The 230686-nt window shown below is 64.2% G+C and carries 210 protein-coding genes and 1 pseudogene (1 of these 211 cut by a window edge); 95 read left to right on the forward strand and 116 right to left on the reverse strand.

All coding sequences use genetic code 11. From position 1 onward, the window contains the following. Window positions 1-47 precede the first annotated feature (47 nt). The 7 genes from BG83_RS0111470 to BG83_RS0111500 all read left to right on the forward strand — a co-directional run bounded on the left by BG83_RS0111470 (window position 48) and on the right by BG83_RS0111500 (window position 6548). Complete coding sequence (locus BG83_RS0111470) at window positions 48-2072, forward strand: acetyl/propionyl/methylcrotonyl-CoA carboxylase subunit alpha (protein ID WP_024976850.1); 2025 nt, start codon at window positions 48-50, stop codon at window positions 2070-2072. A gap of 98 nt (window positions 2073-2170) precedes the next feature. Continuing rightward, window positions 2171-3112, forward strand: coding sequence for a 2-hydroxyacid dehydrogenase (locus BG83_RS0111475; RefSeq protein WP_024976851.1), 942 nt, complete (start codon window positions 2171-2173; stop codon window positions 3110-3112). A 1-nt stretch (window position 3113) separates the two neighbouring features. Further along, window positions 3114-4043 (forward strand): hydroxymethylglutaryl-CoA lyase, encoded by a 930-nt coding sequence (locus BG83_RS0111480; protein ID WP_024976852.1) that lies wholly within the window; start codon window positions 3114-3116, stop codon window positions 4041-4043. Between the two features lie 22 nt (window positions 4044-4065). After that, window positions 4066-4566, forward strand: coding sequence for a YbaK/EbsC family protein (locus BG83_RS0111485; RefSeq protein ID WP_024976853.1), 501 nt, complete (start codon window positions 4066-4068; stop codon window positions 4564-4566). A 10-nt stretch (window positions 4567-4576) separates the two neighbouring features. After that, a complete protein-coding gene (locus BG83_RS0111490; RefSeq protein WP_024976854.1) occupies window positions 4577-4843 on the forward strand; it encodes a DUF1289 domain-containing protein in 267 nt (88 codons plus the stop codon). Between the two features lie 12 nt (window positions 4844-4855). Further along, the gene (locus BG83_RS0111495) at window positions 4856-5809 is read left to right on the forward strand and encodes an MBL fold metallo-hydrolase (protein WP_024976855.1); all 954 of its coding nucleotides are present in this window, start codon (window positions 4856-4858) and stop codon (window positions 5807-5809) included. 61 nt (window positions 5810-5870) lie between these two features. Further along, window positions 5871-6548 (forward strand): TetR/AcrR family transcriptional regulator, encoded by a 678-nt coding sequence (locus BG83_RS0111500; protein ID WP_024976856.1) that lies wholly within the window; start codon window positions 5871-5873, stop codon window positions 6546-6548. A 5-nt stretch (window positions 6549-6553) separates the two neighbouring features. On the opposite strand, the gene BG83_RS0111505 is transcribed toward BG83_RS0111500, so the two are convergent. The 8 genes from BG83_RS0111505 to BG83_RS0111540 all read right to left on the reverse strand — a co-directional run bounded on the left by BG83_RS0111505 (window position 6554) and on the right by BG83_RS0111540 (window position 17669). After that, window positions 6554-8140, reverse strand: coding sequence for an AMP-binding protein (locus BG83_RS0111505; protein ID WP_024976857.1), 1587 nt, complete (start codon window positions 8138-8140; stop codon window positions 6554-6556). 75 nt (window positions 8141-8215) lie between these two features. Beyond that, a complete protein-coding gene (locus BG83_RS0111510) occupies window positions 8216-10210 on the reverse strand; it encodes an acetyl/propionyl/methylcrotonyl-CoA carboxylase subunit alpha (RefSeq protein ID WP_024976858.1) in 1995 nt (664 codons plus the stop codon). Between the two features lie 3 nt (window positions 10211-10213). After that, window positions 10214-11371 (reverse strand): acyl-CoA dehydrogenase family protein, encoded by a 1158-nt coding sequence (locus BG83_RS0111515; protein WP_024976859.1) that lies wholly within the window; start codon window positions 11369-11371, stop codon window positions 10214-10216. A 50-nt stretch (window positions 11372-11421) separates the two neighbouring features. Further along, window positions 11422-13041 carry an acyl-CoA carboxylase subunit beta gene (locus BG83_RS0111520; protein WP_024976860.1) on the reverse strand — a complete coding sequence of 540 codons (1620 nt, stop codon included), beginning with the start codon at window positions 13039-13041 and terminating at the stop codon, window positions 11422-11424. Next, the gene (locus tag BG83_RS0111525) at window positions 13028-13915 is read right to left on the reverse strand and encodes an SDR family oxidoreductase (protein WP_024976861.1); all 888 of its coding nucleotides are present in this window, start codon (window positions 13913-13915) and stop codon (window positions 13028-13030) included. The genes BG83_RS0111520 and BG83_RS0111525 overlap by 14 nt, the downstream gene beginning before the upstream one ends. A 31-nt stretch (window positions 13916-13946) precedes the next feature. Then, a complete protein-coding gene (locus BG83_RS0111530) occupies window positions 13947-15101 on the reverse strand; it encodes an acyl-CoA dehydrogenase family protein (protein ID WP_024976862.1) in 1155 nt (384 codons plus the stop codon). Between the two features lie 14 nt (window positions 15102-15115). After that, window positions 15116-16888, reverse strand: coding sequence for an acyclic terpene utilization AtuA family protein (locus BG83_RS0111535; RefSeq protein WP_024976863.1), 1773 nt, complete (start codon window positions 16886-16888; stop codon window positions 15116-15118). Window position 16889: 1 nt separating this feature from the next. After that, window positions 16890-17669 carry an enoyl-CoA hydratase/isomerase family protein gene (locus BG83_RS0111540; RefSeq protein WP_024976864.1) on the reverse strand — a complete coding sequence of 260 codons (780 nt, stop codon included), beginning with the start codon at window positions 17667-17669 and terminating at the stop codon, window positions 16890-16892. A 272-nt stretch (window positions 17670-17941) separates the two neighbouring features. On the opposite strand from BG83_RS0111540, the gene BG83_RS0111545 reads away from it, so the two are divergent. The 3 genes from BG83_RS0111545 to BG83_RS0111555 are packed head-to-tail and all read left to right on the forward strand — an operon-like array spanning window position 17942 to window position 21647. Next, window positions 17942-20221, forward strand: a complete 2280-nt coding sequence (locus tag BG83_RS0111545; RefSeq protein WP_024976865.1) for a TonB-dependent receptor — start codon at window positions 17942-17944, stop codon at window positions 20219-20221. Continuing rightward, the gene (locus BG83_RS0111550; protein ID WP_024976866.1) at window positions 20221-20973 is read left to right on the forward strand and encodes a tetratricopeptide repeat protein; all 753 of its coding nucleotides are present in this window, start codon (window positions 20221-20223) and stop codon (window positions 20971-20973) included. Before BG83_RS0111545 ends, BG83_RS0111550 begins: the two co-directional genes overlap by 1 nt. Further along, window positions 20964-21647 (forward strand): Fe2+-dependent dioxygenase, encoded by a 684-nt coding sequence (locus BG83_RS0111555; RefSeq protein WP_024976867.1) that lies wholly within the window; start codon window positions 20964-20966, stop codon window positions 21645-21647. Before BG83_RS0111550 ends, BG83_RS0111555 begins: the two co-directional genes overlap by 10 nt. A gap of 9 nt (window positions 21648-21656) precedes the next feature. Here the strand turns inward: BG83_RS0111555 and BG83_RS0111560 are convergent, their stop codons facing one another. Then, window positions 21657-22583 carry an alpha/beta fold hydrolase gene (locus BG83_RS0111560; RefSeq protein WP_024976868.1) on the reverse strand — a complete coding sequence of 309 codons (927 nt, stop codon included), beginning with the start codon at window positions 22581-22583 and terminating at the stop codon, window positions 21657-21659. Window positions 22584-22720: 137 nt separating this feature from the next. Between BG83_RS0111560 and BG83_RS0111565 the strand changes: the two genes are divergently transcribed. The 5 genes from BG83_RS0111565 (at window position 22721) to BG83_RS0111590 (ending at window position 27403) form a co-directional block, all read left to right on the forward strand. Next, window positions 22721-23269, forward strand: coding sequence for a type 1 glutamine amidotransferase domain-containing protein (locus BG83_RS0111565; RefSeq protein WP_024976869.1), 549 nt, complete (start codon window positions 22721-22723; stop codon window positions 23267-23269). A gap of 101 nt (window positions 23270-23370) precedes the next feature. Further along, window positions 23371-24354 (forward strand): NAD(P)H-dependent flavin oxidoreductase, encoded by a 984-nt coding sequence (locus BG83_RS0111570; RefSeq protein ID WP_024976870.1) that lies wholly within the window; start codon window positions 23371-23373, stop codon window positions 24352-24354. 217 nt (window positions 24355-24571) lie between these two features. Continuing rightward, complete coding sequence (locus tag BG83_RS0111575) at window positions 24572-26047, forward strand: DUF1254 domain-containing protein (protein ID WP_024976871.1); 1476 nt, start codon at window positions 24572-24574, stop codon at window positions 26045-26047. Between the two features lie 223 nt (window positions 26048-26270). After that, window positions 26271-26855, forward strand: coding sequence for a helix-turn-helix domain-containing protein (locus BG83_RS0111585; protein ID WP_024976872.1), 585 nt, complete (start codon window positions 26271-26273; stop codon window positions 26853-26855). Next, window positions 26855-27403 carry a GNAT family N-acetyltransferase gene (locus BG83_RS0111590; RefSeq protein ID WP_024976873.1) on the forward strand — a complete coding sequence of 183 codons (549 nt, stop codon included), beginning with the start codon at window positions 26855-26857 and terminating at the stop codon, window positions 27401-27403. Before BG83_RS0111585 ends, BG83_RS0111590 begins: the two co-directional genes overlap by 1 nt. A gap of 8 nt (window positions 27404-27411) precedes the next feature. On the opposite strand, the gene BG83_RS0111595 is transcribed toward BG83_RS0111590, so the two are convergent. Then, the gene (locus tag BG83_RS0111595) at window positions 27412-28269 is read right to left on the reverse strand and encodes a PhzF family phenazine biosynthesis protein (protein WP_024976874.1); all 858 of its coding nucleotides are present in this window, start codon (window positions 28267-28269) and stop codon (window positions 27412-27414) included. Between the two features lie 158 nt (window positions 28270-28427). After that, a complete protein-coding gene (locus tag BG83_RS0111600; RefSeq protein WP_024976875.1) occupies window positions 28428-29282 on the reverse strand; it encodes a 3-hydroxybutyryl-CoA dehydrogenase in 855 nt (284 codons plus the stop codon). A gap of 176 nt (window positions 29283-29458) precedes the next feature. Between BG83_RS0111600 and BG83_RS0111605 the strand changes: the two genes are divergently transcribed. The 7 genes and pseudogenes from BG83_RS0111605 to BG83_RS0111635 all read left to right on the forward strand — a co-directional run bounded on the left by BG83_RS0111605 (window position 29459) and on the right by BG83_RS0111635 (window position 35570). Then, the gene (locus BG83_RS0111605) at window positions 29459-30391 is read left to right on the forward strand and encodes a LysR family transcriptional regulator (RefSeq protein ID WP_024976876.1); all 933 of its coding nucleotides are present in this window, start codon (window positions 29459-29461) and stop codon (window positions 30389-30391) included. 229 nt (window positions 30392-30620) lie between these two features. Next, entirely contained in the window at window positions 30621-31304 is a 684-nt protein-coding gene (locus BG83_RS0111610) for a hydrolase (RefSeq protein WP_024976877.1), read from the forward strand. A gap of 109 nt (window positions 31305-31413) precedes the next feature. After that, window positions 31414-32235, forward strand: a complete 822-nt coding sequence (locus BG83_RS0111615; protein ID WP_024976878.1) for an alpha/beta fold hydrolase — start codon at window positions 31414-31416, stop codon at window positions 32233-32235. Between the two features lie 62 nt (window positions 32236-32297). After that, entirely contained in the window at window positions 32298-32606 is a 309-nt protein-coding gene (locus tag BG83_RS27745) for a XapX domain-containing protein (RefSeq protein WP_024976879.1), read from the forward strand. Window positions 32607-32610: 4 nt separating this feature from the next. After that, window positions 32611-33030 (forward strand): DoxX family protein, encoded by a 420-nt coding sequence (locus tag BG83_RS0111625; protein WP_037031821.1) that lies wholly within the window; start codon window positions 32611-32613, stop codon window positions 33028-33030. A 4-nt stretch (window positions 33031-33034) separates the two neighbouring features. Beyond that, window positions 33035-34873 (forward strand): annotated as a pseudogene (locus BG83_RS27750) (amidohydrolase). Then, a complete protein-coding gene (locus BG83_RS0111635; protein WP_024976881.1) occupies window positions 34863-35570 on the forward strand; it encodes a YoaK family protein in 708 nt (235 codons plus the stop codon). Before BG83_RS27750 ends, BG83_RS0111635 begins: the two are co-directional and overlap by 11 nt. A gap of 642 nt (window positions 35571-36212) precedes the next feature. Here BG83_RS0111635 and icmF read toward each other — a convergent pair. Beyond that, window positions 36213-39500 carry a fused isobutyryl-CoA mutase/GTPase IcmF gene (gene icmF / locus BG83_RS0111640; RefSeq protein ID WP_024976882.1) on the reverse strand — a complete coding sequence of 1096 codons (3288 nt, stop codon included), beginning with the start codon at window positions 39498-39500 and terminating at the stop codon, window positions 36213-36215. A gap of 343 nt (window positions 39501-39843) precedes the next feature. Between icmF and BG83_RS0111645 the strand changes: the two genes are divergently transcribed. The 9 genes from BG83_RS0111645 (at window position 39844) to BG83_RS0111685 (ending at window position 49316) form a co-directional block, all read left to right on the forward strand. After that, window positions 39844-40869: a hypothetical protein gene (locus BG83_RS0111645; protein ID WP_024976883.1), complete on the forward strand. Its 1026-nt coding sequence runs from the start codon at window positions 39844-39846 to the stop codon at window positions 40867-40869. A gap of 256 nt (window positions 40870-41125) precedes the next feature. After that, window positions 41126-42328, forward strand: a complete 1203-nt coding sequence (locus tag BG83_RS0111650; RefSeq protein WP_024976884.1) for an ammonium transporter — start codon at window positions 41126-41128, stop codon at window positions 42326-42328. A 79-nt stretch (window positions 42329-42407) separates the two neighbouring features. Continuing rightward, the gene (locus BG83_RS0111655) at window positions 42408-42764 is read left to right on the forward strand and encodes a DUF427 domain-containing protein (protein ID WP_024976885.1); all 357 of its coding nucleotides are present in this window, start codon (window positions 42408-42410) and stop codon (window positions 42762-42764) included. A gap of 164 nt (window positions 42765-42928) precedes the next feature. Continuing rightward, the gene (locus BG83_RS0111660; RefSeq protein ID WP_024976886.1) at window positions 42929-43651 is read left to right on the forward strand and encodes an AraC family transcriptional regulator; all 723 of its coding nucleotides are present in this window, start codon (window positions 42929-42931) and stop codon (window positions 43649-43651) included. Between the two features lie 106 nt (window positions 43652-43757). Further along, window positions 43758-44738 carry a DMT family transporter gene (locus BG83_RS0111665; RefSeq protein ID WP_024976887.1) on the forward strand — a complete coding sequence of 327 codons (981 nt, stop codon included), beginning with the start codon at window positions 43758-43760 and terminating at the stop codon, window positions 44736-44738. 637 nt (window positions 44739-45375) lie between these two features. Beyond that, window positions 45376-46023 carry a LysE family translocator gene (locus BG83_RS0111670; RefSeq protein ID WP_024976888.1) on the forward strand — a complete coding sequence of 216 codons (648 nt, stop codon included), beginning with the start codon at window positions 45376-45378 and terminating at the stop codon, window positions 46021-46023. Between the two features lie 30 nt (window positions 46024-46053). Continuing rightward, window positions 46054-47256, forward strand: a complete 1203-nt coding sequence (locus BG83_RS0111675; RefSeq protein ID WP_024976889.1) for a low temperature requirement protein A — start codon at window positions 46054-46056, stop codon at window positions 47254-47256. Between the two features lie 94 nt (window positions 47257-47350). Then, window positions 47351-48058 (forward strand): glutathione binding-like protein, encoded by a 708-nt coding sequence (locus BG83_RS0111680; protein ID WP_024976890.1) that lies wholly within the window; start codon window positions 47351-47353, stop codon window positions 48056-48058. Window positions 48059-48119: 61 nt separating this feature from the next. After that, complete coding sequence (locus tag BG83_RS0111685; protein WP_024976891.1) at window positions 48120-49316, forward strand: MFS transporter; 1197 nt, start codon at window positions 48120-48122, stop codon at window positions 49314-49316. Window positions 49317-49668: 352 nt separating this feature from the next. Here BG83_RS0111685 and BG83_RS0111690 read toward each other — a convergent pair whose 3' ends face one another. From BG83_RS0111690 to BG83_RS0111705, 4 genes are read right to left on the reverse strand one after another with little or no spacing between them, the layout of a single operon-like run. Next, window positions 49669-49923, reverse strand: coding sequence for a hypothetical protein (locus BG83_RS0111690; protein ID WP_024976892.1), 255 nt, complete (start codon window positions 49921-49923; stop codon window positions 49669-49671). Continuing rightward, a complete protein-coding gene (locus BG83_RS0111695) occupies window positions 49920-50336 on the reverse strand; it encodes a VOC family protein (protein ID WP_024976893.1) in 417 nt (138 codons plus the stop codon). Before BG83_RS0111695 ends, BG83_RS0111690 begins: the two co-directional genes overlap by 4 nt. After that, entirely contained in the window at window positions 50336-50836 is a 501-nt protein-coding gene (locus tag BG83_RS0111700; protein ID WP_235193188.1) for a helix-turn-helix domain-containing protein, read from the reverse strand. The genes BG83_RS0111695 and BG83_RS0111700 overlap by 1 nt, the downstream gene beginning before the upstream one ends. Window positions 50837-50861: 25 nt before the next feature. Further along, window positions 50862-52070 carry a PLP-dependent aminotransferase family protein gene (locus BG83_RS0111705; RefSeq protein ID WP_024976895.1) on the reverse strand — a complete coding sequence of 403 codons (1209 nt, stop codon included), beginning with the start codon at window positions 52068-52070 and terminating at the stop codon, window positions 50862-50864. A 126-nt stretch (window positions 52071-52196) separates the two neighbouring features. Here BG83_RS0111705 and BG83_RS0111710 point away from each other — a divergent pair, with 126 nt between their 5' ends. Continuing rightward, on the forward strand, window positions 52197-52550 hold the full coding sequence (locus BG83_RS0111710; RefSeq protein ID WP_024976896.1) for a glyoxalase superfamily protein: 354 nt from the start codon (window positions 52197-52199) through the stop codon (window positions 52548-52550). A gap of 70 nt (window positions 52551-52620) precedes the next feature. Here the strand turns inward: BG83_RS0111710 and BG83_RS0111715 are convergent, their stop codons facing one another. Next, entirely contained in the window at window positions 52621-52809 is a 189-nt protein-coding gene (locus tag BG83_RS0111715) for a hypothetical protein (protein WP_024976897.1), read from the reverse strand. A gap of 69 nt (window positions 52810-52878) precedes the next feature. Then, on the reverse strand, window positions 52879-53349 hold the full coding sequence (locus tag BG83_RS0111720) for a PRC-barrel domain-containing protein (RefSeq protein WP_024976898.1): 471 nt from the start codon (window positions 53347-53349) through the stop codon (window positions 52879-52881). A gap of 198 nt (window positions 53350-53547) precedes the next feature. On the opposite strand from BG83_RS0111720, the gene BG83_RS0111725 reads away from it, so the two are divergent. Together BG83_RS0111725 and BG83_RS0111730 are read left to right on the forward strand one after the other, a co-directional pair. Next, window positions 53548-54024, forward strand: coding sequence for a hemerythrin domain-containing protein (locus BG83_RS0111725; protein WP_024976899.1), 477 nt, complete (start codon window positions 53548-53550; stop codon window positions 54022-54024). Between the two features lie 32 nt (window positions 54025-54056). Next, the gene (locus BG83_RS0111730; protein ID WP_024976900.1) at window positions 54057-55853 is read left to right on the forward strand and encodes a thiamine pyrophosphate-requiring protein; all 1797 of its coding nucleotides are present in this window, start codon (window positions 54057-54059) and stop codon (window positions 55851-55853) included. A gap of 258 nt (window positions 55854-56111) precedes the next feature. Here BG83_RS0111730 and BG83_RS27755 read toward each other — a convergent pair whose 3' ends face one another. The 9 genes from BG83_RS27755 to BG83_RS0111780 form a co-directional block, all read right to left on the reverse strand. Then, entirely contained in the window at window positions 56112-57014 is a 903-nt protein-coding gene (locus tag BG83_RS27755) for a patatin-like phospholipase family protein (protein WP_037031825.1), read from the reverse strand. A 110-nt stretch (window positions 57015-57124) separates the two neighbouring features. Further along, entirely contained in the window at window positions 57125-57397 is a 273-nt protein-coding gene (locus tag BG83_RS0111740) for a DUF1145 domain-containing protein (RefSeq protein ID WP_024976901.1), read from the reverse strand. Window positions 57398-57593: 196 nt separating this feature from the next. Then, entirely contained in the window at window positions 57594-57731 is a 138-nt protein-coding gene (locus tag BG83_RS29665; RefSeq protein ID WP_235193189.1) for an FAD-dependent monooxygenase, read from the reverse strand. A gap of 336 nt (window positions 57732-58067) precedes the next feature. Then, window positions 58068-58811 carry an EthD domain-containing protein gene (locus BG83_RS0111755; protein ID WP_024976903.1) on the reverse strand — a complete coding sequence of 248 codons (744 nt, stop codon included), beginning with the start codon at window positions 58809-58811 and terminating at the stop codon, window positions 58068-58070. 40 nt (window positions 58812-58851) lie between these two features. Beyond that, window positions 58852-60321, reverse strand: coding sequence for an NAD-dependent succinate-semialdehyde dehydrogenase (locus BG83_RS0111760; RefSeq protein WP_024976904.1), 1470 nt, complete (start codon window positions 60319-60321; stop codon window positions 58852-58854). A gap of 12 nt (window positions 60322-60333) precedes the next feature. Further along, window positions 60334-61353, reverse strand: coding sequence for a dihydrodipicolinate synthase family protein (locus BG83_RS0111765; protein ID WP_024976905.1), 1020 nt, complete (start codon window positions 61351-61353; stop codon window positions 60334-60336). Between the two features lie 32 nt (window positions 61354-61385). Next, the gene (locus BG83_RS0111770; RefSeq protein ID WP_024976906.1) at window positions 61386-62396 is read right to left on the reverse strand and encodes an ornithine cyclodeaminase family protein; all 1011 of its coding nucleotides are present in this window, start codon (window positions 62394-62396) and stop codon (window positions 61386-61388) included. A 115-nt stretch (window positions 62397-62511) separates the two neighbouring features. Continuing rightward, a complete protein-coding gene (locus BG83_RS0111775; protein WP_235193190.1) occupies window positions 62512-63465 on the reverse strand; it encodes a LysR family transcriptional regulator in 954 nt (317 codons plus the stop codon). Further along, window positions 63462-64418 (reverse strand): LysR family transcriptional regulator, encoded by a 957-nt coding sequence (locus BG83_RS0111780; RefSeq protein WP_024976908.1) that lies wholly within the window; start codon window positions 64416-64418, stop codon window positions 63462-63464. Before BG83_RS0111780 ends, BG83_RS0111775 begins: the two co-directional genes overlap by 4 nt. 305 nt (window positions 64419-64723) lie before the next feature. Here BG83_RS0111780 and BG83_RS0111785 point away from each other — a divergent pair, with 305 nt between their 5' ends. The 11 genes from BG83_RS0111785 (at window position 64724) to BG83_RS0111835 (ending at window position 74823) form a co-directional block, all read left to right on the forward strand. Beyond that, window positions 64724-65656, forward strand: a complete 933-nt coding sequence (locus BG83_RS0111785) for a SphA family protein (RefSeq protein WP_024976909.1) — start codon at window positions 64724-64726, stop codon at window positions 65654-65656. Window positions 65657-65677: 21 nt separating this feature from the next. After that, a complete protein-coding gene (locus tag BG83_RS0111790) occupies window positions 65678-66838 on the forward strand; it encodes an alpha/beta hydrolase family protein (protein ID WP_024976910.1) in 1161 nt (386 codons plus the stop codon). 28 nt (window positions 66839-66866) lie between these two features. Further along, window positions 66867-67823, forward strand: coding sequence for a VOC family protein (locus tag BG83_RS0111795; protein WP_024976911.1), 957 nt, complete (start codon window positions 66867-66869; stop codon window positions 67821-67823). Between the two features lie 17 nt (window positions 67824-67840). After that, on the forward strand, window positions 67841-68209 hold the full coding sequence (locus tag BG83_RS0111800) for a Rieske (2Fe-2S) protein (RefSeq protein WP_024976912.1): 369 nt from the start codon (window positions 67841-67843) through the stop codon (window positions 68207-68209). After that, window positions 68206-69336: an FAD-dependent oxidoreductase gene (locus BG83_RS0111805; protein WP_024976913.1), complete on the forward strand. Its 1131-nt coding sequence runs from the start codon at window positions 68206-68208 to the stop codon at window positions 69334-69336. Before BG83_RS0111800 ends, BG83_RS0111805 begins: the two co-directional genes overlap by 4 nt. A gap of 16 nt (window positions 69337-69352) precedes the next feature. Further along, entirely contained in the window at window positions 69353-70525 is a 1173-nt protein-coding gene (locus BG83_RS0111810; protein WP_024976914.1) for an MFS transporter, read from the forward strand. After that, window positions 70522-71331 (forward strand): cyclase family protein, encoded by an 810-nt coding sequence (locus tag BG83_RS0111815; protein ID WP_024976915.1) that lies wholly within the window; start codon window positions 70522-70524, stop codon window positions 71329-71331. Before BG83_RS0111810 ends, BG83_RS0111815 begins: the two co-directional genes overlap by 4 nt. Continuing rightward, complete coding sequence (locus tag BG83_RS0111820) at window positions 71328-71924, forward strand: cupin domain-containing protein (protein WP_024976916.1); 597 nt, start codon at window positions 71328-71330, stop codon at window positions 71922-71924. The genes BG83_RS0111815 and BG83_RS0111820 overlap by 4 nt, the downstream gene beginning before the upstream one ends. After that, window positions 71921-72928, forward strand: a complete 1008-nt coding sequence (locus tag BG83_RS0111825; RefSeq protein WP_024976917.1) for a fumarylacetoacetate hydrolase family protein — start codon at window positions 71921-71923, stop codon at window positions 72926-72928. The genes BG83_RS0111820 and BG83_RS0111825 overlap by 4 nt, the downstream gene beginning before the upstream one ends. Further along, the gene (locus tag BG83_RS0111830) at window positions 72925-73875 is read left to right on the forward strand and encodes an NAD-dependent epimerase/dehydratase family protein (RefSeq protein ID WP_024976918.1); all 951 of its coding nucleotides are present in this window, start codon (window positions 72925-72927) and stop codon (window positions 73873-73875) included. The genes BG83_RS0111825 and BG83_RS0111830 overlap by 4 nt, the downstream gene beginning before the upstream one ends. A gap of 162 nt (window positions 73876-74037) precedes the next feature. Then, complete coding sequence (locus tag BG83_RS0111835; RefSeq protein WP_024976919.1) at window positions 74038-74823, forward strand: SDR family NAD(P)-dependent oxidoreductase; 786 nt, start codon at window positions 74038-74040, stop codon at window positions 74821-74823. Between the two features lie 654 nt (window positions 74824-75477). Here the strand turns inward: BG83_RS0111835 and BG83_RS30035 are convergent. The 9 genes from BG83_RS30035 to BG83_RS0111880 form a co-directional block, all read right to left on the reverse strand. Next, a complete protein-coding gene (locus BG83_RS30035) occupies window positions 75478-75609 on the reverse strand; it encodes a hypothetical protein (RefSeq protein WP_268747344.1) in 132 nt (43 codons plus the stop codon). Between the two features lie 202 nt (window positions 75610-75811). After that, complete coding sequence (locus BG83_RS0111840) at window positions 75812-76180, reverse strand: hypothetical protein (protein WP_024976920.1); 369 nt, start codon at window positions 76178-76180, stop codon at window positions 75812-75814. 104 nt (window positions 76181-76284) lie between these two features. Then, the gene (locus BG83_RS0111845) at window positions 76285-77115 is read right to left on the reverse strand and encodes a peptidylprolyl isomerase (protein WP_024976921.1); all 831 of its coding nucleotides are present in this window, start codon (window positions 77113-77115) and stop codon (window positions 76285-76287) included. A 63-nt stretch (window positions 77116-77178) separates the two neighbouring features. Next, window positions 77179-77910 carry a hypothetical protein gene (locus BG83_RS0111850; RefSeq protein ID WP_152543692.1) on the reverse strand — a complete coding sequence of 244 codons (732 nt, stop codon included), beginning with the start codon at window positions 77908-77910 and terminating at the stop codon, window positions 77179-77181. A 38-nt stretch (window positions 77911-77948) separates the two neighbouring features. Further along, on the reverse strand, window positions 77949-79682 hold the full coding sequence (locus tag BG83_RS0111855) for a ShlB/FhaC/HecB family hemolysin secretion/activation protein (protein WP_024976923.1): 1734 nt from the start codon (window positions 79680-79682) through the stop codon (window positions 77949-77951). Window positions 79683-79692: 10 nt separating this feature from the next. Further along, a complete protein-coding gene (locus BG83_RS0111860) occupies window positions 79693-82236 on the reverse strand; it encodes a filamentous hemagglutinin N-terminal domain-containing protein (RefSeq protein ID WP_024976924.1) in 2544 nt (847 codons plus the stop codon). A 572-nt stretch (window positions 82237-82808) separates the two neighbouring features. Next, a complete protein-coding gene (locus BG83_RS0111870) occupies window positions 82809-83150 on the reverse strand; it encodes a hypothetical protein (protein ID WP_152543693.1) in 342 nt (113 codons plus the stop codon). A gap of 139 nt (window positions 83151-83289) precedes the next feature. Further along, window positions 83290-83934 (reverse strand): hypothetical protein, encoded by a 645-nt coding sequence (locus BG83_RS28705; protein WP_037031829.1) that lies wholly within the window; start codon window positions 83932-83934, stop codon window positions 83290-83292. Beyond that, on the reverse strand, window positions 83931-92141 hold the full coding sequence (locus BG83_RS0111880; protein ID WP_024976927.1) for a hemagglutinin: 8211 nt from the start codon (window positions 92139-92141) through the stop codon (window positions 83931-83933). Before BG83_RS0111880 ends, BG83_RS28705 begins: the two co-directional genes overlap by 4 nt. Before the next feature lie 289 nt (window positions 92142-92430). Here BG83_RS0111880 and BG83_RS27765 point away from each other — a divergent pair, with 289 nt between their 5' ends. Continuing rightward, window positions 92431-92634: a hypothetical protein gene (locus BG83_RS27765; RefSeq protein WP_024976928.1), complete on the forward strand. Its 204-nt coding sequence runs from the start codon at window positions 92431-92433 to the stop codon at window positions 92632-92634. A 624-nt stretch (window positions 92635-93258) separates the two neighbouring features. Here BG83_RS27765 and glmS read toward each other — a convergent pair. The 3 genes from glmS to ttcA all read right to left on the reverse strand — a co-directional run bounded on the left by glmS (window position 93259) and on the right by ttcA (window position 97868). Continuing rightward, window positions 93259-95097 carry a glutamine--fructose-6-phosphate transaminase (isomerizing) gene (gene glmS, locus BG83_RS0111890; protein ID WP_024976929.1) on the reverse strand — a complete coding sequence of 613 codons (1839 nt, stop codon included), beginning with the start codon at window positions 95095-95097 and terminating at the stop codon, window positions 93259-93261. Window positions 95098-95213: 116 nt separating this feature from the next. Next, window positions 95214-96581, reverse strand: coding sequence for a bifunctional UDP-N-acetylglucosamine diphosphorylase/glucosamine-1-phosphate N-acetyltransferase GlmU (glmU, locus tag BG83_RS0111895; protein ID WP_024976930.1), 1368 nt, complete (start codon window positions 96579-96581; stop codon window positions 95214-95216). A 339-nt stretch (window positions 96582-96920) separates the two neighbouring features. Continuing rightward, window positions 96921-97868 carry a tRNA 2-thiocytidine(32) synthetase TtcA gene (gene ttcA, locus BG83_RS0111900; protein ID WP_024976931.1) on the reverse strand — a complete coding sequence of 316 codons (948 nt, stop codon included), beginning with the start codon at window positions 97866-97868 and terminating at the stop codon, window positions 96921-96923. A gap of 166 nt (window positions 97869-98034) precedes the next feature. On the opposite strand from ttcA, the gene panE reads away from it, so the two are divergent. Further along, the gene (gene panE, locus BG83_RS0111905) at window positions 98035-98991 is read left to right on the forward strand and encodes a 2-dehydropantoate 2-reductase (protein WP_024976932.1); all 957 of its coding nucleotides are present in this window, start codon (window positions 98035-98037) and stop codon (window positions 98989-98991) included. A 281-nt stretch (window positions 98992-99272) separates the two neighbouring features. On the opposite strand, the gene BG83_RS0111910 is transcribed toward panE, so the two are convergent. The 6 genes from BG83_RS0111910 to BG83_RS0111935 all read right to left on the reverse strand — a co-directional run bounded on the left by BG83_RS0111910 (window position 99273) and on the right by BG83_RS0111935 (window position 105940). Further along, on the reverse strand, window positions 99273-101015 hold the full coding sequence (locus BG83_RS0111910) for an efflux transporter outer membrane subunit (protein WP_024976933.1): 1743 nt from the start codon (window positions 101013-101015) through the stop codon (window positions 99273-99275). A gap of 8 nt (window positions 101016-101023) precedes the next feature. Then, entirely contained in the window at window positions 101024-102187 is a 1164-nt protein-coding gene (locus tag BG83_RS0111915) for an ABC transporter permease (RefSeq protein WP_024976934.1), read from the reverse strand. After that, window positions 102184-103155, reverse strand: a complete 972-nt coding sequence (locus tag BG83_RS0111920) for an ABC transporter ATP-binding protein (protein WP_024976935.1) — start codon at window positions 103153-103155, stop codon at window positions 102184-102186. The genes BG83_RS0111915 and BG83_RS0111920 overlap by 4 nt, the downstream gene beginning before the upstream one ends. Further along, window positions 103152-104126 carry an HlyD family secretion protein gene (locus tag BG83_RS0111925; protein WP_024976936.1) on the reverse strand — a complete coding sequence of 325 codons (975 nt, stop codon included), beginning with the start codon at window positions 104124-104126 and terminating at the stop codon, window positions 103152-103154. The genes BG83_RS0111920 and BG83_RS0111925 overlap by 4 nt, the downstream gene beginning before the upstream one ends. Window positions 104127-104183: 57 nt before the next feature. Next, window positions 104184-104930, reverse strand: a complete 747-nt coding sequence (locus BG83_RS0111930; protein WP_024976937.1) for a TetR/AcrR family transcriptional regulator — start codon at window positions 104928-104930, stop codon at window positions 104184-104186. An 86-nt stretch (window positions 104931-105016) separates the two neighbouring features. Continuing rightward, complete coding sequence (locus BG83_RS0111935) at window positions 105017-105940, reverse strand: LysR family transcriptional regulator (RefSeq protein WP_024976938.1); 924 nt, start codon at window positions 105938-105940, stop codon at window positions 105017-105019. 180 nt (window positions 105941-106120) lie between these two features. On the opposite strand from BG83_RS0111935, the gene rocD reads away from it, so the two are divergent. Both rocD and BG83_RS0111945 read left to right on the forward strand, forming a co-directional pair. Next, a complete protein-coding gene (gene rocD / locus BG83_RS0111940) occupies window positions 106121-107347 on the forward strand; it encodes an ornithine--oxo-acid transaminase (protein ID WP_024976939.1) in 1227 nt (408 codons plus the stop codon). A gap of 24 nt (window positions 107348-107371) precedes the next feature. Next, complete coding sequence (locus BG83_RS0111945) at window positions 107372-108301, forward strand: arginase (protein WP_024976940.1); 930 nt, start codon at window positions 107372-107374, stop codon at window positions 108299-108301. 281 nt (window positions 108302-108582) lie between these two features. On the opposite strand, the gene BG83_RS0111950 is transcribed toward BG83_RS0111945, so the two are convergent. Next, window positions 108583-108981: a dihydroneopterin aldolase gene (locus BG83_RS0111950; RefSeq protein WP_024976941.1), complete on the reverse strand. Its 399-nt coding sequence runs from the start codon at window positions 108979-108981 to the stop codon at window positions 108583-108585. A 19-nt stretch (window positions 108982-109000) separates the two neighbouring features. After that, window positions 109001-109819: an SDR family oxidoreductase gene (locus BG83_RS0111955; protein WP_024976942.1), complete on the reverse strand. Its 819-nt coding sequence runs from the start codon at window positions 109817-109819 to the stop codon at window positions 109001-109003. Window positions 109820-109835: 16 nt separating this feature from the next. Between BG83_RS0111955 and BG83_RS0111960 the strand changes: the two genes are divergently transcribed. Continuing rightward, on the forward strand, window positions 109836-111029 hold the full coding sequence (locus BG83_RS0111960; RefSeq protein ID WP_024976943.1) for a class I SAM-dependent methyltransferase: 1194 nt from the start codon (window positions 109836-109838) through the stop codon (window positions 111027-111029). A gap of 4 nt (window positions 111030-111033) precedes the next feature. Here BG83_RS0111960 and BG83_RS0111965 read toward each other — a convergent pair whose 3' ends face one another. Then, a complete protein-coding gene (locus BG83_RS0111965) occupies window positions 111034-112314 on the reverse strand; it encodes a muropeptide transporter (protein WP_024976944.1) in 1281 nt (426 codons plus the stop codon). A 102-nt stretch (window positions 112315-112416) separates the two neighbouring features. Between BG83_RS0111965 and BG83_RS0111970 the strand changes: the two genes are divergently transcribed. The 4 genes from BG83_RS0111970 to BG83_RS0111990 all read left to right on the forward strand — a co-directional run bounded on the left by BG83_RS0111970 (window position 112417) and on the right by BG83_RS0111990 (window position 115905). Then, a complete protein-coding gene (locus tag BG83_RS0111970; protein WP_024976945.1) occupies window positions 112417-113361 on the forward strand; it encodes a M48 family metallopeptidase in 945 nt (314 codons plus the stop codon). A 56-nt stretch (window positions 113362-113417) separates the two neighbouring features. Continuing rightward, a complete protein-coding gene (locus BG83_RS0111975) occupies window positions 113418-113615 on the forward strand; it encodes a hypothetical protein (RefSeq protein ID WP_024976946.1) in 198 nt (65 codons plus the stop codon). Between the two features lie 314 nt (window positions 113616-113929). Continuing rightward, a complete protein-coding gene (locus BG83_RS0111985; protein WP_024976947.1) occupies window positions 113930-114685 on the forward strand; it encodes a YdcF family protein in 756 nt (251 codons plus the stop codon). A 311-nt stretch (window positions 114686-114996) separates the two neighbouring features. Continuing rightward, on the forward strand, window positions 114997-115905 hold the full coding sequence (locus BG83_RS0111990; RefSeq protein WP_024976948.1) for a prohibitin family protein: 909 nt from the start codon (window positions 114997-114999) through the stop codon (window positions 115903-115905). Between the two features lie 65 nt (window positions 115906-115970). Here BG83_RS0111990 and argC read toward each other — a convergent pair whose 3' ends face one another. Together argC and BG83_RS0112000 are read right to left on the reverse strand one after the other, a co-directional pair. Then, a complete protein-coding gene (gene argC, locus BG83_RS0111995) occupies window positions 115971-116984 on the reverse strand; it encodes an N-acetyl-gamma-glutamyl-phosphate reductase (protein ID WP_024976949.1) in 1014 nt (337 codons plus the stop codon). Between the two features lie 115 nt (window positions 116985-117099). Then, complete coding sequence (locus BG83_RS0112000) at window positions 117100-117885, reverse strand: exodeoxyribonuclease III (protein WP_024976950.1); 786 nt, start codon at window positions 117883-117885, stop codon at window positions 117100-117102. A 32-nt stretch (window positions 117886-117917) separates the two neighbouring features. Here BG83_RS0112000 and pyrE point away from each other — a divergent pair, with 32 nt between their 5' ends. Continuing rightward, window positions 117918-118595 (forward strand): orotate phosphoribosyltransferase, encoded by a 678-nt coding sequence (gene pyrE, locus BG83_RS0112005; RefSeq protein ID WP_024976951.1) that lies wholly within the window; start codon window positions 117918-117920, stop codon window positions 118593-118595. Between the two features lie 89 nt (window positions 118596-118684). Here the strand turns inward: pyrE and BG83_RS0112010 are convergent, their stop codons facing one another. The 4 genes from BG83_RS0112010 to BG83_RS0112025 all read right to left on the reverse strand — a co-directional run bounded on the left by BG83_RS0112010 (window position 118685) and on the right by BG83_RS0112025 (window position 122302). After that, window positions 118685-119512 (reverse strand): polyphosphate kinase 2 family protein, encoded by an 828-nt coding sequence (locus tag BG83_RS0112010; RefSeq protein ID WP_024976952.1) that lies wholly within the window; start codon window positions 119510-119512, stop codon window positions 118685-118687. A 64-nt stretch (window positions 119513-119576) separates the two neighbouring features. Continuing rightward, window positions 119577-120458, reverse strand: a complete 882-nt coding sequence (gene dapF, locus BG83_RS0112015; protein ID WP_024976953.1) for a diaminopimelate epimerase — start codon at window positions 120456-120458, stop codon at window positions 119577-119579. Between the two features lie 88 nt (window positions 120459-120546). Next, complete coding sequence (locus BG83_RS0112020; RefSeq protein ID WP_024976954.1) at window positions 120547-121440, reverse strand: lipid A biosynthesis lauroyl acyltransferase; 894 nt, start codon at window positions 121438-121440, stop codon at window positions 120547-120549. Between the two features lie 13 nt (window positions 121441-121453). Next, window positions 121454-122302 (reverse strand): lysophospholipid acyltransferase family protein, encoded by an 849-nt coding sequence (locus tag BG83_RS0112025; RefSeq protein ID WP_024976955.1) that lies wholly within the window; start codon window positions 122300-122302, stop codon window positions 121454-121456. A 239-nt stretch (window positions 122303-122541) separates the two neighbouring features. On the opposite strand from BG83_RS0112025, the gene metK reads away from it, so the two are divergent. Then, window positions 122542-123732 carry a methionine adenosyltransferase gene (gene metK / locus BG83_RS0112030; RefSeq protein ID WP_024976956.1) on the forward strand — a complete coding sequence of 397 codons (1191 nt, stop codon included), beginning with the start codon at window positions 122542-122544 and terminating at the stop codon, window positions 123730-123732. A gap of 62 nt (window positions 123733-123794) precedes the next feature. Here metK and BG83_RS0112035 read toward each other — a convergent pair whose 3' ends face one another. After that, a complete protein-coding gene (locus tag BG83_RS0112035; RefSeq protein WP_024976957.1) occupies window positions 123795-124307 on the reverse strand; it encodes a hypothetical protein in 513 nt (170 codons plus the stop codon). 243 nt (window positions 124308-124550) lie between these two features. Here BG83_RS0112035 and BG83_RS0112045 point away from each other — a divergent pair, with 243 nt between their 5' ends. Further along, the gene (locus BG83_RS0112045; RefSeq protein ID WP_037031830.1) at window positions 124551-125432 is read left to right on the forward strand and encodes an AraC family transcriptional regulator; all 882 of its coding nucleotides are present in this window, start codon (window positions 124551-124553) and stop codon (window positions 125430-125432) included. A 4-nt stretch (window positions 125433-125436) separates the two neighbouring features. On the opposite strand, the gene BG83_RS27770 is transcribed toward BG83_RS0112045, so the two are convergent. Then, window positions 125437-127428: a phosphatase PAP2 family protein gene (locus tag BG83_RS27770; protein ID WP_037031832.1), complete on the reverse strand. Its 1992-nt coding sequence runs from the start codon at window positions 127426-127428 to the stop codon at window positions 125437-125439. A 233-nt stretch (window positions 127429-127661) separates the two neighbouring features. Between BG83_RS27770 and BG83_RS0112055 the strand changes: the two genes are divergently transcribed. Then, window positions 127662-128810, forward strand: coding sequence for an HPP family protein (locus BG83_RS0112055; protein WP_024976960.1), 1149 nt, complete (start codon window positions 127662-127664; stop codon window positions 128808-128810). A gap of 12 nt (window positions 128811-128822) precedes the next feature. Here the strand turns inward: BG83_RS0112055 and BG83_RS0112060 are convergent, their stop codons facing one another. Next, the gene (locus BG83_RS0112060; protein WP_024976961.1) at window positions 128823-129437 is read right to left on the reverse strand and encodes a glutathione S-transferase; all 615 of its coding nucleotides are present in this window, start codon (window positions 129435-129437) and stop codon (window positions 128823-128825) included. A 241-nt stretch (window positions 129438-129678) separates the two neighbouring features. Between BG83_RS0112060 and BG83_RS0112065 the strand changes: the two genes are divergently transcribed. From BG83_RS0112065 to BG83_RS0112075, 3 genes are all read left to right on the forward strand, one after another. After that, window positions 129679-131877, forward strand: coding sequence for a response regulator (locus BG83_RS0112065; protein ID WP_024976962.1), 2199 nt, complete (start codon window positions 129679-129681; stop codon window positions 131875-131877). A gap of 71 nt (window positions 131878-131948) precedes the next feature. Then, on the forward strand, window positions 131949-132857 hold the full coding sequence (locus BG83_RS0112070; protein ID WP_024976963.1) for an RNA polymerase sigma-70 factor: 909 nt from the start codon (window positions 131949-131951) through the stop codon (window positions 132855-132857). 138 nt (window positions 132858-132995) lie between these two features. Continuing rightward, complete coding sequence (locus BG83_RS0112075) at window positions 132996-133466, forward strand: carboxymuconolactone decarboxylase family protein (RefSeq protein WP_024976964.1); 471 nt, start codon at window positions 132996-132998, stop codon at window positions 133464-133466. Between the two features lie 83 nt (window positions 133467-133549). On the opposite strand, the gene BG83_RS0112080 is transcribed toward BG83_RS0112075, so the two are convergent. Then, window positions 133550-134092 (reverse strand): GNAT family N-acetyltransferase, encoded by a 543-nt coding sequence (locus BG83_RS0112080; protein ID WP_024976965.1) that lies wholly within the window; start codon window positions 134090-134092, stop codon window positions 133550-133552. A 202-nt stretch (window positions 134093-134294) separates the two neighbouring features. Between BG83_RS0112080 and BG83_RS0112085 the strand changes: the two genes are divergently transcribed. From BG83_RS0112085 to BG83_RS0112105, 5 genes are all read left to right on the forward strand, one after another. Further along, the gene (locus BG83_RS0112085; protein WP_024976966.1) at window positions 134295-135809 is read left to right on the forward strand and encodes a lactonase family protein; all 1515 of its coding nucleotides are present in this window, start codon (window positions 134295-134297) and stop codon (window positions 135807-135809) included. Window positions 135810-136118: 309 nt separating this feature from the next. Next, a complete protein-coding gene (locus BG83_RS0112090) occupies window positions 136119-137099 on the forward strand; it encodes a hypothetical protein (protein ID WP_024976967.1) in 981 nt (326 codons plus the stop codon). Further along, the gene (locus BG83_RS0112095; RefSeq protein ID WP_024976968.1) at window positions 137092-140232 is read left to right on the forward strand and encodes a toxin VasX; all 3141 of its coding nucleotides are present in this window, start codon (window positions 137092-137094) and stop codon (window positions 140230-140232) included. Before BG83_RS0112090 ends, BG83_RS0112095 begins: the two co-directional genes overlap by 8 nt. Before the next feature lie 8 nt (window positions 140233-140240). Next, window positions 140241-141389 carry a hypothetical protein gene (locus BG83_RS0112100; RefSeq protein ID WP_024976969.1) on the forward strand — a complete coding sequence of 383 codons (1149 nt, stop codon included), beginning with the start codon at window positions 140241-140243 and terminating at the stop codon, window positions 141387-141389. A gap of 21 nt (window positions 141390-141410) precedes the next feature. After that, window positions 141411-142133: a hypothetical protein gene (locus tag BG83_RS0112105; RefSeq protein WP_024976970.1), complete on the forward strand. Its 723-nt coding sequence runs from the start codon at window positions 141411-141413 to the stop codon at window positions 142131-142133. Window positions 142134-142211: 78 nt separating this feature from the next. Here the strand turns inward: BG83_RS0112105 and BG83_RS0112110 are convergent, their stop codons facing one another. Then, a complete protein-coding gene (locus BG83_RS0112110) occupies window positions 142212-143846 on the reverse strand; it encodes an acyl-CoA synthetase (RefSeq protein WP_024976971.1) in 1635 nt (544 codons plus the stop codon). 194 nt (window positions 143847-144040) lie between these two features. Here BG83_RS0112110 and BG83_RS0112115 point away from each other — a divergent pair, with 194 nt between their 5' ends. Together BG83_RS0112115 and BG83_RS0112120 are read left to right on the forward strand one after the other, a co-directional pair. After that, window positions 144041-144739 carry a Crp/Fnr family transcriptional regulator gene (locus tag BG83_RS0112115; RefSeq protein WP_024976972.1) on the forward strand — a complete coding sequence of 233 codons (699 nt, stop codon included), beginning with the start codon at window positions 144041-144043 and terminating at the stop codon, window positions 144737-144739. A 100-nt stretch (window positions 144740-144839) separates the two neighbouring features. After that, window positions 144840-145517 (forward strand): hypothetical protein, encoded by a 678-nt coding sequence (locus BG83_RS0112120; RefSeq protein ID WP_024976973.1) that lies wholly within the window; start codon window positions 144840-144842, stop codon window positions 145515-145517. A gap of 22 nt (window positions 145518-145539) precedes the next feature. On the opposite strand, the gene BG83_RS0112125 is transcribed toward BG83_RS0112120, so the two are convergent. Further along, window positions 145540-146487, reverse strand: a complete 948-nt coding sequence (locus BG83_RS0112125; RefSeq protein WP_024976974.1) for a bestrophin family protein — start codon at window positions 146485-146487, stop codon at window positions 145540-145542. A 151-nt stretch (window positions 146488-146638) separates the two neighbouring features. On the opposite strand from BG83_RS0112125, the gene BG83_RS29275 reads away from it, so the two are divergent. After that, window positions 146639-146866 (forward strand): hypothetical protein, encoded by a 228-nt coding sequence (locus BG83_RS29275; RefSeq protein ID WP_152543695.1) that lies wholly within the window; start codon window positions 146639-146641, stop codon window positions 146864-146866. Here BG83_RS29275 and BG83_RS0112130 read toward each other — a convergent pair. The 6 genes from BG83_RS0112130 to BG83_RS0112155 all read right to left on the reverse strand — a co-directional run bounded on the left by BG83_RS0112130 (window position 146848) and on the right by BG83_RS0112155 (window position 151199). Continuing rightward, the gene (locus BG83_RS0112130; RefSeq protein WP_024976975.1) at window positions 146848-147123 is read right to left on the reverse strand and encodes a fucose-binding lectin protein; all 276 of its coding nucleotides are present in this window, start codon (window positions 147121-147123) and stop codon (window positions 146848-146850) included. The two genes, BG83_RS29275 and BG83_RS0112130, sit on opposite strands and share 19 nt — an antisense overlap. 287 nt (window positions 147124-147410) lie before the next feature. After that, the gene (locus tag BG83_RS0112135; RefSeq protein WP_024976976.1) at window positions 147411-148148 is read right to left on the reverse strand and encodes an amino acid ABC transporter ATP-binding protein; all 738 of its coding nucleotides are present in this window, start codon (window positions 148146-148148) and stop codon (window positions 147411-147413) included. Further along, entirely contained in the window at window positions 148135-148788 is a 654-nt protein-coding gene (locus BG83_RS0112140; protein WP_037031833.1) for an amino acid ABC transporter permease, read from the reverse strand. The genes BG83_RS0112135 and BG83_RS0112140 overlap by 14 nt, the downstream gene beginning before the upstream one ends. Continuing rightward, a complete protein-coding gene (locus tag BG83_RS0112145) occupies window positions 148785-149516 on the reverse strand; it encodes an amino acid ABC transporter permease (RefSeq protein WP_024976978.1) in 732 nt (243 codons plus the stop codon). The genes BG83_RS0112140 and BG83_RS0112145 overlap by 4 nt, the downstream gene beginning before the upstream one ends. Window positions 149517-149584: 68 nt before the next feature. Continuing rightward, entirely contained in the window at window positions 149585-150412 is an 828-nt protein-coding gene (locus BG83_RS0112150; protein ID WP_024976979.1) for a transporter substrate-binding domain-containing protein, read from the reverse strand. Window positions 150413-150434: 22 nt separating this feature from the next. After that, window positions 150435-151199: a FadR/GntR family transcriptional regulator gene (locus BG83_RS0112155; protein WP_024976980.1), complete on the reverse strand. Its 765-nt coding sequence runs from the start codon at window positions 151197-151199 to the stop codon at window positions 150435-150437. 321 nt (window positions 151200-151520) lie between these two features. Between BG83_RS0112155 and BG83_RS29830 the strand changes: the two genes are divergently transcribed. Then, window positions 151521-151820: a hypothetical protein gene (locus BG83_RS29830; RefSeq protein WP_024976981.1), complete on the forward strand. Its 300-nt coding sequence runs from the start codon at window positions 151521-151523 to the stop codon at window positions 151818-151820. Between the two features lie 180 nt (window positions 151821-152000). On the opposite strand, the gene BG83_RS0112165 is transcribed toward BG83_RS29830, so the two are convergent. The 3 genes from BG83_RS0112165 to BG83_RS0112180 all read right to left on the reverse strand — a co-directional run bounded on the left by BG83_RS0112165 (window position 152001) and on the right by BG83_RS0112180 (window position 154313). Continuing rightward, window positions 152001-152489: a hypothetical protein gene (locus tag BG83_RS0112165; protein WP_024976982.1), complete on the reverse strand. Its 489-nt coding sequence runs from the start codon at window positions 152487-152489 to the stop codon at window positions 152001-152003. A gap of 29 nt (window positions 152490-152518) precedes the next feature. Next, entirely contained in the window at window positions 152519-153550 is a 1032-nt protein-coding gene (locus BG83_RS0112170; protein WP_024976983.1) for a hypothetical protein, read from the reverse strand. A gap of 394 nt (window positions 153551-153944) precedes the next feature. Further along, window positions 153945-154313 (reverse strand): hypothetical protein, encoded by a 369-nt coding sequence (locus tag BG83_RS0112180; protein WP_024976985.1) that lies wholly within the window; start codon window positions 154311-154313, stop codon window positions 153945-153947. Between the two features lie 403 nt (window positions 154314-154716). Here BG83_RS0112180 and BG83_RS0112190 point away from each other — a divergent pair, with 403 nt between their 5' ends. Both BG83_RS0112190 and BG83_RS0112195 read left to right on the forward strand, forming a co-directional pair. Further along, entirely contained in the window at window positions 154717-155643 is a 927-nt protein-coding gene (locus BG83_RS0112190; RefSeq protein ID WP_024976986.1) for an HNH endonuclease, read from the forward strand. A 462-nt stretch (window positions 155644-156105) separates the two neighbouring features. After that, on the forward strand, window positions 156106-156576 hold the full coding sequence (locus BG83_RS0112195; RefSeq protein ID WP_024976987.1) for a hypothetical protein: 471 nt from the start codon (window positions 156106-156108) through the stop codon (window positions 156574-156576). A gap of 73 nt (window positions 156577-156649) precedes the next feature. On the opposite strand, the gene BG83_RS0112200 is transcribed toward BG83_RS0112195, so the two are convergent. The 6 genes from BG83_RS0112200 to dnaA form a co-directional block, all read right to left on the reverse strand. Beyond that, entirely contained in the window at window positions 156650-157483 is an 834-nt protein-coding gene (locus BG83_RS0112200) for a hypothetical protein (protein ID WP_152543696.1), read from the reverse strand. 84 nt (window positions 157484-157567) lie between these two features. Further along, window positions 157568-158362, reverse strand: coding sequence for an FRG domain-containing protein (locus BG83_RS0112205; protein ID WP_024976989.1), 795 nt, complete (start codon window positions 158360-158362; stop codon window positions 157568-157570). After that, window positions 158343-159191 carry a hypothetical protein gene (locus BG83_RS29280; protein ID WP_152543697.1) on the reverse strand — a complete coding sequence of 283 codons (849 nt, stop codon included), beginning with the start codon at window positions 159189-159191 and terminating at the stop codon, window positions 158343-158345. Before BG83_RS29280 ends, BG83_RS0112205 begins: the two co-directional genes overlap by 20 nt. Before the next feature lie 353 nt (window positions 159192-159544). Beyond that, complete coding sequence (gene gyrB / locus BG83_RS0112210) at window positions 159545-162073, reverse strand: DNA topoisomerase (ATP-hydrolyzing) subunit B (RefSeq protein ID WP_024976990.1); 2529 nt, start codon at window positions 162071-162073, stop codon at window positions 159545-159547. Window positions 162074-162188: 115 nt separating this feature from the next. Continuing rightward, window positions 162189-163304, reverse strand: a complete 1116-nt coding sequence (gene dnaN, locus BG83_RS0112215; RefSeq protein ID WP_024976991.1) for a DNA polymerase III subunit beta — start codon at window positions 163302-163304, stop codon at window positions 162189-162191. Window positions 163305-163581: 277 nt separating this feature from the next. Continuing rightward, window positions 163582-165168 carry a chromosomal replication initiator protein DnaA gene (gene dnaA / locus BG83_RS0112220; RefSeq protein WP_024976992.1) on the reverse strand — a complete coding sequence of 529 codons (1587 nt, stop codon included), beginning with the start codon at window positions 165166-165168 and terminating at the stop codon, window positions 163582-163584. A gap of 629 nt (window positions 165169-165797) precedes the next feature. Here dnaA and rpmH point away from each other — a divergent pair. From rpmH to yidC, 4 genes are all read left to right on the forward strand, one after another. Further along, complete coding sequence (gene rpmH, locus BG83_RS0112225) at window positions 165798-165932, forward strand: 50S ribosomal protein L34 (RefSeq protein WP_003262958.1); 135 nt, start codon at window positions 165798-165800, stop codon at window positions 165930-165932. Between the two features lie 62 nt (window positions 165933-165994). Next, window positions 165995-166417, forward strand: a complete 423-nt coding sequence (gene rnpA, locus BG83_RS0112230; RefSeq protein ID WP_024976993.1) for a ribonuclease P protein component — start codon at window positions 165995-165997, stop codon at window positions 166415-166417. After that, window positions 166414-166728: a membrane protein insertion efficiency factor YidD gene (gene yidD, locus BG83_RS0112235; protein ID WP_024976994.1), complete on the forward strand. Its 315-nt coding sequence runs from the start codon at window positions 166414-166416 to the stop codon at window positions 166726-166728. The genes rnpA and yidD overlap by 4 nt, the downstream gene beginning before the upstream one ends. Before the next feature lie 6 nt (window positions 166729-166734). Further along, window positions 166735-168399, forward strand: coding sequence for a membrane protein insertase YidC (yidC, locus tag BG83_RS0112240; RefSeq protein ID WP_024976995.1), 1665 nt, complete (start codon window positions 166735-166737; stop codon window positions 168397-168399). Between the two features lie 74 nt (window positions 168400-168473). Here yidC and BG83_RS0112245 read toward each other — a convergent pair whose 3' ends face one another. Next, window positions 168474-168872 (reverse strand): VOC family protein, encoded by a 399-nt coding sequence (locus BG83_RS0112245; RefSeq protein WP_024976996.1) that lies wholly within the window; start codon window positions 168870-168872, stop codon window positions 168474-168476. A 59-nt stretch (window positions 168873-168931) separates the two neighbouring features. On the opposite strand from BG83_RS0112245, the gene mnmE reads away from it, so the two are divergent. Genes mnmE through BG83_RS0112260 form a run of 3 tightly spaced genes read left to right on the forward strand, consistent with a single transcriptional unit; the run spans window position 168932 to window position 171088 of the window. Further along, the gene (gene mnmE / locus BG83_RS0112250; protein WP_024976997.1) at window positions 168932-170365 is read left to right on the forward strand and encodes a tRNA uridine-5-carboxymethylaminomethyl(34) synthesis GTPase MnmE; all 1434 of its coding nucleotides are present in this window, start codon (window positions 168932-168934) and stop codon (window positions 170363-170365) included. 5 nt (window positions 170366-170370) lie between these two features. Then, on the forward strand, window positions 170371-170760 hold the full coding sequence (locus BG83_RS0112255) for an NUDIX hydrolase (protein ID WP_024976998.1): 390 nt from the start codon (window positions 170371-170373) through the stop codon (window positions 170758-170760). 4 nt (window positions 170761-170764) lie between these two features. Continuing rightward, complete coding sequence (locus tag BG83_RS0112260; RefSeq protein WP_024976999.1) at window positions 170765-171088, forward strand: low molecular weight protein tyrosine phosphatase family protein; 324 nt, start codon at window positions 170765-170767, stop codon at window positions 171086-171088. A 16-nt stretch (window positions 171089-171104) separates the two neighbouring features. Here the strand turns inward: BG83_RS0112260 and BG83_RS0112265 are convergent, their stop codons facing one another. Both BG83_RS0112265 and rpsU read right to left on the reverse strand, forming a co-directional pair. After that, window positions 171105-171356, reverse strand: a complete 252-nt coding sequence (locus BG83_RS0112265) for a hypothetical protein (RefSeq protein ID WP_024977000.1) — start codon at window positions 171354-171356, stop codon at window positions 171105-171107. 340 nt (window positions 171357-171696) lie between these two features. Further along, complete coding sequence (rpsU, locus tag BG83_RS0112270) at window positions 171697-171909, reverse strand: 30S ribosomal protein S21 (protein ID WP_003262970.1); 213 nt, start codon at window positions 171907-171909, stop codon at window positions 171697-171699. 248 nt (window positions 171910-172157) lie between these two features. On the opposite strand from rpsU, the gene BG83_RS0112275 reads away from it, so the two are divergent. Continuing rightward, window positions 172158-173249 (forward strand): DNA topoisomerase IB, encoded by a 1092-nt coding sequence (locus BG83_RS0112275; RefSeq protein ID WP_024977001.1) that lies wholly within the window; start codon window positions 172158-172160, stop codon window positions 173247-173249. Window positions 173250-173282: 33 nt separating this feature from the next. Here BG83_RS0112275 and BG83_RS0112280 read toward each other — a convergent pair whose 3' ends face one another. From BG83_RS0112280 to BG83_RS0112290, 3 genes are read right to left on the reverse strand one after another with little or no spacing between them, the layout of a single operon-like run. After that, the gene (locus BG83_RS0112280) at window positions 173283-174827 is read right to left on the reverse strand and encodes an efflux transporter outer membrane subunit (protein ID WP_024977002.1); all 1545 of its coding nucleotides are present in this window, start codon (window positions 174825-174827) and stop codon (window positions 173283-173285) included. Window positions 174828-174829: 2 nt separating this feature from the next. Beyond that, window positions 174830-177982 (reverse strand): efflux RND transporter permease subunit, encoded by a 3153-nt coding sequence (locus BG83_RS0112285; RefSeq protein WP_024977003.1) that lies wholly within the window; start codon window positions 177980-177982, stop codon window positions 174830-174832. 15 nt (window positions 177983-177997) lie between these two features. Beyond that, on the reverse strand, window positions 177998-179269 hold the full coding sequence (locus BG83_RS0112290) for an efflux RND transporter periplasmic adaptor subunit (protein WP_024977004.1): 1272 nt from the start codon (window positions 179267-179269) through the stop codon (window positions 177998-178000). A gap of 570 nt (window positions 179270-179839) precedes the next feature. Here BG83_RS0112290 and BG83_RS0112295 point away from each other — a divergent pair. From BG83_RS0112295 to BG83_RS0112310, 4 genes are all read left to right on the forward strand, one after another. After that, window positions 179840-180517 carry a TetR family transcriptional regulator gene (locus BG83_RS0112295; protein WP_024977005.1) on the forward strand — a complete coding sequence of 226 codons (678 nt, stop codon included), beginning with the start codon at window positions 179840-179842 and terminating at the stop codon, window positions 180515-180517. Further along, window positions 180514-181407 (forward strand): patatin-like phospholipase family protein, encoded by an 894-nt coding sequence (locus BG83_RS0112300; RefSeq protein WP_024977006.1) that lies wholly within the window; start codon window positions 180514-180516, stop codon window positions 181405-181407. Before BG83_RS0112295 ends, BG83_RS0112300 begins: the two co-directional genes overlap by 4 nt. A gap of 106 nt (window positions 181408-181513) precedes the next feature. Beyond that, window positions 181514-182938, forward strand: a complete 1425-nt coding sequence (locus tag BG83_RS0112305) for a dihydrolipoyl dehydrogenase family protein (protein WP_024977007.1) — start codon at window positions 181514-181516, stop codon at window positions 182936-182938. A 101-nt stretch (window positions 182939-183039) separates the two neighbouring features. After that, window positions 183040-183930, forward strand: a complete 891-nt coding sequence (locus tag BG83_RS0112310; RefSeq protein ID WP_024977008.1) for a DODA-type extradiol aromatic ring-opening family dioxygenase — start codon at window positions 183040-183042, stop codon at window positions 183928-183930. Window positions 183931-183961: 31 nt separating this feature from the next. On the opposite strand, the gene BG83_RS0112315 is transcribed toward BG83_RS0112310, so the two are convergent. Further along, window positions 183962-184990, reverse strand: coding sequence for a D-2-hydroxyacid dehydrogenase family protein (locus BG83_RS0112315; RefSeq protein WP_024977009.1), 1029 nt, complete (start codon window positions 184988-184990; stop codon window positions 183962-183964). A 426-nt stretch (window positions 184991-185416) separates the two neighbouring features. Between BG83_RS0112315 and BG83_RS0112320 the strand changes: the two genes are divergently transcribed. After that, window positions 185417-187285, forward strand: a complete 1869-nt coding sequence (locus BG83_RS0112320) for a phosphoenolpyruvate carboxykinase (GTP) (protein WP_024977010.1) — start codon at window positions 185417-185419, stop codon at window positions 187283-187285. Between the two features lie 866 nt (window positions 187286-188151). Then, a complete protein-coding gene (locus tag BG83_RS0112325) occupies window positions 188152-188988 on the forward strand; it encodes a winged helix-turn-helix domain-containing protein (protein ID WP_024977011.1) in 837 nt (278 codons plus the stop codon). 127 nt (window positions 188989-189115) lie between these two features. Here BG83_RS0112325 and otnI read toward each other — a convergent pair whose 3' ends face one another. The 6 genes from otnI to BG83_RS0112355 all read right to left on the reverse strand — a co-directional run bounded on the left by otnI (window position 189116) and on the right by BG83_RS0112355 (window position 194911). Continuing rightward, the gene (gene otnI / locus BG83_RS0112330; RefSeq protein WP_024977012.1) at window positions 189116-189904 is read right to left on the reverse strand and encodes a 2-oxo-tetronate isomerase; all 789 of its coding nucleotides are present in this window, start codon (window positions 189902-189904) and stop codon (window positions 189116-189118) included. Between the two features lie 23 nt (window positions 189905-189927). After that, window positions 189928-191253 carry an MFS transporter gene (locus BG83_RS0112335; protein WP_024977013.1) on the reverse strand — a complete coding sequence of 442 codons (1326 nt, stop codon included), beginning with the start codon at window positions 191251-191253 and terminating at the stop codon, window positions 189928-189930. 63 nt (window positions 191254-191316) lie between these two features. Continuing rightward, complete coding sequence (locus BG83_RS0112340; RefSeq protein WP_024977014.1) at window positions 191317-191961, reverse strand: aldolase; 645 nt, start codon at window positions 191959-191961, stop codon at window positions 191317-191319. Further along, entirely contained in the window at window positions 191958-193271 is a 1314-nt protein-coding gene (gene otnK, locus BG83_RS0112345; RefSeq protein ID WP_024977015.1) for a 3-oxo-tetronate kinase, read from the reverse strand. Before otnK ends, BG83_RS0112340 begins: the two co-directional genes overlap by 4 nt. Further along, window positions 193268-194179, reverse strand: coding sequence for an L-threonate dehydrogenase (gene ltnD, locus BG83_RS0112350; RefSeq protein ID WP_024977016.1), 912 nt, complete (start codon window positions 194177-194179; stop codon window positions 193268-193270). The genes otnK and ltnD overlap by 4 nt, the downstream gene beginning before the upstream one ends. 15 nt (window positions 194180-194194) lie before the next feature. Further along, window positions 194195-194911, reverse strand: coding sequence for a FadR/GntR family transcriptional regulator (locus BG83_RS0112355; RefSeq protein ID WP_024977017.1), 717 nt, complete (start codon window positions 194909-194911; stop codon window positions 194195-194197). A gap of 133 nt (window positions 194912-195044) precedes the next feature. Here BG83_RS0112355 and denD point away from each other — a divergent pair, with 133 nt between their 5' ends. Continuing rightward, complete coding sequence (gene denD / locus BG83_RS0112360) at window positions 195045-196028, forward strand: D-erythronate dehydrogenase (RefSeq protein ID WP_024977018.1); 984 nt, start codon at window positions 195045-195047, stop codon at window positions 196026-196028. Here denD and BG83_RS0112365 read toward each other — a convergent pair. Both BG83_RS0112365 and BG83_RS0112370 read right to left on the reverse strand, forming a co-directional pair. After that, entirely contained in the window at window positions 196025-196669 is a 645-nt protein-coding gene (locus BG83_RS0112365; RefSeq protein ID WP_024977019.1) for a response regulator, read from the reverse strand. The two genes, denD and BG83_RS0112365, sit on opposite strands and share 4 nt — an antisense overlap. Then, on the reverse strand, window positions 196666-198105 hold the full coding sequence (locus BG83_RS0112370; protein WP_024977020.1) for a cache domain-containing protein: 1440 nt from the start codon (window positions 198103-198105) through the stop codon (window positions 196666-196668). Before BG83_RS0112370 ends, BG83_RS0112365 begins: the two co-directional genes overlap by 4 nt. 225 nt (window positions 198106-198330) lie before the next feature. On the opposite strand from BG83_RS0112370, the gene BG83_RS0112375 reads away from it, so the two are divergent. Both BG83_RS0112375 and BG83_RS0112380 read left to right on the forward strand, forming a co-directional pair. Next, window positions 198331-200385 (forward strand): carbon starvation CstA family protein, encoded by a 2055-nt coding sequence (locus tag BG83_RS0112375; protein ID WP_024977021.1) that lies wholly within the window; start codon window positions 198331-198333, stop codon window positions 200383-200385. An 8-nt stretch (window positions 200386-200393) separates the two neighbouring features. After that, window positions 200394-200588 carry a YbdD/YjiX family protein gene (locus BG83_RS0112380; protein ID WP_004628224.1) on the forward strand — a complete coding sequence of 65 codons (195 nt, stop codon included), beginning with the start codon at window positions 200394-200396 and terminating at the stop codon, window positions 200586-200588. A 74-nt stretch (window positions 200589-200662) separates the two neighbouring features. Here BG83_RS0112380 and BG83_RS0112385 read toward each other — a convergent pair whose 3' ends face one another. The 5 genes from BG83_RS0112385 to gabT form a co-directional block, all read right to left on the reverse strand. Continuing rightward, window positions 200663-201376 (reverse strand): tetratricopeptide repeat protein, encoded by a 714-nt coding sequence (locus BG83_RS0112385; protein ID WP_419177603.1) that lies wholly within the window; start codon window positions 201374-201376, stop codon window positions 200663-200665. Between the two features lie 136 nt (window positions 201377-201512). Beyond that, window positions 201513-202148, reverse strand: a complete 636-nt coding sequence (gene metW, locus BG83_RS0112390; RefSeq protein WP_024977023.1) for a methionine biosynthesis protein MetW — start codon at window positions 202146-202148, stop codon at window positions 201513-201515. Beyond that, complete coding sequence (gene metX, locus BG83_RS0112395) at window positions 202145-203359, reverse strand: homoserine O-succinyltransferase MetX (RefSeq protein ID WP_024977024.1); 1215 nt, start codon at window positions 203357-203359, stop codon at window positions 202145-202147. Before metX ends, metW begins: the two co-directional genes overlap by 4 nt. A 280-nt stretch (window positions 203360-203639) precedes the next feature. Then, on the reverse strand, window positions 203640-205142 hold the full coding sequence (locus BG83_RS0112400; protein WP_037031836.1) for an NAD-dependent succinate-semialdehyde dehydrogenase: 1503 nt from the start codon (window positions 205140-205142) through the stop codon (window positions 203640-203642). 4 nt (window positions 205143-205146) lie between these two features. Beyond that, complete coding sequence (gabT, locus tag BG83_RS0112405) at window positions 205147-206427, reverse strand: 4-aminobutyrate--2-oxoglutarate transaminase (RefSeq protein ID WP_024977026.1); 1281 nt, start codon at window positions 206425-206427, stop codon at window positions 205147-205149. A gap of 153 nt (window positions 206428-206580) precedes the next feature. Between gabT and BG83_RS0112410 the strand changes: the two genes are divergently transcribed. After that, window positions 206581-208086 (forward strand): PLP-dependent aminotransferase family protein, encoded by a 1506-nt coding sequence (locus tag BG83_RS0112410; RefSeq protein ID WP_024977027.1) that lies wholly within the window; start codon window positions 206581-206583, stop codon window positions 208084-208086. Window positions 208087-208148: 62 nt separating this feature from the next. Here the strand turns inward: BG83_RS0112410 and slmA are convergent, their stop codons facing one another. From slmA to argB, 3 genes are read right to left on the reverse strand one after another with little or no spacing between them, the layout of a single operon-like run. Continuing rightward, window positions 208149-208799, reverse strand: coding sequence for a nucleoid occlusion factor SlmA (gene slmA / locus BG83_RS0112415; RefSeq protein WP_024977028.1), 651 nt, complete (start codon window positions 208797-208799; stop codon window positions 208149-208151). Window positions 208800-208844: 45 nt separating this feature from the next. Beyond that, window positions 208845-209702, reverse strand: coding sequence for a pyrimidine 5'-nucleotidase (locus BG83_RS0112420; protein ID WP_024977029.1), 858 nt, complete (start codon window positions 209700-209702; stop codon window positions 208845-208847). Beyond that, the gene (argB, locus tag BG83_RS0112425) at window positions 209702-210616 is read right to left on the reverse strand and encodes an acetylglutamate kinase (protein WP_024977030.1); all 915 of its coding nucleotides are present in this window, start codon (window positions 210614-210616) and stop codon (window positions 209702-209704) included. Before argB ends, BG83_RS0112420 begins: the two co-directional genes overlap by 1 nt. A 171-nt stretch (window positions 210617-210787) precedes the next feature. On the opposite strand from argB, the gene BG83_RS0112430 reads away from it, so the two are divergent. Genes BG83_RS0112430 through BG83_RS0112440 form a run of 3 tightly spaced genes read left to right on the forward strand, consistent with a single transcriptional unit; the run spans window position 210788 to window position 211848 of the window. Then, window positions 210788-211381, forward strand: a complete 594-nt coding sequence (locus BG83_RS0112430) for a sigma-70 family RNA polymerase sigma factor (RefSeq protein ID WP_024977031.1) — start codon at window positions 210788-210790, stop codon at window positions 211379-211381. Window positions 211382-211423: 42 nt separating this feature from the next. Beyond that, the gene (locus tag BG83_RS0112435) at window positions 211424-211636 is read left to right on the forward strand and encodes a zf-HC2 domain-containing protein (RefSeq protein WP_024977032.1); all 213 of its coding nucleotides are present in this window, start codon (window positions 211424-211426) and stop codon (window positions 211634-211636) included. Continuing rightward, window positions 211633-211848 carry a cysteine-rich CWC family protein gene (locus BG83_RS0112440; RefSeq protein WP_024977033.1) on the forward strand — a complete coding sequence of 72 codons (216 nt, stop codon included), beginning with the start codon at window positions 211633-211635 and terminating at the stop codon, window positions 211846-211848. Before BG83_RS0112435 ends, BG83_RS0112440 begins: the two co-directional genes overlap by 4 nt. A gap of 4 nt (window positions 211849-211852) precedes the next feature. On the opposite strand, the gene BG83_RS0112445 is transcribed toward BG83_RS0112440, so the two are convergent. Together BG83_RS0112445 and BG83_RS0112450 are read right to left on the reverse strand one after the other, a co-directional pair. Further along, window positions 211853-212074 (reverse strand): hypothetical protein, encoded by a 222-nt coding sequence (locus BG83_RS0112445; RefSeq protein ID WP_024977034.1) that lies wholly within the window; start codon window positions 212072-212074, stop codon window positions 211853-211855. A 46-nt stretch (window positions 212075-212120) separates the two neighbouring features. After that, window positions 212121-212615: a copper chaperone PCu(A)C gene (locus BG83_RS0112450; RefSeq protein ID WP_080693683.1), complete on the reverse strand. Its 495-nt coding sequence runs from the start codon at window positions 212613-212615 to the stop codon at window positions 212121-212123. Window positions 212616-212760: 145 nt separating this feature from the next. Between BG83_RS0112450 and BG83_RS0112455 the strand changes: the two genes are divergently transcribed. Together BG83_RS0112455 and BG83_RS0112460 are read left to right on the forward strand one after the other, a co-directional pair. Then, window positions 212761-214107, forward strand: a complete 1347-nt coding sequence (locus BG83_RS0112455; RefSeq protein WP_024977036.1) for an ATP-binding protein — start codon at window positions 212761-212763, stop codon at window positions 214105-214107. Between the two features lie 49 nt (window positions 214108-214156). Next, the gene (locus tag BG83_RS0112460) at window positions 214157-214735 is read left to right on the forward strand and encodes a response regulator transcription factor (protein ID WP_024977037.1); all 579 of its coding nucleotides are present in this window, start codon (window positions 214157-214159) and stop codon (window positions 214733-214735) included. A gap of 33 nt (window positions 214736-214768) precedes the next feature. Here the strand turns inward: BG83_RS0112460 and BG83_RS0112465 are convergent, their stop codons facing one another. The 16 genes from BG83_RS0112465 to gatB form a co-directional block, all read right to left on the reverse strand. Next, a complete protein-coding gene (locus tag BG83_RS0112465) occupies window positions 214769-214972 on the reverse strand; it encodes a CsbD family protein (RefSeq protein WP_024977038.1) in 204 nt (67 codons plus the stop codon). A gap of 78 nt (window positions 214973-215050) precedes the next feature. Continuing rightward, window positions 215051-215665 (reverse strand): hypothetical protein, encoded by a 615-nt coding sequence (locus BG83_RS0112470; protein ID WP_024977039.1) that lies wholly within the window; start codon window positions 215663-215665, stop codon window positions 215051-215053. A gap of 214 nt (window positions 215666-215879) precedes the next feature. Next, entirely contained in the window at window positions 215880-217211 is a 1332-nt protein-coding gene (hslU, locus tag BG83_RS0112475) for an ATP-dependent protease ATPase subunit HslU (protein WP_024977040.1), read from the reverse strand. A 27-nt stretch (window positions 217212-217238) separates the two neighbouring features. Next, window positions 217239-217775: an ATP-dependent protease subunit HslV gene (gene hslV / locus BG83_RS0112480; protein WP_024977041.1), complete on the reverse strand. Its 537-nt coding sequence runs from the start codon at window positions 217773-217775 to the stop codon at window positions 217239-217241. Window positions 217776-217932: 157 nt separating this feature from the next. Next, window positions 217933-219534 carry an ABC transporter substrate-binding protein gene (locus tag BG83_RS0112485; RefSeq protein ID WP_024977042.1) on the reverse strand — a complete coding sequence of 534 codons (1602 nt, stop codon included), beginning with the start codon at window positions 219532-219534 and terminating at the stop codon, window positions 217933-217935. Between the two features lie 100 nt (window positions 219535-219634). Beyond that, the gene (gene zigA, locus BG83_RS0112490) at window positions 219635-220942 is read right to left on the reverse strand and encodes a zinc metallochaperone GTPase ZigA (RefSeq protein WP_024977043.1); all 1308 of its coding nucleotides are present in this window, start codon (window positions 220940-220942) and stop codon (window positions 219635-219637) included. Window positions 220943-221028: 86 nt separating this feature from the next. Beyond that, the gene (dksA, locus tag BG83_RS0112495; RefSeq protein ID WP_024977044.1) at window positions 221029-221448 is read right to left on the reverse strand and encodes an RNA polymerase-binding protein DksA; all 420 of its coding nucleotides are present in this window, start codon (window positions 221446-221448) and stop codon (window positions 221029-221031) included. Window positions 221449-221869: 421 nt separating this feature from the next. After that, on the reverse strand, window positions 221870-222946 hold the full coding sequence (locus BG83_RS0112500) for a CobW family GTP-binding protein (RefSeq protein ID WP_024977045.1): 1077 nt from the start codon (window positions 222944-222946) through the stop codon (window positions 221870-221872). Next, entirely contained in the window at window positions 222934-223461 is a 528-nt protein-coding gene (locus tag BG83_RS0112505; protein WP_024977046.1) for a Fur family transcriptional regulator, read from the reverse strand. Before BG83_RS0112505 ends, BG83_RS0112500 begins: the two co-directional genes overlap by 13 nt. A gap of 96 nt (window positions 223462-223557) precedes the next feature. After that, entirely contained in the window at window positions 223558-224796 is a 1239-nt protein-coding gene (locus tag BG83_RS0112510) for a lactonase family protein (protein WP_024977047.1), read from the reverse strand. 12 nt (window positions 224797-224808) lie between these two features. Beyond that, entirely contained in the window at window positions 224809-226335 is a 1527-nt protein-coding gene (locus tag BG83_RS0112515) for an FAD-dependent oxidoreductase (RefSeq protein WP_024977048.1), read from the reverse strand. A 131-nt stretch (window positions 226336-226466) separates the two neighbouring features. Then, window positions 226467-226985: a metal-dependent hydrolase gene (locus BG83_RS0112520; RefSeq protein WP_024977049.1), complete on the reverse strand. Its 519-nt coding sequence runs from the start codon at window positions 226983-226985 to the stop codon at window positions 226467-226469. Between the two features lie 78 nt (window positions 226986-227063). After that, a complete protein-coding gene (locus BG83_RS0112525) occupies window positions 227064-228257 on the reverse strand; it encodes a class I SAM-dependent rRNA methyltransferase (RefSeq protein ID WP_024977050.1) in 1194 nt (397 codons plus the stop codon). 36 nt (window positions 228258-228293) lie between these two features. Beyond that, complete coding sequence (xerC, locus tag BG83_RS0112530; protein WP_024977051.1) at window positions 228294-229280, reverse strand: tyrosine recombinase XerC; 987 nt, start codon at window positions 229278-229280, stop codon at window positions 228294-228296. Window positions 229281-229294: 14 nt separating this feature from the next. Further along, window positions 229295-229981 (reverse strand): DUF484 family protein, encoded by a 687-nt coding sequence (locus BG83_RS0112535; protein ID WP_024977052.1) that lies wholly within the window; start codon window positions 229979-229981, stop codon window positions 229295-229297. A 14-nt stretch (window positions 229982-229995) separates the two neighbouring features. Then, a protein-coding gene (gene gatB, locus BG83_RS0112540) for an Asp-tRNA(Asn)/Glu-tRNA(Gln) amidotransferase subunit GatB (RefSeq protein WP_024977053.1) crosses the window boundary here: on the reverse strand, window positions 229996-230686 show its final stretch. 776 nt of this gene lie beyond the right edge of the window; 691 of the gene's 1467 nt are visible here — the last part of the coding sequence; its start codon lies beyond the right edge, outside the window; the stop codon is at window positions 229996-229998.

A 230686-nucleotide genomic window follows, 5' to 3' on the forward strand; every position in this document is an offset into this window, starting at 1 on the left:
GGACGCACCACAAGTGCAAAACCAATACCAGGAGACGTAACAACACCATGATCACCAAGCTCCTCATCGCCAACCGAGGCGAAATCGCCTGCCGAGTCGCCGCCACCTGCCGCAAGCTGGGCATCCGCACAGTCGCCGTCTACTCCGATGCCGACGCCAATGCCCGCCACGTTGCGGCCTGCGACGAAGCCATCCACATCGGTGAGCCCGCCGCCCGCGACAGCTACCTGCGCGCCGACCGCATCCTCGAAGCGGCGCGTGCCACCGGCGCCCAGGCCGTCCACCCAGGCTACGGTTTCCTGTCGGAAAACGAAGCCTTCGCCAAGGCCTGCGCAGACGCCGGCATCATCTTCGTCGGCCCGCCGGCCTCGGCCATCGAAGCGATGGGCAGCAAAAGTGCGGCCAAGGCGTTGATGGAAACGGCCGGCGTGCCGCTCGTCCCGGGCTACCACGGCGACAACCAGGACGCCGCATTCCTGCGCACGCAGGCCGATCGCATCGGTTACCCGGTGCTCATCAAGGCGAGTGCGGGCGGCGGTGGCAAGGGCATGCGCGTGGTGGAATCGGGCGATGCGTTTGAAGCCTCGCTGGCCTCCGTCAAGCGCGAAGCGTCCTCCAGCTTTGGCGATGACCGCGTGCTAATCGAGAAGTACCTCACGCGCCCGCGCCACATTGAGATCCAGGTGTTTGCCGACAGCTTCGGCGGCGCCGTCTACCTGTTCGAGCGCGACTGCTCGGTGCAGCGCCGCCACCAGAAAGTACTGGAAGAGGCACCGGCGCCCGGCATGACGCTGGACCGTCGCCGCGCGATGGGCGAAGCCGCTGTGGCTGCCGCGCGCGCCGTGGGCTACGTGGGTGCCGGCACAGTCGAATTCATCGTCGACGAAGACGGCACGTTCTACTTCATGGAGATGAACACGCGCCTGCAGGTCGAGCATCCGGTCACCGAAATGATCACGGGTGAAGACCTCGTCGAATGGCAATTGCGCGTGGCCTCCGGCGAGCCGCTGCCGCGCGCGCAGGACGAACTGCATATCCACGGCCACGCGCTGGAAGCACGCATCTACGCAGAAAACCCCGAGCGCGATTTCCTGCCGTCCATCGGCACGCTGAAGGTGCTGCGCACGCCGGCAGCGGTGGAATTTACCGTGGGCGCGCAAGCCAATGGCGAACCCGCGGCCGTGCGCATCGACGCGGGTGTGCGCGAAGGCGATGCCATCAGCCCTTACTACGATCCGATGATCGCCAAGCTCATCGTCTGGGGCCGTGACCGTGAAGAAGCGCTCGCGCGCATGCTGCAGGCGCTGGGCAGCTTCCATCTGGTGGGGCTGTCGTCCAACGTGGCCTTCCTGCGCCGCCTGGTCGCATCGACGCCGTTTGCGACCGCCGATCTGGATACCGGCCTGATCGCGCGCAATCACGACACGCTGTTCCCGGCAGCGCCGGACGTGCCGCAAGACGCCATCGCCCTGGCCGTGGCTGCCCTGCTTGCCCGCGAGGCACGCAGCCTGCGCACGGACACACGCGATCCGCATTCGCCGTGGGCACGCGGCAGCGGCTGGCGCCTGAACGGCGCGGCTGAGCGCACGCTGCGCTTCTCGCACGGCGAACAGGCCGTCGACGCCGCGCTCGTCTATGGCCGCGACGGCTCGCGTCTGAAAGCAAACGGGCATGAAGCGCCATTCACCTCGCAGCGCCATGCAGAGACCTTCACCGTCACGCTGGGCTCGCACAAGGCGACTGGTCAGGTGCATGTCGACGGCGACACATTCCACGTCTTCACCGGCGGCGCGCACTGGACGCTGGAGCGCCACGACCCGCTCGCCCATGCCGGCGAAGCCGACGACGAAGGCGGCAAGCTGACCGCGCCGATGCCCGGCAAGGTCATCGCCGTGCTGGCCGCACCGGGGCAGACCGTCACCAAGGGCGCACCGCTCGTCGTGATGGAAGCCATGAAGATGGAGCACACGCTCACCGCACCGGCCGACGGCGTCGTCGAATCCGTGCTGTATGGCGTAGGCGATCAGGTAACGGAAGGCGTGCAACTGCTGGCGTTCAAGCCGGCGGAGTGATGGCTGAATGACGCGCAGGCGGGGCTGCAACGCGCGTTGCCGGCCCCTGCTACACTGCTTGACGTATACGTCAACTACCCGCATTGAAGTCGCCCCACATGCACATCCAGATCTACACGCCCGACGGCAAGCCCCAACCCTGGCTCGACGGTTTTGCGCAGGCACTGCCTGAGGCGCGGCTGTCGGTATGGGCGCAAGGTGCGGCGCAGGACGCTGATTACGCCGTGGTCTGGCAGCCGCCCGCCGAGATGCTGCGCGGCCGCACGGATCTGCGCGCCGTGTTCAACCTGGGCGCGGGCGTGGATGCCATCCTCGGCCTGCGCGCGCAATCGCCCGATGCGATTCCCGAAGGCCTGCCGATCGTGCGTCTGGACGATGCCGGCATGGCCGCGCAGATGGGCGAGTACGTCACGCATGCCGTGTTGCGCTTCTTCCGCCGGCTTGATGAATACGAGCGCCAGCAGCAAGCCAAGATGTGGCGCTTCCTCAAGCCGTTCAACCGTGACGAGTTTGTCGTGGGCGTGCTGGGCCTGGGCGTGCTCGGTACGCACATCGCCAAGACGTTGGCGGGCTTCGGCTTTCCGGTGCGCGGCTGGAGCCGTTCTGCCAAGCACGTCGAGGGCGTCGATTGCCGTACGGGCAGCGAAGCCCTGCCTGGCTTCCTGGCCGGCACGCGCGTGCTGGTGAACGTGCTGCCGCTGACCGCCGACACGGAAAACGTGATCGACGCAAAGCTGCTCGGTCAGCTCGCACCCGGCGCGTTCGTTGTCAACGTGGCGCGCGGCAAGCATCTGGTGGAAGACGACCTGCTGGCCGCCGTGCGCAGCGGCCACATTGCCGGCGCCGCGCTCGACGTATTCCGCACCGAGCCGCTGCCCGCCGACCATCCTTTTTGGACCGAACCGCGCATCCACATCACGCCGCACATTTCGGCGCTGACGCTGCGCGAGGTCAGCATTGCCCAGATCGCGCGCAAGATCCGCGCGCTGGAAGCCGGCGAACCGATTGCCGGCATCGTCGATCTGCAACGAGGTTACTGAGATGAGCACTCCGCTTTTCGTAAAAGTGGTCGAGGTCGGCCCGCGCGACGGTCTTCAGAACGAGAAGGCGCCGGTTTCCACCGACACCAAGGTCGAACTGGTGAACCGGCTGTCCGAGGCCGGCTTCGTGAACGTGGAAGCCGCGTCGTTCGTGTCGCCCAAGTGGGTGCCGGCCATGGCCGATGGCGCCGATGTGATGGCGCGCATCCAGCGCCGGCCGGGCACGCTGTATTCGGTGCTCACACCCAACATGAAGGGTTTCGAAGGCGCTGCGGCAGCAGGCGCGGACGAGATCGTGATCTTCAGCGCCGCCAGCGAGGCCTTCGCGCAGAAGAACATCAACTGCACGATCGCCGAATCGATCGAACGCTTTGCGCCGGTGGCCAAGGCCGCCAAGGATGCAGGCATTCGCGTGCGCGGGTCGATCTCGTGTTCGCTGGGCTGCCCGTACCAGGGCGAGGTGCCGGTATCGTCGGTAGTGGACGTCATCAAGCGCATGGCCGACCTGGGCTGCGACGAGATCGACATTGCCGACACCATCGGCGTGGGCACCGCCGGGCAGGTGAAAACCGTGATGGAAGCCGCCGCGGCGACGTTCCCGATCGACCGCCTCTCGGGCCATTTCCACGACACGTACGGCCAGGCGCTGGCCAACATCCTCGCCAGCCTGGAAGTCGGCATCGCCATCTTCCACGCATCGGTAGCGGGGCTGGGCGGCTGCCCGTATGCCAAGGGCGCCACCGGCAACGTGGCCACCGAAGACGTGCTGTACCTGCTGCACGGCCTGGGCATCCGCACCGGCATCGACCTGGACAAGGTCGTGCTGGCGGGCGACTTCATCTCGCAAGCCATCGGCCGCCCCACCGCGTCCCGTGCAGGCCGCGCGCTGTTGCTCAAGCTGCAGGACCAGATCGCCCAGGCCTGCATCTGAAACCCCATCAAGAAGAACGACGATGACCGCTACCGATACGAACGCACCGCTGCCTGAATCTGCCCAACGCGTGGCCGACCACCTGCGCACGCTCGGCTACGAGAAAGCCATCGTGATGCTGCCCGCCACGGGAAAAACGTCTGCTGAAGCGGCTGCCGGACTGGGCTGCTCGGTGGCGGAGATCGCCAAGTCGATCATCTTCCGTCGTGCGGATGACGATGTGCCTGTGCTGGTGATCGCCAGCGGCACCAATCGTGTCGACGAAGCAAAGGTTTCCGCGCACGTGGGCGCACTGGCCAAGGCCGATGCGAAGTTCGTCCGCGAGAAGACCGGTTACGCCATCGGTGGCGTGTGTCCGGTGGGCCATGCCGTAAAGCCCGTCATGCTGCTCGACAAGGATCTGTTCCAGTACGACAGCGTGTGGGCCGCTGCCGGCCACCCGCACGCCGTGTTCAACCTCACGCCCGCCGAACTGGAAGCCATGACGGGCGCGCCTGTGGCCGACATCGCCCAGCGCGACTGATCGAACACACATGGACGCCTGCACCCGCGCGCAACTGAAGCTCTCGCTCGGCAAGCTGCGCAATAGCCGCGCGCAGGCCGAGCGCGCCCAGCCGGTGTCGTCGCCGTGCATCAGCGTGTGCAAGATGGACGAGGCGCGCGGCCTGTGCATCGGCTGCATGCGCACCATCGACGAAATTGCCGCCTGGTCGACCATGAACGACACCGCTCGCCAGGCCGTGTGGAAGACCTTGCCCGAGCGCGCCTGCGCCTGGCTCAACGAGACGCCCTGCGCCTGAGCGCCCATCACCATGGCCGAACACGACATCGTCACCTTGCCTGATTCGATGCGCGTGTTCGAGCGCGGCTGGCTGTCGTCCAACAACATCCTTTTCTTCGATGACGATGCGCAAGGCGGCTGCGCACTGGTGGACACCGGCTACCTCACGCACGCCCCGCAAACTGTGGCGCTTGTGAAGCACGCCCTGCAAGGCAGGCCGCTGCGCCGTCTGCTGAACACGCACTTGCACTCCGACCATTGCGGCGGCAATGCCGCGCTGCGGGCACTCTACGGCAGTCACACGCGCGTGCCTGCGGCGCAGATCGACGACGTGCGCCGCTGGGATACCGACGCCCTGAGCTACGCCCCCACCGGCCAGGAATGCGCACGCTTCACGCTGCCTGACAGCGATGCCGACGCGGGCCTCGCCGACGGCATGACGGCACGGCTAGGCGGTTTCGACTGGCAGGTCATCAGCGCGCCCGGGCACGACCCGCACGCGGTCATCCTCTTCAACCCCGACACACGCGTGCTGATCTCTGCCGATGCGTTGTGGGAGCGCGGCTTTGGTGTGATCTTTCCCGAGCTGGAAGGCGAGAGCGGCTTTGCCGAGCAGCAGGCCATTCTTGAGCGCATCGCGCAGCTCGATGCGCGCGTGGTGATTCCTGGACACGGCCGGCCGTTCACCAGCGTCAACGCCGCGATTGATGCATCGCTGGGGCGGCTTGCGTATCTGCGCGCAGACCCGGAGCGCAATGCGCTGCACGCCATCCGCGTGCTGGTGAAGTTCAAGCTGCTGGAGCAGCAGGCGCTGTCGCACGACGCGCTGTTCGCGTGGTTCACGCAGACCACGCTGATGCCGCGCTTGCAAGCGCGCTTCTTCGCAAGCCAATCGATGGAAACGTTGGTGGATGCCGCGATCGCGGCGCTGGTCAAGGCAGGCGCCGCCACCGTCGAACACGGCCGCATCCTGAACCGCGATTGACGTGCCGCGCGGCGGCGATGCCCCGCTACAATGCAGCGACGCCTCTTCTCTTCGCCTGGGCATGCCGAAACCCGCCACATCCAATCCGCCCGAGTCCGCCACAGGAGCCGCCACTGAAGCCGAAGCGCCGCGCCGCAAGCGCGGCCGCCCCGCGCAGGATGCCAACGAGGGCTTGCGCCGCGCGTTGATCGAGCAATCGGCCAGGCTGTTCCGCGAGAAGGGCTACGGCAACACCACGGTGCGCGACATTGCCGCCGCCACGGGCGTCCATGCGGGCAGTTGGTTCTACCACTTCAAAACCAAGCAGGACATCCTGCAGGCGGTGATCGAACACGGCCTGACCGTGGCGCTGGCCGACATCGAAGCCATCGATATCGACGACCTGCCGCCGCGCGAGGCGATGCGCCAACTCGTGCGCGCGCACCTCTACACGATCCTTGCGCCCCACCAGGATTTCATTCCGGTGATGCTGTATGAGTGGCGCTCGCTCGATACGCAGGCGCAAGAACGCATCATCGCGCTCAAAGACCGTTACGAAGACATCTGGACGCGCGTGATCGACCGCCTGCGCGCCTCGGGCGAATGGGCACACCCGACGCCCGTCGACCGCCTGCTGATGTTCGGCGCGCTCAACTGGACGGCGCAGTGGTATCAGGCTGGCGCGGGCATCAGCATTGACGCGCTGGCCGATCAGGCCGTGCTGTTCATCCTGCGTACGCCGCCCCAGCCGACGGCTTAGCACCCCTAGCGCGCATCGCCCTCGAACAACGTCTGGTTGGCAGTGCGCAGCACGTGCTTCTGGATCTTGCCGGTCGCCGTCATGGGCAGCTTGTCGACCACGGCGATGTGCTTAGGCACCTCAAAGCTACCGAGATGCTCTCTGCAATGCGCCTGCAGCGCGGCGGCATCGGCGTGTGCATCGGGCTTGAGGCAGACGAACGCTGCCACCGCTTCCACCCAGTGCACATGCGGCAAGCCGACCACCGCGGCGTTCGCCACGGCCGGGTGCCGCAGCAACACTTCTTCCACCTTGACCGAAGGCACGTTCTCACCGCCGGTCTTGATCATGTCCTTGATGCGGTCCTTGAACTGAAGCTGGCCGTCGGTATCCCACATGCCGAGGTCGCCCGTGTGGTGCCAGCCGAAGCGGCGCGCGTTGGCGGTGGCCTGCGGGTCCTTGTAGTAGCCGAGCATGACGTTAGGGCCGCGATGCACGATCTCGCCCAATTGGTCCGGGCCGAGCAGATTGCCTTGATCGTCCATGATGGCCGCCTCGTTCACCATGCATGGCTGGCCCCAGTAGTTGCCGGTGCGCTGCAGTTGCTGGTTGGGCGCGAAGTACATCGTCATCGGGAAAATTTCGGTCTGGCCTGAGCCGAGCGCAAAGTTCGGACACACCTCGGCAATCAGGCGTTCGAGCAGCGGCTTGGCCATCGGCGCCATCGCATACAGGCATAGGCGCAGGCTTGAGAGATCGCGCTGCGCACGCAGCGGATGGTGCAGCAGCGCGGCGTACATGAGCGGCAGGCCGAACAGTTGCGTGATGCGCTCGCTCGCAATCGCATCGAGCAGCGCCGCCGGATCAAAACCGCGCTGTATGACGAGCGTGGCGCCCACCAGCATCGCGGACGCGGCGGTCGCAAACTGCGCGCAGTGGAACATCGGCAGCAGGCACGAGAACACATCGGTCTCGTTCAGATTCAGGCCTGCGATGTTGGACATTAGCGCGGCATGCACCGAGCGATGCGAGTGCATTGCGCCCTTGGGTCGGCCGGTCGTGCCGCTGGTGTACATGATGAGCGCGAGATCGCGATCGTCGATCACCACGGCGGGCAGCGTATCGGCGTGGCCTTGCAACGCTTGCTCCACGGTTTGCGGGCCATCGGCAACCGGTGCGCCGAAGCACTGGTGCGCGGGCAAAGCAAGCGCCGACAGCGTGTCACGCAGCGCCGGGTACAGCGCCGCGTCAATCACCACATGGCGCGCCTCGGCATGTTCGAGGATGTAGCGCACATCGTCCGGCCCGAGCATCGCATTGATCGGCACCCACACCAGCCCCGCCTTCAAAATGCCGTACGCGGCCACCAAGAACTGCGCCGAGTTGCCACACACCATCGCCACCTTGTCGCCGGGCGTGAGGCCGCTTGCAAGCAGCGCGTGCCCATAGCGATTACTGTCTGCGTTGAGTTCGCCATGCGTCATGCGACGCGGGCCATCGACCAGCGCGACCTTCGCGCCGAACTTGCGTGCACTGCGATGCAACGTATCGCCCAGCGCCACCCGGTTCAGCAGGTTGGCTTCGAGCGTGAGGTCTGGCGTGGCTTCGGACATGGGACGTCTCCTATGGACTGCATTGACCGCATGAGCTGCACGACGAAACGATGGATCAGGACGGCAGTGCAACCGTCAGGCCGCGGCAATCTCCATCAGCAACCCGCCGGGCGCAACCTGTGCCCCGACCTGGGTGAACAGACCTTTCACCTCGCCTGCGAGTGGTGCGGCAATGCTGTGCTCCATCTTCATCGCCTCGACCACCAGCAGCACCTGACCGGCGCAGACCGCCTCGCCTTGAGCCACGTGTACGGCAACCACGCGGCCATTCATCGGTGCGCTGATCCGGCCGCTGCCGGCTTGCACGCCGTCACGCTCCGCCCGGGCGTAAGTGGTGTCGACGGCGGTGTGCTCGACGCCATTCAGCACGAAGTGGCAAGCGTCGCCGGTGAAGGCGTAGTCGACCGCGTGGAGCGTGTCGCCCAGCGCAAGCGTGACGCGGTCGTTGGCCGCTGACACAAGGGCCACCTGAGTGGAACCGCCGTCCCAAGTCAATTCCCATCGCCGTGCACCGAGCGCTCGCACGCGCATCTCGATGGCCTGATCGTCGAGCGTGAAGCGGCACAGCGTGGGGTATGTGCAACTGCTGGCCCAGCCATGCAGTTCTGCGGGATAGCGGCGCGCGGTTTCCTGGCGCAGGTGCGTGAGCAGCACGGCAGCCGCCTGGCAGACCGCTGCGTCGGGTACGGCCGCATGACGCATCGCGGCCGGGAAATGCCGGGCGATGAACGCGGTCGACACATCGCCGGCAAGGAACGTCGGGTGCGCGACGCAATCGCGCAGAAACGCACGGTTGGTCGGCAGGCCAAGCAGCAGGCAATCATCCAAGGCATGCGCCAGCCGTCGACACGCATCAGCGCGGTCGGTGCCGTGCGCGACGATCTTGGCGAGCATCGAATCGTAGTACGGCGAGACGACAAGCCCGTCGGCCAATGCATGGTCCGTGCGGACATCCTGCGGTGCACGCCAGCGGGCAACGGTGCCGCTTTGCGGCAGGAAATCCTGCTGCGGGTCTTCTGCGCACAGGCGCACTTCGACGGCGTGCCCGCCTTGTGCGCGACGTGCATCGATGGCGTCTTGCGCGAGCGGCAACGGCTCGCCAAGCGCCACACGCAACTGCCACTCGACCAGATCGCCCCCGATCACCGCTTCGGTCACGGCATGCTCCACCTGCAGGCGCGTGTTCATCTCCATGAAGTAAAACGCGCCGTCCGGGGCGAGCAGAAACTCCAGCGTGCCCGCACCCACATAGCCGATCGCGCGCGCCGCCGCCACCGACACCGCGCCCATGCGCGCACGCAACTCGGGCGATACGGCAGGCGACGGCGATTCTTCGATCACCTTCTGATGCCGGCGCTGCACCGAGCAATCACGCTCGCCGAGGTGAACCACGTTGCCATGCGTATCGGCAAACACCTGGATCTCGATATGGCGCGGCTCGACGATGGCCTTCTCCAGGATCAGCTCGCCCGAGGCAAACGCGTTCTCCGCCTCGGAGCGCGCGGACTGCAGCGCGGCCGCAAAGTCCTCTGCGCGGTCTACCCGACGCATGCCGCGGCCACCGCCACCGGCCGCCGCCTTGATCATCACCGGATAGCCAATGCGGGCGGCTTCGTGCGCCATGCGCGCAGCGGATTGATCCTCGCCCTGATAACCCGGCACGCACGGCACGCCAGCGGCTTCCATCAGGCGCTTGGCGCCGGCCTTGTTGCCCATCGCGCGGATGGCATCCGCAGGCGGCCCGATAAAGACGAGGCCCGCGTCTGCGCACGCACGGGCAAAGGCGTCGCTCTCCGCAAGGAAACCGTAGCCGGGATGGATTGCCTGTGTGCCCGACTTGCGCGCGGCTTCCAGCAATGCCGCAATGTTCAGGTAAGACGCCTGCGGTTGCGATGGGCCAATCGGCAACGCAAGATCGGCCGCGCGGCAGTGCGGCGCATCGCGGTCAGCCTCGGAATACACGGCAATGGTGCGCATGCCAAGGCGGCGCGCCGTGCGCATGATGCGCAGCGCAATCTCGCCCCGGTTGGCGATCAGGATCGAGCGGAAAGCCGCATGCGGGGCGGTCATCGCTCAGCCCTTCTTGCCCGGAAGCGTGTTCATGTACTTGCAGATGATGCCCAGCATCACCTCGTCGGCGCCGCCGCCAATGGAGCCCAGACGCCCGTCGCGGTAATAGCGCGAGACCGGGTTGTCCCACGTGAAGCCCATGCCGCCCCAGAACTGCAAGCAGGCATCGGGCACGATGCGCGCCAGCCGCCCCGCCTTGAGCTTGGCCATCGATGCCAGCTCCGTCACGTCCTGCCCTTGGATGTACAGATCGCACGCGCGATACGTGAGCGCGCGCAACGCTTCCACCTCCGTCTTCAACTCGGCCAGCTTGAAGTGAACCCACTGGTTGTCGAGCAGGCTGGCGCCAAACAGCTTGCGCTCGCGCGCGTACTCGGCGGTGGCCTCGATGCACATCGTCATCGTTGCCAGGCTGCTGGCCGCGGCCCACATGCGCTCTTCCTGGAACTGCAGCATCTGGTACGTGAAGCCCTTGCCTTCCTCGCCGACGCGGTAACGTTGGGGCACGCGCACGTCGTCAAAGTAGATGAGGCCGGTGTCCGACGAATTCATGCCGATCTTGCGGATCTTCTTGCCGACCGACACGCCCTTCGTGTTCATCGGCACGATGATGAGCGACTTGTTGCGGTGGGCGGGGTCGTCCGATGTGTTGGCCAGCAGGCACATCCAGTCTGCCTGCAGGCTGTTGGTGATCCACATCTTGCTGCCGTTGATGATGTAGTCGTCACCGTCCTTGCGTGCGGTGGTCTTGATGCTCGCCACATCGGAGCCCGCGCTGGGCTCCGACACGCCCACACACGCCACCGCATCGCCGCTGATGGCGGGAGCCAGGAACTGCGCGCGCAGGTCGTCCGAACCGAAGCGGGCAAGCGCAGGCGTCGCCATGTCGGTCTGCACGCCAATCGCCATCGGCACACCGCCGCAGTGGATGTGGCCAAGCGTCTCGGCCATCGCCATCGCATATGAATAGTCGAGGCCCAGCCCCCCAAACTCGGTCGGCTTGGCGATGCCGAGAAAACCCAGCTCGCCCATCTTCTTGAAGAGCTGCTTGGCAGGGAACATCTCCGCTGCCTCCCATTCATCGACGTACGGGTTGATGTCGCTGTCGATGAAGCGCTTGAGGTTGCGCTGCAGTTCCTGATGCTCGTGGGTGAAGTGCATGGTGTCTCGCTCCGCTTGTCCTGGGCTGTTCGTGTATGGGTTCGGGGTGGCTACGGGCGCGCAACGCCAAACTGGATCGGGTGCAGGGTGCGGCGGCGCGCTTCGTCGGACACCCCAAGCACACAAGCCAGTACCTTGCGCGTGTCGCGCGGGTCGATCACGCCGTCGTCCAGCAATCGGCCCGAAACGGTGAACGCATCGGACTGCCGCTCGAACGTGTCGATCACCTTGGCGCGCATCGCTTCGATGGCTTCATGGTCGACGGTTTGCGTCTTGCGTTGCATGCTCGCGGCCATGACCGTCGCCATCGTGCCGGCGGCCTGCTCTGCGCCCATCACGGCCGTCTTGGCATTGGGCCAGCTGAAGCAGAAATCCGGAAAGAAGCCGCGCCCCGACATGCCGTAGTTGCCCGCCCCGAACGACGCACCGCAATGCACGGTGATGCGCGGCACGGTGGCGTTGGCCATGGCCTGGATCATCTTCGATCCGTGCTTGATCATGCCGGCCTGCTCCGACGCCTTGCCGACGATGAAGCCGGTGGTGTTTTGCAGGTACAGCAGCGGCGTGTCGGCCTGGCAGCACGCCTGGATGAAATGCACCACCTTGGTGGCGCCGGCCGGGTCCAGCGGCCCGTTGTTCGTGATGACGCCGACGCGCATGCCGCAGATGGCCGCGTGCCCCGTGATCGTTGCGGGGCCGTAGTCGGGCTTGAACTCCAGAAACTCCGATCCATCGGCAATGCGGGCAATCACCTCGCGCATGTCGAGCGGCTTGCGATGATCGGCCAGCGCAATGCCGAGCAATTCCTCCGCATCAAAGCGCGGCGGCGCATAAGGGCGATCCGCTGCCGGCACATCGCGGTTCCAGTCGAGCGCAGCCACAAGTTCGCGTGCGATGCGCAGTGCGTCGGCATCGTCTTCAGCCAGGTATTCAGCCAAGCCCGACGTGCTGGCGTGCATCTGTGCGCCGCCCAGTTCCTCTTCGGTGGCGATCTCACCCGTGGCCGCTTTCAGCAGCGGTGGACCGGCGAGAAATGCACGCGCACGATCACGCACCATCACCACGTAGTCCGACAGGCCGGGCATGTATGCACCACCCGCCGTGCTCGACCCGTGCACCACGCTGATCACCGGAATGCCCGCCGCCGACAGCCGCGCGAGCCAATAGAAACCGCTGCCACCATGGATGAAGGTCTCCACACGATAGGTCAACAGGTTGGCGCCGGCCGATTCGACAAGGTGGATGAACGGCAGCTTCTGCTCCAGCGCAATAGCCTGAGCCCGCTGGAACTTCTCGATGCCCATCGGCTGCACGGCGCCTGCATCGATGCCCGCATCGTCAACGATGATCATTGCGCGCACGCCGCTCACCCAGCCGATGCCCGCGATGAAGCCGCCGCCAGGAATCGAGCGCGCCGGGTCTGTGTGGTCGAGGCAAAAACCCGCCAGCGTGGACAGCTCCAGAAACGGCGCACCGGCGTCGAGCAAGCGGCCGAGCCGGTCACGCGGCAGCAGTTGCCCGCGCTGCTCGAAGCGCGCGCGCGAAGCCTCGGACTTGTTGCGCGTGCGGTCTTCCAGCGTGCGCAACTGGCCGACGAGTTCCGTGAGCGCGGCGTGGTTCTGCAGGTACACGTCGCTATGCGGCACGATGCGCGATTCAAGCGCCGGCATTGCGGCCCTCCTCGTCTTGCAGCACCTTGGGCGTCACGGCCAGGTGGAAGCCGTTGAACGGCCCGGCGCCATGACGCGGTGCCGGCATGGGCGACCCGGGCCGCACGTTCGGGCGGCCGCCGTCCACGCGCAGCGTCGTGCCGGTGATAAACGCGGCGGCTTCCGAGAGCAGATACACGATTGCCGACGACACTTCCGCCTCGGTGGCAAAGCGACCGAGCGGCACCGTCGAAGGCATGCTGCGGATGGTCTCGGCCATCCACGGCGGATACGCGTCCATGCCCGACGACGCCACATAACCGGGCGCCACCGCGTTCACGCGCACGCCGTACTGCGCCCACTCGAACGCCGCCGTCTCCGTAAAGTTGACCATGCCCGCGCGTGCTGCGCCGGAGTGGCCCATGTTCGGCATGCCGCCCCACATGTCGGCCACGATGTTGACGATGGCGCCGCCGCGCTGCTGCATCGCCTGGTTCAGGCACTCGCGCGCCATCAGGAAGCCGCCGGTGAGATTCGTCTGCACCACCGCTTCCCAGCCCTTGGCAGAGATGTCTTTGAGCGGCGCCGGAAACTGGCCGCCCGCGTTGTTGACCAGCGCGTCGATGCGGCCGTGCTCGCCGTAGATTTGCGCGACGGTGGCTTGCGCAGCGGCCTCGTCGCGGATGTTGCAAACGTAGGTGTGCGCGGTGCCGCCGGCTTCGACAATCTCCGTGCGCACGGCGGCAAGCTTCTCTGCATTGCGCCCCACCAACGCGACCGCCGCCCCCAGCGACGCCAACTCATGCGCGGTGCACCGGCCAATGCCGCTGCCGCCACCCGTCACCACGGCCACTTGCCCCTGAAACAGCCCCGGTCGAAAGACTGAGCGATACATGGTTCTCTCCCTGATTGCGCGCGTTAGGCCCTTAGGCCCAGCCGAGCTGGCGCGCGGCAAGATCGCTGAGGATTTCCTCCGCGCCGCCGCCGATCATGTAGACCTTCACTTCACGATAGATGCGCTCCGACTTCGTGCCGCGCATGAAGCCCATGCCGCCGAGCAGTTGCACGGCCGTGTCGGCACAGAACTGCAGACCCTGCGTGGCGAAATTCTTCAGCATGCATAGTTGCGCGACCGGTGAATCGCCGGCCTGCATGCGTCGCATCAGGTCTTCAAGCAATGCCCGGGTGGCTTCGATGCGCGTGGCCATGGCCACCAGCTTCTGCCGCACGACTTGATGCTGCACGAGGCGCTTGCCGAAGGTTTCGCGCTGGGTGGCCCATTCCACGGCTTCAGCCAGGCACGTGCGCGCCAGGCCATAGGCTTGCATCGCGAGCGCGAGGCGTTCGTGGTTGAAGTTGCGCATCACCAGCTCGAAGCCGCGGTTTTCCACGCCGAGCAGGTTGCCGATGGGCACGCGGCAGTTGTCGAAGTGCAGTTGCGCCGTGTCGGAGCACCACCAGCCCATTTTTCTGAGCGGCGTGCGCGTCAGGCCCGGCGTATCGCCTTCCACCAGCAGCACAGAAATGCCGCCAGCCCCCGCGCCGCCCGTGCGCACGGCCACGGTGATGTAATCCGCGCGCATGCCGGAGGTGATGAAGATCTTGCTGCCGTTGACGACGTAGTGATCGCCCACCCGCACCGCGCGCGTGGCGAGGTTGGCAACGTCCGATCCGCCCGAAGGCTCGGTGATGGCGAGCGCGCTGATCTTCTCGCCCGACAGGATTTCCGGCAGCACACGCGCCTTCAGATCGGCCGATCCACCCGCCACGATGGGCGGCGCACCGATCGTGTGGCTGAACAGCGATGCGAGCAAGCCGCCGCTGGCCGCCCGCGTCAGCGCTTCGATCATCGCCAGTTCCAGAAACAAGTCGCCCGGCGTACCGCCGTACTCCTCCGGAAAACCGATGCCGAGTAAGCCGAGATCCGCCGCCTCGCGATACAACTCACGCGGAAACGTCTCGGCCTCTTCCCATGCATCGATGTTCGGCAGCACGGCCTTGTCGACAAAGCGGCGCACGGTCTCGCGAAACGTATCGTGATCGGCGTCGAAGCGGGCAGACGGCAGCAGGCCTGAGAGCATGATCGCCTCGTCAATCAAGGGTGGTCGACCGGCACGCGCACCGGCATCGTCAGCAGCACCTGCGCCATGCCCTTGCCGAGCGGGTCGTTGCGCAGCGAGGCCATGCCGCCGCCGCCCAACGCCTGCTCGCACACGAAGTTCAGCGCGTGGATGCCGGGCAAGTCGTACCGCGTGACGCGACCCTTCACGACGTGCGCGAGGTATGCGGCGACGGCATCTTCGGTCAGTTGCGCGCGCAGCAACGGCAGGTCTTCTGGCCGACGCGCGATGACGCCGATGTTGGAGGTGTCGCCCTTGTCGCCGCTGCGGGCATAGGCGAGTTCAATGAGTGGGACTTCGCGCGTCGGGCCGGGCGGCAAGGCATCCGATGCTGGTGCGGCAGCGGAAGCCTCAAGCGCGGCACCGCCCGTCGGCACGGTAATGTCGAAGCCCTCCCCGCCCAGCAACGTCACGCGCGGCTGCACGCGCGCCTTGTCGATCAGGAAGGCGTATTGCTTGATGGCAGGCACCACGCTTGGCCGGCCACCCGCGCCCGTCGTGCCCGGCGCCCACGACGTGCCGGCCGGGGCGATTTCGCGCGCGAACAACTCCAACGCTTGCTTGCTCGGATGCGTCACCGTCAGCCACATCACCGATTCGAATCGCGGCACGTTCGGCTGGTGCGGCCCGAACAGATACGCCGAACCGAGCGTCTCGATATGCGTTGCGCTGTAATCCGGCAGACCGAGCTGGCGGAACAGGCCGCGCGTGCGCTCCAGAATCGCCTCGGCCGTGCGGCGCGCCTTGCGATCGGCGTCAATGCCGACGACGGTGAGCTGACCGGTCGCGCGGTAGCCATCGGCATACGTTGCACTCACCTTGTAATCGGGCGTAGGCGCAAGGCCGCGTGCGCCGCGCACTTCGACGTGATGCTCGCCTGCCTGCGCCATCGTCACCTGTGTGAAGTCGCACACCACATCGGGCAGCACGTAGCGCGCCGGGTCGCCGATTTCGTAGAGCAGTTGTTCGGCCACGGTAGCGGGCGTCACCAGCCCGCCCGTGCCGTCGGGCTTGGTGACGATGAAGCTGCCATCGGCCCGGCATTCGACGATGGGGTAGCCGCTGTGCGCCCAGTCGGGCACCGCTTCCCAATCGGTATGCAGGCCGCCCGCGCCCTGGCAGCCGCATTCAAGGATGTGCCCGGCGAGGCTGCCGGCGGCGAGTCGATCGTAGTCATCGATTGCCCAGCCGAAGTGATGCATCAGCGCGCCGAGCGTGACGGCGCTGTCGACGCATCGCCCCGTGATGACGACCTGCGCGCCCGCATCAAGCGCGGCCTTGATCGGCAATGCGCCCAGGTACGCATTGGCGCTCACCACCTTGTCGGGCAAGGGGCGACCGCTCTGCAATTCGCGCACGCCCGCCTCGCGCAGTGCGGGCAGCAGCGGCATGACGTCGTCGCCTTCCACCACCGCAACGCGCACGCTCACGCCCAGCTCATCGGCCAACGCTTGCAACGCAGCCGCGCATCCGCGCGGATTCACGCCACCCGCGTTGGCGATGATGCGGATGTTCTGCGCCAGCGCATCCTTGAGCACCGCGCGCATCGCCACGCTCACAAAGTCGGTGGCGTAACCCAACTCGTCGTTCTTCATGCGCGCGCTGGCCAGCAGCGACATGGTCAGCTCGGCCAGGTAATCGAAGACGAGGAAATCGAGACGGCCCGAGGCGACCAGCTGCATCGGGCCCGTGATGCTGTCGCCCCAGAAACCGCTGGCCCCGCCAATGGAAACGGTGTCCTTGCGCATGTCAGCGGCCCGTCCAGTTAGGAGCGCGCTTTTCGCGAAAGGCGGCTTGCCCTTCCTGCGCATCTTCGGTCAGGGCGAACAGGCCGATCTGGCTTTCGGTGAACGCCATGGCCTGCTCGAAGCCGAGCGATTCAACCTGCTTGAGCGTGTACAACCCACGCCGGATGGCCGACGGCGATTTGTCGAGCAGTCGCGCAAGCAATGCATGGACGGCCCCATCAAGCGCTTCGGGCTCTGCGACTTCGTTGACGAGGCCTGCGGCGAGTGCGCGGTCTGCGCTCATCGGTTCGCCCGTCAGGCACAGCTCGTTCAATACGCGGCGCGGCAACTGGTGCTGCAGCACGGCCAACACCTGCGCGGGGAACACGCCGACCTTCACCTCCGGCAATCCGAACGTGGCGCTGCGGCTTGCCACCGCCAGATCGCACATCGCCAGCAAGCCCATGCCGCCCGCCATGCATGCACCATTCACGCGGGCTATGAGCGGCACGGTGCAGCGGCGCGCCTGGCGAAACAGATCGGCCAGGGCCTGATGCGGCTGGGAATAGTCGAAGCGAAAGGATTGGCCGGTTTGCAGATCGGCGCCGGCACAGAAGGCACGCGTGCCGGTGCCAGTCAGCACCACGGCCCGCACGGAAGTGTCGCGGCTGGCGTCGGCCAACGCGGCTGTCAGCGCTTCGAGCACGGCGGCGTTGATCGCGTTGCGGCGGTCTTCGCGCTGAATGGTCAGCCACAGCGCCTGGCCGCGCCGCTCAATGAGGAGTTCCGGGTCCGTGCTCACGCGATGTTCGCCTTGAAAAGGGATTCGGTTGGACAACCTGCCCGGCAATACTAAATCATTTGCTTGAAAAAATGGAAGCGTTCGAGCGACATCGCTTCCAACAATTTTCTACAGCAGCGTCGCGGCGCTATAACCCCCTGATTTATATGACGAACCCTGTGTGTTCGTAAGGAATTCGCCAGCCGGGGCGTTGACTCGTTCACATGTAAACGATAACAATTCTCATTTGCAAAAAGCATGTAATCAGAACTTTTGGGGAGGGGCAGCACGCCATGTACGCAGCACAGACGGAACGCAAGCGCACCGAACATTCGGTCGTGGGATATCTAACCGGCGCGATGAGCTTTGCCGTGGCTTCGGCGCCAGCGATGGCCGACACGAAGAAAGACGCCGTATCGGCCACCCTGCCCGAGCAGACCGTGACCGGCAGGAGCGGCTTCAAGACGGACGCGGCCTCGGGTGGCAAGTTCACCGCGCCGCTGCTCGATACGCCCAAGTCCGTCACGGTCATTCCGGCCGAGGTGCTGCAGGACACCGCTTCCGCCACCCTGACCGAGGCGCTGCGCACGGTGCCGGGCATCGCGTTTGGCGCGGGCGAAGGTGGCAACCCCGTGGGCGATCGCCCGTTCATCCGCGGCTACGACGCGCAGGCCAGCACCTTCCTCGATGGGCTGCGCGACATCGGTGCGCAATCGCGCGAGATGTTCAACGTGGAATCGGTGGAGGTCATCAAGGGGCCGTCGGGCGCGTATGAAGGGCGCGGCGCGGCTGGCGGGGCAATCAACATCGTCTCGAAGACGCCCAAGCTGGAGCACTTCACCGAGGGCACACTATCGGTCGGCAACGCGGCGTACAAACGTGTCACGGCCGACGGCAACTACCAGATCGGCGAGCACGCCGCGTTCCGCCTGAACGCGATGGCGCACGAAGCCGCCGTTGCCGGCCGCGACGTGACGAGCTTCAGCCGCTGGGGCATTGCGCCATCCATCGCCTTTGGGCTGGGCACGCCCACGCGCGCCACGCTGTCGTACTACCACCTGCAATCGAACGACACGCCCGACACCGGCATTCCGTACAACAACGGCACGTTCAACCGCCGCACCGATGGCCGCCCGCAACTGTTCGGCCCCGGCGACGGCGCGCCCGTGAATGTCGACCGCAGCGTCTATTACGGCCTGTCGCGCGACTTCCGCCGCGATCGCGCCGACATGGGCACGCTTTCTTTGGAACACGATGTGTCAAGCGCGCTGAAGCTGCGCAACACCACACGCGTCGCCCGCACAAGCCAGGACACCATCTGGACGCAGCCCGACGACAGCCAGGGCAACATCTACTACGGCATGGTCTGGCGCCGCACCAATTCGCGATACTCGGTGGCCAACACCGTCGCCAACCAGACAGAAGCCACGGGCAAGTTCGACACCGGCGGGTTCAAGCACAGCTATGCAGCGGGCCTGGAGTTCTCGCGCGAGCGCAGCCGCAACGACACATACGCGGTGGCCACCGGCAGCAATCGCTGCCCGAACGGCATCGGCGCAGCCGGCGGCTACAACTGCACCGATCTCTTCAACCCGAACCCGAGCGACCTTTGGGCGGGCGGCATCAAGCTCAACAACAATCCGGCCGAGACGACCGTGCGCACGCAATCGGCCTACGTGTTCGACACCATCGAGCTGTCGCCGCGCTGGCAGGTCAACGGCGGCCTGCGCTTCGATCGCTACTCGGCATCGGCCACCACGTCGGCGAATGCGCAGGGCGTGCGTTCGAGTTTTTCGCGTGACGACAACCTGCTGAACTACCAGCTCGGCCTGGTTTTCAAACCTGCGCAGAACGGCAGCATTTATGTGGCGTACGGCACGTCTTCCACGCCGTCGGGCTCGGTGGCGGGCCAGGGTGCCGATACCAGCGCGCTGACGCCAGACCGCTCCGGCAATCGCGGCGACGTGCTCGCCCCGGAAAAGAACCGCGCCTACGAACTCGGTACCAAGTGGAACGTGCTCGACAGCAAGCTTGCACTGACAGCCGCCGTCTTCCGCATTGAAACGACGAATGCGCGCATCGTGCTGCAGGACGGCACCGCCGCCATGGCCGGCAACAAGCGCGTTGATGGCTTCGAGCTGGGCTGGTCGGGCGCGCTCACCAACCGCTGGCAGGTATTCGGCGGATACACGTATCTGAAGAGCGAGCTGCGCAACAACGGCGGCGCAGGCGCGGCCTTTGGCGGCACCAACGGAACGGCCTTCCCCAACACACCGAAGAACAGCTTCAGCCTGTGGACGACGTATCAGCCGATGCCGAAGCTCACGCTCGGCGGCGGTGCGTATTACGTCTCGAAGGTGTGGGGCAGCACCAACCCCGCCAACCCGAAGTGGGTGCCGGCGTACTGGCGCTTTGATGCCATGGCCGCGTACCGCATCGACAAGCACACCACCCTGCAGTTGAACGTGCAGAACGTGTTCGACAAGGTGTACTTCAACCAGGCGTATGCATCGCACTACGCATCGCTGGCACCTGGCCGCACGGCCATCCTGACGCTGGGCATCCGCTACTGATGCCTGAACACGCTGCAACCGCCGCTGCCGATGCGGCGGTGGTCGATGCCATCCACGCCGTTCTGACCGGCCCTGCTGAGCGCGCCGCACGCTGGCTGGCGGTTGCCGCCCGGCGCGGGCACACGGAAGCGCAGGCCATCTTCGGCCAATGGCTGCTCGATGGCCGCGGTGTCGAACGGAATCCGGCCGAAGCGTTGCTCTGGTTCAAGACGGCCGCGCTGTCGGGCCATGCCATGGCCGCCAACATGCTCGGCCGCTGCTACGAGCACGGCTGGGGCGCGCCCGCCTGCGACAAGACCGCCACGCACTGGTACGCGCGCGCCGCCGCTGCCGGCCTCGATTGGGGCCAGTACAACTACGCCACGAGCCTGCAGCTCGGCCGCGGCATTCCGGCTGATCGCGCCCGCGCCTTCACCCTCTTCCGGGCCGCGGCCGCACAAGGCCACGCCAAGTCGATCACCGTGCTCGGCGGCTTCTATGAAGACGGCTGGGAAGTCGAGGCTGACACAGCGATGGCCCTGCGCTGCTACCTGCGCGCCGCGGAGGGCGGCGACTTCCGCGGCCAGTTCAACGCTGCGCGCCTGCTTGCACTCGCCAACCGCGCAGACGACGCCCTCACCTGGATGCACGCCGTGCCGCACACCGCCACACCAGCCTTCCTCGCGAAGGCCCATGACTTTCTGGCCGGCCATCCCGATGCGCGCCTACGCGTGCTGGCCGCTGCGCTGGAAACCGCACCATCATGCTGCTGAAGATTCCCAACATCCTGACCAAGGAACAGGTTGCGCAGTGCCGCGCCATCATCGATGCCGCCGAATGGGTGGACGGCAAGGTCACGGCCGGCGTGCAGTCGGGCCAGGTGAAGCACAACATGCAGTTGCCCGAAGGCTCGCAGGCTGCGCGCGAGGTTGGCGCCTTCATCCAGGATGCGCTTTCGGCCAATACGCTGTTCTTCTCCGCCGCGTTGCCGCTCAAGGTGTTCCCGCCGCTGTTCAATCGCTACGCGGGCGGGCAGACCTTCGGCAACCACGTCGACAACGCCGTGCGCCACCTGCGCGGCACGGATTTCCGCATCCGCAGCGACCTCTCCTGCACGCTGTTCCTGACCGAGCCAGAAGACTACGACGGCGGTGAACTCGTCATCAACGACACCTTCGGTGAGCACCGCGTCAGGCTTGCGGCGGGCGACATGGTGCTCTACCCCAGCAGCAGCCTGCACCGCGTGACGCCTGTCACACGCGGCGCACGCGTCTGCGCATTCTTCTGGCTGCAGAGCATGGTGCGCAGCGAAGCGCATCGCACGCTGCTGTTCCAGGTGGATACCGAACTGCAGCGGCTGATGGGGCTGCTAGGTCAGGACGACCCGTCAGTCATCGCCTTGACGGGGACGTATCACAACCTGCTGCGCGAGTGGGCCGACGCCTAGGCGGCTGCCTCAAGCAAAGTACGCCCGCATCTCCTTGAGCAACGCCTCCGGCGCCTCTTCCGGCACGTAATGCCCGCACGGCACGGTGCCACCGCTCACATCGTCCGCCACGGCACGCCACAGTTCCAGCGGCTTGAAGCAGCGTTGGATCACGCCATGCTCGCCCCACAGCACGCGAAGTGGCACGCTCACGCGCTTGCCGGCGTCGCGGTCGGCGCGATCATGTTCGAGGTCGATGGTGGCAGCGGCGCGGTAGTCCTCGCACATGGCGTGCACGCTGGCGGGCTCGCGCATGGCGGCGGCGTAGGTCGCCATTGCTTCCGGGGCGAACGGTTCGAGCCCCGCGTGGCGCAGGCCCATCAGCTTGCCGATGTAGAAATCGGGCGTGGCGTTGATGAGCGTCTCAGGAAACGGCGACGGCTGGATCAGGAAGAACCAATGCCAGTAGGCGGATGCAAACGCCATGTCGGTGTGCTCGTACATCGCCAGCGTGGGGGCGATGTCGAGCAGCATGGCCCGCTCGACGTGCAAGGGGTGATCGACACACAGGCGATGCGCCACACGCGCCCCGCGATCATGCGCGCACAGCCGGAAGCGGCCGAAGCCGAGTGCGCGCATGACCTCCACCTGGTCCTGCGCCATGGTTCGCTTGCTGTATTCGGCGTGCCGGGCACTGCCGGCTGGTTTGGACGAGGCGCCATAGCCGCGCAGATCGGTCGCGACGACGGTGTAATCGTGTGCCAGCTCGTGCGCGACTTTGTGCCAGATCACATGGCTTTGCGGATGGCCATGCAGCAACAGCAGCGGTGGGCCGCTACCGCCGATCACCCCCGCGATTTCCACACCGTTGACCACCTGGCGGAACGGACGGAAGCCAGGAAACAGCGCGGCGTCTGCAGCAGCGGTGGCGGCATCGATGGAAAGCGGCGTGGTCATGCAAGTCTCCGGTGATCAGTCTTGGGTGAAGTGATGCGTGGCGAATGCTCCGCATGCTAGCGCAGAGCGGGCACGCGCGTTGCGGAACCATCCCCTGCCGTTCCCTTCTTTGGATTTCCCCTGACAAGGAGTTCGCCATGACCCCATTGCATGACTTGCGTATCGCCATCCTCGTCGATGACTTGTTCGAGCAGGCCGAGTTGGCCAGCCCCAAGCAGGCGCTGGAGGGCGCCGGTGCCAACGTCAGCATCGTCGCCCCCAAGGGCTCCAACGTAACGGGCCTGCACCACGCCACCAAAGGCGACGCCTTCAAGGTGGACCTGACGCTGGATCAAGCCAAGGCTGACGACTTCGATGGGCTGGTGCTGCCCGGCGGGGTATTCAACGCCGATGCACTGCGCATCGTGCCGGCCGCGCAGGCCTTTGTGAAAGCGTTCGAGCGGGCGCAAAAGCCGATCGCCGTGATCTGCCACGGGCCATGGCTGATGGTGTCTGCCGGCCTGGTACGCGGGCGCACGCTGACAAGCTGGCCGACGCTGCAGGACGACATCCGCAATGCCGGCGGCATGTGGGTGGACCGCGAAGTGGTGACCGACCGCAACTGGGTCAGCAGCCGCAAACCCGATGACCTGCCCGCCTTCAACCGCGCCTTCATCGAACTGCTGACGCAGCACGCCCATGTCTGAGCCCGGCGGGTAGACCGCGCACGGCGGGGTGCGGGATCGTTCCTATAATCAAACGACATGCTCTGCCCCTGTCGTGCCGGTTTGCCCAACCAGGAGACGCCATGCCCGCCGCCAAGCACCTGCCGCCCATGCTGCAGCACCTGACGCTGCCCGTGATCGGTTCGCCGATGTTCATCGTCAGCTATCCGGAACTGGTGCTGGCGCAATGCAAGGCCGGCATCGTCGGGGCATTTCCGGCCCTCAACGCGCGCCCGGCCGAGATGCTGGACGACTGGCTCACGCAGATGAACGAGGAACTGGCGGCGTACCGCACCGCGCATCCGCACGAAGTGGTCGGGCCGATCGCCGTCAATCAAATCGTGCACCACTCGAACGCGCGGCTGGAGCAGGACGTGGCCACCTGCGTCAAACACAAGGTGCCGATCTTCATCACCTCGCTGCGCGCGCCCGTCAAGGAGATCCTGGATGCCGTGCATAGCTACGGCGGCATCGTTCTGCACGACGTGATCAATCTGCGCCATGCCGAAAAGGCGCTGGAAGCCGGCGTCGACGGGCTGATCCTGGTGGCTGCGGGTGCGGGTGGGCATGCCGGCACGCTGTCGCCATTTGCGCTGGTGGGCGAGGTGCGGCGCATCTTCGACGGGCCGATCGCGCTGTCGGGCGCCATTGCCACGGGCGACGCCATCCTTGCCGCGCAGGCCATGGGCGCGGACCTCGCCTACATCGGCACGCGTTTCATCGCCAGCCAGGAGGCCCACGCCGCCGAAAGCTACAAGCAAGCCATCCTGCGCGCGGCCGCGTCCGACATCGTCTACACCAACCTCTTTACGGGCGTGCACGGCAACTACATCCGCGAAAGCATTGAACTCGCGGGGCTGGACCCGGCGGCCCTGCCCGAGGCCGACAAATCGAAGATGAACTTTGGCGATGGCAGCTCGCGCGCCAAGGCCTGGAAAGACATCTGGGGTGCGGGGCAGGGGGTGGGGCAGATTGCCGATCTGCCGCCCGCGGCCGAAATCGTGGCGCGCATGAAGGCCGAATACGACGCGGCCAAGTTGCGTCTTGCGCTGCACCTGCGCCTCTAGACACCTGCCTGCATCGCCCCTCCTGCATGCATGCCCCACTGCACTTAAATTGACTTGCGCTGGCGGCGCTTCTACATTCCAAAGATTCAAGCCACGATATGCGCGGAGCCACCGGATCGGCCACCGCGCAACCGTATGCGCAAGCATCCTTGGGGGGATGTCCGACAGGCGTCTGCTTTCCTGTTGCGCGCACCGACGACGACAAAAGGAGAACAAGATGACGCACTGCCCTGCGCCCGCGCGCCCGCTTACCAAGCTGGCGGCCGTGGCGCTGAGCGTGGCGGCCTCGGCGCTTACCCTGAGCCTGACCGGCTGCTCCACCCAGAACGCCGCGACCACGGCCCCCATCGAACAACGTCTGCCGCAGCCGAACGAAGCGCTCGTGCGCTCGGCCTATGTCTACGCGTTTCCGTTGATGATGACCGACGCGCTGCTGCAGACCACGTCTGCACTGGCGCCTGCCGGCACGTTCATGCACCAGCGCACGCTGGAAGACGAAGCCCTGCCCACCGGCGTGCGCGCCCGCGTGGACGTGCTCGCCAGCAGCGCCTTCGTCGATTTGCGTAACGGCCCGGTCGTCCTGAGCCTGCCCGATGCCGGGCGCCGACACCTCTGGGTGGCGCTGCACGACGGGTGGAACGACGTGTTCGAATCGCTCGGCAACCGCACCACCGGGGCGCGTGCCGCGCACTACGCCATCACGCCGCCGGGTTGGGAGGGCACGCTGCCCACGGGCGTCAAGCAGATTGCCGCGCCGACCAGCCTCGTCTGGGTGGTGGCACGTACGCAGGTGGCCGGCCCGCGCGACCTGACCGCCGCACGCCGCGTACAGGACCGCTACCGCATCACCCCGCTGGAGGCCTTCAGCAAGAGCACCCTGCGTGAGGCCGAAGCCGAAACCAAGGTCAACACGGACAAGGCCACCGACCTCGACGTCAGCCTGGATGCCGCGCGCCGCCGTGTCACCGCGCTGGACGCCAACAGCTACTTCACGCGCTTTGCCGAACTGCTCAAGGACAATCCGCCGCACGCAGCCGACTCCACGATGCTGCAATCGCTGCGTGATCTGGGCATCGTGCCCGGTGCGCCATTCGACGCCAAAGCCGTGAGCGCAGCCAACCTGAAGGTGATGGAGGGTGGGGTGGCGGCCGCGCGCGAAACGCTGGCGCTGGCCGTCAAGCAACCGTCCGTCACGCAGAATGGCTGGTTCATCCCGCGCATGATCGGCGCCTACGGGCTGGATTACGCACAGCGCGCCATCGTGGCGTGGAACGGCGGCGGCACCGACCTGCCGCAGGACATGCTCATCGCCACCGCCCGGACCGACGTCAACGGCATGGCGCTGGACAGCACGCACCGCTACGTCCTGCATTTCGAGCGCAACCAACTGCCGCCCGAGAATGCCGGCTGGGCCATCGCTGCCCTGTCCGCTGCCGGGCAGCCGCGCCGCGCGATCGAACGCCCGGGCCTGCGCAACGTGCTGAGCGAAGCTGATCGCCCGCGCCTGAACCGCGATGGCTCGCTCGACATCCTGATCCAGCGCGCACCGCCCAAGGGCATGCGCAACAATTGGCTGCCGCCGCCCAGCGGCCCGTTCCTGCTGCGCATGCAACTGACCTGGCCCAAGGAAGCGGCACTCGACGCATCGTGGCTGCCGCCTGCCGTACAGCGGCGGGACGCTGCAACCCAATAGCCAAGAGCGGCCGAGCGCGCGGTCAGGCCTCGGCCACCCGCACCACGAGCTTGCCGAAGTTGCGACCTTCGAGCAGGCCGATGAACGCGGCCGGGGCGTTCTCCCCGCTCTCGCCAACGCGATGGCCCCGCCATCTGGGCAAGGCACGACCCAGAGCGGGCCCAATTTGGCCGTGCCGCAAATTCCAGTTTACTAGAGATAAATTTCCATTAAACTGGATGGCATGGACATCCACCAACGTATCGCCCATCGCTTGCGCGAACTGCGCGACGCCCAGGGCCTCTCGCTCGACGCGCTGGCAGAGCGCAGCCAGGTCAGCCGTTCGGCCATCTCGCTCATTGAACGCGGCCAGAGCAGCCCGACCGCTGCGGTGCTGGATCGGCTCAGCTCCGCGCTGGGCGTGACGCTTGCCTCGCTGTTCGAAGACAGTCCCGCGCCGGCCGTGGAACCGTCGCCCGTATCACGCGCGGCAGATCAGCCCGAGTGGACCGACCCCGCCTCCGGCTACGTGCGCCGCAACCTGTCGCCGGCGGCGCGTTCGCCCTTGCAGCTCGTTGAGGTGCACTTTCCGGCCGGCGAGCGCGTGGCCTACGACACCGGCGCGCGCGATGCCGAAATCCACCAGCAGGTGTGGGTGATCGAAGGTTCGATGGAAATGACCGTGGGCGACACACACTGGCGCCTCAATGCGGGCGACTGCCTGACCATGCGGCTGGATTGCCCGATCGTCTATCACAACCCCACACGGCGGCCGGCCCGCTACCTAGTCGCGCTGACAACCGTGTCCGCTGCCCACTGGAGGCCCTGATGCTCGACACCCTGACCATCCGGCGCGTGGGCACCGACGAGGCAAGCGCGTGTGTTGATGCGTTGGCCGATGTGCTGATCGATTGCGTGGAAGGCGGCGCGTCGGTGAGCTTCATGTGGCCGTTGTCTCGCGACAAGGCGCAGGCGTTCTGGCGCAACGTTGCCGAAGGCGTGGCGCGCGGCGAGCGCGCCCTGCTGATTGCCGAAGATGAAGCGGGCGCCATCCAGGGCACCGTGCAATTGGTGCTCGCACAGCCGGAAAACCAGCCGCACCGCGCTGACATCGCCAAGATGCTCGTGCACCGCCGTGCGCGCCGTCATGGCGTGGCGCAGCGGTTGATGGCGGCCATCGAGGACGAAGCGCGCGCCGAGGGCAAGACGGTGCTCGTGCTCGACACGGTGACGGGCGGCGATGCCGAGCGGCTGTACACACGTGCCGGCTGGCAGCGCGTGGGCGTGGTGCCCAACTACGCGCTGATGCCCGACGGTGCATTCTGCGGGACGACGTTCTTCTGCAAGCAGCTCACACCGTCGGCCCGCGCGGCCTAGTCGACCGATCAAATCGTCAACGCGCCGCGTCCGATTTCGATCACGCGGCCACCCACGTGGATCGTGCCGTCGGCATCCACACGCAGCGTCAGGTGGCAGGGTCGACCCACTGCGGCGCCCTGCTCGATGCGGTAGCTTGCCGGCAGAGCATGGCCCGTCGCGCGCAGCCAGCCGCCCAGGTTGGCGCACGCCGAACCGGTGCCGGGGTCTTCCCACAGGCCGGTGCCGTATTCGAAGAAGAAGCGCGAAGCCACCGGATCGTTACTGCCAGGCGCGGGCATGGTGAAGACGTAGGCGTTGCGCCCGTCGTTGCGGCTGCGCGGCCAGACATCGAAGGCTGACGGGTCGGGCCGGGCGCGCTCCACATCGGCGCGCGTCTTGACCGGCACCATCAGTTGTTCGATGCCTGCGTCAACCCACAGCGGCGGGCCCGCCAGCGCATCGGCGTCCAACCCGAGCATCTTGGCAATGGCCGGATCGGCTTCGCGCGTATTCAGCGCCCCCGAGCGCGGCGGCACGAGCGACCACCCCTCGTCCTGCGCCGTCAGCGATACGATGCCCGACTGGCAACGCAGCGTCAGCTCATTGCCGGGGCCGTACAGCTCGCGCACCACCTGCGCGGTCCCCAGCGACGGATGCCCGGCAAACGGCATCTCGTAATCGGGTGTGAAGATGCGGAAACGCGCCGTGGCGCCATCCGTGTCATCGGGAAAAATGAACGTGATCTCGGACAGGTTGAACTGGCGTCCGATGGCCTGCATGGTGGCGTCGTCCAGGCCCCGCCCGTCTTCAAAGACGGCGAGCTGGTTGCCGCCGAACGTGGATTCGGCAAAGACGTTGAGCAGACGGAAGGCGTAGCGCGGCATGGTGGCGTCCGGAGTGTGGGGAAGAAAAAAAGCGGTGTGGCGATACGTCATCATCAACGCATCCCCACACCGCCTCCATGCACACTTGCAGACAGTTCGCGCGAATCCGGCCTGACAGTTGGCGGACAGCGCGAATGCCGTGAAAGATTGCCGCTGACTTACTTGCGATAGTCGTACACGCCGCGGCCGGTCTTGCGGCCCAGGTAGCCGGCGGCCACCATTTCGCGCATCAGCATGGCCGGGCGGTACTTCGGGTCAGCAAACTCGGTGTACAGCACTTCCATCACGGCGAGCATGGTGTCCAGGCCGATCATGTCGGCCAGCGCCAGCGGCCCGATCGGGTGGTTGCAGCCGAGCTTCATGCCCTCGTCGATCTCCTCCGGCGAAGCCAAACCTTCGCCCAGCACGCAGAACGCCTCGTTGATCATCGGGCACAGGATGCGGTTGACGACAAAGCCCGGGCTGTTCTTGACCGTGATCGGCGTCTTGCCGAGCTGCTTGGCCAGCGCTTCCACAGACGCATGCGTGGCATCGCTCGTCTGCAGGCCGCGAATGACTTCGACCAGCGCCATCATCGGCACCGGGTTGAAGAAGTGCATGCCGATGAAGCGGCTCGCGTCCTGCAGCACGGCGGCCAGCTTGGTGATCGAGATGGACGACGTATTTGACGCCACGATTGCGTGCGGTGCGGCCGCAGCTTCGAGCTGCTTGAGAATCTTCACCTTCAGGTCGAAGTTCTCGGTGGCGGCTTCGATCACGAGGTCGGCGCGCTTGAGGTCGTCATAGCTGGTCGAACCGTGGATGCGTGCGAGCGCCGCAGCCTTGTCGGCTTCGGTCAGCTTTTCCTTCTTGATGAGCCGGTCCAGGCTGCCTGCCACCGTGGCAATGCCCTTCTGCACGGCGGCATCGCTGATGTCCACCATCACCACATCCAGCCCAACCACGGCGCACGCTTGCGCAATGCCGTTGCCCATTGTTCCGGCACCGACGATGCCGACGACTTGAATTGCCATGAACTGCTCCTCGTTTGGTATTGGAATGCGAGATGGAAATGAAACAGATTGCAGAGGATAAACGACGCGGCGATGCACAGAAAAGCCTTGCTGACGGTAACGTCACATTCCACCGGATCGCCGTATGATGGCCGGCGTCGCGCCGCTCTCTCATCTCAGGCGCAAGGACGCTGGAAATGGACCGTTTTCTCAGTATTGAAGCCTTCGTGCGCGTGGCAGAAACGCGCAGCTTTGCCGAGGCCGCACGTCAGCTGGGCGTGACCAACTCGGTGGTCACCAACCGCGTGCAGCAACTGGAGCGCTTTATCGAAGCGCCGCTGTTTCACCGCAGCACGCGGCACGTGCGTCTTTCCGAAGTGGGCGAAACCTACTACAAGCAATGCGCCGAAGCCGTCTGCATGCTGACGGACCTGACCGACCAGATGCGCGGCCTGCGCGCCACCCCCGCCGGCAAGCTGCGCATCCGCATGCTGCCCGGGTACGCGCTCAGCCACTTTGCCGAGCCGCTGGCCAGGTTCGGGGCGCAGTACCCCGATATCCAGCTCGACGTGGTGGTCGACGACAGCGTGGTCGACCCGATTGCCGAGGGGTTCGACGTGGCGTTTCAGATCTTCCCGCCGATCAACGATTCGCTGATCGAGCGGCGCCTGTTCACACTGCGGCGCATGTTCTGCGCCACCCCCGCGTACGTCGAGGAGTACGGCATGCCGCAGCAGCCGGCCGATCTGCTGCAGCATTCGCTGGCGCTGTACTCCGGCTACCCGACCCGCAAGCGCTGGGTGTTCTCGCGCAACGGCGAGGCCAGCGCTGCGATGGACCTGCCCGAGCAGGTGCGCTCGAATTCAGTGCATCTGCTGCGCGACTACGCTCTCACCAGCGCCGGCATTGCCTGCCTGCCCACCCTCGTCATCAGCGACGATCTGGTCGCCGGCCGCCTCGTACCCGTGCTTGCGGACTACGACCTGACACCGCTGCACTTCTCCGCCGTGTATCCGGCGACGCAGCGCCAGGCCGTCAAGGTGTGCGCATTGATCGATTGCCTCGCCAGCTACCACGCTGGCGAGCCGGCATGGGACACGCCTTTGCTCGAGCGCGGCTGGGTCCGCTAACTGCCGCGTGCGCCGAATCCCACGACCGGCGCGCGTATCCAGGGTACCGATGGAATGTTTCGGGAAGTCGCGACGATTGTTCGGCAATCGCAAAAACTGCACTCGCCGATTGAGCGTTGCGCCCGGTACGCAACTTCCTATCATGGTTGGGCCGTTGATCGCGCCGCGCCGATGCGGCGTCAGATCTGCAGCGCCCCCCTCGCATCTCCTATCGGAACCGGATACGGCCATGAATCCCAAGCTGGAAGTCCTTACCCCGCAGAACTGTCAACTGATCTTCATCGACCACCAGCCGCAAATGGCCTTCGGCGTGCAGTCGATCGATCGCCAGGTCCTGAAGAACAACACCGTCGGCCTTGCCAAGGCCGCGAAGATCTTCAACATCCCCACCACCATTACGACCGTCGAGTCGCAGAGCTTCTCGGGCTATACCTACCCGGAATTGCTCGATGTGTTTCCGGATCAGGAACTGCTAGAACGCACCTCGATGAACTCCTGGGACGACCAGAAGGTGCGCGATGCCTTGGCAAAGAACGGCCGCAAGAAGGTGGTCGTCTCGGGCCTGTGGACGGAAGTGTGCAACTGCACCTTCGCGCTATCGGCCATGCACGATGCCGACTACGAGATCTACATGGTCGCCGACGCCTCGGGCGGCACGTCGAAGGAGGCGCACGACTACGCCATGCAGCGCATGATCCAGGCCGGCGTGGTGCCCGTGACGTGGCAACAGGTGCTGCTGGAATGGCAGCGTGACTGGGCCCACCGCGACACGTATGACGCCGTCATGAAGCTGGTCAAGGAACACTCCGGTGCCTATGGCATGGGCGTGGACTATGCCTACACGATGGTGCACAAGGCTTCGCAACGCACGGCCACGCCGCACGAGGCGCTGGCGCCCGTGGCGGCCAACTGATCGCGCTGCCGCCCCTAAAAGAAGACGCTGCTCCGGCCGGGCGACGCATGTGCAACCGCATGCGTCGCCCTGTCGTCCATTCAATCAGCCACCACCCTCTCTCATTCCCATGCAAACGATTACCACCCAAGACGGTACGCGTATTTTTTACAAGGACTGGGGCAGCGGCAAGCCCGTCGTCTTCTCGCACGGCTGGCCGCTCAATGCCGACGCCTGGGACGCGCAGATGCTGTTCCTGGTGCAGAAGGGTTTTCGTGTCATCGCGCATGACCGGCGCGGCCATGGCCGTTCCGACCAGCCGTCGCAGGGCAACGACATGGACACCTATGCCGACGACCTGGCAGCGCTGCTCGATGCGCTCGACATCCAGGGCGCCACGCTGGTCGGCCACTCCACAGGCGGTGGCGAAGTCGCGCACTACATCGGCCGCCATGGCACCAGGCGCGTCGCCCGCGCGGTGCTGATCGGCGCAGTGCCGCCCATCATGCTCAAGACGGCATCCAACCCGAAGGGCTTGCCGATGGACGTGTTCGACGGCATCCGCAAGGGTGTGGCCGACAACCGCTCGCAGTTCTACCGCGATCTCGCCACGCCGTTCTTCGGCTTCAACCGGCCCGGCGCAAAGGTCTCGCAGGGCACCATCGATGCCTTCTGGGCGCAGGGCATGACCGGCGGCATTCATGGCCAGTACCTGTGCATCAAGAAATTCTCGGAGGTCGACTACACCGAAGACCTCAAGAAGATCGACGTGCCGGTGCTGTTCCTGCATGGTGACGACGACCAGATCGTGCCGATCGACGATTCGGCCAGGCTGGGCGTGGAGCTGGTGAAAAACGGCACGCTCAAGGTCTATCCGGGCGGCTCGCACGGCATGTGCGTGACCGAAGCGGACAAGGTCAACGCGGACCTGCTGGCGTTTATCACCGGCTGACCTGGGCGGGCGGCGCACGTCGAGCGCGCCGCCCTTCGCATTCTGGATCTGGAGCCCTCGCTTTGAAGCCCTACCTCATCTCCATTGGCGTCGGCATGCTGGTCGGCGTCATCTATGCGCTGCTGCACGTCCGCTCACCGGCGCCACCGGCAATTGCGCTGGTCGGGCTGCTCGGCATGCTGATCGGCGAACAGGTCGTACCGGCCGCGCAGCGCCTGCTGGCCGGCGAGCCGATCACCACGGCGTGGTTCCGCCACGAGTGCGTGCCGAAGATCACGGGCGCACCGCCCCAAGTGCCACCCGCGGCGCAACCAACGGACCTGGCCGCCACCGGCGGCTCTGGCGGCACCACGCCGCGCAACCCGAGCTGACGCCATGACACGCCTTTCGCTCGACCCCTTGCACGCTGCGGCCCCTGCCGATACCGCCCTGCACGTTGGCCTGCTGTTCCTGCGCCTGACCGGCAGCGCCCTGCTGATTGCCGTACACGGGCTGCCCAAGGTGCTGCACTACAGCCAGGAACTCACGCGCATTGAAGACCCGTTCCACATGGGCGCCGCCCCCACACTGCTGCTGGCGATCCTGTCGGAAACGCTGTGTCCGCTGCTGGTTGCGCTCGGCCTGCTCACACGCTTGGCGTGTCTGCCCATCGTCGCCACGTTGCTGGTGGCCATGCTGGTGGTGCATCCTGACTGGTCGCTTGCCGATGGGCAGTTCGGATGGATGCTGCTGATCATCTTCACCACGGTCCTGATTGCCGGACCCGGACGTTTTTCGATCTACCCCAAATACTGACGCAATGACCGCCGACCTCATCCTGCACAACGGCCGCATCCACACGGTCGACCGCGAACGCCCCACCGCCAGCGCCGTTGCCGTGCGTGACGGCCGCTTTGTTGCCGTGGGCGACGATGCGACCGTGATGGCCCAGCGCGGCGCCTCCACCCAGATCATCGACCTGCGCGGGCGCACCGTCATCCCCGGCCTGAACGATTCGCACCTGCACCTGATCCGGGGCGGGCTGAACTACAACCTGGAGCTGCGCTGGGAAGGCGTGCCCTCCCTGGCAGACGCGATGCGCATGCTCAAAGAGCAAGCTGCGCGCACGCCGTCGCCGCAATGGGTACGCGTGGTGGGCGGCTGGACGGAATTCCAGTTTGCCGAGCGCCGCATGCCCACGCTGGAAGAGCTGAACCAGGCCGCACCCGATACGCCCGTGTTCGTGCTGCACCTGTACGACCGGGCGCTGCTCAACCGCGCGGCGCTGCGCCAGGTCGGCTACACCAAGGACACGCCGAACCCGCCGGGCGGCGAGATCCAGCGCGACGCGTCCGGCGAGCCCACCGGCATGCTGATCGCCAAGCCCAACGCGATGATCCTGTACGCGACGCTGGCCAAGGGGCCGAAGCTGCCGCCGGAATACCAGGTCAACTCCACGCGCCAGTTCATGCGCGAACTGAACCGCCTGGGCGTGACAAGCGCCATCGACGCAGGCGGCGGCTTCCAGAACTACCCGGAAGACTACGAAATCATCCGCGAGCTGTCGGCGCAGAACCAGCTCACCATCCGCATCGCTTACAACCTCTTCACGCAAAAACCGAAAGAGGAACTGGCCGACTTCAAGAACTGGACCGGCAGCGTGCAATACCGCCAGGGAGATGACTTCTTCCGCCACAACGGCGCGGGCGAAATGCTCGTCTTCTCCGCAGCCGACTTTGAAGACTTCCTGCAGCCGCGCCCCGACCTGCCCGAGACGATGGAACAGGAACTGGAAACCGTGGTGCGCCACCTTGTTGCGCAACGCTGGCCGTTCCGGCTGCACGCCACCTACGACGAATCGATCTCGCGCATGCTCGACGTGTTCGAGCGCGTGAACCGCGACATTCCGTTCAACGGCCTGCCGTGGTTCTTTGACCATGCGGAGACGATTTCGCCGAAGAACATCGAACGCGTGCGCGCACTGGGCGGCGGCATCGCCATTCAGGATCGCATGGCCTTCCAGGGCGAATATTTTGTCGACCGCTACGGCGCTGCCGCCGCAGAACAGACGCCACCCATCAAGCGCATGCTGGCCGAAGGCGTGCCGGTGGGCGCCGGCACCGACGCCACGCGCGTGTCGAGCTATAACCCGTGGACGTCGCTGTACTGGCTGGCGAGCGGGCGCACCGTGGGCGGCATGGCGCTGTATCCGGAGGGGCTGCCGCGCGAGGTGGCGCTGGAGCTGTACACGCACGGCAGCGCATGGTTCTCGGCAGACCAGGGCAACAAGGGGCAGATCAAGGTCGGGCAACTCGCCGACCTGGCAGCGTTGTCGGCGGATTTCTTCAGCGTGCCCGAGGCCGACATCAAGACCATCGAATCGGTACTGACGGTGGTGGGCGGCCGTATCGTCTACGGGGCAGCGGAGTTCTCCGAGTTCGGCCCGCCGCCCATTCCGGTGCTGCCGGAGTAGTCGCCCGTGGCACGCGTGCCGGGGCACTGGCGGCCGGCTGCGCCGTTGCAGCAGCAGGTGCACCAGTGCGTTGGCTCATGCTCCGTGCACGGCCATGCGCACCAGAAGGCCCGCACGGCCAACGTGCCCACGACCGACTTCCGCGGCTTCTGGGGCGCCTTCGGGTGTTCGTGCTTTGCCTTCTGAAACGGCGACGACTGCGACGGCAGCGCCAGCGTCGGCGCGTTTCCTGATCGCCCAGGGAACGCTGCTGGCGTTTGTCGCCGGCTATGTGGATGTGGTCGGCTTTGCGGCGTTGTTTGGGCTGTTCACCGCGCACGTTACGGGCAACTTCGTGATGATCGGCCTGGAGCTGGCGGGCTCCGGGCAAGGCGTGCTGGCCAAGCTGCTAGCGCTGCCGATGTTCGTGCTGGCCGTGGCGGCGACCAAGCTGGCCGTGACAGCGCTCACACAGCGCGGTGTGGCGCCGCTGCGGCCGCTGCTGTTCGCGCAGGCCGTGCTCCTGCTGGCGTTCATGGTGGCGGGGTTGCTGGCGCTGCCAATTCAATCGGCGGATGCACCGGCCACGATTGTTGTCGGGCTCATCGGCGTTGCAGCGATGGGCGTGCAGAACGCCAAGGCGCGCATCGTGCTGTCGGAGCATGCACCCACGACCATCATGACCGGCAACACCACGCAGATCGTGATCGACGTGGTGGAGTTGCTGTCGCCGGGTGGTACGCAGAAGGATGTTGCGCGCACGCGATTGCGGAAGATGGTGCCGCCGCTGGCCGGGTTCGCCACGGGCGCGGTGCTGGGGGCGTTGGCGTTTGCAACGTTTTCGTTCTGGTGCGTGTTGCCGCCGGTGGGGATCTTGGTGGCCCTGGCTGTGATGCAGCGGTAGGTTTTGTTTTTGTGTCGTGGATGTTTTTTGCCTACGCCGGCGGCGGGCGGGTGTGGTTCAGCCCCCCTTTCGTTCCCTGCCGGGACCGACTCACTTTTCTTTGTCTTGCCAAAGAAAAGTAAGCAAAAGAAAGGCGCGCCCGAGATGGCGACTTCCCCTTGAATTTATGTCGCAGAGAGGGGAAGGGAAAAACTCGCTTCGCTCAGACAGTTTCCCTTCCTTTTTCCTCTCTGCAACAGAAATTCAAGGCGCCATCTAGGGCCCCAACGGCCACACCATCGAAGCACAACTGCAGTCGCAGATAGCAGCACAACGCGAAGCAAAGCGAGCAGCAACAGCAACAAGCAAGAGCCACTCGGGCACGCAGACCAACGGTTTGGTAGTTGACGTTCCTGCCCTAGATGGCGCCTTGAATTTTCGTAAGCGGGCGGAAAAAAGGCGGGGAACTGTCTGAGCGAAGCGAGTTTTCCCCGCCTCCGCCCGGTTACGCAAATTCAAGGAAGGGGTCGCCGTCTCGGGCGCGCATTTCTTTGCTTACTTTCTTTGGGCAAGACCAAAGAAAGTGAGTCAGCCCCGGCAGGGGATGAAACAAGGGATGCACCACAAACAAAAAACCAAAACCCAAACCCAAACCCAAACCCCCTACATATTCCGCCGATACTCCCCCCCCACCTCAAACAACGCATGCGTAATCTGCCCCAGCGAGCAAACCCGCACCGCGTCCATCAACACCGCAAATACGTTCTGATCCTCGATCACCGCCCGCTGCAGGCGCTGCAGCATGGCCGGCGCTTCCCCAGCATGCCGTGCGTGAAAATCCTGCAGCCGCGCGAGTTGGCTCTGCTTTTCCTCCTCGCTTGAGCGCGCCAGTTCAATGTGCGGCGGCACCACGCTCTCAGCGTCCGGATTGCGGAACGTATTCACACCGATGATCGGCAGCGAGCCGTCGTGCTTGCGCTGCTCATACAGCATCGACTCTTCCTGGATCTTGCCCCGCTGGTAGCCGGTTTCCATCGCGCCAAGCACGCCGCCGCGCTCAGCAATGCGCTCGAACTCCTGCAGCACGGCTTCTTCCACCAGGTCCGTCAGTTCATCGATGATGAAGCTGCCCTGGTTCGGGTTCTCGCACTTGGCCAGGCCCCATTCGCGGTTGATGATGAGCTGGATGGCCAGCGCACGCCGTACAGACTCGGCCGTCGGCGTGGTGATGGCCTCGTCGTACGCATTCGTGTGCAGGCTGTTGCAGTTGTCGTAGATGGCGATCAGCGCCTGCAGCGTCGTGCGGATGTCGTTGAAGGCGATCTCCTGCGCGTGCAGGGATCGGCCTGACGTTTGCACGTGGTACTTCAGCTTCTGGCTGCGCTCGGTCGCGCCGTACTTGTCACGCAGGGTCACCGCCCAGATGCGGCGCGCGACGCGGCCGAGCACGTTGTACTCCGGGTCCATGCCGTTGGAGAAGAAGAACGACAGGTTCGGCGCGAAATCGTCGATGTGCATGCCGCGCGCGAGGTACGCCTCCACATACGTGAAGCCGTTGGCCAGCGTGAAGGCGAGTTGCGAGATCGGGTTCGCGCCCGCCTCGGCAATGTGGTACCCCGAGATCGATACCGAATAGAAATTGCGCACCTGGTGGTGCACGAAATATTCCTGGATATCGCCCATCACCTTGAGCGAAAACTCGGTCGAGAAGATGCAGGTGTTCTGCCCCTGGTCTTCCTTGAGGATGTCGGCCTGCACCGTGCCGCGCACGTTCTGCAGCACCCATGCGCGGATCTTCGCCTCCTCGTCCTGCGTTGGCTCGCGGTGGTTGTCCGCGCGGAACCGGGCCAGGTTCTGATCGATGGCGGTGTTCATGAACATTGCCAGGATCGTCGGTGCCGGCCCGTTGATCGTCATGGATACCGACGTGGCAGGGCTGGTCAGATCAAAGCCGTCGTACAGCACTTCCATATCGTCGAGCGTGGCGATGGACACGCCCGAATTGCCGACCTTGCCGTAGATGTCCGGGCGCAGCGCCGGGTCTTCGCCGTAGAGCGTGACGGAGTCGAACGCGGTGGAGAGCCGCTTGGCGTCCATGCCTTCGGAGACGAGCTTGAAGCGCCGGTTGGTGCGGAAGGCATCGCCCTCGCCCGCGAACATGCGCGTCGGGTCTTCGTTCTCACGCTTGAAGGCAAACACGCCGGCGGTGTACGGAAAACTGCCCGGTACGTTCTCGCGCATCAGCCAGCGCAGTACTTCGCCATCGTCTTCATAGGGCGGCAGCACGACCTTGCGGATGGTGGTGCCGGAGAGCGTGGTGTGCGTAAGCTGCGTGCGGATTTCCTTGTCGCGGATCTTCACGACGTATTCGTCGCCGGAATAAGCACGGCGCAGGTCAGGCCACATGGCGAGCAGCTTGCGTTCGGTGGCGCCGAGTTGTGCGTCGCGCTCGGCCGCTTGCTTGTCCAGTGCGGACAGCGTCTGCACGGTGGCGCCCGCCTGCTCCAGCATGCGGTGGCTGGCCCGCAACTGCTGGCGCTCCCGCGCGAGGCGGCTTTGCGCATCGACGCGGCGGTGGTAGCTGCGCACCGTATCGGCCAGCTCCGCCAGGTAGCGCACGCGCGCGGGCGGCACGATGGCGTCGTGGCTGGTGGAACATTTGCCGGCCGGACGCGGCAACGTGCGCTCGGCCAGCGCCATGCCGCGCTCGGTCAGCCGATCGGCCAGCGTGTGATACAGCGCCGTCACGCCGTCGTCATTGAAGTGCGAGGCCTGCGTGCCGAACACCGGCATGTCTTCAGGCCGGGCATGCCATTGCTCACGGTTGCGCTGCACCTGCTTGGCGACGTCGCGCCACGCGTCTTGCGCGCCCTTGCGGTCGAACTTGTTGATGGCCACCAGATCGGCAAAGTCGAGCATGTCGATCTTCTCCAACTGGCTGGCGGCGCCAAACTCGGGCGTCATCACATACAGCGACAAATCGACATGCGGCACGATGGCCGCGTCGCCCTGTCCGATGCCGGAGGTCTCGACAATGATGAAATCGAACCCGGCGGCACGGCATGCGGCAATCACGTCGGGCAGCGCGTCGGAGATCTCACGACTGGCCTCCCGCGTGGCCAGCGAGCGCACGAAGATATTCGGATGATTGATCGCGTTCATGCGAATGCGATCGCCCAGCAGGGCGCCGCCCGACTTGCGCCGCGACGGATCGATCGAGATGACGGCGATGCGCAGCGCGTCCTGCTGGTCGAGCCGGAAGCGGCGGATCAACTCATCGGTGAGCGACGACTTGCCCGCACCGCCCGTGCCCGTGATGCCGAGCACCGGCGTCGGCGTGGCCATCGCAGCCGCGTGCACGGCCTCGCGCAGTGCCGGATCGATACGGCCCGATTCCAATGCGGTGATCAATTGCGCCAGGGCGCGGCGGTCGCCGTTGGCGACGGGCTCCAGCGTGGCCGGCGCATAGATGGAGAGATCGATATCGCAGCGCTGCACCATGTCGGCAATCATGCCGGCCAGGCCCATGCGCTGGCCGTCTTCGGGGCTGTAGATGCGCGCGACGCCGTAGTCCTGCAACTCGCGGATCTCCGTCGGCACGATCACACCGCCCCCGCCGCCGAACACCTGGATGTGCTCGCCGCCGCGTGCGCGCAGCGCGTCGATCATGTACTTGAAGTATTCGACGTGGCCGCCCTGGTAGCTGGACACCGCAATGCCCTGCACGTCTTCCTGCAACGCGGCGTTGACCACCTCGTCTACCGAACGGTTGTGCCCGAGGTGGATCACCTCGCAGCCCATCGACTGCAGGATGCGCCGCATGATGTTGATCGACGCGTCATGCCCGTCGAACAACGATGCGGCCGTCACGAAGCGCACCTTGTTGCGCGCTGGCGCAGGCTCGCTGGCGGGCGTGGGATCGGCCGCGCGGGCAGCGGAAAGATCGGTCATGTCTCCACCTTCGAAAAGTGGGCGCCGGCGTTGGATGTGTTGTACGACGCACAAGGCGAGGCGTGCCGGTCGGCGGGTCGAACAGACAGTATTTTCGGGGTTGACGCACTCGTCAACCGGCCGCACGGTCGCCAGCACTTCCAGTGCGTCGTTACCTGCAGCTTCATGGTGCTCGGAGCGCGATTCCGTCCAACAGGCACGCCGCCGCCCCGCCGTGGTTTGCGCAAATGGGGGGGCGGGAACGGTCCGATCTCGGTGCAACACCCAGCTTGCACACAATCGATACAAATCGTTAGAGTCAGATTTTGGTCGGAGAGGGGTCCGGCCATAGGGGGATATTCCAATGCCAAGCCGCGCAACGATGCGCTGGTGTCTGACCGCCTTGCTGGCGTGGTCCGGCCACGCCCTGGCGTGGGACTACACGCCTGGCGCCATCCCGGGGCTGATCAGCGTGCTTGGTTTCCTGACCGTGCAATCGCAGGCGCTCGACCGCGCCATCCAGCGCTTTCCCGGCCAGCGTGAAGAGCTGATCCGCGCCCGTACCCAGTTCGACAACACCTTCCCGCAGGCGCTGGCCCGCACGCGCCGCCTGATCGCCGGCATTCCGCTATCCGACGACGAGCGGCAACTGCTGATCGAGCGCGCACTCGATATTCACCAGCCCAGCGTGATGACAGCCACCCAGACTGCCCAGACGGCCCACGCGCTGGCCGAGCGCGTGGTTGCACGTGCGCAAGGCAATCAGGATCGCGCCACGCTGCAGACGCTGCTGGCGGTGGTCTACGACGACCGCCCCGCCGATGAGCTGGGCAGCCGCTTCACACAGGCCGTGACGTTGTCTGACTGGCCGAATGCGCGCGGTGCGAGCCTCGGCCTGCGGCTGCCGTTCTCCTGGGAGCGCGTGCCGCCCACGCCGCCGCGCAAGCCCGACCCGGCGCGGGTGGCGATCGGCGCGTGGGCCAACCAGGGCGGCTCGGGGCTGTCGCGCATTGAACTGATCGTGCACCCCACCGAAGGCGACCCCGAAACCGTCCCTGACAGCCGCGAGCCTCGCTGGATGCGCGATGCCGTCAAGCAAGCTGTGGCCGCCCCTTGCCGGCTAATTGGCTGGGGTACGCAATCGTTCGGCGGGCGCCCCGGCGTGTGGGCCAGCTACATCGGTGAATCGCCCGGCCCGCACATCCCCCGCGCGCCGGGCAACACGCTGGTCGGCCGCGTCTTCATGGTGCCGACCGACGGCGCGCTGCTGATGCTGCACGTGCAGTCTCCCGCCACATCGCCCGAGCAGGCCAGCACCGTGCGCTTGCGGTACGAGCCGCTGTGGAACGCCGTGGCGGCATCGTTTAGCGTCGCGGGCGCCAAGCCGTAACCTTCCCAAGGCGTAACGCACCACGACGGCGCATTTGGCGCGGCGCTCGCACCAATTCAAGGCACTCACGCACCGATTTCGGGCTCGCCTCAACGCGCCGCCCGACCACGACCTCGCGCGCACGGCCCTGGTGCGCCATGTCACCTTTTTGCACACCGTTGGAACAAGAATTGCATCTGTCGGCGCTTTTTGCGTCATTTGTGGGCACGCACTGCACCCGGATGGCGCTGATCCCTCAACCCGCACGACAACCGCAATGAACTCCATCAAAACCGGGGGCGACGCGCTCTTCATCCTGCTGGGCGCGATCATGGTGCTGGCCATGCATGCCGGCTTCGCGTTCCTTGAGCTGGGCACCGTCCGCAAGAAGAACCAGGTCAATGCGCTGGTCAAGATCCTGGTCGACTTTGCCGTGTCGACCATCGCGTACTTCTTCATCGGCTATTCGATTGCGTACGGCGTCAATTTCTTTACCGGCGCCGATGTGCTCGCCCAGCAGAACGGCTATGAGCTGGTGAAGTTCTTCTTCCTGCTGACCTTCGCGGCGGCCATCCCGGCCATCATCTCGGGCGGCATTGCCGAGCGCTCGCGCTTCGAGCCCCAACTGGCGGCGACCTTCGTGCTGGTGGGCTTCGTCTACCCGTTCTTTGAAGGCATCGCCTGGAACGAGCGCTTCGGCATCCAGCACTGGCTGCAGAGCGTGACGGGCGCGGAGTTCCATGACTTTGCCGGCTCGGTGGTTGTCCATGCCGTGGGTGGCTGGATCGCGCTGCCGGCAGTGCTGCTGCTTGGCGCCCGCCACGGCCGCTACAGAGACGACGGCCGCATCGCCGCGCATCCGCCGTCGAACATCCCGTTCCTGGCAGCCGGCGCCTGGGTGCTGGCAGTGGGCTGGTTCGGCTTCAACGTGATGAGCGCGCAGACGCTCGACAAGATGAGCGGCCTGGTTGCCATCAACTCGCTGATGGCCATGGTGGGCGGCACGCTCACCGCGTGGTGGATGGGCAAGAACGACCCGGGCTTCTCGTACAACGGGCCGCTGGCGGGCCTGGTGGCCGTGTGCGCAGGCTCCGACGTGATGCACCCGCTGGGGGCGCTTGCCGTCGGCGGCATTGCGGGCGTGCTGTTCGTCTGGATGTTCACGCGCGTGCAGAACGTCTGGCGCATCGACGACGTGCTCGGCGTGTGGCCGCTGCATGGTCTGTGCGGCGCGTGGGGCGGCATCGCGGCCGGCATCTTCGGCCTCAAGGCGCTGGGCGGTCTGGGCGGTGTGTCGTTCTGGGCGCAGGTGGCGGGCACGGCAGGCGGCATTGTCATTGCGCTGATTGGCGGCACGGTGGTGTATGGCACCCTGCGCAAGCTCGTGGGGCTGCGGCTGGACCGCGAGGCCGAGTTCATGGGCGCCGACCTGGCGATCCACCGCGTCTCATCCACGCCGGAATCGGAAACGCACTGGTAAGCAGGGGCGTCGAAAGAAGACGCGCGCGGCGCTTGCTACAGTGAAAGCGTCTTCCCTCGCCCAACTGCAGGAGTGCCGCATGCCCGATATCGATCCGAATCACCCCATTACCGTGGAGTCGAACCCGCGCCGCGTGACGGTGAGCCTCAACGGCTTCACCATCGCCAGCACGCATCTGGCGCGCACGCTGCGCGAGGCGTCGTACCCGCCGGTGCAGTACATCCCGCGTGACGATGTGCAGATGAACCTGCTGGAGCGCACGCAGCATCACACGCATTGCCCCTACAAGGGCGACGCGTCGTACTACACCATCGTGGCCGGCGATGTGCGCGCCGACAACGCCGTCTGGACGTACGAACAGCCCAAACCCGTCGCGCGGGAAGTGGCGGGCTATCTCGCGTTCTATCCGGACAAGGTGACCATCAAGGAGGAATGAGTGCGCAGGCGCGGCTGACATGCCGCTGTCATGCAGGCGGCGCACGATATGCGTGTTCCTCTTCTCACGGATCCTCTTTCCGTGAAAGTTCCGAGACCCGGCGCAGCATGATCTGTGGCCGGGTATTTTTTTGGGCGGATGCCGGTGCTATTCTCGGCGGCACCATGCTGGACTTCCGCACTTACGGCCTCGCTGCACCTCCGCACTCGCACGACTTCATGCAGGTCGTGATGCCCGCACGCGGCATCCTGGAGATGGACGTAGACGGCCGCGGCGGCCGTGTCGACACGCATCACGCGGCGCTCATTCCGGCCGGCGCCACGCATGCGTTTGAAGCCACGGGCGCCAACCGCTTCATCGTGTTGGACATTCCCGGGCAGGCCGCTGACGCCCCCGGCCTGGGCGGCCTGGCCGATCGCGTGTTCTTTCCGCTCACGCCGGGCCTGCGCGCGCTGACGACGTGGCTGCAAGACGCGCCCATCGTCGACACGGTGCTGGCCAATGCGTGGTCGTCACTCGCGCTGGCGACGCTGGCCGCGCATCCGGCCAACCAATCCACGCAGATACGCGCACGCGCCGATGCGCGTGCCGAGCGCGTATGGCACGCGATCGAGCACCGCTACGCCGAGCCGCTCACCGTCGATGCGCTCGCCGCAGAAGTCGGTGTGAGCGCGCGTCGCCTCGCCACGCTGTTCCGTGCGGCATACGGCACCACGCTGCACGCGCATCTGGCCGAGGTACGGCTGCGGCATGCGTTGACGCTGCTGGAAACCACCGCCCTGCCCATCGCCGAGATTGCCGCGCGCACCGGCTACTACGACCAAAGCGCCCTAACGCGCCACCTCAAAGCCGCACACGGCATCACCCCCGCCGCGGTGCGGCGCTAGCCCCACCCATTTCCGTTTTTGCCAAAGCGCAGCCGTCTTCGCCAAGACGCACGGTGCGCGCACGCGCAGAGTGCCGGTTCGATTGACCTTTCCGGGCAGACGCTCCATGGCTGTTGGCGACACCTCCACTGCAACGCATCTTCATTACGGTCAGCACGACATACGGCGTGACCACCTGACGGGCATCGGCTACGGCGTCGCGGCCGGGGCGCTGTGGGGCGTCATCTTCGTCGCGCCGAAGATGCTGCCGCAGTTCTCGCCGCTGGCGCTTTCAGCAGCGCGGTATGTGTTGTATGGCGTGTTGTCCCTGGCGCTCGCACTGCCGGTGTGGCGCACGCTGTGGCGCAAACCGACTCGGCGTGATTGGGTGGCGCTGCTGCTGTTATCGCTGCCGGGCAACATTCTTTACTACCTATGCGTGGCGGGTGGAGTGCAGCGCGCGGGCGTGGCACCGGTGTCGCTCATCGTCGGGTTGCTGCCGGTCACGGTCACGCTCGCGGGCGCAGCCGAACGGGGCAGCCTGCCCATGCGCCGCCTGGCCCTGCCGCTGCTGATGGCCGTGGCCGGTGTGGTGTGCATCTACCTGGATGCGCCCGACGTGCGTTCGGATGCGGGCGGCAGAACCTATTTCATCGGCCTGCTGATGGCCGCGGGCGCGCTGGGGTGCTGGACGGTGTATGCGGTGTGCAATGCGCGGTACCTGCGCGCGCGGCCGCAGTTCACCAGTCGGGAGTGGTCGCTGTTGACTGGCGTTGCGACTGGGGTGTTGTCACTGGCACTGGCCGTGCCGGCGTTTTTCATGCCCGGCATGGCGACGGCTTCTTCGCAGCCCGCATCGGCGTGGGGGATGTTCTGGCTGGTGAATATGGGGGTGGCGCTGGGGGCGTCGGTGCTGGGGAATAGCCTGTGGAATGCGGCCAGCCGCAAGTTGCCGCTGACGCTGTCGGGGCAGTTGATTGTGTTTGAGACGGTGTTTGCGTTGGTATATGGGTTTATCTATGAGGCTCGATGGCCTCATGGGCTTGAGGTGGCGGCTGCGGTTTTGTTGGTGAGTGGGGTGGGGTTGGCGGCTCGGCGGCATGGGTAGGTTTTTTGTTTGGGCTGTTTTGGACGTGGTGGTCCATCCCCTGTTTCATCCCCTGCCGGGGCTGACTCACTTTCTTTGGTCTTGCCCAAAGAAAGTAAGCAAAGAAATGCGCACCCGAGATGGCGAAAGATTCCTTCAATTTCCGTAACCGGGCGGAGGCGGGGAAAACTCGCTGCGCTCAAACAGTTCCCCGCCTTTTTTCCGCCCGCTTACGAAAATTGAAGGCGCCATCAAGGGCAGGAAAGTCAAAGGCCAAACCATCTCAGCGCCAGCCCAAACGACAAAGCCAACCTCGCGACGGGTTGGCCTTTTTCTTTTGACGTTGAGCCCTTGATGGCGCCTTGAATTTGTGTGAGCGGGCGGATCAAGGAAGGAGGCTTGTCTGAGCGCAGCAAGTTTGCCTCCTTCCCCGCACGGTCACACAAATTCAAGGGGATGTCGCCATCTCGGGCGCGCCTTTCTTTTGCTTACTTTTCTTTGGCAAGACAAAGAAAAGTAAGTCGTGCCCGGCAGGGTACGAAAAGCGGATGGACCACCAACCCCAAAACCAAAAACAAAAAACCCCACCCCATTTGACGCCCCAAATTTTTCATGGATAACTGTGTCCCCTCCCCCCAACAACACAGCGAGCCACTCCATGACCGTCCAAACCTGGCTGGCCTTCATCGGCGCCAGCATCATCATCCTGCTCATCCCGGGCCCGACCATCCTCTTGGTGATCGGTGATTCGCTGGCCAACCGTGGCCGCTCGGCGTGGAGCACGGTGGCGGGCGTGGCCGCCGGCGACACGACCGCCATGACCATTTCCCTTGCCGGTGCGGGCGCGCTGCTCGCCGCTTCGGCCACGGCCTTCACGGCGCTCAAGCTCATCGGCGGCTCGTACCTCGTCTATCTCGGCATCAAGTCCATCCTCAGCGCCCGCCGCCTGCGGGATGACGTACAGGCGGACGCGCCCGAGGCCACCATCCCCGTGCAGCAGAAGTCCGCTGGCCGCCGCTTCCTGTCGGCCTGGACGGTCACCGCGCTGAACCCCAAGAGCATTGTCTTCTTCGTCGCGTTTGTGCCGCAGTTCATGTCGGCCGAGCAGACCTTCCTCTCGCAGAGCGTGATCCTGCTGCCGACCTTCGTCGTCCTGGCCGCCGCCAATGCGTCGATGTACGCGCTGGCCGCCAAGCTGCTCGCCAAGCGCCTGACCAGCGTGGCTGCACAGCGCCGCTTCGGCTACACGGGTGGCGCGGTGATGGTGGGCGCAGGCACGCTCACGCTGGGCATGCAGTCGGCCTGATCGCGCTACAAGCCGCACCGAGGACACCCAATGCCCCGCAGTTACCTCCGCCCCGCGCCGATCACATCCGGTGGCGCCCACAGCCACCACCGCGTCACCAACATCGAGCTGTTCTTCGATCTGGTGTTCGTGTTTGCGGTGACACAGCTCTCGCACCTGCTGATCGGCAATTTCACGCTGCAGGGCGGCGCGCAGGCGCTGCTGCTGATGCTGGCGGTGTGGTGGGTGTGGATCTTCACGTCGTGGGTGACGAACTGGCTCGACCCCGAAAAACTCGCCATCCGCATGCTGATGCTCGTGCTGATGACGGGTGGGCTGCTGCTCTCGGCATCGCTGCCGCAGGCGTTCGGCTCGCGTGGGCTGGCGTTTGCGCTGGCCTATGTGTTCATGCAGTTCGGGCGCACGCTGTTCTTTCTGTGGGCCGTGCGTGGCGAGTCGCTGCCCTTGCGGCGCAACTTTCAACGCATCGGCACGTGGCTCGGGGTCTCGGCCGTGCTGTGGCTGGCCGGTGGCCTGTCGGAGGATTCCGTGCGCTGGGCATGCTGGATCATCGCGCTGGCCATCGAATGGCTTGGGCCGTCGATGGGCTTCTACACGCCGGGTCTGGGCCGCTCCACCACCAACGACTGGAACGTGGAAGGCGGCCACATGGCCGAGCGCTGCTCCCTGTTCATCATCATCGCGCTGGGCGAATCGGTGCTGGTGACGGGCTCCACGTTTGCCGCGCTCGACTGGAACGCAGAAAACATCGCGGCGATGGCGATGTCGTTCATCGGCAGCCTGGCGATGTGGTGGCTGTACTTCGACACGATTGCCGAGCGCGGCGCGCGCACCATCTCGCATTCGGCTGATCCAGGGCGGCTTGCACGCCTGGCCTACACCTACATTCACGTGGTGCTGGTGGCCGGCATCATCGTCGGGGCGGTGGCCGATGAATTCGTGCTGGCGCATCCGGTCGGCCACGCCCATGCGGGGACGGCGCTGGCGGTGCTGGGCAGCGCAGCGCTATACCTGCTGGGCAACCTGCTGTTCAAGTGGGCGATCTTCGGGCGGTTGCGCCCGGCGCATGTGGTCGGCCTGGTGGTGCTGGGCGGCGCATGGCTGCCAGCGGCCGAGCTTCCGGCACTGGCCGTGTCGGCGCTGGCGACGGGCGTGCTGTGCGGCACCGCGGCCTGGGAATGGTACGCACGCTCTTGCGAAACAGTGGAGCCCGCACAGGCGCACGGCCAGTGAGTGGTCACCTGAAAATTCCAGTTTTTGGACATTACAAAAGGCCACTCGCCCACATAATCTGTCAACCAACATGACAGAACACGAGGGCCCCGCCATGATCGACCTCTACTACTGCGCCACGCCCAACGGCCTGAAGATGGCGCTGTTCTTTGCCGAAACCGGCTTGCAGCACCGCGTCATCCCCGTCGATATCAGCCGGGGTGACCAGTTCAAGCCTGAGTTCCTGGCCATCTCGCCCAACAACAAAATTCCGGCCATGGTCGATCACGACCCGGCCGAAGGCAGCGAACCCGTGGTGCTGTTCGAATCGGGCGCCATGCTGCTTTACCTGGCCGAGAAGACCGGGCAACTGATGCCCTCCGACCTGCACGGCCGCATGGAAGTGCTCAAGTGGCTGTTCTGGCAGGTGGGCGGCCTCGGGCCGATGGCCGGGCAGATCGGCCACTTCAACGTGTATGCACCGGAGCGCGTGCCCTACGCCATCGAGCGCTACACCAAGGAAACGAACCGCCTGTACGGCGTGCTGGACCGCCGCCTGGCCGATCGCCCCTACATTGCGGGCACCGACTACACGATCGCCGACATCGCGGCCTATCCGTGGATCGTGCCCCACGCCGGGCACGGCCAGGACCTGAACGACTTTCCGAATCTGCAGCGCTGGTTCGAAGCCGTCGGCGCACGCCCGGCCACGCAGCGCGCCTATGCCGGGGTCGAGCGCGCCTACTCGCGCCGCCGCGAAGACATCTCCGACGACGAGCGCGACGTGCTGCTGGGCCAGACGGCCAGCTCCACCGCGCGCTGATCCTCGCGGAGCCTCCGCGCTCCGCCTCCGTTCCGCTTTCTTCTTCTGACAGGAGCCGACCATGCCGGCATCGCTGTGGTGGTTGTGCCTGGGCGCGTTCGCCATCGGCACTGAAGGTTTCATGATCGCCGGCCTGCTACCGGTGCTGGCCGCAGACCTGGGCGTGAGCGTGCCGGCGGCCGGGCAGCTCGTCACCGTGTTTGCGGTCACGTACGCCGTGGGCTCGCCCGTGATGGCGACGCTGCTCGGCAATGTGGACCGGCGCCGCGTGCTGATCGGCGCGCTGGCCATCTTTGCGGCCGGCAACCTGCTGGCTGCCAGCGCGCACGGCTTTGGGCAGTTGATGGCGGCGCGCGTGCTGCTGGCGTTGGCGGCCGGCGTCTTCCTGCCGACGGCCAATGCGGTGGCGACCTCGCTGGTGCCAGCTGGGCGCAGCGGCTCGGCGCTCGCCATCATCACGGGCGGCGGCACGGTGGCAGTGGCGCTCGGCGTGCCGCTGGGTGCGTGGATTGCCGCCCAGGGCGACTGGCGCTCGACGTTCATCGCCTGCGCTGTGTTGTCGGCGCTGGCCACGGCAGGCCTCGCCTTCGGCCTGCCACGCGCCCTGCCGCACAGCGTGACCACGCTGGCGCAGCGCCTGAGCGTGGCACGCCGGCCCGGCATGCTGGGCGCGCTGGCGGTGTCCGCGTTGTGGGCGGCAGGCGGCTTTACGTTCTACACCTACGTCGCACCGTTCTTTGTGCAAGGGCTGGGGTTCGCGCCCCAGCACGTGGGCATCGTCCTGTTCCTCGTAGGCAGCTTTGCGGCGCTAGGCACAGGCCTGGGCGGCCACATGACCGACCGCGCAGGCGTGGCGCGCGTGCTGGCGGTGAGCAGCGCGGGCATCGTGCTGGCGTTCTCGGTGCTCTCGCTGTCGGCGCAGGTGCTGCATGGCACGGTGGCTGGCGCCATCGCCATCGGTGCGGTCGTGCTGTGGGGCATGGCGGGCTGGGGCTTCGGCCCGGCGCAGGCGACGCGGCTGATCCGCCTCGCGCCCGATGTGTCGCCGATCACGCTGTCGCTGCATGCATCGGCGGTGTATGTGGGGATCGCGCTGGGGTCCACGGTGGGGGCGCTGGCGCTGGCCCATGGCGGGCCGGGCATGCTGGGGTGGGCCGCGGCCGCATGCCATGTGGTGGCGGTGGTGCTGTGGCGAATGGGCGGGCGGCATGAGGCAGCGCCGGCTGATGAACCTGCAGCCACGTCGGTCGCCCACTGAGAGTCGCAGCGCAGAACGCGACGCGCCGGGTTCTGAACCCGGCGCTCAGACGTCAAACCCTCGCATTCCGAGCCTGGATGTTGGCGGCCGAGCGTCAAACCCTCGTGCACCACACTTTGGGCTCGACATTTTCGACCTCAAACACTCGCGCTGCAGGCTTCGAGGTCGACGCTCAGGCCACAAAGGCTCGGCGTCCGGCCTTCGGCACCTCGCGCTCGGCCCTTTGAGCCCGACATTTTCGACCTCGAACTGTCATGTTCGGCGCGTTGTGCTCGGCGCCCGAACCTCCAAGAGTCACGCTCGACAGTCCGAGCCTGGCAATTATTGCGCCTCAAAGCTTCACGCGCCGCGCTCAGGCCGCCGCAGTAGGCGCATTCCGGTCGTCGGTCGAACGCCGCCCGCCACGCCGATCCAGGTACGGCAGCGCAAACATGTAAAGCCCCGTGAACAGCAACAGCGCCAGCGGCAGCAGCGGCGCATAGGTGATCCACGCCGGCGGCTGGGCGCCCTTGCCCACACCCATGGCGACAAAGTTGGCGACGACCGTGAGCGTGAAGGCCATCGACACCCAGCGATGGAACTGGCGGATTGCGTTGCGGGCGCTCACTTTGCACCTCCGGCGGCCTGGATCATCTTCCAGCCGTTGCCAGCGGGGTCACGAAAGCCGGCATCGACACTGCCGAAGCGCTCCATGGGCTCCTGCGTGAACTCGACGCCGCGCTCGCGCAGTTGCGCATAGGTGGCCCGGCAATCGGCAACGGTCAGCACCAGCGGCGGCATCGCGCCCTTGGCGACCATGGCGCGCAGCGTCTGCGCGGTGGCCTCGTCGTGAATGGGCGGCCCGGGCTGGAACAGACCCAGCTGGAACGATGGCTGCTCCGGATGCTGCACCGTCAGCCAACGGTACGGGCCGTTGCGCACATCGGTATGCACGCGAAACCCCAGCTTGTCGACATAGAACGCCAGCGCCGCGTCCTGGTCATCCACATACAGCCCGACGACATTGATCCCTTGGCTCATCACCGCTCCTTGTTGTTGGTGGGTGACGGATTTGTACCGTCCGCCAGCTGGCGGCGCTTCTCCGAAACTGCTGTGACAAGGTCGGGCCGCTGCGCAGCCTTCAGCACACAGGCGGGCACGCGATCCAGTTGCTGCTGCGGCGCGGTGGCCTGGGCGTGGCGGCGCAGGGCGCTCGGGCTCTGCCCTGTGATGTCGCGGAAGATGCGGCCGAAGGTGCCGAGGCTTTCCCAGCCGGTGGCGTAGGCGATCTCGATGATGGGCAGGTCGGTGTCGCGCAGCAGGGTGGTGGCCTGCTCGATGCGGCGCGTGAGCAGGTAGCGGTGCGGCGGAATGCCGAAGGCCTGCTTGAACGAGCGCGCAAAATGCGCCTCCGACACGCCGCTCACTTCGGCCAGCCGCTTGACGGGCCATGCCTCGTGCGAGGCGGCGTCCATGCGGTCTTTGGCGCGAAGCAGGCGGCGCAGCAGCGCGGGGTCTTGCTGCGCGTCGGTGTGTGCCATTGCCACCGCGGCCTGCGCGAGTGGGTTAGCCCAGCTTGAACTCGCCGATAGCGTGTGCGAGCTTGCGCACACCCTCTTCCACCTGCGCCAGCGACGAGGTGGCGTACGACAAGCGCAGCGTCGAGCGATCCGGGTCAACGGGGTAAAACGCCGCGCCCGGCACGAAGGCCACACCACGCTCGATGGCCACCTTGGCCACATCGCCGGCATTGCGGCCCGGCAAGGCGCACCACAGGAACATGCCGCCGCGCGGGCGGTTGAAGGTCAGTTCGGATTCAGGCAGCAGCGCACGCAGGCCGTTGGCCATGGCGTGGGCACGTTCGGCATAGGCGGCGCGCGTGCGCGGCAGCACGGTTTCCAGGCGGTTGCTGCGCAGGTAGGCTGCGGCCGTGGCCTGTGCAAACGTGGAGGTGTGCGCATCGGCAAACTGCTTGACCATCACCGCGTTGCCCAGCACCGGCTGCGCGGCGATCATCCAGCCCACGCGCAGGCCCGGCGCCATCACCTTCGACAGGCTGCCCAGGTAGATCACACGCCCTTGCGCGCCGTCGGTCTGCTGCGAAAGCGCGTACAGCGACGGCGGCGGAGGTGCGTCGAAATACAGATCGCCGTAAGGGTCGTCTTCCACGATCAGCAGGTTGTGGCGCACCGCTACGTCCAGCAGGCGCTTGCGGCGCTCCAGGCTCATCAGCGCGCCGCTCGGGTTGCCGAAGTTGGGAATCACGTAGAGGAATTTGGGGCGCGCCGTGGCAAGCACCTTTTCCAGTGCGTCGACATCCAGCCCGTCGCCGTCGGTCGGCACGCCGGCCACCTTGGCGCCGTACAGCTTGAACGCCTGAATGGCGGCGAGGAAGGTGGGAGCTTCGGTCAGCACCGTGTCGCCTTCGCCGATCAGCACCTTGCCCAGCAGATCCAGCCCTTGCTGCGAACCGGTGGTGACGAGGATGTCGGTGTTGGCGACGTTGGCGCCACGTGCCTTCATCAGCGTGACGATGGCCTCGCGCAGCGGCTCGAAGCCTTCGGTGGCGCCATATTGCAGCGCGCGGGCCGCGTCGGTGGTGAGCGCGCTGTCGGCCGCGGCTTTCAGGCCTTCCACGTCAAACAGGGCCGAATCGGGAAAGCCGCCGGCAAACGAGATCAGGCCCGGCTTGCCGAGCACCTTGAACAGCTCGCGGATGGCGGAGGTTTCAACGTTTTGCAGGCGGGGTGCCAGCAGCGATTGCAGGAATTCCATGGCGTGCGTGTCTCTGTAGTTCGAGTGCCCGCCACTTTACGTGATGTGCGCCCCGTGCGCATGCCTACACGGCGTCACAGCCATGACTAAAATCCATCACCGAATCGGTAAAAAAGGAGCCACGGTATGGCCGTCCGACGCATCGTCCCCAACCTGCATGCCGCCGATCCAGCAAGCGCCCGCGCCTTTTATGCCGAACTGCTCGATCTGGAAGTGGTGATGGACCACGGCTGGATCCTCACCTTTGCCGATACGGCCAGCACGATGACACCGCAGGTCAGCATCGCCAGCGAAGGCGGAAACGGTACGCCGGTGCCGGCGCTGTCGGTGGAAGTGGACGATGTGGATGCGGTGCATGCGCGCGCCGTATCGCTGGGCCTGGAAATCGTCTACCCGCTTGTTGACGAGCCCTGGGGCGTGCGCCGCTTTTACGTGCGCGATCCGTTCGGCGACGTCGTCAACATCCTGGCGCACCGCTAACACGGCGGTATCGAAGAAAAACGCCCGCATGCCGAAGGGGCGATGCGGGCGCGGCATTGCCGGCAGAGGTCTACCGGTGGTTGCCGTTGTGGGTGCGCTTGTCCTGGTGTGCGTTCGCGTTTTTGTCCTTGTCGACAACGCGCGTGATGCCGCCCGTGGCGGGCGGATCACTGGCCGGGAACGTGTCTTCCACGGCCTTTTCCACCAGCTCCTCACGCTTTTCTGCGTGCGGATGCTTCTCTTTCTTGCCTTTCTCCATGGCGCCCTCCTGTTTCAAGCGTGGCTGAAGACACGTAAGCGAATGGCGTGCCTGCGGGCGCTCAGTACCTTAGTACTCTTCCCAGTACGGACGCGAGCCGTAGTACTCATGCACGGACTCGGCCCAGGTCGGGTCGGCCATGGTGGGCCAGCTGTCCTTGTCGAAACCGGGGGCGGCCTCAAGGCGGTCCTTGTTGGCGTCGAGCACGAAGCACTTGCGGTCAACGTCCAGCGACATGGCGCTCCACGGCACTGCAAAGAGCTTGTCGCCGATGCCCAGGAAGCCGCCCACTGACATCACCGCGTAGGCGATCCGGCCGCGCTGCACGTCGAGCATGATGTCGGTGATCTTGCCGAGGTCTTCTCCGTTCAGGTTGACCACGCGATTGCCCTCCAGCGTATCCGCGGCCATCAGCTCCGGGCCGGGGCCGGCCGAATCGGTGTCGGCGCGCCCGATGATGCGCATGCGTATGCCGGCGGTGGTTCCTACACCGGTTCCAGTGCCGGTGCCCAGCGTGGTGCCGGTTGTGGTGGTTTGCATAGCAGTTACCTCCCATCAATCAGTTGACGTTCAGGATGGTGTGCGGCGGCCACGCATGAGCGCGGCGTCTGTCGCACGCAATCAACCGTGTCAGCACGAAGCTTGCCTGCGGCGCATCGCCGTGAAAGACACGCGCACGGCATGGCGCTTGCTCGACGGTACGGCGTATCAAAACAGAAACCCCTACCGGAGAGCCCCATGAACAAAGCTGAAATCCCTGTGGCGCAACGCGCCGTGCTGTCGATGCTGCTGGACGATCACCGCGAGGTGAAAAAACTCTTCAAGACGTTCCAGCAAGAAAAGGACAAGGCTGCCGGCGAGCAAATCGTGCGCGAAGCGTGTGAAAAGTTGACCGTGCACACGCAGCTCGAGGAAGAAGTGTTCTACCCGTTCGTACGGGACAACGGAGGCGAAGCGTTCAAGGACCTCGTCGACGAAGCCGTGGTCGAGCATGCCACCGCCAAGGATCTGATCCAGCAGTTGAACGGCATGCACGCGGGCGACGATCTGTTCGCGGCCAAGTTCACGGTGTTGGCCGAGTACGTCTCGCACCACGTGGAGGAAGAAGAGACCGAACTCTTTCCCAAGCTGGTCCGTCAGCACGTCGACCTGACGCCGCTGCAGGAGCCCATGACCGCGCGCAAGGAAGCGTTGCTGGCCGAAACAGCAAGCTGACCGATACGACCACCCGATACTGGACAGAGACCATGCAAGCCACCGTCTGCGACTTCCTCGTCGCCCGCCTGTACGACTGGGGCGTGCGGCGCATCTTTGGCTACCCTGGGGACGGCATCAACGGCATGTTCGGTGCCCTGCAGCGCGCGGGCGGCAAGATCGAGTTCGTGCAGGTGCGGCATGAAGAGATGGCCGCCTTCATGGCCTCTGCACACGCCAAGTTCACGGGTGAGCTGGGCGTGTGCATGGCGACCTCCGGGCCTGGCGCCGCGCACCTCATCACGGGGCTGTATGACGCACGGCTCGACCACATGCCGGTGCTGGCGATTACCGGGCAGCAGGCGCGCACGGCCGTCGGCGGGCACTACCAGCAAGAGGTGGATCTGGTGGCGATGTTCCGCGACGTGGCTGGCGCGTTTGTGCACCAGGCCAGCATGCCGGCGCAGGTGCGGCATCTGTTGGACCGCGCGGTGCGCATCGCCATCGGGCAGCGCCGCGTGACGGCACTCGTACTGCCGAACGACCTGCAGGAAATGCCCTACACCGAGCCGGCGCGCGCGCACGGCACGGTGCACTCGGGCGTCGGCTACAGCGCGCCCAGCGTAGTGCCGCAAACCGCTGATCTGGAGCGCGCGGCGGACATCCTCAACAGCGGCCGCAGGGTAGCAATGCTCGTGGGCGCCGGCGCACTCGGGGCCAGCGCGGAAGTGGCAGCGGTGGCAGAAACGCTGGGCGCAGGCGTGGCCAAGGCGCTGCTCGGCAAGGCCGTGTTGCCCGACGAGCTGCCCTATGTGACCGGCGCCATCGGCCTGCTGGGCACCGAGCCGAGCTGGGAGCTGATGAACCACTGCGACACGCTGCTGATGGTCGGCTCCGGTTTTCCTTATGCGGAGTTCCTGCCCAAGGAAGGCCAGGCGCGTGGCGTCCAGATCGACCTGGACCCCGGCATGCTCGGGCTGCGGTATCCGATGGAGGTCAATCTGGTTGGCGACAGCGCACAAACGTTGCGAGCACTGCTGCCGCTACTCCAGCGCAAGACCGATCGCTACTGGCCCGACCGCATTGCGCGCTGGAATGAAGGCTGGTGGAAAACGTTGGAAAGCCGCGCGCTGCAACCGGCCTACCCCGTCAACCCGCAGCGCGTGTTCTGGGAACTGTCACCCAAGCTGCCGGACAACGTGATCGTCACCAGCGACTCCGGCACGTGCGCCAACTGGTATGCGCGCGATCTGAAGTTCAAGCCCGGCATGATGGGCTCGCTGTCGGGCGGGCTGGCATCGATGGGAGCAGCGGTTCCGTATGCAATTGCCGCCAAGTTTGCGCACCCGGAGAGACCCGTCATTGCATTCGTGGGCGACGGCGCCATGCAGATGAACAACATGGCCGAACTCATCACCGTGTCGAAATACTGGAAGCGCTGGAAGTCTGCCAAGTGGATCTGCATGGTGCTCAACAACCAGGACTTGAACGAAGTCACCTGGGAGCAGCGCGTGATGGAAGGGGACCCGAAATTTCCCGCCTCACAGGACATCCCAGACGTGCCGTATCACCGCTTTGCAGAGTTGATCGGCCTGAAGGGCATCTACGTCGACAACCCCGACCAACTGGCCGGCGCGTGGCACGAAGCACTCAACGCAGACCGGCCCGTGGTGCTGGAAGTGAAGACCGACCCCGATGTGCCGCCGCTGCCGCCGCACGTCACGCTGCAGCAGGCACGCAACTTTGCGACGGCACTGGCGTATGGCGACCCGGATGCGAGCGGCGTGCTGCGCGGAACGGCGCGACAGGTGTTGTCGGCGTTGTTTCCGGTGCATAGGGAGAAAGAGTGAGCCGGGAGGTCCCGGGCTCATGCCACCTTGATGTGGACGATGCCTATGTGGCTATCAGAAGAGGCGAAGAAGAAGCGTCACGACGATTCGCTGATCTTCTTGGGTTGCATGTCTCAATCGATGGTGCTTGCTGCGAGCACACACAGCGCGCGGCATCGCGGGTTGTAAGCGGTCAGGCACCCAAGGTCCAGCCCCACGCTGAAATTGCCCTGCCCGACTTTGCCTTGCCGTGTCGCCCCGTTGCCTTTTGCCGTGGCATCAAACCTTGGCACTGCAACTGGCCTGGGTCGCGTCGTGATGGTGCTCACGCAGCGCGCCCGGTATGCCGGTGCCCGCCAGACCATCGGCCGCCAGCCATGCCGCAGTGGCGGCAGCGGCGCGGTCGATGAGTTCTCCGCAGCGGGCGTAGTCGTAGGGCGACACGTCGAGGGGGCACAGCGGCGGCACCACGGCAATGGGCACCTGCCCGGCCCAGCGCTCCAGGTCTTGCACAAGCTGACGCGCCACCAGAAGTGACAAGGCGTTCAGAGCGTGCTCGATGGCGCTGCGCGGGGCGCGGCGGTCGGCACACGCAAACCCTGCTGGCAATACGACGACACGTGTGGCGCCCAGCCGGATGGCGGCGGAGATTGGCGTGTTGTTGGCGACGCCCCCGTCGATCAACAGGCGATCACCAATGCGCACCGGCGGAAACACACCCGGAATGGCGGCGCTGGCAAGCACCGCTGGCACGATGGCGCCGGAAGACAGCACCACCTCGGCGCCAGTTTGCATGTCGGTGGCCACAACATGCAGGGGGAGCGTGGCCGCCTCCAGCAGGGTCTGCCCGAAATGCCGCGTCAGCAGGCGCTGCAGGCCAGATGCATCGACTAGGTGCTCCCGTTGCCCACCCAGGCCCCCCAGCATGCTGAACATCGCACGCCAGGACCACGGCATCACATCGGCGCGCCGCACACCGCGCCATAGCGCCTCAAGCTGGGCCGTGCCCGCCGCGTGCGGGTTGCACGCAAAAAAGGCTGCGTTGATGGCGCCCGCCGAGGCGCCCACCACCATGTCCGGGACCACGCCCGAGGCCACCAGCTCGCGCAGCATGCCGGCCTCGATGGCGCCGAGGCTGCCGCCGCCGGCAAAGACAAACGCCGTTCGTTCCACTCTGTCCATGATCAATGCTGCGTTGCAGCAAAGAAGTCCAATCGAGTCAATCAGGGGACGACTGGAACTAGAGTAGGTCTGCGCTGCCGTTGCGGCTAGTCAGGCTTTATCGGCGGCGATCAGCGAGCTTGCCGTGCAACGTCTGCCATCGGCTTCCAGTGCAGAAAACCGAACAGCAACGTCAGCAACACGCTGTCGAGCAACGGGCCCTTGTGCAGCGACACCTTCCGGAAGCAGAACACCACCTCCAGCGCATGCGCCGCCAGCAACGCCAAGGCCGCGACGCGCAACCAGCCGATGGTATCGGCGGACAGCGGCAACGGCGTGGCATAGCTGGCCAACGCAACGCCATACACGGCGAGCAGGACGAGCTTGCAGAGGACGTTGAACATGCGGGTCTCCAAAGAGTCGGTGATTGAGTTGCCGTGCAGCATACCGGCCACCCCAATCACGCCAGCCGCTTCAAACACCTGGATAGACGCCGCCCTCCACCTGGCCGTGCCGCCAGCGGGGCAGTTGTCAGGCCGCCGCCGGGCCGAACCACCGCTGCAACGCCTCCTGCAGCCCCCGCGCCGTTCCGTCATCGACTCACGCCACATGGCCGTCAGGCCGGATCAGCACCGCGTGGTAGCTGTCGAGCAGGCTTTCGGACGCCGTCCGCTTGATGACCTCGGCCAGCTTCCAGCCCAGATTCACGGCATCCTGCATGCCCATGGGCGGATGCACGTGCGCGACAAACGCCTGCCAGCAGCACGCGTTTGTCGCGGTAGGCCACGACCTGGTGGGGCATATCGGAGAATCGTGAGATCCAGTTCGGGTGATGCGCGCCAAAGTCGGTGCCATAGACGGCGATCAGCGCTTCGCTCAGGTCCGCCAGCGTGGGCGCATTGTCGGTGCCGAGTTGTCGCTCCGTCAGCACCACGCGCGCGCAGCAGGCAACCTCGACAGCAGGGCACTCCTATCGATTGAGATGGTGAATCGCGAAGGAAGGCTTTCCAAGCTGTCGTAAGAGCCGTAGCTGCACGCGTCTAACACGCCAATGCAAGAGCATGGTGCTTGATGCTAGCTGCGCTCGTAGATTGGTACTTCCGTCGCGTAGAGGAAGAAGGACTGGGCCGGACGGTAGAACGTGGTGGTGGCGTTAGCGTTGATCGCGAGCAGCGCGCGTTCATAGGCGCGGAATGCGCCAACGGACGACACATCATCGAACCAGAGACTGGCAACACCTTCGTAGACGGGCACATCCGTGGCACTGAAGTAGGCCAGCATGGCATTGAATTCCGGAACCTGCCTGTTATGTACGCAGCGTCGCAATGCGGCTGCGGCAAGCGGCTCGGCGGCCAAGGCCAGCTCGTGCGCCCGGGACCATCGATCAAAGAACTCGGGTAGTGACAATCCTTCTGCAGCCCGCAGGTAGTGCAGAACCTTGGCCCCACATGCGCGTTTCGGAGTCACAACCGGCTGCTCCGCTTCCACCGCCACCAAACTGAGCGAAACGCTGGCGTCTGCGAAGTTGGCGGCATCAGGCCCAACCTTTGTACGCACGTGTTCATGTGCAAAGGTGGCGGACATGTCCTGCGCATTGTCCCAGTACAGTTCCGTCACCGAATCCCGTGCAACCGTCATCGAATGTTCGGGTTCGGCGGTCGATCCGAACGCCGCATCGAAGACGTGGTTCTGCACGTAGCGCCGCAGGGTGACGGGGTTCTCGTTCGAGATCGCGCCATGCACGTGCTGTACATAGGCCACGTATTCGGCATGCGTCATACCAGGGCGGCGGCAGACCGCAGCGATCATCTTGATCATCGTTGTCCTTTGTGAGTTGAGGTTGGGCTATCCATCGGACTCAAGCGGCGTCGAGGCCGTCCCAGCAGAGATATTTGACCTCCAGGAACTCGTCGATACCGAGGTGCGAACCTTCGCGCCCCAGGCCGCTTTGCTTCACACCACCGAATGGCGCGACTTCGTTGGAGATCAGGCCGGTGTTGATGCCGACCATGCCCGACTCGATGCGGGCAGCATTGCGCCAGATGCGGGCGGCATCGCGGCTGTACAAATACGCGGCAAGTCCGTATTCGGTGTCGTTGGCCATGGCGATGGCGTCATCGTCGGTATCGAAACGGAATAGAGGCGCCACGGGGCCGAAGGTCTCCTCGCGGGCAATCAGCATATCGTGCGTAACGTCGGCTAGTACGGTCGGCTCGAAAAAGTTGCCACCGAGCGCATGCCGGTTGCCACCGTGTAGAAGCCGCGCGCCTTTGTCCAGGGCATCGACCACGTGCTCTTCAACTTTTCGCACAGCCGCCGCGTCGATCAGCGGGCCAAGCTGCACGTCTGGTTCCAGACCGTTACCCGTACGCAGGCGGGCTACGCGTTCGGCCACACGTTCGGCAAGCGCATCGTAAATGCTGGACTGCACCAGCACGCGATTTGCGCTGATACACGCCTGCCCCGTGTTGCGGAACTTGGCTGCCACTACGCCATCGGCTGCGGCATCAAGATCGGCGTCGTCAAAGATAATGAATGGTGCGTTGCCGCCGAGTTCCATCGAGCATTTCTTCACTGTCTGTGCGGCTTGGGCCAGCAAGACACGACCGACTTCGGTCGAGCCCGTGAAGGTGAGCTTGCGGACCAGCGGGTTGGCCGTCAACTCACCGCCGATCGCTCGCGTGTCATTGCCCGTCACTACGCTGAAGGCACCGGCCGGAACACCCGCACGCTGTGCCAGTTCGGCAAGTGCCAACGCGGTCATCGGTGTCTGGCTGGCGGGCTTGAGCACCATCGTGCAGCCGGCGGCGAGCGCCGGCCCCGCTTTGCGCGTGATCATTGCGGCGGGAAAATTCCACGGCGTGATGGCTGCGCATACCCCGATCGGTTCGCGCAGCGCGACAATGCGCTGCGCTTCCTTGGCGCCTGGAATCACATCACCGCGCACGCGCGTTGCCTCTTCGGCAAACCAGCGCAGGAACGATGCGGCGTAGTCGATTTCGCCACGGGCTTCGGCCAGCGGCTTGCCCTCTTCCAGCGTGATGAGCGTTGCGAGATCTTCACGATGCGCCAACGTCAATTCGTACCACCGGCGCAGAACTTCACCACGATGCCTGGCGGTGGTGCGGCGCCAGGTGGTAAAGGCGCTATGCGCCGCATCGATGGCGCGGCGTACGTCCTCTTCGCGGCAGCGCGGCAGCTCTACGAGCAACGATTGATCGGCCGGGTTGTGCAGCGCGTAACGACCGTGCGGTGTGCTTTCCACCCATTCGCCGGCAATGAAAGCGGCTTCGCGCCACAGCGTGGGATCTTTCAGAAGGTGCTTCACGGTTGTGCTCCTTCAGCAGGGGAAGCGGCCGGCCATGAAGGCTTCATCCGGGTCCGACGTGACGGGCAAGCCCGACGCCACCAGACCTTGGCGCAGCATCTTCATCAGGCGATCCGGCACGCGCATGGCTGGCGCGCGCAGGGGGCCACCGTTAAAGCCGGCGAGCCAGTCCTGGTACTTCCACATGGTGCGATTGAGCACGCCGGTGCCGCCCGCGTAGGTTTGCGCGGCCGCGCCGTTGGCGCTGCGTGCTGGATTGACCTTCCAGTACATCGCCATGGCCTCTTCCCACCGGCCGGTGCGTGCCAGTTCAAACGCCTTCGGGTAGTAGTCGCCCATCCATGCAGTGTTGCTGGTGCCGGAGAACTGCAACTCCATCAGGCTCATCAGCGGAATCGCGTCGCCTTCGATCGGGCAACTGATGACGACCTCGTTGCGGAAGTGGTGGTACATCTCGCAGATACCAGCCGGCAGCGGAAATCCTTGCTCGGATTTGATCGCGACGATGTTGGGGCAATCGTCGAGCAGCCGGCGCACCAGGCTGACCGGCATGCCCGCCGGATGTACACGCTCGAAGCCCCACAGCGGGATCGGGAACAGCATCACCGCAAGGTCGGTCGCGTCACAGAAGGTCTTCGTGTAGTTGTAGATTTCTTCCTCGCTCGTCGGCCAGAACTGGGGCGGGTACGACAGCAGGACGATGTCGGCGCCAGCTTTCTCGGCCAGCTTTACGGCTTCAATGTTTTCGGCCAGCGTGCCGAACGCCGCATGGAAGAAAAGGCCAAGCCGGTTGCCTGCAGTCTCGCGTGCCCAGGCCGTGAACTGGGCGTTTTCTTCGGGCGTGATGGCAACTTCGCTGCACAGCAACGTGTAGCTGTATCCAAGCTTGGTTGCCAATTCAATGTCGTGGCGGATGCCGTGTTCGTTCAGGCGCTTCAAGTCGGCGCTGTAGCTGGGTATCGTGACGGCCGAGCAGCCGATCAGGTGTTCGCGCGCCCAGGCGCGGGCGTCGGATTTCTTGTAGGTGGCCATAGTTGGCGTCTCCTTGGGAATGTGGGGGTGATTTATTTGGCGATCGGAACAATGCTGGCCGGCAGGGGCACGCCGCGCCCTTGCTCCTTGGCGTGTGCAAAGAGCATCTCGGCAATGACGACGTCCTGAAGCGCGGACCCGACAGACTTGTAGAGCACGATGTCGCTGTCAGCCTGGCGGGGCTTGATCTCTCCCGCAGCGAGCGCCGACAGCGGCACCAGCTTGCTGGCGATGGGCACGCCTGCACGCGAGGCGGCGATGGCATCGCCAGTATCGTGGGCGACTTCCTGTGGCATGTCGGCCACGATGCAGGCGGCGCGCGCCATCGTTTCCTCGTCGACTTCGCGCTGTTCCGGCAGCGTGGAACCCAGCGAGACCACCGTGGCGCCCGGCGACAGCCATGCGCCGTGCAGGACGGGTGACTCGTCCCGGCTGCGCGCGGCACAGATGACGATATCCGCGCCATCCACAGCCGCTTCAGGCGACTCCGATGCGGCGATGTCCAGTGCGGTGCGAAACGATTCGGCAAAGCGCTCGCGGCTCGCAGGCGTGGGGCTGTATACGCGCACGGATTGCAGTGTGCGCACCGCACGCAGGCAATCGAGCGCATTGCGTGCTTCAAAGCCAGCGCCGATGATCGCCACGTGCAACGGCCGATTGGGTGCCAGCAGGTCCACCGCCAACGCCGCGGTCGCTGCCGTACGCAAGCCGGTGACCCTGTTGCCATCGACCAAAGCACTCAGGGCCATGGTCTGCTGATCAAACAACGAGATCAGGTAACTTGCCCGGCGCGCACGCGGGGATGCCGCGATCAGCTTGCAGCCCATGTGGCCGCCGGCCGGCGACACGGCGGTCAGGCTGCGCAGCCAGATGCCGTCACCGCGTGCCATCGAGCGCGGCGGCACCATGGCGTCGGACGTGGGTTTGGCGTAGGCCCGGGCGAGGGCAGCGACGGCCGAAGGCCAGTCGGCAAGCGATGCGACATCGGCATCGCTCAGGAACAACGTGGGGGCGAGCAGTTCGCTCGGTTGCAGGTCGGACATGGCGCTGGGCGTGGAAGTCAACGGCCAGCCGACTATAGGAGGCCGCACCTGCGCGAGGTACTGCCTGGCAGCGAAAGCAGCTATGCACCAGATCGATAGCTGCGAAAGATGCCGCTCAGGTGATGTGAGACTCCGCCACGCGATGGATCAGGCGGCGCACTTCCAGCGTGGCCCGCGTGTGGGGTCGGAGCGGGGATTCCGCCAAGACCACGAAGCGCTCAAGCAGAGGCTGGACGATCTGCGACGACGCCAGCCGCGCGTCCAGCATGCCGGGCTGCACCGATGCAATAGCGTAGCCGCCGCCGGCTGCGGCAATCTCGTATTGCAGGCGGACGGAATCGGCCTCTACCGCCACTTGCAGTGGCAAGGAGTGGTCTGCGGCCAGACGATCCAGCCGTGCACGCAACAGATGAGGGCGACTGGGTACGACAAGAGGAACACCGGCCAGCGCGGTCAGCGCGACATCGCTCTTGCTGACCAGGGCGTCCCCACGTCGACCAACCAGATGCAGAGGTACGCGCGCAAGCACGTGTGCGTCACCAATGCTCGCCTCGTCTTCCCGCAGAACAATGCCCATGTCGAGCCGGCCGTCCCGCAATTGCTCCTCAAGCTGCGCGCTGGCACCTTCCACCAGGTGTAGCCGCACGCCGGGCAGTTGCTCGCGCACGGCGGCGAACAGCGGCGCTGCAAATTGCCCGACCGCTGAAGGCAGCAAGCCGACCAGCACCTCCCCAACGGGTTGGCCACGCGCATTGCGAATGTCATCGGCAAGAGCGTCGGCCTCATCCACAAGACGGGCGACACGCGGCAGTGTCTGTTCACCAAACTCTGTGAGCACCACACCGCGACCGGTTCTGCGAAACAGGCGCTGCCCACACTGCTGCTCAAGCTGGGCAATGTTGCGGCTGACCATGGACTGCGGCATGTCGAGCATCGCGGCGGCTTTGCTCAGGCTCCCTGATGCGGCAACGCGCACAAACAGCAGCCAGCGTGGGTCGATGATCGGTAGCGTGCTGAGCATGTCCGGCATGGCCACCTTGCCGGGCTTTGGCGAAGGTGTGGGCTTCATTTCTGCGGTGTGGATTGTGATGCCGACAGCGATGCACCAGGCGCGGCAGCGTCCATGGCCGCTGCCGCTTCCTTGATGAGCGCACGCAGCCAGCGCAGGCCAAGATCGGCGCTGCGGTGCTTGTGCCACTGCATGGATTGCTCCATGAGAGGAATGGGCACCGGCACCGGGCGAATCGTGATGGGTAGGCTGCGGACGGCCTGCGCGGCGAGCCGCTTGTGCATGGTGGCAATCCGGTCGGTGCCGATCAACAGGTGCGCCGGTGCCACAAAGCTGAATGTGGTGGTCTCTATCCGCCGGACGATGCCCAGCTTGTGCATGAACCATTGCTCCAGCGCGGAGTGTTCGTCCCCCGGCTGCACGACGATGTGGCCGGCGCCCATGTAGCGCTCGGCGGTCAGTTCACCCCTAGCCAGCGGGCTTTGGTCCCACAGCACGCAACAAAAGGTTTCCTCAAACACGACCTCGGCTGGATGCTCGGCCGGGCAGTAGTCCTTGGGGATGATAAGCAGATCGACTTCACCGCGCTCCAGTGCACGCTCGGGGTAGGCGACCTGCGGGCGCAGTTCAAAGCGGACGCCCGGTGCCTGGTGGTATGCGAGCCGCAGCAGATGCGGCATCAGGGTCATCGTCGTGTAGTCCGAGACCAGGAGGCGGAAGATCCGATCCGATTGGCGTGGCAGGAAAGCCGGTTGTGCGGCGACGGTGGCATCGATCCGAACAAGGATGTCGCGCACGGGGTCTTTCAGGCCTTCTGCCCGTGCCGTCAGTTCCATCTTGCGGCCGACTTGGACCAGCAGCTCGTCGTCAAAGTACTCGCGCAACCGCGCCAGCGCATTGCTCATCGCGGCCTGGCTCAGATAGACCTTCTCTGCGGCGCGGCTGATGTTCTGTTCGGTCAGGAGCGCGTCGAGAGCGACGAGCAGATTTAGGTTGAGCTTGTTAAAGCGCATGGGCGCCGTCTCCGTTGAAGGTCTTCTCCCGAAGCGACTGGGGGAGCCCCCGCAGCGTGGTCTTGTGGTCTCGCGCTAGGGTTTCCCCTGAAAGTATTCAGGGCGCCAATACAGCGGATGGAAACAATCAATTTGAGCCATTCGCGAGCGCATCTTAATCTAAACCCGTCCTGGCACACACGCGAATTGCGGTGCACAACCCAGGATGATGCGCGCCCCAAATAGACGCTGGCAGCAGCTTGGTTACGCGCATTCAACGACAAGACAGACACCCGAAACGAGGTGTCGAAAAGTGAGGAGACAACATGAACAAACGACTAGCCGCGGCGTGCACTGCCGCAGGCTGCATGACGCTGGCCGCGCTGGCGTCGAACACCGCGAATGCATTTGAAGGGGGCGTTTCGCCGTATCCGGCCGGTGCTGCGGGCACCAGCATCGCAGCCATGCCGCCGATCCCTGGGTTGTTCGTGCTGGAGCAGTTCAGTTACAGCCACTCCAACGGGTTATACGACAACAGCGGCAACAAACTGCCGATTCCGTTCAGTATCTCGGCACCGTCGATGACGACGCGCTTGCTGGCGGCCTATCCGGTCACCGTGCTGGGTGCGGGCCTGTATTCCCAACTGGTTGTGCCGGTTGTCTCGCTGCATACGGACATTGTCGGGCAGAGCCAACGCCATAACGGCTTGTCGAATATCACGGTATCGCCTGCCATCTTGAAGTGGTCGGTCACGCGCAACCTCGCCATCGTCACGGGCTTTGATATCGCGCTCGCCAACGGTGCATACAACCAGGACCGTCCGAGCGTGGCGGTGGGCTACACATCATGGCAGCCGGTCTTCTCGTTTCGTTACAACGTGCCAAACGGCATTGACGTCGGCATGACCAACCGCTTTCTCATCAACCGGGAAAACGGCGATACCGGATACCGCTCGGGTTCGGCCTATGTGGCGGATTTCACGGCGGGGTGGAACTTCGGCAAATGGAAAGTCGGCGTAGTGGGCGGCTATCTGAACCAGTTCACCGACGACAAGGTCAATGGCGCGACCGTCGCCAACAACCGTGCCCGCAGCTTGGCACTAGGGCCATCCATTGCGTACGACGCAGGCGCCTTCAATATCAACATCAACTATCAGCAAGGAGTGTATGCAGCCAACACGTCCAAGAGCAGCGCAGTGTGGCTGAACATCGCCATCCCGCTGTGGGCGAAGCCGCCTGGCCCGGGCAACGGCATCTGAAAACGCATCAAAGGAATCGGGATGTTCCGCTATTTCCCTACGAACTACGTCTGGAATCTGTCCGTCGATCTTGCCATCGAAATGGGGGCGCGCATCGGCGAAATTGAGGCGATGTGCGCACCATTGCAGGAGGCAGCCACGCAGCCTGATGCCACCGGTACGCGTGCGTTTCGCGAAACATGGTCGCGCATGGCCGACAAGCTGTGCGAGCTGGCCGCGGAGGACGAAGCGCGAGGGCGCACGCTGTCCGCCGGCGACAAGTACAACCGTGCCGCCACGTACTACCTCACCGGCGAGCGCTTGCAAGCGCACGGCGCGGAAGGCCGTCTTGATCTGTACAAGCGCTTTCTGGCGGTGTTTGCCAAGGGCATTGCCGCGACGGGCGAAAACTGCGAACGCGTGGAGATCCCGTATGGCAATGCGCATCTCTCAGCGCTCTATGTTCGTGCGGAGGGCGTGACCGGGCGGGCCCCGATTCTCGTGCAGATCAACGGGCTGGACTCGACCAAGGAGATGAAGTACCGCGTCGGGCTGCCGCAGTGGCTGGCGCGGCGCGGGGTGTCGTCGCTCGTGGTTGATCAGCCTGGTACGGGCGAGGCCTTGCGCCTTCACGACATGCATGCGGTCTACAACACCGAAGTGTGGGCCAGCAAGATCGTCGACTGGCTGGAAACGCGCGATGACATCGACCCGAAACGCATCGGCCTGGAAGGCGTTTCACTCGGCGGCTACTACTGTCCGCGCGCGGTGGCTTTCGAGCCGCGCTTTGCGTGCGGCGTGGTGTGGGGCGCCAACCATGACTGGCGCGACGTGCAGAAAAAGCGCCTGGCGCGCGAGGGAAGCTTTCCCGTGCCGCACTACTGGGAACACGTGCGCTGGGTGTGGGGCGCGCCCGACATGGACACCTTCATGCGCATTGCCGAACACGTGCATCTGGATGGCGTGCTTGACCGCATTCGTGTGCCGTTCCTCGTCACCCATGGCGAGAAGGACTCGCAAATTCCCGTGCACTGGGCCCACCGCACGTATGAGCAACTCGTCAACAGCCCCAAGCGCGAGCTGAAGATTTTTACCGACCGCGAAGGCGGCGTGCAGCACAGCAGTTTCGATAACTCGGCCAACGCTGGTGCCTACATCGCCGACTGGGTCGCAGAAACACTGGGCGGCCGGACGGCCCCCTGATCATCAACCCATGACCGATAGGACTTCCATGAACATCATCGGACCCGATGCACTGCTGTTTGGCGTCGACGACGTTGCCGCGTGCGCGCAATATCTGACCGACTACGGCCTGAAGCCGGTTGGCGTGACAGCCGCCGGCGGCAGCTTCGAGGCGCTGGACGGCACGTCCATCCGCATTGCGCACAAGGACGATGCGACCTTGCCGCCCTCGCTCGGCACCGCGAGCTTCCTGCGCCAGACCATCTACGGCGTGGCCGACCAGCAGACGCTGGAGGCGATTGCCGCAGAGCTGCAGAAAGACCGCCCCGTCGAACGCCATGCGGATGGCTCCATCCACACTGTGGACGATGCGGGCTTTGCACTGGCGTTTCAGGTGACGGTTCGCCGCCCGCTGGAATTACCGGCGGAGCGTGTCAACGCACCGGGCGCACCTGCGCAGCGGCCGGCGAACGTTGTAGGCGTGGACGGCGATGCCGTGGTGCAGGCCCGCACGCTCTCGCACGTTGTCTACTTCGTGCCGGATGCCACGAAGGCGGAGGCGTTCTACGTCAAGCGCCTGGGCTTTGTCTGCACCGATCGCTTTGTCGGCGTGGGGCCTTTCCTGCGCCCCGCCGGCACGCTCGACCACCACACGCTATTCATGATCGAGACGCCGCCGTTCATGAAGGGCTGTGAGCATTTCACGTTTCATCTGGGCGGCCCGACCGAGGTGATGCAGGCCGGGGCGCGACTGGTCGAGAAGGGCTATCAATCGTTCTGGGGCCCGGGGCGCCATCGCTTCGGCTCGAACTGGTTCTGGTACTTCAACAGCCCGCTCGGCTGCCATGTGGAATACGACGCCGACATGGACCTGCACGATACCGACTGGATCGCACGCGAAGCCCCCATGGGGGCGGACACCTCGCAACTGTTCCTGTTCCAGCATCGCGAGAACTGGGCACCGGGCGGTCCGCCGGCAACCGATGCGGCGCACGCCGCATCCTGAGGGATCGGAACTCAGCCATGTCGACATCCAACCGCGTACCGCTATGCCAGTTGCATGAGTTGATCGATGGCCATTCGCGTGGCTTTGACCCGCGCGGTATCGGCCGGGACACTGTCTTCGTGGTGCGGCGAGGCGAGGCACTTCATGCCTACCGCGATGCCTGCCCGCATCAGGGTGGAACGCCAATGGCATGGCGCAAAGATGCCTACCTCAATGGCGACGGCACCCGCATCGTCTGCCATGCGCATGGCGCGCAATTCGATATCGGCTCCGGCGTTTGCGTTCTTGGCCCCTGCCTGGGACAAGCGCTGGAGCCCATCAAGATCGAGGTTGCCGGAAACGGCACCGTGTTCTTGATGCCAGACAACAAGGAGACACCACAATGACATCCCCAGTGCAGAAGATCCTCGTGATCGGGGGCGGCTTTTCCGGCATGGCCGCAGCCATCCAATGCGCCAAGCTCGGCATGCAGGTCGACATGGTCGAGATTGATGCGAAATGGCGGGCCTATGGCGCCGGCATCAGCATCGGCGGCCCAACGCTGCGCGCCTTGAAAACTATTGGCGTACTCGATGCATTCCGAGAGCGCGGCTATTGTGGCGATGGCGTCAATCTTTTCACAGCGAGCGGCCAGGCGCTGGGGCAGTTACCCACGCCGCGTGTGGCCGGGCCGGATGTGCCGGGCGGCGGCGCGATCATGCGTCCGGCGCTGGCTGACATCCTGGCCAAGGCGACAGTCGCTGCGGGCGTGAAGGTGCGCCTGGGCTGCACATTCACGGCAATTGAGCAACGCGCCGACGGGGTGGACGTTGCCTTTACCGATGGCACGCAAGGTCGCTACGACCTCGTGATCGGCGCCGATGGGTTGTACTCGAAGGTGCGCGAGGCAGCGTTTCCCAATGCACCCACGCCGCAGTACACCGGCCAGGGTGTCTGGCGTGCCGTGGTTCCTCGCCCCGCAGACATCACGTGCGCAACGATGTGGCTCGGGCAGAAGGTCAAGACAGGCGTCAACCCCGTATCGCAAGACGAGATGTACCTGTTCGTGACCGAAGACCGCGAGGCGAACGAGTACATCGACCCGCAACGTTGGCCGCAGATGCTGTCGGATCTGCTCGCACCGTTCAGCGCGCCGTTGATGCAAACCATCCGCGCGCAGATCTCGGCACAGTCGCTCATCAACTATCGCCCGCTGGAAAGCCTATTGATGCCGCGCCCGTGGTTCAGCGGCCGCATCGTGCTGATCGGGGATACGGTCCATGCCACCACACCGCACATGGCGGCCGGTGCCGGTATCGGCCTGGAAGACGCCATCGTGCTAGCCGAGGAATTGGAGCGCGCTGCCACGCTCGATGCCGCACTGCAAGCCTTCCAGGATCGCCGCTGGGACCGTTGCCGCATGGTGGTGGAAAACTCGGGCCGCCTGGGCGAGATCGAGATTGCCGGCGGTGACAAGGCCGAGCACGCCCGCATCATGCGCGACACGCTCATGAGCCTGGCAAAGACCATCTGACGCGGCGGAGACCACCATGGAATCAAATCTTGAGACCAGCGGCGCAGCGCGATTGGGCGGCCGGGGCACGTTCGCGCTACTGGCTGCACATTGCGCCGGCATGGTCGACATGGTCGCCTTGCCGGTATGGGTTGGCACCCTGATCGGAAGCTATCACCTCGACCCGCAAGAGGCGGGTGGCTTGGTAACGTTGTTTTTGGCGGCGGCCGTGGCAAGCAGCGTCGTCTTCGCGCCGCGCCTGAATCGTCTGCCAGCCCGCGCTTCCGTATCCGCCGGCTTTGGGGTGGCCATGCTGGCGTTTCTCAGCATGGCCGCCGTGGGCGACAGTTACGCGGCCATGGCGGGTTTGCATGCGGTTGCGGGTTTCGCCGTGGGATGCAGCCTGAGCTTTACGCACGGCACGATCGGGCGCAGTCGCAATCCGCATCGGTTGTTTGCTGCGGCGGGCTTGGCGCTGGGCTGCTTTGCCATCGCTTTTCTGGGTGTGACACCGGGCTTGGTAGCGTTGCACGGTGGACCGATCCTGTTCCGCGTCTTCGCGGGTGTGATGGCGGTTGCGGCCGCGGTGTGCGCGATGGCGTTTCCGGTCCTTAAGGCGCCGCACCTTGAGATGTCCACAGCCGAACCAAGCTTTTCGCCAACCGTATGGAGCGGCATGCTGGGCGTGGCCTGCATGGCAGTGACTCAGGCCATGGTGTTCAGTTTTGTCGAACGCATTGGCGTAGATCGAGGTTTCGGCCTGGCCGCCGTCACCTCCGTATTGATCGCAACGGGGTTGGTGAACCTGCTGCCAGCGCCACTGGCGGGGTTCCTGGAGTTGCATGTGCCGGCCCGGCGGGTTGTGCTGGGTGGGCCGCTCGCGCAGGCAACACTTGCGCTCGTCATCACGCAGAGTTCAACGCTGGCCCCGTATGCGGCGGCTGGCGCGGTGTTCGTTGCCGTCATGATCTTCACGCACACCTTCGCGTTTGGTGTGCTGGCCCGGTTGGACGTCACCGGACGCGCCGTTGCCGCCACGCCCGCCATGCTGATGACTGGCGCTGCCGTCGGGCCGATCCTTGGCGGCACGCTGGTCAAGTTTCTTGGCTACGGCAGCCTTGGCATCGCCGCTGTCTTGATGGCCGTTGCCGCCATGCTGTGTTTCTCACGTCTTGAACGCCGCGCTGTGCCAGCAGGAGCTTCCGCATGAAGCCAACTCGACGCTTTGTCGATCTCTCCATCTATCTGGAGAACGACGTGCTCTCCGACCCGCCGCCGCTGGCACCGAAGATCACCTACCAGAAGCATGCCGATACCTTGCCCGAGTTCATGGCCATGCTGCCCGGCACGAAGCCCGAGGACTACCCCGATGGCGAAGCCGCTGCGGCCGAGTGGGTCACGCTCACCACGCACAGCGGCACGCATCTCGATGCGCCCTGGCACTTCCATTCGACCATGGACGCCACCCTTGGCGAGGCCAAACCGTCGATCACCATCGACGAAGTTCCGCTGGAATGGTGCTTCCAGCCCGGCGTGAAACTCGACTTCCGGCACTTTCCCGACGGCTACGTGGTGACAGCCGCCGATGTGGAGGCAGAGCTTGCACGCATCGGCCACTCGCTGCAGCCGCTCGACATCGTCGTGGTCAACACGCGGGCGGGCGCGCGCTATGGGCACAACGACTACGTCAACGCAGGCTGCGGCATGGGCTACGAGGCGACGATGTACCTGCTCGAACGCGGCGTGCGCCTGACCGGAACCGATGCGTGGAGCTGGGATGCACCGTTCTCCTACACCGCCAAGAAGATCGCCGAGACGGGCGATACCTCACTGATCTGGGAAGGGCACAAGGCCGGTCGCGACATTGGCTACTGCCACCTGGAGAAGCTGCACAACCTCGAGGCCCTGCCTCCGCGTGGATTTGTCATCAGTTGCTTTCCGCACAAGATTCGCGGGGCATCCGCGGGGTGGACGCGCGCGGTCGCCATCTTCAACGCTGAACAGGACATTGCATGAGCTTTCCAACAATTCAACGTATCGTGACGGGCCACGACGCCGACGGGCGCGCGGTGATCGTCTCGCAAGGGCCATTGCCGACCGTGGTGGAAATTGCTGCCATTCCCGGCACGGTATTCCACGAAGTGTGGAGCACGTCGGGCAACCCGGTGCCGATCGACAACGGTGCGGATCCCACCGTGGGCGCGCTGATGTTGCCGCCGCCAAAGCAAGGCACGCGCTTTCGATTTGTCGATATTCCGCCCGATACCTCGGAGTTCCTGGCGCGTGGCGCGACCCGGATGCAGGAAGCGTTCACCCAGGTGGGCGATGCACATGCATCTACCGTGCGCGCCGATTCGCCGCATCCGCTGATGCATCGCACGGAATCGATCGACTACGGCGTGGTGATCGATGGCGAGATGACGCTGGTGCTCGATGATTCCGAGGTGGCGCTTGCGCCGGGAAGCGTGGTCATTCAACGTGGCACCAATCACGCCTGGGCCAACCGCTCCAGCCGGCCGTGCAGGATGCTCTTCGTGCTGATCGACGGCGTGTACGACCCGGCCATCGCCGAGGCATTGCAGGCCCGGACGCAACCGGAGGCGCGATGAAGTTCGCCACATTGCCCGGCGGCGGAACTGATGGTCGCCTTGTGTTGGTGTCGCGCGATCTTCAGCGCGCTATCGATGCCGCCCCAATTGCCGCCACGTTGATCGATGCACTGGAGCGCTGGGAGGATGTCGCCCCCAAGCTGCAGGCGCGCTACGACGATCTCAATGCGGGGCGTATTGCCGGTGCACGTGCATTCGATGCTGCTGCGTGTCTGGCACCGCTGCCGCGTAGCCCGCAATGGTGCGATGGATCGGCGTTTCTCAACCACGGTCGACTGATGGAGCGCGCATTCAATACGCCGCCGATTCCAGATTTCGCCACCATCCCCGTGATGTACCAGGGTGCGAGCGACGACTTTCTCAGCCCGACGCAGGATGTGCCGTTGCCCAGTGAGGCCGACGGTATCGATTTCGAAGGCGAGTTTGGTGTGGTTGTCGGTCGCGTACCGATGGGCGTCTCTGCTACGCAGGCCTTGGAGCACATCCGCCTGCTCGTGCAGATCAACGATTGGAGCCTGCGCGCATTTGGGCCACGCGAGATGAAGACCGGCTTTGGGTTTCTACAGGCCAAACCGTCGACCAGCTTTGCGCCGGTCGCCATCACGCCCGACGAGTTGGGCGGAAATTGGCGCGAAGGCCGCGTGCAACTGCGTCTGCATATCGAGTGGAATGGTCACTGGTTTGGTCATCCATGTGGCAGCGAAATGAATTTCAGCTTTGGCGACCTCATTGCACATGCCGCGCGTACACGCCAACTGTCCGCTGGAACCATCATCGGCTCCGGCACGGTATCGAATGTGAGCCGCACAGCTGGATCGGCATGTATTGCAGAGCGGCGTGTGATCGAGATCATCGATGAAGGCGAAGCCAAGACTGGCTTCATGCGCTTCGGCGATCGGGTCAGGATGATGGCGCGCGACGCAGAAGGTGAGATGCCGTTCGGCATCATTGAGCAGCGTGTTGTTCAAGCGGGTGCAGCTAGTGCAAAAGAGGAGCAACGATGAGAGCCTTGGTGACGGGTGCCAATGGTTTCGTAGGATCAGCGTTGGTTCGCCGGTTATTGCGCGATGGGGTCGCTACCACAGGCGACGTCACAGAGTTAATGCTTGTGGACCAGCATATCGACGCCATCCCCGCAGATGCGCGCGTTACTGTCATCAACGGAGACTTTGGCGCGCCGCACACACTTGATGCTGTGCTGTCAAAGCCCGTGGATCTCGTCTTTCACTTGGCGAGTGTGCCGGGCGCACAGGCCGAAGCCAATCGGGATCTGGGCGACCGTATTAATTTGCATGGCACCCTGGCGTTGTTCGAATGCCTCGCGAAACAGCCGAGCGTTCATGGGACCGTGCCGCGAGTCGTCTTTGCCAGCAGTGTCGCGGTTTATGGAGTCCCTCTGCCGTCGCATATGGACGAGCATTCGGCGGTACACCCCACCATCAGTTACGGCGTGCACAAGTTGGTTGGCGAGCAATTGTTGGCCGATTGGACGCGTCGCGGCTCAGTCGATGGCCGCTCGTTACGCTTCCCGGGCATCGTGGCGCGGCCCGGATTGTCCCTAGGACATGGTTCCGCCTTCATGAGTGCGATCTTTCGCGCCGCTCAACACGGGCAACCCTATGTATGTCCTGTCTCGCCATCGGCAACAGCATGGTGGATGTCGCGTGTCTGCTGCGTCGACAACTTGGTACATGCTGCGCGGTTGTCTTCGGACGGTCTACACGCGGAGCGCGTCTGGACGCCCCCCGTGCTGCGATTGGAGGTTGGTGCGCTCGTCGACGCGCTAGCGCATAGGTTCGGCCCGATGCAAATCAGCTATGCCCCCGAGGATGGGATCGAGCGGTTGTTTGGCCGCCAGCCACCGCTGATTGATCGTCGCGCTGTCGCGGCTGGCTTTCAACACGACGGCACTGTCGAGGCGTTGATCGAACGGGCGCTGATGGAGGGCTGAAACGGTTCAGCCAGCCCACATGGCTGCCTTCGGCGACATATTTTTAATAGAACGCTGAGCATCGACGCATCATCCATGCGGGTCAGAAGCGTTCCAGATCGTTGACGAGACTCGCTATGAAAGGGGCACACGTGAGCGCTCGACCTACTTGACACATGATGTATGAAAACCGAAGCGCGCAGTCTGTTTGATCTTTCCGGCCACGTGGCACTGATTACAGGCGCCACGAGCGGTCTGGGCTTCGCCACTGCGACGGCACTCGCTACTCAGGGCGCCACCGTTATTGTTTCAGGTCTGGATGAGGCAGCCTGTTCTGAGACGGCGACTCGCCTGTGTCAGAGCGGCCTGAATGCGTTCGGTATTGCTTGCGATGTATCCGACCAGCGCCAGGTTGAGCAATTGGTTGGTGAGGTTCTGCAGCGCCATGGCCGCATCGATACGCTCGTCTGCAACGCAGGAATCCAGGGGCCGGCAGGCCCATTCAGTAACGTTACAGACGACACTTGGCTGCGGGTAATGGAAGTGAATCTCCATAGCGCCGCTCGGTTGACCTCGCTTGTCATTCCGGACATGGCACAGCGCGGTTCTGGAAGCGTGATCTTGATGTCGAGCATCGCAGGACTCCGCGGCAATCGAAGGATAGGCCTCTATGGAATTTCCAAAGCTGGCCTCGCGCAGCTGGCGCGTAACCTGGCAGTTGAGTGGGGTCCACACGGCGTGCGAGTGAATGCCATCTCGCCAGGCCTCATCCGCACGCCGTTTGCTGCGGAATTGATTGCCGACAGCACCTTCATGAGCCGGCGACTGTCATTGACCCCGTTGCGGCGCGTGGGAGAACCGCACGAAATCGCAGGTGTGGCCGTCATGCTTGCTAGCCCAGCGGGTGGTTTTATGACGGGTCAAAACATCGTCGTGGACGGAGGGACGACTATTAGCGATGGAAGTTGACACACGTCGATGATTCGTAGCCGGCGCTCGTTGAGGTCATTCTGGCGTACACATCACGAAACGCGAGATGTATCGCTCCACTACTGAAGCGCACGTGCCACACAACATGCTCGCGAGCGGAGGAAAAACCAGGGTGCTAAGCGGGGGTGAAAAGCACTGCGCGAAGCTGGCGCGCCCGCAAACATTAAGTGGTGTTTAAAGCCTTGCAGTACAGAGGTTTCTGGAGGGGCTTACCCCCCAGAAACCAAACTATTTCAGCGAGATTGAAACGCTTTCATTTCCTCGCCACACATCTTGTGTTTGTTGAACGGTAGTGCATCTCCTGGGTACAAAACTACCGCATACATCCACGCCCGTTAAGGCTCCGGAGCCCGGCTAGCCTCTGCAACCGCGCTGGGCTCAGCCCCCATGCCTCACGACCATTTGCAACGATGTCAAACTTTCGAAAAGAAAGGCATCTTTCAGTGAGGCAGCAAGCTTGCACGTGTGACGAAGCTGGATCAGTTTGTCACCTATTTGCGCTAGCACGGGATCACTGCACACCAGAACTCGTTGCCAGCGACGGCCATGGAACTCCTCTTGCAATATGACCACCTCCTCTGGGATCGTCCGTCCACCCAATTTGCTTTCGCCACGAACAGCCTATCTATCGAATCATTTTTGATTCGCATGCAGAGTACTTAAATCACTTTGATATAAGAAGGCCACGCCGCCAAGCTCTCCGCGTGGATCAAGACCGAGGCCAACAAGCCGCGCAAGCAACGGCATACGCTCATGCAGGTTCATGCTGCTCGTCAGCTCTGCGCTGCGCTGCTAGGCGCGGGCCGCCCAAAGCTCACGTCTCGCAGCCCGATCAGGTGCCGGAGCCGCTCCCTGCTGCGATGGTCTCGCGACCGGCGGTGTCGACTGGAACCAGCCGCCGCTGTGCCAAATAATGGGAGGCATTGCGCTCTGCCCCAAAGCGATTGCCTCTGCAGTCAACTGGCTGTCAGGCCCTGCTGTTATGGAAGTACAGGTAGCCGAGGCCGATCGGGGCGATGAAGATCGCCAGACTCCAGCAAAGTGCCATCGTGACCAACTTCCACCATAGGGCGATGAAGGCATTGACGAACAACACGTTCGAGCCCATCAAGAAGCCAATCACGCCCTCGTAGACGAACCGTGCGTAGGGATAGAGAACGGTATTGAGGATCGCGATAATCACGAGCGTGAAGGGGAACGCGTGCTGCCCGGACGATGGCTTCGCGTGCGACAACATCCAGAAGATGAAGACGGGAAAGATCAGGCCGAATACAAAATGTCGGAAGTAATACGGGCGGGAGAGCCCACCAAAGGTTTTACTCAAAACTTGTTGCACGCGCGCTCCTTGTGCGTGAAGGTTGTGCTGACCGTTAATGCCGGCCGGTTGCCATCCATGACCGGCTACCGGACCGCGTCACCGAGATTTGCAGTTGACGGGCCTCACTGAACGACCTTGGCAGTCTTCAGCAAGTTTCCGACTACCTGTACCGTGGCGCGTTCGAGTTCCGCCGTCTCCAACGCCTGCTTAATGGCCGGCTTTACGGCGTCATATGCAGGCACTTGCGTCGGCCGCATCGCATCGAGCTTCACGATGTAGCGCTGGTTACCCACTTCGACTGGGGCAGCGCTGGTCGCACCCAGTTGCAATGCGGAAATCTCGCGCGCAAGTGCCAGCGGCAAGTTCTGCGTCTTGCCCTCTTCGGCCGGCACCTTGAAGCTCACCCAATCCATCTCGCCGCCACGTGTCTTGTTCGGCGCCGTGCTGTACTGCTGTGCCAACTTGGCGAAATCGCCGCTCTGCTTCAGTTGCGCGATGACCTGCGCGGCGGTGACATCGTCCCCCACCTGGATCACACGTGGCTTGTATTCTTTGTCGCCCAGGCTGGAGACGATCGCGTCATAGCGCGCTTTGACTTGCGCATCCGTCACCGGCGCGGGCTTGATGTTGTCTTTCAGCCAAGCCTGAGTGATGGCCGCGTCATGCGCCTCCTGTACGGCTTGTTTCACCGCCGGCAGCTTTTCGTAGGCGGCATTCTTGGCAGCCTGCTGGCGGAACAGTTCACGCGCGATCATCTGCTGCTTGAGCGCTTGTACGACGTTCGGATTCGCGGCCACGCCGGTCTGTGCAATCGCTCGGTCCAACTGGGCTTGCGTGATCTGCGTGCCGTTGACGACGGCCACAGCACCCGCCGGCAGGGCGTCAGCCCATGCGGATGAAATCGATGCTGCGGCCAATGCAGTTATGGCGAAGCGGTGGATCGTTGTGTTCATGTCAGAAATCCTTGTCAATAAGTTCAGTGCAAAGTCGGCGTCGACAATAGCGGCGCGTGCCATTTAGCCAAGTGGGACAGCGTCGCTCGGTGCTACCTCATCAGGTCCACTAGGGAAATCCAACCCGCCCAGCAAGTTCTGATAGATCGCCGAAATGGTCCCCACGACCAGGAACGTTGAGATCACTGCGGTCGCCGCCTGTAACACCGATCCAATCGGCGTCTGAGAAACGCCAACCATAGAGACCTGCCCCGTTGTCAGCATCAGCACGGACGCCACAATGATGGGCGCCGTGCCAGCGGTCATGACGACAAAGATCGACCAGACGCGCCCAGCCGTCGCATTCCACGAAAGGCGTAGAGGGGAACGTCCAGCATCCGCCGCCAAAGCGGGCAAAGCCAGAATGAGGCGGTAGTACAGGTAATAGAGCCCAAACTGACCAACCGCGCCGATCAAGCCCAACGTCAATCGCAGCTTGGCAATCAACATGAACGCTGCGCCCGACAACACCGCAAGAAGACAGAAGGCGACCGTCTGAAGCGACCACGCATGGTTATTCGTCTCTCGGCGCAGGACGAGTCGATATCCGGCCACTTGCAGCGGCACCGTTACTAGTGTCTGCGCCATCATGAGCAGCGTCATGAAAAACCAGGGTCGGAACTCCCCGTTAGTACCCGCTACGGTCAGCATCAGAAGACCAACCGTGGTGAGCACCGTAAGCAAAGGGTGACGCAATGGAATTTGAAAGGCTGAACGGTATGCAGCCTTGATCGTTGCGCCTTTGGAAATCTTCATGTTCATGATCCTAGGTGTCGGATTGGCGTACCCGTTGCTCAATAAGTCCAGTTCAAGGTCGCCAACAGGACCGTCGGCTTGGCGCCGAGCTCGGCCGGCTGCACCAGCGCACGGCCAAGCAGCAACTCACTGGTCAGCACGTTCTTGCCATAAGCCGCCGATAGCCGCACCCCTACACCGGTACCCGCCAGGTACTGCCAGTGCTGCGTGGCCACCAACTGCGTCTGGCCGCCATCCAGGAAGACGTAGGGCTCGATCCGCACGCCCCCAGCCGAAGGCGCATTCGCCCACACGGCTTCGTTGCGCAAGGTCAGTCCCCGGTCTCCGCTGATGAGGCCCTCGCGGAAGCCCCGAACCGAGCTCATGCCACCCGCAAAGATCTGTTCCGAACCGAACAGCGCCACATTCGACCACTGCGCAGACACCTGGCCGCGGTACGCCAACGCAGCCTTGCCAAGGCTCGGAAGGGGCAACTGGGTACTTGCGTTGCCATCGAGCTTCCAGAACTGGCTGTGCGCTTCGTCACGTCTGATATCTGGGGCATCCTGGCTAGCGCTGAGCGTGCGCATGCCGCGCGTGACACCGACTTCCCAGGTGGCATAGCCGCCTTGGTTGTTCACGGCGAACTTGCGCAGCCCGTTGATGGCGACCCGCACCACCGTCAGAAACTGCGGATCGAGCAGCAGATTGTTGACCTCGCGCTCAGTGCGCCGGTGCGTGAGCGTAACGTCGAACGCGGTGCGCCCGGCTTGGTCGCGCTCGATTACGCGGTTCCAACCAAAGGTGTGCGCAAAGGTGCGGCCGTAGACGAGCGCCGTATCGCCGATGAGGTTGTTGTACTCCGAGAACGAGCCGGTATAGCTGAAGGTGTTGTAGCCGAACGGCACCGCCGCCGAGGCAATGGCGGCATTGGTGTCGGTCGTGCCGATGTAGGACAGCGACAGCGCCTCCTGGAAGCCGAGCGCATTGTCTGCATCGATGCCGGCACGCAAACGCGTGGTGCCGGTGGCACGGCTGCCGTAGTTGTCCGTTCCCACGTTGAAACGGAAGCGGTCGCCCGGCTGGTTGGTCAGCGCAATGACCGAGGCGCCAGGGCTCTGGCCGGGCAGGATCTGCACCTCGGCCTGGTTGCGGCGCAGGCGGTTGATCTGGTCGACGCCCTGCTCCAGGTCAGTCAGCTTTAGCGTCTCACCCACGGTGGGCATGGACCAGGCGGTACCGGCGTCGGTCAGCCAGCCACCGTTCTGCGTACCGCTGGCGGTCGGCTGGTTCGGCACGGAGGTCCGGACCGTCTTCCCGTTGATCTGCAGGCTCTCCACCTTGCCCGGCACGACGGCGATGGTCAGAACGCCCTCTTTGAGGTTCTGCGGCGGCAAGTAGGCGCGCGTGGTGACGAAGCCGCGTTGCACGAACGCTTCGGTGAGCCTGCGAAGCAGCAGGTTGATGCGGTTGGTGCCCAGATCGCGATCGCCAAACGGCTGGGTGATGCCCGCCACCGTGGCGTCGTCCAGCACCGTATTGCCGCTCAATTGGATCCGGTGAATGGCAAAGGTGGTGCCGGGCTCAGCCACGGATTCGACGTTCGCGGCGTCCGGCACAGCCTGCGGCACCTGAATTTGCGGCGGAGGTTGGTTGGCCTCGCGGCGGCGCTCGGCCTCCTGGCGTTCACGCAAGGCACGCTGGGCCGGGTCTTCGAGCGGCGGGGTCTGGGCGTGGGTGGTCGTTGCAAGCAGCAGTGCTGCCAGGGCCAGCGGCGTGAATTTCAGCAACATGTGCATCGCCTCACTGCCACAGCCACGAGGTCAAGCCCACGTGCGAATCAATGGCCACCGGCTGACGCGACCTGGCGCGCAGCGTCACGATGCCGTTGCTGGCCGTGACGGTCTGCCCGTCAAAGGTGCCACCTTCGATCTGACCTTGGCCGTTGATCGTCAACGCCCCGCCAATGGTCAGCCAGTTGCCGCCCACATCGGCGGCGTACAGGCGCGCCCAGTTGTCGCCAAAGAACGCCTTGAAGCCGCGGTCACGGGCGAGTGCGGTGTAGCCTGTGATGCCGACTGCGCGCACCTTGGGCGCCGTGACCGTCATGTCACCAACCGAAAGCACCTGGCCGCCGATGTTCTCGGCGAGCGTTCCCGCATGGATCGTCAGATTTCCGCCAGCGGAGATCGCGCCGCCCGTGGTCGCAATGGTGCTCGATGCGCTGCTGCGGCAGAAGATCATGCAGCTGCGGCTGAAGTGCGCTGAGCCGCTGGCCAGCGCTTCGTTATGGAAGACGTTCGCGGCCGTGATGCTGATGTCGGCGCTGCCGTTGGCCAGCATCTGCCCGCCAATGTTGCTGACGTTGCGCCCGGTGATCGTAGTACCGGTTTGCGAGACGAGGTACGGAACCTGCCCGACTGCCGGGATGCTGCCGTAGTCCACGTCAAAGCCCGTGCTGTGGTTGCGCAAGAAGAGCCAGCGGGTGCCGCTGCTGGTCCAGGTCGCCGGCTGTTCGCTGTTCGCGCCAATGGTCTTGTCGAGCAGATTCTGCACATCGCCCTGGGCAGCCAGAGTCAGCTTGGCGTTCGACAAAATCCGGCTCTGGTGGTTGACGATGTCGCCACCGGCGCGCAGCACCACGTCGTCGTTCTTGCCGAAGAGGATGCCCTGCGTACCTGCCGACGCATCGTTGCGAATCGTGCCGCCGGCGAGCAGCGTGACGGCACCCTCGGAGGCTGCTGCACCGGTATTGCGCGTCTGGCCCTGGATCAGGCCCGCCGTGTTCGTCAGATCGGTATCACTCTGGATCAGTACGCCGCCAGCCGTGGCCGCGACGGCGGCCGGCAACGCAGACGACGCGATGGCGACGCTGCTGCCGTGAATCGTGGCGTTGCCTGCGGCGATGACGCTGGAATCGGTCTGGCTGTAGCCAGCCGTGGCGTTGAGCGTAACGTCGCCTCCCGAGGACTGCGCGGTGCTCGCGTTGCCGTTTCCGGACATCAGTGCGATTGAACCCGCCTGAACGGATGTGCCACCCACGCCATCGATCTTGCTGCCGGTGAGCTGCACTGCGCCGGGCGCGGTGATCGCTACCGTGCCCTGTTGCGAAGTCCACTGGCTCGTGCCAGACGCATCGGAACCTAGCGTCAGGGAAATGACCTGCGCGATCACGTTCTGCGTGGCGTTCAACTGGGTCGCCGTCATCGAGACGCCGGCACCTGCATCGAACAGACCAACGCCACCGGTTGCGCTCAGCGTGCTGTGGTCGATGGTGACGGGCTCGGTGTGAACTTGGCCTGTGCTGCCGATGACGATACTGCCAGCCTGGACGGCCGTGCCCGCCGACAGGGTGCTGCTGTCAAGGTGCACCTTATTGGAAGCGATCTGAAGGTTGCGGGCGGCGGTCAGGGCGCCGTTGCCCGTCAGACCGGCGAAGCCAATCAGCACGTCGTTGGCCGCCTGCACTGTGCCGCTGGCGAGTTGCAGATCCCCGGAGCCGCTGACCACGAAATCCCCCGCTGTGGCGAAGGCGGCTCCAGCGTGACGCACACCAGCGCCTTGGTCGGTGGCGATCAGTTCGATGCGGCCACCGGTCAGCGATCCGCCCGACGCAATATCGATGGCGTAGCCCAGCGGCGTACCGCTGCCCGTGCTGCTGTAGCTGACCCAGGGGTCCAGGTTGTCGGTGGGCGAGACGCTGGTGTCGACTTCTGCCCGGCTATCCCCGGCGACGATACGGACCTTGCTATTGAGGTTGGTGAAACTGTTCTGCACGGCACCAGCCACGCGCACCTGTTTGGCGATCAGTTCAAGGTTGAGCATCGCTCCAGCGAGACCACCCGGGCCGATGTTGATCGCGCCCGAGCTGGTGTTGAGCACCACGTTGCGTTGCAACTGGCCGGTGCCGTTGGTGAAGTCGTTGAAGGACACCTGGCCCGTCGTGAGCGCAACGTTGCCGGTGTTGGTGAACGAGCCGCCGTCTACCGTGATGCCGTTCGGGTTGGCAATGATCACGTTAGCGCGCGGGCCTAGCACGGCGATATTGCCCTGGATGAGTGATGGGTTAGTGCTCGTGACTTGGTTGACGATGGTGCGGGCGGCGACCGTGGTGTTGTTCAGGTCGGCGCCTGCCGTGCCCACGTTGAACGACGTGTAGGTGTTGTGTGAGACACCGCCAACGCTGGGGGCGATGTTGACGGTTTGGCGACCGTTGGTGCCGGTGCTTACCGACGTGGCTGTGCCGCCATCGGTAACGATGCCGGCCGCCACGGCGACCGGTGGCACGAAAACGGCGCATAGGCCAATGAGCGCGGCCAGCGTGGCTGGACGGTGTTGTGACTGCACGGAAACTTCCCCCTGAAACTGCTCTTTTTGTTGATGTGGTGGCACTTGGCCTCTACATCGCGCGTCACACGACGCTGACTTGGCTACCGGATCGCTGTATGAGTGCCCTATAGCCTTGCTGAAGTAACGATCTCCGCACCCAATGGCTCCCACGGATTGCGCAGTAGAAGTTTTTGGCGATGAACAGCAGCAAAGCACCGGCAATCGCCAATGGGTGACCGGTTTGGTCTCCATAGAGAGCGATCAGGGCAGCCATCGCGTCTGTGGCAACCAGTCGGCCGCCATGCGCAATCAACCCCTCCGAGTACGCCCAAGCGGTTCCAAACAACAACGCAGCCCAATAGAAGCCTGCCTTCACTTTGCGCTCCCGCTTTGTTGGGTGAACGAAAACAGTTGAAGTTGGCATCGGCGCAAATAGGGTTTTTAAACTCGCTCGACGTCGGTTCACCCGTTCGCCAAGCCATGATGAGCTGGAAGGGGGCCAGGCAAGGCCTCACCGCTTCGGCGTAAGCTCAAGGCGCTCCCTACTGCGATGCAAACCTAGATAGCGAAAAATGCGCACACTATTTGAGCTACTGGCCGGACAACAGCTGAATGGCTGCGTCAAACAGGTCCACTGAATTATCTGTTGTGGTGGACGCCTCATACACCGCCTCCATCGAGGCCACCACAGGGTCCGGGTCTTGACTGAAAAGCAAAGCCGACACCGCCCGCGCCTGCCCAAAACAATGAAGCGCCTCAATTTGCTTTTCCGCATCATCGTCGGCTTGATCCTGTAGATCAAAATATCTCTCATCAAGCTCCTGCAGCAGGCGATTCAATTCCGCAATCTGTTCACCGGTAAAGCGCTGATCGTGCTCCAGCGCCGACAATGCCTGCGTCACAACTGCATTGTTGACTGGAGCAGCGTTCATGGCGAACTGGCACGCTAACAACACGACCTTCCGCTGCCGACCACTGTCACACGTTCTAATTTTTCCCGCAAGATCAGGTTCGATAGCTTCTAAGCGCATTCTTATTCTGTTCCTTAAGCATCGTTTCGATCTTGGTTATTCACGGCAATCTCTTGAATCGATAGACCGTGTAATGCTGCGCCGTCCCAGTGGGTATATCGAACAATCTCAATCTCATATGCACTTGCATGCGATCTTCGGCAATCAAATTTCCCTCTTCGTCGAGGTAAAGCGCCGCCATAAAATCAGTCTGATTGGGACCAAGCTCCGATCTGCTTTGCTGCCCCCCACCACCCCACACGATCTTTCCCTTACTACCCGTACAAACATATTTCCTAGTATCTTCAAATGAAGGGGAAAAGACCGCTTTCCGACTGTTCGGATAGATGAAAGTCACGCGGAACGTTCGGTCAGAATTCTTCTCAACCACTCCCTGGACCGGATACGCCTTGAACCCGTCGCCACGGTCAGCGGCGGCACGCACATCGGCCAACTGTTGGTTATCTGAAAAGGGAAAAGCTCTGTCGAGTCGCGAAATCCGATCTCGTTGTAGTGAACCGGGGTCTCCATCAATTATCTCGCCAGTACCTTCGTACCTACCTGATAGGTCCACGCACGATTCACCGGCGTATTTGACGGGATCGGGATTCCCGGCTCCACTGCCGGGATAGTTGGGCGGAGCATGCAGGCAGCCGGAACATGCCACGACTATTGCGATTGATGAAACAATTGAAATGGGTCTCATCTTTTTTCCTGAGACTGGTTAAATTGACGCCTAAATGTCGACCAATCCAATCCGTACTGATTTAGGAATGTCGTCCCAGCAAATGGCGCAGACAATGGAATATCGATATCCGTTTGAATTTCGAAAAGATTCCTTTGAAGAGCGCTCATCCCCTCCTTCAAATTTCCGATCTTATCGTAAGCAAAAATACTACCCATAAAATCATGAGGCCCAGCAAAAGACTCAAGCAACTTGTCAACAACGGTCCCTGACGAATAGGAGTAACTTCCCAACGTTCCCGCCAATCCTTGAGCCCCACCCGTGGCCCCGCCAAAGTGAGTCAACGCTCCGTCAAGCGTATAGACCTTTCCCGTGAGCGGATTGATCTGCGTTCCCTCAAACAACATGGTGCCGTCCGGACCCGGCACTACATTCCCGACTGTTCGGAGATCATCGAAACTGACCCGAGTGCCCGCCAGCTTCACGCCATCACCATTAATACCCTGACTAGGTCCGCTCACATTAGTAACCAAGCCTTTCTCTGGAGCATTCTCGTCGGCTATGCCTTTGAACTGGCGCGACGACTCGACCTGATTCTGCCGCATCGCATCGCCCGCCCATGCAATCGCCGCAGTAGCAAAACCGGAGATGGCTCCCGACTTACAGTCACCACCCGACATAGCCGCAGTACCGCAACCTGCTGCAGTCGATGCGAGCAGACGATCGATACCGTAGTTCGCCCCAAAGTACCCCGTGACACCACCGGTGATAGCCCCGGCAGCGCCAGCAATCAACGTCTGCCCAAGATCAAGGCGACCATTCAGACCGATCTGAGAGACTGCGCTCGCCGCCATTCCGCCAAGCGCCCCGGCAATCGCAAGATTCGCCATGCCTCCGGCCGCAAACACGGAACTGGCCATGATCCCGCCCGCGGCAGTAGCGGCTTCGACCGAACCTGTGGCGATCAACGTAGCCATACCCGCTTCTGCTGCGGCAACCTGCGCCGCGGCGATTGCAGCAGCAGCGGCGCCCGCTGTCACTACTGCGGCCACCAGTGCGATCACCATCACCACAAAGGTCGGCAGAGCACTCTGCTCCTTAATGAAGTCCTGGTGGATGTCGTCCTTGACCGTTCCGGCTGTGTAGTTCCCGCCCAGATTCGCCTGCAGTTGCGAAATCAGCGCATCAGTCCGGGTCTGATCGACCGACCCATCCGCGTTGCGCACAACGAATGCATCGTTGACCGCATTGATGGCATTGGCCTGTACGTTCAGGTTCACCGCGCTCATGAACCCGCCCGGCTGCACCTGCGTGCCGGTCACCTGCAGCCATCCGCCATCCACCTTGTAGGCCGACGTACCGATGTCCACCACATTCGGCGCGTTATCGATCGTGCCGGCCTTGACGTTGAGCGTGTCACTGGCGGTGACTTGGCCGCTATTGCGCAGCGTGCCATCGACGTTCAGGTTGACGTTCTGCCCCGCGATCACGCCACCCGCCGGCTGGGTGATGGCATCCGCGTAGCCTGCCGGCAAGTAAAGCTGCGGCACCAGTGCGCTCACCATCGGGCAAGCGGTGCTGGCGACCGTATTGCAGTTCGGGTCTGGCACCTGCTGTGTGACGTACCACAACATCGGCTTATCCAACTCGGCGATCTGCTGTTGCGTCAGCGCCTGGCCGAGCTGGATGTTGTGTGCCTTTGCGTAATCAGCTGCGTCCTTGTACAGGATCAGCTTTTCCTGATCCGTGACGGACAGCTGATTCTGGTTGTCGTACGTCAGGCCGCTGATGAAGCTGCTCTGGCCGGTTTGCTGCTGAGCGGCCTGCAACAGCTTCTGGTCTTCGGTAAACGGATCGAAGTAGAACGGTGTGCTGCCCGGCTGCAGATTGGCTGGCAACTGCGCCAAGAGGGAATTCGGCGTCACGCCCGCCAACACCGAGGTCGCCGGGTTCTGGTTCAGATAGGTCGCGCCGTTGACGCTGGGAGTCGGCGCACTGGTCGTATTGCCAGCCGCCGGCGCGTTGAAGTGCCAGGTCACCTGCGAGCTGCCGGGTGCCGCAGGCGTCGTTACGATTGCCGGCTGGAAACTCCAGACCGGCGCTTGCACGGGAGCCACATTCGCTTGCGGCGCACCACCGGACGCACCGGACGTGGTCGGAGCCGCGCCTCCCGATTGAGCCGTCGGGCCACTACCCGCAGTGCTTGCTGCCTGCAGCGCTCCAGTCGGACCCGGAGGCGGCGCCAACGAGATCACCTGCCTGCCTGCCACGGTCGGCGGTGTCGGTTGATTCGGATTCGTAATGCCGTTGGTTAGCGCGGCTCCGCTCACGTCGACGGTGCTGCCCAGCAAGTTGCCGGTATTCAGCACTTGTCCACCGGAGGTCACCGACAGTGCATTGCCGGCTTGAATCCCGGAAGCCAAGTTGCCGAGCACCGCAACGCCACTGGTGTTGTGGCGGATATCCGAACTGAACAGCCCCGTCTCTTCGACCCACAACCCATGCCAGTTGGCGTTGAGCGCGATGCTGGTGTTGTCAATGCCACCGGCCATGCTGACCGTGACATTGCGGCCCCCGGTAATCAGCGCCCCGTTGTTGGTCAGCGTAGTACCCGACAGCTTGACGTCGCGTGCGGCCGAGATGACGCCCGCGGGGCCCGCCTGTGTCATCTCATCCGATGCACACTGGCTTTCCTTGTAGGTGCCCCCGGCGTTACAGCCACCCGCGTAGCTCGGGTTCATGTTCCCGTAGCTCTTGTGCAGCGTCACGGGTGCCATGGTCGTGTTGACCACCGTCGGTGCACTGATGGTGACATCACCCGCCGTCGACTGGATCGCGCCGGACGTGTTCGTCAGCCCATTGGTGGCCGTCAACGTTACATTGCCGACAGCGGCCAACGTGCCATTGTTGTTCTGGATGTTCGCGGCGTTGACGGTCAGCGTGTCACCAGCTGCTACGGTATTGGGGGTCTGTTGCCAGGCGAGGGTATCCACATGAGCGCCACCTTCCTTACAGGTAGCGGCTCCCGGCAGGCAGCCCGGCGTAGTGGTGACCTGGCTGATATAGGCGCCTTGGTTGGTGAACGTGCCGGGCGTCGTGATCGTGACCTTGGCGGCGGCTGCAATGTCCCCCGCGTTCACCAGGTCACCGTTTCCGGTGAGCGAGAGATTGCCGCCACTCAGAATCTGTCCCGCCTTGCCCAGCGTCTGCGTCACCGAGGATTGGCTCGGCGCCGATGTCGTGTTGCCGGAGGCATCCTGGTTCAAGGTCACCTGGGACGCCGTCGGTGCCGGCGTGGTGCAGCTATCGCAGCTCGACGGATAACCCTGCGGCTGGCCGTACTGCAGTTGGCGCGGCTGGAACGGATCAACAACGCCATTGGAGCCGCTCTGCCCCATGTGCTGGAGCTGCGCGATGAACGCCGCGTACTCGCCCGCATTCACGACATCCGTCACGCTGCTGGTCAGCGTTGCAGAACGACTGTTGTCCAGCGTGCCTACGTTGAGCGTGACATTGCCCGCCGCCTGAATCAAGCCGCCCTTGTTTGAAAGGCTGGCGGCAGTGATGTCCATCGCCTCGCCGGCGACGATCTGACCGGCGGTGCCGTCGGCTTGGCGGATGATGGTGCGGTCTACAGTCGGCAGCGCTACAGACTGCGTGCCCGATTGAGCCCCCGCCGGCAGCAGATGCCACATGTCGACATAGCCGAGCGAGGCGCCATTGTCGCCGCCCCCCGAATAGACGCCGATGTAACCCGTCGCCAACTGCACGGATGCGCCGTCCGGCGTGCGTGCCAGATCGCCAATTGTCAGGTTCGTGGTCGGGCCGGGCGCATACGGGCTGGAGCAGGTGTCGCAGCTGCCGGTGCTCACCCACGGTGCGTAGCTGCCAATGATCGTCGAGTTCAGCAGTGAGTCGTTGAGCACCTTGCCGAAACTGCTGCCGGCATCCACCGGGCCACTACGATCGTTGATAACGTTCTGCGCGGCGATATGAATATTGCCGTTGGCGCCGATCGTGCTGGCGACGTTGTTCAGCGTGCCGCTCAGGTCAAACTTGAGGTCGCCATTGGCTTGGGTCTTGCCGCCCCGGTTGTCGTAGTTGGAACCGGTGACGGTGATATTGCCCAGCGCCTCAGTCGTCCCACTGTTCTGGATATTGCCGGCGAGCGCCAGATTGCCATCAGCGTGAATCGTCCCGGAATTGGCGAGATTGCCGGCCGACAGCGACACATTGGCGCCGCCCACGATCTGACCGCTATTGGCCAACGTGCCGGCAGTGGACAACGACAGGTCGCCCGCCTTCTGAATCGTGCCGCTATTGGTGATGCCCTGCGCGGCATTGATCGCCACGTTGGAACCCTGCACGTTCCACGTCTGCGTGTTGTTGATCGACTGGACCGACACCGTCAGGAGGTTGTTGGCATTGAGCGTGCCGGTGGCGGCCGCCGACGGATCGAACCCCTGATTCGGGGTGTTGACCGTCAGGTTGTTGCCCGCCAGTACTTGGCCGCCAGCGTTGTTGAAGCTGCCCGCGCCGCCGTTGACCGTGAAGGTCATGTTTCCCGTGGTTGGGGATTGCCCGCTCAGGTCTCCCGCGAAGAACGTACCGCCCTGGTTACTCTTGAGCGTGTTGGTAGTGACGTTGAGTGTCTGCGTGCCAACCACGAGGCCATTCGCGTTATCGACGCTATTGGCCGCGGTCAGGTTGACGGTCTGGCCGCCGACGGTTCCGCGGTTCACCACATCGGTCGCGTTGACGGTCAATTGGTTCGCCGCGAGCGTGCCAGTGTTGTTGAGCGTACCGGTGGTGACGGTGGCCTGCTGGGTGGCAAGCGTCGAGCCTTGGTTGTTGACGGCCGCACCACCCAGCGTCAGGTTGGCTGCATTGCTGCTACCGGTGAGCGTCAAACCGTTGGTGGCAACCGCATCCAGCGTGCCTTGCACGACATTGGCCTGGTTCGCTTGCGAGCCGACCGTGATATTTGCACCACGCAGTGTCGCATTGCCGCCGACATAGTTCAGTTGGCCAACAGTGAGCGCCTTAGTGGCACCGGCTTGCAGGTCGGAACCTGTTTGCAGCTGACCGGTCAGGGTTGTGTTTTGCCCGCTGCTGATGCTGGTCTTGCCCTGGCTCGCCAGGTTGCCCGAAACGGTGGTGCTGCCGGCCTGCGACGCAAGCGTCGCGTTCTTCCCAGCGTAGACGGCGCCACCGATGTTCAAGTCCTGGGCCGCGCCGGCGTTGACGTTACCGTTGTAGGCGAGGACAGAACCGGTGCTGGTCAGTTGCCCGGTCTGCGCGTTCAGGCTGACATTTCCCCCGACACTGGCGGCTGTGCCGTTGACGGTCAGGTTGCGTCCGGCCGTGGCCTGCAGGTCAGTGCCGGCCGCCGCTCCGCCATCCAAGGTCGCATCACGCGTGGCGGAGACTGAGACGGTCCCCGGTGCGCTGACAGCGCCGCCCAGGTGCACGTCGCCCAAAGTGCCGGTGCCATTGGCGGTCAAGTTGACCTGGTTGCCCTTGACTTGGCCACCAAGGTCAATGCTGCCTGCGGTGACGGTGGCCGTCTGGGCGGCGCTCAAGTTACCCGTGCCCGTAGTCGTCTGGCTGGCAGAGAGTGACGCATTGCCACCAGCGGCGACGTCGCCTGCCAGCGTGACGGATTGGCCTGCCGTCACGCTGGTGTTGCCCGTACTGGATACCGCGCCGCTCACGGCAACCGCGTTGCCCGCCTGCAAGTTGGCATCGACGCCGCTGCCGACTTGGCCGCCCACCGTCAGGTTCTGCCCTGCGCTCAACGTGAGCGTGCCGTTGCTGCCGATCTGGCCCGACGTGGTCAGGTTGCTGCCCGCGTTGACGGTGGCGGTGCCCGCTGCGCTGACAAGACCGCCCAGGTGCGTGTCGGTGCCGGAGGTGACGTTCAGGTTGCCGGGGGTCAGGACAGCACCGCTGGTGGTCACAGCGCCGGTGCGCCCTGTCAGACTGACGTTGCCCGTAGTGCTGCCGACCGTGCCGCCAACAGTGAGATTGCGTTGCGTCGCGAGGTTCAGGTCGCTGTCAGAGACCGCGCTGCCGTTGATGGTGGTATCACGCGCGGCCGAGAGTGCAATCGCGCCCGGTGCGCTGACGTTGCCACCCAGCGTGATGTCGCCGATGCCGTCATGACCCGCCGCCTGCATCGCGATCAGGCTCGCTTTGACGTCGCCGTTGACGCCGATGCTGCCGCCCGCCTGAATGCCAATCGCTTGGCTCGCGGTGAGATTGCCGGCACCGCTGACGGTGTTGCCAGTGGTGACGTTCAGGTTACCGCGGGCCTGGGTGGCGCCGCCGAGCGTCGCGTTCTGCCCAGCGGTGAGCGCGATGTCCTTCGCCGCATCAAGCGTACCGACCGTTGTGATGTTGCCGGCCGCAGCGTGGATGGTCGCGTTGCCATTCACGGCCGTGGTGCCACCGAGGCTCACGTCTTGTCCCGCGCTGGCGTTCAGGTTGCCCTGGCTTGTGACCGAGCCTGTCGTGGACAGCGTGCCGTTGGCGGCCGCTAGTGTGAGGTCGCCAACGCTGCCAATGGCGCCAGCTACCGCCAGATTTCGACCTGCGTTGATCGTCGTGGTACTGCCACCGGTCAGTTGCCCCGCGACGCTCGCGTCGCGCGCCGCTGTCAGCGCAATAGCGCCCGGCGCGGAGACGGTGCCGCCCAGCGTGACGTCGCCTGTGCCGTCCAGACCTTGGGCCGTGGTGGTGATGGAGGTGGCGTTGAGATTGCCGGTCAGATTGACGCTGTTGGCCGCCGTCGCGGCAAGTGCCTTTGTTGCCGAGAGATTGCCGGAACCTGTGAGATTGCCACCCGCGTTCAGGGCCAGATTGTTGCCCGCCTGCGTGGCACCGCCAACATTGACATCACCGCTTGCAGAAACGGATACGTCTTGCTGCGCCTTCGCCGTGCCCGTCGTGGAGACCGCGCCGGTCGAGACAATGCCGACGTTTTGCTGCCCGTAGACATTACCGACCGTGACGTTGCCGTTCGCGTCGATATTGACGTTGGACGTGTTGGCAGCCAAATCGCCCGCCGCCCGCACGCCCAACCCCTGCGCCGTGCTGATGAGCTTGATCTGCCCTGCGGTCATGGCGCCGAACGCCGTGGCGTCGATGGCCAGGCCGTTCTGTGCGGTCGCGCTGATAGCGGCGTTGTTCTGGCCGGTGCTGCTGACCTGCCAATCGGAGCCGGCGCGGCCGGTGCCCGTGGCCACGGGCGTCACTTGCTGGTTACCGGCGATGAGGTTGATCTGATTGCCGGCGTACAGCGGCGCGTTAACGCCGATCGTCTGGCCGATCAGATTGATCGCCCCCACTGTGCCCTCGATGCCCGCACCATTGGGGCTACCCGCCGCGGGGTCGATCTGGATGCGGCCGCTGTTGACCGTGTAGCCGATCGCCGTTGCCTTGTCGAAGCCGACCGGGGCACCACTGCCGTTCAGGAACTGCGGCGTGCCGGTGACAAGGCTCACTGCGGGCGTGTTCGTAAAGCCCGCGCCCTGGAGATACACGCCCGCGGGTGCCGCAAAAATGACGCTTGCCGGCGCGCCGAAGACTTCGACCGTGCCGTTGATACGGATCGGTGCGGTGCCCGTGACCTGCGTCAGGATGGTTGACGCTGGGCCGGAGGAAGCGAGATTCGGGTTGCCCGCGACGTTGCCGCCCAGGAATGTACCGCCGCCGGCGAGGCTGTTGTTCATCACCAAGCCGACGCCATTGTCGACCGTCAGCGACTGCAGCAGGTTGTACGACAGGCCTGCCTGGTTCGGCGTCGTGATGTTAATGGTCGGGACACCCGTCGTCGTCTGGGTAATGGCGGGCGTGAAACGGATGGGGGCGGTGGGGTCGGTAATTGGCGCGGCTTCGGCCTGCTGGATACCCCAACGAACGAGAATGCGGCCCGTGGTTTGCCACGACGCGATCAGGTTGCGAAGTGACTCGCTGGCATCGTTGCCATGTGTCGCAATGATCGCCGCGCTCTGTTGAGCGGCCTGCCACGAAATTTGTACGGGGCCCAGCCAGCTGAGGACGGCAACAGCACCTGCAATGGTGCGGGCGAGAACCGAGCGCCTGGCGCGGTCAGTACGACTGACAAGGGTATCGTCACCGCCCGGAATGCCTTGTTCTTGTTGTTGTACAGCGGCACGCGGCTGCGCAAGCGCGGGCCGCGCATTGGCCGATACCGGCTCGCGCATTGCAGAACTCCCCAAACCTGTTGTTTAGCGGGGTCGCTGCATGGCCATCAATGGAAGATGTCAGGCGCCCCTTCTTGGACTTGGGGCGGGATGGTAGAGGAACACAATGTGGTGCGCATCCCCCATCGGATGGGAACCGATCTGAAAGTTTCTTAAGTCAGATCTTGGTCCCTTGCATCGTAGCGCCTCACTAACGCACGCTAGCGAGAGCGGCATCCTGGCCAATGCCAGCCGCGGAGCAACATCTTCCGCGCCATACCTGCACGTCAGCAACAATGGAAGGCATCACATGCAAATCGCCGAACTATTCATTGACGAGCGCTACGAACGCATAACGCTGCCGCCTATCGACAGCGAAGTCCTACCCGGGGTGCCCTGGGGGAGGCATGAAGCGCTGTTCACGCCAGCCTACTGGAAGGTGCAGACCGAGATCCACAAATCTGCTTGCGACACTACCGGCTACCGGCTATCGGCTTGGCCAAACGCTACATGAGGAAACCGTGGCGTGCGTATTGGGCGGCCACGGTATCCCAGCAGAGATTGGGCTCGCCGCGTTCGAGCGCGTTCGCGGGGCCGGTATAGGGATAGATTTCTCTGACCCTCGAGAGCAGTTGGCTGAGTCTCAAGCGGTCGGTAGCAACACAGCGTTGAGCAAGCCTAAGCGGCGCAGTACCCGGGCGGCATGAAAAACTATGCGCTTAGAAGACCTAGTGGGGGTTCGAGACGCACGCCACCTCAGAGCCGCTGAGAGCAGGCCTGAACAACATTCAATTGTCATCCGCACGAGCTACCCCAAAGTGTCGGCCGCCGTTCGTGCAAGACGGCACGGTTTCGACGCTACGGAGGGGGATATACGTATCTCGACGCGCGAGTGAAGTTGGAGGCTGAGGTTGGGAAGCGCCGGGGCGCGCGTGAGCGCACAAGACGGGCTTGGCAGAGAAGAACAGCAGACGCAAACCCGGACGTGTCCCTCGCCAACCTAGAGTTTCAATTAGTTGTTGCGCCGCCCACAAATCCAATGTTTATAAGGGATTCCAGGACGGCGGCGCAACAACTTCGGAAACGCGACGCAACAACTATTTCAAATCGCTAAGTCTGTTTCTGCGCCGGCCAAAACTTATTCGACAGTCACCGATTTCGCCAGGTTACGCGGCTTGTCGACGTCCGTGCCGCGCGCCAGTGCCGTGTGATACGCGAGCAATTGCAGTGGCACCACGTGCAGGATCGGCGAGAGCTGGCCGTAATGCTCCGGCATGCGGATCACCTGGATGCCGTCGCTCGACTGGATCTGCGTATCGGCGTCGGCAAACACGTACAGCTTGCCGCCGCGCGCGCGCACTTCCTGGATGTTCGACTTGAGCTTTTCAAGCAGCGCGTCGTTCGGGGCGACGGTCACGACCGGCATCTGCTCGGTCACCAGCGCCAGCGGTCCGTGCTTGAGTTCGCCGGCGGGGTAGGCCTCGGCGTGGATGTACGAGATTTCCTTGAGCTTGAGCGCGCCTTCCAGGGCGATCGGGTAATGCAGACCGCGACCGAGGAACAGCGCGTTTTCACGGCGGGCAAACTCTTCCGACCACGCGATGATCTGCGGCTCCAGCGCCAGCACGGCATTCAGCGCCGACGGCAGATGGCGCAGATGACGCAGCGCGTCTTCTTCCTGCTCCGCATTCAGATGGCCGCGCAGCTTGGCAAACGTCAGTGCCAGCATGTACAGCGCTGCCAGCTGCGTGGTGAATGCCTTGGTGGACGCCACGCCGATCTCGGTGCCCGCGCGCGTGAGGAACTTGAGCTGCGTCTCGCGCACCATGGCGCTGGTCGCGACGTTGCAGATCGCCAGCGTGTGCGTGTGGCCGAGTTCGCGTGCGTGGCGCAGCGCGGCCAGCGTGTCGGCGGTTTCGCCCGATTGTGAAATCACGACGACCAGCGCGTTCGGGTTGGGCACCGTCTCGCGGTAGCGGTATTCGCTGGCGACTTCCACCTGCGTCGGGATCTTGGCGATCGATTCGAGCCAGTACTTGGCCGTGCAGCCCGAGTAGTAGCTCGTGCCGCAAGCCAGAATCAGCACGCTATCGACCTTGGGCAGCACCTGGGCCGCCTCGGGGCCAAACAGATCGGGGCCAAACCCTTGCACGCCTTCAAGCGTATCGCCCAGGGCGCGCGGCTGCTCGAAGATTTCCTTCTGCATGAAGTGGCGGAAGGGGCCGAGTTCCACGGCGGCAGCGTAGGTGCCGACTTCCTTCACTTCGCGCTCGACGATCTTGTCGTTTGCATCGGCCACGGTGAAGCCGTCGCGGGTGAGTTCCACCACGTCGCCTTCTTCCAGGTAGGCCATGCGGCTGGCGGTGCCGGCCACGGCCAGCGCGTCCGACGCCAGGAACGATTCGTTCTCGCCGATTGCCACCACCAGCGGCGAGCCGGCGCGCGCGCCCACCACCACGTCGGGGTTGTCACGGGCAAACACGGCAATCGCATAGGCGCCATGCAAGCGCTTGACCGACGCACGCACCGAGGCGAACAGGTCGCCGCGCGTGGCGCTGCTCGGGTACGTGTAAGCCTGGTGGATCAGGTGCGCAACGACTTCGGTATCCGTCTGCGATTCAAAGCCGTAGCCGACGGCCTTGAGTTCTTCGCGCAGCGACTCGTAGTTTTCGATGATGCCGTTGTGCACCAGAGCGATGGTGTCGCCCGAAAAGTGCGGGTGGGCGTTGACCGTGTCCGGCCGGCCATGCGTGGCCCAGCGCGTGTGCGCGATGCCGATGGCGCCGTCCAGGTGGCTCGTCTGTGCCTGGGCATCCAGATCAGCCACGCGCGACACGGTGCGCGCGCGCTCTAGCTGGCCATCACGCTGAACGGCAACGCCGCAGGAGTCGTAGCCGCGGTATTCCAGGCGGCGCAGGCCTTCGATCAGGACGGGAACGATATTGCGCGTGGAAACCGCGCCAACGATACCGCACATGTTGATTTCTCCAGTTGGGGTGTGGCAGCACGTTGAATGTGCGCCGCACTCGGTAATTCAGTATCGATGCTCGCGCGCCGAAGCGGCATCCGCTGTTCGGCGCAGGAGAAACCCTGTCAGCCTTCCTTCTTCTGCTTGACCGGGCGCTGCCAGCTGTCGATGGTGACCTGGCGCGCCCGCGAGACCGTCAGCTTGCCCTCGGGCGCGTCCTTGGTCAGCGTGGTGCCAGCACCCAGCGTCGCGCCCTTGCCCACGCGCACCGGCGCCACGAGCTGCGTATCGGAACCGATGAAGGCGTCGTCTTCGATGATGGTGCGGAATTTGTTTGCGCCATCGTAATTGCACGTGATGGTGCCAGCGCCGATGTTGACGCGCGAGCCCACCGTGGCGTCGCCCACGTAGGCGAGGTGGTTGGCCTTGCTGTGCGCCGCGACCTGGCTGTTCTTTACCTCGACAAAGTTGCCGATGTGCACGTCTTCGGCCAGCTCGGTGCCCGGGCGCAGGCGCGCGTACGGGCCGATGCGCGAGTCGGCGCCAACCTTGGCGCGCTCGATGTGGCAGAACGGCAGGATCTCGGCGCCGGCCTCGATGGCCGCATCGCGGATCACCGCATTGGCGCCGATGCGCACGCCATCCGCCAGCGTGACGTTGCCCTCGAAGATGCAGTTGACGTCGATCACCACGTCGCGGCCGCACGTGAGCTTGCCGCGCACGTCGATGCGGGCCGGGTCGATCAGCGTCACGCCGTCTTCCAGCAGTTGCTGCGCGAGATTGCGCTGGTGAATGCGCTCCAGCTCCGCCAGTTGCACCTTGCTGTTCACGCCCAGCGTTTCCCACTCGGCCAGCGGATGCGCGGAGGTAATGGGCACGCCTTCGCTGGCGGCACGCTCGATCACGTCGGTCAGGTAATACTCGCCCTGCGCGTTGTCATTCGACAGCGTCGCCAGCCAGTTCTTGAGCTTGGCGGTCGGGCACACCAGGATGCCGGTGTTCACCTCATGGATGGCGAGCTGCGTTTCGTTGGCGTCTTTCTGCTCGACGATGCGCGTGATGCGGCCGGCGGCGTCGCGCACGATGCGGCCATAGCCGGTCGGGTCGCCCAGATGCACGGTCAGCACGCCCAGATGGTCGTTGCCGGCGGCGCCGACCAGCGCGCTCAGCGTTTCGGCGCGGGTGAGCGGCACGTCACCGTAGAGCACCAGGGTGGGCACGCTTTCGTCGAGCTGCTCCACGGCCTGCATGACGGCGTGGCCCGTGCCCAGTTGCTTGTCTTGCGTGGCGAAGGCGATGTCGGACGCGCCGACCATCTCGCGCACCCGATCGCCGCCGTGGCCGACCACCACCACCAGCCGCGTCGGCGACATGGTGCGGGCGGTTTCAATGACGTGCGCCAGCAGCGGTTTGCCGGCCAGGGGGTGCAGCACTTTCGGCAGGGCGGAGCGCATGCGTTTGCCCATGCCTGCAGCCAAGATGACGATATTCACAAGGAGGTTCCTAGAGTGACTCGAAGCGATAGCCTGCGACGGGTTGCCGGCGCCTGGAATGGCTGCCTGAAACCCACCGCCCGCCACCTCCCCTCAGGATGGCCGGACCGCCTGCAAACCCTTCTGCGGGGCGCTTTTGCGGCGTATAAGACACAGATGCAAAAATTCTAGCATGGGGCCCACCCTCCCCCTGAACCGGTCAAACGGTGGAATTGTTGCAACCGCGCCATTACCGAGACGGTTAGCCCGCCCGCCGGTCAGGCGGACGGTGGACGCTCGGCATGGCGCGCCGGGGCGCATGTGGGCATGCGTGCGCCACCTGTGTGACGGGGGCCGCGCTCAGCTTGCGGCTGTCTCGCCGGGCACGGCTTGGTCGGCGGGCTTGTCCCCTGGCTTGCGCTCAAACCGCACGAACTCGATGCGATCGTCATGCGAGCCGGCAAACACCAGCGGGGCCTGGTCGTAAGCAGTCTGGCCAAACAGCGCGTCTTCACCGATCTTCGCCAGGCCCGTGGTCAGGCCGTTGAAGTCGAACAGATCGGTATCGGCCAGGTGCGACGGCACCACGTTTTGCAGTGAAGCGAAGATGTTGTCGATGCGGCCCGGCGTCTGGCGCTCCCACTCCAGCAGCATCTCCTTGACCTTCTTGCGTTGCAGGTTTTCCTGCGAGCCGCAGAGGTTGCACGGGATGATCGGGAATTCCATCGCGCGGGCGTAGGAGGCGATCTCCTTCTCTGCGCAGTAGGCCAGCGGGCGGATGACGATGTGCTCGCCGTTGTCGGTGGCCAGCTTGGGCGGCATCGCCTTCATCTTGCCGCCGAAGAACATGTTCAGGAAGAACGTGTTGACGATGTCGTCGCGGTGGTGGCCCAGCGCGATCTTGTTGGCACCCAGTTCCTTGGCGGTGCGGTAGATCACGCCGCGGCGCAGACGCGAGCACAGTGAGCACGTGGTCTTGCCCTCGGGCACCTTCTCCTTGACGATCGAATACGTGTCCGCCTCGACGATCACATACTCCACGCCCAGCTTCTTCAAGTAGTTGGGCAGGACCTCTTCCGGAAAGCCCGGCTGCTTCTGATCGAGGTTCATCGCGATCAGCTTGAAATCGACCGGGGCGCGCTTCTGCAGCGCCATCAGGACCGACAGCATCGTGTACGAGTCCTTGCCGCCGGACAGGCACACGAGGATGGTGTCGCCGTCTTCGATCATCTTGAAGTCGCCGATGGCGCGGCCGACCTGCGACTGCAGACGGGTTTCTAGGCGGTGGAAATTATTGGAAAACGTCATGGCATCTCGACCCCGCCAGCGCTGAATAATGGCCGAACGGGCGTCAAATCGTGAGGAAAATCAGCATTTTAGCGCGCGCGGAGCGCCGTCTGCAGGGTCGGGCGAACAGGCCTAGAATCGTTTGCCTATCTTCTCCTCGATGGAAACGAACCCCATGACGACAGCAATGCGGATTCTGGTGCTTGGCGCCGGTGGCACCGGCGGCTATTTCGGCGGCCGGCTCGCCCAGGCGGGCGCAGACGTGACCTTCCTGGTGCGGCCAGCACGCGCGGCGCGGTTGCGCGAACACGGTCTCGTGATCCGCAGCCCGCACGGCGATGCGCAATTGCCCGTGCAGACCATCACCGCGGACCAGGCCGCGACTTGGGGCCGTGCCGATCTGGTGCTGCTGAGCTGCAAGGCCTACGACCTGGAAGACGCCATCACCGCAATCCGCCCCGTGGTGGGCGAGCGCACGGTGGTGTTGCCGGTGCTGAACGGGCTGGCGCATCTGGAACGGCTTGATGCCGCGTTCGGTGAATCGCGCGTGCTCGGTGGGCTGTGCCACATCAGTGCAACGAGCGCGCCGGACGGGGCGGTGCTGCACCTGAGCAACGGCCAGGGCCCGGCCGTGCACTCCATTACCTTTGGCGAGCGCACGCCGCATGCGCCGCGCGAGCGCACCGAGGCGATTCGCGACGTGTTTGCCACGGCCAACTTTGATTCGGTGCTGGCTGAAAACGTCATGCAGGACATGTGGGAAAAGTTCACCTTTCTCACTTCGCTGGCGGCAATGACTTGCCTGATGCGGGCGACGGTGGGCGAGATTGTTGCCACGGACGAGGGCGCTGCGTTGAACGAGGCGATGTTCACAGCGTGCGAGCGTGTGGCGGCGGCTTCGGGGTATCCGAATCGGCAGGCTGCGCGCGAACGCGGGCTCAATGTGCTGACGCAGGCTGGGTCGCCGCTGACGGCATCGATGCTGCGGGACCTGGAGAGTGGTGCGCGCGTTGAGGCCGATCACATCGTGGGGGACATGCTGCGCCGTGGGCGGGCATTGGGGACAGATGTTTCGTTGCTTCGGGTGGCGTTTGCGCATTTGCAGGCTTATCAGCAGCGGTTGCTGCGGCCGGCGGTGGGCTGATTGTTTGTGCTTTCTGTTGGCCCCTGTTTCATCCCCTTGCGGGGCTGACTCACTTTCTTTGTCTTGCCAAAGAAAGTAAGCAAAGAAAGGCGCGCCCGAGATGGCGACAGACTCCTTGAATTTATGTCGCAGTGAGGGAGGAGGAGAGGCAAACTCGCTGCGCTCAAACAGCCTCCCCTCTTTTCCTCCCTGCAACAGAAATTCAAGGCGCCATCTAGGGCAGGGTACGGCCAAACCATCTGGCCGCTAGTGTTGCCGACTTGGGCTGCTTTGTCGTTTTCCTACTGCCAGCCGCCGCCCAATGCCTGCATTAGCGCGGCCGAATCCAGCAACCGATCCGCTTGGCTCTGTACCTGCTGCAGCGTGGCCTGATCGACCTGGCGTTGGGCGTCCAGCAGCGTTAGCGTGCTGATGCCACCGGCAGCGTGGCGGGCTTCGGCGGCGTGCAGGGTCTGTTGCGCCTGGTCGGTTGCCAGGGCTCTGGCCTGCAGCGTTTGGGCGTCGTTGTGCACGGCGTGCAGGGCGTCGGCCACTTCCTGCAAGCCTTGCAATACGGCTTGCTTGTAGGCGGCGCCCGCTGCATCGTAGGCGGCTTCGGCTTCGCGCTTTTTGGCGCGCAGGGTGCCGCCGTGAAAGATCGGCTGCGTGAGACCGGCGCCGAGGTTCCAGATGCTTGATCCGGCGCCCAGCAGATTGCGGAAGCTGGTGGTTTCCGAACCCAGTCCTGCAGACAAAGTGATGCGCGGGAACAGGTTGGCCGTGGCCACGCCCACGTTGGCGCTGGCTTCGTGCCACATCGCTTCGGCGGCGCGGATGTCGGGGCGCCGCTGCGCGAGCGTCGATGGCAGCGACACCGGCAGCGGGTCGGGCAGATGCAGCGCATCGAGCGACGGCAGGTCCGGCAACCCAGCACCGGGTTCACGGCCCAGCAGTACCGATAGACGATGCCGCTGCTGCGCAGCCTGCTGCATGAGCGGTGGCAGCGTGGCATCGGTCTGCGCGACGAGCGTGCGCTGCGAGAACGCATCGACCTGCGCGACGCCACCAAGGCTGAGGCGGCGCTCCGTGATCTCCAACTGCCTGCGCTGCTCGGCCGCCAATCGCTGCGTGGCCGCAATCTGCGCATCCAGCGCCGCAATCCGCACCGCCGCCGTCACCACATTGCCGGCCAGCGACAGGCGCGCCGCCTCCATTTCATAACGCTGCGTATCGAGCTGCGCGCGCGATGCCTCCAGCGCGCGTCGCACGCCGCCAAAAATATCCAGCGCATACGACACCGACAGCGACGCCGAATACAACGTGAACGGCCCCGGCTTGGGCGTATTGAACCCGAACGCCTCGGGGTTGATCTGCTGACGCACCGCCGACACGGTGCCATCCACCGACGGCATCACATAGCCGAACTGCGCCTCGGCTTCGGCCTGTGCCTGGCGCAAGCGCGCTTCCGCCTGCATGACGGACGGGCTTGCGCGCAACGCCTCGTCCACCAGCGCATCAAGCGCGGGCGATCGGAACAGGTGCCACCAATCGGCCGGCACGTTGGCATCGACAAGATGCTGCGCTTCGCCGCCCACAACAGGCGCGGATGCGGTTTCCCGCAACACGGGCTGCGCCGAGTAGCCGACGGCCGCAGGCCCGCCTGGCGTCTTGAAATCGGGACCGACGGCACAGCCGCTCAGATACAACGCGGCGATCAAAAGCACACCAATCGCCCGCCCACCACTCGCCAACGCTCGCCGCGCCGCCAACCCCGGCGCCCAGACGGTGTGGCCGCACCCTGCCCTAGATGGCGCCTTGAATTTCTGTTGCAGAGAGGAAAAAGGAAGGGAAACTGTTTGAGCGCAGCGAGTTTTTCCCTTCCCCTCTCTGCGACATAAATGCAAGGAGAAGTCGCCATCTCGGGCGCGCCTTTCTTTGCTTACCTTTCTTTGGCAAGACAAAGAAAGTAAGTCGGCCCCGGCAGGGGACGAAACAAGGGATGCACCACCATCTTCCTGACAACACGAAATCCGCAGCGTCCGCATACCCCACCTCAATCCAGCGTCTTGCGATAAAACCGCAACGCAACCCCCAGCACCACCACCGTAAACACCATCAGCGGCCAAATGCTCGGCCACAGCTCAAACCAGCCATTGCCTTTGAGCAGGATGCCGCGCGTGAGCCGGTTGAAGTACGTCATCGGCAGCAGGTTGCCGATTGCCTGCGCCCACTTGGGCATGCCCACGAACGGAAACATGAAACCCGACAGCAGGATGTTGGGCAGGAAGTAGAAGAAAGTCAGCTGCGTCGCCTGCAGTTGGTTTTGCGCGAGCGACGACAGCGTGATCCCCACCGTCAGGCTCGCCACGATAAACAGCAGCGCCGACACGTAGACCATCCACACGCTGCCGACAAACGGAACGTGGAAAACGAAGACCGCCATCAGCAGGATGATGGTCACCTGCACCAGCCCGATGAAGATGTACGGAACGATCTTGCCCGTCATCACCTCCAGCGGATGCACCGGCGTGGCGAGCAGGTTTTCCATCGTGCCGCGCTCGCGCTCGCGCGTCATGGCCAGGCCCGTCATCATCACCATGGTCATCGTCAGGATGGTGCCCATCAGGCCGGGGATGATGTTGTACTGCGTGATGCCTTCCGGGTTGTAGAGCTTGTGGATGCGCACATCGAATGGCGGCGCCGCACCGTTTGCGCCCGCGCCTCCGGCCAGTTGTGACAACGCGCCCTTCATATCCTTGCTGACGACGCCCTGCACCAGTTGCGAGAGCGAGGCCACGGCCAGGCCGGTCGCGGCGGGGTCAGTGGCATCGGCCTCCACGAGCAGCGAGGGCTTCTCGCCGCGCACGAGCTTGCGCGTGAAGTCCGGCGGGATTGATACGACAAACTGAAGCTGGCCTTTGGCCAACGCTTCGCGCCCGGCGGTTTCGTCTGTCAGCGTGGTCGCCAAGTCGAAGTAGTCGGAGTTGCGCATGCTGGCCAGGAAGCTGCGCGTGAACTCGCTCTGGTCTGCGGCAATGACGCCAGTCAGCAGATGCTTCGGGTCGGCGTTGATGGCAAAGCCGAAGAGGAACAGTTGCATGATCGGAATGCCGATCATCATGGCGAACGTCACGCGGTCGCGGCGCAGTTGCAGAAATTCCTTGAGCACCACGCTCCACCAGCGCACCAGCGAAAATTGATTGCCGTCTGGCCTCATGGCTGCGCTCCGTAATTGTCTGAGGAGCGCTTCATCATGTGGATGAACACGTCTTCGAGGCCGGTGTTGATCGGCTCGGCGCGCATGCCGGACTCACCTGCGAGCTTGCGCAACGTGCCCTCCAGCGCGTGCGCATCCGCGCCAGTCACGTGCAGCACCGAGCCAAACGCGACGGTCTGATCCACGCCGGGCTGCCCTTCCAGCTTGCGGCCCAGCTCAACCAGATTGCCTCCCGAGATCGACCACGTCGACAGGTGCTGGCCGGCAATCACCTCATCGGCGGTGCCTTGTGCGAGCAGCTCGCCATACGCGATGTAGGCGAGCTTGTGGCAACGCTCGGCCTCGTCCATGTAGTGCGTGCTGACGAGTACCGAGATGCCCTCCGCCGCCAAGCGGTGTAGCTCTTCCCAAAAATCGCGGCGCGCTTTCGGGTCGACGCCGGCGGTGGGTTCATCGAGCAGCAGCAGTTCGGGCTTGTGGAGCATGCACGCGGCCAGCGCCAAACGTTGCTTCCAGCCGCCCGACAGCGAGCCCGCCAGTTGCTTGGCACGCGACGCCAGCCCGAGATGTTCCAGCGCGTGGTCAACCACCTCGCGTCGATTGGGCATCTCGTACAGGCGTGCAACGAAATCCAGGTTCTCGCGAATGGACAGATCGTCCCAGTACGAAAACCGCTGCGTCATATAGCCGACGCGCCGCTTGATCTGCGCCGACTGCTTGAGGATGTCGTAACCCAGGCACGAACCACTGCCGCTGTCGGGCGTCAGCAGCCCGCACATCATGCGGATCGACGTGGTCTTGCCGCTGCCGTTGGGGCCCAGGAAGCCGAAGATCTCACCACGCGCGACCTGCATGGAGAGGTCTTTCACAACATGCTTGTCGCCAAAGTGCTTGTTCAGGCCATGCACGTCGATGGCGTAGCCGCCGTTGCGTGTGTGCGGTTGACCGTCGTGGCTGGCAGCGCTCATGGCAGCATCACCTCCACGGGCTGGCCCGGACGCAGCTTTGGACCATCGGCCACGGCGGGCCGTGCTTCCACCATGAAGACCAGCTTGTCGCGCGTCGTGTTGCTGTAGATGACGGGCGGTGTGTATTCGGCTTCCGTTGCGATGTACGTGACCGTGGCGTTGATATCGGCCGCGCAGCCATCGCAGTGCAGGCGCGCAGCTTGACCGGGCTTGAGCGCGCCCACCACGCCTTGCGGCACGAAGAAGCGCACCTTCACGTTCGCCGGCGGCAGCATGCGCACCACGGGGCTGCCCGCGCCAACCCACTCGCCTTCGCGATACAGCGTGTCGAATACGAGGCCGCCCTGCGTAGCCTTCTGCGCCTTCTGATCGAGCCGCCATTGCGCTTGCGCCACCGCCGCACGCGCCGCTTCCACCTGTGCCGATTGCGCGCGAATCTGGTCATTGCGCGCCGGCAACTGGGCAATGCGCAACTGGTTGGTCAGTTCACGCACGCGCTGTGCGTTGGACTGTGCGGTGGAGCGGCTAGCATCGAGCTGCGATTGCGCGATGCCACCGGCGCGGAACTGCGCCTCGTCTCGCACCAGTTGCGTCGATGAGAGCTTGTCCGCCGCCACGGCTTGTGCCAGTTGCGCGCGCACCGCATCCACCTCCGGCACACGCTTGCCGACATTCAGGTCGGCGAGTTGGGCTTCGGCGCCTTGCAGTTGCGCGGCTGCCTGCTGGCGGGCCGCCGTCTCGTCCACTGATTCCAGCGCGAAGAGCGGCGCACCAGCGTTGACGCTCTGCCCACGCTGCACGCCAAGATGTTCGAGCCGCCCACCCACGGGCGATGCCACGTAGACGAACTCGCCCTCCACATAGCCCTGGTAGATGTGGTCGTCTTGTTTGGCGCAACCCGCCAGGGCCATTGCCGCGGCAAAGGCCACCGCAAACCACCCTGCCCTGCCAATGCACAACGCTTGCCGCATACCGCCCTCCGCGGGATTCGAATTGACGCGATTGATTCGATTGCCTGCCGTGTTTGCCTACTTGCGCCCCTTGCTCTTTAGCTTGGGCTTCGGCTTCGCTTTCTTGCCGGCGCCGTCCTCAGGCGCCGCGACGGGGCCAATGCCGTGCAGCAGCAGCGCGGCCACGTGCCGGCCGATGTCCTCGTCGCTCACCTGATCCGCCAGTGGCAGACGCCCCCACAGCGCGCGCGTCGCCAGCGGCAGCATCGCCAGGCCGATCACCGACACCATCACCAGCGGCGGCTGCAGTGCCGCGTTCACCGCGCCCGCCGCTTGTGCACGGGCAATGCGGTCGACCAGCAACGTGGCGCGCTCCAGCGCGATGCGCGCAAACACGCGCTCGCGCAACTGGCCGCCTTCGCTGGCGATCTCGCGAATCCACAGCGTCGGAAACCACGGCGTGGCCGTGGCCACCGCCACCATGCGCTGCGCCACGCCGGCCACGGTCTGCGCAAGGTCCGGAAGATGCGCGTCATCGGCGATGATCGCCAGCGCCGGGCCCGTCACCTGGTCGACCAGCGGGCGGATGCGCCCCTCCACCACGGCATCGAGCAATTGATCGCGCGTCTTGAAGTGGTAATGCACCATCGGTGCCGTCACCCCGGCTTCGCGAGCGATGGCGGCAAGCGTGGTCGGGCCGACGCCGTCTCGCGCAAACAAGGTGACGGCGATGTCGAGCAGGCGGTCACGGAGGTCGTCCTGCGTTGCGCCATCCTGACGACGGGGGCGGCCTGGGCCGCGAGAGGAAGGTTTGCGGGTTGCCATTCCGCAGATATTAATTGTCGAATTAATTAATTTCAAGGCGGCATTTCGCGCCTTGCGGATCGGCCCGAAGGATGGCGACCGCGCGCCTACACGCGCGCCGCCGCATCAAGCTGCGCAAGCCGCACAAGCAAGCGGTCTTGCGCTTCGCTCGGAAAGCTCGATGTGCGGCGCACGGCGAACACGGTGTTCAGGCAGCGCCGCGCCACGATGGGGCGCACGACCCGCAGGCGCTCGCGCTCCACGGCATCCTGAATGGCATGCAATGGCAGCACCGACCAGCCCATGCCGGCCTCCACCAACGTGCTGACCTCTTCCAGGTCGGACACGTGATGGGCGCTGACGGTCGTCTCCGGCATGCGCCGGAACAGCGCCTTGAACCACAGTCCGTAGACCGCATCGGATTCATCATAGGTGACGAAGGGCAGCGCCGCGCAATCAGCCAGCGTGCGTGGCGCACTCTGCTCACGCAATGCGCGGGCGCTGCAGGCGAGCACGAATTCTTCGGTGTAGACAGCGTGGTGTTCAAACAGGCGTGACGTGCGCGGCGTGTAGACGAAGCCGAGATCGGCGCGGCCGGACTCGACATGGCCGAAGACTTCTTCGTCGCTGCCGAAGGCGAGTTCGAGGCGCACGTCGTTGAGAAGCGGCGCGTCGGATTCGGGCGATGGCTTCAGCAGCGCCGGCATCAGCACATAGCGCCCGAAGCTGGAGCCGCTCGCCAGCTTGAGCGACACGCGCTCCATCTCGCCGCTGTGCAATGCGGCGCGCAGTTCGTCCAGGCCGGCAAACGCATCGCGGCACCACGCCCGCACCGACGTGCCGGCACGCGTGAGCACGAGCTTGCGCCCCGAGCGCTCGAACAAGGGCACGCCGAGCCACTGCTCCAACTGCCGCATCTGGTACGACAGCGCCGGCTGCGACACCGCCAGGCGGTCTGCCGCGCGCACGAAGCTGCCTTCGTTGGCGACGGTCAGGAAGCTATGCAGATAGCGCAGCGGCGAGTGCGACATGGCCGTCGCCGCTCACAACGCGCCCCTGGCGCGGTGCGCCTGGTCAGGAGAGCGTTGTGAGCGGCGCCTCAATTGATCAAATTTTTGGATCGAAAAACGAAAAACATTCGATTTGATTTCAAGTCTGTCAGATCGCACAATCCGCCGCAAGTGAACGACCGATCCAGGCAGGAGGCCATCATGACAACCGCAATGCAACATCCGAGCTATGCATTGGAAGAGCGTTACGGCGCACGCAACTACGCGCCCTTGCCGGTCATGCTGGACCGCGGCGAAGGCGTGTGGCTCTTCGATACGGACGGTCGGCGCTACCTGGACATGATGTCGGCGTATTCGGCCGTCAGCTTCGGGCATTCGCATCCGAAACTCGTTGCAGCGCTGACGGAGCAGGCCGGCCGGCTGACGCTCACGTCGCGCGCATTCCACAATACCGAGCTGGGCCCCTTCCTGGCCGACGTCTGCCGCATCACGCGCATGGACCGCGCGCTGCCGATGAACACCGGCGCCGAAGCCGTCGAAACCGCCATCAAGGCTGCGCGCAAGTGGGCGCGCGACGTGAAGGGCCTGGCGCCCGAGGCGGCCGAGATCATCGTCTTCGAAAACAACTTCCACGGCCGCACGACGACGATCGTCGGGTTCTCCTCGCACGATCAATATCGCTACGGATTCGGCCCGTTCGCGGCCGGCTTCCGGCGCATTCCGTTTGGCGACGCCGATGCGCTGCGTGCGGCCATCGGACCCAACACGGGCGCAATCTTGATGGAGCCGGTGCAAGGCGAAGGCGGCATCGTCGAACCTCCTGTGGGCTACCTCAAACTCGCGCGCGAACTCGCCACCCAGCACAACGTGCTGCTCGTCTGCGACGAGGTGCAGACGGGCCTGGGCCGCACCGGCGATGTGCTGGCGAGCTGGCATGAAGGTGTTGACGCCGATCTGGTGGTGCTGGGCAAGGCGCTCGGCGGCGGCATGGTGCCGGTGTCAGCCATCGCGGGGCGCGAGGCGGTCATCGGCGTGTTCCAGCCGGGAGACCACGGCTCCACGTTTGGCGGCAACCCGCTCGCAGCGCACATCGGACGCGCGGCACTCGCCTTGCTGATCGAAGAACAACTGCCACAGCGTGCCGCGCGCGTGGGCGCAGCGTTCATCAACGAACTGAAGACGCTCGTCGGCCACGGCGTGCGGCAGGTGCGCGGGCGCGGCTTGATGATCGGCCTGCAACTCGATGCCGACATTGACGCGCACGACTTCGCCTTCGCGGTGGCCGAGCGCGGCGTGCTGACCAAGGACACCTACGGCAACGTGGTCCGCCTGACACCGCCGCTGGTCATCGGAGAGGCCGAGCTGGCGCTGGCGTTGGACGCCATCCGCCAGACGCTGGCCGGCTGGCCGCGCCGCAAGGCGGCTTGAGGAAGAACTCGCTAGGGGAGTGACATGACCATCATTGATCTGATCGGCGCGGCCATCGGCTGCGGCGCGCAAGACGACGGCTGCAAGGACGGCCCGCGTGCGCTGCTGGAGGCCGGCGCGCTGGCGCGACTGCAGACGCCGGACACGCAAGCCGCGCTCGTGCACGACATCGAATTGGCGATGTCGGCGGGGCACAGCCGCTCAGCACGCCTGGCGGCACTGCCGGGCGTGGCTGGTTTCTCGCGCGCGCTCGCCGATGCGACGGCACACAGCATGCACCAGGGGCATGTGCCGGTCGTCGTCGGCGGGGATCACTCGTGCGCGATCGGCACGTGGTCGGGTGTAGCAAACGCCTTGCGGCAGAAGGGCCCGCTGGGCCTGATCTGGATCGATGCCCACCTTGACAGCCACACACCCCAGACGAGCGATTCCGGCGCCATCCACGGGATGCCGCTGGCGACGCTGCTCGGCCACGGCGCCGCGGCCCTCACGCAGGTTCGCGATACCGCGCCAAAGCTGTCGCCAGAACACGTCGTGGTGATCGGCGCGCGCAGTTATGAGCCCGCCGAACGCGCGTTGCTCGACCTGCTAGGTGTGCGCGTCATCGACGCAGCCGAAGTGGCACGCAACGGCCTGCGCGCCGTCATGGCCGACGCAATCCGCCAAGTCAAAACGGGCACAGCGGCCTTCGGCGTAACGCTGGATCTGGATGCCTTCGACCCCGCAGTCGCGCCCGGCGTCGGCACGCCCGAAACAGACGGGCTCACCGCGCAGGGCATGGCGCAAGCACTCGCCGCATGCGCCCGCGATGCACGTTTTGCCGCATTCGAACTGGTGGAATACAACCCGCGCCACGACAAGGGCGGGATTACAGCGCATCTGGCCTTGGACCTGCTGGCCAGCGTAGCGGGCGCGTTGCACGCCCAACGCCGGGAGTATGCGACTGCGGCCTAGGCAGATCAAAAACACAGCCGCCAACACCGGCACACCAACGGTTTTCCCTTCCTGCCCTAGATGGCGCCTTGAATTTCTGTTGCGGGGAGGAAAAAGAAGGGAGGCCTGTCTGAGCGCAGCGAGTTTGCCTCCCTTCCCTCCCCGCGACCGAAATTCAAGGAATGGGTCGCCATCTCGGGCGCGCCTTTCTTTGCTTACTTTCTTTGGCAAGACAAAGAAAGTGAGTCAGCCCCGGCAGGGGATGAAACAGGGGATAAACCACCGCATCAAAAACAGAGCCGTCAGCCCGACTCTTTAATCCGAAACACCTCCACCCCCACCGACTCACAATCCGGATACACATCCGGCTTCTCCGTCGACACCCGCGCGGCCAGCACATGCGGGTGCTTGAGCATGGCCGTCAGCACATCATCGCACAGCGTCTCCTGCAGATGGATATGGCCCTGCGCCATGCGCCGCGCCACGGTGTCGCGCATGAAGTCGTAATCCACCACTTCGTGCAGCTTGTCTTCCGTGGGCGACGAATGCTCCAGCGGCACGTACAGCTCGATGTTGATCAGGACGCGCTGCTCGCCCTTCTTCTCGAATTCGTGCACGCCGATGTTGATCTGCACTTCGTAGTTGCGCAGGAACATGCGGCGGCAGTGCGACAGGCGCGGGTGGGATAGCAGGGAAAGCATGGGGCGTCCGGGGGAAGAATTATTCAGTGAGGAACATCACGTCGCGGGCCAGCGGCATCAGGTGCTGGCCTCCGTCGACGAACAGCGTGGTGCCGGTGACGGCGCGCGCGGTAGCCAGGTAGCACACGGCATCGGCGATGTCTTCCGGCGTGGACGACTGGCCCAGCGGCGTCATCTGGTGCGCGCGCGCAAAACTGCCTTGCGACTGGTCGCCCGACACCATCGTGATGCCCGGCGCCACACCCACCACGCGCAGCGCAGGCGCCAGGGCCTGCGCAAGCTGCATCGTGGCGGTCGACAGCGCCGCCTTCGACAACGTGTAAGAGAGGAAATCCGGGTTCAGGTTATCGAGCTTCTGGTCGAGCAGATTGATGACCACGCCGCGGCCTTCGGCGCCATCCGCAGTCAGCGCGCGGTGCAGCTCGCGCGAGAGCAGCAGCGGCGCCGCCACGTTGGTGCGCATGTGCGTATCGAGCGACGCGTAGCTGAAGCTGGTGGCAACGTCGTACTGGAACAGCGATGCGTTGTTGACCAGGCAGGTGGGCGTACCCAGTGCAGCGATGCAGTCGGCGATCAGGCGGCTGGCGGCAGCTTCGTCCGAGAGGTCGGCCTGCAGCACGGCGGCGCGACGGCCCATGGCGATGATCTCGGCGGCCACGGCGTCGGCCTCGGTGCGCGAGCGGTGGCAATGCACCGCCACGTCCCAGCCGTGACGGGCCAGGGCCAGGGCAATGACGCGGCCCACGCGGCGGCCTGCGCCTGTGACGAGGGCGATGCGCCGCGGTGTAGCGGATTCTGCGGTCGATTCCGCAGTTGACTGGATGGGCGTCTGCGCCATTGTTTACAATTCGCCGATGAGCAAAACCGTGAGTTTACCGCTTCCCAACGAGGCGGCGCAGGCGCAGTCCGCGCAACTGTTCGCCGTGATCGCCGACGCCATTGCGGCCGCCGGCGGCTGGCTCCCGTTCGACCGCTACATGGAACTGGCGCTCTACGCGCCCGGCCTGGGCTACTACAGCGGCGGCGCGGCCAAGTTCGGCCGCCGCGTGGAAGACGGCGGCGACTTCATCACCGCGCCCGAACTGACGCCGTTCTTCGGACGCACCGTGGCGCACCAGATCGCGCAAGTGCTTCAGGCATTACCCGAAGGCCAGCGCCACGTGCTGGAGTTTGGCGCCGGCACCGGCAAACTGGCCGCCGACATCCTCACCGAACTCGATGCGGTAGGCGCCCGACCCGACAGCTACGGCATCGTCGAACTCTCCGGCGAGCTGCGCCAGCGCCAGCAGGAGCGCCTGACCGCGCTCGGCCCCGAGCTGGGCGCCCTCGCGCAGTGGCATGACACGTTGCCCGCGCCGTTTACTGGCGTGATGATCGGCAATGAAGTGCTTGATGCGATGCCCGTGTCGCTGTGGGCGCGGCGCAGCGGCGTGTGGCACCAGCGCGGCGTGACGCTCGACGCCGAAAACGGCTTGCAATGGGAAGACCGGCTCGTTGATCCGTCAGAGGTACCGGCCAAGCTGGCCGCCCTGCCGGGCGCCGATGATCTCGTCACCGAATCGCACGAAGCCGCCGAGGGCTTTATCCGCAGCGCCGGTGCAGCACTTGAGCGCGGCCTGCTGCTGCTGATCGACTACGGTTTCCCGGCTGCCGAGTACTACCACGCGCACCGCGCCAACGGCACGCTCATGTGCCACTACCGCCAGCACGCGCATGACGATCCGTTCTGGCTGCCAGGCCTGCAGGACATCACCGCGCACGTCGATTTTTCGGGGATTGCCCAAGCGGGCCAGGAGGCCGGGCTGGACCTGCTCGGCTATACGAGCCAGGCGCGCTTTCTGTTGAGCGCCGGGGTGGGCGAGCTGCTGATGACGCTAGATCCGTCCGACCCGATGCAGTTTCTGCCGGCAGCCAATGCCGTGCAGAAGCTGCTGTCGGAAGCGGAGATGGGCGAGCTGTTCAAGGCCATCGCGCTGGGCAAAGGCATCGATGCGGCGCTGCCGCTGGCCGGCTTTGCTGATGCCGACCGCTCGAACCGCTTGGGTTAGTCAATCAGGCTGACGCGGCTTTGGCCGCCAAGGCGCGTTCGTTCTGCTCGGCCTCATAGCGGCCGATCGTACCGCGCATCCACCACAGCAGCACCAGGCCCGGGAAGGCAAACGCCACGGTCATCAGATAAAACGCGGGCCAGCCATAGGCTTCCACGAGGTAGCCCGAGGTTGGCCCGACGTACACGCGGCCGATGGAAGCCAGCGCTGACAGCAACGCATACTGCGTCGCCGAGAACGACCGGTTGCACAGCGCCATCAGCAACGCCACAAAGGCCGCCGTGCCCATGCCGCCGCAGATGTTCTCGATGCCGATGGCCACCGCCATGGTCCACAGATGCTGCGGCGTGACGGCCAGCACCCAGTAGCCCAGGTTGGACACCGCCTGCAGCACCCCAAAGAGCAGCAGCGCGCGCACCAGCCCCAGCCGCACCATCAGCGTGCCGCCATACAGCGCCCCCACGATGGTGGCCGCCAAACCAAGTGTCTTGTTGACGATGCCGACCTCGCCGGCGGAAAACCCGACGCCGCGGATCAGGAACGTGGTCGACAGGCTGCCTGCAAACGCGTCGCCCAGCTTGTAAAGCACAATCAGCGCCAACAGCGCCCAAGCGCCCCGGCGTGAGAAAAAGTCACGCAGTGGGCCGACCACGGCTTCCTGCAGACTGCGCGGCGGGCGTGCCGACACCTCCGGCTCCGGCGACCACAGCGTCGCGATGATGCCCAGCGCCATCAGCCCGGCCATCAGCAGGTACATGTTGCTCCAGCCCATCACGCGATCGGCCAGATACAACGCCAGGCCGCCCGACACCAGCATCGCCAGCCGGTAGCCGAGCACCTTCACGGCCGCACCGACACCGCGCTCACTCGTATGCAGCACATCGGTGCTGTAGGCATCGAAAACGATGTCCTGCGACGCTGATAAAAACGCCACCAGCACTGCCAGCCCAGCCAGCGCCCAGAGCGCGGCATGCGGAGGCGTGAAGGCCATGGCGGCAATCGACGCCACCAGCCCAGCCTGCGTCAGCACGAGCCAGCCGCGCCGGCGCCCCATGAGCGGCGGCGTAAACCGGTCCATCAACGGCGCCCACAGGAACTTGAAGATGTACGCCTGCCCCACCAGCGAGAACAACCCGATGGTGCGGATGTCGAGTCCTTCCACCGTCATCCAGGCCTGCAGCGTGCCCGATGTCAGCGCCAGCGGCAGGCCGGAGGCAAAGCCCAGCAACAGCATCGCGCCGATGCGGCGGTTGCGAAAGATATCGAGGTAATCGTGGAAGGTCATGCGGCGGGCCAGAGGCGAAGGCGATGCGAATGCGGGTTGCCACGTAGCGTGGCGCGGTGCGTTGGCCGATATTATGTCGCACGGATTCGGCCCCTCACCCATATGCCCCGCGTAACACGCTCCCTGCTGACCGCAATCGGCCTCGCGCTATCTGCGTGGGCGACTGCCATGGACGGCCCGCTGCCGGTGCCCGCCGACGGCGTGAAGCTGGAAGCGGCGACCACCACGTCGCCCAACATCCGGCTCGTCATTCCCGCCGAGGAAATCGACAAGCGGGCGCTGGCCGAATACCAGGGCATCATCGACAACGCGGCCCACGAAGGCGCGCTTGCGCCCGACAACGTGCCGGATCTGATCCGCATTCGCGGCATCGTCAGGCGGCTCACACCGCAGGCGCCGCGCTGGAACCCCGACGCCGCGCACTGGCAGTGGGAGGTCAACCTGATCGGCTCGTCGCAGGTGAATGCGTTCTGCATGCCCGGCGGAAAGATCGCCGTGTTCTCGGGGCTGCTCGAACAGTTCAAGCTGACGGACGACGAACTCGCCATGGCACTCGGCCACGAGATCGCCCACGCCCTGCGCGAACACGCCCGCGCCCGCGCCGGCCAGCGCGAGATCACCAACCTGGGCGCCAACGTCATCTCGCAATTGTTCGGCTTCGGCAACCGGGGCGACACGGACCTGGGCGAAGGCGCCAAGATGCACCTGCTGGCGTTCTCGCGTGCAGAGGAAACCGAGGCTGACCTGGTCGGCATGGACATCGCCTCCCGCGCCGGCTACGACCCGCGCGCCGCGCTCACGCTGTGGCAAAAGATGGGTTCGATCGGCGGCGCGGAGCAAAAGCAGTTTCTATCGACACACCCATCGGGGCGCACGCGCATGGCCGTGCTGTCGCGCCATTTGCCTGAAACGCTCACGCTGTTTGCCGATGCCCGGCATATGACGATGGCGAAGCTGCCGGAATATCGGTCGAACATGCAATATCTTGGCGCCGCGCCTGTTGATAATGGCGATGAGGCGCCGATGCGGCCGATGGTGCGGCGGTAATAATCGACAGTGGATTACCGCGATTCAGCCCAGACAAGCCATCCGGTTGCATCGCGATGCGCTCGAAACTCAATTGCGACAGCCAATTGCAAGGCGGCTCGACCGGAACGGCGGCCTATGACTTGGACGAACGTTGCTGGTGGGATGTAGATGGCCAACGTACGGTCAAGTGCGATATCAGCTACGCGTACAAGGGCACGGCGCCGACCACGTACCTGAAGAGCTTCTCGTACGTCACGAAGTCGGTCCAGTAAGCGCCGCGCATAACCTCACCGCTCAACCAGCCCCGCAGCCTTCCCCTGCCTCGCGGGGCTTGTTGTTTGTACGGCCACCCTCGCCCGTCGCGACAACGCCATCCCCGCCACCGTGGCGCCCAGGATCAGCACCGCGCCGCCTGTCTGCATGGGGCTGAACACCGTTGCTGACGGCCTGCTCGATTGCGGCGCATGGCTACGGGTTGCTCCCCACCGCAACAAACCCGTAAGCAGACGGGTCGCGCAACCGGCCATTCCTCTTTACGATGGCGCCTCACTCACATACGCGCGTGGGCGCCAACCTGGAGGAACCTGTGAGCCTGACCATCCTATGTTTGCTGGTGATCGTGGCAGCGGTGTGTGCGGCACGCGGCCGACGCCGGGCTGCGCGCGGGCTGGCGGTGGTCTCCGGCGTGCTGGTGATGGCGATCGGCTGCGGGCCGGTGCCGGCGTGGCTGCTGGATTCGCTGGAAAAGCCCTTCGAGAACGAGCCGCATATCCAATGGGGTGCTCGCAACGCCATCGTGCTGCTGGGCGCGGGCACGTTTCGCGTGGGTGACGCGGTCGAACCCGGGCTGTTCTCGTATCCGCGCCTGGTGGAAGCCGCGCAGTTGTACCAGGCGTGCCGCAAAGCCGACGGCGATTGCAAGATCCTCGTCAGCGGCGGCGATGCCCGTCATCACGGCGAGCCGGAAGCCACGGTATATGGCCGCGAACTCGTTGCCCTCGGCGTCGACAAGGCCGACGTGCTGATGGAGCCCAAGAGCATGAATACGTGGCAGAACGCCCAGTTCTCGCGCACGGTGCTTGCGCAATACGCGGCTGATCGCACAGTGCTCGTCTCGTCGGCCATCCATCTGCGGCGCAGCCTGCTGTATTTCACGCACTTCGGCATGGCGCCGGTTCCCGTGCGCGCCGACGATCTGCAGGCCGCGGCATCGCCCTTGCCGATGGCGTACAACTTCGCGCTGACAGATTTTGCGCTGCACGAGTGGATCGGCATCGCGCGCTATCACGTGTACAACGCCCTGGGCTGGAACCCTGCGCGCATCAACCCCGGCGACGCCTGATTCGACTCCACAACGCCCGCGCATTCGAAGCCGCACTCTAGTGCTTCCGGAGGGGAGCAAAAATCCGGCGCCGGCCTATACTTTGTGCATTGCAACATCCGGGCATCGCAATGCGCCATCTCGGCCGTATTGAAGCTCAACGCCTCATCACCATTGGCAAGTTCGCTTGCCACCACCCGCCCACCGGGCGCGGCCATCCCTGACGGGAATCGCTGACGATTCCTGCGCCAGCAAGCAGGCCGTTGCGTAAGCAGCGCGCCCGCCCCGCCAGCCACACCTCAGAAGCAAACCAACAAGCAAGGGGAACCCTCATGCCTCAAGTCACGGCAAGCAAGCTGCCGGTCAAACTGCTCGCGCTCGTCTTTGGCGCCATTGCGGCGCTGGCCATCGGGCGAACTTTCCTGCTGAACTGGCAGATCATTCCGCCCGGCTACACGGGCATCAAGATCAACCGGCTCGTCGATCGCGGCATCACGCATGAAAACGTCGTCACCGGCTTCGTCTTCTACAACCCCGTGCAGACGGCGATCATCCAGTACCCGACCTACGTGCAGCGCGTGATCTGGACGCAAGATGTGAATGAAGGCCACGCACTCAACGAAGAGCTGACGTTCAATACCAAGGACGCCGTGCCCGTGAACGTGGACGTGGCCGTCTCGTACCAGCTCGACCGCGACAAGGTGCCGGCGTTCTACACCAACTTCCGCGCCGATCACATCGAGACGTTCACGCACGGCTACCTGCGCGACACGGCACGCAACGTGATCGTCGCCATCGGCTCGGAATACAACTTCGACGACGTGAACGGCGGCAAGAAGGAAGAGTTCGTCGCTCGGCTGACCAACGAGCTGGACACGCGGCTTGCGCCGCTGGGCGTGTCGATCAAGCAGTTCGGCATTGTCGGCTCGCTGCGCCCGCCACGCTCGTTGCTCGATGCGGTGAGCGCCAAGACCAAGGCCATTCAGGATGCGATCCGCACCGAGAACGAAGTACGTTCCGCTCAGGCCGAAGCCAAGAAGAAGGTGGCGATTGCTGAAGGCGAGGCTGCTGCCAACCAAGCGCTGGCTTCGTCGCTGGATGACCGCCTGCTGGCGTGGGAACGCCTGAAGCTCGAACGTGCCGCCATCGAGAAATGGAACGGCGTGACGCCGAGCGTGATGGCGGGCGGCAATGGCGGTGGCATGCTGTTCAACATCCCGGCTGGCGCGCAAAGCAAATAAGTCGCGCCACCAAAGAAAAACGCGCCCGAAGGCGCGTTTTTCGTCTCAGCCCAGGCGGCAATCGATCAGCTCGCAAAACCCGGAGCCGCTTCGCGCACGGCGTGCTCGGCACCGGCTGCAGGAATCGGCGCTTCCACATGCAGGCTGGTCGCTTCATCCACGCCCAGATGCACGTTCATGCATTGCACTGCCGCCCCGGCCGCGCCCTTGCCCAGGTTATCCAGGCGCGCGGTGACGACCATGCGCTCGTCCGAGCCGAAGACGAACAGGTCGGCACGGTTGGTGTCGTTGGCGCCCTGCACATCGAAGAAGCCGTTGTCGAGCGTCGCAACATTGTCAGCCGGCGCCACGCGAATGAACTGCTCGCCCTGGTAGTAATCGGCCAACACCTTGGCGATGTCTGACGGGCTCACCTTGCGTGCCAAATGCTGCGGGTGCAGGCCGATCGTCACGGCCAGGCCCTTGAGGAAGTTGCCGACCACCGGCGTGAAGATCGGGGCGAGCGACAGCTTGCTCTGCACGCGCATCTCCGGCAGGTGCTTGTGTGCCAGTGCCAGCGCGTACGGGCGCGGGCTGTCGAGCTTCGGATTATTGGCGGCGAGGTAGTCGGCGATCATCGCCTTGCCGCCACCGCTGTAGCCCGTGAGCGAGAACGCGGTGACCGGGTAGTCGGCCGGCACGATGCCCGCTTCCACCAGCGGGCGCATCAGCAGCACGAAGGCGCTGGCGTGGCAGCCCGGCACGGCGATGCGCTTGGTGTTGCGCAGGCGCTCGCGCTGGCCCTTGGCCAATTCCGGCAAGCCGTAGACCCAGTCGTCCGACGTGCGGAATGCGGTGCTGGCGTCGATGATGCAGGTGTTCGGATTGTTGACCAGCGAGACGGCCTCGCGCGAGGCGACGTCCGGCAGGCACAGGAATGCGACATCGGCGGCATTCAGGAATTTGGCGCGCTCGGCTGAATCCTTGCGCTTGTCTTCGGCGATGCGCAGCAGCTCGATATCGTCGCGTTGCGACAGATAGTCGAGCAAGCGAAGGCCAGTGGTGCCTTCCTGACCGTCGACGAAAACCTTGAATGCCATGGCGATCTCGCTAAAAACAGAGGAGCAAAAAGCACAACGCCGGCCCCATGCCGGCGCGTGAGTTTTGCATTGTAGCGGCTGACGAAGAAATTTCTGCGGCAGCGCAATAAAGTGCTTACCAGTGCACCTTGGTGTCGTAGTCGATCGTCAGCGGCGCATGGTCGCTGAACTTGATGTCCTTGAAGATCGACGTGTGGCGCGCGGTGGCGGCAATACCCGGCGTGGCGATTTGGTAATCGATCCGCCACCCGACGTTCTTCGCGTAAGCCTGGCCGCGGTTGCTCCACCACGTGTACTGCTCGGGGCGCTGATCAAGCGTGCGGAACACGTCCACGTAGCCGACCTCGTCGAACAGCTTGGTCAGCCACGCGCGCTCTTCGGGCAGGCAGCCGGAGTTCTTCTGGTTGCCCTTCCAGTTCTTGATGTCGATTTCCTTGTGGACGATGTTGACGTCGCCGCACAGCACCACCTCACGGCCTTTTTCGTGGCGCAGGTCTTTGAGGTGATCCATAAACAGGTCCATGAAACGGAACTTGGCCTGCTGGCGCTCTTCGCCGCTGGAGCCCGACGGCACGTAGACCGAGATGATCGACAGCTTGCCGTAGCGGGCCTCGACGTAGCGGCCTTCGGCGTCGAACTCGCCGTTATCGAAACCGACGATGACTTCGTCCGGCTTGTGGCGCGTGTACAGGCCTGCGCCGCTGTAGCCTTTCTTCACCGCGTGCTGGAACACGCCGTGGTAGCCGTGCGGCGCCAGGAATTCAGGGGTCATGTCGTCTTGCGCGCATTTCAATTCCTGCACGCAGACGAAATCGGCGTCCTGCTTGCCCATCCAATCGAAAAAGCCTTTGCTGGCAGCGGAGCGAACGCCGTTGAGGTTGGCGGAAATGATGCGTAACATGGCGGGACTTTTTTGCAGACCAGAGAAAAAAGATGAGCCAAAACAGCGAGTTGCGCCAATCCTTCATCCGCTTTGCGGTGGAAGCCGGCGTGCTGTCGTTCGGGGAATTCGTGACCAAGGCGGGGCGGACGTCGCCCTATTTCTTCAACGCCGGCAAGTTCGCAGACGGCGCCCTGCTGGGCCAAGTCGCGCAATTCTATGCGAAAACCCTGCTGGATTCGGGTGTCGAGTTCGACATGCTGTTCGGGCCGGCCTACAAGGGCATCACGCTCGCGTCGGCCACCGCCGTTGCGCTGGCAGGCCTCGGCCGCAATGTGGGCTTTGCGTACAACCGCAAGGAAGCCAAGGACCACGGCGAAGGCGGCAGCCTGGTCGGCGCGAAGCTGCAGGGGCGCGTGGTGATCGTCGATGACGTGATTTCTGCCGGTACCTCGGTGCGCGAGTCGGTTGAGCTGATTCGCGCCGCTGGCGCGACACCGGCTGCCGTGCTGATCCTGATGGATCGGATGGAGCGCAGCGGCAATGCTGTGGATATCGGCGAGCGCTCTGCGGTGCAGGAGGTGCAAGCGCAGTATGGAATGCCGGTGGTGTCGATTGCCAACCTGGATGACTTGCTGGGTTATCTGGATGGGGCTGGCGACCCGGCGCTGGCTGGCTACCGTGAAAAGGCTGCGGCCTACCGGGACAAATACGGCGTTAGCGCGATCTGACGCGTTTTGCTGTGCTGTTGGGAAACCCCGGTTGATGGACTTCGCCGGGGTTTTGTTTTTTGTGGTTCATAAACCCACAACCCAACACCCTACTCGATCTTCAACCCCGAATACGCCGGATTCCCAGCCGGATACTCCGGCTTCAACCGCTCCATCACCGCCAGCAGAATCTCCGCCACCATCAGGCTGCGGTGCGACTTGGAATTCGCCGGAATAATGTGCCAGGGCGCGTGCGGGGTGGCCGTAGCATTGATGGCGTCTTCGTAGGCGGCCATGTAGTCGTCCCAGAGCTTGCGGTCTTCAATATCCGCCATCCCGAGCTTCCAGTGCTTCTGCGGATCGTCGATGCGCTCCTGCAGCCGGTCGCGCTGCTCATCCTTGGAGATATGCAAAAAGCACTTGACGATGGTGGTACCGGTCTCGGCCAGCATCTGCTCGAACGCGTTGATGTGAGCGTAGCGGCGCTTGCACTCGGCGGCGTCGATATCTCCATGCACGCGAGTGACCAGCACATCTTCGTAATGGCTGCGATTGAAGATGACGATCTCGCCAGCGGCCGGCACCTCCGCATGGATGCGCCAGAGGAAGTCGTGCGCCAGCTCCAGGGGCGTCGGCACCTTGAAGCCCTTTACGCGCAGGCCGAGCGGGTCGAGCGCACGGAACACGGTGCGTACCGTGCCATCCTTGCCCGCGGTATCCATGCCTTGCAGCACGACCAACAGCTTGCGCCGGTGCTCAGCATAGAAAATGTCCTGGAGTGCCTCAATGCGCGCAGACAGTTCGGCCAGCCGCGCCAGGTCGCCCGCCTTACTGCCCGTGGTGCACGGCTTGGCGGCAGGATCAAACTTGGCAATCTTGAACTTGCTGCTGCCGTCGAAATACCAGGAGTCAATCGGGTTCTTGCCGCTGGATGCCACGGTATCTCCTTGTTGGCTTGTTGCTCTGGCGTAGGCGGCAGGCCGCCGCGCGGAATCCGGGGTATCAATGCGCGGCGGCGGTCAGCTTGAGCGCATCCAGGTCCAGCGTGCCTTCAAAGACGGTTGTGGCGGGGCCCGTCATCATGACCGGCCGGCCAACGCCCGCCCAGGCGATGGTCAAATCGCCGCCATGTGTGGCCACCTTGACGGGCGAATCGATCAGGCCACGGCGGATGCCGGCCACCACCGCTGCGCACGCGCCGGTTCCACAGGCGAGCGTCTCGCCCGCCCCGCGCTCGTACACGCGCAGGCGCACGGAATGGCGATCGACGATCTGCATGAAACCCGCATTCACGCGACGTGGAAACACGGCATGCGATTCGATCAGGGGGCCGTCTTCCAGCACGGGAAAGGCCTCCGTGTCGTCGACAATCTGCACGGCGTGCGGATTGCCCATCGACACGGTCGACAGCCATTCAGTGCGGCCGTTGATTTGCAGGGCGTGCTGCGTGTCGTCGCCTTCGATGCGGGTGGGCAGACCCTCGGGCAGGAACGGCAGGCGTGCCGCCTCGAACACCGGTGCGCCCATGTCGACGGTCACTTGGCCATCGTCCTGCATTGTCAGCGTGGCGATGCCGTTCATGACTTCCACGCGCACGGTGCGCTTATCGGTCAAACCCCGGTCGGTGACGAACTTGACGAAGCAGCGGGCGCCATTGCCGCAGTGCTCCACCTCACCGCCATCGTGGTTGAAGATGCGGTAACGGAAATCGACATCGGGCCGTGTCGAACGCTCGACCAGCAGGAGTTGGTCCGCCCCCACGCCAAAGTGGCGGTCGGCAATGGCAGCCCATTGCTCGGGCGTGAAGTCGATCGGGGTCTGGATGCCGTCGAGCACGACAAAGTCGTTGCCCGCGCCGTGCATCTTGGTGAAGTGCAGTTTCATGGCTGGCCGCACAGATGCGGCGATGAGCGTTCGGAAAACGCCCATTCTAAAGCGAGCCGGCCCCGGTTGCCCCGGCCGGCTCCCGGCATCAGTAAATGCCCGGCATGCCCTCGGGACGGTGCTTGAAGCGCTTGTGCACCCAGTAATACTCGGTGATGCGCGGGCGAATGGCGTCTTCAAAGAAGGCATTCATCCGGCGCGTGTCGGCGGTCAGATCGCCGGTGGGGTAGTTCTCCCACGCGGGCAGGATGCGCAGCGCATAGCCCTCGTAATTGGGCAGGATCTCGGTGTACATCGGGATGACCTTGGCGCCAGTCATCGACGCCATGCGCGGGATGGCGTTGAGCGTGAGCGCCGGCACGCCGAAGAATGGCACGAACTCAGAATCACGCTCGCCGAAATCCATGTCGGAGATGAGCTGCAGCGCCTCGCCGCGCTTGATGGTGCGCATGATCTGGCGGATGTTTTCGTTGCGCGACACCATGGTCGCGCCAAAGCGGCTGCGCAGCGCCTTGATGGCGTCGTCGAGCACCGGGTTGGCCATGCGCGTGTACAGCGAGCAGCCCGCGTTGCCGACGTGCGTGCGCAGGTAGTCTGTCAGCGCCAGCGCGCCGATCTCTACGCCCGACAGATGCAGCGTGACGAGAATGTGTGGCTGGCCGTGCAATGCCGGCAGATTGGCCTGGTCGTCGATCTTCACCACGCGCATCAGGCGTTCTTCCGATGCGAACCAGGCAAACGAGCGCTCGGCAAAGCTGCGAAAGACCTTGCGGAAGACATCGTGCGCCATGGCTTCACGCTCGGCGTCGGACTTCTCGGGAAAGCAGGCGCGCAAGTTGGCCAGCACCACGCGGCGGCGGCCATTGGGAATGCGGTACAGCAGCCCGCCCAGGCTTTCGCCAAAACGCGCGACAAAACCGTACGGCAGGAAGGACAGCAGCCATAAAAAGCCGAGTCCGAATTTGGCAGAGAAACGTTCCATAAAGGCAGCAGTGTCAGGCAGCGGGCGGAGCGTCCGCGCCCTTGGGATGCTTGTAGCGGTTATAGCCCCAGAGATATTGCGTCGGCGCCACGGCAATCAACTGTTCGATGGCGGCATTGATGAGGGTGGCAGCTTGCGTGGCGTCTTCGGGCAGATCGCCGAGCTCATGCATGTGCAAGCGATAGCCGGCGCCGCGCGGCAGCCGTTCGGCAAACAGTGCCACGACGGGCGCACCTGTCAGCCGATGCAAACGGTGCACCAGCGTCATCGTATAGGCAGGCTTGCCGAAGAACGGCGCCCATACACCTTCGCCGCCGGTGGGCGTCTGGTCGGGCAGGATGCCAACGGCCTCGCCGCGCTTGAGTGCACGCACCAGCATGCGCACGCCGCGCGGATCAGCCGGGGCCATGTGCATGTTAGGCCCCTTGCGCATGTTCTCGATCCAGGTGCGCAGGCTCTCCTTGCGCGGCGGCTTGAACAGCGATGTGACCGGATGCTCGCGCGCATAGGCCTGCGGCAAGACCTCGAAGCAGCCCAAATGCGGCGTGAGGAAGATCAGGCCGCGCCCATCTGCAAGCGCGCGCTCAACAGCTTCTCGGCAAACGTCGAACAGGTACGGAGCAACGTCCGCCCCGTTCTTGCGCACCCAGAAGTACGGCATCTCGAACACCATCCGTCCGGCAGAGCGCCCCGCCTCTTTGAGCATGGCGGGCGTGACGTCGGGATAGGCGTGGCGGAAGTTGGCGATGAGCCGGTCGCGATAGCGGCCAGGCACCTTGGCGGCTACCGCTCCCAGCCAGCCGCCCAGCGCCTGCAGCACTGACAGAGGCAGGCGAGAAAACAGCCAGTAGAGGAAGGTCATGCGTGCGTACGCTGCAATGTGTTGGTCGCAGTCGACAGGGGAACAGGGTCTTGGCAGGCCTTGCTGCGGCCCCGAAAAGTGCCGCGTATAATAGCGCGATTCGCCGAGTTAACTGACAACTTGCGGGGCGAATCCTTGCTTGGCCACAAACCTCGGCAAGGTTGCTAAATACCGCTAAAGCGTCGCCGGCCGTGGCTTAACGGATTGGCAACGTGATAGCCAATCTGGAGCTAACAGCCGTGTCAAACGACTTCCTCTTCACCTCGGAGTCGGTCTCCGAGGGCCATCCCGACAAGGTCGCCGACCAGATTTCCGACGCCATCCTGGACGCCATCCTCGCCCAGGACAAATATGCGCGCGTCGCGGCAGAAACGCTGTGCAACACCGGCCTGGTGGTGCTCGCGGGTGAAATCACCACGACGGCCAATGTCGACTACATCCACGTTGCGCGCGAAACCATCAAGCGCATCGGCTACGACAACACCGAATACGGCATCGACTACAAGGGCTGTGCCGTCCTCGTCGCTTACGACAAGCAATCGCCCGACATCGCCCAGGGCGTCGACCGCGCATCGGACGACTACCTGAACCAGGGCGCCGGCGACCAGGGTCTGATGTTCGGCTACGCGTGCGATGAAACGCCCGAGCTGATGCCTTTCCCGATCTACTACGCACACCGTCTGGTCGAGCGCCAGTCGCAACTGCGCCGCGACGGCCGCCTGCCCTGGCTGCGCCCGGACGCCAAGTCGCAGGTGACGGTGCGCTATGTGGATGGCAAGCCGCACAGCGTGGATACCGTGGTGCTGTCCACCCAGCACGCGCCGGAGATGTCGCAAGAGGCCATCCGCGAAGCCGTGATCGAAGAGATCATCAAGCCGGTGCTGCCCTCGCACATGCTGGCTGACACCAAATACCTGGTGAACCCGACCGGCCGCTTCGTCATCGGCGGCCCGCAAGGCGACTGCGGCCTGACCGGCCGCAAGATCATCGTCGATACGTACGGCGGCGCGGCCCCGCACGGCGGCGGCGCGTTCTCGGGCAAGGACCCGTCGAAGGTCGACCGTTCGGCCGCCTATGCTGCGCGCTACGTGGCCAAGAACGTGGTGGCCGCCGGCCTGGCGCGCCAGTGCCAGGTGCAGGTGAGCTACGCGATTGGCGTGGCACGCCCGATCAACATCACGGTGTACACGGAAGGCACGGGCGTGATCCCGGACGAGCAGATCGCCAAGCTCGTCCAGGAGCATTTCGACCTGCGCCCGAAGGGCATCGTGCAGATGCTGGACCTGCTGCGCCCGATCTACGAAAAGACCGCCGCGTACGGCCACTTCGGCCGCGAAGAACCGGAGTTCAGCTGGGAAGCCACCGACAAGGCCCTGCTGCTGCGCGAAGCAGCTGGCCTGGCAGGTGAGCCGGCCAAGGCGCTTGCCTGAGCCAGCGCTCGCATCAAAGAAAACCGCCCTCCGGGGCGGTTTTTGTTGGGCGCTACGCTCGCTCATTGATGCGTAACACGGAAAGCCGTCCACTCCCGCGATTTGGCATAGCGCGACTGAATGCCCTGGCGCAATTCGGCGCTGCTGGCGTACTGGAACAGCCCGTTCTCGATGTCATAGAACAAGTGCCGGCCGGCGCGCGTGTCGACTGCCATTGCATGCGTTTCATCGGCAATCCAATACACGCCGGGCGTGCCGACCACCGTATCCAGCATGGTACCCAGCGCGACATCGTCCGCCACGCGCGTACCGTTCAGCTCCAGGTTGTGCAGCAGGTTCAGCACGTCCTGCCCATTGCCGTTCGGATCCCAGCGATATTTGACCTGCAGAATGCCGGCGCGCAGCTTGCTCGGGTCGGAATCCTTGGGCGCGATCGCAGCGTCCAGCGTGTTCTTGCACCAGAGCGCGCTGGCGGCTGCGCACCAGCCCAGGCGGCGTTCGGTGTCGGTACCGCCGCCCTCCGTCTGCAGGCTCGAATAGTTGTTGTGCGATGTGTAGAGCGTCTGTTCTGCCATGATGTGGCCTCGTCATCCATGAGCGTGAAGTACCGGCATGCGCGCCGGCGCACCGCAAGGAAACGCCCCCACGGCAAGACCCACTCTAGGGACGCCAATGCAGCGCCGGTATGCGCCGCACGTGCCCAACCACGCCCCATGGCGGGCGGCACGGGCCCAAGATCACGGCAGGCAATTGCGCAATTTCGATCAGGCGCAGCAAGCCTGTCGGCGATACCGTATCGCCACCCAGGAGCCACCGCATTGACCACCGCCACCGACCGCTACCTCGCCCGCTTCCGCGCCGTGCTTGCACACATCGACGCGCATCTGGAAGACACGCTGGACGTGGACGCACTGGCCGAGGTGGCCGCGTTTTCCAGGTACCACTTTCACCGCCAGTTTTCGCTGCTGTTCGGCATGAACGTCGGGCGCTATGTGCAGTTGCTGCGCCTGAAGCGCGCCGCGCATCAACTCGCCTATCGCGACGATGCGCGGATCACCGACATCGCGCTGGCGTGCGGATACGAAGGGCCGGAAGCATTTGCGCGGGCGTTCCGCAGGCAGGCGGGGCAGTCGCCGTCGGCATTTCGGGCGGCGCCGCAGTGGGCGTCCTGGGCCACCGATCTACAGGCGCTGCGCGCCCTCAGGAGCCAACACATGCCCGCACAACCGCAACCCCATTCCGTCGAGATCGTCGAACGCGAGGCCGTGCCCGTCGCGGCCATCGCGCACCGCGGCGATCCCGCGCGCCTGGGCCAGACCATCCGCACGTTCATCGCCTGGCGCCGCGAGCATCGGCTGCACCCCAGCGTTTCGGCCACGTACAACATCGTCTACGACAACCCCGACGATGTGCCGCCCGAGGCGTTCCGCATGGACATCTGCGCGGCCACGCCCGCACCGGTTGCGCCCAATGAAGCGGGCGTAGCGAGCACAACGCTGGCAGGCGGCCGCTACGCCGTGCTGCGCCACACGGGCTCTGACGATACGCTCGGCCAGAGCGTTGCGTACCTGTATGCCGATTGGCTGCCCGCCAGCGGCGAGGAATTGCGCGACGCGCCGTTGCTGTTCCAGCGCGTGCGCTTCTACCCCGACGTGCCCGAGCACGCAGCCGTGACGGACGTGCTGCTGCCGCTCAGGTAAGCGATCAGGCGTCCAGGTGGATCTGGATGCCGGTGGCCGTATAGATGGCCGTGGCCTTGAAGCCATCCACAACCACCGACGAGAACTGGCGGTTGCTGCCCGCGCCATCCACCACGGCGATGGTGTCGCCCACCTTGGGCGTGTAGCCGTTCACGAACTTCACGTGCAGCGTGCCGCCGGCAATCGTGGTGAGGCCCGCCACGCTCAGCTTGCCCTGACCGTTCGGGCCGATGGCCAGATCCAGCGTGGTGCCCTGCAGTTGCGTGAACTTGCCCGCAATGGCCACCGCCGCCGGCGCCTTGACGGCCAGCGTACCGGCGCCCACGTACACATCGCCCGTGCCGAACGCGTTGGCCGAATCGGCTTCCAGCACGCCACCCGCGACCTGCGTGCCGCCGGTGTAGGTGTTGGCGCCGGCCAGACGCAACGTGCCGCTGCCTTGTAGCGAGAGCTTGCCTGCGCCGGAGATGGCGTTGCGCCACGTATCAGCCGTGTTGAAACCGCCTTGCGTTGCATCCATCGACACGATCACGTTGCCGTTGAACGCGCCATAGCCGTCCGCGGCAGCGAACAGGTTGAGGCGGCCCCAACCTTCAGCGTCGTCGAGCACGGGGTAGCCGGAAGCCAGCTCCGTTGTCTTGAGCACCACGCGGCGCTGATCAGCACTCAGGTACGGGAAGCGCGTTTCCAGCAGCACCTCGGCGCCCTTGGGCACCACCGGCGCCAGCGTCGTCGCGCCGATCTGCGTGAAGCCAAAGGTCATGCGGCGCGTGAAATTGGCCTGGTTGGTGGCGTAGTCGGCAAAGCGGTCGGTGGCGAGCGTGCCGGACTGGGCCAGCGCCGGGAAGCTGGTGGCATCCGTGCCCGTCTGCGCCATCAGCGCGGTGTGCGCCTGCGAGAAGGCCGCCGCCTTGAGCGTGGCGTTGGCCGGGTCCGCCAGGTTGGCTGCGGCCGCAGCAATGCCGATCATGCGGCCGGACATCACGTCCAGCGGCGAATGCATGCCGGCCAGGATGCGGTTCTCGCCCAGCTCCATCCCGCGCGCCACGATCTGCTGGAAGCGTTCAGGCACCAGATACGCCATCGCCACGGTATCGCGCACGGCTTCGGCCGAGTGGCCGCTGATGAAGCCGCCGTCGGTCGTGGGCGTCGGGCTCTCGGCCGGCACCAGCGTCGGCACGACGACAACGCTGCTGCTCCAGCGGTATGGCCGCGCGTATTTGTAGAAGCGCTTGGAAGGCTCGGTGGAAGCGTTGTTGCCCACCGTGTTGATCAGGTCGACGACCTTGCCGAAGGCGGTATTGCCGCCCGAGGTGCCCACGCCCGTGTTGTTGCCGCTGTCGTTGTAGAGCACCGTGGTCGCATCGGCCGGCACGGTGGTGATGGACGTGGTCTGCTGCGCCAGCGCGCGCCACGCGGTGGTCAGCGGCCCCATGCCGTCGCTCACGCTGTAGCCCTTGCCGCGGCGGTCGTCAAAGTACGCTGCGTCGGCCTGGGCCTGCGTGCGGTTGGTGGTGGCGTTCACCACGTACTGAACGTTTGCGTTCAAGACCGGCAGGTTGAGCTGCGTGCCACCAGCCGAGCCGTCGTTGGGCAGACCCGTCCACGTGGACGCGACCACCGCCGGGAACGAGCCATTGGCCGGCGCGCTCACCCCCGCATCCACGATTTCCGTGAGCGGCTGCCACAGGTCGAGAAAACGCGTGAACAGGCGCACACCGGCGTTGGTGCCGAGCGTGGCGTAGCGCGCATCGCCGCGCTGGTTGGTGGAGATGTTGTCGACGAACGCCGGTACGCCAGTGGCCACCGCCGCCGTGTCGACAAAGCCCGGGTCTGCCGGCGGCGCGGGAATGGCCTGGGTGGTGGCAACTGGCGTGCCATTGTTGGGCGTGTCATCACCGCCGCCGCACGCCGTAAGCGCGAGGGCGCCAAAAAGCGCAACGAGGCTGGAGCAAAGACGCGGGCGGGAAAATGCAGGGCGAGCGGTGAAGGACATGGTGCGACGGGCTTGCAACCCGAAGAGAGCGCTGGAAAGCCCAGCAGTCTCGGCACGCGCCGTGAAACAACGGTGACGTTTCGTTGACAAATCTGCGTGATCGGCGCTCTACATTGGGGCATTCCGCGTCATGACAGCGCTGACAGTGCGTTATGTCACAGGGTGATACAATCGCTGGCTGCACTTTTTGACTTTGGTGAAGCCTGGTCCGGGCAATCGCCGTCCCGTCGACCATGTCCGCATCACCTCTGCATCCCGCCCTGCGCCGCTGGCTCCACAGCTTCATTCCTGCACCCGTGACGGTGCGCTGGAGCGAGCGCGTCCGTTCCGCCGTTGGCGCACTCGTCGGCATCCTCTTTACCGGCACGATGATGAAGATGGTGCCGGGCGCTGCCACGCTGATCCCGCTGCTGGTCGCGCCAATGGGCGCCTCGGCCGTGCTGCTGTTTGCGGTGCCGGCCAGTCCGCTCGCGCAGCCGTGGTCGATCATCGGCGGCAACCTGGTGGCGGCCACCGTGGGCGTGACGTTCGCGCTGCTGGTGGATGATCCGGTGATTGCGTCTGCGCTGGCCATCTCGGCGGCCATTGCTGGCATGTTTGCGCTGCGCTGTGTGCACCCGCCCTCGGGCGCAGTGGCACTCACCGCCGTGATTGGCGGCCCGGCCGTGCATGCGCTGGGCTATCGCTTCGTGCTGGAGCCGATCTTGATTCAGTCAGCGCTGCTGCTGGTGGGCGCGCTGGTGTACCACGCGGCCACGGGCCACCGGTATCCGCACGCGCAACGCCTGCCTGCGGCTGAACGCCCGCCCACGACGGCCGGCTTCACCCGCGCCGACATCGTCGCCGCGCTGCGCCGCCAGAGCGAGCTGCTCGACATTGACCCCGAAGACATCGAGGCCGTGCTGCGCGAGATGCAGCTCCAGGCCTACACCCGCACGTTCCAGGCGCTCACCTGCGCCGACATCATGACCACGCCGGTGGTCACGGTCTCGGCCGGCACGTCGATCCCCCGCGCGCTGCAACTGCTGCGTCAGCATGGCTTCAAGGCACTGCCGGTGGTGGACGAAGGACGGCGCGTGGTGGGGATCGTCACGCGCGTCGACCTGCTCGGCCTGGCGCCGGCAGACATGCGCCAGACGCTGCGCCGCTGGTTCAGCATTGGCGCGCTCACGCCGCCGCGCGTGGCCGATCACATGAAAACGCGCGTGCAGACCATCGCAGCCACTGCGCCCATGTCGGATCTTGTGCCGATGTTTGCCAGCGCCGGCCACCACCACATTCCGGTGCTGGATACCGATGGCCGACTGGCCGGCATCGTCACGGAATCGGACTTGGTGGGCGGGCTGTACCGTCAGGCCAACATCGAGCCGCAGGTGGCCTGAACTGAACTGCCATCAAGCCGCATCCATCGGCAACTCACGAAAGACGCCAAGCTGTTCCGCCGCCACCGAATACGCCACCAGGCGCGGATAATCCGCCGCCGGCACGCGATCCGGCACCATCAGCTGGATGAAAGCCCAGGCCACGGCCACCGTGACGCCGGCCTGCGTCAGCTCGCCTGCGTCCACGGGTAGCGGCGCATCCTTCCACTCCGCTTCCAGCGCTTCCAGCGCCGCCAGCAATTGGCTGTGCACGCGCTCGACCCAGGGCCCGTGCACTTTCTCGGTCGGACGCAGGTTGTGTTCATAGACGATCTGCACCGCTTTTTCGCACGCGGCCAGCGCCAGGCCGATCACGCGCAGTGCGTGCTGGCGTTCGGCAATGGCGGCTGGCATCAGGCTGCGGCCCGCCAGCGCTTCTGCGTAATCGATGATGAGCGTGGAGTCGATCAGCACGGTGCCGTCGTCGCACACCAGTGTGGGCGCCTTGACGACCGCGTTGATGGCGCGGAACTGGTCGAAATGCCGGAAGACGGACACCGACGCGTGCTCGAACGGCAGCCCGAGCAGCTTGAGCGAAATGGCCGTGCGGCGCACGTACGGGGAATCAAGCATGCCGATCAACTTCATGAAAACTCCTGACGAGTGTGGGCGTGTGGTGGTGGGAAAACTCCGGTGCGAAGCGCGCGGCTGCGCGGGCACGGATGCACATGATAGACAGCCAGCGCGAAGCGTGCCGGACGCCTCAGGCACGTTTTCTGCGTGCGAAATGTCACTTTAAGCCGTCTGATGCCGACGCCGGCCGGCCTCCCCATTTTCTAGAATGACCGCGACTCGGCCGCATTGTGCTGCCCGCCACAGAGGAGACCTTATGCCGTTTCTCGCGCATCACCATGACTGCCTCGGGTGGAAGGGTGAGATGGCGCAGCGCGTGCTGGCATTTGATTGGGCCGCCACCCAGTTGGGCCCGATCCAGGACTGGCCGAGCAGCCTGCACGCCGCGGTGCAAATGGTGCTGGCATCGCCCGTGCCGCTGGTCATGATGTGGGAACGCCACGGCTACATGATCTACAACGACGCTTACGCCGAATTCGCCGGCGGGCGTCATCCCTATCTTCTTGGTTGCCCGGTGGAACTCGGCTGGCCCGAAGTGGCTGACTTCAACCGGCACGTCATGGATGTCTGCCTGGGTGGCGGCACGCTGTCGTACCGGGACAAGGAACTCGTCCTGCTGCGCAACGGCCGCCCGGAAGATGTGTGGATGGATCTCTACTACAGCCCGCTGCCCGACGACAACGGCCGCCCGGCTGGCGTGCTGGCCATCGTGGTGGAAACCACCGAGCGCGTGCAGACCGAGCGCGAGCGACAAGCCGCCGAACAGGCGCTGCGCCAGTTGACCGAAACGCTGGAGCAGCGCGTGGCCGATGCGCTGTCTGCCCGCGCCGAAGTGGAAGCGCAATTGCGCCAGGCTCAAAAGATGGAAGCCATTGGCAACCTGACCGGCGGCGTGGCACACGACTTCAACAACGTGCTCCAGGTGATTGCCGGCAACCTGCAGTTGCTTTCAGTCGAAGCCCCGGGCAACACGCGCGTGCAGCATCGGATTGCCGCCGCCACGCGGGCCGTGCAGCGTGGCGCCACGCTAGCCGCGCAATTGCTTGCCTTTGCGCGTCGCCAGCAGCTCTCGCCGGCGGTCGTCAACCCGACGCGGCTGGTCCAGGGCATGAGCGAGATGCTGCACCGCGCGCTGGGCGAAGCCATCAAGGTGGAAACGCGCCTGGCCGACGACTTGTGGAACGTGCAGGCCGACCGCAACCAGCTCGAGAACGCGCTGCTGAACCTCGCCATCAACGCACGCGATGCCATGCGCGGTGGCGGCATGCTGACCATCGCCGCCGACAACGTCACGCTCGGCAACAGACAAGCGCAAGGGCGCGACCAGCCCGCCCCCGGCGACTACCTCGTCTTCTCTGTCACCGACACCGGCGTGGGCATGCCGCCCGAAGTGGTCGAACACGTCTTCGAGCCCTTCTTCACCACCAAGCCCGACGGCCACGGCACGGGGCTGGGGCTGAGCATGGTGTTCGGCTTCGTCAAGCAGAGCGGCGGGCATATCGCCATCGACAGCACGGTTGGCCAGGGCACCACGGTGCAGCTCTACTTCCCACGCTGCACAGAGGCGGTTCCGGACGATGCCGTCGAGCTGCGCGACACCATCGTCACGCCCATGGGCGGGCGCGAGACCATCCTCGTGGTGGAAGACGATACCGACGTGCGCCTGACCGCCGTCGACATGCTGAGCCAGCTCGGTTACCGCGTGCTCACGGCAGCCAACGGCGAGGCCGCTCTCGAACTCATGAACAGCGACACGCCCATCGACCTGTTGTTTACCGACGTGATCATGCCGGGCTCCATCAAGGGCGGCGAACTGTCGATACGCGCCGCGCAACGCGTGCCGCCCCTGCCGGTACTGCTCGTCTCGGGCTACACGCGTGACGAGGTGCTGCACGACGGCCGGCTACCGCCCGGCGTGACGCTGCTCGGCAAGCCCTACCGACGTGACGACCTGGCGCGCATGGTGCGCAACGTGCTCACTGCCAGCCGCACCGCGCAGGCCCACGCGCAATCGGCATCGCCATCGGTAGGCCATGCCGTGGCGACGGACGTGTCACAACCACCTACGGTGCTGCTGGTGGAAGACGACACCGCCTCGCGCGAAGCCATGCAGGAGGTGCTCACCGCCTTTGGCCTGCAATGCATGGCCGCCGCCAATGCCGAAGACGCCCTTGTCCTTGCCCGCGCGCACCCCGTTCACGTGCTGCTGACCGACCTCACCCTGCCCGGCCAATCCGGCGCGGACCTCGCCCGCACGCTGCTGCGCCTGCAGCCGCAGATGGACGTGCTGCTGATGTCCGGCTACGGCACGGAGGCCGAGATTGGAGAGCCCATTGCCGGCGCACGCCTGCTCGGCAAGCCCATCGACCTGTTGACGCTGCGGCAGGCGCTGGTGCCCTGGCTAAGCGCCAGCATAAGTGCGGCCGACACGCAGGATGTGACGAACGCCGCATAATCGCAGCGCACTGTCACAAACGATCGCGCCCGCCCGTCTAGGGAGCATCATCCCTGGACGACACGCCCGCCATGACCAAGCCCAGCCCCGACCGCACCCTCCGCGCCGACAGCGAAGACACGACCTTCACCGCCGCCCGGCCCCGTCTCTTTGCGATTGCCTATCGCATGCTCGGCAGCCGGGCTGACGCGGAAGACGTGCTGCAAGACGCCTGGATGCGCTGGCACCAGACCGATCAGACCGCATTGCAATCGGCCGAGGCGTGGCTCGTGACGGTGGTCACCCGCCTGTCGATCGACCGCCTGCGCGCCGTCAAGACCGAGCGCGAAGCGTACGTCGGCTGGTGGCTGCCCGAGCCCCTGGTCGAACCGGAATCTGCCGCACCCACGCCCGAGGCCGCCGTGGAACTGGCGGGCGATTTGTCGATGGCCCTGCTGTGGGTGCTGGAGCGCCTGTCGCCCGAGGAGCGCGCGGCGTTTCTGATGCGCCAGGTGTTCGACCAGGACTACGCAGAGATTGCCGCCCTGCTGGGCAAAACTGAAGCCGCGTGCCGGCAGATGGTGCACCGCGCATCCGACCGCGTGCAGCAAGAGCGCCCGCGCTTTGATGTCGCGCCCGATGCGCATCGGGATTTGCTGGAGCGCTTTGCCGAAGCCTCACGCACGGGCCAACGCGACGCCATCCGCGCGCTGCTGGCAGACGACGCGCAACTGGTGGGCGATGGCGGCGGCAAAGTGCCTTCGTTCATGCGCATCATTCAAGACGCCGGCCAGATCACCAAGATCTACTGCGAGCTGGTGCGCGCCATGGGCGAGGTCCGCTACGTGCACGCCCGCGTGAATGGCGAACCCGGCCTGCTGCGCTACGTCAACGGCACGCTGGAATCGGCCCAGTCGTTCGTCATCGAAAACGGCCGCATCGTGGCCATCTACGTGGTGCGCAATCCGGACAAGCTGGCGCACATCGGCACTGCCGCATAAAAGAAAGCGAAGCATTTTTTTGGCCGGCTGTCACAACCCGGCTGCGCGGGGCGTCTTAAAGGTATGGAGCGACGCAAGGCACAAGCCAACGCCTGCCACAGCTCCTGGTGACCAACCCAAACCCTTTAGGAGCCTCTCATGTCGCAAGCCCCCCGCATCGCTTACTTCCAACTCGCACCGAAGGCGTTCAACAACCTGCTGAACCTGTCGAACGGCCTGCGCCGCGACTTGCTGGGCGCCAGGCTGGTCGACCTCGTGCTGCTGCGCGTGTCGCAAATCAACGGCTGCGCCTTCTGCATCGACATGCACTGGAGCGACCTCATCAAGATGGGCGAAGACCCGCGCCACCTGAACGCCGTGGCCGGCTGGCGCGAGGCCCCGTTCTTTACCGAGCGCGAGCGCGCCGCCTTGCGCTGGGCCGAGCTGGTCACCAACACCCCGCACAGCGATGCCAGCGACGAAGAGTTCGCCGGGCTGCGCGAGCACTTCAGCGATGAAGAGATCGCCGAGCTGAGCTTTGTGATCGTCACCATCAACAGCTGGAACCTGCTGAACGTGAGCCTGCGCAACCCGGTGCCGCTGAAGGCGCCCTATGTTGCAGCGGCGTAACAGGTACAGCGAGAAACCGCGCCAGTACGACGATCGCTGTACAGCAGCGCCTGCGCACACGCGTAGGCGCTGCACCTACAGGCTTAGCCGTGCAGGAAACGCACCATCAGCACTTCATCTGCATAGCCGGTGGTGGACTTGAGCGCGCGCGGCTCGACGCCGTAGGTTTCAAACCCGCAGCGCTCGTACAGCGCCAGCGCCGCATCGTTGCCCTGCACCACCGACAAGGTGAGCTGCTGAACCAACCCCGTTGCCGCCGCCACGATGCGCTCCACCAGCGCCACGCCCACGCCGCGCCCTCGCGCTGCCGGCGCCACGTAAAAGCCCCACACAAAACCCTTATGCGCAAGCTTCGCCAGCGTCTGCTGCTTGAAGCCCGCCATGCCGACGATGCGCGCGTCGCCGCCGTCTCCCTCATAGGCGCCCAGCACAATGGTGGTGGCCAGCCGCTCGGCAAAGGCTTCCATCGAGAGCCCGACTTCAGCCTCGTAGGTTGAGCCGAATGCATCGGGGGCATCCTTGAGCGCAGCCAGACGAATGGCGCAGTAGTCCGCCACATCGGCCGCATTGGCGGAAGAGAGCTGGCGGATCACGACGGCTTGGTTATTCGGGCTGGCATTGGACATGGCTGGCAGCGCGTGGGGCAAGAAGCGGACGAGAGCCGCCAGTATCGCGCCAATCACATGCACGAGACCTACAGCGCAGCCTCCGTCCATGAAGCCGAGGGCGTTGTCCGTCAATTGGCCTATGTCGGCGTGCGAACCCGGGTACCTATGCTTCGAGGAAACGCGAGTCAACAAACCGCGACAACCAGAAACGGGGGAAGCCATGGCCGAGCTTTTGATCGCCCACGCGCAACGCAGCAACAGCGCACACACACAGCCGACACCGGCACCGATCCCACCCGACGCTCCCAGGCACACACGTGGCATGCACGGCGCCGCGCTGGTGATGGCCGCCGCGCTGTCGCTCGGGCTCACCGCCTGCGGTGGCGGCGACGATGCAACCGCCACGACCCCACCGACGAATAACAACACGCCCGCGCCATCGCCTACGCCGTCACCCACACCGGCCCCTGCGCCTGCCCCGGCAACTTACTCCGTGGGTGGCACCGTCAGTGGCCTGGCCACGGGCAAATCCGTCACGCTGCTGGACAACGGCGGCGATGCGATTGTCGTCAATGCCAACGGCAGCTTCAACTTTCCGACCAAGCTCGCGCAGGGCAAGCCCTATGCAGCCACGGTCGGTACGCGTCCGTCGGGTGAGAACTGCACTGTCACCAACGGCAGTGGCATTGTGGGCACCAGCAACGTGACCACCATTGCGGTGGCCTGCGCGCCGCGGCCGCTGTTCGGCTATGCGGTCAACTCGAACGACGGCACGATCTCCGCCTTCACGCTGGACCTGACCACCGGCATGCCCACGGCCATTGGTGCATCGGTGCCTGTGGGGCAAGGGCCGCTGTCGCTGACCATCGACCCGGCGGGCAAGTACGTCTACGTGGCCAACGCCATCGACAACACCGTCACTACGCTCTCCATCAATGCCGATACCGGGCTGCTCACGGTCGTGGGTTCTGCCACGCCAACGGGCATGCAGCCGTACAGCATTGCGCGCACGCCCAACGGCAAGTTCGCATACACGAGCAACTATGGAGACAACACGCTGTCGGCGTTCTCCGTCAACACGGGCACCGGTGCGCTTACCGCCCTCGCGCCCATCACGGCCGGGGCCAACCCGTACACGATCGCCATCAACAGCGCAGGCACCTTCGCCTACGTGGTGAATGCCAACAGCGGCGCCACGCCGGGCACGGCCATGGCGTTTGCCATCAACACCACCACGGGCGCACTCACGCAGGTGGGCACCACGGTCAACACGGGCAATACGCCTCAGTTCATCGCGGTCAACTCGGCAGGTACCTACGCCTACGTGACCAACGCCGCAGACAACACCATCAACGTCTACAGCATCAGCAACACCGGCGCGCTCACCGCATCGGGCACACCGGTGGCGGCAGGCACCAACCCGTACTACATCGCCATCGCACCGTCGGGCGGCTTCATGTATGTGACCAACGTGCTGGCCAACACCGTCAGCGTCTTCAGCATCAACCCGGCCAACGGCGCGCTCACGCTGGTCGACACCACGCCCACCGGCAACGCGCCCGTGACCGTGCTCGTGAACCCCGCCGGCACCTTCGCCTACGTGGTCAACGCCGTAGACAACCGCGTCAGCGCGTACAGCATCAACAGCACCACCGGCAAGCTGACCGCCGTGGCAAGCGGATCGGCTGCCACCGGCAACATCCCACGCGGGATGGCGATTGTGGCGGTGCCTTGAGGGTGAGCTGAATCGGTTTGCGCGAATGCAAAGCCCCTCGCGATGGCGAGGGGCTTTTTTTGTATTCCGGCGTTCACCCATTGGGCCCTGCAGCGCCTGAAAGGTGCTATTTCTGCGGTTTATTAACACCTCTTAATCCAGCCCAGTGCGCGATTCCAATACCATCGCCTAGCCCAGACCGGCGGCACCTCGAATGACGCTTCATTTGAGTGATGCGAGAACACCGGCAGAGCGCGTTCGCGATACCGCCGCCCATCGTGTTGACCCCACTCGACGACATGGGCGCGACGCCGCCCAAGGAACCGTAACGTGGCCAACAGCATCCTCCAGGAACTGGCACAAAGCATGGCGGCACGCCCGAGCCCCCAGCGCACTGCCCTGGCCGACGCCACCACGCTCCAACACCTGGGGGACCACCTGTTTGCGCAAGTGGACCCGCTGCTCGACGGCCCACCGCCATCGTCACTGTGGGTACTGATCAGCCCGCAGATCACGGACCCGCTTGCGAACGCACGCCGTCGCAGCGAAGCAGTACCGTTACCCATCGCGCCTGACATCATGCGGCCCGAGCAGCGCCCTTACCTGCTCCCGCTCGGCGGCTTCGGTCGCGATGACACGATCGATTTCACGCTCGACCTCGCCTGGGCCGAAGCCACCCGCCATCCCGACAGGGAGACCCGGGGCTCATCGGTTTGCGCATGGCTGGTCTTTCCGGCAGAGCAGGCTCGACACGTTGCGCACGAGATGGCGATGCAGACCAAGCACCGCTGGCCCGGATCACACGCACGCTATCTGCGCCTGTGGGACCCGCGCGTATTTGAACTGCTCACCGGCTTGGGCGATGCCGAACCACTGGTGCGCTACGCAGCCAGCACCAACGGCGTGTGGTGGCTGAACCGTGCAGGCGCGTTGCAGCGCTACCCAGCGCCGGCACCGACTACGCCCTTGGCCGACGCAACATGGCCGGAGACCGCCAAGGCGATGCTGCGCAACAGCGGCACCATCAACGCCGTACTGAACGCATTACAGGACGCCGAACACAACGTCGTGCAGCCTCCATTGGCCGCCGCCATTCTGTCGTTGCTCGAACGCGCAAGCAGCGCGTGGAGCCTCACCAACGAGCTCGACCGCATCATCTACGCCTTGTACGGCGTTCTGATTTCCCCGCAGTTCGATCAAGACACCAACGTGCGCGAGGCCATGCTCGCCGCGCGTGCCCAGGGTGACTCACCCATCGCGGCACTCGCCGGCTTCGACGCAGCGTTCTGGGAGCGACACAGCCATGCCTGACCACGCCAAGCTGCAAAAGGCCATCGCAGCGGCCAAAGAGAACAATCTGCCAGTGCAGCCGCCCGAGTGCCCGAGTTGCGACAAGTCGGGCCTGACGATGCTCGTGACGCTGTACGCTGCCCTGCCGCCACAGTACTTTCGGCCAGGAGAGTCCGACTGGATACAGGAAGCTGGCATGCTCGATCAGCAGGGCTACCTTGCCGGCCGGCCATTGCAAGCATCGCAATATGTGCTGCGCCGCATGCGCGCCGGGTGGCTCTATGTCTACTATCCGGAAGACCCCTCGTGGGAAATCTACACCGTGCAGCCCGATGGGCGTATGCAACGCATGGCGCCGGACTTGGCCGGGGCAATGGGCGGTCATCCTGCAACATGCTCCCGCTTGGCCAACACCCCGGATGCACTGCTGCTCACCATCGCCGAGCCAACGAGGCGTCCTACCGCCTGGATCGGCTTCTCGGATGCACGCTGGACGAAGCGCGTGCGCGACAACGTGGCCAAGGACCCCGCTGCCTTCCACATGAAGAAGATCATGCCGAAGAAGGTGTGCGAGTCGACCGTGATGGTCAACATGGGACCGTTGAGCCTGATTGGCGACGGCGTGCTCAAGAACCAGGTGATGGGGTTCCAGCAGCGCGTTGATCGTCGCACCTTGCTGGTGGAGGCTTACAGCCGGCCCACGCCGTGCACGGAAGCCTCGCTCTTGAACGTCATGAAGCGCAACAATGCTCCGTACAAGATTGAGGGGCTTCTTTTGCCGCTGGAAGATGACATTGGCATCGCCACGCAGTTGAACTACTACCGCAACTGCGCGCTGGCCGACATCATGGGGAATACGGACGGGAAAGGAAAACCGTACACCGATGCTGAGCGCGATCTGATGGCAACGGCGGGATTGATTGAAGGCACACCGTTCGGCGAACAGAAAGAAAAAGTCGAGAGCAAGCTGAACAAGGACAACTACGCCAACTACCTCTCCAAGTATCGCCGTTGCACCGACGCCGCTGCCGACTTCGACAAGCGATCCGCCGACTACGTTGCCTGGATGCAGTTCCTGCCGGCACGGCGCCACCCGGATGTATTCGACGCCAAGGACACGACGATGGCCGCACACCTGGGCCATTGCGTTGCCAACATGTTTGAAGGCTGCGGCATCAACAACGACGAATTCCAAAAAATTTTGCTGCCGCAACTCAAGCTCGACACCGTCGACAGCAAGCGGCTTTTCTGGAGAGGCGTCGCCGCTAATCAGGAAGACCTGCTCGACAAGCTGCTGCCTCACAAGGGAAAGGTTGGCGAAGGCAGCAAGATGTACATTGAGGCGCGCGATCAGATTGCCTATCTCAAGGAAATACGCGAGCTCAAGAACGAAGCCGCACATCTGAACTCGGAAAACGCAAAGCGCCTGATGCAAGTCGTCAGTGGTCGCATGCGCCAGTTGCTCAAGGCGGACCCCAAGCTGTATCGGCAGACATTCCGGCGTATTCAGGCCGCCGCATTGACTGCGGAAGACGTGGCCATCCTGCAGGTCAAGGTCAAAGGCGGTGCAGCGGGTTTCCTTGCCCACTTGCGACGCGCCAATGGCGACGGCAAAGGCCTGAGCGTCGGCACGACCAAAACGGCCTACAACCGTCCGCTTCCCGCAGAAACGCTGCCCGACAACCTGAAGGGCAAACCCGGCGGCAAGGTGATGACGACGGTACCCAAGACGGCCAAGCAACTCGACGAGTACCTGGAGGTGCTTGGAGAACAGTGGCCCAAGGGCAAACCTATGCCGGCGCAGTTTGGCAAGGTGGCCGAACTGGCAGACGCAACGCATGCAATACCCGAGAGTGAAATCCTGAAGTTTGAGGAAGCGCCCTCGTTGAAAGGCGTCAAGGGTTACGGGGCATTCTCTGCGGGCCTTGCGGCGTTGCGGATCTCTTCGCTGGGTCAGAGCCTGAATGAGCTTGGCGTGGATATCAGCGAGGCTCAGCATGGAGATGCCAACTGGGGGCGTCTAGTCAAAGACATATCGGAAGCTTCGGCATCTGCGGTCGCCATCTGGCAGGCGAGCTATGAACTCCGATATGTGGCCAGCCAGATCGCCAACAAAGGGGTCAAGACGGCGGAGTTCTATCGACTGACCGCCGCTGCAGGCCGGCTGGTGATGGCCGTTTCCATCATCGAAGGCAGCCTGGGCATCTGGGATGCGACCAAGCTTTGGAAAGAAGGCGACCACGGCGCCGCCAGGGCGAAGACCGCTTCCGGCGTGGCCGGCATCGCCAGCGGCGTTGCCTACTACGCCTACACACGCATGGTGGCCAAGGCGGCGTTGGAGGGTCTGGCCAAGCGCGCGGCAACTACGGCCGCAGGCGAAGTTGCCGCCGGCTTGGCTGTGGCGGGAGAAACCGCGGCAGTGGGCGCGGAAGTCTCTGCTGAAGTGCCCCCGGTTGCCATGTGGATCGGCATCGCCTCCGGCGTGTTGACCGTAGCGTCGTGGGGCTTCGGCTTCTGGTCGGACCACCTTGTCACCAGCCCGTTTGCAAAATGGGCCGACCGTAGTTTGCTCGGCGTCCGTTCGCACGACTGGGGGCGCCCCTATTCCAGTACGCGCCAGCAACTGGACGCGCTGCTACGCCTGTTCTACTCGGTCAAACTCGAGAAGGCCTCGGCATTTGGAAACCCCGACGCCATCAAGATCGAGATTCCGGTGTTTGGCGATGCCACCGAAATGGACATTCAGATCAAGGCACCGAAGTCTTCCGGGCACGGCGTGATAGCCCGATATCTGCTCAATGGCACAGGGCGTTCCAAAGTGACCGCCAAGGAATTCCATCTGGAAAACGTGATCCACACTGAAGCCTCCAAGCAGGTGCATGCCCGCGCCAGTGTGGAAGGCGAGGGGCTCTCCATCCTGATCTGGTTTGGTGGAGGCGACAACTATGAAGCCGGCCGATGGAAGAATGCCATCACAGACGTGCTGGTGCCCGGCGCCGGCCTCTTCCGGACAGGCAAGGCACTCATCCAGGGCGTGCCCGACGCGGAGGTACAGTACTGGCCCAATCGTGCCGCATACAAAGATTTCGTCGTGGACGGCCGTTCCGCTGACGAGGTCGCTGAAGCCCAGGAGAAGGAGCCCGCCCATGGTTGAGAGGTGGCATGCGTAACCCGTCTCACCTGTCGCCGCATCAGCCGTCGCCCTCCAGCGCAGCTGGCGGCGCCGAAGCGTTGCTGCAAGGTGAGTTGCCCCAGCATAGCGATGCGGCGCCCGAGCCGCCCCCGCGCAGCATCATCAAGCTCGATACGCGCTCCATGGTGTGGGCCTATGACGAGATCGCGTCCGATGTTGAAGCGCTCAGCCCGTTCATGGCGCTCGCGCTGTTGTTCGGGTTGTCCGTTCTTGTGCCGATGACGGTGCTTGGGTTCTTTGAAAAAAACCAGCCGCTGTCCGGGCAGATCGTCACGGGCGTGATATCGGCCGTACTGATTCCGGCGTGCCTTGTCGGCATCGTGTACCTGCTCAAGATCAGCCTGTTCAGCCGATACGCAAATCTGCATTTCAACCGCAGGACGCGCAGCATCTACACACAGGAAGGCAAGGCGGCCGTCCGGCTCGACTGGAACCATGTGCGCCCATTTGCGTCAGCCGTGCCCGGCCCGTTGACCATGGGTGCAACCCCGGCCTGGGCGTTGGTGCTAGTGGAATTCAGTACCGGGCCATCCCCCCGGCCGATACAACGTATGCGTGTGCAGGGCATCCTCCCCAGCCGGGATGCATGCCAGCGCCTATGGGAACTCATTCGCCGCTACATGGACGAGGCGCCCGAGGCGCTCCCCGAACTTGAGGTCGTGCCCGGCGGACGCACGTGGCAGAACGCCTTGCTGGACTTCGGACCGATGCGGGAAATCAGCCCCACCGACTCGTCAGAAGACATTGCGGCGGGCGTCATCGGCCGCCTGCGCAAGCGTAACTGGTGGCCGGCCATCGGACCATTCCGCATCTTCTGGTGGATCATCTTCTGGCCCGGACCGCTGTCGACCATTCTGTACGAACGATTCCGTCGCGAAGCACAGTTACCCACAGCGTGGATAGCCGATGAAGCGCCCACCGCCGATGAAGCCAATCCATACCGCATCCGCAGCAAGGCGCCTCACGAGCGCGCGGGACGCCGCAAAGCGACCTGGATCATCGGCATCGTATGCACCGTGTGCATCGCGCTGGGCGCGAGCGCTTGGGCATTCGCATTCCACATTGCCTTCCAGTCGTTTCTGATCGACATCTGGGGCGAACTCTTTCGCAAACTCTAAGAACACACCCGACACAACACCATGGACGCGCTTTCCAACCCACCCTCCCGCCAACCCCTGCGCCGGTACAGCGCCGTTGTCGCCCTGCTGCTCATCACCGGCGGTCTGTGCCTCGCGCTGGGCCAGTCCAAAGACATCGGCTGGCTGGCCGCGCTGAACTGGCATCTCGGTTATGACGCTGCGGGCACTGCGTTGCTGTGGCTGGGCGGGTTGTTGATGCTGCCGCAACTCGCTTACTCGCTATGGGTGACGCGCGGGCCGGGAGTGCGCGGCGGGATGTATCGGCAGGTTGGTGTTGCGCTTGCTGCCGCAGTGGCGCTGCTGGTGCTGGCCATCGCGCCGGACAACGTGAGCATTGAGCACGTTCACCTGAGAGACGCTGCAAACAACACGAGCGACGAACCGAAGCCGGTTGGCACCACGCAAGAGACTACGTACGCGTTCCACGGATTCCGGGCCCTGCCCGGCCCCCGCATCGAGCGGAATGCGGCTTCCGCACCGGTTGAGTCCGTTGAGGGCAGGCCGAGCCGCGTTGTCTGGCGCGGCGATCACACCGCCCTGCTGGGCACGCTGGACACATTTGAAGCCTACGCCCCGGACGATGCCCAAGCGCAGGGCTATGAATGCCTGGTACGGACGCAGCGCTACTTCGGCCCGTTTTCGGTACTGCGTCTGTCCAACGTGCGGGACACGGCAGAGGCGGCCGCCCGGCCGGAATGCAACCCGCTCGGGCGCGCCCAGTAGCGCCATCCCAGCCGCGGTGGGTGCAGCCGCTGGCCGTGGCCTTCTTGTTGCGGGCGCACGCGGTCGCCCGCAACAGGCTCACACGTCGATCGCCGAGGTGGAGTTCACCTTGCGGCGCAGCTCGTACTTCTGGATCTTGCCTGTCGACGTCTTGGGCAGCGGCCCGAAGAACACCGCTTTGGGCACCTTGAAGCCGGCCAGCAATGTCTTGCAATGCGCGATCAGGTCTTCTGCGGTGGCGGTGGCGCCGTCTTTGAGTTCAACGAAGGCGCACGGTGTTTCGCCCCACTTGGCGTCGGGCTGGGCGACCACGGCGGCAGCCAGCACGGCGGGGTGGCGGTACAGCGCGTCTTCCACCTCGACGCTTGAGATGTTCTCGCCGCCGGAGATGATGATGTCCTTGCTGCGGTCCTTGATCTTGATGTAGCCGTCGGGCATGCAGACGCCCAGGTCGCCGGTGTGGAACCAGCCGCCGGCAAAGGCCTCGCGCGTGGCCTTCTCGTTCTTGAGGTAGCCCTTCATGCAGATGTTGCCGCGGAACATGATCTCGCCAATGGTCTCGCCATCGGCCGGCACGGGCTGCATGGTTTCCGGGTTGAGTACCGCCACCTGCGATTGCAGGTGGTACCGCACGCCCTGGCGCGCCTTCATCGTGGCGCGGTCGTGCTCGGGCAGCGTGCGCCATTCGTCCTGCTCGGCACAGACGGCGGCGGGGCCGTACACCTCGGTCAGGCCGTAGACGTGCGTCAGCTCGAAGCCCATGGCTTCCATCTGCGCCAGCACGGCCGCCGGCGGCGGTGCGCCCGCCACCATGCCGCGCACCGGCCCGCGCAAGCCCTCGCGCCAAGACGGCGGCGCGTTCACCAGCGCGGTGTGCACGATGGGCGCTGCGCAGTAGTGCGTCACGCCCTCGTCGCGCATGAGGTCGAACACCAGCTTCGGCTCGAACTTGCGCAGGCAGACGTTCACGCCCGCGCGCGCCGCGATCGTCCACGGAAAGCACCAGCCATTGCAGTGGAACATCGGCAGCGTCCAGAGATAGACCGGATGCTTGGGCAGATCCCACTCCAGGATGTTCGATACCGCGTTGATGGTGGCGCCACGATGGTGATAGACCACGCCCTTCGGGTCACCCGTGGTGCCCGAGGTGTAGTTGAGCGCAATCGCATCCCACTCATCGGCCGGCATCTGCCACGCATAGTGCGGGTCGCCCGAGGCGAGGAAGGATTCGTAATCGGTGTCGCCAAACGGCTCGGCCTGCGGGCCCAGGGCATCGTTCACGGCAATCACTTTCAGGCCGGGAATCTCCAGCGCCATCTGGCGGGCCACGTCGGCAAACTCGGTGTCGGCCAACAGTACACGGGCTTCGCCATGGCGCAGCATGAAGACGAGGTTGGCGGCGTCCAGGCGAATGTTGAGCGCGTTGAGCACGCCGCCGGCCATCGGCACCCCGAAATGTGCCTCCACCATGGCCGGTGTGTTCGGCAAGAGCGCCGCCACCGTATCGCCACGGCCGACGCCGGCCAGCGCCAGCGCACTGGCCAGGCGGCGCGCGCGCACATAGGTGTCGCGCCAGTTCTGGCGCACGGCGCCGTGCACGATCGCCAGACGGTCACCATAGACGTCTGCCGCGCGGGCAAGAAATTCGATCGGGGTGAGCGGGACGAAGTTGGCCGCGTTGCGGGCCAGACCGCTATCAAAATCCGTGGGCATTGCTGTGTCTCCGTGCGCCGGGCGCTGTTGCTTTTTGTTGGGCAACGCTATCATCTGCTAGCTTCCGCACTCTGTCACTTGGATGACAAACCGCCCGGAAACCCGCGCCACACCAAGGCTGACGGGTTTCTTACAAAGCGACGGCAGAGCCCCACGCGCCCCCGCCACCCTTTGACCGAGTGCCCACGCCTGCCATGAACGCAACCCGCGCCCCCACGCCCGCCACACAACTGGAAGGCCATGCGTGGTTCACCGCGCTGGCGCCTGAACACCAGGCCCTGGCCGCGCGAGAAACCGTGCTGCAGGCATTCGAGCCCGGCGCCTTCATTGCCCGGCGCGGTGAGCCGTCTCGCTACTGGATCGGCGTCGACACCGGCCTCATCAAGCTGGCGGTGTACACCTCCGACGGGCGCGGCTGCACGTTCTCGGGCGTGCCCGCGGGCGGCTGGTGCGGCGAGGGCAGCGTCATCAAGCGCGAGGACCGCCGCTATGACGTGATCGCCATCCGCGCCTCGCAAGTGCTGCTGGTGCCCGAACCCGTGTTCAACACGCTGCTCGCCCAGAGCCTGCCCTTTGCCAGCTTTGTCGTGCGCCAGCTCAACGAGCGTATGGGCCAGTTCATTGCCACCGTGCAGAACGACCGGCTGCTGAGCGCCGATGCGCGCGTGGCGCAAGCGATTGCGCAGTTGTTCCACCCCGCGCTGTACCCGCGCACGAGCACCGTGCTGGAACTGTCGCAGGAAGAGATCGGGCTGCTGACGGGACTGTCGCGCCAGCGCGTCAACCGCGCGCTGCAGCGTCTGGCCGAAGGCGGCATGATTGCGCTGTCATACCAGACCATCCGCGTGACCGACCTTGAGCGGCTGCGGCTCTTCGGCTTGTCGGAGCTGTAAGCGCCGCCGGACTCTGTCACCCGAGCGACATTGCCCCTGTTGCGCGCAGTCTTAGAATCCTGCGACAGTCGCGCTTCACCCGCCGCCTTATCGGTCAGCCATGCCACTCATCAGCCGTGCCCATGTCCGTCTCTCGCGCCTGCGCTTTCCGTTTGCGGTGCGCGTGCAGGCCGAGCTGGGCAGCGCGTGCCTGCGCGATGCCAATGGGCGGCGCGAAGTGCGCCCGGGTGACCCCTTTGTGGTGCCTGCCTTCGCGCATTTCGGCTGCGAGATACCGGGCACTGTGTGGCAGCCATGCGCCATCAGCTTCAAGGCCGTGCCCGACGCAGGCTGCCCCCGCATGGCCGCCATCCAGCATGACAAGCCCTGGGCACGCGCACTGGCCACGCTGGTGTTCGAACACCCCGCGCAGGCATGGAAAGCGGACTTGCTCAGCGAGTGCTGGCAGGCCTGCCCGCGTCAGGTGCGTGCGCGTCTGTTTGCTGAAGGTGAAGCGCTGCATGCCCTGGTGCGCGAGCAACGCGCCGCGTGGGCGCTGTACCAGTTGGCGCTGATGTGCGGCAATGCCGAGCCCGAAGGTGAAGCCGAAGCGCTGCATGCGGTGGCCCGGCGGGCCGGCCTGCGCAACGTACGCACCTTGAATGAAACATGCGCAAGCCTGTTCGGAGTGGAGCTGGGCGCCCTGCTGGCGCGCAACGCAGATTCGGCCTGCGGTGCGGTGCACGGTAGCGCCGCCCCATTGGAGCGGTGGGCGCAGCCGCTGGCGATGGCCGTTTAAGCGCTGCGCCGCAACCGCGGCATCAATCCAGGATCACCCCGCTTCGCACGCCCGCACGTGGCGGCAGGCTGGGCTCGCCAAGCATGTCGCGCACGGCGTCTTCAATCGTGTTGGAGAGCGCGTTGAGCGCGAGGTCGTTGTCTTCCGTGCCGAACGGGTCTTCGAGCTGCGAGGCAATGGCCTCGTGCGCCATGAAGGTGTACGCCACGAACACCGCAAACACGGGCGTGAAGCTGCCGATGCTTTCCACCAGCCCGAACGGCAGTGCCGCGCAGAAGAAGTACACCGTGCGGTGGATCATGACGGAGTACGCAAACGGCAGCGGCGTGCCGGCAATGCGCTCGCACCCGCCGATGCTGTTGGACAGCTCGTTCAGGTTGCGATCGAACGCCAGGGCGGCATACCCATCGAGTGCGCCGGCTTGCGCGCGACGCTGCACCCATTCACTCAACCACTGCACAATGACGATGGGCCGGTAGCGCGAGGCCATCACGCGTTCGAGCAACGGCGCAGGCAGGCGCGCGGCGAGGTCTTCGCGCGCATCGGTGTGGCGCAACTGATGGCGCAGCGCGTGCGGCAGCGCACCGAGCACCTGCGCGAACTCGCGCACGTCGGCATCGGCCACGGCACCGTTCATGCCATTCGGGCCATCGCCACGCGGCAACGTCAGTGCCTGGCGCGTGAGTGAGCGCGCCGTGTTGAGCAACTGGCCCCAGAGCTTGCGCGCCTCCCAATAGCGGTCGTAGCTCGCGTTGTTGCGAAAGCCCAGGAACACCGCCAGCGCAATGCCGACGAGCGAGAACGGCGTCGTGCTCAGGTTGACCGAGATGGGCAGCAGGTGCGCATGCACCGCAATGGCCACCAGCGACACGAAGAAGATCAGGAACAGGCGCGGCAAAAGCTGCGGCAGCACCGAACCGCGCCATGCCAGAAGCATGCGGAACCAGTGCAGATGGGGGCGGACAACCATGGGGAGGGTGAGGCGGGAGCTGGAGTGGCTGCGATTATCGCAGAGCACCCCGGGCGTCTGACACCCGTGTTGGGGTGCATTTACGCTACGTGCGGCTCGGCGCCGAGTTGCGCGGCGCAATGCCGGGAGGCGCGCGCCAGCATCACGGCGGATGCATTGCCTGCACGCAGGACATGCCCTGCGGCGGCAGGCAGTATTTTATGGTTCGATTATTTTCAAATACCGATCAACCAAGATTTTAAAAACCCAGCGCATCGAACATACAAAACGCAAATCGGCGCAAAACGAACGCTCTCGTTTTACGCCAACCTATGCGGAACCCCCCTTTTCAGGATTCCGCACGATCAAGCCTGCAGAAAATCAGTTGGTGGCGGTGTAGCCGCCCTTGGTCCAGCTGTTGCCGTCCCAGCACCACTCGGTGGTATTGCTGCCGCTGGTTGCATACACGCGGATATGGATAGCGCTGCCGACCAGCCAGCTGGTGACGGAGACGTTATCGCCGGGCTCGTTGAAAGCGCCCGTGTACCACCCCTTCCCGTCATAGCAACGCTCGGTGATCTTGCCACCATTGGCCGTGTACACACGGATCGACGGCACTGTCCCCCACGACGTGGCAGCGGTCTGAACGTTCGACATGTTTTATCTCCAGAATGTGATTTCAATATCAACGCAGCAAATGCGGTGCGATTTTCACGGCATTTACTTCGGCCCAAATTCAGGGCTTCGGTAGCATAAGCAAATAAAATTCCAGCCGCCGCTGAGATATATGAAGTACAGATGGAGAGAAAACTTACTGAACAGATTACCGATTTGGCGCCCTAACCATTATGTTGAGCGCACCAACAAAATAGTCAGAAGGCACCAGGTGGGACGATTAGAAACGGCCTAATCCTAAATGGCTGCAAGAGGTGGCATAGGGCCGCCTACTGCACCGCCCCAATGAACGCTGCCAGCTCCGCCGTCTGGGGGTTGGCAAACACCTCCTTGGCCGGCCCGCTTTCATGGATCAGCCCCTGATGCATGAACACGAGCTGATCGCCCACGTCACGCGCAAAGCGCATCTCGTGCGTGACCATGATGAGCGTCATGCCTTCGGCCGCCAGTTGCTTCACCACGGCCAGCACCTCGTTCACCAGTTCAGGGTCCAGCGCGGAGGTGATCTCGTCGCACAGCAGCACCTTGGGCTGCATGGCCAGCGCCCGCGCAATGGCCACGCGCTGCTGCTGGCCGCCGCTGAGCTGGTCTGGGTACGCATCGAACTTATCGGCCAGGCCGACCTTGACGAGCATCTGCCGGGCGAGGTCGTTGGCATCGGCTTTCTTCATGCCCTTGACCACCACGGGCGACAGCGCCACGTTTTCGCCCGCCGTCAGGTGCGGAAACAGGTTGAACTGCTGAAACACCATGCCCACGTTCAGGCGCAGCGCGCGCAGTTGCGCGGGCGTGGCCTGCGAGCCCTTGAGCACCGCGTTGTCGACAACGATCTGGCCGTCGTCGATGGCCTCCAGCCCGTTGATGGACCGCAGCAGCGTGCTCTTGCCCGAGCCGCTGCGCCCGATGATGGCGACCACCTGGCCGCTTTCAACGCGCAGGTCGACGCCCTTGAGAACGTGGTTGTTGCCGTAATGCTTGTGTACGGCGCAGAGATCAACGAGCGGCATAGAGCTTCTTTTCCAGATGAGAGGCACAGAGAGACAGCGGCCAGCACAGCGCGAAGTACGCAACGGCCACCAGCCCGTAGATAAGGAACGGCTGGAAGGTGGCATTGGCCAGCACCGAACCCAGCTTGGACAAGTCTTCAAACCCGATGATGGAGGCCACCGCCGTGCCCTTGACGATCTGCACGGAGAAACCCACGGTGGGCGCAATCGACAGGCGCACCGCCTGCGGCAGCACTACGTGACGCATCTGTTGGAAGTAGCCCATCGCCAGGCTGGAAGACGCCTCCCACTGGCCGCGCGGGATGGCCTCCACACAGCCGCGCCACACCTCGGCCAGATAGGCGCTGGTGTATAGCGTCAGGCCGATGGCGGCGGCAGTCCAGGGCGACATGTCGAACCCCGCCATGGACGCACCAAAGAACACGATGAACATCTGCATGAGCAGCGGCGTGTTCTGAAAGAGCTGGATGTAAGCCTTGCTCACGCGCCGGAGCGTGGCGTTGCGGCCCACGCGGGCAAACAGCACCACCAGGCCGGCCGTGCCGCCCAGCGCAAAGGCCATGAGCGACAGCATGAGCGTAGCGAGCAGCCCTTCCCCCAGCTTGAGGAGAATGGGCAACAGAGGGATGTCGGAGATCATGCTGCACTTCCGGTGGTGGTCGCTGCGTTGGTGGTGGCAAGCGGTGCTGCCGATGCTGCAGGCGCGCGACGCCCCACGACAAAGCGCTGCCCGATCCAGGCCAGCAACTGACGCAGCAACAGCGCCAGCGCAAAGTACAGCGCCGTCACCACCAGGTAGGTTTCAAACGCGCGGAAGTTGCGCGACTGGATGAAGTTGGCGGCAAAGGTCAGATCCTGTGCGGCAATCTGCGAGACGACCGACGTACCCAGCATCACGATCACGATTTGGCTGCTCAGCGCCGGCCACACCTTCTGCAACGCCGGGCGTAACACCACATGCCGGAAGATGGCCCAGCGGCTCATTGCCAGCGCATTGGCTGCTTCCAACTGGCCGCGCGGCGTTTCTTGAATGCCCGCACGCACGATCTCGGTGATGTACGCACCCAGGTTGACCACCGCCGTGAGCAACGCCGCCTGCCATTCGTTGATCTGCACACCCAGCGAGGGCAAACCGAAGAACACGAACATCAACTGCACCAGGAACGGCGTGTTGCGGATGCCCTCCACATACACCTTGAACAGCGCATTGAACGGAGCGATGCGCCAGGCGCGGCACACACCGCCGGCAATGCCGATGGCGCCACCGAGCACCGCGCCCGCCGCCGTGAGCGCGAGCGTAAAGGCCGCGCCCTGCGCGAGCTGGCCGCTGTAACTGAAGACAGCGCCAAAGTCGAATTGATAAGCCATGGAGGTCATCCGTGGCCCGGCACACCTAAGCGCGCGCCGGGCCTGTGTTGCGAAGGCGTGCGCGGTTCTTACATCTTTGCCGGCAGCGGCATCTTGATCCAGCGCTGCGACAGATCGTTCAGGCGGCCGTCCGTCTTCAGCTTGGTAATGATGGCGTTCACCTTGTCCAGCAGCGCGGGCTCGCCCTTGGCCACCCCCACGTAGCACGGCGTGTCTTCCACGGGGAACTTCACGTCGAGCTGGCGCAGCTTCGTGCGCTCGTTCACCGCGTTGGCAACGATGTTGCCCAGCGTGACCAACTGCACCTGACCGATCAGGTAGCTCTGCGCGGTGGCGTTGTTGTCTTCATAGCGTTTGATGGTGGCCGAGGCCGGAGCCAGCGCAGAGAGGGCCAGGTCTTCCGTCGAGCCGCGCGTGACGCCAATCGTCTTGCCAGCCAAGTCAGCGGGCGCCTTGATCGACGCCTCCTTCGGGCCGTACACGCTCTTGGGGAACGGTGCATACGCCTGCGAGAAGTCGATCACCTTGGCGCGCTCGGCGTTCTTACCCAGGCTGGAGATGACCACATCCACCTTGCCCGTGGTCAGGAACGGAATGCGGTTGGTGCTGGTCACGGGCACCAGCTCTGCCTTGACGCCGAGTTCCTTGGCGATGAGGCCGGCCATGTCGATGTCATAGCCCTGCAGCTTCAAGTCCGGACCGAGCGAGCCGAACGGCGGGAAGTCATTCGGGATTGCCACGCGGATCACGCCGGCCTTCTGGATGTTGGCCAGCGTATCGGCATGGGCCGGGCGGCCCGGCAACAACGCGACAAGCGCGCTGGCCGCCATGACGGCGTGGAAGAAGGTGCGGCGCGAGGCATGACGCGACAGGTGCAGAGCAAGGGTGCGGATCATTCAAAAAACTCCTTCAGGAAATTCAGGAAATCGAGGCGAGGCGAAAGGAAACCGGTTCGTGCTGCATGGGTTCGGGCGTGGCGGGCGGCGCGCTCAAGTCGATGCCGCTGCGGCGCGCGGCCGACAACAGATGCGCGCGCATGGCCTCTGCGCTGGCGACGGCATCACCCGCGGCAACGGCCTGCACGATGGCGTCGTGCTCGTGCGCGGGGTGGTCGTCTGCGCCGTTGCGGGCAAAGGGCAGGCGCAGGCTGTGGCCAATGGCGTGCTCCAACTGGCCGGCCATCGCCATCAACCCCGGGTTGCCGGACAACTGCGCGAGCAGCACATGGAAGTGCAAGTCCGCCTCTGCCGCGCTCAGCAAATCATTGCGCTCCAGCGCATGGGCCAACTGCTGCTGCAGCCACTGCAGGTGGCGCAGGCCGGCGGCATGCATGCGCGCGGCGGCCAGCGCCGTCCAGCCGGGCTCCAACACCAGACGCAGCTCAATCAACTGACGCGGCGACAACGTGCCCAGCGCCGGCGTGGCAAACGGCCGATGCATGCGCTCGGCACTGGCCCGCTCTGCGCCAAACTTCTGGCCGCGCACCACCACGCCACGGCTGGGGAGGATGTCGACCAGGCCCAGCGTCTCAAGCACCGTCAGCGCCTCGCGCAACGACGCGCGGCTCACGCCCAGCGTTTCCGCCAGCTCACGCTGCGGCGGCAGGCGGCTGCCACTGGGGTAATCGCCGCTCAGGATGCGTTGCTGGAGTGCTTGCGCGACGGAGGAAGGAATGCTGTGCATGGGCCGAAGTTTGGGAAAGACACGGTCGTGGTCTGACCGGTCGCCCACGGCTTATGCGAGTTTTGTGCCATGCAGCATCCAGCGGTATTCTTGGCTGTGCTGCGGGTGGGTGGTTGCCTGGGCTGTGCGCTTGGGCGAGGCGTGCGCTGGGGGGTGCGTGGGATTGGGCGCTTGGAGTTGGTGCGGGGTGCACCGGTTTGGGACGTGTGGGGAGATGGGAGCAGCGCGCTCCAACTAGCGTTGCACCTGTGGCAGGGCGGCGCGGCTATATTGCTTCACCAGAAACGTGACCTCGATGGACGACGTAGACAACTCAGGCGCATGGCGACAACTCCGACCTTCTACCCCTACAGCCCAGAGCCGCATCGGGGCATCGCGCAGTCAGCGCCAGTTGCGCAGGATGTCATCAAGCTGGCGATCGACGCCGATGAGGCGCAAGCGTGGTTTTCAGAAACGCATGCGTGCCAACGGCTGCGGGAATTGTTTCCGGCCGCCATCGCGTTTTTGATTGAGGATGATTACCTGGGCGAGAAGCACAAGGCGTCGATCGTGCAGGAGCTGGCGCCGGCGAAGGTGACGTGGGAGCCCGGGTATCGGATTGATGGGCGTCACGGGCGTTAGTGAATCTGCGCGCTGCCACGCATGCCGGCCATCGATGGCCAGTGCGGAGCGCGCCGGAACCACCACCTCAATCTCCGTTGGCACCCCCACCCGTCACGAGAATGGGCCGATCTCGTTATTGGCTTTCGCCGGCCCGCTTTATGGGAGAGCATTGCCCACGTTTCATGGCTGATCTGGCGATCAGCCATGCCCAGACACCACAGTGAGCTGCCCACTGCTGCTGCGGGCGACAAAGACGTAATGCGGGTCTGGTAGATCGGGAAGCAAGATGGGCGTCTCTTTCCGGACATCGTCTTTCGAGAACGTCGGAGAGTCGAAGTCAAAGTCGAAGTTCATGGAGATATCGAATGTCGCCTCTCCGGTGCTTGGGACGATGGTGATGCCCCATACAGCCAAGCGCGCACCTTCGCGTTGCGACATGTCGTGCTGGCGCCAGAATTCCGGAATGACGGTTCGCGAGTAGTCCTCGGCCATGGCAACAGCGTCTGGCATTGCAGCCCAGATGTCGGGCAACAACGCTTCTGCTTTATCCGCACACTGTTGGCAACCGGTGTGATGCCGGCAGACGACCCAGACCAGCCTGGTGCCGATTTGGTATTCCGACCGGAAGTTGCCATTGCGGTCGGCATAGGTGCCGAGTGGGCTTTCTTCTTTTAGTGAAGGGTTCATGTGTGAACGGAGCCTGCGTTGCGCAACGACTAGCGAAGAGGCTTGCCGATTCTGGTGTGTCGATCAAAGGAGTAAACGTGCTCCCGCGGCTGTTCTGAACACCTACCAACAAGCCTGCCGGGAAACTCTCTTTTGCCGTCGGCCAAGTGAACGGTCTCACCGCAGACAGCGCATTTGGCCGAGTAACGCACCAACCGCAGCACGCGATACGGCTCATCATCGGCGGGCCGCTCTCGGGCCAGTTCCAGTTGAACATTGAGTTCGGTAAATCCGACCATCACGTCCGGCGCCATGATCAGGCGAAGGTCTGCCAAGTCGGAGAAGGGCTTTAGTACCGAATAGCCGACCCAAGACACCATCAAGGCGAACAGCACCCAGACAGCGACGTCTTTGGCGGACGATGACACCCTCGGGTTGTTCAGGGCGAGCCAAGTCAGCAGCAGTGCGCCGCCGACGGCTAGGAGGACGAGAACACCGAAAGCGATGAAGCTTGTGCGCCGCCACCCTTTTAAGGGGAATCCTTTCTTGAACAGCGGACGGGCCCAGAACGCCGGCTTCAACGTGAGTTCTTGAACGTAGGTGATCTCCCCCCGCTGGGGCGTTACGACAGGGTTGTCGCTCTGCGGCAGAGATAAGAACTCAATGCTGTATTCCGAGCTATTGCCCGCCCCTCCTGCCCCCGGTGTCTTTTTGGGCCACGCGTAGATATTGGTGCCCGCTTGCCGTGCTACGTCTTGAATGCCCGTCCGGCGTTCTGCAAGGGACTGCTCCAGCGCCTTCCAAACCTTCGACAACCATGCCGTTGCGCCATCTGGTCCGACCTTCTGGTCGACTAAGTCGGCGATGTTCGCCGAGTTGTACTTGGCAATCGGCTGCCCCTTTTCGAGCCGTTCCAACGATGCTTGCGCAAGAGCCCGAGCCACGGCGAGCGCTTTGGTCTCGCGATCGAACTGCTGATGGAATGCCAGGAAGGCTTGGAGCGCGGCGACCTGTTGCGCCTGCTCCGCGTCCAACTCGTTGATTTCAAAGCCGGAATTTCCCTGCACCAGTGTTTCGTTCATGGTTGGAGAGTGTTTTTTGCGCCCGGCCGCTCCTAGCCTGACCCCGTCATTCACACGGAGGTCGACATGTTGCAAGGAAATGGGCAATGGATGTTTCTGATTCTAGGGGTGCCTGTCTACGCACGAAATTTACCGTTCAGAAGCATGACGGTATTTCATCCGTACAACGAATCAGTGAGGAGGATGGTGGAGCCAGTCTGCCGGGGGAAGGGGCACTGGCGCGCCGAGTACAAGAACTGGCTGATCTTTGACCAGTTTCGGGATGCCGTTCTTGAAGAGTTAGGGAGGTTGGAACGCCAATAGCGCCGCTGTGACGGCGGGCGTGCGAATTGCCTGCGGCGTTCTGGAAAAGCGCTGGCATTCCCGCCCGTCACGGGAATGCGTCAATCTGTTTTTACTGGCTGTAGCCACGCCGCTCTATGGCGGCTAATACGTCCCACGTTTGCGGATCGACATCGCGGCCCCCGAGCGACATCGACACGTATGCATCAATCGCATCCACAAAGCCTTTGATGAAGGCCGGCGGAAATGCGTGCGCGGACAGATGTTGAAGCTGCTCGCGCAGCATGCCCGGGCGGCATTGGCCGTGCGTGCGCATGGCGGTGCGCGTGCGCTTGAGATACGCCTGCGCTGCGATGGCGCCGTTCAGGTAGGTGCGGTTCTTGGTGAGCCTGCCTGTGTCGGATGACGTGGGCGCGTGCGTGGGTGGTTCGGGTGGAGATGGGTAGGACGCGGGGCGGTGCCCGCTTTGAGAACTTGGCATGAAGCCTCCACAGGAATTGAAGAGGCCTGCCGCTCATCGCCAGATGAGGGGTGGCGGGCCTGACGGCGGGGCTGGCGAACCGGCTCCTGTGGCGCCGGCAGACCCGAAGGTCTCCCCGCCCGGCCCGCCATGAACTGGCTTGCGCGAGCGAACGCAGCACGTCGCGCGAGGCGACATGCATTCACAGGAAATACTTCAGACGGATCGCCAGACCCGGCTGCCGTTGGTGCGGCAGCGCTGGGGATTATACGAAAGTGAAGTCCAAAAGCAGCCCCTTATTTCCCGCACGAAAAGTGACGGCGGCTTGATGCCGCAGGGCTTGAGCAACTGAGAGCACCGCTCTGTGCGGACTAGCGTGACATAAAATGGGCACAAAAATTTACAGCCAGTCCGGGGGGATTGCATGCTGCCCAATGAGGATCAAGACACCGTTCAGCAGACGGCTGCAACGGCAATGGAGATTCCCGAGTTCGTCGTCGGGAAGGCCTACAACCGCAGAAAAGAGATCACGGGAAAGTTCGGAGGCAGCGGCCAAAGCGGCATAGCACCCTCCCGACTGTCGCCCGCCGTCTTTCTTTTTACGGGGACAGGCGAACAGCACGGCTACAAGGACGAATTCGACGAGTTCGGTCACCTGCTTTACGTTGGTGAGGGGCAGCTCGGCAATATGAAGATGAGCAAGGGCAACCTCGCCATCGCTTCTTACGCGAAGGACGGCCGCGCACTGCATGTCTTTCAGATGACCGGCAAAGGGAAGCCATGCGTGTACTTGGGCGAGTTCGCCTGTGATTCGCACTTCTTCAAACGAGACGCAGACCGCGATGGAAACGAACGCGATGTGATTGTGTTCCGGCTGATGCCGGTATCGAACACGCTGCGTCGCGAACTGGACGATCTGCCGGATCAAGACGACAACAGAGCGACGAAGGCCGAGAGCCAGCCAGGGGACCTGTCGACGTTGAGGCAAGCGGCGATTGCTGCATGTCAGCCCGGCGGGCCCATCGCCGACGCGAAAGAGACTGTCCGGATCGCATACCAGCGCAGTGCCCGCGTTAAGCGATATGTCTTGGCGCGGGCGCAGGGCCACTGCGAACTTTGCGAGGCGCCGGCACCGTTCAATCGCAAAAGCGACGGCACGCCGTATCTCGAACCGCACCACATCAACAGGCTTTCCGATGGCGGCCTAGACCACCCGAAGTACGTCGGCGCGATCTGCCCCACGTGTCACCGCCTCATCCACTTTGGCGAGAATGGCCAACACCGAAACGACGAGCTGCGCGCCCGCATCGCGGCAAAGGAAGCGCCGTTCGCGGGCGGAAACGGTCAATAGCTTTCCGTCAGCGCCGCGTCGTCGACTGTCTGACGCTAGCGCTCCACCATCAGACCGTGGAGCGCCACACTCGAAGAGTCGCACTTGAGCCTAAAACGGTGAAGTCCGACCCTCTGACGGTCGAGCTTCACCCTCAAACACTGAAGTCTCACTGTCTGAGGGTGGCGGTTATCACCCTCGAACACTGAAGCGCCAGTGTTTGAGCCTCGCGCTCCACCGTTAGACACTGAAGCGCCACAGTTTGGGAGTCAGGCTCGACTCTCAAACACTCGAACTCCACTGTCCAAGAGTCGAACGTCACCCGCCAACACTGAACAAAACAAGCGGCGACCGAGCGGTTTCCTTCGAAGCACGCCGGTCCAATTGTCAAATGTCGCTGCTTGCATTGCTACCAAGGCAACGGCGCGCCAATCTCGCCCGGTTGTGCCAATCGGCATAACGTTGCCAACCATAAGGATTGCAATGTCACAAAACCTGATTTCGTTTCAGCCAAGCGCTGCTGACCTGACCGCCGTCGACGCCGCACTGAAGACACTGGAAGAGAAGCTTGCTGGTCTGATCGATTTGTCGATCGAGCAACGCAGCACGCTCATGAAGATGGGCGACAAGTCGGAAGCGTTCTGCCGTAAAGCCGTGGAGGTGTTGGGTAATAACCCCGGCGTCTTGCCCGCTAACTTCAACCTTGCGGAACTGCGGCGTGACCTGGCCGGCTTTGACACGCTGCGGCCTCGTTTGGTCCGCGTTGAAAAGCTCTACGAAAAGATGCGCGATTCGCAGTTGGCCCTGGGTAGCGATTTGATGACGGGTTCGCTGGAGGGGTATGCCTTCCTGAAGGTTGCGGGTAAGGGGGAAGGGTTGGATACGGCTCGGCAGGCGTTGTCGGCTCGGTTTAGCCGGGGGCCGCGGAAGAATGCCGAGGAAGCTGCGCAGTGAGGTGATGGCTTGTTGATAGTTTGAAAGGAGCCGCCCGTGGGGCGGCTTCTTTCGTTTGGAGCCCCCGAGACTCCTAACATTGGGAATTGACAGGCTGCCGCCCGGATCGCTCGGCAGCGTAGGTCTCCGCATGGCTCAGTACGAGAACAAGGCGGTCGATAGTCTGGGTCGCGCCAAGTATTTTCATTGCACCGAGATAGAACAACAGTAGGACCAACGCCCCCGCACACCAGAACGTCGCGAACTGGCTGCTCTCATACATTTTGGCGAGGGCGACAAGCGTAGACGCCACCAGGGGTAGAAGGCCAATCTTCTCAAGCGCTCCGACCCCCATGCCGATGCGCGACCTCACGTCTTGGCAACCGGCCTGTAGATAAGCTTTGGCAAACTCGATTTGGTTGGCATCGAACTCTGCACCAATCCGCTGGGCCAGACGATAACGCTCAGCAATGCGCGGTTCCGCTCCTGTCAGCGCATCGATTTCGAATCGCTTCAGCATATGCAATATCTCTCTACCGCCAAAGACCGTGAAAACCACGGACCAAGCCGTCCCGCCACCTAGTGCCGCCATAGAGGCCCATACCAACCATGCCTCGTTCGAGTGCCGTTCGTAAAGCGCAAACAAGCCCAAGCCAAGCAATGCCAGGAGAAAGCCCAGGGCGGCGGACAGTGTTTGCCTGCGGGAGAGCTTGTCGTCCTCTGTAATGTCAGCCGCCTTCAGGGCCGCGATGAGGCGCGTGACGGGGCTGTGATTTGGGGGCGTGCGCTGAGAATGGAGAGGCGAGTTTTGCATATACAGACCACGTTCAAAAGGTGGCTGAAAAATACCCCGTTTTGCTGGGGTGACAGACAAAGCGATCGGGGTAGCATTTCCATCGATTGACGATTTCCCAGCAATCGCGATCAATATGTGTGTTCACATAGTTATGCGAACGGAAAATGCACATCCAAACCAACCCTTCCTACTTGTCCGCTCTTTTAAATGTTATACCTAGACCGAGTAAATCTGCATTTGCATTCGAATAGCACGAGCTAAACCGTCGAGATTTCCGTACAAGCTCTTACTGGTCACATTCATCTTTCTAAGCAACGCAAATATTCCCTCATAAAGCTCGTGGGCGATGTGAATTTTAAAAAAAGAAACATCTTTATATAAGGAATTTTCCAGAACATCCTTTATTCGAACCCCTCTGTCCCCCGACAGAAGAAAACAACCCGCCTGCCGATCCAAACGCGCATTTAGCTGCTTGGGTTCTGTGACCCAAGCAATAGGGTACGAGAATCTATCGACAATATCCTCAAACACCCCATCCTGTTTCGCATAAAGCGATTCCCTCGTCTCCCTAAACCCATTATCCTTAGACTTAATGTGGATAATTGATCGATCCATCACACCAGAGTAATCAATAGCGAATATCGATAAATCCGCCTTACTTTGAGGAGCATATGCCTCAAGCGCAAAATACAGCGCTATATACGGACTTTCTGTGAAGTCCAGCAGTCTCGTCGGGACCCCGTAGTGCTGCATTACGGAAAGCCAAGCCAACTTAGAAGTGGGCTCAACGTTTTCGCGATCGTACAAATGAAATTTCGATTGAAACTGAGAAATTGAAAACTCCTCAAACTTCCTAGCCTCCTCCGCCGACCATCTTGCGCCTATCACTCGCTCAAGAGAAGACGCAAGATCCCAGCTCGCGTCAGCATGCCCTCGAAAAATAAAGTTATTGGGAAATTCATTGAGCCTCCTAATTAACTCATCAATCGAATCAACCCTGATCTCGTTCATCTCTTCTTACCCTATTATATGTATCGGACAAATCCTTTAACACCGCATCCGGATAGTGCTCATTTTCGTCATATCGACGCTTTATAGGGTCACCCTTCAAATTTATTGTTATCGGCTTTTGATTTTTGCTTTTCGTAATTCGCGCGGATGCTTCGTTCCCGGTAGCAGCGGTACTTCTTGTTACCTCAACTAAAACCTCTCGATTGAGATCCTCTCCTTGTATTTGTGTCTTTCCTCGCTCCCCGCTTGCCGCTTGAAGATACACCGCCAATGGCTTTTGGAAATACTCATCCGCGTCAAACGGATTCGGACCGTGGAACGTCGCCGCAAACCGCGTTACTCTATGCGCAGTATTGAGAGCACGCAAAAATCCTTCCGGGTCAGGTATAGGGTGCACCTCTACCGCAATGTTGTTTTGTACTATCACCTTACTCGTTGATAGCAATTGCTCTACACGAGCCGCAACACCCTTCGCCGATTGTGCCAACGAAGTTTTCTTCGCAATGCCCAAGATTCCAATTCTGGCATCGAACACGCAATGCGTATAAGGGCTTGCAGCCAACTCCTCCTCGAGGAAGTTACCGCTTTCTTCGTCGAATTTCTCGATCGTCGAGTTGGTTGTTCGTCCAACAGCAAAGTATCCGGTATCTGGAGTGAAGTATTGGATATTCCCGATATGCCAGGTGTAGCCCTTGCGCAGCTCTGCGGACGGCTTCTCGCTTAGCGCTGACAAGAACAAATCCCTTGGCGTCACTTGGGCATCAAAAAGAGATATTTGGAGAGGCTTTACAAATTTCGCGCGAAACAAGCTGTATTCAACTGAGGCCATGGCTCTATAGTTTTTCAACCCGAAAGAATATCGCTCCGTCACGAGCGAAACCTGGATGATGTTACTTTCCCCTCGAAGCGTTCTACGCTTGGTCAACGAGAATTGACTTTCGTGTATGTAAATTATTTTCGCTCTGCCTCAGAGAATATTCGAAGAGTCCGCCATCCCGCACCCCTCGTTCGAGTTAGCGGCGCGGGAAAGTGGGCGCACGCAATTTTCGCAGGCCCCAGCCTGCCAAAGAAAAAAGCCTGGGGCCAACCGGCCCCAGGCTTTTTTACCCACAAATTCTCCTCGGAAAATCGGAGAGAAAATATTAACTAGTGGGGCATTTCATCCACGTTTTTCCGCCGCTATCAAACATCAATATTCCGCGCCACCAACGCATTACTCTCAATGAAGTTCCGGCGCGGTTCCACGTCATCGCCCATTAGCGTGGTGAAGATCTGGTCCGCGGCAATGGCGTCTTCAATCTGCACGCGCAGCAGGCGGCGCTGGGTGACGTCCATGGTGGTTTCCCACAGCTGCTCGGGGTTCATTTCGCCCAGGCCCTTGTAGCGCTGGCGGCTCACGCCGCGCTCGGCTTCGCTCAGCAGCCACGTCATGGCGGCGTGGAAGTCGGCAACGTTCTGCTCGCGCACCTTGTCGCCGGTGCCGCGGCGCACCTTGGCGCCGTCGCCAATCAGGCCCTGGAAGGTGGCGGCGGTGCCCGACAGGGCGGCGTAGTCTGCGCCGGCCACGAAGTCTGCGTCGATATGGCTGAGGCGCTGGTTGCCGTGCTGGCGGCGCACCACCATGACGCGGTACTTCTCGCTCTTCTCGTCGTACTGCATGAAGGCGTCTGCGGTGGCGCCGCCGTTGGCGTTGCTGGCGTTGCCTTGCATTTCCAGCAGGCGGGCCTTGAGCGTGCGGGCGCTGGCTTCGGCTGCGGCTTCGCTGCTGAGGTCCAGGGCCACGCCTTCGGCAATGGCGCGCAGGGCGTCGGCGTCAATCACGCGAGACAGGCGCTCGATCACGCCGCGGCTGAGCTGGTACTGGCGTGCGAGTTCGGCCAGGGCGTCGCCGGCAATCTCGGTGCCGTCGGCACGCACGAGCACGGCGGTGTCCAGGGCCTGGCGCACGAGGTAGGCGGCCATCTCAACGTCGTCTTTGATGTAGCGCTCTTCCTTGCCGTGCTTGATCTTGTAGAGCGGCGGCTGGGCGATGTACACATGGCCGCGCTCGATGATTTCGGGCATCTGGCGGTAGAAGAACGTGAGCAGCAGCGTGCGGATGTGCGAGCCGTCCACGTCAGCATCGGTCATGATGATGATGCGGTGGTAGCGCAGCTTGTCGAGGTTGTAGTCGTCTTTGCCAATGCCGGTGCCCATGGCGGTGATGAGCGTGAGCACTTCCTGGCTGGAGAGCATCTTGTCAAAGCGTGCGCGCTCGACGTTCAGGATCTTGCCCTTGAGCGGCAGGATTGCCTGGAACTTGCGGTCGCGGCCTTGCTTGGCAGAGCCGCCTGCGGAGTCACCCTCGACGATGAAGAGTTCTGACAGCGCGGGGTCTTTCTCTTGGCAGTCGGCCAGTTTGCCGGGCAGGCCCATGCCGTCGAGCACGCCCTTGCGGCGGGTCATTTCGCGGGCCTTGCGGGCGGCTTCACGCGCGCGGGCGGCTTCAACGATCTTGCCGCAGATGATCTTGGCGTCAACGGGCGTTTCCAGCAGGAAGTCGCTCAGCGCCTTGGCCACAACGTCTTCCACGGGCAGGCGCACTTCAGACGAGACGAGCTTGTCTTTGGTCTGCGAGCTGAACTTGGGCTCGGGCACCTTGACGGACAGCACGCAGGTCAGGCCTTCGCGCATGTCGTCACCCGAGGTGTCGACCTTGGCCTTCTTGGCGATCTCGTTGTCGGTGATGTACTTGTTGATGACGCGCGTCATGGCGGCGCGCAGGCCCGTGAGGTGGGTTCCGCCGTCGCGCTGAGGGATGTTGTTGGTGAAGCAGAGCACCTGCTCGTTGTAGGCGTCGTTCCACTGCATCGACACTTCTACGGCCACACCGTCTTTCTCACCGGTGGCAAAGAAGATGGTGGGGTGCAGCACGGTCTTGTTCTTGTTGATGTACTCAACAAAGCCCTTCACGCCGCCCGAGAAGGCAAAGTCTTCTTCCTTGCCGGTGCGCTGGTCGGTCAGCCTGATGTGCACGCCGTTGTTCAGGAACGAGAGCTCGCGAATGCGCTTGGAGAGGATCTCGTAGTGGTATTCGACGTTGGTGAAGATCTCTTCGTCGGCCAGGAAGTGCACTTCGGTGCCGCGCTTGTCGGTGGTGCCCGACACGCGCAGCGGCGAGACTTCGACCATCTGGCCGTCCGGCGCTTGCACCGTTTCGATCAGGCGGTTTTGCGGAACGCCCTGTGCAAACTCGATGTAATGCACCTTGCCACCCTGGCGAACCGTCACCTTCATCCACTTCGACAGACCGTTCACGCAAGACACGCCAACGCCGTGCAGGCCGCCCGACACCTTGTAGCTGTTCTGGTTGAACTTGCCACCGGCGTGCAGCTCGGTCATGGCGATCTCGGTCGCGCTGCGCTTGGGCTCGTGCTTGTCGTCAAACTTGATGCCGGTCGGGATGCCACGGCCATTGTCGATCACGGAGATGGAGTTGTCCGTGTGGATGGTGACCTGGATCTCGGTGCAATGCCCGGCCAGCGCCTCGTCAATGGAGTTGTCCAGCACCTCGAACACGAGGTGGTGCAGGCCGGTGCCATCCGAGGTGTCGCCGATGTACATGCCCGGCCGCTTGCGTACCGCCTCCAGGCCTTCCAGGATCTGGATCGAGGCGGCGTCATAGCTGTGGGCCTCGGCGGGGGTGGATTGCGGTTTCTGCTCTTCGGTCATGTCGTTCTGCTCGCAGCCATGGGCGTTTTGCGCACACAGCGGGGTTGCTTAAAAACGGCGAAGGGGCGGATCGTCACGATCCAGCCCCTCGTCTTGCTCTGGGTGCAGCGGTGCGTCAAATGCGCATCGGCATGACGACGTACTTGAAGGTGTCGTCGTCCGGCAGGGTGATGAGCGCGCTCGAGTTGGAGTCGCCCAGGCTCACCTGCACTTTTTCGGCCTTGAGGTTGGCCAGCACGTCCAGCAGGTAGGTGACGTTGAAACCGATATCCAGCGCGTCGCCCTGGTAGTCGATTTCGAGTTCTTCCTGCGCTTCTTCCTGGTCAGCGTTGGTGGAGCTGATCTTCAGGACGTTGGTGTCGAGCATGCAGCGCACGCCCTTGAACTTGTCGGTCGTCAGGATGGCCGTGCGTTGCAGCGCGCTCTGCAGGAACGTGCGGTCGATCGTGAAACTGTTGCGGTAACCCTTCGGGATCACGCGCTGGAAATCCGGGAACTTGCCTTCGACCAGCTTGGAGATCAGTTCGATATTGCCAAAGGTGAACTTGACCTGGTTCGACGCCAGTTGCACCGAGACGGGATCGTCCACGTCTTCCAGCAGGCGTTGCAGTTCGAGGATGGTCTTGCGCGGGATGATGACTTCGTGGCGGCCGCCGGCGCCTGCCGGTTGCTCGCCGGTTTCAACGCCGCAATAGGCCAGGCGGTGGCCATCGGTGGCGACGGCCATGACTTGCTTGCCATCGACCACCAGCAGCATGCCGTTGAGGTAGTAGCGGATATCTTGCTGGGCCATCGCGAAGTGCACCATCGCCAGCAGATGCTTGAGCGTCTTCTGCGGCACCGTGATGCGGGCACCGAAATCGGTTGCCTCTGCGACGGTCGGGAATTCTTCGGCGGCCAGCGTCTGCAGCGCAAAGCGGCTCTTGCCGGATTGCACGGTCATGCGCTTGTCGTTGAGCGTGAGGGCGACTTCGCCTTCAGGCATGGCACGCAGGATGTCGACCAGCTTGCGGGCGGCCACGGTGGTGGCCACATCGCCGGTGCCGGCGCCGCAATCGGCGTGCGTGGTGATCTGGATTTCGATGTCGGTGGACAGGAAGGAAACCCGTTCACCTTGCTTGGTGATGAGCAGATTGGCCAGGATGGGCAGCGTGTGTCGGCGTTCCACGATGCCGCTCACGATTTGCAGCGGACGCAGCAGGTTGTCTCGCGAGGTTTTGACCAATTGCATGAAGGCGATCCTTGGCTTGAGAGGTGACACCGCGCGCGCCCCAGCCTGGGCCCACGTGGGCCGGTGCCTGCAGGAGCATTCGCGATTAACCCAAAGTTGTTGTAAATCAAGGGGTTAATCACAAATTATACCGCAAATAAGGGGGCGCTGGATAGCGTCACGCGCGCGGCAAATATGTCTATTGTGCATGAAAAGACGCCCGCATTGGAGCGGGCGTCTATCGAGGCTTGATTCAGGGCGAATGGCGTTGCCATGCGCTCTGCTGACCATCGCGCGGTCAACCCTTGAGCGTTTGCTCCAGCACGTGCAACTCGTGATTGAGCTGGGCGTCCTTGGTGCGCTCGTCGGCGATCTTTCGCACGGCGTGCAGCACCGTGGTGTGGTCGCGTCCGCCGAATAATTCGCCAATCTCGGGCAGGCTCTTCTGCGTGAGTTCCTTGGCCAGATACATGGCGATCTGGCGCGGGCGCGCGATGTTGGCCGGCCGCTTCTTGGAGTACATATCCGCGACCTTGATGTTGTAAAAATCCGCGCAGGTCTTCTGGATGTTTTCCACCGAGATCTGGCGGTTCTGCACCGTCAGCAGGTCTTTGAGCGCCTCGCGCGTGACCTCGATCGTGATCTCTTTGCCGTGGAAGTTGGAGTACGCGAGGATCTTGCGCAGCGCGCCTTCCAGCTCACGCACGTTCGAGCGCAGGTGCTTGGCCACGAAGAAGGCCACCTCTTCCGGCACGGTCACGTTCTCGGCCTGCGCCTTCTTCATCAGAATCGCGACGCGCATCTCCAGCTCGGGCGGCTCGATCGCCACGGTCAGGCCGGAGTCGAAGCGCGAGATCAGGCGGTCATCGATGCCGGTGATCTCCTTCGGATACGTATCGCTGGTGATGATGACCTGCGCGCGGTTGGCGATCAGCGCCTCGAACGCGTAGAAGAACTCTTCCTGCGTGCGGTTCTTGCCCGAGAAGAACTGAATATCATCGATCAGCAGCAGATCGAGCGAGTGGTAGTAGCGCTTGAAATCGTCAAACGCCTTGCGCTGGTATGCCTTCACCACATCGGACACGTACTGCTCTGCGTGGATGTAGCGGATGCGCGCGCGCGGGTTCTCCATCAGCATGAAATTGCCGATGGCGTGGATCAAGTGCGTCTTGCCCAAGCCCACGCCGCCGTAAAGGTACAGCGGGTTGTACGACTTGCCGGGGTTGTTGGCGACCTGAATGGCGGCAGCGCGCGCCAACTGGTTCGCCTTACCGGTGACGAAGTTGTCGAACGTCAGGATCTGGTTCAGCCGCGAGCGCTCGTGCACGGAATCATCCACCGGCGCCTGCGGCGGCGCGGCCAGGCTCGTGACCACGGCGGGCGCTTGCGGCATGCGGTACGACTGGGCACGGACTTCGGCGGCGTCCATCACGGGCACATCGATATCGGCAGCGGTATGGCTGGCCGTTGCGAGCGCGGTTTCGCGATACACGGCCTGCGCGGGGCGCAGATTGGCCGCATCATGCGCGGCACCGTTGCCGCCCGACATGGCCTGTCGCGGTTGAATCTGCTGCGCCCCCAGAGGCTGCATCGGCACCGGCGCGAGCGACGGCTGCAAGGCCGCCTGGCGCTGGCCGGCGGTGGGGTCGAGCACGAACTGCACGTCGACCGTCGCCTCCCAGTAGTCGCACGCAAGCGACTGGATGCGGCCAGAGAACTGGCTCTTGACCCAGTCGAGCTTGAAGCGGTTGGGCGCGGCAATCCGCAGCGTGCACGCCTGCTCGTCGAATGACAGCGGCGTCAGCGGCTTGATCCACGTCTTGAATTGTTGCGGCGTTAGCTCACTCTCAAGCTGAGCAGACGCCGCATGCCAGAAATCCTGCATCGTTATCGTTAGGTGTTTGACCGGCGCCACACGCGTCTGATGACGTCCCCGGGTGGGCCGGCCGCCGGGTCCCTGGCGCTGGCCAGAAACCGGGTGGCTTTCGTTATTGGAACGGGATTGTACCCCTTGCGGAAAGTTATCCACAAAGGATAAGTCTGTGGATAACCTGTGGACCTGCTGTGAGTAGCGGTGGACAACCGATTTTATTGACTCGCCGCAAACCCAATCCCGACAAGGCTTTCCGCAGAGCGCCCCAAGCCGCACAAGGCGTTGGGGACAACTCGTCGACAGGTGGATTAGAGGGACCGGGCGCGCGTTATCCCCAATCAGTTAGGCTTGACAGATGCGGGAAATGCCGCTTAAATGTCGGGTTCTGCGATGCGCAGCAGGGGAGCGCACGCTTGTTCGCGTCAGATGCGGGGCGAGAAACACTTCGTCGCGACTGATCCGGCTTAGGCCCGATGCTCTCGGTGCCCGATGTTCCGGTGACACCCTAGACCTGAACAACACAGCGCACGGCGGTCTGCGTGGGCGATTTCTCTGACTGAATCGACACCAGGCCGCGGGGGCAGCCCTAGGCCCGGCGCGTGCGGCGATGTCCGCACCACCCATTAACAAGAGAGTGCATCATGAAGCGTACTTATCAACCTTCCGTTACCCGTCGCAAGCGCACCCACGGTTTCCGTGTCCGCATGAAGACCCGTGGTGGCCGTGCCGTGCTGAACGCACGCCGCGCCAAGGGCCGTAAGCGCCTGGCCATCTAAAGACGGCCGCGCCGAGGGTGGCGGCTCATGGCCGTTGCCCATGGCTTTGCGGCACGCTGGCGATGGGCCTGCACGCCTACCCCAAAGCCGCAAGGCTGACAAAAACGGATGAGTTTTCATCCGTTTTTGCTTTGCGGCCGGTCCGGCGTAGTCGTCACTTCGTGCTGTATGTGCGCGCCAACGGCAACGTCCAGGCGCGCTTGGGCGTAGTGATCGGCAAGAAATTCGCCAAGCGCGCCGTGGAGCGCAACCTCATCAAGCGTCAGTGCCGCGAGTTGTTCCGCCTACGTCAGCCTCTGCTGGGCGGGCGCGACGTGCTGATCCGTCTGCAGGCCAAGTTTCCGCGCCAGGACGTGCCCACCGTTGCCGCCTTCAAGCGCATCTGCCGCGAAGAGCTGATTCAGCTCTTTGAGGTTGCCACGAGGCCGCTGCCGGCGCCCCCCGCCGCCACACCTTCCCAGCCCACTGCTGGGAGCACGCCATGACGCGCGCGCTGCTGTTTCTGCTGCGCATCTACAAAGTGGCGTTCAGCCCGTTTGTGGGCGCGCAATGCCGTTTCCTCCCGACCTGTTCTGACTACGCGCGCGACGCCGTGCTCACTCACGGGCCGGGTTACGGCAGTTATCTTGCGGCAAAACGTCTATGCCGTTGCCATCCGTTCGCACAAGGCGGGTATGATCCTGTGCCGCACGCCGCTGGCGACGCTGTGCCCCGCTCCAACGATCCCGCATCGACCGACGCGACCGCAGCTGACTCCCAGCCCGCGCGGCCGTCGATTCACCTTCCCAGACCGTAATCCGACATGGATATCAAACGCACCATTCTCTGGGTGATCTTCTCGCTGGCGGTTGTCCTGCTGTTCGACAACTGGCAACGCGCGAATGGCCACCAGTCGATGTTCTTCCCGACGCCGCAAACGGCCACGACGACGGCCGCCGCGCCGGGCAGCACGCCCGCAGGTGACGTGCCGAGCAGCGCCTCCGCGACGGTAGCCACCGGGTCGCAAGCCGCCCCGGCCACGGGCGCCGCTTCGCAGGCACCGGCCTCGGAAAAGATCGTCATCTCGACCGACCTGCTGCGCGCCACCATCGACACCGATGGCGCCATCGTCACCAAGCTGGAACTGCTCAACCAGAAAGACCACGACGGCAACCCGATGGTGCTGTTCGACCGCAGCGTCGAGCGTACTTATCTGGCGCGCTCGGGCCTCATCGGCGGCGACTTCCCGAACCACACGACGGTGTTCACGGCATCGACCGGCCCACGTGACCTGGGCACCGGCAACGACGTGTCGATCACGCTGACGGCCGACAAGGGCGGCGCCAAGCTGGCCAAGACCTACGTCTTCAAGCGCGGCAGCTACGTGATCGACACGCGTTTCGACGTGACCAACGACGGCACCGCGCCGATCAACCCGACGCTGTACCTGGAACTGGCCCGCGACGGCGGCGCTGTGGAGCAATCGCGCTTCTACAGCACGTTCACCGGCCCGGCCGTGTACACCGACGGCGACAAGTTCCACAAGATCACCTTCGCCGACATCGACAAGGGCAAGGCGCACGTGCCGGCCCCGACCGACAGCGGCTGGGTGGCGATGGTGCAGCATTACTTTGCATCGGCGTGGATCCCTGCGGACAACGTCAAGCGCGAGTACTACGTCAACCGCGTCGACACCAACTTCTACCGCATCGGACTCCAGGAGCCGCTGGGCACAGTCGCGCCGGGCTCCAGCGTGTCGGCCACGGCACGCTTGTTTGCCGGCCCACAGCAAGCACGCATGCTCGAGGCCATCACCCCTGGCCTGGATCTGGTGAAGGACTATGGCTGGCTGACCATTGTGGCCAAGCCGCTGTTCTGGCTGCTTGAGAAGATCCACGCGCTGCTGGGCAACTGGGGCTGGTCGATCGTCGCGCTCACGGTGCTCATCAAGCTCGTGTTCTTCCCGCTGTCGGCCACGAGCTATCGCTCGATGGCGAAGATGAAAGACCTGCAGCCGCGCATGACGGCCATCCGCGAGCGCCACAAGGGCGATCCGCAGAAGATGAACCAGGAAATGATGACGCTGTATCGCACCGAGAAGGTCAATCCGCTCGGCGGCTGCCTGCCGATCGTGATCCAGATTCCGGTGTTCATGGCGTTGTACTGGGCGCTGCTGTCGTCGGTTGAAATGCGCGGTGCGCCTTGGATCGGCTGGGTGCACGATCTGTCCACGCCTGATCCGTTCTACATTCTGCCGGTGCTGATGGCCGTGTCGATGTTCGTGCAGACCAGGCTGAACCCGACCCCGCCGGACCCGGTGCAGGCCAAGGTCATGATGTTCATGCCGATCGCGTTCTCGGTGATGTTCTTCTTCTTCCCGGCCGGCCTGGTGCTGTACTGGGTGGTGAACAACTGCCTGTCGATCGCGCAGCAATGGTCGATCAACCGCATGCTGGGCACCAACAAGAAGGCGGCACCCGCCAAGTAAGGCGAATGCGCTTCAGCAAAAAGGGCACCTCCGGGTGCCCTTTTTTTACGCCTGCCTGAAACGCTTCAAGCTTTTCAAACGGGAGCGTGGCAGACGGCCTCAATGTTGTGACCATCCGGGTCGCGCACGAAAGCACCGTAGTAGTTCGGGTGATAGTGCGCGCGCACGCCGGGTGCGCCATTGTCGGTGCCGCCTGCGGCCGTTGCCGCAACATAGAACGCCTCCACCTCGGCACGCGTGTCGACGCGGAAGGCCACGTGCAGCGGCGGCTTGTTCGGCCCCTGCCCAGCCATCGCCGCTGAAATCCAGAACTCCGCCTTGCCGGGTGGGCCAAAACCGGCCACATCGGTGCGGCCGGTGACGGCCGCTGGAAACTCCAGCACCTTGGCCAAGCCAATGGCGCTGAACGCCTGTTCGTAGAACCGCTTGCTGGCTTCGAAGTCGCTGACAACGACGCCGGTGTGATCGATCATCCGAATCTCCTGGGTTGGAAACTGGCGCGCAACTGCGCGGCTGCCGCACAATACCGCCCATGACCGCCGCTGACCATCCCACCGCCTCCGCCGCGCCGCGCGCCCCCATCCTCACGATCCCCATCGCGGCGATTGCCACCGCCCCCGGGCGGGGCGGCATTGGCGTGGTGCGCGTATCGGGGCCCGACGTGCGGGCCGTCATGCAAGCCGTGTGCGGACGCCTGCTGACGCCGCGCCAGGCAACTTACCTGCCCTTCCTCGACGCCGACGGTAACGCCATCGACCGCGGCATCGCGCTGTGGTTTCCCGCGCCGCATTCGTACACGGGCGAAGACGTGCTGGAGCTGCAGGGCCACGGCGGCCCCGTCGTGATGCAACTGCTGCTGCAACGCTGCCTGGCCGCCGGCCGCGAGATCGGCCTGCGCGTGGCGGAGCCCGGCGAGTTCACGCGCCGCGCCTTTCTCAACGACAAGATGGATCTGGCGCAGGCCGAGGCCGTCGCCGACCTGATCGAGGCCAGCACCGAAGCTGCCGCACGTTCGGCGGCGCGATCGCTCGATGGTGCGTTCTCGCAGGCGGTGCATGCGCTGGTCGAGCGCGTGATCCATCTGCGCATGCTGGTGGAAGCAACGCTGGATTTTCCTGAGGAGGAAATCGACTTCCTGGAAGCCTCCGACGCGCGCGGTCAGCTCGCTGGCATTCGCGCGGCCGTGGATGGCGTGCTGGCGCAGGCGCGCCAGGGAGCGCTGCTGCGTGAAGGCCTGCACGTGGTGCTGGCTGGGCAGCCGAACGTGGGCAAGTCGTCGCTACTCAATGCGCTGGCCGGCGCGGAGCTGGCTATCGTCACGCCCATTGCCGGCACCACGCGCGACAAGGTACAGCAGACCATCCAGATCGAAGGCATCCCGCTGAACATCGTCGACACGGCGGGCCTGCGCGCTACGGAAGACGAAGTCGAGCGCATCGGTATCGAGCGCACCTGGGCTGCCATCGCCCGCGCTGATGTCGTCCTGCATCTGCTGGACGCAGCGGACTATCGCGCCAACGGCCTCTCGCCCGAAGATGCCGCCATCGACGCTCGCATCGCCGAGCACGTGCCCGCCGGCGTGCCAACCCTGCGCGTCGTCAACAAGATCGACCTCTCGGGCGTGGCCGTACCGGGCCGCGTGGATTCAGAGACGCCCGAGGTGTGGCTCTCGGCGCGCGATGGCCTGGGCGTTGAATTGCTGCGCGCGGCGTTACTGGAGATTGCCGGCTGGCAGGGCGGCGGCGAGGGGCTTTACCTCGCACGGGAGCGCCATCTCGCCGCGCTCCGCACGGCCCGCGAACATCTGGCCACGGCCGCAGAGCACGCAGATCAGCAAGCGCAATCGCTGGACCTGTTTGCAGAAGAACTGCGGCTTGCGCAGGAGGCGTTGAACAGTATTACGGGGGCGTTTTCGAGTGATGACTTGCTGGGGGTGATTTTTAGTCGGTTTTGTATTGGCAAGTGAACGCCATGTCCGCCCACCCCATCTCCATCAAAGGCGTCCTGCACGCGCCCACCGGCGAGATCGTCCTGCTGCTCAATGAGCGCGAAGAATGGGAGTTGCCGGGCGGCCGTATTGAACTCGGCGAATCCCCCGTCGAATGCCTTGCACGTGAGATCGCCGAGGAGTTGAACCTGCAGGTTGAGGTGCGCAGTCCGATCGACACGTATCTGTTCGAAGTCGTGCCGGGCAAGCATGTGTTCATTGCCACGTATGCGTGCGCGCTGGTGGGCCCGTTTGAACCCATCGTCAGTCATGAGCACAAGCGCCTTGGGCTGTTTGCGCCCGACGCGTTGCCGGTGAATTTGCCGAAGGGCTATCGGGCATCGATTGCGGCGATGCTGGAGGCATCGGTTTAGCCCGATGCGTGTGCTCTTCATCTGCAGCCGCAATCGGCTGCGCAGCCCAACGGCGGAAGCGGTCTTCGCCAAGTGGCCCAACGTCGAGACAGATTCAGCGGGCTTGGCTCCCGATGCAGACGTGCAACTCGACGCCGACCAGCTCGACTGGGCTGAGGTGATTTTCGTCATGGAACGCAGCCATCAGCAACGCTTGTCAAAGCGATTTGGTTCGCGGTTACGCGACAAGCGCGTGGTGTGTCTGGGTATTCCCGACGACTACGTGTTCATGCAGCCAGAACTCGTCGCCTTGCTGGAGAAACGGGTCGGTCTGTATCTGCGCAGTTGATTGGTAAGCAAACCGTTCAATCCTTACCCCAACGCCAGCGCGGCGGCTCGCCTTTCCACCAGCAAACCAGCACCAGCAACGCCGTCATACCCAGCACGTACAACGCAAAGCTCGACTGTGTGCGCCCTGGGGGAAGCCCGACGATGCCCACCACCAGCAGTACGGCATAGATGGCGAGCACCACCCAGCCCTGCCAACGCGAAGGCAAGCCCCATCCCCAACCGTAGCGCTTGGCGGGGAACCAGTACCCGTTGGAATTGGTAGGCATCGTTGTCTGAGAGAGCGCATGCAAAGGACACACGCCAATGTACTCCCACGCAGAATCGGCGCAACAAACGCCAACAGCCAGCCGGTCGATACCGCTGGCGGATGTCGTTTGCAACAGAGAAGGGCGCGCGCTGAGCGCACCGAAGCGGCGGACAATGGCACACAGGCCATCAACCGCATCTTGCTAGCTTCTGTATCGGGGAGTGGAGCGTTGGTTGAATCCGGAAAGGCTTCCGGTGCGCGCAAGGCGCTACAAACCAAGCTCGGCGGAACGGAGGTCGATTGACTTCACACCGCCAGCGGCAGCACCCGATTGGTGCTACCGAAACAATCGCGCGATCTTAGTAGAGCTTCTTCGGCAGCATTTGCGAACGCAGGCGTTTACGCGTACGCGACACGGCAGCAGCCTTCTTGCGCTTGCGCTCGGTCGTCGGCTTTTCGTAAGCGGTGCGGGCGCGCAGTTCCTTGATCAGGCCAGTGCGCTCGATTTCACGGCGGAAGCGGCGCAGCGCAACTTCGACCGGCTCGTTTTCTTTCAGACGGATGGTGGTCATCGGGTCCCTTGCTCAATATTCGGGTGGACGGCGAAACAGCAGATTATATACCGCCCAGAGGGCGTGCAGTGTAGTTGAATCTGTTTACCGATGCAAGGCACTTCCGATTGTGGCGGAAAGGCCATTTCCTGCCGCAATTTTGTGCAGATGCGTGGCCTTGATGCTACGCCATGAGCGGCCAGCCTGCCGAAGGAGCGAGGAAGAGGAACGCCGCTTGCTCAGGGCGAGCATCTCTCCTGACTTCTATCGTGGAACGCGCTCCCAAGTCTGCGCCTGCGTTAGTTGCCACAAGCGCGCCGCCCTCTGCCGAAGCGCTGCCCGAACGGCTGCGCTATGTGGACGACACGCGCCCGGGCTACACCCGGCGCCGCCTGCGCGGCCGCTTTGTCTATTTCGATACGCGCGGCGAGCGCATCCGCGACCCAGCGGTCATTGCGCGCATCAACAAACTGGCGATTCCGCCTGCTTATACCAACGTATGGATCTGCCCACATGCGGGCGGCCATTTGCAGGCAACAGGGCGCGACGCGCGTGGGCGAAAACAATATCGCTATCACACCGACTGGCGCGCCTTTCGCGATGCCGACAAATACGGGCGGCTGCTGGCCTTCGGGGCAGCGCTGCCGCGGGTGCGTAAAGCGATTATCGCCCACCTGGCGGCGCCAGGCCTGTCGCGCGAGAAGATGCTGGCGACGGTGGTCTTTCTACTGGACGTGACGCTGGTGCGCGTGGGTAACGTAGCGTATGCGCGCGACAACCGCTCCTATGGGCTCACAACGCTGCGCAATCGCCACGTGGAGGTGCACGGCAACACGGTGCGTTTTCAGTTTCGCGGCAAGAGCGGCGTGGAGCATGATGTGTCGGTATCGGACCCGCGCCTGGCGCGCATCATTCGACGCTGTGTCGATCTGCCGGGGCAGGAGTTGTTCCAGTACATCGACGAAGCGGGCGACCGCCGCGTAATCGATTCCGCAGATGTGAATACATACTTACAAGAGATTACCGGCACGGATTTCACGGCGAAGGACTATCGCACCTGGGCCGGCAGCGTGCTCGCGCTGGATCTGTTGCGCGGACGCACGTCGGCGAACGCTACCGAGGCGCGCCGGCAGGTGGTGCAAGCCGTTGCTGCCGTGGCCCAACGCCTGGGAAACACGCCGGCCGTCTGCCGCAAGTGCTATGTGCATCCGGCCGTAGTGGACGCGTTCCTGGCGGGCGAGCTGGAAGCGCAGCCCCCGACCCGCGCACGCAAGGGCCTGCGACGCGAAGAAGTGGCCCTGCTTCGCTTTCTTGAATCCACTGCCAGCGCAAAGGGCACAGGCGAAAAAAAGCCCGCCTGAACAAGGCGGGCTTTCGAGCGAACAGACGCGAATTTACTTCGATTGCTGCGGCGTCATGTCCGGCGTGGCGGGCGCAACGCCCGGCGCAGCCGTCGGCTGAGCCTGCTGTGCGGCCACGGTGGTGCTGTGTTCCTGCAGACCGCCGCCCAGCGCCGTGTAAAGATCAATGGCGTTGGTCAGGCGAGCCAGGCGCGTCTGCACCAGCGTCTGGTCGGCGCTGAACAGATCGCGCTGCGCGTCGAGCACATCGAGGAAGCTCGACACGCCGTTGCGATAGCGCTGGTCAGACAGCGTCAGGCGATCGGCCGTGGCATCGCGGAAGCGCTTCTGCGCTGCCACCTGCTCTTCCAGCGTGCCGCGCGCCACGAGGGCGTCGGACACCTCGCGGAAGGCGGTCTGGATCGTCTTCTCGTAGTTGGCAACCGCGATCTTCTGGTTGGTCTTGGTCAAGTCCAGGTTGAAGATGTTGGTGCCCCAGTTGAAGATCGGCAGCGTCAGGTTCGGCACGAACGACCACAGCCCCGTTCCGCTCTTGAAGAGATCATGCAGCGCGCCGCTTGCCGTCCCCACGTTGGACGTCAGCCCGATGCTCGGGAAAAACGCCGCACGCGCCACGCCAATGTTGGCGTTGGCGGCAATCAGCTTCTGCTCCGCCTGACGAATGTCCGGGCGTTGCTCCAGCAGTTCCGAGGGCACACCCGGCGGAATGTCGGCGACGATCTTTTCCGACGACACCGTGGTCGGCGTGGGCAGGTCGGCCGGCAAGGGAGCGCCGACCAGCACCACCAGGGCGTTGGTCGCCTGGGCGTACTGGCGCGTGAGCTGAGCCACCGACACGCGCGCCGACTCCACCAGCGTCTCGGTCTGGCGCAGGTCCAGCGCCGACGAAGCACCCACATCAAACCGCTGCTTGGCGAGCTTGTAGTAGTCTTCGCGGCCCTTCAGGGTTTGCTGTGCCAGATCCAGCTGCTCGGCATAGGCGCGCTCATTCAGATAAGCCTTGGCCACCTGCGAGATCAGGCTGATCTGCGCGGCACGCCGGCCTTCATCCGTCGCCAGATAGCTCGCACGCGCAGACGACGTCACATCGCCCACGCTGAACAGGTTCACCTGGTAGTTGCTGATGCCCACGCCAAGCTGGTACTGCTTGGTGTAGATGTCGCCGCCGGTCGTCGAGATCGACGGCGGCGTATGGCTGCGCGTGTACGTGGCAGACGCATTGACCGGCGGCAGCAGGTCGGCGATCTGCAGGCGGTACTGCGCACGCGCCGCCTCGACGTTGAGCATGGCCACGCGCAGGTCGCGGTTGTTCTCAAGCGCAAGGCCAATCAGCTTTTGCAAGCGCGCATCGGGGAAGAACTCACGCCAGCCCAGGTCGGTCGCGCGCGGGGCGTTCTCACCGGGCTTGGCTGAGTCTGCCGGCACGGCGTAGCCGGCCGGTGCCTGCGGATAGGTGCTCGTTACCGGAGCATCCGGGCGCTCATACGTCGGCGCCAGCGAGCAGCCGGACAGCACGCCGGCCGCCAGCAGGAGCGCCGGCAGCAGCGCAGGGGTTCGAAAGGTCATCGTTTTCTGCATGTTCAGATTTCCTCGTCCAGCGGACGGTGCGCGGCATCCAGGCGGCGTTGACGCTCGCTGCCCTTGAAGATGCGGCGGACCACCACGAAGAACACGGGCACCAGCACCACGGCCAGCACCGTCGCGGTGATCATCCCGCCCATCACGCCGGTACCGATGGCGCGTTGGCTGGCAGAGCTGGCGCCCGTGGCAATCGCCAGCGGCAGCACGCCCAGGATGAAGGCGAACGACGTCATGATGATCGGGCGGAACCGCAGGTGCACGGCTTCCAGCGTCGCGTCGATCAGGCTCTTGCCTTGCGCCTGCAAGTCCTTCGCAAACTCGATGATCAGAATCGCGTTCTTGGCGGACAGACCCACCACCGCAATCAGGCCGACCTTGAAGTACACGTCATCGGGCATCGCGCGCAGCGTCACGCCCAGCAGCGCGCCGAGCACGCCCAGCGGCACCACCAGAATCACAGCAGCCGGGATCGACCAGCTTTCGTACAGCGCCGCCAGCACCAGGAACACGGCCAGCAGCGACAGCGCATACAGCGCCGGCGCCTGCGAGCCCGAGGCCTTTTCCTGCAGCGACTGGCCCGTCCACTCATAGCCGATGCCAGCCGGCAGCTTGGAGGCCAGACGTTCCATCTCGGCCATGGCGTCACCCGAGCTGGCACCCGGCGCAGCCGCACCCGAAAGGCGAACTGCCGGGTAGCCGTTGTAGCGCACGAGCTGCACCGGGCCGACGATCCAATGGCCCTTGGCGAACGTCGACATCGGCACCATGTTGCCCTGCCCGTTGCGCACGTACAGGTTCATGATGTCTTCGGGCTGCATGCGGTTGATCTTGTCCGCTTGCACGATCACACGCTGCTGACGACCGTAGTTCGGGAAGTCGTTGGCGTACGCCGAACCCAGCGCCGTCGACAGCACGGCGTTGATGTCGGTGAACGACACACCCAGCGCATTGGCCTTCTCGCGGTCGATATCCACCTGGTACTGCGGCGAATCTTCCAGACCTTCCGGGCGCATGCCCGTAATGACCTTGCTCTTCGCCGCCATCCCCATCAGTTGATTACGGGCTGCGATCAGCGCGTCGTGGCCCAGGCCAGCACGATCCTGCAGACGGAAGGTAAAGCCGGTGGCGTTGCCCAACTCCGGAATCGGAGGCGGGTTCAGCGGAAACACGATTGCATCGCGAATGCCACCGAACAGCGCACCAAAGGCACGGCCAACCACGGCATCGGCGGTTTGATCCTTGCCCTTACGCTCGCTCCAGTCCTTGAACGGCGTGAACACGATACCGGCGTTCGGCCCGTTGCCCGAGAAGCTGAAACCCTGCACGGCCACGATGTTCTCGACCGCCTTTTCATGCTTGTAGTAGTTCTCGACCTGCTTGATCACTTCCAGCGTGCGGTTGGCCGATGCACCCGGCGGCAACTGGATGTTGGTCACGATGTAGCCCTGGTCTTCGGTCGGCAGGAACGAAGACGGCAGGCGCAGGAACAGGAACACCACCGCAACGATCAGCGCAACGTAGATGACCATGTAGCGGAAGGTCTTCTTGAGCATGCGCTCCACGAAGCTTTGGTAGCGGTTCGTGGTGGTGCTGAACATGCGGTTGAACCAGCCGAAGAAGCCCTTCTTCTCGTGGTGCGAACCCTTCTCGATCGGCTTGAGCAGCGTGGAGCACAGTGCCGGCGTGAGCGTCAGCGCCATGAGTGCCGAGAAGAAAATCGACGACACCATCGACAGTGAGAACTGGCGATAGATCGCGCCCACCGAGCCCGAGAAGAACGCCATCGGGATGAACACGGCCATCAGCACCAGCGTAATACCGATGATGGCGCCCGTGATCTGGCCCATGGCCTTGCGGGTGGCTTCGCGCGGGGGCAGGCCTTCTTCTGCCATGATCCGCTCGACGTTTTCAACCACCACGATCGCATCGTCAACGAGAATACCGATCGCCAGCACGAGGCCGAACATCGTCAGCACGTTGATCGAGAAGCCCATCGCGTTCATGGTGGCGAACGCGCCCAAGAGCGAGATCGGCACCACGATCGACGGCACCAGCGTGTAGCGGATGTTCTGCAGGAACAGCAGCATCACCAGGAACACCAGCGCCATGGCCTCGAACAGCGTCTTGACCACTTCTTCGATCGAGATCTGGACGAACTTGGAGGTGTCGTATGGCACCTTGTATTCCACGCCAGCCGGGAAGTACTTCGAGAGCTCTTCCAGCTTGGCCTTCACGGCCTTGGCGGTGCCCAGGGCGTTACCCGTGGGCGAGAGCTGCACACCAATGGCCGAGATCGGCTGGCCGTTGATCCGCGCCGACGTCGAATAGGACTGGCCGCCCAATTCCAGGCGTGCAACGTCCTTCACGCGCACCAGCGAGCCGTCCGGCTTGGCCACCAGCACGATGTTGCCGAACTGTTCGGTGGTCGTGAGCTGACCTTCCACCACGACCGTCGCCGCGAGCGGCTGATCGGAGACAGAGGGCAGATCGCCGATCGTACCGGCCGAGACCAGCGAGTTTTGTGCACGAATGGCGTTGTAGACGTCCGTCGGTGTCAGCTTGTAGCCGACCAGCTTGGCCGGATCGATCCAGACGCGCATGGCGCGCTCCGTACCGAACAGAACCGCTTGACCCACGCCCGGCACGCGCTTGATTTCGTTCAGCACGTTGCGCGAGATGTAGTCGCCCAGCGCCACCGGATCCATCTTGCCGTCGGTCGATGCCAGCGTGGCGAACAGCAGGAAGTTCGCGCGGGCCTTGTCGACCTGCACGCCCTGCTGCGTCACCGCAGACGGCAACCGCGCTTCCACGCGCTTCAAGCGGTTCTGCACGTCCACCTGCGCCAGCGCCGGATCGGTACCGGCCTTGAACGTCACGGTAATCTGCGCCTGGCCGTTACCGCCCTGGCTGACCGACTCCATATAGAGCAGGCCGTCCGCGCCGTTCATTTCCTGCTCGATGATGCTGGTGACGGATTCGTCCAGCGTCTTCGCGTTTGCGCCCGGATACGTTGCCGTGATGATGACGGACGGCGGCGCGATGGTCGGGTACTGCGAGATCGGCAGCTGGGTGATCGAGATCGCCCCAGCAAGGATGATGAACAGCGCGAGCACCCAGGCGAAGACCGGGCGATCGATAAAAAACTTTGCCATGCGATGGCTCCTTGTTTACTGCTTGGCTGCCGGTGCGCTGGCAGCGGGAGTGCTTGCAGCAGGGGCGCTGGCCGCCGGTGCGGGTGCGGCGCCGCCACCCTGGCCGCCCTGACCTTGCGGACCCTTGCCCTGGCCTGCCGACATCGGCTGCCACGGCACAGCCTTGACCGGTGCGCCCGGATGGACCTTTTGCAGACCGTCGACGATCACCTTGTCGCCTGCCTTCAGGCCGCTGGAGACGATCCATTCCGTACCGGTCGAGCGATCGGCCTGAACCTGGCGCACGGCTGCCATGCCCTTCTCATCGACCACCATGACCGAGGCGCCGTCCGGGCTACGCGTCACCGCTTGTTGCGGCACCGTGATCGCCTGCTCGTCCACGGCCTGCTCCAGGCGGGCACGTACGTACATGCCCGGCAGCAGCGTGCGATCGGCGTTCGGAACAATCGCGCGCAGCGTGATCGTGCCCGTGGCCGGGTCCACCGTCAGGTCGGAAAAGTACAGCTTGCCCGGTTGGGCATAGGCACGGCCGTCTTCCGTCACGAGCGTGACCTTGGCTGCATCACCACCGGCCTTGGCCAGTTTGCCGTCCTTGAGCGCTTGCTGCAGACGCATCACTTCGGTGCTCGACTGGGTGAAGGTCAGGTAGATCGGGTCGATTTGCTGCACGGTCGTCAGCAACGTCGCCTCGCCCTGGCCCACCAGCGCGCCTTCGGTGACCTGCGCCAGACCGGCACGGCCGGAGATGGGCGAAGTCACGCTGGCGTAGCCGACGTTCAGCTTGGCGGTTTCCACGGCAGCGCGGGCGGCGGCCACGTCAGCAGTGGCTTGCTTGGCGGCGGCGGTGGCGTCGTCGTAGTCCTGCTTGCTGATGGCGTTGGTGGCAACCAGCGGCTTATAGCGTTCAGCCTTCAGTTGTGCCTGCGTTTGCGTGGCTTCCGAGCGCGCAAGCTGTGCCTTGGCACTGTCGAGCGACGCCTGATACTGCGCCGGATCGATCTGGAACAACTGTTGGCCGGCCTTCACGTCACTGCCTTCAGCGTAGGTGCGCTTGAGTACGATGCCCGCGACCCGTGCGCGCACCTGTGCCACACGCGTGGCCTCCAGGCGGCCCGGCAACTCGCTGGTCAGGCCAACGGAGTGCGGCTGCACGGTCACAACGCCGACTTCGGTCGGAGGCATGCCGGCGCCGCCCGGCCCTTGTGCCTGCTTGTTACCGCAGGCTGCAAGTGCCACCACCGTGAATGCGGCGGCAGCGAGTTGGTGATAACGGCGGGTGTTCGTCATAGATGACCCCATGTGGCGATAAGCGGAATGCCGGGTGCCGCCACGCCGCGCAAACGAGTGCGACGCCGGCAAACCGTCAGCGAAACCAAAAAAACACAAAACGAAAACGTCCGATGCTAGCTGCATCTGGCGGCATGCGATATGGCCTTTGCGACGAACTCGCAACAACTCGGACCAGAATGCTAAGACGCGGGAGCGATCGGCAGTCGATCTCCGACCTGGCCGCCGACAGACGCAAAGTCGGCCCCCAGACCACGTGCCCGGGATGGATGTGGCGCATACGGCCATGGGCAAGTGAAGGAGTGCGCGCTATTATAGATACGTTCGCGTATGTATGTAAGTCACGCCATTGAGAAATAGGGACTCCGTTGACACCTTTCCGGAGTTCGTAGCAATGACGGGGATCAAGCGAACATGCAACAAATACCGCGCTCCGACAAGCATTGTCAGCCAACGGACCCGCTGCCGCGTTGTGCGAAGCGCAATGGTGCGTTGCCGAAAATTGTGCATTGCACAAAAGCCAATCGAAAGAACGCCGGCTGGGGTGACACGGCGTTCCTCTGGAAGATCATGGTTAGACGAACGAAGGAAGAAGCACTGGAAACACGTAACCGCATCCTGGATGCGGCGGAAGACGTGTTCTATGCGCGCGGCGTGGCACGCACATCGTTATCGGATATCGCGCAGGCCGCGGGCGTGACGCGCGGCGCCATCTACTGGCACTTCCGCAATAAGACCGACGTTTTTGCCGCCATGTGCGAGCGCGTTAAGCTGCCCATGGAGACCATGTGCACCCCGCTTGGGGTGGAAGCTGATGACCCGCTGGGCGAACTGCGCACCGTGGGCAACTTCCTGCTGCGGCAACTCGTGGAAGATGCGCACTGGCGCAAGGTCTTCGAGATCATGTTCAACAAGTGCGAGTTCGTGGAAGACACGAGCCCCATTCTCAAGCGCCAACAAGAATCGTTTGAGGAAGGCATGACCCACCTGACAAGCATCATCGAGCAGGCAACGCGGCGCGGGCAGTTGCCGGCCGACCTCGACATCCCCCTGGCCGTGGCGCATTTCCATGCCACCTTCAACGGCATCATGGGCGATTACCTTTTCTACCCGGACGCCTCCAGCCTCGCCACCAAGCGCGAGCGCCTGCTGGATGCATGCATCGACACCCTCAAATACGCGCCGTCGCTGCGGCTGGAGCCGACCGCGGCCGCGGCCACGGCCGCCCTCACCGGGGCCTCGGCATGAACACGCCCGTGTTCGACCAGATGGTCTTTGCCGGCGGCGGCAACCGCTGCTGGTGGCAGGCCGGCTGGTGGGACGTCGTGCAGCCCGAACTGGGCTTGGCGCCGCGCGTGATTGCCGGCATCTCGGCCGGCGCATCGACGGCGTGCATGCTGCATGCATGGAATTCCGCCGAGCTGATGGATTACTACGGCGAAGCCCTACGCCAGAACACCCGCAACGCCCATTGGGGCAACCTGCTGCGCGGCGAGCGCGTGTTTCCGCATTACGGCATGTACCGCACGGCGCTGCTGACGGTTTTCAGCGAGGGCCGCTTCGGGCGGCTGGCGCAGGCGCCCGAGATCCGCATCGGCGTGGCGCATATCCCGCGCTGGCTGGGCGCACGGTCGGCGGTGGCGGCGGGGCTGATTGCCTACAACATCGAAAAGCACGTCCGCAAGACGCTGCACCCGACGCTGGGCAAACGCCTCGGCTTCACGCCGGAAATCGTGCGCGCGCAGGATTGCGCTACGCCCGAGGACCTGGCGGATCTTCTGCTGCAATCGGCCTCCACGCCGCCGTTCACGCCGGTGTTGCGGCGCGCGGGGCGGCCGGTACTCGACGGCGGCATGGTCGACAACGTGCCCGTGCACGCGCTGGACGCCACGCCCGGCGACGCGCTGGTGCTGGTCACGCGCCTATACCCGCGCCCGACATATTTCCGCATGGATGTGCCAGTGGCCGACGGCGTGCAGCGCCGCTTTTACGTACAGCCCTCGCGCAAGGTTCCCATTTCAAGCTGGGATTACACCCGCCCGGGCGCCATGCGCGACGCCTATGCGCTCGGCCGTCATGACGGCGAAACCTTCCTGCGCGAACTTCCACGCGGGTTTGCCACGGCGGTGGCTGCGTAACCACCTCCTCCAAAAACCGGCGGCGGGCGCGCCGCTTGCTGCACATGGCGCGCCCGCCGGCGTGCCATCAAGGTCGTCCGGCCGATGCTTCTTCGACGGACACCTCATGCCCGCAAACCCTGCACATGCGTTTGACCTGATCGTGATTGGCGCTGGTTCGGCCGGGCTCGCGGCTGCGCGCCGATCTGCGCAACTGGGGGCACGAACGCTGCTGATCGACCGCGCGCAAGTGGGCGGCACCTGCGTCAATCGCGGATGTGTGCCCAAGAAACTGCTTGGCTACGGCGCCGCCTGGTCGCAGACCATGGCGCGGTGCTTGCGCACCACCAACGCCGCCGATGCCTGGGCCGATGCCATCGCCCGCACGCGTGCCGAAGTCGCGCGGCTGCACGAAGCGCATTTCGCCCACCTGGCCGATGCCGGCGTGCAATGGCTGAGCGGCATGGCTTCGCTGCGCGGCCGCGGCATCGTCCGCTTGCAAACCGATACTGGCAAGACCACGCTGCGGGCACGCCAGATCGTGCTGGCCACCGGCGCCCGCCCCACGTCGCTCCCCACACCCGGCGCGGAACTGGCTTGCACCTCCGACGACGTGTTCGGCTGGGACACGCTTCCCGCATCGCTCATCATCGCGGGCGGCGGCGTCATCGCGGTGGAGATGGCGTCCACGCTGGCGCGCTTTGGCGTGCGGGTGACCGTGCTGACGCGCGATGCGCGCGTGCTGCCCGAATTGGATGCCACGGTGGCCGAGGCCGCCGCGCAGTCGCTGGCCGGCTGCGGCGTCGAACTGATCCTGAACGCCGATGTTGTCCGCATCGAACGCGATGCGGTGAATGGCGGCGGCGTGACCGTCTACGCGAGCATCGAAGGCAGCGACGCTCCCCGCGCGCTGCGCGCCCAGCGTGTGTTGAGCGCCATCGGCCGCGCGCCGAACATCGCGGGTCTTGGCCTGGACGCGGCCGGAGTCACGCTCGACGCACACGGACGCATCGCGGTCGACCGCCATTTCCGCACGCGCGCCCGCGGCGTGCATGCCGTGGGCGACATCTGCGGCGGCAGCCCGCTGCAATTGACACCCGTGGCCGCCGCGCAGGGTCGTTACGTGGCCGAACGCCTATTCGGCAAAGGCATCAAGCTGCCCGACATGAACACCGTGCCGATGGCCGTGTTCTGCGACCCGGCGATCGCGAGCGTGGGCCTGACCGAAGCCGACGCACGCACTCGCTGGCCCGAGTTGGGCAAACGCGGAGCGGACACCGACAAACGCGCCCTGGCAGACCGGATTGACGTGGTGGTCCGCCGCTTCGTCTCGCTGGAGCAGCGTTTTGCGGGCTCCGGCATGGAATCGCTGATCAAGCTGGTGTGCAATGCGCGCAGCGGACGGGTGCTCGGCGCGCACATCGTCGACAACGCCGCGCCAGAGATCATCCAGGCGCTGGCGGTGGCCGTACGCATGGGCGTCCGGCTCAAGCATCTGCATACCACCGTGGGCCTGCACCCGACGGTGGCAGAGGAATTGCTGAGCATGTAAGCGCACTCATTCAATTTTCCTGACCCCGGTCTGCAAATCCATGCACGTTACTGGTGCTGTTCCGGCGCAGAATGGTAACTATATTCTTCAGGAAATTTGACATGCTCCCCGTGCTTTATCTGTCCCATGGGTCGCCCATGCTGGCGGCCGATCCGGGCCCTGTCGGCACAATGCTGGCGGCGCTCGGGCAAGAGATGGCCGCCCTCAAGCCCCGTGCCATCGTCGTGGTTTCACCGCACTGGATGACGCGCCGGCCGGCCGTCACTGCCCGCGCGCAGCAGGAAGCGTGGCACGACTTCGGCGGCTTCCCGCCGCAGCTCTACGCCTTGGAATACGCCCCGCCCGGCGCGCCGGACTTGGCTGAGCGCATCCGTGCGCTGATCGACGGCAACATCGTCCCGGGGCTGGAAGAACAGGCTTCCACAGTGCTGGACCCGCGCCAGCCGCTGGACCACGGCGCCTGGGTGCCACTGATGCTGATGTTTCCCGAGGCGAAGATTCCCGTGGTGCAGGTGTCGTTGATGCCAGGCCTGTCGCCGGCTTGTCAGATGGCGATGGGGCGTACGCTCGCGCCGCTGCGCGACGAAGGCGTGCTGATCGTGGGTTCCGGCAGCTTCACGCACAACCTGCGCGCGCTGATGCGCGGCCCCGGCATGGCGCAGCATGGCGTGCCGGTCGAGCCTTGGGTGACGGCGTTCCGCGAATGGATGATCGAGACGATGACTGATGGCATCCGCAGCGGCGATTTCACCCAGTTCTGCGATTACCGCGCGCAAGCCCCGAACGCCGCGCACGCCCACCCGACCGACGAACACCTCATGCCGCTGTACGTGGCACTGGGCGCCGCGATGGGCCAGCCGAGCCAAGCCACGCCGGGCGGCGTGCAGGCTCAGCACGTGGTCGATACGGTGACGTACGGCTCGCTGGCGATGGACAGTTTCCGCTTCGATGGCGCGGGCGCCAATCAGCCGCAGCTGCGCGCCGCGGCTTGATTGGCCGAAACCACGAGCGGAACGACTGGCGTTATGCGCGGATCAGCGCTGGCGCCAGCGCCGTCGGATTGACCACGCTATCGACGTTGCCCTGCAGGACATCAAGGATGTTCTGGAACGCGATGCTGAAGTACAGCTCGTAACCTTCGCGTTCGACGTAGCCGATGTGCGGCGTGCAGATGCAGTTCTCCATGCGCAGCAGGGTGTGGCCCTGCAGGATGGGCTCCGTTTCAAACACATCGATGGCGGCCATGCCCGGGCGCCCGCGATTGAGCGACGTCACCAGGCCATTTTCTTCCACCAGTTCAGCGCGACTCGTGTTGACGAAGAGGGCGGTCGGCTTCATGCGCGTGAGGTCGGCCACCGTCACGATGCCACGCGTTTCGTCGTTCAGCCGCAGGTGGACCGACAACACGTCGGACTGCTCGAACAGCGCATCCTTCGATTCCGCTACGGCAAAGCCGTCGGCGCGCGCGCGTTCCTGTGAGCCCTCGCGGCCCCACACCAGCACATTCATGCCGAAGGCGCGACCGTAGCCAGCTACGAGCTGGCCGATCTTGCCGTAGCCGAAGATGCCCAGCGTCTGGCCCTTCAGGACTCGGCCGATGCCAAAGTTGGGCGGCATCGTGGTGGATTTCAGCCCCGACTGCTGCCACGCGCCGTGCTTTAAGCTCGCAACGTATTGCGGAATGCGGCGCTGCGCGGCCATCACCAGCGCCCAGGTCAACTCAGCCGGCGCCACCGGCGAGCCCTTGCCCTCCAGCACCACCACCCCCTTGTCGGTACAGGCATCCAGGTCGATATGGCTGCCCGAATCGCGCGATACGCGGCCAGTCTGGCTGATGATCTTGAGTTTGGGCAGGCGATCCAGCAACTGACGCGTTATGCGCGTGCGCTCCCGGATCAGCACAATGGCTTCAACGTCCGCCACGCGTGCGGCCAATTGCCCCACACCTTTGACGGTGTTGTTGAACACTTTGACTTCGTGATCCTGCATCAGGCTGAAGCAATCCAGCTTGCGAACAGCGTCTTGGTAGTCGTCCAGTACGGCAATCTTCATCGACATCTCACTTCGAACAATGGTGCGCAGCAAAAAACAGCGATCCCTCGCGGTGGTATTCTTCCCATCCCTCGTCGCACGACAATCTGTGTCGACGTTTGGAATTGCCCGCCGCGGGCACGCAATTTGCGCAGCCCCGCTGGTGACGAGTCCTTGTTCTAGGGTCTATTGACCTCGGTCCCGCCACTTTAGCGCACGCGGCCCCCGCTGCCCGGAAAAACCCACGTTCCGTCAGCGCTCCGCTTTGTAACTGAATGTGAAATCAGCACGGCTACCGTCCCTCCGCCTGCGTTACTCCCCCCTCTGGAAATCGCTGATCCGGCCTGCTCATGATGCGCCGTCGATCGCTTTCCAACCCGCCGCTGGGCGTGGCCACCGTGCTGATCCGCCACCGATTTCTTTCTCACTTCCATTGGAGTTTTGGTCATGAATCAACCCGTGATGCAGGGCGTGCCTGCATTGAACGTGCCCGATTACGTGAAACACCCGCGCCTGATCGCGTGGGTGGGCGAGGTGGCAGCGCTCACCAAGCCGGAGCGCATTGTCTGGTGCGATGGTTCGCAAGAGGAATACGACCGCCTGTGCGCCGAAATGGTGGCCGCCGGCACGATGAAGCAGCTCAACCCGGTCAAGCGCAAGAACTCGTACCTGGCGCTGTCGGACCCGTCGGACGTGGCGCGCGTGGAAGACCGCACCTTCATCTGCTCGCAGAAGAAGGAAGATGCCGGCCCCACCAACAACTGGACGGCCCCGGCCGAGATGCGCCAGACGCTGAATGGCCTGTTTGACGGCAGCATGCGCGGCCGCACGCTGTACGTCGTGCCGTTCTCGATGGGCCCGCTGGGCTCGCCAATCGCGCACATCGGCGTGGAGCTGTCGGACAGCCCGTACGTGGCCGTCAACATGCGCATCATGACCCGCATGGGTCGCGCGGTGTACGAGGTGCTCGGCGCTGACGGCGATTTCGTGCCGTGCGTGCACACCGTCGGCAAGCCGCTCGCCGCCGGCGAGAAAGACGTGCCGTGGCCGTGCAACCCGACCAAGTACATCGTGCATTTCCCGGAAACGCGCGAAATCTGGTCGTTCGGCTCGGGCTACGGCGGCAACGCGCTGCTGGGCAAGAAGTGCTTCGCATTGCGGATCGCCTCCACCATGGGCCGCGACCAGGGCTGGCTGGCCGAGCACATGCTGATCCTGGGCGTGACGTCGCCGGAAGGCAAGACGTATCACGTGGCGGCGGCCTTCCCATCGGCCTGCGGCAAGACCAACTTTGCGATGCTGATTCCGCCGGCCGGCCTGAACGGCTGGAAGGTGACGACCATCGGCGACGACATCGCCTGGATCAAGCCCCGCAAGGACGCAACCGGCAAGACCTGCCTGTACGCCATCAACCCGGAAGCCGGCTACTTTGGCGTGGCCCCGGGCACCAGCGAGAAGACCAACTTCAACGCGATGGCCACGCTCAAAGAGAACGTCATCTTCACCAACGTAGCGCTCACGGACGACGGCGATGTGTGGTGGGAAGGCATGACCGACACGCCGCCCGCCCACCTGATCGACTGGCAAGGCCAGGATTGGACGCCCGCGACCGCAAAGGAAACCGGCCGCAAGGCAGCGCATCCGAACGCGCGTTTTACGGCGCCGGCCGCCCAATGTCCCTCGATCGATCCGGAATGGGACAACCCGGCAGGCGTACCCATTGATGCGTTCATCTTCGGCGGCCGCCGCTCGACCACCGTGCCGCTCGTTACCGAAGCGCGCGACTGGACCGAAGGCGTGTACATGGCTGCCACGATGGGCTCGGAAACCACCGCCGCCGCTGCCGGCCAGCAAGGCGTGGTGCGCCGTGACCCGTTCGCCATGCTGCCGTTCTGCGGTTACAACATGGCCGACTACTTCGCGCACTGGCTCAAGGTAGGCGAGAAGCTGGCCGAAAGCGGCGCCACGCTGCCGAAGATCTTCTGCGTGAACTGGTTCCGCAAGGACGAGAACGGCAAGTTCGTGTGGCCCGGTTTTGGCGAAAACATGCGCGTGCTCAAGTGGATGATCGATCGCATCGAGGGCCACGCGCAGGGCGACGAGCACGCCTTTGGCGTATCGCCGCGCTACGAAGAACTGAGCTGGGACGGCCTGAACTTCACGGCCGAGCAGTTCGCCAAGGTGATCTCGCTGGACGCGGACGCCTGGAAGCAGGAACTGGCGCTGCACGACGAGCTGTTCACGAAACTGGCGCACGGCCTGCCGCAAGCGCTGCCCGACGCCAAGACCCGCCTGGAAGAACGCCTGGAGGGCTAACACCCGCCGTCTCTTTGGCATCAGGACAGAAAGCCCGCCTTGCGCGGGCTTTTTTTTCGCCCGCCCGCAGAAGGTTGCCCAAACAACGAGCAGTAATCCTAAAGTTTTAAATCGCGCGAATTACCCCTGCCAACAAAACAGATCAATTGATTTTTAGGAAATCGAATCGCTTTGTAAAAAATACCGCCGCACACATAAGCGCAATCATTATGCCGGCGCGAGCATAATCGTCATGCATTTATGCCGGACTTGAATCGTTGCACGCATGGTATCGGCCAAGAACGTTGCCTGGCGTAGCTTTATGAAGAATGCATGTCAACCGCGCCACCCCAATGCGTGTCGAATTGAATGAATTTCCAAATTTTAAAATTCCTGCGTGACGAATCCCTACGGGATTCTTATAATCCGGCAAAACGGAATCCCTTCTCTCTGAGCCAGAGGGGGGTTCATGACTAGAGGAAACGGGAAAGGGCTAACAAGCCTTATGCCAACGGAGGTGGGGGATCCCTACTTCACCGGCGCTCGGGGGGGCGCCGGCTCGGATTGTGCGCAAGCAATGCCGCAAACTGTGCAAACGATTGCATAGCTCGGCACGCTGCGGCAGGCACCGAGGGGTTTGCAGACCTTTCTCAGGACCACCCTGGACACCACCCAGGAGGCTCCGCTGGCGATCGTCGACGGGAACAGCAGCATGACGATCCGCGCAAGGCCAACGGCCGGGCAACAGCGCCCGCAAGAAACGACATGCGAGCACACGCGCAATTGCCCGCATGGCACTCATAACAACGCGCACCGCAGACAGCAGAGCGCAGCCGCGAGGCTGCTCGCCGGAGTGTGTCGGCTGGTTAGACGGGAGGTATCACAAAGTGGGTATTCAGATCTTGCTGGTCGAACAAGACCAGGCAGAGGGGGAGCGTCTGTCGTTTTCCCTGCGTGATGGTGGACACGACGTTCAACGGGTCAGCCATCCGGGCCAGGCGCAGTCTGCCATCCTGGTGGCCATGCCTGAGTTGCTCCTGATGGAGTGGACATGGCCCGAGCGCGAGTCGATCGACATGCTGCTGGCCTTGCGCGCCAACATGCAGACGCGCGGCCTGCCGGTTATCGTGCTGTCCCGTCATGGCGATGCGCGTGCCAAGATTGCCGCGCTCGACGCCGGCGCCGACGACTACGTCGTCAAACCGTGCGACACGGGTGAACTGCATGCCCGCATTCGCGCCGTACTGCGCCGCCGTGCGCCGCATCAGCACGGCGACGACATCCTGCAGGTCAACGGCCTGCGCCTCGATCCGCTCACGCTGGGCGTGACTGCGCAAACCGACACCGGCCCGCGCGCCATTCCGCTCAGCCCGCTGGAATTCCGCCTGCTGCACTTTCTCGTCGCGCATCCGCAACGCGTGCACTCGCGCACGCAACTGCTGGACCGCGTGTGGGGCAACCATGTATTCGTAGGTGAGCGCACGGTGGATGTGCACGTGCGCAAGCTGCGCGTGGCGCTGGCCGGCACGCCCTGCGATGGCCTGATCCAGACCGTGCGCGGCGGCGGCTATCGCCTCGTGGTGGGCACCAACGGCGCAACGGCCGCGCATGCTGCCGACGCGATCGGCATGCAACTGGAAACAGCAACCCGCAAGGCTGAACTGCCGGCATACGGCCGCGTCCCCACGACGCGCTCGCTCGGCCCGGCTCAGTTGGGCGCCTGACGAGCCTGTCCGCCAGAGCAGACCGCCGCTTGCGCATCGCGCAGCGGCGGTTTTCTTTTGCGTCAGCGCCTGGCGATGCACCTCGCAGCCCAGGCAGATTGGCACAGTTCCTTCTTGTGCTGCTGCGTCAACGCTGGCTTTCGCGCCAGCGTTTAAGCCAGCCGAGCCCTTCGCTCGTACCGGCACGCGGCCGATATTCGCAGCCGATCCAGCCGTCATAGCCGAGCGCGTCCAGCAACGCGAAGAGGTGTGGATAGTTCAGCTCGCCTTCGTCCGGTTCGTGGCGATCGGGCACGCCGGCAATCTGCACGTGGCCCACACCATCGACGTACTGCTTGAGCTTGACCGACAGATCGCCCTCCATGATCTGCGCGTGATACAGGTCGAACTGCACCTTGACGTTGGTCGCGCCGACTTCCTTGCACACCGCATGTGCCTGCGCCTGGTGCGTGAGGAAAAAGCCCGGCATGTCGCGCGTGTTGATCGGCTCCAGCACGATGGTGACCGCCGCGCCGGCAGCCTCGCGCGCAGCGTAGGCGACGTTGCTCACGTAGGTAGCGTGATGGCGTGCGCGGTCCGCACCCGCGGGTAGCAGGCCGGCCATCACGTGCAGGCGCGTGTTGCCGAGCACCTGCGCATACTCCAGCGCTGTCGCAATGCCGCGCTTGAATTCCTCTTCGCGACCGGGCAGCGAGGCGATGCCGCGCTCGCCGCCAGCCCAGTCGCCCGGCGGAGCATTGAACAGTGCTTGCGTGAGGCCAGCGTCGTCAAGACGGGCGCGGATATCCGCCTTGTCGAAGTCGTAGGGAAATAGGAACTCCACGCCCTCGAAGCCATCTTTTGCCGCGGCGGCAAAGCGGTCGAGGAACGCGTGCTCCTGGTACATCATGGACAGGTTGGCGGCAAAGCGCGGCATGGCAGACCTCTGAATACGATTGCTTATTTATTGACCAACTTCGGCGGCGTGCGCAACACGGCAATGCAGCCGAGCACCAGCACGCCCGCCAACGCATACATGCCGGCGGATGTGCTGCCCGTCATGTCCTTGAGCGCACCGATCATATAGGGGCTCACAAAGCCGGCCAAGTTGCCGACCGAGTTGATGGCGGCAATGCCGGCAGCGGCAGCCGTGCCTTGCAGGAAGGCCGTGGGCAGGGACCAGAACAGCGGCGCGCACGTCAGCACACCCGCAGCGGCCAACGACAGGAACACGATCGACAGGACCACGTTGTGCCCAGCCGTGGCCACCACGGCAAAACCGACTGCGCCCATCAGCGCCGGCACAACCAGGTGCCAGCGACGCTCGCGGCGTGCATCGGCACTGCGACCGATCAGCACCATGGTGATCGCCGCACATAGGTACGGGATGGCGGAGAGCACGCCCACCATGAAGGTGTCTTTCACACCGGCGTTCTTCACCAGCGTCGGCATCCAGAACGTCAGCCCGTACTGGCCCATGACGAAGGTGAAGTAAATCAGGCTCATCATCCACACGCGCGGATCGGAGAACACCTTGCCGATGCCGGGGTGCTCGGTCTTGCCTTTGTTATCGGCGGCAATGTTGGTTTCGAGGATCTGCTTCTCGTCTTCCGACAACCACTTGGCTTTGCGGATGCTGTCATCGAACTTCCACAGCACCAGCAGGCCCACCAGCACGGCAGGGACGGCTTCGATCACGAACATCCACTGCCAGCCCTGCCAGCCGCCGCCTACGCCCGTCCCGTGGAAGGCGCTCATGATCCAGCCCGACAGCGGATTGCCGAAGATGCCCGAGATGGGGATGGCCGCCATGAACATCGCCACAATGCGTGCGCGGCGATGCGACGGATACCAGTACGTCAGGTACAGGATGATGCCGGGGTAGAAACCTGCTTCGGCCAAGCCCAGGAGAAAGCGCATCACGTAGAACTGGGTGGGCGTCTGCACGAATGCGAATGCGCCCGAGATCAAACCCCACGTGATCATGATCCGCGCGATCCAGATACGCGCGCCGATCTTGTTCATCAGCAGGTTGCTCGGCACCTCGAAGAGAAAGTACCCGATGAAGAAGATGCCGGCACCGAGCCCGTAGACCGTCTCGGAAAAATTCAGCGCCTGCGACATCTGCAGCTTCGCAAACCCGACGTTCACACGGTCGAGGTACGCGACCACATAGCACAGCATGATGAGTGGGACGATGCGGCGCGACACGCGCGCATAGACGCTGTCCTCTTTTGAAACGGCGTGCGAAGGCAACGCCGCCGGGGTGGCGGTCGAGGTGTTCATGTGGTCTCCGGTGTAGGTTTTATGTGGGCCGTGCAGCGGGCGCTACCGATTTGCTATCGGTTGCTACCAACGGGCCCCGAACGTCTGGCGCAGTTCGTCGATCTGCGCGTCGGACAGCGGTGCAGGCTTGGGTTCGGTCATCAACCAAAGCCGTGCGGTTTCTTCCAATTCTTCCAGCGCGTAGGCTGCATTCGACACCGAGCCGTGCCATACCACGGGCCCGAGTCGATCGAGCAGCACGGCGCGCACGTCATTGGCCAGCGCAGCAATCTGCGAGGCCACATCCGGATGCCCCGGACGCTGATACGTGATGAGCGGTACGTGGCCGACCTTCATCACGTAGTACGGCGTGATGGGTGGCAGCACATCGGCTTCGTTCCAGACGCCGGCCAGCGTGAGCGCCACAAGATGCGTCGAATGCGTGTGCACCACGGCATGCGCGTCGGCATTGCGGTCGTAGATGCCGCGATGCAGGGCGAGCGTCTTCGACGGCTTGTCGCCGCCGACCCATTCGCCCGTCGCCAGGACCTTGGCAATACGCGCCGGGTCCAGCGTGCCAAGGCAGGCATCGGTGGGCGTGATGAGCCAGCCGTCAGGCAGGCGTGCGCTGATGTTGCCTGCCGTGCCGACGGTGTAGCCGCGCGCATACAGGCTCTGCCCGACGCGGGCGATCTCTTCACGCAGCGCTGTTTCGGTGAACGCGCTCATACGGCTGCCTCCGCGGTGGCCTGCGCCAGTTGCGCAAGCGCCTTCTCGAAGAAATCCACCGTTCCGAAGTTGCCGGACTTCAATGCCAGTGCAACCGGATCGTTGTCGATGGTGGCTGTCCAGGGCACGCCTGGGTCGATCTGCGGGCCGATGCGCAGCGCGCGCACGTCAAGCGCCTGCACCACCGCGCCCGATGTTTCACCGCCGGCCACCACGAAGCGGCGCACGCCATCGGCATGCAGCGTTCGGGCGATGCGGCCCAGGGCATCTTCAACCAGCTTGCCGGCGCGTTCCACACCCAGCGTTTGCTGCACGTGGGCCACTTGCTCCGGCGCACTGGTGGCGTACACCAGCACCGTCTGACCGGCATGGCGGTGCACGAAATCGAGCGCCTCGACCACCACCGGTTTGCCTTCGGCCAGCGCCAGCGGATCAATCTGGAAGGCGGGGCGCGATGCACGCCATTGCGCCACTTGTGCGTTCGTCGCGCGCGAGCAACTGCCCGACAGCACGATCGCCGAGTCCGCCACCACAGGCAGTTGGGCCGCGTTGCCATGTTCGGTGATCAGCCCTGCGCGGCGGTATTGCGCCGGCAAGCCAAGCGCCAAGCCCGAGCCGCCCGTGAGCAGGGGCAGGTCGGCAAACGCCTCGCCCAGCACGATCAGGTCATCGTTGGAAATGGCATCGGCAATCGCCAGCTTCACGCCGTCGGCGCGCAGTTGCTGGGCCTGATCGCGAGCGGCCTGGGCGCCGCGCATGATGGTGTCGTAACGCAGCAGGCCGACCTTGCCCGCGCTCTGGCGCGCGAGCACCGGCACGAGGTTCGGATCGCGCATCGGCGTCAGCGGATGGTGCTCCATGCCCGACGCGTTGAGCAGCACGTCGCCCACGAACAGATGGCCGCGGAAGATCGTGCGGCCGTTCTCGGGAAATGCAGGGCAAGCCAACGTGAAATCGGTGCCCAGCGCAGCCATCAACGCCTCGGCCACTGGGCCGATGTTGCCGTCGTCGGTGGAATCGAAGGTCGAACAGTATTTGAAGAAGAAGCGCGAGCAACCTTGCGCACGCAGCCAGTGCAGTGCGCTCAATGACTGCGCCACGGCATCGGCCGCCGCAATCGTGCGCGACTTGAGCGCCACGACGATGGCATCGGCATCCGCAGCGATGGCTTCCTCGCCTGCCTGCGGCACACCGATGGTCTGCACGGTGCGCATGCCGGCACGCACGAGCATGTTGGCGAGGTCGGTCGCACCGGTGAAGTCATCGGCAATGCAACCGAGGACCGGACGGGACTTGGGCGCGTTGCTCATTTTGGCTGGCCCTCCGGCAGCGTGATCCCCGGGAAGATCTTGATCACGGCGGAATCGTCTTCCCGGGCGTAGCCGGCGGTCGACGCCTGCATGAACATCTGGTGCGCGGTGGCCGCCAGCGGCAGCGGGAACTTGGTCGCGCGCGCGGTATCGAGCACGAGCCCCAGGTCCTTGACGAAGATGTCGACTGCCGACAGCGGCGTGTAGTCGCCCGCCAGCACATGGGCCATGCGGTTTTCGAACATCCAGCTGTTGCCCGCGCTATGGGTGATGACTTCATAAAGCGCATCCGCCGCCACGCCTTCGCGCAGGCCGAGGGCCATGGCTTCGGCGGCGGCTGCAATGTGCACGCCGGCCAGCAGCTGGTTGATGATCTTCACCTTGCTGCCCGCGCCAGCCTTGTCGCCCAGGCGATAGACCTTGCCGGCCATGGCGTCGAGCACATGGCCCGCCGCCGCATACGCCTCGGGCTTGGCCGAGGTCATCATGGTCATCTGGCCCGACGCGGCCTTGGCAGCGCCGCCCGAGATCGGGCCATCCACATACAGGATGCCCTGCTGCGCAAGGCGTGCCTCAAGTGCGATGGACCAGTTCGGATCCACCGTCGAGCACATGACGAAGGTGCTGCCCGGCCGCATGGCGCCCGCTGCACCGCCCTCGCCGAACAGCACGGCCTCGGTCTGCGCGGCGTTGACCACCACCGAGACCACCACATCCACACCAGCGGCAACCTCCGCCGGCGTTGCGCGGGCCACGCCGCCTTCCTTGGCGAAATCCGCTGCGGCACCCGGGCGCGCGTCGCAGGCATGCACGGTGTAGCCGTGATTGCGCAGGGTTTTGGCAATGCCCAAACCCATGGCGCCGAGTCCGATCACGCCGACCTTCCGGTCAGCCGCCGATTGCGTCATGAATGGCTCCTGAAATCAGTCTTGCGCCGTATCGCGGCCCTCGGCCAGGCGACGTGCGGCATTGAACATGTGGGTCTGCGCGGCGTTGCGTGCGGCAAGTGTGTCGCGGTGGCGGATGGCGTCGACCATCGCGCGGTGTTCGTCGCGGACTTGGCGCGCGAAGTCTTCGCGGCGTGCTTCGTTGCTGCGCGTCACGCCAATCGCTTCTTCCAGGTATTGGCTGAAGAAGCCAAGTGCCTGCACCAGAAACGGATTGCCGCTGGCGGCGGCGATGGCGTGGTGAAAGCGTAGGTCTTCGGCCACGCCGTCACCGCCTGCCGCCACTGCAGCGTCGATGCTGTCGAGTGCGGCGTCGATCTCGATCATCTCGGCATCCGTTCGGCGCTGAGCGGCCAGGGCGGCGCCTTCCGCCTCCAGCGCGCGGCGCAGCTCGATGATGTGGAGCACGGCATCGATCGAGCCGGCCTGCGCCGCGTCGATACGCAGCGGCTTGAGGCCAGCCTGCTGCGTGACGTACACGCCACTGCCCTGGCGCGCTTCGACCACGCCTTCGTGGCGCAGACGCGAGATGGCTTCGCGGATCACGGTGCGGCTCACACCGAATTCCTGGCCGAGCACGGTTTCGGACGGCATGCGTTCGCCGCGGCGCAGTTCGCCCGCGTCGATCTTGTCCATCAGGGTCTGGGCCACGCGGTCGGACAGGGAGGGCGCGGCGTCGAGTCGTTCAAACATGGTGGCAGGGAGATCTTGGCAAGGGTAAATTCGTCGTGTCATCATACAAGTTGAGTCGCAGAGCTTCATCCCTGTTTACCCTAGGCATCGATCAAAACGCCCGGCCGCATACGTCAGGCAACAAGGAGACACCATGAACATCGTCATCACCGGCGGCGCCGGTTTCCTGGGCCAGCGCGTGCTGGCGGCACTGCTCCAGCAACCCGGTCTGCCCGGCGCGGACGGCGCGGTGCAGCCGGTTGCGACTTTCATCGTGCTGGACCAGGTGCCGGGCCAGATTGCCGATGCGCGCGTGCGCTATGTGACGGGCGATGCTTCCGACCCGGCCCTCATCGCCCAGGTGATCGACGAAAACGTGGGCGGCGTGTTTCATCTGGCCGCCGTGGTGAGCGGTACCGCCGAGGCTGATTTCGACCTCGGCATGCGCGTGAACCTGGACGGCACGCGCGCATTGCTTGATGCGCTACGCGCGCAGCACGCCAAGACCGGCCGTGCGCCGCGCGTGCTGTTTGCCAGTTCGGTCGCGGTGTTCGGCGGTCAACTGCCTGCCATCGTCACCGACGACACGGCGGCCACGCCGCAGGCCTCGTACGGCGTGCAGAAGCTGATGGGCGAATTCCTGGTGGGCGAGTATTCGCGCAAGGGCTACGTCGACGGCCGCGCGGTGCGCATCCCGACTGTGTCGGTACGCCCGGGCAAGCCAAATGGCGCGGCATCGAGCTTTGCCAGCGGCATCATCCGCGAGCCGCTGTCCGGCGAAGACGCCATCTGCCCGGTGGAAGCCGAGACCGAACTGTGGCTCGCCTCGCCGCGCCAGGTGGTGGCCTCGCTGCTGCACGCGTACACGCTGCCGGCGTCGGCATGGGGCAATCGCCGCTCATTGAACCTGCCGGGCATTACGGTGCGGGTGGGCGAGATGGTGGAAGCGCTGCGCAAGGTGGCGGGCGATGCGCCGGTATCGCGCATCCGCTGGGAGCCGGACGCACGCATCAAGGCCATCGTGCAAAGCTGGCCGGCGCGCTTCAACACCGCCCGCGCCGATGCGATGGGCTTTGGGCGCGACACGTCGTTCGAGGCGATGGTGCGCGATTACGTGGAGGCCACGAAGGGCGCCTAACGGCCCTTTCCCAGCTCCACCGCAAACTTCACCAGTTCCGCCTGGCCCTCGATGCCGAGTTTGCGCTTGAGATTCAGGCGGTGCGATTCCACCGTACGCACGGACAGGCCCAGCTCGTCGGCGATGCGTTTGTTGGCATAGCCCTTGGCGATGCCGTCGAGAATGTCGCGCTCACGCGGCGTGAGCGCCTCGACCGGCGTGGGCATGACAGCCTGCTCGGCCATGCGCATCGCCAGTTGCGCACTGTAGAACGGCCGGCCGGCCAGCACGGCGTCGATGGCCTCGACCAGCTCGCTGGCGGGCGCGTCCTTAAGCACATAGCCACGCGCGCCCGCACGGATTACCTGCCGCACGTACTCCAGGTTGTCGTGCATCGACAGGACGAGCACGGCAATCTCGGGAAATTCCTCGGCAAACTTTTCGGTCAGCGCAATGCCGTTCATGCCGCGCATGCCGATGTCCATCAGTGCCAGATCGGGTGACAAGGTGCGTGCGGCCCGCAGGGCGGCATCGGCGTCACCGGCTTCACCCACCACCTCGAAATGCGGCACGGCTTCCAGCCGCATGCGCACACCATCGCGCACGAGCGGATGATCGTCGACGAGGAGCAGTTTGACGGGCGCGGCTGGTCGCATATTCATACGATGGGAGAAGAGGGAACAGAAGCCAGTTGAGCGATGACGACATGCGGGAGCGCAGCACACACCTCGGTGCCGTGCGGGCCCGAGGCGATGGTACAGGTGCCGCCCAGCGCGGCCATGCGTTCGCGCATGTTGCGCAAGCCGATGCCGCGTTCCGGGTCCACCTGGACGGATTCCACATCAAAGCCGGGGCCATTGTCGCGAACGGACAAGCGCACGGCATCGAGATCGTTTTCAAGCAATACGCCGATGCGCGTGGCTTGCGTGGCATGGCGCTCGATGTTCGAGACAGCCTCCTGCGCGATACGGAACAGCGCGGTGTTGCACGCGTCCGGTAGCTGCACGGGCGGGCCGACCACTTCGAGCGCAATCGCAAACCCCGGCTGGCTGTCTTCGTGCGCTTCGCGCGTTTCGCGCACAAGCAGCTCCAGCGCAGCCGCCAAACCGAGATCATCCAGCAGCGCCGGACGCAGGTTGTGCGACACGCGCCGCACCTCGCCCAGCGCGCTGTTCAACCGATCAAGCGCGCGACGCAACATGCTGTCCGCCCGTTCGATCGACGGCGGCGATGCTGGTGACGCTTCGAGATGACCATGCGCGGTTTCGAGCAGCAGCTTGGTCGAGACCAACACTTGGCTGATGCCATCGTGCAGTTCACGCGAGACACGCGCGCGCTCGTCTTCCTGAGACTTCACCACCTGCTGCGCGAGCTGGCGCAGCTTGGCATCGGCCTGGCGGTGGTCGCTCACGTTCAGCGCTAGACCGCTGCCCGCCACCAGCAGGATGCTGATCGCGGCAATGCCGACCACCCATGCCAGCGTCTGGTCGATGTTGGCCTGCGCGCGCTGGTCAATCTCTCGCAGGGTCTGCTCGATGTCATCCAGGTACAGACCAGTGCCCACCATCCAGCCCCACTGTGGAATTGGCTCGACATAACCAAGCTTGGGCACGCTCTGGTGCGTCGATGGCTTGTCCCACATGTAGCGCACGAAACCGCCACCGGCCTGCGCGGCAGCCACCAGTTTCTGGATGGTCGGCTGGCCGCCCGAGTCCGTCAGGTCCCACAGATCGCGCCCGACAAGTTCGGGCTGGCGCGGGTGCATCAGGTTGCGGCCGCGCAAGTCGTAGAGGAAAAAGTAGCCATCGGTGCCGAAGTCGAGGCGGGCGAGGGTGCGCATGGCTTCGTCACGCGTGGCTTCGTCCCGGGCTGGGTCGCCACTTTGGCCGGACGCAAGCAACGGCGCGATGGCACTCTGCGCAAGCTTGACGTAAGACCGCAGCTCGGTCTCCTTGGCCTGCAGGTACGCCGATTCCACCAACTGCCGCTCATGTCGCGCCAGCGCAATCGACTGATGCCGCACGGTCAGCATAATCGCCAGCATGGCGATGGTCAGCGGTGCGACGGCGAGGAGCAGGATCTTCTGGCGGAGCTTCATGGCAAAACGCGGCGTGCGTTGCGGCATTGCAAGGTGACGGAGCAGCCCCGGTCAGGTGTGGGGCTGCGTAGAACTACGGACGTGTGCTGCGTAGTCCTCCGCTTGTGGCGCGGGGCAAGGCTGGCAAATACTACACGCCCCTGTCACGGGGTAGGACTTACTGCAGGGATGAACCCACATCCCGCGTTCAGCAAATAACTTCGACCAAGGTTCGAGGAGACCGACATGAGCTTCGTCAGGCAACACCTGATCTGGCTGGTCGTTGCCATTCTTGGCGCGTCTGCCTTTGCCACCGTTGCGCTTGCGCGCGGCGAGGCAGTCAGCGCGCTATGGGTGGTGGTGGCCGCCGTATGCATCTATCTGATCGCGTATCGCTATTACAGCCGCTTCATTGCCGACAAGGTGCTCGGCCTGGACGGCACCCGCAAGACACCCGCCTGGCGCTACAACGACGGGCTCGACTACGTTCCCACCAACAAGCACGTGCTGTTCGGCCACCACTTTGCGGCCATTGCTGGCGCGGGCCCGCTGGTCGGCCCCGTGCTGGCCGCGCAGATGGGCTATCTGCCCGGCATGCTCTGGATTCTGGCCGGCGTGGTGTTTGCCGGGGCGGTGCAGGATTTCGTCGTGCTGTTCATCTCCACGCGCCGCGACGGCCGCTCGCTGGGCGACCTGGTCAAGAGTGAGATGGGCACGGTGCCCGGCGTGATCGCGCTGTTTGGCGCGTTCCTCATCATGATCATCATCCTGGCCGTGCTGGCGCTGATCGTGGTGAAGGCGCTGGTCGGCTCGCCATGGGGCAGCTTCACGGTGGCCGCGACGATTCCCATCGCGCTATTCATGGGCGTGTATGTGCGCTACATCCGTCCGGGCCGCATCGGCGAAATTTCCATCATCGGCTTCGTGCTGCTGATGCTGGCCATCGTGGGCGGCCAGGCCGTGCACGATAGCGCCACGCTGGCGCCGCTGTTCACATTCGACGGCAAGACGCTGACGTGGATGCTGATCGGCTACGGCTTTGTCGCTTCGGTCCTGCCGGTGTGGCTGCTGCTGGCACCGCGAGATTACCTGTCGACGTTCCTGAAGATCGGAACGATCATGGCGCTGGCCATCGGCATCCTGATCGTTGCACCCAACATGCAGATGCCTTCGCTCACGCAGTTCGCGGGCGGCGGCGGTCCGGTGTGGTCGGGCAACATGTTCCCGTTCCTGTTCATCACCATTGCGTGCGGTGCGGTGTCGGGCTTCCACTCGCTCATCTCGTCGGGCACCACACCCAAGTTGCTGGAGAACGAACGCCAGGCACGCTTCATCGGCTATGGCGCGATGCTGATGGAATCGTTCGTCGCCATCATGGCGCTGGTGGCCGCTTCGGTCATCGACCCGGGCGTGTACTTCGCGATGAACAGCCCGGCAGCGCTGGTGGGTGCGACGCCGGATACGGTGGCACACACGCTCTCCACCTGGGGCTTCGTCATCACCCCTGACGTGCTGATCCAGACCGCCAAGGACGTCGGCGAGAACACCATCCTTGCCCGCGCAGGCGGCGCACCGACGCTGGCCGTTGGCATGGCGCACATCCTGCACCAAGTGGTGGGCGGCCAGGCCATGATGGCCTTCTGGTACCACTTTGCGATTCTCTTCGAGGCGCTGTTCATCCTCACCGCCGTGGATGCAGGTACGCGCGCCGGGCGCTTCATGCTGCAGGATCTGCTGGGCACTTTTGTGCCGGCACTCAAGCGCACGGATTCGCTCGTCGCCAACCTCATTGCCACGGCCGCGACCGTCGCACTGTGGGGTTACTTCCTGTACCAGGGCGTGATCGATCCGCTGGGCGGCATCAATACGCTGTGGCCGCTGTTCGGCATCTCCAACCAGATGCTCGCCGCGATTGCGCTGACGCTGGGCACCTGCGTGCTGGTCAAGATGAAGCGCGACCGCTACGTGTGGGTGACGCTGCTGCCGACCATCTGGTTGCTGATCTGCACGCTCACCGCCGGCTGGCAGAAGCTGTTCGATCCGGACCCGAAGATCGGCTTCCTGGCGCACGCCAACAAGTACGCCAGCGCAATTGCCGAGGGCAAGCTGCTGGCCCCGGCCAAGTCGATGGCGCAGATGCAGCAGGTGGTGCTGAACGACCGCATCGATGCATTCCTGTGCGGCCTGTTCATTCTCGTGGTGGTGAGCATTGCCTGGTATGGCCTGCGCACGGTGCTCAAGGCGCGCGCCTTGAGCCGCCCGACTGCCAACGAAACGCCGTACGAAGCGCTGGGCGCATGAGCACGGGCATGCGCGAAGAACTCGAAAACTTCGGCCGATACCTGGGCCAGACGCTGCGCCTGATGGTTGGCGTGCCGGACTACGACACCTACGTGCGCCACATGCAGGAGACCCATCCGGGCCAGGCCGTCATGACGTACGAAGACTTCTTCCGCGAACGCCAGGACGCGCGCTACGCCGGACGCGTGGGCCGTTGCTGTTGATGAACGATTGAACACGCTCCAAAGCAAAACCGCCGGTGCATGCTGCCATGCCCGGCGGTTTTTGCTTGCGTGCGCTACATCGACTGACGTGCCGTTGTGGGTGGGTCGCCGTGCTTGGCACGATAGGTCTTCTCCACCAGCTCGCGCAGCTTGCCGAGCGCACCCACATCCCCTTGCGCAGCCGCCCTGCCGTACCACTTCTTGGCCAGCTCGATATCCTGCGGCACCACGCCGGGTTCCCCGCGCTCGTAATAGCTGCCGACGATGTACTGCGAAGGCCCATCGCCCCCTTCGGCCGCCTTCTTGTACCAACTGAACGCGCGCCCGTAGTCGCGCGGCACACCGCGCCCGGTGAAGTAGTTGGTGGCCAGCGCGCGTTGCGCCTCGACATGCCCGCCCGCCGCAGCGCGTTCGTACCACTTGTTCGCTTCTTCCAGGGAGCGCGGTACCAGCTCGCCGCGCTCAAACAATTCGCCGTAGGCAAACTGCGCGTGGGTCATCTGGTTGTCGGCGGCACGGCGCAGCCATTTGACTGCCTCTTCAGGGCGGGCGACGGTGCCTTCACCGCGCATCAGCATCATGGCGTAGTTGAATTGCGCGAGCCGGTTGCCGCGCTGTGCAGCCTCGGCAAATTCGTCGAAGGCGTGGCCGAAATCGTTCTTCTCGTAATGCGCGATGGCGATCTGGGTGAGGGCGGCGGCATCGCCCTGTGTGTCGGCAGGCGACGTTGCAGCGGCTGCCAACGACATCGCCACGCCCATCGCCAGCACCAACAGCGCTTGTAGCATGCGCGGACTTCTGCGCCGGACCTGTCTGCTCATCGCGCGCTCCTCAACGGAAGAGGATCCAGTGTAACGCGCCCACCTGCTACGTGCGGGTGCGCACAAACCAGCACACCTGGGGCGTACACGGTTGCCGGGGCAATCAGCCCGCGCGCACCCGGTACACCGCTACGCTGCCACGCCAGTTGGCTCCCCAGCGCACCACGCTGCCGTCGTGCAGCACAACGCGGTCGAGAATCACCAGTCCCACCTTGGGCGCCAGCGCTTCAAAGTCGCGGATGGTCAACACGCGCACGTTGGGCGTGTTGTACCACTCGTACGGCAGCGACTTGGACACCGGCATGCGCCCGCGGAAGATCGACAGCCGATGCGGCCAGTAGCCGAAATTCGGGAACGACACGATGCACTCGCGACCCACGCGCAGCATCTCGCGCAGCACCTGCGCCGTGTTGTGGATGGTCTGCAGCGTTTGCGAAAGGATGACCGTATCGAAGCTCTTGTCCTCGAACAGCGCCAGCCCACCTTCCATGTTCTGCTGGATCACGTGCACGCCCTTTTTCGCGGAGGCCAGCACGCCTGCGTCGTCGATCTCGATGCCGTAGGCCAGCACGTCGAGCTCGTCCTGCAGCACGCGCAACAGGCTGCCGTCGCCGCAACCAAGGTCGAGCACGGTGGAGTGCGGCTCGATCCAGCGGGCGATGGCACGGAAGTCCGCGCGGTCGGTCAGGATGTTCGGCACTGCGGACGGCGCAGCGGGGTTCAGCGTTTGCGTTGTCATGCGCCGATCTCCTGCGCGATGCGTTCGTAATAGGCGCGGACCAGCGCGTGGTAGCGCGCGTCTTCCAGAAGGAAAGCGTCGTGGCCGTGCGGCGCGTCGATCTCGCCGTAGGTGACGGGATGCTTGTTGTCGAGCAGCGCCTTGACCAGCTCGCGGCTGCGCGCGGGGGCGAATCGCCAATCGGTCATGAAGCTGACGACGAGGTAGCTCGCTTTGGTATGCGCGACGGCCTTGGTGAGGCTCCCGCCGTAGGCCAGTGCGGGGTCGAAGTAATCGAGCGCGCGCGTGATCAGCAGATACGTGTTCGCATCGAAGTACTCGGCAAACTTGTCGCCCTGGTAGCGCAGATAGCTCTCGACCTGGAACTCGACGTCGAACGAGAAACGGATGTCGTCCGCCTTCAGCTCGCGGCCGAATTTCGCGGCCATGTCTTCATCCGATAGATAGGTGATGTGCCCGATCATCCTGGCCACACGCAGACCGCGCTTGGGCTTGACGTTGTGCGCGTAGTAATCGCCGCCGTGGAAATCGGGGTCGGACAGGATCGCGCTGCGCGCCACCTCGTTGAAGGCGATGTTCTGCGCCGACAGCTTGGGCGTGGACGCCACCACCACGCAGTGCCGCAACCGGTCCGGATACATCAGGCTCCAGGCCAGCGCCTGCATGCCGCCGAGGCTGCCGCCCATCACTGCCGCAAATTGCTGGATGCCGAAGCGATCGGCCACACGTGCCTGGGCATTCACCCAGTCTTCCACCGTCACCACGGGAAAGCGCGCGCCGTAGGGCAGGCCGGTTTCCGGGTGCGGGCTCATGGGGCCGGTCGAGCCGAAACACGAGCCCAGGTTGTTCACCCCGATGACGAAGAAGCGGTTGGTGTCGACCGGCTTGCCAGGGCCGACCATGTTGTCCCACCAGCCGACTTCGCCCTCGGCGTGCACGCCCGCCACGTGGTGCGAGGCGTTGAGTGCGTGGCAGATGAGCACGGCGTTGGAGCGGTCGGCATTGAGCGTGCCGTAGGTTTCGACCATCAGGTCGTAGCCGCTGATCTGCGAGCCGTTGCGCAGTTGCAGCGGCTCGGCAAAATGCATGCGCTCGGGCACGACCAAGCCGATGGCGTTGGCCGGCTTGCCCTGATGTGCCTTCGGAGAGGATGTGTCGGCCTGCGCCGCATCGGCTGCGGTGACCGCGGTGTCAGCCTGGATGTCTGTCATGGCACCAAAGAAAAAACCCGACCGGCAACGCTGATCACGCAACCAATCGGGTTCTCATGTGGCGCACGTGGGGCGCTTGCTTTCACCACCCCCGCTCTGACCGAACCTCTTTAGCCGCATTTGTAATGAGAGCCCAGAGCCACATCCGTGGATGTCTGAACTCCCGCGCGCCCGCAAGCCAGTCGTCAAATCGGCGCGCCAGAGGGAAGTGATTATAGAGCAAGCGGCGGCGGACGCATCACCGCATCGTGATGCGTCCGATTCCCCGCCATATGCCGGATCAAAGGCCTGCCATATTGATGTACTTGATCTCCAGGTATTCGTCGATGCCGTATTTCGAACCTTCGCGGCCGAGCCCCGATTGCTTGACGCCGCCAAACGGCGCTTCGGCCGTCGAGATCAGCCCCGTATTGACGCCAACCATTCCAGACTCCAACGCGTCCGAAACACGCCACGCGCGGCCCAGATCGCGAGTGTAGAAATACGCGGCCAGCCCGAACTCGGTGTCGTTGGCGGCGGCCACGGCCTCGTCTTCCGTGTCGAAGGGAATGAGCGCAGCCAGCGGGCCGAACGTTTCTTCATGCGCGAGCAGCATGCCCGGCTTCGCATCGACCACGACGGTCGGCTCGAAGAACGCACCGCCCTGCGCGGACAGCGCATGCGGCTTGCCGCCCACCAGGACGCGCGCACCTTGGCGCACGGCGTCGTCCAGATGCTGCTGCACCTTGTCCATCGCGCGCATGTGGATCAGCGGGCCCTGCTGCACGCCGGGCTCCGTGCCGTTGCCGACGCGCAGCTCACGCACAGCGTCGGCGAGCTTGGCAGCAAACGTGTCGTAGATGCCGCGTTGCACGTAAAAGCGATTCGCGCACACGCAGGTTTGGCCTGCGTTGCGGTACTTGGCGATCATCGCGCCTTCCACCGCCGCATCGACGTCGGCATCGTCAAACACGATGAACGGCGCGTTGCCGCCCAGTTCGAGCGACAGCTTCTTGATGTCGTCGGCGCACTGGCGCATCAGCAAGCGACCGACCGCCGTGGAGCCCGTGAAGCTGAGCTTGCGCACGATCGGGTTGGACGTCAGCTCGCCGCCAATCGCCTGCGAATCGCCCGTGACGATGGACAGCAGGCCCGCCGGCACGCCAGCGCGCACGGCCAGCTCGGCAAATGCGAGCGCAGAGTAGGGCGTTTCCAGCGCGGGCTTCACGACCATCGAGCAACCGGCCGCCAGCGCCGGGCCAACCTTGCGCGTCATCATCGCGATGGGGAAATTCCATGGCGTGATGGCCGCGCTCACGCCGATCGGCTCCTTCTGCACGACGATGCGGCGATCGCCCTGCGGCGAGGGAATCGTGTCGCCGTAAATCCGGCGTGCTTCTTCCGCAAACCATTCGATGAATGACGCGGCGTAGGCGATTTCGCCGGCAGCTTCCGGCAGCGGCTTGCCTTGTTCGGCCGTGAGGATGGCAGCGAGATCCTGCTGATGTTCCATCATCAAATCGGCCAGCTTGCGCAGGATCCTGGCGCGATCGCGTGCGCTCACCTTGCGCCAGGCGCGTTGCGCAACCTGTGCGGCATCGATGGCGCGGCGTGTTTCGGCGGCGCCCATGCCGGGCACGGTGCCGATCTTGCGGCCGGTGGCGGGATCGGTCACGTCGCGCGTGGCGCCGTCATCGGCATCGGCCCAGGTGCCGGCGAGGAACGCTTGCGTGCGCCACAGGCCGGGGTCTTTCAGTGCGATCGGTGGCGTAACCGGCGCGCTCGGCAGATCGGTGCGGGTCATGGTGTCAGCTCTCCAGTGCGCGTTGCAGGATGGCAAGGCCCTCTTCGAACACCGCGTCTTCAATCGTGAGCGGGAACAGGAAGCGGATCACGTTGCCGTACACGCCGCACGACAGGAGGAGCAGGCCGGCTTCGAGCGCGCGCTGCTGCACGAGCTTGGTGAAATCGGCGTCCGGCTTGCCGTCCGGCGTATTGAATTCGACAGCAACCATCGCGCCCACGCCACGCACTTCGGCAATGCGCGACTGCTTGGCCTTGGCAGCATTCAGCGCGTCGACCAGACGTGCGCCCAGCGCGGCGGAGCGCTCGCACAGTTTCTCGTCGGCAATGATGTCGAGCACCGCATGCGCCGACGCCACCGCCAGCGGGTTGCCGGCGTAGGTGCCGCCGAGCCCGCCCGGAGCCGGCGCGTCCATGATTTCTGCGCGGCCCGTGACGGCGGACAACGGCAGGCCGCCGGCCAGGCCCTTGGCCATCGTCGTGATGTCTGGCAGCACGCCCGTGTGCTCCATGGCAAACAGCTTGCCGGTGCGGGCAAAGCCGGTTTGGACTTCGTCGGCGATCATCACGATGCCGTGTTCATCGCACAGCGCACGCACGGCGCGTACGAAATCGGCGGGCATCTGGTAGAAGCCGCCCTCGCCCTGCACCGGCTCGAAGATGATGGCGGCCACCTGGCGCGGATCGATATCGGCCTTGAACAGGCGCTGGATGGCGTCAAGCGCATCCTGCGTGCTCACGCCATGCAGCGCGACGGGCGCCGGCACGTGATAGATGCTGCCCGGGAACGGTCCGAAGCCCGTCTTGTACGGCACCACCTTGCCCGTCAGCGACATACCCATGAACGTACGGCCGTGGAACGCGCCCGTGAGTGCGATCACACCCGGGCGGCCCGTGTGCGCCCGTGCGATCTTGATGGCGTTTTCCACAGCCTCGGCGCCCGTGGTGAAGAACGCGGTCTTTTTGGCGTGCGAGCCTGGCGTGATCGCGTTCAGGCGCTCGGCCAACTCGACGTACGAACCGTACGGCACGATCTGGAAAGCGGTGTGCGTGAAGTGATCCAGCTGCTCGCGCACGGCCTGCACCAGACGCGGGTGGCGATGGCCCGTGTTGACCACGGCAATGCCGGCCGCGAAGTCAATGTAGCGGCGGCCTTCCACGTCCCAGAACAGGGCGTTCTCGGCGCGCTCGGCGTAGCGGTCGGTCATCACACCAACGCCGCGCGGCGTAGCGGCCAGGCGGCGGGCATTCCATTGGGCGTTCTGTTGCGGGTCTCGGGCGTTCATGGCGGTCTTGTGCGTTGGGTCAAGAAAGAGACGATGCGGCCCAGTGTGGCCCCATTGGCTCTGTACAATAAGACCCAATCAGGTTTTTCTTTTGGAACCACTTTGGTTCCATCGCGCACCATGGCCGACCATTCCCCCACCCACCGCGCCAGCATGCTGGTCGACTACCTGCAACGCCGCTTCGACCGTGCAGAGCCGGGCGGCGAGCCCGACCACCGCCGCCTGTACCGCGTGTTGCAGGAGGGCATCCTGCGCGACGAGCTGCAGCCGGGCACGCGCCTGCCGTCGTCGCGGCAGTTGGCCACCGAACTGGGCATCGCGCGCAACACGGTCATCCACGTCTATGAGCAGCTCAGCGTGGAAGGCTATGTGTCGGCAGGCGTGGGCAGCGGCACCTTCGTCGCCGATACCGCGCCAGACCGGCTGGACGCAGCCCCCGCACCGGTTGCCGCAGTGGCACCCGCGCCGATCACTGAAGCGGCCATGCCGTCCTCGCCGATACTCTCAACGCGCGGCCGTGCGCTGGTGCGCGATGCGGGCGCCAGTTCGCGCCAATGGGGCGCCTTCATGCCGGGCGTACCGGAGGTGCGGATGTTTCCGGCGCGCATCTGGTCGCGCTTGCACAACCGGCTGCTGCGCAAGCCTTCACCCGCGCTGCTGACGTATCCCGTTGGCGCGGGCTACCTGCCGCTGCGCACCGCGCTGGCCGATTACCTGCGCACCGCGCGTGGCGTGCGCTGCGAGCCCGAGCAGATCATCGTCACTGCAGGCATCCACCCGTCGCTCCAACTCATCGCGCAGCTGCTGTGCGATGCCGGCGACAGTGCATGGATCGAAGACCCCGGCTACTGGGGCGTGCGCAGCGTACTCACCGCTGCGGGCGTGCGCACCGTGCCACTGCCGGTGGACGATGAAGGCATGCGCTTCGACATCCCGACGCGCGGGCGTCAGCGCAGCAAGCCGCCGAAGCTCATGGTGGTCTCGCCCTCGCACCAATATCCGCTGGGTTCGGTGATGAGCCTCGCGCGACGCCGTGCGCTGCTGGCCACCGCCCACGCAACCGATGCATGGATCGTCGAAGACGACTACGACAGCGAATTCCGCTACGGCAGCCGCCCGCTGCCTTCTTTGCAAGGGCTGGATGATGGCGGGCGCGTGCTCTACATGGGCACGTTCTCGAAAGTGCTGTTCCCCAGCTTGCGGATTGGCTATCTGGTCGTGCCGCCCGCGCTGGCCGATGCGTTTACGACGGGGCTGTCGGAGATGTTCCGCGGCGGCCAGATTCTCACGCAGGCCGTGCTGGCGGACTTCATTGCGGAGGGCCATTTCGTCTCCCACATCCGGCGCATGCGTGGTGTGTATGCGGAACGGCGCGAAACGCTGCTGGCGTCCATCGCCCACGAGTTCGGCGACGCGCTGCCCGTGCATGACGGTGCGTCGGGCCTGCATCTCGTGCTGGGCTTGCCGGCCGGCACCAACGATGTGGCCGTTGCTGATCTTGCACTCGCCAATGACGTCGTCACGCGCCCGCTCTCACGTTATTACCAGGACGACGCACGCCGCTTGCCCGGACTGCTGCTCGGCTATGGCCATGTGGAAACAGAGCAGATTGGGGCGCGGTTTCATACGTTGGCGGAGGCGGTGCGCACCGTCGGCTGACCAACGCTGCACGCAACAAAAAAGCCCCGCATCGCGGGGCTTTTACTTGGGGCGAAGCACGCTCAGGCCAACAGCACCCGCAACTGCGCATCCGCACCTTCCACCGGAGACTTCCGGAAGCCGCTCTTGGCGTACCGATGCCAGCGCCCCAGCACCGCGCACACAACCAAGTTGGCGCGCGAAGCGATGTCGGCATCCGCCGGCCAGGCACCCTGCGTAACCGCCATGCGCAGACTCTGCTTGAGCGACGCCTCGATGCGATCCAGGCACTGCGCCATGCGCTCGGGCAGGCGCTCGTCTTCGCCGACCAGCGCGTCGCCCACCAGCACGCGCGTCATGCCCGGATTCTTGTCGGCAAACGACAGGAGCATGTGCGCGATGGCATGCGCCTGGCGCAAGCCGTGTTCTTCACGCAAGGTGATCTGGTTGATGAGGCCGAAGACGGTCTGCTCGATGAATTCGATCAGCCCTTCGAACATCTGCGCCTTGCTGGCGAAGTGGCGGTACAACGCCGCTTCGGAGACATCCAGCCGTGCAGCCAAGCCTGCGGTTGTGATCTTTTCACCGCGCGGATGCTCGAGCATGCCGGCAAGCGTCTGCAGAATCTGCACGCGGCGCTCGCCCGGTCGGGGGCGTTTGCGTACCGGCGGTGCTGCTATGGCGACGTCCGCGACCGGCTCGGCGGTCGGAAACTCCGTTTGCGCGTTGCTCATGACTTCCTGGCCCCTCTCCCGTTCCGAGCGCGGAGTTACCACTGCCTAGCCGCGTCGAACAAGCCTTCGTTTTAGTTGAAGCACCGATTTTACTTTCACGCTCACATAGCCGGGCCGGTTGGCGAACAAAATCGGTGTGGCGGCCGGTTGATGTGGTGAATTTGCACGCGCGCCAACTGCCGTCGCTTGCATTGGATGCAATGCATCGGCAGCGGAAGTCGGCTGCACGCCGGGCGGCACGCGCCGCAGATAACCCGTCACCCATACCGTGCGAATCCCCAGGCGCCGATAGCGTTTGAGGTGAGAAAGCGTGTCTTCGACGAGGATGGCGCGCGATGGCGCAATACGTTCGCGTGCGAGCAACCGGCGCAGCATCAGCGGGTCAGGTTTCGGACGCAGGCGCCGGTGCACCCACATGTGCTCGACGGCGATTTCGCGTAGGAACGCGCGCTTCAGGCCAATGAGCCGCAGCACCTCGCGCGCGTAGGCGGCCGGCGCGTTGGTCAGCAGAATCTTGCGCCCCGGCAGGGCGCGCAGCAACTGGGCGAGGCCGCGCTCCGCGCGCACCATGGCGCGCAGGTCTTCAAAGCGGTGGGCCTCAGCAAGGAAATCAGCGGGGTCGACGCCGTGATGGCGGACCATGCCCAGAATCGTGGCGCCATAGCGGCGCCAGTAATCCACGCGCACCTGGCTGGCGGTGGCGTCGTCCGTGCCGAGCACGCGCGCCACGTACGCCGTCATCAGCCGGTTGATCTGCGGAAAGATCGCGTGCGATGCGTGGTGAAGTGTGTTGTCGAGGTCGAACAGCCAGACCGGCTGCCGGGCGGGCGGAGAGCCCGCCGGCACCTCGCGCGGGAAGGCGCGCGCAGCATGGCGCACCCGCACCGCCCGAGTGGTTCGCATCAGTGCGAGCGGATCATCGTGCCGAACGCCTGTTCGGTCAGGATTTCCAGCAGCAGCGAGTGCTCGATACGGCCATCGACGATGTGCACCGAGTTCACGCCGCTCTTGGCGGCATCCAGCGCCGACGAAATCTTCGGCAGCATGCCGCCCGAGATCGTGCCGTCGGCAAACAGCTCGTCGATCTCGCGCGCCGACAGGTCGGTCAGCAGATTGCCCTGCTTGTCCATCACGCCGGGAATGTTGGTCATCATGACCAGCTTCTCAGCCTTCAGGATCTCGGCCATCTTGCCGGCCACGACGTCGGCGTTGATGTTGTAGGCCTGACCGTCATCGGAGAAGCCGATGGGCGAGATGACAGGAATGAACGCGTCGTCCTGCAGCGCCTTGACCACCGCCGGGTTGATCGCTTCGATGTCGCCCACGAAACCGATGTCGATGAACTTGCCCGGATGCTCGCGGTCCGGCATCTTCAGCTTCTTGGCGCGGATCAGGCCACCGTCCTTGCCGGTCAGGCCGACCGCTTGGCCGCCGTACTGGTTGATCAGCATGACGATGTCCTGCTGAACTTCGCCGCCGAGCACCCACTCGACCACTTCCATGGTCTCTTCATCGGTCACACGCATGCCCTGGATGAAGGTGCCTTGCTTGCCGACCTTCTTCAGGGCTTCGTCGATTTGCGGGCCGCCGCCGTGCACCACCACCGGGTTCATGCCGACCAGCTTGAGCAGGATCACGTCGCGCGCGAAGCCGTGCTTGAGCTTTTCCTCCGTCATGGCGTTGCCGCCGTACTTGACGACGATGGTTTTGCCGTGAAACTTGCGAATGTAAGGCAGGGCCTGCGCGAGAATTTCAGCCTTCAACGCCGGCGCAACGTGCGCGAGGCCAGCAGGGTCGGGGGCAGCAGAAGCGGTCATGACGGTGACATCCGGTTGGGCGGGTATGATGGAACGCCGAATGTCGCGTGCTACAAAAACGAAGCAGCCCATTTTCGGCAGGCGCGATTTTACAAGAAAAGGCGCTACGGTCTGACGGCGCACCTTGCGTGCCTGCCATACCGTTGCCACGAAAGAACACCCTGGGGAAACATGGCCATCGCACCCGACCAACTCGACGCGCTGCGCCCTCACCTGCTGCGCTTTGCGCAACTGCAATTGCGTGACACGGCCTTGGCTGAAGACACGGTGGCTGACACCATCCTGGCGGTGCTCGAACACCCCGAGCGCTTTGCCGGCAATGCCTCGCTCAAGACGTACGTGATCGGCATCCTCAAGCACAAGATCGTCGATGCGATCCGCTCGGGGCGGCGCGAAGTGCGCGTCTCACTGCTTTCGGGTGGTGAATCCGACGAGGCAGGCATGCATTCCGACGAGGCCGTCTTCGACAGCTTGTTCGCCGCCGACGGCCACTACACCAGCCCGCCGTCCGACTGGGGAGACCCCGATGCCGCGCTGTCACGGCGCGAGTTCTTCGACGTGCTGCAAATGTGCGTCGATCGCCTGCCGCCGCGCGTGGGCCGCGTCTTCATGATGCGCGAATGGCTGGAGTTGGAAACCGAGGAAATCTGTCAGGAATTGCAGATCACGGCGACCAATGCATGGGCACTGCTCTACCGTGCCCGCATGCGCCTGCGCGAGTGCCTTGACCTGCACTGGTTTGGCAATCAGCCCGCCGCCGCCTGAATCGCCCATAGGCGCACCTGAGCCGCATCACAGAGAACAACCATGCCGAACCGTTGGGGACTGCCCACCTGCAAGGAAGCCCACCGCATGCTGGTGTCGAAGATGGACCGCGACCTGTCCACAGGCGAGCGGCTACGGCTGCGCGTGCATCTGTTTGCCTGCGATGCGTGTACGCGGTTCTCGCACCAGATGGGGTTTCTGCGTCAGGCGATGCACAAGCTCGGACAAGACGACGACGGGAGCAGCCAAGCGTGACCTCGTCGGTCGCCAACACCGTATGTGCGATCTGCGGCGCGGAATTGCACTGCGGAGCCATCGGCGACGGCAAGCAGCCCGACGCGACATGCTGGTGCATGTCCGAAAAAACGCTGCCTGCCAACGCGCGGCGCCCGGGACAGGGCTGCCGCTGCCAGCGTTGCCTGCGCGAAGCGATTGCGCAGGCAAGGGCAGCGTCTGAATCCGACTGAGCGATCAGTCCTTGTCTTTGCTGTCGTCGTCCAGCGTGCGCAGAGCACGGCGGACGTCGGCTCGGCCGCGCTGACGCTCAGCGTGGCCGCCTTCGGTATGGGCACCGGCCTTGCGGCCGCGAGCGAGCGGCACGAGAACGTTGCGCGGGCGCGCAGTGCCAGCCTTCGTTGAAGGTTCGATGCGGAACGTCAGTTTCTGGCGAGTGCCTAGTGTCTTGTTAGCCATGGGAGTGCTCCCTTACGTGGCTTGAAGCGACACTCGCCGCAAGCCATCAATGTTTGTGTTCGCCGCCGTGGTTCATGGCGGGCATGTTGCCGGCGGTCAGGTCGCGTACGCGGGCATCCACCTTCTGCTCGACAACGCGCTTGTCGGCCAGCTCCACCTTGAGCGTGATCGGCACGGTGGTGTCCTTCACCAGCGGCTGTTTCAGGTTCATCAACATCACGTGGTAGCCGCCCGGCTTGAGCTGCACGGTCTGGCCCTTCGGCAGATCCAGCGAGGGCATCGCGCGCATGCGCATTACGTCGCCTTCCATCTTCATCTCGTGGATCTCAGCCGTGCCGGCCACGGGCGTCGATACGCCAACCACCTTGGCACCGTCGGCCGATTGCAGCGTCATGAACGCGCCGCTGGACGTCTGACCCGGCACGGTGCCGCGCACCCAGGCGTCCTGCACCGTGACCTGTGCGAAAGCAGCGGCGCTGGCGAGCAAGCCAGCCGTGAGCACAGCCAGGCAAGCGGAAGAACGGATCGATCGGGACGTCATCATCAAGGGCTCCTGTCGGGGACAAACGTGCTGCGCATTAAAGCACAGCGTCTGTGGGGAGATAGGTTGGGTGCACAATTGTGCGGCTGATTGACGCATCGCCGCGCGGATAACCGCGCGGTGCGCACGTTTACACTTGTCCACCATGCTTTTCACCCTGTCTCTTGCCGCGCCACTGCTGGACGCGTCCAGTCTACGCCGCCTCTTCTGGCTGCGATGGAGTCTGCTGGCCACTCAACTGGTCCTGATGCTGCTCGCGCCGCTGGTATTTGGCGTGCAACTGCCGGTGGTGCCGCTGCTGAGCGTGATGGGCCTGCATGCGCTGTTCAACCTGCTCACCGGATGGCGCGTGCGGCGCAACCGGCCCGTGCAGCATATTGAGATCACCGTTCAACTTCTGGTGGACCTGACCGCGCTGTCTGCTCTGCTGTATTTCACAGGTGGCGCGACCAATCCGTTCGTCTCGTTCTACCTGCCGGCGCTGGCAATTGCGGCGGCCATGCTGCCAATCGCACACGTGGTGGGCCTGACGCTTTACGCGCTGGCCGCCTACAGCATGATGCTGGGCAACTACATCCCGCTGAAGCTGGCGAACCAGGCCGATGCGGTGGCGTATCACCTGGCGGGCATGTGGATCGATTTCGTGGCCAGCAGCGCGATGATCGCCGGTTTTACGGCGCGCCTGTCCGCCGCGCTGCGCGAGAGCGATGCGCAACTGACCGAAGCGCGCGAGCGACTGCTGCGCGAGCAACGCATCGAAGCCCTGATGTCGCAAGGCGCGAGCGTAGCGCACGAAATGGGCACACCGCTGTCTACCGTGGCCGTCATCACCGGCGAGCTGCAGCACGACGCGAAGCAGCCCGATTCCCCGCTCGGCCCGTACCGCGAAGACCTGCGCGCCATCGAGCAGCAACTCGAACTGTGCCGCGCCGCCCTGGCGCGCCTGCAGCGCAAACCCAACGACGGCGCGCCCGAGCCGCTCGGCCAATGGTTGCCCGATTTCACGCAGACGTGGCAGCTGCGGCATCCGGACATCCGCCTCCACACGGAGACATCGCCCGCAGCGCAAGCGGTGGAATTGGATGCAGTGAACGTCGGCCAGATCCTCACCATCCTGCTGGACAACGCCGCCCGCAGCCAGCAGCACGCCGGGCGCGATCTGGTGCCGCTGCTGCTGACGGCCAAGATCGACGCCAATCCGGATGTGCTCCGCGATATGCCGCCGCAGATCGTACTGTCCATCGTCGATACGGGGTTGGGCTTGCCGGAAGACTTGCGCACGTCCCTGGGCCGTACGCCGGTACCGAGCCGGCACGGCGGTCACGGCATCGGGCTGTATCTGGCCTCCACCACGGCTCGTCGCTTGGGTGGTACCGTGGTGCTACGTCCGAACCCGCCCCAAGGCGCCATTGCCGAACTCCGACTGCCGGTTGGCGGTCCGATGGAACACGCGGCCGCCCCCATCATTGGCGCGCCCACCCTCTTCACATAACGAGACGGCCTGACACAGCCCCCGCGCACGTACGGCCCCGGAGAACACCATGCAGCAGCCCGCCCCCTTTTTGATTCTCGATGACGACGACGTCTTTGCGCAGACGCTGGCGCGCGCGCTCACGCGTCGCGGCTTTGCTCCGCAGATCGCGCACACCGGCGGCGAAGCGCTGGCACTGGCACGCCAGACACGCTTTTCGTATGTCACTGTGGATCTGCACTTGGCCGCGAGCGACAAGGGCCTGATGCCCCATGGCGGGACGGATTCCGGTCTGCACTGGATTGCCCCATTGCGCCAAGCCCTGCCCGACGCGCGCATGCTGATCCTCACGGGCTACGCGAGCATTGCCACCGCTGTGCAGGCGGTCAAACTGGGGGCCGACGAATACTTGGCCAAACCGGCCAACGTCGATTCGATTCTGCTGGCGTTGCAGGTTGGCGTGTCTGAAGCCGTGGCGGAGCAGACGATGGAGAACCCGGCGCCGCTGTCTGTCGCGCGACTGGAGTGGGAACACATCCAGCGCGTGCTGGCCGAGCACGGCGGCAATATCTCCGCCACCGCGCGGGCGCTCAACATGCATCGGCGCACGCTGCAACGCAAGCTGGGCAAACGGCCGGTCGCCAAATAAACGCCGGCCGCATAAGGCTACCTCAGCGCTGCATCACCAGCGGGTATCGCGCTCCCACGCCTTGAGCTCGTCTTCGGCGCGTTCCTTCGTATAGCCGTAGCGTTCCTGGATCTTGCCGGCAAGCTGGTCGCGCTTGCCGCGGATCACGGTGAGGTCATCGTCGGTGAGCTGGCCCCACTTTTCCTTGACCTTGCCCTTGGCCTGATCCCATTTACCTTCGATCTGGTCCCAGTTCATACGTCCTCCGTTGCGATTGAGATTGAGACAAAAGCAGGGGCGACCCGCAGGCCGCCCGTGTACACACTTCCGTACGGCTTACTTCTTGAACTTGGCGGCCACGTCGTTCTGACACTTCGTCTTGGCGTCGCCCGACATCGCATCGCAGCGTTCCTTGGCGGCCTTGTAGTTGGCGTCGTTGGTGTCCTTGACGGCATCGCGGCGCGCTTCGCTGACGTCCTTGGCAGTGCCCGTGGCCTTGGCATGGCTCACCTCGTCACCGCCCTTGGCACGCGTATAGGCGGCCTTGGCATCCTTCACGCAGGTGTCTTTATCGTTGCCCTTCATGGCATCGCACTTGGTCTTGGCGACGTCGTAGTCGGCCTCGGCCTTTTCCTTGGCGGCGCGGTTGCGGGCGGCTTCAGTGCCGTCGCGCTCCACCATCGCATTGGCCTTGGCGACGTTGTAATCGCCCTTGGCCTGCGCACGGCAGACGTCGCGGTCATTGCCCTTCATCGCATCGCACTTGTCCTTGGCGGCTTTGTAATTGGCATCGGCTTGCTTGACGGCACTGTCGTAAGCGGCGCGCTTGGCATCGTTCGGTGCCGAGGCGCCGGCGGGGCCGGTTGGCGCGGGCGTGAGCTGGGCGTGGGCGATGCCCAACGGGGCGCAGGCAAGCACGCAACACAGGGCCAGGCGTTGGATCGGTTTCATACGCTTCTCTCCTTGTCGTGGTGGGAATCGCGCACGCCAGGTGCGCGGCGCGCATTGTCTGTGCGGCACCACCTTCTTCAGCAGATAACGGACCTGACCACGCACGATCCTGATGAAACCCTTGCCAGGCTTGGCTTGGCGGGCGCCCAAACAAAACGGGCCGCATCGTCTCCGATGCGGCCCGCAGGGCATATTGAATGCGTTGCTTACACGCTTACAGCACGTAGCGGGACAGGTCTTCGTTACCCGACAGCTCGTTCAAACGCTCGTCGACGTACGCGGCGTCGATGGTCACGGTCTCGCCCGACGATTTGTGTGCGTGGAAGGACAGGTCTTCAAGCAGTCGCTCCATCACCGTGTACAAACGGCGTGCGCCAATGTTCTCGACCTTCTCGTTGACCGAACATGCGATCTCGGCCAAGCGACGAATACCATCTTCGGCAAACACGAGGTCGACACCTTCGGTCTTCAGCAGCGCCTGATATTGCTTGGTGAGGCTCGCGTCGGTCTGCGTGAGAATCGCGCGGAAATCCTCCACCGACAGCGAATCCAGCTCCACGCGAATCGGGAATCGGCCCTGCAGTTCGGGAATCAGGTCGCTCGGCTTGGACAGATGGAACGCGCCCGACGCGATGAACAGGATGTGATCGGTCTTGATCATCCCGTACTTGGTGTTCACGGTCGTGCCTTCCACCAGCGGCAGCAAGTCGCGCTGCACGCCCTGGCGCGACACCTCGCCGCCGCCGTATTCGCTGCGGCTGGCGATCTTGTCGATCTCGTCCAGGAACACGATGCCGTTCTGCTCGACGTTGGCCACCGCCTTCTGCTTGAGCTCATCCTCGTTCACGAGCTTCGCGGCCTCTTCGTCGATCAGCAGCTTGAAGGCTTCCTTCACCTTCATCTTGCGACGGTTCTTCTTGCCCTGGCCCAGGCCGGCGAACATCGAGCGGATCTGCTCGGTCATGTCTTCCATGCCGGGCGGCCCCATGATGTCCATGCTCGGCGTGCCGGCCGACACTTCCAGTTCGATTTCCTTGTCGTCGAGCTGGCCTTCGCGCAGCTTCTTGCGGAAGGTCTGGCGCGCGGTCGAGTCCTTCTCTTCGGGCTGCGCAAAACCGATGTCGCGCGGCGGCGGGATCAGGACGTCGAGAATGCGATCCTCGGCCGCATCTTCGGCCTTGGCGCGCACCTTCTTCATCTCGGATTCGCGCGTCTGCTTGACGGCCATCTCGGCCAGATCGCGCACGATGGTGTCGACATCGCGGCCGACGTAGCCCACCTCGGTGAACTTGGTCGCCTCGATCTTGATGAACGGTGCGTCGGCCAGCTTGGCCAGGCGGCGGGCGATCTCGGTCTTGCCCACGCCGGTCGGTCCGATCATCAGGATGTTCTTGGGCGTGATTTCCTGGCGCAGCGGGTCTCCCACCTGTTGGCGGCGCCAACGGTTGCGCAGCGCCACGGCGACGGCCTTCTTGGCCTTGTGCTGGCCGATGATGTGCTTGTCGAGTTCGGAGACGATTTCTGACGGCGTCATGGTTTCAGACATGGGAATCCTGTCGATGAAGGCGTTCGATTATTCGAGCGTCTCGATCACGAAATTGGTGTTGGTGTAGATGCAGAGTTCGCCAGCGATGCGCAGCGATTTTTCCACCACATCGCGCGGAGCGAGGTCGGTGTTCTCCATGAGCGCCTTGGCGGCCGATTGTGCATACGAGCCGCCCGAGCCGATGGCAGCGATACCGCCTTCCGGGTCGAGCACATCGCCGTTGCCGGTGATGACGAGCGTGGCTTCGCGGTCGGCGACGATCAGCATCGCTTCAAGGTGGCGCAGGGCGCGATCGGTGCGCCAGTCCTTGGCCAGGTCGACGGCGGAGCGCAGCAGGTTGCCCTGGTGCTTCTGCAACTTGGCTTCAAAACGGTCGAGCAGGGAGAAGGCGTCGGCGGTGGCGCCGGCAAAGCCGACCAGCACCTTGCCATCATGGATGGCGCGCACTTTGCGAGCCGAGCCTTTCATCACGATATTGCCCAGCGTGACCTGGCCGTCGCCGCCGAGCGCGACGTGGTTGCCGCGCCGCACGCTGACGATGGTGGTGCCGTGATACTGTTCCATGCGCTTGTTCCTAGGGGTCCGGCTTGGCGCGACCCCCAGCGGGCCGGCCAAAGAACTTCATACTTGACGCCAGCCCCGAGGATTTCAAGCCTGATTTCCGTCACAGCGCACACTTTTTGTGCGCCGGAAATCGCTTCTTGCTGGGCTTCTTACCGTTTCAGTGGGTCACATCGAACGCGTAGGTGCGCTCATCCAGACGCGGCACCACCGTGTAACCCTTGCGCGCAGCCCACACGTTGATGTTGAAGTAGAGCGGAATCACACCGTAATCGCGTATGCCGATTTCCGTGGCTTCCTGCAGCAGCCTCTCGCGCTTGCTGTCGTCCAAGGTCTGCAGGGCTTCAGCCAGCTTGGCATCAAGCGCCGGGTTCGAATAGCGTCCGCGATTGGACGCCCCCCAGCCGCGCGCCGGGTCGTAAGTCGCCAGCAGCGCCTTCAGGCTCGAACTGACTTCGCCGGTATCCGCACCCCAGCCGGCTTGCAGAAACGAAAAGTCCAACTTGTTCGCCCGCGTGAAGAACGACGCTGATGGCAGCGTCTCGACCTTGGTGGCAATGCCCACCCGCGAAAGCATCGAAGCGATCACCTGTGCGACGCGGTCATCGTTCGGGTAACGGTTGTTGGTGGCGTGCAGCGTGATGGCAAAACCATCGGGGTAGCCGGCCTGGGCGAGCAGTTTCTTCGCTGCGGCCGGGTCCGCCACAGGTGCCTTCAGGCCCGGTACGTGGCCGAACAGCGCGCTGTTGACGAGTTGGCCGGTCGGCTCGGCAGCGCCTTCCATCACGCGATCAACGATGGCTTGGCGCGAGATCGCCAGCGAGATCGCCTCACGCACGCGTGCATCCTTGAGCGGGTTCTTCGGCAGCGGCTTGCCGGCCTTGTCGGTCACGAACGGCGACACATCGCGGTTCGAATCCATGTGCAGATACATCATGCGGAACACCGGCATCTTGAACACCGTCACAGCCGGGTTGGTCGACAGCTTCTTGATGTCTGAGCTCGGCACGTTCTCGATGACCTGCACGTCGCCCGCCAGCAGTGCCGCCACGCGCGGCGCGTCGGCCGTCAGGATGCGCAGCGTCACGTGCTGCCATTGCGGCTTCTTGCCCCAGTAGCCGTCAAAGCGCGTGAGTTCCACGCGATCGCCGCGGTTGAAGGAGACGAACTTGTACGGCCCGGTGCCGATCATGGCGCGGCCGTTGTTGAAGTCGTCCGCGCCCGCTTTTTCGACGGCCTTCTTCGACACCATGTAGATGGTCGACAAGTCGTTCGGCACCAGGGGGTACGGGCCGTTCGTGGTGATGCGCACGGTCAGCTTGTCGACCGCCGTCACGTCCTTGAAACCACGCGTGTAGATCGTGAACGGCGATGGGCTGTTCTTGATGGTGGCCGGGCGCGCCAGCGAATAGACGACATCGGCCGAGGTGAATTCGCTGCCGTCATGGAAATGCACGCCAGGGCGCAGCTTGATCTCCCATACCGTATCGCTCAGGGCCTTCCACGACGTGGCGAGGCCCGGCTTCAGGCGCATCTTCTCGTCCTTGGCGATCAGCGCTTCGAACATATGCTCGGCAACGTTCGAATTGGGCGTGACGTTGTGGAAGTGCGGATCGAGCGAAGTGATGTCGCTCGACAGCCCAATCACCAGCGTGGAGGCCGGCTGGGCATGCGCCCCAATCGGTGTGAGCGCCGAGAGCGCCGTGGCAAAAGACAGCGCAGCGACCAGGTTCGCGGCGCGCAGCAAACGCAGGACCGGCATGACGACTCCCCGATGGTTCATGACGAAAACGAAACGTTCGGGGATTGTCGGGACCGGACGACGCCGGTGTCAACGTCGATGAAGCAGGGGGTCTGCGTGCTCAGTGGTGGTGCCCGCAGTCGCAGTCGTCACCGTGTTGGTGATCGTGGTCCTCGTCCCAGCCGGTATCGTCGTGGTCGTCGTAGGCCCACGCGGGGAAGGGGTCGGCCAGCGTGGCCCAGGCTTCTGGCCCGGCAGCCATCTCCGCATCTGTCAGCAGGCAGGCATCGAGCTGCGCAATGAGCGCGGCTTCATCCAGATCCGTGCCGATGAAGACCAGTTCCTGGCGACGGTCGCCCCAGCGCGCTGGCGCACCGTTGTCGTGCATCTTGTCGGAAATGTCTGCGCGGGCCTCTTCCTCGTCGGGCCATTCGGCTTCATCCACCGCAGCCCACCACGCGCCGGCACCGCCATGACGCATCACGCCGCCAGCCTGACCCCAGCTGCCCGCCGTGTCCATGCGCGAGGCCAGCCAGAAATAACCCTTCGAGCGCAGCACGCGGCCGTGTTCGCGCAGCCATTCGGTATGCATCAGATCCCACAGGCGCAGCGGGTGGAATGGCACGCGGCGCCGATAAACGAAGCTGCGGATGCCGAGCGCTTCAGTCTCCGGAAGGTGTTCACCGCGCAGCTCCGCCAGCCACGCCGGCGCGGCAGATGCGGCATCGAAATCGAAACGATGGGTGTTGAGGATCTCGTCCAGCGGCACCTTGCCGAACGATGCCGGCACGATGCGCGCGCGCGGGTTCAGCGAGTGCAGGATGCCGGCCAGGCGCGCGCGCTCGGCATCGCTCACGAGGTCGATCTTGTTGAGCACGATCACGTCGCAAAACTCGACCTGTTCGATCAGCAAGTCGACGACGGTGCGGTCGTCGTCTTCGTCACGTGCCTGGCCGCGGTCTGACAGGAAATCGGCAGCATCGTAATCGGCCAGGAAGTGCTGGGCATCGACCACGGTGACCATGGTGTCCAGACGCGCGAGGTCGGACAGCACGTCGCCTTGCTCGTCTTCAAACGTAAAGGTCTCGGCAATCGGCAGCGGCTCGGCCACGCCGGTCGACTCGATCAGCAGGTAGTCGAAGCGGTCTTCACGGGCCAGGCGCGCGATCTCGTCGAGCAGGTCTTCGCGCAGCGTGCAGCAGATGCAGCCGTTGGACAGCTCCACCATGCGCTCGTCGGTGCGAGAGAGCTGCGCACTGGTGGCCGTGCCATCGCCCACGAGCTGCGCGTCGATGTTGACGTCCGACAGGTCGTTGACGATCACGGCCACACGCTTGCCCTCGCGGTTGGCGAGCACGTGATTGAGCAGCGTGGTCTTGCCGGCGCCCAGGAAGCCAGACAGCACGGTAACGGGAAGCGGACGGGACATGATCAGTGGCCTCAGTTTGTGGCCCAACAAAGCAAACAGCCCGGTGAGTTACCGGGCTGCAAATTCAACCGAATGCGACGCGCGCGTCAGTCACCCATCAGCTTCTGGCGCTTTTCGCGGCGCTCTTGCGCCTCCAGCGTCAGGGTGGCCGTCGGGCGAGCAAGCAAGCGCGGAATGCCGATCGGCTCGCCGGTTTCGTCGCAGTAGCCGTAGTCGTTGGCATCGATGCGCGCAATCGACTGTTCGACCTTCTTGAGCAGCTTGCGCTCACGATCGCGCGTGCGCAGCTCCAGCGCGTGCTCTTCCTCGATGGTGGCACGGTCAGCCGGGTCCGGCACGATCACAGTCTCGCGCAGGTGCTCGGTGGTCTGGTTGGCGTTCGCGAGAATTTCATCGCGCATTTTTACAAGCCGGTCTTTGAAGAAGGCGAGCTGCGCCTCGTTCATGTAATCCTTGTCGCTCATCTTCAGGATTTCGGCTTCGGTGAGTAGTTTCTTGCTGCTCATGGTTGCTGCAGATGATCCTGGTAAATCGCGCGCCGTCTCGGCTATCGCGTCGTCCTTGCGCGGGGATGCACCGGACTTGTTCTGGCTGGCGGCGGACTTGCCGCCCCGCGCGCCTCCTTTTGCCTCTCCCGCAGCGGCGCCCCCTGCCGCTTTTCTACGGGTGGCTGGCGCAGCCTGGGCTGCTGCCGACTCCATTACGGACCGCCCGGCACCACCGTTGGCGCCGTGTCCTTCCTTGGTCTTAGTCACCATCGCCTGCTCTCCTACCGGACGTGCTTCGGACGACGTGCTTCTAAATCGACCTATTGTAGCTGAACGATATTAACTGAACTATCGGAGAAACACGGACAGGAAATCCGGCCCGGATTCTGCCTGAAAGCGCGCGGCGGGGCCACCCAAATGGAGGCGAAAAGCGCCCGAATCAGGCCAGGCAGTTCTCCAATCCTTTCAGAATCGTTTCGCGCGGCAGGTCTACGCCGATGAACACCATCCGGTTGGAAGGGGTCTCGCCGTCCCATTTGCCCCCCACGTCGCTGCCCATGAGCTGGTGCACGCCCTGAAACACGACCTTGCGGTCGACGCCTTCCATATACAGCACGCCCTTGTAGCGCAGCAGCTTCTCGCCGTAGATATTCAGCACGCCCGAGAGGAATTCCTCCAGCTTGGTGTAATTGAACGGCCGTTCGCTGCGGAAGACGAACGAGGCGATGCGGTCCGTGTGGTGAGCATGGCCGTGGTGATGGTGATGACCGTGGCCATGGTGATGGCCATGATCGTGATCGCAGTCTGCCGAGCAAGCGTGGTCGTGATCATGATCGTGCTGGTGGTCATGATCGTCTTCGCGCAGGAAATCGGGATCGATCTCCAGCTTGGCGTTCAGGTTGAAGCCGCGCAGGTCGAAAATGGTGTCGATCGGCGTCTCACCAAAATTGGCGGTGCGGATCGGGGCGCGCGGGTTCATGTGCAGCAGGCGGTGGCGCAGTGCGTCCACATCGTCGGCGGATACCAGATCGCTCTTGGTGATGAAGATGGCGTCGGCAAAGCCCACCTGGCGCTGCGCTTCTTCCTGCTTGTCGAGCTGCATGTTGCCGTGCTTGGCGTCGACCAGCGTGATGACCGCGTCCAGCAGATAGCGGCTGGCGATCTCATCGTCCATGAAGAACGTCTGCGCGACGGGGCCGGGGTTGGCAACACCGGTGGTCTCGATGACCACGCGGTCAAACTGGATCTGGCCGTTGTCGCGGCGCGTGAGCAGGTCGGACAACCCCTTCACCAGGTCACCACGGATCGTGCAGCAAATGCAGCCGTTGCTCATCTGCACGATCTGCTCGTTGCCCTCCTGCACGAGGATGTCGTTGTCGATGTTTTCTTCGCCGAACTCGTTTTCGATCACGGCGATCTTCATGCCGTGCTGTTCGGTCAGGATGCGCTTGAGCAGCGTGGTCTTACCGCTGCCGAGAAAGCCCGTCAGGATGGTGACCGGGATCATTTTTGACATGGTGCGTTTCCTGTCTTGTGATGGGCCGCCAGATGCGCGCAATCCGCGCAAGCGCCCTTGATGGTGAGTTCAGCATGGTCGGCCGCGAAGCCGGCGGGCAGGCCAGCCTTCGGCATGGCCGGCGGCTCGGCGCCCTCCAGGCAGAAGTCGCGCCCGCATTGCGTGCAGTGGAAGTGGCTGTGCGAGCGGTGCGCCGCTTCGCGCGCGGCGTCGTGCTCGGCCAGGCTGAAGCGGAAGACACGATCCGCCCCCGCCGTCTTGTGGACGATGCCGCCGGCCACGAGCCAGTCGAGCACGCGGTAGACCGTCACACGGTCGATGCCCGAGTCGTCCGGCAGCGCGTCGCACACGGCCTGGTGCGAGAGCGGATCGGCGCCCTGCATCAGCACGGCCAGCACGCGCACGCGGGGCTCGGTCACACGGCTACCCAGGCCGCGCAGGCGTGCCCGGGCAGCCTCTTCAGGCGAATGGGATTGCGGAGTGACGAGATCGTCGCGCGGGGTCCGGCTGTTCATGCGCGGGATTGTCCCACGGGGCGCGGGTTGCTGCAATTGAGTTGCAATTGGGCGGCCTTGCGCCGCCCAGGGTTTCTTTTCGCGCTTCGTTGCCGCTTACGCCGCAAACATCAGACACACGGGCGTCGGCACCTTCGCCACCACCACGGGCTGGTCCAGCTTGCCGGTCTGACCGTCGATGCGCAGCCGCAGGATGGTGTCGCCCTTCTGGTTGAGCACGTAGACATAGCTGCCGTCGGGCGCCATCGTCATCGCGCGCGGGAAGTGCACACCTTCGCTCCAGTACTGAAGCGGCGCGAGCTTGCCGGAGGCGTCAATGCTGAATGCGGCCACGCTGTCGGCCAGCGGGTGGTCGGACTTCAGCTTCCGGTTGCTGGCGTAGAGGAAGCGCCCCGACGGATGCATCAGCAGCTCGGCGCCGCTCTTCTGGCCGGTGTAGTCGGCAGGGGTGGTCGAGATGCGTTGGCGCTCTTCCTGCACGTGGCCGGTGGCGGGGTCGTAACCGTGGCAGGCGACCGAGCCCTCAAGTTCGTTGATAACGTAGAGCAGCTTGCCTTGCGGATGCAGCGCCAAGTGCCGCGGGCCGCTGCCGGGCTTGAGCTGCGCACGATCCCGTGGAGCAAGCTTGCCGCCCTCGATGGCGAACACGTTGATGCGATCGGTGCCCAGGTCGGTGCCGATCACGTGCTGGCCGGTGGTGTCGAACAACATCATGTGCGCATGCGGCGCTTCCTGTTCGGGGCGGGGGCCGGAGCCGGTGTCCTTGAAGATGCCCGATACGGTGCCAAGCTTGCCGTCCTCGCCGATCGGCAGGAGGTTGTACGCGCCACCGCTGTAGATCGACACGCACAGGTGCTTCCCGTCCGGCGACACGACCACATGCGCGGGGTTGGTGCCCGATAGCGACAGCGGCTGACGATTCAACAGCGTCAGCTTGCCGTCGTGCAGGTCAATTGCATAGGCCTCGGCGCTGCCGTTTGGGCGGCCCTCGTAGACCTCCAGTTCATTGATGGCGTACAGGAACCGCTGATTCGGGTGCACGGCCAGGAACGACGGATTGGCACTTTCGACCACCTGCACCTGCGTCCACGCATCGCCGCGCGGCGCCAGCACGTAGATGCCGCGAGCAGCCGGGCCGCCGGCAGTGCCGCCCGGTGCGTTGAACGTGTAGGTGCCGACATAGGCGAAACGGGGAGGGCGCGCATTGCCCACAGGCTGCACACCTGACGCAGCCGGTTGCTCGCCCGCCTGGGCCATGACGGTTTTGGGAAGAGCGCCCAGCAAAGGCAAGCTACTAGTCCACTGCATGAAAGTTCGACGAAGACGATTGGTCATGGGATGGCTCCATCAAACACGCACGGACATCGCGTGGTGGAAGATGTTGTTCGGATCATACCGGTGCTTCACATCCTGCAGAAACGCGTACAGGTCGCCGCTGCCGTAGTAGAGCTGCGGCCAAAACGGGTAGGCCAGCATGTCGACGTCGGGGTAGTTGATGTAGCAGCCCTCGTACCGGTCACCGGGGTACGGCGTGCCGCTGTGCGGCGCGGGCACATCGGGCGCGCCGTAGACGTCGCGGTAGAAATCGCTGATCCAGCGCAGGTGACCGGCGTCATCGGCGGCAGACGTCCAATACGTCTGGTACTGCAGCTTCATGATCGACGCCCGCTGCGGCACAGCCGTATCGCCAATGCGCTCGGCCTTGTTGACGGCGCCCCCGTACGAATCGACTTGCAGCAGCGACTGGCTCAGATCGACGCCCGGCATCGTCCGCGTGAGGTGCGTATAGATGCGCTGCGCCTCGCGCGCCGTGAAGCCGCGTTTCATATAAGCCGACTTGTACTTGCCGCGCTGATTGGCGCCCGAGCCGTTCAGATACTGCGTGGCCGTCAGCCAGTCGTACTGCACGATGGTGTGCGGCTTGGAGCAGAGCAGCTGCCCCACGCCCTGCTTGTGCGCGGGGCCGTAGCCGGGCGGCCGCCCTTTGACCGGGGTGGGCGCGCAGGCCTGGAAGCGGTTCAGAAAATCATTGAGGACAGAGAGATCGCGGCACGTGCCGTCGGGGTTGCAGAACTGCGTGAGCAGGACGATCTGCCCCGACGATTTGTGCGTGAGCTTGAGCAGCGAAAACATGCCCCACGTGTCCGGATCCTTGCCGCGCGTCTCCCAGTATTCGCCGTAGATGCGCAGCAGTTCTGCAAAGCGCTGCGGCGTCATGGTGGCCCAGTCGAAGGCCACGGTTGCGAGCGCAACTTCCTGCGGTGCCGCGGGCAGCTTGGCGAACGTGTAGCCGGTGATGACGCCGAAGTTGCCGCCGCCAGCGCCACGGCAGGCACGGAACAGATCGGGATCGTGCGCTGCATCCACCGTGCGGGCAGCCGCCTTGCCGGTCTTGTCCACCGTGACGATGTCAACGGCCGAGAGCCAATCCACCGTCAGCCCTTGCAGCCGTGAGAGCAACCCATAGCCGCCGCCGCAGATATGCCCGCCAGCACCCACCGAATAGCACGAGCCACCAGGCAGCGTCACGTTGTGGCGCTTGTACAGCTCCAGGTAACCGTTCCAGTTCTGCGTGCCGGCCGGAATGCGCACCGTGCCATCGGCGTGCACCTCGGGCGTGGCGAGCAAGCTCAAATCGACGATCGTGCCGTCCGGGTTGTTGGAGACGAAATCCTCATAGCAATGCCCGCCACTGCGCACCGTCGGGCGCTGACCCGCGTTGATGATGCGCTGCACGGCGGGCACCACATCGTCGGCCTTTTCAATGAGGGCGATGCGGCTGGCGGCCTGCGCATCCGTCGCCGGCCAGCGCAGGTTGAAGCCATGTTTGAGCGTGTTGTAGCGAGGGTCTTGGCGCGTCACATCCAGTGTCATCGACGACTCCCGGTGAGGGCGTTTGCGCAAGCGTTGCGCAAACGAAGTTGGGTTCGGACGCACGGCGTCCGGCGGTTCCAACTTAGTCGTTCGCGGGCCCGGCTTCCATCAGACAATGCCGGTCGACCGGCTCATCGCGCCTGGTGGGCGAGCCATTCAACCACCCGGGTTGCCGTCGCGGCCCATAGCGGCCGTACTAGCCAGCATGCCGCGGCCCACGCCAGGATCACCACGATCAGATCGCAGCGGCCGCTCTTCCACAAGTTCAGGGAATGGCGCCCCCAGATCCAGGGCACGCCCAACGGATTGGGCCAGTCCGCCAGCAGGTGCATCAGCCCGCCGCAGGCGAAGCCGAACAGCAGCGGTGCCCACAGATGGCCGTGGCCCAGCGCCTGGTACGACAGAACAAGCACGGCCACCCAGCCAATGCCCCAGTGGGTGGCGGTGCGGTGTGTGATCCAGAGGCGGCGTGCACGCGTCCACCAGGCGACCTCCATCCAGTCAGGCGCAGTGCTGCCGGCAACCGCCGCGCAAAACGCCAGGATGCTGCCGAGATGTTCGAGAGACGTATGGGAAGCCTGTGCGACGGCGGTGGCGGCAATCAGACCTGCCGCCCAGCCCGTTGCGTGATGGGCAGCATTGGAAGCCATGCACGTGATGCGGAAGACGAAGGACCGCATCTTCGCAATGGAGGCTTGCCGGGACAAGCCAAAAATTGCGACAAATTGCTAGCCGATCTGGAGCAGCAGCCCCTTCAGGTATTCGCCTTCCGGGAAGCTCGTCAGCAGCGGATGGTCCACACCGCCAGCAAGCCGGCGCTGGATGCGCGCCGTCACCTTGGCATCGGCCGCGGCGCCCGCGACGATCTTTTGAAACAGGTCTGCGTCGATTGCACCCGAGCACGAATACGTAAACAGCAGACCGCCCGGGCGCAGCAACTGCATGCCGACCAGGTTGATCTCTTTGTACGCCCGTGCCGCGCGATCGACTTGCTGCGCCGACGCCGCAAATTTGGGCGGGTCCAGCACGATCAGGTCGAATTGACGACCTTCTGCGCGGAAGTTGCGCAGTGACTTGAAGACGTCCGCATCCAACCACTCGGCGCGCGCCGGATCGAAGCCGTTGAGCGCAACGTTGCGCTCGGCCACCGCCAATGCCTCGCCCGACGAGTCGATCGACACCACCGAGCGCGCCCCGCCCTTGAGCGCCGCCAGCGAGAAGCCGCCGGTGTAGCAAAAGCAGTTGAGGACATCGCGATCCTTGGCCAGCGCGCCGACCAGTGCGCGGTTGTCACGCTGGTCGACGTAGAAGCCGGTCTTATGACCTTCGCGCACATCCACGTAGTAGCGCACGCCGTGCTCGGTGGCAGACAGATCTGCGGCAGGCTCGGCGCCAGCCAGCACGCCGGTCATCTGCTCCAGGCCTTCGCGTTCGCGCACGCTCACATCGGAGCGTTCGTAGACGTTGGGGCAACCCGTCTCTTTGATGAGCGCGGCGACGATCGCCTGCTTCCAGTGCTCCACGCCAGCGGCGCTGAACTGGCAGACGAGCTGGCCAGTCTCACCGGTGCCGTACTGGTCGACGATCAAGCCGGGCAGGCCGTCGGCTTCGCCCATGACGAGGCGCACGGCGTCGGTGTCGTGCACCCACGCGCGGCGGTACGCCACTGCCGCGGCAATGCGGCGCTTGAAGAAGGCATGGTCGACGGGCTCGGCTTCGTCGAACGACCACGCGCGCGCGCGGATCTGCGAGACGGGGCTGAACGCCGCACGCGCCAGAAACTGGCCGTTATGCGCCCGCACGATGACGGTCGCGCCGGAGGCAGGCTTGCCCTCCACGCGATCGATGGCGTTGGCGAAAATCCACGGGTGCCGGCGCAGCAGCGAGCGCTCCTTGCCGGACTTGAGAATCAGGGTTTGCATACGACTGGGATGGTTCGCCCGGCAAAGCGGGCAGCGCTACTTCTTCTTCGCGCGGGGATGCGCCTGATCGTAGATCTTGGCCAGGTGCTGAAAATCGAGCGAAGTATAAACCTGCGTGCTGGCGATGCTGGCGTGGCCGAGCAGTTCCTGCACCGCACGCAAATCGCCCGACGACTGCAGCATGTGCGTGGCAAACGAATGCCGCAGCACGTGCGGGTGCACATCCGCCGGCACACCTGCCGCGATGGCGTTGCGCTTCATGCGCAATTGAATCTGCCGCTGCGCCAACCGCTTGCCGCGCGGCGAGAGAAACAGCGCGTGCGCGTCTTCAGGCACCGCGTCCGGCTTGGCCAGTTGCTCGCGCACCGCCAGCCATGCGGTCAGGGCCTCCGCCGCCTTGGTGCCCACCGGCACGGTGCGCCGCTTGCTGCCCTTGCCAAGCACCTGCACCTCGCGCGCTTCCAGGTCGAGCCAGCTCGAAGATTCATACTCGCCGGCCTTCACGTGCCGCATATCCAGGCTGACCAGCTCGGAGAGCCGCAGCCCGCACGAATAGAACAGCTCGTTGACAGCGCGGTCGCGAACCGTCTCGGCATCGTCGCCGGGCAGTTGCTCCATCAGCGCGACGGCTTGCTCGACGGACAGCGCTTTCGGCAAGCGCTTCGGGCTCTTGGGCGCGCGCACGCCGTCGACCGGGTTGGCGGTGACGGCGGCATCGCGCAACGCCATCCACTTGAACCAGCCGCGCCACGCCGACAGCGCCCGCGCAATGCTGCGGCCGGACAAGCCATCGCCATGCAGCTGCGCCATCATGCGGCGAATATGGTGCGACTGCAGCTGCGTGAGATCGACGTTGGCAGCGTGCTGCGCACCCAGGCGCTGCAGCACGGCCAGCTCGCGGGTATAGCTCTCCAGCGTGTGCGGCGAGAGCTGCCGCTCGAACTTCAGGGCGTCAAGGTACGCCGCAATCTGCGGATGCGGCGCCTGAGCGCCATGTTCCTCAGCGGGTGCAGATTGCGGCATGCGGCGGTCTGCGCTCAGTCACGCAGGCGGTTGAGCGTGGCAGCGGCCAGTTCGCCGATCTGCGCAAGGTAGGTCGTGCCCATGCCGTCATGGAAGCGGCGGGCGTCCGGCGAGCCGAGCACCAGCAGTCCGAATGCCGGCGCAGCGCTGGCATCGGCGTCCCCACGCACAGGCACGCGCAGCGTCACAATCGCGAGCGATTCGATGGGCTCGCCAGTGTCCGACGTATCGAGCCAGCCGGCGGCCTCAAAGCCCGCGTTGGCGCCGCAATACGGCGCACGCAGGCCGGCCGCAAACAGGCGCACTTCCTCGCTGACGCCCTGCGCGACTTCCAGGTGCGCGAATTCTTCGCCCACCTGCCACACGCGCAGCGCCACGGCCGGCACATCGAAAATCTCACGCAGGCCATCCTGCACGGCATACGGCAACGCATGCGTGTCGGCCTCGCCCAGCAGGCGCGTCGTCCACGCGTGCACGCGCTGCTGCGTGCGGTCGTTCTCGTTGCCGTGGCGCATCAGGTCCGACAGCTTGAGCTCGAGGTGCTTGTTCTTGTCGCGCAGGATTTCCATCTGGCGCTCCTGCAGCGACACGGCACGGTGGCTATGCGGGCTGGTGAGCTGGATGGCGGCCAGCAGCTCGGCGTGCTCTTCAAAGAAGGCCGGATGCGCCTGCAGGTAGTTGGCGACGTCTTGTGCGTTCATCGTGGAGGTGCTCATCAGGCTGCGCCCAGTTTCTTCTTCAGCAGTTCGTTGACTTGTGCGGGGTTGGCCTTGCCGCGCGTGGCCTTCATGGCCTGGCCGACCAGCGCGTTGAATGCCTTCTCCTTGCCGGCGCGGAATTCCTCGACCGACTTGGCGTTGGCGGCCAGCACGTCGTCGATGATCTTCTCCAGCTCGCCCGAGTTCGACATCTGCTTCAGGCCCTTCTCGGCGATGATCGCGTCGGCATCGCCACCGTGTTCGCCGGCCCACATGGCGGGGAAGACGTCTTTCTTGGCGGTGTTGTTGCTGATCGTGCCGTCGGCAATGCGCGCAAGCAGCTTGGCCAGTTGCGCAGGCGACACCGGCGCAGCATCGATGTCCAGATCGGCGCGGTTCAGGTTCGAGGCGACCTCGCCCATGATCCAGTTGGCGGCAGCCTTGGCGTTCGCGGCACCGGCATCAGTCACCACGGCTTCGAAGTAAGCAGCGGTCGACTTGGTGGCGGTCAGGATACTGGCGTCGTACTTCGGCAGGCCGTAGGCGGATTCAAAGCGCGCAGCCATGGCGGCCGGCAGTTCGGGCAACGTGGCGCGCACGCGCTCGACCCAGTCGTCGCCGATCACGAGCGGCAGCAGGTCGGGATCGGGGAAGTAGCGGTAATCCTGCGCGTCTTCCTTGCTGCGCATCGAGCGCGTTTCCTTGCGG

Origin of the sequence: Ralstonia pickettii (genome assembly GCF_000607165.1) — a bacterium.
In the GTDB taxonomy this organism is placed as follows: domain Bacteria; phylum Pseudomonadota; class Gammaproteobacteria; order Burkholderiales; family Burkholderiaceae; genus Ralstonia; species Ralstonia holmesii.

Coding starts and splice junctions, on each gene's coding strand:
- BG83_RS0111470 (WP_024976850.1), top strand. CDS start 48: ATGATCACCAAGCTCCTCATCGCCAACCGAGGCGAAATCGCCTGCCGA.
- BG83_RS0111475 (WP_024976851.1), top strand. CDS start 2,171: ATGCACATCCAGATCTACACGCCCGACGGCAAGCCCCAACCCTGGCTC.
- BG83_RS0111480 (WP_024976852.1), top strand. CDS start 3,114: ATGAGCACTCCGCTTTTCGTAAAAGTGGTCGAGGTCGGCCCGCGCGAC.
- BG83_RS0111485 (WP_024976853.1), top strand. CDS start 4,066: ATGACCGCTACCGATACGAACGCACCGCTGCCTGAATCTGCCCAACGC.
- BG83_RS0111490 (WP_024976854.1), top strand. CDS start 4,577: ATGGACGCCTGCACCCGCGCGCAACTGAAGCTCTCGCTCGGCAAGCTG.
- BG83_RS0111495 (WP_024976855.1), top strand. CDS start 4,856: ATGGCCGAACACGACATCGTCACCTTGCCTGATTCGATGCGCGTGTTC.
- BG83_RS0111500 (WP_024976856.1), top strand. CDS start 5,871: ATGCCGAAACCCGCCACATCCAATCCGCCCGAGTCCGCCACAGGAGCC.
- BG83_RS0111505 (WP_024976857.1), bottom strand. CDS start 8,140: ATGTCCGAAGCCACGCCAGACCTCACGCTCGAAGCCAACCTGCTGAAC.
- BG83_RS0111510 (WP_024976858.1), bottom strand. CDS start 10,210: ATGACCGCCCCGCATGCGGCTTTCCGCTCGATCCTGATCGCCAACCGG.
- BG83_RS0111515 (WP_024976859.1), bottom strand. CDS start 11,371: ATGCACTTCACCCACGAGCATCAGGAACTGCAGCGCAACCTCAAGCGC.
- BG83_RS0111520 (WP_024976860.1), bottom strand. CDS start 13,041: ATGCCGGCGCTTGAATCGCGCATCGTGCCGCATAGCGACGTGTACCTG.
- BG83_RS0111525 (WP_024976861.1), bottom strand. CDS start 13,915: ATGTATCGCTCAGTCTTTCGACCGGGGCTGTTTCAGGGGCAAGTGGCC.
- BG83_RS0111530 (WP_024976862.1), bottom strand. CDS start 15,101: ATGCTCTCAGGCCTGCTGCCGTCTGCCCGCTTCGACGCCGATCACGAT.
- BG83_RS0111535 (WP_024976863.1), bottom strand. CDS start 16,888: ATGCGCAAGGACACCGTTTCCATTGGCGGGGCCAGCGGTTTCTGGGGC.
- BG83_RS0111545 (WP_024976865.1), top strand. CDS start 17,942: ATGTACGCAGCACAGACGGAACGCAAGCGCACCGAACATTCGGTCGTG.
- BG83_RS0111550 (WP_024976866.1), top strand. CDS start 20,221: ATGCCTGAACACGCTGCAACCGCCGCTGCCGATGCGGCGGTGGTCGAT.
- BG83_RS0111555 (WP_024976867.1), top strand. CDS start 20,964: ATGCTGCTGAAGATTCCCAACATCCTGACCAAGGAACAGGTTGCGCAG.
- BG83_RS0111560 (WP_024976868.1), bottom strand. CDS start 22,583: ATGACCACGCCGCTTTCCATCGATGCCGCCACCGCTGCTGCAGACGCC.
- BG83_RS0111565 (WP_024976869.1), top strand. CDS start 22,721: ATGACCCCATTGCATGACTTGCGTATCGCCATCCTCGTCGATGACTTG.
- BG83_RS0111570 (WP_024976870.1), top strand. CDS start 23,371: ATGCCCGCCGCCAAGCACCTGCCGCCCATGCTGCAGCACCTGACGCTG.
- BG83_RS0111575 (WP_024976871.1), top strand. CDS start 24,572: ATGACGCACTGCCCTGCGCCCGCGCGCCCGCTTACCAAGCTGGCGGCC.
- BG83_RS0111585 (WP_024976872.1), top strand. CDS start 26,271: ATGGACATCCACCAACGTATCGCCCATCGCTTGCGCGAACTGCGCGAC.
- BG83_RS0111590 (WP_024976873.1), top strand. CDS start 26,855: ATGCTCGACACCCTGACCATCCGGCGCGTGGGCACCGACGAGGCAAGC.
- BG83_RS0111595 (WP_024976874.1), bottom strand. CDS start 28,269: ATGCCGCGCTACGCCTTCCGTCTGCTCAACGTCTTTGCCGAATCCACG.
- BG83_RS0111600 (WP_024976875.1), bottom strand. CDS start 29,282: ATGGCAATTCAAGTCGTCGGCATCGTCGGTGCCGGAACAATGGGCAAC.
- BG83_RS0111605 (WP_024976876.1), top strand. CDS start 29,459: ATGGACCGTTTTCTCAGTATTGAAGCCTTCGTGCGCGTGGCAGAAACG.
- BG83_RS0111610 (WP_024976877.1), top strand. CDS start 30,621: ATGAATCCCAAGCTGGAAGTCCTTACCCCGCAGAACTGTCAACTGATC.
- BG83_RS0111615 (WP_024976878.1), top strand. CDS start 31,414: ATGCAAACGATTACCACCCAAGACGGTACGCGTATTTTTTACAAGGAC.
- BG83_RS0111625 (WP_037031821.1), top strand. CDS start 32,611: ATGACACGCCTTTCGCTCGACCCCTTGCACGCTGCGGCCCCTGCCGAT.
- icmF (WP_024976882.1), bottom strand. CDS start 39,500: ATGACCGATCTTTCCGCTGCCCGCGCGGCCGATCCCACGCCCGCCAGC.
- BG83_RS0111645 (WP_024976883.1), top strand. CDS start 39,844: ATGCCAAGCCGCGCAACGATGCGCTGGTGTCTGACCGCCTTGCTGGCG.
- BG83_RS0111650 (WP_024976884.1), top strand. CDS start 41,126: ATGAACTCCATCAAAACCGGGGGCGACGCGCTCTTCATCCTGCTGGGC.
- BG83_RS0111655 (WP_024976885.1), top strand. CDS start 42,408: ATGCCCGATATCGATCCGAATCACCCCATTACCGTGGAGTCGAACCCG.
- BG83_RS0111660 (WP_024976886.1), top strand. CDS start 42,929: ATGCTGGACTTCCGCACTTACGGCCTCGCTGCACCTCCGCACTCGCAC.
- BG83_RS0111665 (WP_024976887.1), top strand. CDS start 43,758: ATGGCTGTTGGCGACACCTCCACTGCAACGCATCTTCATTACGGTCAG.
- BG83_RS0111670 (WP_024976888.1), top strand. CDS start 45,376: ATGACCGTCCAAACCTGGCTGGCCTTCATCGGCGCCAGCATCATCATC.
- BG83_RS0111675 (WP_024976889.1), top strand. CDS start 46,054: ATGCCCCGCAGTTACCTCCGCCCCGCGCCGATCACATCCGGTGGCGCC.
- BG83_RS0111680 (WP_024976890.1), top strand. CDS start 47,351: ATGATCGACCTCTACTACTGCGCCACGCCCAACGGCCTGAAGATGGCG.
- BG83_RS0111685 (WP_024976891.1), top strand. CDS start 48,120: ATGCCGGCATCGCTGTGGTGGTTGTGCCTGGGCGCGTTCGCCATCGGC.
- BG83_RS0111695 (WP_024976893.1), bottom strand. CDS start 50,336: ATGAGCCAAGGGATCAATGTCGTCGGGCTGTATGTGGATGACCAGGAC.
- BG83_RS0111700 (WP_235193188.1), bottom strand. CDS start 50,836: ATGGCACACACCGACGCGCAGCAAGACCCCGCGCTGCTGCGCCGCCTG.
- BG83_RS0111705 (WP_024976895.1), bottom strand. CDS start 52,070: ATGGAATTCCTGCAATCGCTGCTGGCACCCCGCCTGCAAAACGTTGAA.
- BG83_RS0111710 (WP_024976896.1), top strand. CDS start 52,197: ATGGCCGTCCGACGCATCGTCCCCAACCTGCATGCCGCCGATCCAGCA.
- BG83_RS0111715 (WP_024976897.1), bottom strand. CDS start 52,809: ATGGAGAAAGGCAAGAAAGAGAAGCATCCGCACGCAGAAAAGCGTGAG.
- BG83_RS0111720 (WP_024976898.1), bottom strand. CDS start 53,349: ATGCAAACCACCACAACCGGCACCACGCTGGGCACCGGCACTGGAACC.
- BG83_RS0111725 (WP_024976899.1), top strand. CDS start 53,548: ATGAACAAAGCTGAAATCCCTGTGGCGCAACGCGCCGTGCTGTCGATG.
- BG83_RS0111730 (WP_024976900.1), top strand. CDS start 54,057: ATGCAAGCCACCGTCTGCGACTTCCTCGTCGCCCGCCTGTACGACTGG.
- BG83_RS27755 (WP_037031825.1), bottom strand. CDS start 57,014: ATGGACAGAGTGGAACGAACGGCGTTTGTCTTTGCCGGCGGCGGCAGC.
- BG83_RS0111740 (WP_024976901.1), bottom strand. CDS start 57,397: ATGTTCAACGTCCTCTGCAAGCTCGTCCTGCTCGCCGTGTATGGCGTT.
- BG83_RS0111755 (WP_024976903.1), bottom strand. CDS start 58,811: ATGATCAAGATGATCGCTGCGGTCTGCCGCCGCCCTGGTATGACGCAT.
- BG83_RS0111765 (WP_024976905.1), bottom strand. CDS start 61,353: ATGGCCACCTACAAGAAATCCGACGCCCGCGCCTGGGCGCGCGAACAC.
- BG83_RS0111770 (WP_024976906.1), bottom strand. CDS start 62,396: ATGTCCGACCTGCAACCGAGCGAACTGCTCGCCCCCACGTTGTTCCTG.
- BG83_RS0111775 (WP_235193190.1), bottom strand. CDS start 63,465: ATGAAGCCCACACCTTCGCCAAAGCCCGGCAAGGTGGCCATGCCGGAC.
- BG83_RS0111780 (WP_024976908.1), bottom strand. CDS start 64,418: ATGCGCTTTAACAAGCTCAACCTAAATCTGCTCGTCGCTCTCGACGCG.
- BG83_RS0111785 (WP_024976909.1), top strand. CDS start 64,724: ATGAACAAACGACTAGCCGCGGCGTGCACTGCCGCAGGCTGCATGACG.
- BG83_RS0111790 (WP_024976910.1), top strand. CDS start 65,678: ATGTTCCGCTATTTCCCTACGAACTACGTCTGGAATCTGTCCGTCGAT.
- BG83_RS0111795 (WP_024976911.1), top strand. CDS start 66,867: ATGAACATCATCGGACCCGATGCACTGCTGTTTGGCGTCGACGACGTT.
- BG83_RS0111800 (WP_024976912.1), top strand. CDS start 67,841: ATGTCGACATCCAACCGCGTACCGCTATGCCAGTTGCATGAGTTGATC.
- BG83_RS0111805 (WP_024976913.1), top strand. CDS start 68,206: ATGACATCCCCAGTGCAGAAGATCCTCGTGATCGGGGGCGGCTTTTCC.
- BG83_RS0111810 (WP_024976914.1), top strand. CDS start 69,353: ATGGAATCAAATCTTGAGACCAGCGGCGCAGCGCGATTGGGCGGCCGG.
- BG83_RS0111815 (WP_024976915.1), top strand. CDS start 70,522: ATGAAGCCAACTCGACGCTTTGTCGATCTCTCCATCTATCTGGAGAAC.
- BG83_RS0111820 (WP_024976916.1), top strand. CDS start 71,328: ATGAGCTTTCCAACAATTCAACGTATCGTGACGGGCCACGACGCCGAC.
- BG83_RS0111825 (WP_024976917.1), top strand. CDS start 71,921: ATGAAGTTCGCCACATTGCCCGGCGGCGGAACTGATGGTCGCCTTGTG.
- BG83_RS0111830 (WP_024976918.1), top strand. CDS start 72,925: ATGAGAGCCTTGGTGACGGGTGCCAATGGTTTCGTAGGATCAGCGTTG.
- BG83_RS0111835 (WP_024976919.1), top strand. CDS start 74,038: ATGAAAACCGAAGCGCGCAGTCTGTTTGATCTTTCCGGCCACGTGGCA.
- BG83_RS30035 (WP_268747344.1), bottom strand. CDS start 75,609: ATGAACCTGCATGAGCGTATGCCGTTGCTTGCGCGGCTTGTTGGCCTC.
- BG83_RS0111845 (WP_024976921.1), bottom strand. CDS start 77,115: ATGAACACAACGATCCACCGCTTCGCCATAACTGCATTGGCCGCAGCA.
- BG83_RS0111850 (WP_152543692.1), bottom strand. CDS start 77,910: ATGAAGATTTCCAAAGGCGCAACGATCAAGGCTGCATACCGTTCAGCC.
- BG83_RS0111855 (WP_024976923.1), bottom strand. CDS start 79,682: ATGTTGCTGAAATTCACGCCGCTGGCCCTGGCAGCACTGCTGCTTGCA.
- BG83_RS0111870 (WP_152543693.1), bottom strand. CDS start 83,150: ATGAACGCTGCTCCAGTCAACAATGCAGTTGTGACGCAGGCATTGTCG.
- BG83_RS28705 (WP_037031829.1), bottom strand. CDS start 83,934: ATGAGACCCATTTCAATTGTTTCATCAATCGCAATAGTCGTGGCATGT.
- BG83_RS0111880 (WP_024976927.1), bottom strand. CDS start 92,141: ATGCGCGAGCCGGTATCGGCCAATGCGCGGCCCGCGCTTGCGCAGCCG.
- BG83_RS27765 (WP_024976928.1), top strand. CDS start 92,431: ATGCAAATCGCCGAACTATTCATTGACGAGCGCTACGAACGCATAACG.
- glmS (WP_024976929.1), bottom strand. CDS start 95,097: ATGTGCGGTATCGTTGGCGCGGTTTCCACGCGCAATATCGTTCCCGTC.
- ttcA (WP_024976931.1), bottom strand. CDS start 97,868: ATGACGTTTTCCAATAATTTCCACCGCCTAGAAACCCGTCTGCAGTCG.
- panE (WP_024976932.1), top strand. CDS start 98,035: ATGCGGATTCTGGTGCTTGGCGCCGGTGGCACCGGCGGCTATTTCGGC.
- BG83_RS0111910 (WP_024976933.1), bottom strand. CDS start 101,015: ATGCGGACGCTGCGGATTTCGTGTTGTCAGGAAGATGGTGGTGCATCC.
- BG83_RS0111915 (WP_024976934.1), bottom strand. CDS start 102,187: ATGAGGCCAGACGGCAATCAATTTTCGCTGGTGCGCTGGTGGAGCGTG.
- BG83_RS0111920 (WP_024976935.1), bottom strand. CDS start 103,155: ATGAGCGCTGCCAGCCACGACGGTCAACCGCACACACGCAACGGCGGC.
- BG83_RS0111925 (WP_024976936.1), bottom strand. CDS start 104,126: ATGCGGCAAGCGTTGTGCATTGGCAGGGCAGGGTGGTTTGCGGTGGCC.
- BG83_RS0111930 (WP_024976937.1), bottom strand. CDS start 104,930: ATGGCAACCCGCAAACCTTCCTCTCGCGGCCCAGGCCGCCCCCGTCGT.
- BG83_RS0111935 (WP_024976938.1), bottom strand. CDS start 105,940: ATGTCGCACTCGCCGCTGCGCTATCTGCATAGCTTCCTGACCGTCGCC.
- rocD (WP_024976939.1), top strand. CDS start 106,121: ATGACAACCGCAATGCAACATCCGAGCTATGCATTGGAAGAGCGTTAC.
- BG83_RS0111945 (WP_024976940.1), top strand. CDS start 107,372: ATGACCATCATTGATCTGATCGGCGCGGCCATCGGCTGCGGCGCGCAA.
- BG83_RS0111950 (WP_024976941.1), bottom strand. CDS start 108,981: ATGCTTTCCCTGCTATCCCACCCGCGCCTGTCGCACTGCCGCCGCATG.
- BG83_RS0111955 (WP_024976942.1), bottom strand. CDS start 109,819: ATGGCGCAGACGCCCATCCAGTCAACTGCGGAATCGACCGCAGAATCC.
- BG83_RS0111960 (WP_024976943.1), top strand. CDS start 109,836: ATGAGCAAAACCGTGAGTTTACCGCTTCCCAACGAGGCGGCGCAGGCG.
- BG83_RS0111965 (WP_024976944.1), bottom strand. CDS start 112,314: ATGACCTTCCACGATTACCTCGATATCTTTCGCAACCGCCGCATCGGC.
- BG83_RS0111970 (WP_024976945.1), top strand. CDS start 112,417: ATGCCCCGCGTAACACGCTCCCTGCTGACCGCAATCGGCCTCGCGCTA.
- BG83_RS0111975 (WP_024976946.1), top strand. CDS start 113,418: ATGCGCTCGAAACTCAATTGCGACAGCCAATTGCAAGGCGGCTCGACC.
- BG83_RS0111990 (WP_024976948.1), top strand. CDS start 114,997: ATGCCTCAAGTCACGGCAAGCAAGCTGCCGGTCAAACTGCTCGCGCTC.
- argC (WP_024976949.1), bottom strand. CDS start 116,984: ATGGCATTCAAGGTTTTCGTCGACGGTCAGGAAGGCACCACTGGCCTT.
- BG83_RS0112000 (WP_024976950.1), bottom strand. CDS start 117,885: ATGTTACGCATCATTTCCGCCAACCTCAACGGCGTTCGCTCCGCTGCC.
- pyrE (WP_024976951.1), top strand. CDS start 117,918: ATGAGCCAAAACAGCGAGTTGCGCCAATCCTTCATCCGCTTTGCGGTG.
- dapF (WP_024976953.1), bottom strand. CDS start 120,458: ATGAAACTGCACTTCACCAAGATGCACGGCGCGGGCAACGACTTTGTC.
- BG83_RS0112020 (WP_024976954.1), bottom strand. CDS start 121,440: ATGGAACGTTTCTCTGCCAAATTCGGACTCGGCTTTTTATGGCTGCTG.
- BG83_RS0112025 (WP_024976955.1), bottom strand. CDS start 122,302: ATGACCTTCCTCTACTGGCTGTTTTCTCGCCTGCCTCTGTCAGTGCTG.
- BG83_RS0112035 (WP_024976957.1), bottom strand. CDS start 124,307: ATGGCAGAACAGACGCTCTACACATCGCACAACAACTATTCGAGCCTG.
- BG83_RS27770 (WP_037031832.1), bottom strand. CDS start 127,428: ATGTCCTTCACCGCTCGCCCTGCATTTTCCCGCCCGCGTCTTTGCTCC.
- BG83_RS0112055 (WP_024976960.1), top strand. CDS start 127,662: ATGTCCGCATCACCTCTGCATCCCGCCCTGCGCCGCTGGCTCCACAGC.
- BG83_RS0112060 (WP_024976961.1), bottom strand. CDS start 129,437: ATGAAGTTGATCGGCATGCTTGATTCCCCGTACGTGCGCCGCACGGCC.
- BG83_RS0112065 (WP_024976962.1), top strand. CDS start 129,679: ATGCCGTTTCTCGCGCATCACCATGACTGCCTCGGGTGGAAGGGTGAG.
- BG83_RS0112070 (WP_024976963.1), top strand. CDS start 131,949: ATGACCAAGCCCAGCCCCGACCGCACCCTCCGCGCCGACAGCGAAGAC.
- BG83_RS0112075 (WP_024976964.1), top strand. CDS start 132,996: ATGTCGCAAGCCCCCCGCATCGCTTACTTCCAACTCGCACCGAAGGCG.
- BG83_RS0112080 (WP_024976965.1), bottom strand. CDS start 134,092: ATGTCCAATGCCAGCCCGAATAACCAAGCCGTCGTGATCCGCCAGCTC.
- BG83_RS0112085 (WP_024976966.1), top strand. CDS start 134,295: ATGGCCGAGCTTTTGATCGCCCACGCGCAACGCAGCAACAGCGCACAC.
- BG83_RS0112095 (WP_024976968.1), top strand. CDS start 137,092: ATGCCTGACCACGCCAAGCTGCAAAAGGCCATCGCAGCGGCCAAAGAG.
- BG83_RS0112100 (WP_024976969.1), top strand. CDS start 140,241: ATGCGTAACCCGTCTCACCTGTCGCCGCATCAGCCGTCGCCCTCCAGC.
- BG83_RS0112105 (WP_024976970.1), top strand. CDS start 141,411: ATGGACGCGCTTTCCAACCCACCCTCCCGCCAACCCCTGCGCCGGTAC.
- BG83_RS0112110 (WP_024976971.1), bottom strand. CDS start 143,846: ATGCCCACGGATTTTGATAGCGGTCTGGCCCGCAACGCGGCCAACTTC.
- BG83_RS0112115 (WP_024976972.1), top strand. CDS start 144,041: ATGAACGCAACCCGCGCCCCCACGCCCGCCACACAACTGGAAGGCCAT.
- BG83_RS0112120 (WP_024976973.1), top strand. CDS start 144,840: ATGCCACTCATCAGCCGTGCCCATGTCCGTCTCTCGCGCCTGCGCTTT.
- BG83_RS0112125 (WP_024976974.1), bottom strand. CDS start 146,487: ATGGTTGTCCGCCCCCATCTGCACTGGTTCCGCATGCTTCTGGCATGG.
- BG83_RS29275 (WP_152543695.1), top strand. CDS start 146,639: ATGCATTGCCTGCACGCAGGACATGCCCTGCGGCGGCAGGCAGTATTT.
- BG83_RS0112130 (WP_024976975.1), bottom strand. CDS start 147,123: ATGTCGAACGTTCAGACCGCTGCCACGTCGTGGGGGACAGTGCCGTCG.
- BG83_RS0112135 (WP_024976976.1), bottom strand. CDS start 148,148: ATGCCGCTCGTTGATCTCTGCGCCGTACACAAGCATTACGGCAACAAC.
- BG83_RS0112140 (WP_037031833.1), bottom strand. CDS start 148,788: ATGATCTCCGACATCCCTCTGTTGCCCATTCTCCTCAAGCTGGGGGAA.
- BG83_RS0112145 (WP_024976978.1), bottom strand. CDS start 149,516: ATGGCTTATCAATTCGACTTTGGCGCTGTCTTCAGTTACAGCGGCCAG.
- BG83_RS0112150 (WP_024976979.1), bottom strand. CDS start 150,412: ATGATCCGCACCCTTGCTCTGCACCTGTCGCGTCATGCCTCGCGCCGC.
- BG83_RS0112155 (WP_024976980.1), bottom strand. CDS start 151,199: ATGCACAGCATTCCTTCCTCCGTCGCGCAAGCACTCCAGCAACGCATC.
- BG83_RS29830 (WP_024976981.1), top strand. CDS start 151,521: ATGGCGACAACTCCGACCTTCTACCCCTACAGCCCAGAGCCGCATCGG.
- BG83_RS0112165 (WP_024976982.1), bottom strand. CDS start 152,489: ATGAACCCTTCACTAAAAGAAGAAAGCCCACTCGGCACCTATGCCGAC.
- BG83_RS0112170 (WP_024976983.1), bottom strand. CDS start 153,550: ATGAACGAAACACTGGTGCAGGGAAATTCCGGCTTTGAAATCAACGAG.
- BG83_RS0112180 (WP_024976985.1), bottom strand. CDS start 154,313: ATGCCAAGTTCTCAAAGCGGGCACCGCCCCGCGTCCTACCCATCTCCA.
- BG83_RS0112190 (WP_024976986.1), top strand. CDS start 154,717: ATGCTGCCCAATGAGGATCAAGACACCGTTCAGCAGACGGCTGCAACG.
- BG83_RS0112195 (WP_024976987.1), top strand. CDS start 156,106: ATGTCACAAAACCTGATTTCGTTTCAGCCAAGCGCTGCTGACCTGACC.
- BG83_RS0112205 (WP_024976989.1), bottom strand. CDS start 158,362: ATGAACGAGATCAGGGTTGATTCGATTGATGAGTTAATTAGGAGGCTC.
- BG83_RS29280 (WP_152543697.1), bottom strand. CDS start 159,191: ATGGCCTCAGTTGAATACAGCTTGTTTCGCGCGAAATTTGTAAAGCCT.
- gyrB (WP_024976990.1), bottom strand. CDS start 162,073: ATGACCGAAGAGCAGAAACCGCAATCCACCCCCGCCGAGGCCCACAGC.
- dnaN (WP_024976991.1), bottom strand. CDS start 163,304: ATGCAATTGGTCAAAACCTCGCGAGACAACCTGCTGCGTCCGCTGCAA.
- dnaA (WP_024976992.1), bottom strand. CDS start 165,168: ATGCAGGATTTCTGGCATGCGGCGTCTGCTCAGCTTGAGAGTGAGCTA.
- rpmH (WP_003262958.1), top strand. CDS start 165,798: ATGAAGCGTACTTATCAACCTTCCGTTACCCGTCGCAAGCGCACCCAC.
- rnpA (WP_024976993.1), top strand. CDS start 165,995: ATGGGCCTGCACGCCTACCCCAAAGCCGCAAGGCTGACAAAAACGGAT.
- yidD (WP_024976994.1), top strand. CDS start 166,414: ATGACGCGCGCGCTGCTGTTTCTGCTGCGCATCTACAAAGTGGCGTTC.
- yidC (WP_024976995.1), top strand. CDS start 166,735: ATGGATATCAAACGCACCATTCTCTGGGTGATCTTCTCGCTGGCGGTT.
- BG83_RS0112245 (WP_024976996.1), bottom strand. CDS start 168,872: ATGATCGATCACACCGGCGTCGTTGTCAGCGACTTCGAAGCCAGCAAG.
- mnmE (WP_024976997.1), top strand. CDS start 168,932: ATGACCGCCGCTGACCATCCCACCGCCTCCGCCGCGCCGCGCGCCCCC.
- BG83_RS0112255 (WP_024976998.1), top strand. CDS start 170,371: ATGTCCGCCCACCCCATCTCCATCAAAGGCGTCCTGCACGCGCCCACC.
- BG83_RS0112260 (WP_024976999.1), top strand. CDS start 170,765: ATGCGTGTGCTCTTCATCTGCAGCCGCAATCGGCTGCGCAGCCCAACG.
- BG83_RS0112265 (WP_024977000.1), bottom strand. CDS start 171,356: ATGCCTACCAATTCCAACGGGTACTGGTTCCCCGCCAAGCGCTACGGT.
- rpsU (WP_003262970.1), bottom strand. CDS start 171,909: ATGACCACCATCCGTCTGAAAGAAAACGAGCCGGTCGAAGTTGCGCTG.
- BG83_RS0112280 (WP_024977002.1), bottom strand. CDS start 174,827: ATGCAGAAAACGATGACCTTTCGAACCCCTGCGCTGCTGCCGGCGCTC.
- BG83_RS0112285 (WP_024977003.1), bottom strand. CDS start 177,982: ATGGCAAAGTTTTTTATCGATCGCCCGGTCTTCGCCTGGGTGCTCGCG.
- BG83_RS0112290 (WP_024977004.1), bottom strand. CDS start 179,269: ATGACGAACACCCGCCGTTATCACCAACTCGCTGCCGCCGCATTCACG.
- BG83_RS0112295 (WP_024977005.1), top strand. CDS start 179,840: ATGGTTAGACGAACGAAGGAAGAAGCACTGGAAACACGTAACCGCATC.
- BG83_RS0112300 (WP_024977006.1), top strand. CDS start 180,514: ATGAACACGCCCGTGTTCGACCAGATGGTCTTTGCCGGCGGCGGCAAC.
- BG83_RS0112305 (WP_024977007.1), top strand. CDS start 181,514: ATGCCCGCAAACCCTGCACATGCGTTTGACCTGATCGTGATTGGCGCT.
- BG83_RS0112310 (WP_024977008.1), top strand. CDS start 183,040: ATGCTCCCCGTGCTTTATCTGTCCCATGGGTCGCCCATGCTGGCGGCC.
- BG83_RS0112315 (WP_024977009.1), bottom strand. CDS start 184,990: ATGAAGATTGCCGTACTGGACGACTACCAAGACGCTGTTCGCAAGCTG.
- BG83_RS0112320 (WP_024977010.1), top strand. CDS start 185,417: ATGAATCAACCCGTGATGCAGGGCGTGCCTGCATTGAACGTGCCCGAT.
- otnI (WP_024977012.1), bottom strand. CDS start 189,904: ATGCCGCGCTTTGCCGCCAACCTGTCCATGATGTACCAGGAGCACGCG.
- BG83_RS0112335 (WP_024977013.1), bottom strand. CDS start 191,253: ATGAACACCTCGACCGCCACCCCGGCGGCGTTGCCTTCGCACGCCGTT.
- BG83_RS0112340 (WP_024977014.1), bottom strand. CDS start 191,961: ATGAGCGCGTTCACCGAAACAGCGCTGCGTGAAGAGATCGCCCGCGTC.
- otnK (WP_024977015.1), bottom strand. CDS start 193,271: ATGAGCAACGCGCCCAAGTCCCGTCCGGTCCTCGGTTGCATTGCCGAT.
- ltnD (WP_024977016.1), bottom strand. CDS start 194,179: ATGACGCAATCGGCGGCTGACCGGAAGGTCGGCGTGATCGGACTCGGC.
- BG83_RS0112355 (WP_024977017.1), bottom strand. CDS start 194,911: ATGTTTGAACGACTCGACGCCGCGCCCTCCCTGTCCGACCGCGTGGCC.
- denD (WP_024977018.1), top strand. CDS start 195,045: ATGAACATCGTCATCACCGGCGGCGCCGGTTTCCTGGGCCAGCGCGTG.
- BG83_RS0112365 (WP_024977019.1), bottom strand. CDS start 196,669: ATGAATATGCGACCAGCCGCGCCCGTCAAACTGCTCCTCGTCGACGAT.
- BG83_RS0112370 (WP_024977020.1), bottom strand. CDS start 198,105: ATGAAGCTCCGCCAGAAGATCCTGCTCCTCGCCGTCGCACCGCTGACC.
- BG83_RS0112375 (WP_024977021.1), top strand. CDS start 198,331: ATGAGCTTCGTCAGGCAACACCTGATCTGGCTGGTCGTTGCCATTCTT.
- BG83_RS0112380 (WP_004628224.1), top strand. CDS start 200,394: ATGCGCGAAGAACTCGAAAACTTCGGCCGATACCTGGGCCAGACGCTG.
- BG83_RS0112385 (WP_419177603.1), bottom strand. CDS start 201,376: ATGCTACAAGCGCTGTTGGTGCTGGCGATGGGCGTGGCGATGTCGTTG.
- metW (WP_024977023.1), bottom strand. CDS start 202,148: ATGACAACGCAAACGCTGAACCCCGCTGCGCCGTCCGCAGTGCCGAAC.
- metX (WP_024977024.1), bottom strand. CDS start 203,359: ATGACAGACATCCAGGCTGACACCGCGGTCACCGCAGCCGATGCGGCG.
- BG83_RS0112400 (WP_037031836.1), bottom strand. CDS start 205,142: ATGACCCGCACCGATCTGCCGAGCGCGCCGGTTACGCCACCGATCGCA.
- gabT (WP_024977026.1), bottom strand. CDS start 206,427: ATGAACGCCCGAGACCCGCAACAGAACGCCCAATGGAATGCCCGCCGC.
- BG83_RS0112410 (WP_024977027.1), top strand. CDS start 206,581: ATGCTGGTCGACTACCTGCAACGCCGCTTCGACCGTGCAGAGCCGGGC.
- slmA (WP_024977028.1), bottom strand. CDS start 208,799: ATGAGCAACGCGCAAACGGAGTTTCCGACCGCCGAGCCGGTCGCGGAC.
- BG83_RS0112420 (WP_024977029.1), bottom strand. CDS start 209,702: ATGCGAACCACTCGGGCGGTGCGGGTGCGCCATGCTGCGCGCGCCTTC.
- argB (WP_024977030.1), bottom strand. CDS start 210,616: ATGACCGCTTCTGCTGCCCCCGACCCTGCTGGCCTCGCGCACGTTGCG.
- BG83_RS0112430 (WP_024977031.1), top strand. CDS start 210,788: ATGGCCATCGCACCCGACCAACTCGACGCGCTGCGCCCTCACCTGCTG.
- BG83_RS0112435 (WP_024977032.1), top strand. CDS start 211,424: ATGCCGAACCGTTGGGGACTGCCCACCTGCAAGGAAGCCCACCGCATG.
- BG83_RS0112445 (WP_024977034.1), bottom strand. CDS start 212,074: ATGGCTAACAAGACACTAGGCACTCGCCAGAAACTGACGTTCCGCATC.
- BG83_RS0112450 (WP_080693683.1), bottom strand. CDS start 212,615: ATGACGTCCCGATCGATCCGTTCTTCCGCTTGCCTGGCTGTGCTCACG.
- BG83_RS0112455 (WP_024977036.1), top strand. CDS start 212,761: ATGCTTTTCACCCTGTCTCTTGCCGCGCCACTGCTGGACGCGTCCAGT.
- BG83_RS0112460 (WP_024977037.1), top strand. CDS start 214,157: ATGCAGCAGCCCGCCCCCTTTTTGATTCTCGATGACGACGACGTCTTT.
- BG83_RS0112465 (WP_024977038.1), bottom strand. CDS start 214,972: ATGAACTGGGACCAGATCGAAGGTAAATGGGATCAGGCCAAGGGCAAG.
- BG83_RS0112470 (WP_024977039.1), bottom strand. CDS start 215,665: ATGAAACCGATCCAACGCCTGGCCCTGTGTTGCGTGCTTGCCTGCGCC.
- hslU (WP_024977040.1), bottom strand. CDS start 217,211: ATGTCTGAAACCATGACGCCGTCAGAAATCGTCTCCGAACTCGACAAG.
- hslV (WP_024977041.1), bottom strand. CDS start 217,775: ATGGAACAGTATCACGGCACCACCATCGTCAGCGTGCGGCGCGGCAAC.
- BG83_RS0112485 (WP_024977042.1), bottom strand. CDS start 219,534: ATGCCGGTCCTGCGTTTGCTGCGCGCCGCGAACCTGGTCGCTGCGCTG.
- zigA (WP_024977043.1), bottom strand. CDS start 220,942: ATGTCCCGTCCGCTTCCCGTTACCGTGCTGTCTGGCTTCCTGGGCGCC.
- dksA (WP_024977044.1), bottom strand. CDS start 221,448: ATGAGCAGCAAGAAACTACTCACCGAAGCCGAAATCCTGAAGATGAGC.
- BG83_RS0112500 (WP_024977045.1), bottom strand. CDS start 222,946: ATGTCAAAAATGATCCCGGTCACCATCCTGACGGGCTTTCTCGGCAGC.
- BG83_RS0112505 (WP_024977046.1), bottom strand. CDS start 223,461: ATGAACAGCCGGACCCCGCGCGACGATCTCGTCACTCCGCAATCCCAT.
- BG83_RS0112510 (WP_024977047.1), bottom strand. CDS start 224,796: ATGACCAATCGTCTTCGTCGAACTTTCATGCAGTGGACTAGTAGCTTG.
- BG83_RS0112515 (WP_024977048.1), bottom strand. CDS start 226,335: ATGACACTGGATGTGACGCGCCAAGACCCTCGCTACAACACGCTCAAA.
- BG83_RS0112520 (WP_024977049.1), bottom strand. CDS start 226,985: ATGGCTTCCAATGCTGCCCATCACGCAACGGGCTGGGCGGCAGGTCTG.
- BG83_RS0112525 (WP_024977050.1), bottom strand. CDS start 228,257: ATGCAAACCCTGATTCTCAAGTCCGGCAAGGAGCGCTCGCTGCTGCGC.
- xerC (WP_024977051.1), bottom strand. CDS start 229,280: ATGCCGCAATCTGCACCCGCTGAGGAACATGGCGCTCAGGCGCCGCAT.
- BG83_RS0112535 (WP_024977052.1), bottom strand. CDS start 229,981: ATGAACGCACAAGACGTCGCCAACTACCTGCAGGCGCATCCGGCCTTC.